General features: G+C 72.4%; 152 protein-coding genes and 3 pseudogenes (1 of these 155 cut by a window edge). 72 read left to right on the top strand and 83 right to left on the bottom strand.

What is annotated here, in order from left to right; all coding sequences use genetic code 11:
• The first annotated feature begins 56 nt into the window (after positions 1-56).
• Genes AB852_RS16060 through AB852_RS15995 form a run of 7 tightly spaced genes read left to right on the top strand, consistent with a single transcriptional unit; the run spans position 57 to position 18901 of the window.
• Positions 57-5495, top strand: a complete 5439-nt coding sequence (locus tag AB852_RS16060) for a type I polyketide synthase (RefSeq protein WP_425444173.1) — start codon at positions 57-59, stop codon at positions 5493-5495.
• A 41-nt stretch (positions 5496-5536) separates the two neighbouring features.
• Positions 5537-14740: a type I polyketide synthase gene (locus AB852_RS37875; RefSeq protein ID WP_079184644.1), complete on the top strand. Its 9204-nt coding sequence runs from the start codon at positions 5537-5539 to the stop codon at positions 14738-14740.
• Between the two features lie 55 nt (positions 14741-14795).
• Positions 14796-15641 (top strand): 3-hydroxyacyl-CoA dehydrogenase family protein, encoded by an 846-nt coding sequence (locus AB852_RS16015; RefSeq protein ID WP_073788617.1) that lies wholly within the window; start codon positions 14796-14798, stop codon positions 15639-15641.
• A gap of 11 nt (positions 15642-15652) precedes the next feature.
• The gene (locus AB852_RS16010) at positions 15653-15916 is read left to right on the top strand and encodes an acyl carrier protein (RefSeq protein WP_073788615.1); all 264 of its coding nucleotides are present in this window, start codon (positions 15653-15655) and stop codon (positions 15914-15916) included.
• Complete coding sequence (locus tag AB852_RS16005) at positions 15913-17067, top strand: acyl-CoA dehydrogenase family protein (protein WP_079184643.1); 1155 nt, start codon at positions 15913-15915, stop codon at positions 17065-17067. The genes AB852_RS16010 and AB852_RS16005 overlap by 4 nt, the downstream gene beginning before the upstream one ends.
• Positions 17064-18143 carry an HAD-IIIC family phosphatase gene (locus tag AB852_RS16000; protein ID WP_073788613.1) on the top strand — a complete coding sequence of 360 codons (1080 nt, stop codon included), beginning with the start codon at positions 17064-17066 and terminating at the stop codon, positions 18141-18143. Before AB852_RS16005 ends, AB852_RS16000 begins: the two co-directional genes overlap by 4 nt.
• A complete protein-coding gene (locus AB852_RS15995; protein WP_073788611.1) occupies positions 18140-18901 on the top strand; it encodes a thioesterase II family protein in 762 nt (253 codons plus the stop codon). The genes AB852_RS16000 and AB852_RS15995 overlap by 4 nt, the downstream gene beginning before the upstream one ends.
• A 59-nt stretch (positions 18902-18960) precedes the next feature.
• Here AB852_RS15995 and AB852_RS15990 read toward each other — a convergent pair whose 3' ends face one another.
• The 3 genes from AB852_RS15990 to AB852_RS15980 all read right to left on the bottom strand — a co-directional run bounded on the left by AB852_RS15990 (position 18961) and on the right by AB852_RS15980 (position 25875).
• A complete protein-coding gene (locus AB852_RS15990) occupies positions 18961-20121 on the bottom strand; it encodes an acyl-CoA dehydrogenase family protein (protein WP_073788609.1) in 1161 nt (386 codons plus the stop codon).
• Positions 20118-23786 (bottom strand): beta-ketoacyl synthase N-terminal-like domain-containing protein, encoded by a 3669-nt coding sequence (locus tag AB852_RS15985; RefSeq protein WP_143201240.1) that lies wholly within the window; start codon positions 23784-23786, stop codon positions 20118-20120. The genes AB852_RS15990 and AB852_RS15985 overlap by 4 nt, the downstream gene beginning before the upstream one ends.
• A gap of 226 nt (positions 23787-24012) precedes the next feature.
• The gene (locus AB852_RS15980; RefSeq protein ID WP_073788607.1) at positions 24013-25875 is read right to left on the bottom strand and encodes a condensation domain-containing protein; all 1863 of its coding nucleotides are present in this window, start codon (positions 25873-25875) and stop codon (positions 24013-24015) included.
• Between the two features lie 354 nt (positions 25876-26229).
• Here AB852_RS15980 and AB852_RS15975 point away from each other — a divergent pair, with 354 nt between their 5' ends.
• Together AB852_RS15975 and AB852_RS15970 are read left to right on the top strand one after the other, a co-directional pair.
• The gene (locus tag AB852_RS15975; RefSeq protein WP_073788606.1) at positions 26230-26823 is read left to right on the top strand and encodes an acyl-CoA dehydrogenase family protein; all 594 of its coding nucleotides are present in this window, start codon (positions 26230-26232) and stop codon (positions 26821-26823) included.
• Complete coding sequence (locus AB852_RS15970; RefSeq protein WP_073788605.1) at positions 26820-27956, top strand: acyl-CoA dehydrogenase family protein; 1137 nt, start codon at positions 26820-26822, stop codon at positions 27954-27956. Before AB852_RS15975 ends, AB852_RS15970 begins: the two co-directional genes overlap by 4 nt.
• An 83-nt stretch (positions 27957-28039) precedes the next feature.
• Here AB852_RS15970 and AB852_RS15965 read toward each other — a convergent pair whose 3' ends face one another.
• Genes AB852_RS15965 through AB852_RS15945 form a run of 5 tightly spaced genes read right to left on the bottom strand, consistent with a single transcriptional unit; the run spans position 28040 to position 32685 of the window.
• Positions 28040-28792 carry an ABC transporter permease gene (locus AB852_RS15965; RefSeq protein WP_073788604.1) on the bottom strand — a complete coding sequence of 251 codons (753 nt, stop codon included), beginning with the start codon at positions 28790-28792 and terminating at the stop codon, positions 28040-28042.
• On the bottom strand, positions 28785-29618 hold the full coding sequence (locus AB852_RS15960; RefSeq protein WP_073788603.1) for an ABC transporter ATP-binding protein: 834 nt from the start codon (positions 29616-29618) through the stop codon (positions 28785-28787). The genes AB852_RS15965 and AB852_RS15960 overlap by 8 nt, the downstream gene beginning before the upstream one ends.
• Before the next feature lie 31 nt (positions 29619-29649).
• A complete protein-coding gene (locus tag AB852_RS15955; RefSeq protein ID WP_218623263.1) occupies positions 29650-30870 on the bottom strand; it encodes a pyridoxal-dependent decarboxylase, exosortase A system-associated in 1221 nt (406 codons plus the stop codon).
• Positions 30867-32432, bottom strand: a complete 1566-nt coding sequence (locus AB852_RS15950; protein ID WP_073788602.1) for an acyl-CoA ligase (AMP-forming), exosortase A system-associated — start codon at positions 32430-32432, stop codon at positions 30867-30869. Before AB852_RS15950 ends, AB852_RS15955 begins: the two co-directional genes overlap by 4 nt.
• On the bottom strand, positions 32425-32685 hold the full coding sequence (locus AB852_RS15945) for a phosphopantetheine-binding protein (protein ID WP_073788601.1): 261 nt from the start codon (positions 32683-32685) through the stop codon (positions 32425-32427). Before AB852_RS15945 ends, AB852_RS15950 begins: the two co-directional genes overlap by 8 nt.
• Before the next feature lie 293 nt (positions 32686-32978).
• Between AB852_RS15945 and AB852_RS15940 the strand changes: the two genes are divergently transcribed.
• Positions 32979-33995, top strand: coding sequence for a helix-turn-helix transcriptional regulator (locus tag AB852_RS15940; RefSeq protein WP_073788600.1), 1017 nt, complete (start codon positions 32979-32981; stop codon positions 33993-33995).
• Positions 33996-34001: 6 nt separating this feature from the next.
• A complete protein-coding gene (locus tag AB852_RS15935) occupies positions 34002-34835 on the top strand; it encodes a 4'-phosphopantetheinyl transferase family protein (protein ID WP_073788599.1) in 834 nt (277 codons plus the stop codon).
• A gap of 38 nt (positions 34836-34873) precedes the next feature.
• Here the strand turns inward: AB852_RS15935 and AB852_RS15930 are convergent, their stop codons facing one another.
• From AB852_RS15930 to AB852_RS15920, 3 genes are all read right to left on the bottom strand, one after another.
• Positions 34874-36253 carry a condensation domain-containing protein gene (locus AB852_RS15930; protein WP_073788598.1) on the bottom strand — a complete coding sequence of 460 codons (1380 nt, stop codon included), beginning with the start codon at positions 36251-36253 and terminating at the stop codon, positions 34874-34876.
• A gap of 131 nt (positions 36254-36384) precedes the next feature.
• A complete protein-coding gene (locus tag AB852_RS15925) occupies positions 36385-37107 on the bottom strand; it encodes an HAD-IA family hydrolase (RefSeq protein WP_073788597.1) in 723 nt (240 codons plus the stop codon).
• Complete coding sequence (locus AB852_RS15920; protein ID WP_245876798.1) at positions 37107-38912, bottom strand: hypothetical protein; 1806 nt, start codon at positions 38910-38912, stop codon at positions 37107-37109. Before AB852_RS15920 ends, AB852_RS15925 begins: the two co-directional genes overlap by 1 nt.
• A gap of 858 nt (positions 38913-39770) precedes the next feature.
• Between AB852_RS15920 and AB852_RS15915 the strand changes: the two genes are divergently transcribed.
• The 5 genes from AB852_RS15915 to AB852_RS15895 all read left to right on the top strand — a co-directional run bounded on the left by AB852_RS15915 (position 39771) and on the right by AB852_RS15895 (position 46049).
• Positions 39771-40028, top strand: coding sequence for an acyl carrier protein (locus AB852_RS15915; protein WP_073788595.1), 258 nt, complete (start codon positions 39771-39773; stop codon positions 40026-40028).
• Positions 40029-40059: 31 nt separating this feature from the next.
• Positions 40060-41022 (top strand): 3-oxoacyl-[acyl-carrier-protein] synthase III C-terminal domain-containing protein, encoded by a 963-nt coding sequence (locus AB852_RS15910; protein ID WP_245876797.1) that lies wholly within the window; start codon positions 40060-40062, stop codon positions 41020-41022.
• A gap of 85 nt (positions 41023-41107) precedes the next feature.
• A complete protein-coding gene (locus AB852_RS15905; RefSeq protein WP_073788593.1) occupies positions 41108-41902 on the top strand; it encodes a hypothetical protein in 795 nt (264 codons plus the stop codon).
• 612 nt (positions 41903-42514) lie between these two features.
• Positions 42515-45559, top strand: coding sequence for an AfsR/SARP family transcriptional regulator (locus AB852_RS15900; RefSeq protein ID WP_079184640.1), 3045 nt, complete (start codon positions 42515-42517; stop codon positions 45557-45559).
• Positions 45560-45716: 157 nt separating this feature from the next.
• Positions 45717-46049 (top strand): hydroxyisourate hydrolase, encoded by a 333-nt coding sequence (locus tag AB852_RS15895; protein ID WP_073788589.1) that lies wholly within the window; start codon positions 45717-45719, stop codon positions 46047-46049.
• A 234-nt stretch (positions 46050-46283) separates the two neighbouring features.
• Here AB852_RS15895 and AB852_RS15890 read toward each other — a convergent pair whose 3' ends face one another.
• The 6 genes from AB852_RS15890 to AB852_RS38635 form a co-directional block, all read right to left on the bottom strand.
• Positions 46284-47153 (bottom strand): ABC transporter permease, encoded by an 870-nt coding sequence (locus AB852_RS15890; RefSeq protein ID WP_073788587.1) that lies wholly within the window; start codon positions 47151-47153, stop codon positions 46284-46286.
• A gap of 3 nt (positions 47154-47156) precedes the next feature.
• Positions 47157-48140, bottom strand: a complete 984-nt coding sequence (locus tag AB852_RS15885; RefSeq protein WP_073788585.1) for an ATP-binding cassette domain-containing protein — start codon at positions 48138-48140, stop codon at positions 47157-47159.
• Positions 48137-48565 (bottom strand): lasso peptide biosynthesis B2 protein, encoded by a 429-nt coding sequence (locus AB852_RS15880; RefSeq protein ID WP_073788583.1) that lies wholly within the window; start codon positions 48563-48565, stop codon positions 48137-48139. Before AB852_RS15880 ends, AB852_RS15885 begins: the two co-directional genes overlap by 4 nt.
• On the bottom strand, positions 48562-48822 hold the full coding sequence (locus tag AB852_RS15875) for a lasso peptide biosynthesis PqqD family chaperone (protein ID WP_073788581.1): 261 nt from the start codon (positions 48820-48822) through the stop codon (positions 48562-48564). The genes AB852_RS15880 and AB852_RS15875 overlap by 4 nt, the downstream gene beginning before the upstream one ends.
• Complete coding sequence (locus tag AB852_RS15870; RefSeq protein ID WP_073788579.1) at positions 48819-50696, bottom strand: asparagine synthase-related protein; 1878 nt, start codon at positions 50694-50696, stop codon at positions 48819-48821. The genes AB852_RS15875 and AB852_RS15870 overlap by 4 nt, the downstream gene beginning before the upstream one ends.
• A gap of 129 nt (positions 50697-50825) precedes the next feature.
• Positions 50826-50957: a lasso RiPP family leader peptide-containing protein gene (locus AB852_RS38635; protein WP_107420598.1), complete on the bottom strand. Its 132-nt coding sequence runs from the start codon at positions 50955-50957 to the stop codon at positions 50826-50828.
• 234 nt (positions 50958-51191) lie between these two features.
• On the opposite strand from AB852_RS38635, the gene AB852_RS38630 reads away from it, so the two are divergent.
• On the top strand, positions 51192-52007 hold the full coding sequence (locus AB852_RS38630; RefSeq protein WP_107499249.1) for a hypothetical protein: 816 nt from the start codon (positions 51192-51194) through the stop codon (positions 52005-52007).
• Between the two features lie 52 nt (positions 52008-52059).
• On the opposite strand, the gene AB852_RS15855 is transcribed toward AB852_RS38630, so the two are convergent.
• Together AB852_RS15855 and AB852_RS15850 are read right to left on the bottom strand one after the other, a co-directional pair.
• Positions 52060-52839 (bottom strand): ABC transporter permease subunit, encoded by a 780-nt coding sequence (locus AB852_RS15855; RefSeq protein WP_245876796.1) that lies wholly within the window; start codon positions 52837-52839, stop codon positions 52060-52062.
• Entirely contained in the window at positions 52836-53798 is a 963-nt protein-coding gene (locus AB852_RS15850) for an ABC transporter ATP-binding protein (RefSeq protein WP_073789180.1), read from the bottom strand. Before AB852_RS15850 ends, AB852_RS15855 begins: the two co-directional genes overlap by 4 nt.
• A 195-nt stretch (positions 53799-53993) precedes the next feature.
• Here AB852_RS15850 and AB852_RS15845 point away from each other — a divergent pair, with 195 nt between their 5' ends.
• Both AB852_RS15845 and AB852_RS15840 read left to right on the top strand, forming a co-directional pair.
• Positions 53994-55178, top strand: a complete 1185-nt coding sequence (locus AB852_RS15845; RefSeq protein WP_245876795.1) for a sensor histidine kinase — start codon at positions 53994-53996, stop codon at positions 55176-55178.
• Complete coding sequence (locus AB852_RS15840; RefSeq protein ID WP_073788572.1) at positions 55175-55861, top strand: response regulator; 687 nt, start codon at positions 55175-55177, stop codon at positions 55859-55861. The genes AB852_RS15845 and AB852_RS15840 overlap by 4 nt, the downstream gene beginning before the upstream one ends.
• Before the next feature lie 7 nt (positions 55862-55868).
• Here the strand turns inward: AB852_RS15840 and AB852_RS15835 are convergent, their stop codons facing one another.
• On the bottom strand, positions 55869-56540 hold the full coding sequence (locus tag AB852_RS15835; protein ID WP_073788570.1) for a response regulator: 672 nt from the start codon (positions 56538-56540) through the stop codon (positions 55869-55871).
• Positions 56537-57547 (bottom strand): sensor histidine kinase, encoded by a 1011-nt coding sequence (locus AB852_RS15830; protein WP_178391027.1) that lies wholly within the window; start codon positions 57545-57547, stop codon positions 56537-56539. The genes AB852_RS15835 and AB852_RS15830 overlap by 4 nt, the downstream gene beginning before the upstream one ends.
• A gap of 939 nt (positions 57548-58486) precedes the next feature.
• Here AB852_RS15830 and AB852_RS15825 point away from each other — a divergent pair.
• The 4 genes from AB852_RS15825 to AB852_RS15810 all read left to right on the top strand — a co-directional run bounded on the left by AB852_RS15825 (position 58487) and on the right by AB852_RS15810 (position 62295).
• Positions 58487-59473: an ABC transporter substrate-binding protein gene (locus tag AB852_RS15825; protein ID WP_073788567.1), complete on the top strand. Its 987-nt coding sequence runs from the start codon at positions 58487-58489 to the stop codon at positions 59471-59473.
• A 65-nt stretch (positions 59474-59538) separates the two neighbouring features.
• Positions 59539-60501, top strand: a complete 963-nt coding sequence (locus AB852_RS15820) for an ABC transporter permease (RefSeq protein ID WP_073788565.1) — start codon at positions 59539-59541, stop codon at positions 60499-60501.
• Complete coding sequence (locus tag AB852_RS15815) at positions 60494-61540, top strand: iron chelate uptake ABC transporter family permease subunit (RefSeq protein WP_079184638.1); 1047 nt, start codon at positions 60494-60496, stop codon at positions 61538-61540. The genes AB852_RS15820 and AB852_RS15815 overlap by 8 nt, the downstream gene beginning before the upstream one ends.
• Complete coding sequence (locus AB852_RS15810; protein ID WP_073788563.1) at positions 61537-62295, top strand: iron ABC transporter ATP-binding protein; 759 nt, start codon at positions 61537-61539, stop codon at positions 62293-62295. Before AB852_RS15815 ends, AB852_RS15810 begins: the two co-directional genes overlap by 4 nt.
• Positions 62296-62439: 144 nt before the next feature.
• Here AB852_RS15810 and AB852_RS15805 read toward each other — a convergent pair whose 3' ends face one another.
• The 11 genes from AB852_RS15805 to AB852_RS15755 all read right to left on the bottom strand — a co-directional run bounded on the left by AB852_RS15805 (position 62440) and on the right by AB852_RS15755 (position 76798).
• Positions 62440-63597, bottom strand: coding sequence for a N(5)-(carboxyethyl)ornithine synthase (locus AB852_RS15805; protein WP_073788561.1), 1158 nt, complete (start codon positions 63595-63597; stop codon positions 62440-62442).
• 189 nt (positions 63598-63786) lie between these two features.
• The gene (locus tag AB852_RS15800; protein ID WP_073788558.1) at positions 63787-64767 is read right to left on the bottom strand and encodes a cation diffusion facilitator family transporter; all 981 of its coding nucleotides are present in this window, start codon (positions 64765-64767) and stop codon (positions 63787-63789) included.
• A gap of 99 nt (positions 64768-64866) precedes the next feature.
• Complete coding sequence (locus tag AB852_RS15795; protein WP_073788556.1) at positions 64867-65112, bottom strand: DUF6332 family protein; 246 nt, start codon at positions 65110-65112, stop codon at positions 64867-64869.
• 197 nt (positions 65113-65309) lie between these two features.
• The gene (locus AB852_RS15790; RefSeq protein ID WP_073788554.1) at positions 65310-65990 is read right to left on the bottom strand and encodes a pyridoxamine 5'-phosphate oxidase family protein; all 681 of its coding nucleotides are present in this window, start codon (positions 65988-65990) and stop codon (positions 65310-65312) included.
• A 212-nt stretch (positions 65991-66202) separates the two neighbouring features.
• Positions 66203-67006: a restriction endonuclease gene (locus tag AB852_RS15785; protein ID WP_073788552.1), complete on the bottom strand. Its 804-nt coding sequence runs from the start codon at positions 67004-67006 to the stop codon at positions 66203-66205.
• Positions 67007-67203: 197 nt separating this feature from the next.
• Complete coding sequence (locus tag AB852_RS15780) at positions 67204-67551, bottom strand: PRC domain containing protein (RefSeq protein WP_073788550.1); 348 nt, start codon at positions 67549-67551, stop codon at positions 67204-67206.
• A gap of 294 nt (positions 67552-67845) precedes the next feature.
• The gene (locus tag AB852_RS15775; RefSeq protein ID WP_073788548.1) at positions 67846-68016 is read right to left on the bottom strand and encodes a hydrophobic protein; all 171 of its coding nucleotides are present in this window, start codon (positions 68014-68016) and stop codon (positions 67846-67848) included.
• 155 nt (positions 68017-68171) lie between these two features.
• Positions 68172-70610: a GAF domain-containing SpoIIE family protein phosphatase gene (locus AB852_RS15770; protein ID WP_073788546.1), complete on the bottom strand. Its 2439-nt coding sequence runs from the start codon at positions 70608-70610 to the stop codon at positions 68172-68174.
• 62 nt (positions 70611-70672) lie between these two features.
• A complete protein-coding gene (locus AB852_RS15765) occupies positions 70673-75229 on the bottom strand; it encodes a HAMP domain-containing protein (RefSeq protein ID WP_107499247.1) in 4557 nt (1518 codons plus the stop codon).
• 435 nt (positions 75230-75664) lie between these two features.
• Complete coding sequence (locus AB852_RS15760) at positions 75665-75847, bottom strand: hypothetical protein (protein WP_073788544.1); 183 nt, start codon at positions 75845-75847, stop codon at positions 75665-75667.
• Between the two features lie 57 nt (positions 75848-75904).
• Positions 75905-76798: a LysR family transcriptional regulator gene (locus AB852_RS15755; protein ID WP_073788542.1), complete on the bottom strand. Its 894-nt coding sequence runs from the start codon at positions 76796-76798 to the stop codon at positions 75905-75907.
• Positions 76799-77023: 225 nt separating this feature from the next.
• On the opposite strand from AB852_RS15755, the gene AB852_RS15750 reads away from it, so the two are divergent.
• Positions 77024-78295, top strand: coding sequence for an FAD-dependent monooxygenase (locus AB852_RS15750; RefSeq protein WP_178391026.1), 1272 nt, complete (start codon positions 77024-77026; stop codon positions 78293-78295).
• Between the two features lie 86 nt (positions 78296-78381).
• Here AB852_RS15750 and AB852_RS15745 read toward each other — a convergent pair whose 3' ends face one another.
• From AB852_RS15745 to AB852_RS15720, 6 genes are all read right to left on the bottom strand, one after another.
• On the bottom strand, positions 78382-79245 hold the full coding sequence (locus AB852_RS15745; RefSeq protein WP_073788540.1) for an ABC transporter ATP-binding protein: 864 nt from the start codon (positions 79243-79245) through the stop codon (positions 78382-78384).
• Entirely contained in the window at positions 79242-80324 is a 1083-nt protein-coding gene (locus tag AB852_RS15740) for a FecCD family ABC transporter permease (protein ID WP_073788538.1), read from the bottom strand. Before AB852_RS15740 ends, AB852_RS15745 begins: the two co-directional genes overlap by 4 nt.
• Entirely contained in the window at positions 80321-81361 is a 1041-nt protein-coding gene (locus AB852_RS15735; RefSeq protein WP_073788536.1) for a FecCD family ABC transporter permease, read from the bottom strand. The genes AB852_RS15740 and AB852_RS15735 overlap by 4 nt, the downstream gene beginning before the upstream one ends.
• A 136-nt stretch (positions 81362-81497) precedes the next feature.
• On the bottom strand, positions 81498-82526 hold the full coding sequence (locus AB852_RS15730; RefSeq protein WP_073788534.1) for an ABC transporter substrate-binding protein: 1029 nt from the start codon (positions 82524-82526) through the stop codon (positions 81498-81500).
• Positions 82527-82582: 56 nt separating this feature from the next.
• Positions 82583-84328 (bottom strand): ABC transporter ATP-binding protein, encoded by a 1746-nt coding sequence (locus AB852_RS15725; protein WP_073788532.1) that lies wholly within the window; start codon positions 84326-84328, stop codon positions 82583-82585.
• Positions 84325-86127, bottom strand: a complete 1803-nt coding sequence (locus tag AB852_RS15720; RefSeq protein WP_073788530.1) for an ABC transporter ATP-binding protein — start codon at positions 86125-86127, stop codon at positions 84325-84327. The genes AB852_RS15725 and AB852_RS15720 overlap by 4 nt, the downstream gene beginning before the upstream one ends.
• Before the next feature lie 154 nt (positions 86128-86281).
• Between AB852_RS15720 and AB852_RS15715 the strand changes: the two genes are divergently transcribed.
• On the top strand, positions 86282-86917 hold the full coding sequence (locus tag AB852_RS15715; RefSeq protein ID WP_107499246.1) for a helix-turn-helix domain-containing protein: 636 nt from the start codon (positions 86282-86284) through the stop codon (positions 86915-86917).
• Positions 86918-87107: 190 nt separating this feature from the next.
• On the opposite strand, the gene AB852_RS15710 is transcribed toward AB852_RS15715, so the two are convergent.
• The 3 genes from AB852_RS15710 to AB852_RS15700 all read right to left on the bottom strand — a co-directional run bounded on the left by AB852_RS15710 (position 87108) and on the right by AB852_RS15700 (position 91158).
• A complete protein-coding gene (locus AB852_RS15710; protein ID WP_073788526.1) occupies positions 87108-88316 on the bottom strand; it encodes an acyl-CoA dehydrogenase family protein in 1209 nt (402 codons plus the stop codon).
• A 104-nt stretch (positions 88317-88420) separates the two neighbouring features.
• On the bottom strand, positions 88421-89584 hold the full coding sequence (locus tag AB852_RS15705; protein ID WP_073788524.1) for a CaiB/BaiF CoA transferase family protein: 1164 nt from the start codon (positions 89582-89584) through the stop codon (positions 88421-88423).
• A complete protein-coding gene (locus tag AB852_RS15700; RefSeq protein WP_079184637.1) occupies positions 89581-91158 on the bottom strand; it encodes an aldehyde dehydrogenase family protein in 1578 nt (525 codons plus the stop codon). Before AB852_RS15700 ends, AB852_RS15705 begins: the two co-directional genes overlap by 4 nt.
• Positions 91159-91295: 137 nt before the next feature.
• On the opposite strand from AB852_RS15700, the gene AB852_RS15695 reads away from it, so the two are divergent.
• Positions 91296-92759 (top strand): PucR family transcriptional regulator, encoded by a 1464-nt coding sequence (locus AB852_RS15695; protein ID WP_073788520.1) that lies wholly within the window; start codon positions 91296-91298, stop codon positions 92757-92759.
• A gap of 128 nt (positions 92760-92887) precedes the next feature.
• Here the strand turns inward: AB852_RS15695 and AB852_RS15690 are convergent, their stop codons facing one another.
• Entirely contained in the window at positions 92888-94060 is a 1173-nt protein-coding gene (locus AB852_RS15690; RefSeq protein ID WP_073788517.1) for a S8 family peptidase, read from the bottom strand.
• Between the two features lie 434 nt (positions 94061-94494).
• Between AB852_RS15690 and AB852_RS15685 the strand changes: the two genes are divergently transcribed.
• Entirely contained in the window at positions 94495-95547 is a 1053-nt protein-coding gene (locus AB852_RS15685; RefSeq protein WP_073788515.1) for a helix-turn-helix transcriptional regulator, read from the top strand.
• Between the two features lie 126 nt (positions 95548-95673).
• Positions 95674-98433: a SpoIIE family protein phosphatase gene (locus AB852_RS15680; RefSeq protein WP_425444171.1), complete on the top strand. Its 2760-nt coding sequence runs from the start codon at positions 95674-95676 to the stop codon at positions 98431-98433.
• Positions 98434-98624: 191 nt separating this feature from the next.
• Here AB852_RS15680 and AB852_RS15675 read toward each other — a convergent pair whose 3' ends face one another.
• A complete protein-coding gene (locus tag AB852_RS15675; protein WP_073788513.1) occupies positions 98625-99122 on the bottom strand; it encodes a hypothetical protein in 498 nt (165 codons plus the stop codon).
• A gap of 262 nt (positions 99123-99384) precedes the next feature.
• A complete protein-coding gene (locus AB852_RS15670; protein WP_073788511.1) occupies positions 99385-100017 on the bottom strand; it encodes a GrpB family protein in 633 nt (210 codons plus the stop codon).
• A gap of 448 nt (positions 100018-100465) precedes the next feature.
• On the opposite strand from AB852_RS15670, the gene paaK reads away from it, so the two are divergent.
• The 5 genes from paaK (at position 100466) to AB852_RS39770 (ending at position 108825) form a co-directional block, all read left to right on the top strand.
• On the top strand, positions 100466-101824 hold the full coding sequence (paaK, locus tag AB852_RS15665) for a phenylacetate--CoA ligase PaaK (RefSeq protein ID WP_073788509.1): 1359 nt from the start codon (positions 100466-100468) through the stop codon (positions 101822-101824).
• Between the two features lie 293 nt (positions 101825-102117).
• The gene (locus AB852_RS15660; RefSeq protein ID WP_073788507.1) at positions 102118-103269 is read left to right on the top strand and encodes a macro domain-containing protein; all 1152 of its coding nucleotides are present in this window, start codon (positions 102118-102120) and stop codon (positions 103267-103269) included.
• Between the two features lie 67 nt (positions 103270-103336).
• Positions 103337-104017, top strand: a complete 681-nt coding sequence (locus AB852_RS15655) for a hypothetical protein (protein ID WP_073788504.1) — start codon at positions 103337-103339, stop codon at positions 104015-104017.
• A 2-nt stretch (positions 104018-104019) separates the two neighbouring features.
• On the top strand, positions 104020-104688 hold the full coding sequence (locus AB852_RS15650) for an RES family NAD+ phosphorylase (RefSeq protein WP_073788502.1): 669 nt from the start codon (positions 104020-104022) through the stop codon (positions 104686-104688).
• Between the two features lie 18 nt (positions 104689-104706).
• Positions 104707-108825, top strand: coding sequence for a CHAT domain-containing protein (locus AB852_RS39770; RefSeq protein WP_073788500.1), 4119 nt, complete (start codon positions 104707-104709; stop codon positions 108823-108825).
• 113 nt (positions 108826-108938) lie between these two features.
• Here the strand turns inward: AB852_RS39770 and AB852_RS15640 are convergent, their stop codons facing one another.
• Both AB852_RS15640 and AB852_RS40790 read right to left on the bottom strand, forming a co-directional pair.
• Positions 108939-109949, bottom strand: a complete 1011-nt coding sequence (locus AB852_RS15640; protein ID WP_073788498.1) for a TerC family protein — start codon at positions 109947-109949, stop codon at positions 108939-108941.
• Between the two features lie 175 nt (positions 109950-110124).
• On the bottom strand, positions 110125-112218 hold the full coding sequence (locus AB852_RS40790) for a caspase family protein (protein WP_073788496.1): 2094 nt from the start codon (positions 112216-112218) through the stop codon (positions 110125-110127).
• A gap of 227 nt (positions 112219-112445) precedes the next feature.
• Between AB852_RS40790 and AB852_RS15630 the strand changes: the two genes are divergently transcribed.
• The 7 genes and pseudogenes from AB852_RS15630 to AB852_RS15600 form a co-directional block, all read left to right on the top strand.
• On the top strand, positions 112446-112904 hold the full coding sequence (locus AB852_RS15630; protein WP_073788494.1) for a hypothetical protein: 459 nt from the start codon (positions 112446-112448) through the stop codon (positions 112902-112904).
• Between the two features lie 34 nt (positions 112905-112938).
• Entirely contained in the window at positions 112939-114720 is a 1782-nt protein-coding gene (locus tag AB852_RS39230; protein WP_073788491.1) for a hypothetical protein, read from the top strand.
• The gene (locus AB852_RS38620; RefSeq protein WP_073788488.1) at positions 114717-114953 is read left to right on the top strand and encodes a hypothetical protein; all 237 of its coding nucleotides are present in this window, start codon (positions 114717-114719) and stop codon (positions 114951-114953) included. The genes AB852_RS39230 and AB852_RS38620 overlap by 4 nt, the downstream gene beginning before the upstream one ends.
• Positions 114950-115636 (top strand): hypothetical protein, encoded by a 687-nt coding sequence (locus AB852_RS41350; RefSeq protein ID WP_073788486.1) that lies wholly within the window; start codon positions 114950-114952, stop codon positions 115634-115636. Before AB852_RS38620 ends, AB852_RS41350 begins: the two co-directional genes overlap by 4 nt.
• A 212-nt stretch (positions 115637-115848) precedes the next feature.
• On the top strand, positions 115849-117417 hold the full coding sequence (locus AB852_RS15610) for an AAA family ATPase (protein ID WP_073788484.1): 1569 nt from the start codon (positions 115849-115851) through the stop codon (positions 117415-117417).
• A gap of 91 nt (positions 117418-117508) precedes the next feature.
• A pseudogene (locus AB852_RS15605) lies at positions 117509-118046 on the top strand (VOC family protein).
• A gap of 46 nt (positions 118047-118092) precedes the next feature.
• A pseudogene (locus tag AB852_RS15600) lies at positions 118093-118398 on the top strand (TipAS antibiotic-recognition domain-containing protein); the annotation flags it as partial.
• A 139-nt stretch (positions 118399-118537) separates the two neighbouring features.
• On the opposite strand, the gene AB852_RS15595 reads toward AB852_RS15600, so the two are convergent.
• The 4 genes from AB852_RS15595 to AB852_RS15580 all read right to left on the bottom strand — a co-directional run bounded on the left by AB852_RS15595 (position 118538) and on the right by AB852_RS15580 (position 124604).
• On the bottom strand, positions 118538-119722 hold the full coding sequence (locus AB852_RS15595; protein WP_245876793.1) for a phage baseplate protein: 1185 nt from the start codon (positions 119720-119722) through the stop codon (positions 118538-118540).
• Positions 119723-119935: 213 nt separating this feature from the next.
• A complete protein-coding gene (locus tag AB852_RS15590; RefSeq protein ID WP_073788480.1) occupies positions 119936-121780 on the bottom strand; it encodes a transketolase in 1845 nt (614 codons plus the stop codon).
• 405 nt (positions 121781-122185) lie between these two features.
• A complete protein-coding gene (locus tag AB852_RS15585; protein ID WP_073788478.1) occupies positions 122186-123451 on the bottom strand; it encodes a cation:proton antiporter in 1266 nt (421 codons plus the stop codon).
• A gap of 205 nt (positions 123452-123656) precedes the next feature.
• Complete coding sequence (locus AB852_RS15580; RefSeq protein WP_073788476.1) at positions 123657-124604, bottom strand: LysR substrate-binding domain-containing protein; 948 nt, start codon at positions 124602-124604, stop codon at positions 123657-123659.
• Between the two features lie 195 nt (positions 124605-124799).
• Here AB852_RS15580 and AB852_RS15575 point away from each other — a divergent pair, with 195 nt between their 5' ends.
• The 11 genes from AB852_RS15575 to AB852_RS15525 all read left to right on the top strand — a co-directional run bounded on the left by AB852_RS15575 (position 124800) and on the right by AB852_RS15525 (position 136561).
• On the top strand, positions 124800-126215 hold the full coding sequence (locus tag AB852_RS15575) for a 2-hydroxymuconic semialdehyde dehydrogenase (protein ID WP_218623262.1): 1416 nt from the start codon (positions 124800-124802) through the stop codon (positions 126213-126215).
• Positions 126216-126232: 17 nt separating this feature from the next.
• Positions 126233-127087 carry a 2-keto-4-pentenoate hydratase gene (locus AB852_RS15570; protein ID WP_107499269.1) on the top strand — a complete coding sequence of 285 codons (855 nt, stop codon included), beginning with the start codon at positions 126233-126235 and terminating at the stop codon, positions 127085-127087.
• The gene (locus AB852_RS15565) at positions 127084-127845 is read left to right on the top strand and encodes a 2-keto-4-pentenoate hydratase (protein WP_073788470.1); all 762 of its coding nucleotides are present in this window, start codon (positions 127084-127086) and stop codon (positions 127843-127845) included. The genes AB852_RS15570 and AB852_RS15565 overlap by 4 nt, the downstream gene beginning before the upstream one ends.
• Positions 127842-128261, top strand: a complete 420-nt coding sequence (locus tag AB852_RS15560) for a RidA family protein (protein ID WP_073788468.1) — start codon at positions 127842-127844, stop codon at positions 128259-128261. The genes AB852_RS15565 and AB852_RS15560 overlap by 4 nt, the downstream gene beginning before the upstream one ends.
• Complete coding sequence (locus AB852_RS15555; protein WP_073788466.1) at positions 128258-128830, top strand: 3-hydroxyanthranilate 3,4-dioxygenase; 573 nt, start codon at positions 128258-128260, stop codon at positions 128828-128830. Before AB852_RS15560 ends, AB852_RS15555 begins: the two co-directional genes overlap by 4 nt.
• The gene (locus AB852_RS15550; protein WP_073788464.1) at positions 128827-129849 is read left to right on the top strand and encodes an amidohydrolase family protein; all 1023 of its coding nucleotides are present in this window, start codon (positions 128827-128829) and stop codon (positions 129847-129849) included. Before AB852_RS15555 ends, AB852_RS15550 begins: the two co-directional genes overlap by 4 nt.
• On the top strand, positions 129846-130760 hold the full coding sequence (locus AB852_RS15545; RefSeq protein ID WP_073788462.1) for an acetaldehyde dehydrogenase (acetylating): 915 nt from the start codon (positions 129846-129848) through the stop codon (positions 130758-130760). The genes AB852_RS15550 and AB852_RS15545 overlap by 4 nt, the downstream gene beginning before the upstream one ends.
• Positions 130757-131788, top strand: a complete 1032-nt coding sequence (gene dmpG, locus AB852_RS15540) for a 4-hydroxy-2-oxovalerate aldolase (protein WP_073788460.1) — start codon at positions 130757-130759, stop codon at positions 131786-131788. The genes AB852_RS15545 and dmpG overlap by 4 nt, the downstream gene beginning before the upstream one ends.
• Positions 131789-131820: 32 nt before the next feature.
• Complete coding sequence (kynU, locus tag AB852_RS15535; RefSeq protein ID WP_073788458.1) at positions 131821-133056, top strand: kynureninase; 1236 nt, start codon at positions 131821-131823, stop codon at positions 133054-133056.
• 215 nt (positions 133057-133271) lie between these two features.
• On the top strand, positions 133272-135032 hold the full coding sequence (locus tag AB852_RS15530) for an LVIVD repeat-containing protein (protein WP_073788456.1): 1761 nt from the start codon (positions 133272-133274) through the stop codon (positions 135030-135032).
• A gap of 59 nt (positions 135033-135091) precedes the next feature.
• Positions 135092-136561 carry an amino acid permease gene (locus AB852_RS15525; RefSeq protein WP_073788454.1) on the top strand — a complete coding sequence of 490 codons (1470 nt, stop codon included), beginning with the start codon at positions 135092-135094 and terminating at the stop codon, positions 136559-136561.
• Between the two features lie 205 nt (positions 136562-136766).
• On the opposite strand, the gene AB852_RS15520 is transcribed toward AB852_RS15525, so the two are convergent.
• Positions 136767-137828 carry a LacI family DNA-binding transcriptional regulator gene (locus AB852_RS15520; RefSeq protein WP_178391025.1) on the bottom strand — a complete coding sequence of 354 codons (1062 nt, stop codon included), beginning with the start codon at positions 137826-137828 and terminating at the stop codon, positions 136767-136769.
• 126 nt (positions 137829-137954) lie between these two features.
• On the opposite strand from AB852_RS15520, the gene AB852_RS15515 reads away from it, so the two are divergent.
• The 8 genes from AB852_RS15515 (at position 137955) to AB852_RS15480 (ending at position 146547) form a co-directional block, all read left to right on the top strand.
• Positions 137955-139250, top strand: coding sequence for a sugar ABC transporter substrate-binding protein (locus tag AB852_RS15515; RefSeq protein WP_073788450.1), 1296 nt, complete (start codon positions 137955-137957; stop codon positions 139248-139250).
• A complete protein-coding gene (locus AB852_RS15510; RefSeq protein ID WP_079184634.1) occupies positions 139247-140173 on the top strand; it encodes a carbohydrate ABC transporter permease in 927 nt (308 codons plus the stop codon). The genes AB852_RS15515 and AB852_RS15510 overlap by 4 nt, the downstream gene beginning before the upstream one ends.
• A gap of 2 nt (positions 140174-140175) precedes the next feature.
• The gene (locus AB852_RS15505) at positions 140176-141078 is read left to right on the top strand and encodes a carbohydrate ABC transporter permease (RefSeq protein WP_079184633.1); all 903 of its coding nucleotides are present in this window, start codon (positions 140176-140178) and stop codon (positions 141076-141078) included.
• Positions 141079-141184: 106 nt separating this feature from the next.
• The gene (locus AB852_RS15500) at positions 141185-142075 is read left to right on the top strand and encodes a nucleoside hydrolase (RefSeq protein ID WP_073788448.1); all 891 of its coding nucleotides are present in this window, start codon (positions 141185-141187) and stop codon (positions 142073-142075) included.
• Positions 142075-143001 carry a ribokinase gene (locus tag AB852_RS15495; RefSeq protein ID WP_073788446.1) on the top strand — a complete coding sequence of 309 codons (927 nt, stop codon included), beginning with the start codon at positions 142075-142077 and terminating at the stop codon, positions 142999-143001. The genes AB852_RS15500 and AB852_RS15495 overlap by 1 nt, the downstream gene beginning before the upstream one ends.
• Before the next feature lie 378 nt (positions 143002-143379).
• A complete protein-coding gene (gene melC1 / locus AB852_RS15490) occupies positions 143380-143808 on the top strand; it encodes an apotyrosinase chaperone MelC1 (RefSeq protein ID WP_073788444.1) in 429 nt (142 codons plus the stop codon).
• A gap of 15 nt (positions 143809-143823) precedes the next feature.
• Positions 143824-144648: a tyrosinase family protein gene (locus tag AB852_RS15485; protein ID WP_073788442.1), complete on the top strand. Its 825-nt coding sequence runs from the start codon at positions 143824-143826 to the stop codon at positions 144646-144648.
• A 402-nt stretch (positions 144649-145050) separates the two neighbouring features.
• The gene (locus AB852_RS15480) at positions 145051-146547 is read left to right on the top strand and encodes an FAD-binding protein (protein ID WP_073788440.1); all 1497 of its coding nucleotides are present in this window, start codon (positions 145051-145053) and stop codon (positions 146545-146547) included.
• A 247-nt stretch (positions 146548-146794) separates the two neighbouring features.
• On the opposite strand, the gene AB852_RS15475 is transcribed toward AB852_RS15480, so the two are convergent.
• The 4 genes from AB852_RS15475 to rfbB all read right to left on the bottom strand — a co-directional run bounded on the left by AB852_RS15475 (position 146795) and on the right by rfbB (position 152730).
• Positions 146795-148606 (bottom strand): gamma-glutamyltransferase family protein, encoded by a 1812-nt coding sequence (locus tag AB852_RS15475; RefSeq protein ID WP_073788438.1) that lies wholly within the window; start codon positions 148604-148606, stop codon positions 146795-146797.
• Between the two features lie 125 nt (positions 148607-148731).
• Entirely contained in the window at positions 148732-149877 is a 1146-nt protein-coding gene (locus AB852_RS15470) for an SAM-dependent methyltransferase (RefSeq protein ID WP_079184632.1), read from the bottom strand.
• Between the two features lie 109 nt (positions 149878-149986).
• Positions 149987-151651 carry an MFS transporter gene (locus AB852_RS15465; protein WP_073788436.1) on the bottom strand — a complete coding sequence of 555 codons (1665 nt, stop codon included), beginning with the start codon at positions 151649-151651 and terminating at the stop codon, positions 149987-149989.
• 92 nt (positions 151652-151743) lie between these two features.
• A complete protein-coding gene (rfbB, locus tag AB852_RS15460) occupies positions 151744-152730 on the bottom strand; it encodes a dTDP-glucose 4,6-dehydratase (protein WP_073788435.1) in 987 nt (328 codons plus the stop codon).
• A 255-nt stretch (positions 152731-152985) separates the two neighbouring features.
• Here rfbB and AB852_RS15455 point away from each other — a divergent pair, with 255 nt between their 5' ends.
• The gene (locus AB852_RS15455) at positions 152986-153903 is read left to right on the top strand and encodes a winged helix-turn-helix domain-containing protein (protein ID WP_073788433.1); all 918 of its coding nucleotides are present in this window, start codon (positions 152986-152988) and stop codon (positions 153901-153903) included.
• Here AB852_RS15455 and AB852_RS15450 read toward each other — a convergent pair.
• From AB852_RS15450 to AB852_RS15375, 16 genes are all read right to left on the bottom strand, one after another.
• On the bottom strand, positions 153857-154369 hold the full coding sequence (locus AB852_RS15450) for a pyridoxamine 5'-phosphate oxidase family protein (protein ID WP_073788431.1): 513 nt from the start codon (positions 154367-154369) through the stop codon (positions 153857-153859). The two genes, AB852_RS15455 and AB852_RS15450, sit on opposite strands and share 47 nt — an antisense overlap.
• Complete coding sequence (locus AB852_RS15445; RefSeq protein ID WP_073788429.1) at positions 154366-155811, bottom strand: FAD-dependent oxidoreductase; 1446 nt, start codon at positions 155809-155811, stop codon at positions 154366-154368. Before AB852_RS15445 ends, AB852_RS15450 begins: the two co-directional genes overlap by 4 nt.
• Positions 155812-155952: 141 nt before the next feature.
• Positions 155953-160719, bottom strand: a complete 4767-nt coding sequence (locus AB852_RS15440; RefSeq protein WP_079184631.1) for a non-ribosomal peptide synthetase family protein — start codon at positions 160717-160719, stop codon at positions 155953-155955.
• 6 nt (positions 160720-160725) lie between these two features.
• Positions 160726-162558: a non-ribosomal peptide synthetase gene (locus AB852_RS15435; protein WP_073788427.1), complete on the bottom strand. Its 1833-nt coding sequence runs from the start codon at positions 162556-162558 to the stop codon at positions 160726-160728.
• Positions 162559-162670: 112 nt separating this feature from the next.
• The gene (locus tag AB852_RS15430) at positions 162671-165001 is read right to left on the bottom strand and encodes an excinuclease ABC subunit UvrA (protein WP_073788425.1); all 2331 of its coding nucleotides are present in this window, start codon (positions 164999-165001) and stop codon (positions 162671-162673) included.
• Positions 165002-165049: 48 nt separating this feature from the next.
• The gene (locus AB852_RS15425; RefSeq protein WP_073788423.1) at positions 165050-166150 is read right to left on the bottom strand and encodes an FAD-dependent monooxygenase; all 1101 of its coding nucleotides are present in this window, start codon (positions 166148-166150) and stop codon (positions 165050-165052) included.
• Positions 166151-166357: 207 nt separating this feature from the next.
• On the bottom strand, positions 166358-167554 hold the full coding sequence (locus tag AB852_RS15420) for a glycosyltransferase (protein WP_073788421.1): 1197 nt from the start codon (positions 167552-167554) through the stop codon (positions 166358-166360).
• Positions 167555-167556: 2 nt separating this feature from the next.
• Positions 167557-168525 (bottom strand): glucose-1-phosphate thymidylyltransferase RfbA, encoded by a 969-nt coding sequence (gene rfbA, locus AB852_RS15415; protein WP_073788419.1) that lies wholly within the window; start codon positions 168523-168525, stop codon positions 167557-167559.
• The gene (locus AB852_RS15410) at positions 168522-169142 is read right to left on the bottom strand and encodes a dTDP-4-dehydrorhamnose 3,5-epimerase family protein (protein ID WP_073788417.1); all 621 of its coding nucleotides are present in this window, start codon (positions 169140-169142) and stop codon (positions 168522-168524) included. The genes rfbA and AB852_RS15410 overlap by 4 nt, the downstream gene beginning before the upstream one ends.
• A gap of 49 nt (positions 169143-169191) precedes the next feature.
• Positions 169192-170232, bottom strand: coding sequence for an alpha/beta hydrolase (locus tag AB852_RS41345; protein ID WP_073788414.1), 1041 nt, complete (start codon positions 170230-170232; stop codon positions 169192-169194).
• Entirely contained in the window at positions 170229-171287 is a 1059-nt protein-coding gene (locus AB852_RS15400) for a methyltransferase (RefSeq protein WP_073788412.1), read from the bottom strand. The genes AB852_RS41345 and AB852_RS15400 overlap by 4 nt, the downstream gene beginning before the upstream one ends.
• A complete protein-coding gene (locus AB852_RS15395) occupies positions 171284-172549 on the bottom strand; it encodes a class I SAM-dependent methyltransferase (RefSeq protein WP_073788410.1) in 1266 nt (421 codons plus the stop codon). The genes AB852_RS15400 and AB852_RS15395 overlap by 4 nt, the downstream gene beginning before the upstream one ends.
• Positions 172546-173751, bottom strand: a complete 1206-nt coding sequence (gene rffA, locus AB852_RS15390; protein WP_073788408.1) for a dTDP-4-amino-4,6-dideoxygalactose transaminase — start codon at positions 173749-173751, stop codon at positions 172546-172548. The genes AB852_RS15395 and rffA overlap by 4 nt, the downstream gene beginning before the upstream one ends.
• A complete protein-coding gene (locus tag AB852_RS15385) occupies positions 173748-174488 on the bottom strand; it encodes a methyltransferase (RefSeq protein ID WP_073788406.1) in 741 nt (246 codons plus the stop codon). Before AB852_RS15385 ends, rffA begins: the two co-directional genes overlap by 4 nt.
• A gap of 152 nt (positions 174489-174640) precedes the next feature.
• Positions 174641-175441: a tryptophan 2,3-dioxygenase gene (locus AB852_RS15380; protein WP_079184629.1), complete on the bottom strand. Its 801-nt coding sequence runs from the start codon at positions 175439-175441 to the stop codon at positions 174641-174643.
• Positions 175438-176646 (bottom strand): kynureninase, encoded by a 1209-nt coding sequence (locus AB852_RS15375; RefSeq protein WP_079184628.1) that lies wholly within the window; start codon positions 176644-176646, stop codon positions 175438-175440. The genes AB852_RS15380 and AB852_RS15375 overlap by 4 nt, the downstream gene beginning before the upstream one ends.
• Positions 176647-176957: 311 nt before the next feature.
• On the opposite strand from AB852_RS15375, the gene AB852_RS15370 reads away from it, so the two are divergent.
• Complete coding sequence (locus AB852_RS15370; protein WP_073788400.1) at positions 176958-177866, top strand: hypothetical protein; 909 nt, start codon at positions 176958-176960, stop codon at positions 177864-177866.
• Between the two features lie 178 nt (positions 177867-178044).
• Here the strand turns inward: AB852_RS15370 and AB852_RS15365 are convergent, their stop codons facing one another.
• From AB852_RS15365 to AB852_RS15350, 4 genes are all read right to left on the bottom strand, one after another.
• Positions 178045-178926, bottom strand: coding sequence for a PhzF family phenazine biosynthesis protein (locus AB852_RS15365; RefSeq protein ID WP_073788398.1), 882 nt, complete (start codon positions 178924-178926; stop codon positions 178045-178047).
• A complete protein-coding gene (locus AB852_RS15360; protein WP_073788396.1) occupies positions 178923-179819 on the bottom strand; it encodes an LLM class flavin-dependent oxidoreductase in 897 nt (298 codons plus the stop codon). Before AB852_RS15360 ends, AB852_RS15365 begins: the two co-directional genes overlap by 4 nt.
• 169 nt (positions 179820-179988) lie before the next feature.
• Complete coding sequence (locus AB852_RS15355) at positions 179989-180975, bottom strand: hypothetical protein (protein ID WP_073788394.1); 987 nt, start codon at positions 180973-180975, stop codon at positions 179989-179991.
• Positions 180972-181499, bottom strand: coding sequence for a VOC family protein (locus AB852_RS15350; protein ID WP_073788392.1), 528 nt, complete (start codon positions 181497-181499; stop codon positions 180972-180974). The genes AB852_RS15355 and AB852_RS15350 overlap by 4 nt, the downstream gene beginning before the upstream one ends.
• Before the next feature lie 372 nt (positions 181500-181871).
• Between AB852_RS15350 and AB852_RS15345 the strand changes: the two genes are divergently transcribed.
• Entirely contained in the window at positions 181872-182720 is an 849-nt protein-coding gene (locus AB852_RS15345; protein ID WP_073788390.1) for a Rossmann-fold NAD(P)-binding domain-containing protein, read from the top strand.
• Positions 182721-182839: 119 nt separating this feature from the next.
• Here AB852_RS15345 and AB852_RS15340 read toward each other — a convergent pair whose 3' ends face one another.
• Positions 182840-183277, bottom strand: coding sequence for a DoxX family protein (locus AB852_RS15340; RefSeq protein ID WP_073788388.1), 438 nt, complete (start codon positions 183275-183277; stop codon positions 182840-182842).
• Positions 183278-183629: 352 nt separating this feature from the next.
• Between AB852_RS15340 and AB852_RS15335 the strand changes: the two genes are divergently transcribed.
• The 9 genes from AB852_RS15335 (at position 183630) to AB852_RS15295 (ending at position 194044) form a co-directional block, all read left to right on the top strand.
• On the top strand, positions 183630-185192 hold the full coding sequence (locus AB852_RS15335; RefSeq protein ID WP_073788386.1) for an alpha/beta hydrolase: 1563 nt from the start codon (positions 183630-183632) through the stop codon (positions 185190-185192).
• 392 nt (positions 185193-185584) lie between these two features.
• A complete protein-coding gene (locus tag AB852_RS15330; protein ID WP_073788384.1) occupies positions 185585-185965 on the top strand; it encodes an NADH-quinone oxidoreductase subunit A in 381 nt (126 codons plus the stop codon).
• A 17-nt stretch (positions 185966-185982) separates the two neighbouring features.
• Entirely contained in the window at positions 185983-187245 is a 1263-nt protein-coding gene (locus tag AB852_RS15325; protein ID WP_245876792.1) for a hypothetical protein, read from the top strand.
• Complete coding sequence (locus tag AB852_RS15320) at positions 187238-188182, top strand: complex I subunit 1 family protein (RefSeq protein ID WP_073788381.1); 945 nt, start codon at positions 187238-187240, stop codon at positions 188180-188182. Before AB852_RS15325 ends, AB852_RS15320 begins: the two co-directional genes overlap by 8 nt.
• A gap of 16 nt (positions 188183-188198) precedes the next feature.
• Positions 188199-188762 carry an NADH-quinone oxidoreductase subunit J gene (locus AB852_RS15315; protein ID WP_073788379.1) on the top strand — a complete coding sequence of 188 codons (564 nt, stop codon included), beginning with the start codon at positions 188199-188201 and terminating at the stop codon, positions 188760-188762.
• Positions 188759-189064 (top strand): NADH-quinone oxidoreductase subunit NuoK, encoded by a 306-nt coding sequence (nuoK, locus tag AB852_RS15310; RefSeq protein ID WP_073788377.1) that lies wholly within the window; start codon positions 188759-188761, stop codon positions 189062-189064. Before AB852_RS15315 ends, nuoK begins: the two co-directional genes overlap by 4 nt.
• Positions 189061-191118 (top strand): NADH-quinone oxidoreductase subunit 5 family protein, encoded by a 2058-nt coding sequence (locus AB852_RS15305; RefSeq protein ID WP_073788375.1) that lies wholly within the window; start codon positions 189061-189063, stop codon positions 191116-191118. The genes nuoK and AB852_RS15305 overlap by 4 nt, the downstream gene beginning before the upstream one ends.
• A 5-nt stretch (positions 191119-191123) precedes the next feature.
• Positions 191124-192629 carry a complex I subunit 4 family protein gene (locus AB852_RS15300; protein WP_178391041.1) on the top strand — a complete coding sequence of 502 codons (1506 nt, stop codon included), beginning with the start codon at positions 191124-191126 and terminating at the stop codon, positions 192627-192629.
• Positions 192626-194044, top strand: coding sequence for an NADH-quinone oxidoreductase subunit N (locus tag AB852_RS15295; RefSeq protein ID WP_073788371.1), 1419 nt, complete (start codon positions 192626-192628; stop codon positions 194042-194044). Before AB852_RS15300 ends, AB852_RS15295 begins: the two co-directional genes overlap by 4 nt.
• A gap of 138 nt (positions 194045-194182) precedes the next feature.
• On the opposite strand, the gene AB852_RS15290 is transcribed toward AB852_RS15295, so the two are convergent.
• The 5 genes from AB852_RS15290 to AB852_RS15270 form a co-directional block, all read right to left on the bottom strand.
• Positions 194183-195007 carry a metallophosphoesterase family protein gene (locus tag AB852_RS15290; RefSeq protein WP_073788369.1) on the bottom strand — a complete coding sequence of 275 codons (825 nt, stop codon included), beginning with the start codon at positions 195005-195007 and terminating at the stop codon, positions 194183-194185.
• A 301-nt stretch (positions 195008-195308) separates the two neighbouring features.
• A complete protein-coding gene (locus AB852_RS15285; protein WP_073788366.1) occupies positions 195309-196904 on the bottom strand; it encodes a polyamine aminopropyltransferase in 1596 nt (531 codons plus the stop codon).
• Between the two features lie 8 nt (positions 196905-196912).
• Positions 196913-197350, bottom strand: coding sequence for a DUF350 domain-containing protein (locus AB852_RS15280; protein ID WP_073788363.1), 438 nt, complete (start codon positions 197348-197350; stop codon positions 196913-196915).
• A 51-nt stretch (positions 197351-197401) separates the two neighbouring features.
• Positions 197402-197806: a DUF4247 domain-containing protein gene (locus AB852_RS15275; RefSeq protein WP_073788360.1), complete on the bottom strand. Its 405-nt coding sequence runs from the start codon at positions 197804-197806 to the stop codon at positions 197402-197404.
• Positions 197803-198303, bottom strand: a complete 501-nt coding sequence (locus AB852_RS15270; RefSeq protein ID WP_073788356.1) for a DUF2617 family protein — start codon at positions 198301-198303, stop codon at positions 197803-197805. The genes AB852_RS15275 and AB852_RS15270 overlap by 4 nt, the downstream gene beginning before the upstream one ends.
• Positions 198304-198777: 474 nt before the next feature.
• Here AB852_RS15270 and yidD point away from each other — a divergent pair, with 474 nt between their 5' ends.
• Complete coding sequence (yidD, locus tag AB852_RS41640) at positions 198778-199143, top strand: membrane protein insertion efficiency factor YidD (RefSeq protein ID WP_079184625.1); 366 nt, start codon at positions 198778-198780, stop codon at positions 199141-199143.
• A gap of 104 nt (positions 199144-199247) precedes the next feature.
• Here the strand turns inward: yidD and AB852_RS15260 are convergent, their stop codons facing one another.
• Both AB852_RS15260 and AB852_RS15255 read right to left on the bottom strand, forming a co-directional pair.
• Entirely contained in the window at positions 199248-200579 is a 1332-nt protein-coding gene (locus tag AB852_RS15260) for an FAD-dependent oxidoreductase (protein ID WP_073788354.1), read from the bottom strand.
• Between the two features lie 173 nt (positions 200580-200752).
• Positions 200753-203122, bottom strand: a pseudogene (locus AB852_RS15255) (thioester reductase domain-containing protein) (its annotated part continues 4425 nt past the right edge of the window); the annotation flags it as partial.

Here is a 203122-nt window from a genome sequence, read left to right as displayed (position 1 = left end):
ATTCATCGACAACCGACTCTGACGCGAGGGATGCAGCGATGGCCGGCGAAGACAGACTGCGTGACTATCTCAAGCGGGCGACCCTGGACCTCGCCGACACCCGCCGCCGCCTGGCGGAGAACGACGCCCGCAAGCACGAACCCATCGCCGTCATCGGCATGGCCTGCCGCTACCCCGGCGGGGTGAACGGCCCCCAGGACCTCTGGGACCTTGTCGAGGACGGGCGGGAGGGCGTGGGCGCCTTCCCCACCGACCGGGGCTGGGACCTGGAGAAGCTGTACGACCCCGACCCCGAGAAGCCGGGCACCACCTACACCCGGCGCGGTGGGTTCCTGCACGACGCCGGCGAGTTCGACGCCCCCTTCTTCCAGATGAGCCCGCGCAACGCCCTCGCGACCGACCCCCACCACCGGCTGCTCCTGGAGATCAGCTGGGAGGCGTTCGAGAGCGCCGGCATCGATCCGGCGTCGGCGCGCGGCAGCAGAACCGGCGTCTACACCGGGATGATGTACGACTACTACTCGACGCAGTTCCTCGGGCGGATGCCCGACGACATGGACGGCACCCTGCTGATCTCCAGCGCCCCCAGCGTCCTGTCGGGCCGGGTCGCGTACACCTTCGGCCTGGAAGGGCCCGCGGTCACCCTCGACACCGCGTGCTCGTCGTCCCTGGTCGCCATCAACCTCGCCGTGCAGGCGCTGCGCGGCGGTGAGTGCGCCACGGCCCTCGCGGGCGGCATCACGGTGATGGCGACCCCCGACTCGTTCGTGGCGTTCTCCCGGCAGCGCGCGCTCGCCCCCGACGGCGTCTGCAAGTCGTTCTCCACCGACGCCGACGGCGCCGTATGGGCCGAGGGCGCGGGCGTGCTGCTCCTGGAACGGCTCTCCGACGCGCGGCGCAACGGCCACCGGGTGCACGGCGTCATCAAGGGGATCGCCGTCAACCAGGACGGCGCGAGCAACGGCATGACCGCGCCCAACGGCCCCTCCCAGGAACGGGTCATCCTCCAGAGCCTCGCCGACGCGCGGCTGGAGACCCAGGACGTCGACGTGGTGGAGGCCCACGGCACGGGCACACCCCTCGGCGACCCGATCGAGGCGCACGCCATCCTCGCGACCTACGGCCGCGACCGGCCCGCCGACCGGCCGCTGCGCCTCGGCTCCGCGAAGTCGAACATCGGGCACACCCAGGCTGCGGCGGGCGTCGCGGGCATCATCAAGATGCTCATGGCGATGCGGCACGGCGTGATGCCGCGCACCCTGCACGTCTCCGAACCCTCCCACCATGTGGACTGGGCGTCCGGCGCGGTGGAACTCCTCACCGAAGCGCGCCCCTGGGAGCGCCGCGGCGACGAACCCCGCCGGGCCGCCGTGTCGTCGTTCGGGATCAGCGGCACCAACGCGCACGTCGTCCTCGAAGAGCCCGCGGACACCCCGCCCGACCCCGCCGGGACGGCGCCCCGACCGGACACCACGACCGCGTGGGCGATCAGCGGGCGGACCGCGGCGTCCCTGCGCGAACAGGTGCGGCGGCTGTACGACCGGGTCGCCGCCGACGGGACGGTCCACCCCGTGGACGTGGCCCACTCGCTCACCACCAGCCGCGCCCGCTTCGACCACCGCGCCGTCGTATGGGGGACCACCCGCGCGGAACTGCTCGACGCCCTCGCGGGCCACCTCGACGACCGCCCCGGCACCCCCGTCGCCGTCGGTACCGCACGCGGCGGGCCGCGCACGGCCTTCCTCTTCACCGGACAGGGCGGCCAGCGCCCCGGTATGGGACGCGACCTGTACCGCGCCTTCCCGGTCTTCGCCGCCGCCCTCGACGAGGTGTGCGCCGCGCTCGACCCGCATCTCGACCGCCCGCTGCGCGAGGTCATGTGGGCCGCCGAGGGCAGCGCGGACGCCGAACTGCTCGACCGGACCTACTACACCCAGCCGGCCCTGTTCGCCTACCAGGTGGCGCTCTTCCGTCTCCTCACCTCCTTCGGCGTGACCCCGGACCGGGTGGCGGGCCACTCCGTCGGCGAGATCGCCGCCGCCCACCTCGCCGGGGTGTGGGACCTGGCCGACGCCGCCAGACTGATCACCGCGCGCAGCGCGCTGATGCAGGCCCTGCCCGCGCGCGGAGCGATGGTCGCCGTGGCCGCGTCCTACGACGAGGTGCTCCCCGAACTCGACGGCATCGGCCACCTGGTGGACGTGGCGGCCGTCAACGGCCCCGCCGGTGTGGTGCTCTCGGGCGACGAGGAAACCTGCCTCGCCGTGGCCGGGCGATGGCGCGAGCGCGGCAGGCGCACCCGCCGCCTCGATGTCAGCCACGCCTTCCACTCGCCGCTGATGGAGCCGATGCTCGACGGGTTCGCCGCCGGGCTGACGGCCCTCACCTTCCACGAACCCCGACTGGACCACGAGACGAACCTGGGCTCCGACCGGTCATGGTCCGACCCCGCCTACTGGACGGACCAGATCAGGAACACCGTCCGGTTCGGCCCGATGGTCGACCGTCTGGCGAACGCGGACACCGGCACCTACCTCGAACTCGGCCCGCGCCCCGTGCTGTCGGGGATGGTCCGCGAATGCCTGCCCGACACGACGGCGACCGTGGCGGCCACCTACCGCAAGGGGTACGGGGAGCCCGAGGCGCTGCTCGCCTGCCTGGCCGAGGCGTTCGTGACCGGCAACGACGTCGACTGGACCGCGGCGGCGCCCGGCGGAAGGGCCGTCGACCTGCCGACGTACGCCTTCGACCGCGAACGCTACTGGCTGATCGCCCCGCCCGCGCGGGGCGGGATCACCGCCGCGGGACTGCGGGAATCCACCCACCCGCTGCTCGCCGCCGCGGTCGATGTCGCCGCCGACGGCGGTGTGGTGGCGACCGGACGGCTGGCGCTCGCCGATCTGCCGTGGCTCGCCGACCATGTGATCGGCGGTGTCGTGGTGGTACCGGGAGCCGCCCTGCTCGACCTGGTGCTGGAGGCCGGCGGCCAGGCCGGGTTCGACCGGGTGGACGAGCTGACCTTCGAGGCACCGCTGACCCTGCCGGCCGAGGGCGCCCTGTCGCTCCAGGTCGCGGTGGACGGCACCGACCGTTCGGTGCGGGTGTACTCCCGCGCCGACGGCGACGACACCTGGACGACCCACGCCTCCGGCTCCCTCTCGGCGGCCCCGTCCGCCGCCGCCCCGGTCCCCTGGGCGAAGGCATGGCCGCCCGCCGACGCGGTGCCCGTCACCTTCGACGGCGCCTACGACCGGCTCGCCGAGCTGGGCTACGCGTACGGACCCGCGTTCCGCGGTGTCACCGCCGCCTGGCGCAAGGGCGACGAACTGTACGCCGAGGTCGAGGTGGTGGCCGACGCCCGGAACGAGGGGTTCGGCCTCCATCCGGCACTCCTCGACGCGGCGTTCCACCCGTACCTCTTCGAGGGCGACGGCACGGAACTGCGGCTGCCGTTCGTCTTCGGAGGGGTGCGGCTCGCCACCCGGGGCGCCTCGGCGCTGCGGGTGCGGCTGACCCCGGCGGGACCCGACGGGCTCACCGTCGAGGCCGCCGACGCCTCGGGCACCGAGGTGCTCACCATCGGTGAACTGCGGGTGCGCCCCGTGTCGGTCGCCTCGCTCGTCGCCTCGATGGGCGGCGCCGCGGGCCCCGCCGGATTCCATGGACTCGACTGGACCCCCTTCCCCCTCGCCACCCCCGACGGCACGGCCCGCTGGGCGGTGGTCGGGGAGCCCGTACCGGGACTGCCCGGCTACGCGACCTTCGAGGAGCTGGCCGCCGCCGTGGACGCGGGGACCTGCGCCCGGCCCGCGTTCGTGGCCGTCCCCTGCGCGGACGCGGACGCCGATGCCGACGCCGATGTGCCCGCCGCCGTACGCGCGGTCACCGGCCACGCCCTGGACATCATGCAGCGCCACCTCGCCGACGACCGGCTCGCGGACTGCCGGGTCGTGTTCCTGGCCGGCCACCGCTCCCTGACCGCCGGAGCCGTCTGGGGCCTGGTGCGGGCCGCCGCGATCGAGCACCCCGGCCGGTTCGCGCTGGCCGACGCGAGGGCGGACTCCGCCACCGACCGCTCCCTGCTGGCCGCCGCGATGGCCGCGGGGGAGTGGCAGTGCCTGGTCGAGAACGGCGCCCTGCGCGTACCGCGCGTCGCACGCCGCTCCCCGGCCCCCGATCCGGCGCCGGACCTCGGCACGGGCACGGTGCTCGTCACCGGCGGCACGGGCGGGCTCGGAGCGCTCGTCGCGACCCGCCTGGTCGAGCGGTCGGGGGTCCGCGATCTGCTGCTGACCTCACGCCGGGGCATCGAGGCGGACGGCGCGCGCGAGCTCGTCCGGAGCCTGGAGGAGCTCGGCGCCTCGGTCCGGGTCGCGGCCTGCGATGTGTCCGAGCGCGGCCCGCTCACCGAACTGCTGGCGTCCCTGCCCGGGGACAAGCCGCTCACCGCGGTCGTCCACGCGGCCGGTGTGCTCGACGACACCATGCTGGAGAAACTGACACCCGAGCGGATCGACACGGTCTTCCGCCCGAAGGTCGACGCGGCCTGGCTGCTCCACGAACTGACGGCCGGAATGCCCGTACGGAGCTTCCTGCTGTTCTCGTCCATCGCGGGCGTCCTCGGCAACGCGGGACAGGGCAACTACGCGGCGGCCAACGGGTTCCTGGAAGCACTCGCCGCCCACCGGCGGGCCGCCGGACTGCCCGCGCTCTCCGTCGCCTGGGGGCTGTGGGCCACCCCCTCCGGGATGGGCGCCGGGCTCACCGCCGCCGACGAGGTCCGCCTCGCCCGCTCCGGGGTGACGGCGCTGACCGCCGAACAGGGCCTCGAACTCTTCGACGCCGCCGTCCGCGAGACCGGGGGCGACCCCCTCGTGGTGGCCGCCCGCTGGGACCGCACGGCGCTGCGCGCCCACGCGGAGGACGGCGGCGAGGTGCCCGTGGTCCTGCGCGGCCTGGTCCGGGTCGCGCGCAGGACGGACAGCACGGCCGCGCCCGTGTCCGCCGGTCTCGCCGAACGCCTCGACGGACTCTCCCGGGAGGAGGCCCGCCCGGTGACCGTCGACTACGTCCGGGCACAGGTGGCCCGGGTGCTCGCGCACGGGTCCGCCTCGGACATCGACGTGGACCGGACGTTCAGCGAGCTGGGCTTCGACTCCCTCACCGGGGTGGAGCTGCGGAACAGGCTCAACGCCGAGAGCGGTCTCCAGCTCCCCGCCACGCTGGTCTTCGACCATCCGACGGTCGCCCAGCTCGCGGACCGGCTCGTCGCCGAACTCGCCTCGTCGGCCCCGTCCGTGACCGACCTGCTCCGCGAGGCGCTCGACCGGATCGTCCCCCGGCTCGCGGACGCGGACGCCGACGAGCGGGCACGGGTGGCGGCGGCACTCCAGGCAGCCCTCGACGGCATGGGCACCGCCGCCCGCGCCGACGCGGCACAACTCGACGCCGCGACCGACGAGGAGATCTTCGCCTTCATCGACAAGCAGCTCTGACCCGCGGCTTCCCACGCACACGAATACATAGGGGTTCACACATGGTCGGCGAGGACAAGCTCCGCGAGTACCTGAAGCGGGTGACGGTCGAACTGACGGACACCCGCCGTCGGCTCGCGGAGGCCGAGGCACGCAGGGACGAGCCCATCGCGGTCATCGGCATGGCCTGCCGGTTCCCCGGCGCCGACAGCGTCGACGCCTACTGGGACCTGCTGCGCACCGGCCGCAGCGCGGTGGTCGACGAGGTGCCCGACGGGCGCTTCGACCTCGACCCGTGGACCGAACACGGGGTGTACACCCGCCGGGGCGCCTTCCTGTCCGACATCACCGGATGGGACGCCCGGTTCTTCGGGTTCCCCCCGCGCGAGGCGCTGCGCATGGACCCCCAGCAACGGCTCCTGATGGAGCTGGCCTGGGAGGCCATGGAGGACGCCGGCACACCCGCGCCGGAACTCGCGGGCAGCCGCACGGGCGTGCTCGTCGGCTTCTCCGACACCCTCCAGTACGGGCGCCTCGAAGCGGACCGGCAGGGCCCCGGCGTCTACAGCGACCCGTACATGGGCCAGGGCACCTCCGCGAGCGTCGTGGCGGGGCGGCTCGCCCACCGCTTCGATCTGCGCGGCCCCGCGCTCGCCCTGGACACCGCCTGCTCGTCCTCGCTGGTCGCCGTGCATCTGGCGGGCGAGGCCTTGCGGCGCGGCGAGTGCGATCTCGCGCTGGCGGGCGGCGGATTCCTCGCCATGCAGCCCGACCTGTACGTGCACGGCTGCGCCACCTCCATGCTGTCGCGCACGGGACTCTGCAAGACGTTCGACGCGAGCGCCGACGGCTATGTGCTCGGCGAGGGCGGCGGACTCGTCGTCCTCGCCCGGCTGTCCGACGCGATCAAGGCGGGACACCGTGTCCGCGCGGTGCTCCGCGGCTCCGCCGTCAACCAGGACGGCCGCAGCAACGGTCTCACCGCGCCGAACCGCGCGGCCCAGGTCGATGTGATCCGCCGCGCCCTCTCGGCCGCGCGGACCTCGCCCGACCAGGTCGCCTATGTCGAGGCGCACGGATCGGGCACCCCGCTCGGCGACGGGATCGAACTCGGCGCGTTGCAGGACGTGTTCGCCGCCGGGGAGCGCGAACAGGCCCTGCACGTCGGCGCGGTGAAGACCAACATCGGTCACACCCAGGCCGCGGCGGGCGTGGCCGGGCTGATCAAGGCCGTGCTCGTGCTCGAACGGGGCGTCGTCCCGCCGAACCTGAACATGACGGTCCCCGCCGAGGCCGTCCTCGCCTGCGACACGGTCCGCCCCGCGGCCGGAGTGACCCCGCTGCCCGACGGCGACGAACCGCGGATCGCCGGGGTCAGCTCCTTCGGCTGGTCGGGCACCAACGCGCATGTGGTGCTCGAAGCGGCTCCCGCGCCGGAACCGGCCGCCCCGCCCCGGGACGGCGCCCGCGCGAGGGCGCACCTGCTGCCGGTGTCGGCGGCGGACGGCGCCGCGCTCGGCGCGCAGCTGACCCGGATGGCCGCGGGCGCGGAAGGCGTCCGTGTCGCCGATGTGGCGTTCACCCTCCAGACGGGCCGCGCGGCACACGAGTACCGCCGCGCCGTGGTCGCCACCAGCACCACCGACGCGGTCGCCCGCCTCGCGGCGGCGGCCGGGGCGCCCGGGGTACGCGGCGCCAGGAAGCGGCCCACCGTGGCCTTCCTGCTCCCCGACGACGGTGACACCGGCCGGACCCGGGACGCCGGACGCGAACTGTACGAGAGCGAACCGGAGTTCGCCGCCGCGGTGGACCGGTGCGTGGCGCTCGTGGCCGAGATGTGCGGCGCCGCCCTGCGGCCCGCCCTGTTCGGCGGCGGCGTCACGGACGGCACCGACGAGGGTACGGGGAACAGCGCGCCGGACGGCGCCGGGGACCTCGTCCCGCTCGCGCTGTTCACCACCCAGTACGCGCTCGCCCGGCTGCTCGCGCACCAGGGCGTCACCCCGGACGTGCTCGTCGGCCACGGCACCGGCGAGTACGCCGCCGCCTGCCTGGCCGGACTGCTCACCCTCGACGGCGCGCTGCGGCTGGTGGCCGCGCGGTCCGGTCTCCTCGACGGCGCGGCCACCCCGTCCCCGGACGGGGCGACCCCCGCCCCGCAGGCGCGCGAGACCCCGGGCCCCACCGTCGTCTCGGCCGCCACCGGCGCCGTCCTGACGAGCGCCCCCACGGCCGACCCGTCGCACCGGCCGGAACCCGGCGACGGCCCGGACCGGTTCGCCGCCGTGGCGCGGACCTGCGCGGAGCACGGGGTGGACATCTGTGTCGAGCTGGGCACCGGCCCGCTCGGCGGCGCCGTACGGCGGACCTCCGGAGCCGACCGGGCACCCGTCGTCCTGTCCGCGCCCGCCGACGGTGACGGCGACGGGCGGGCCCGGGTGCTGGAGACCGCGGGGCGGCTCTGGGAACTCGGCCTCCCCCTGGACTGGACGGCGCTGCGGCAGGGCGAGGGGACACTGACCGGGCTGCCCGCGTACCCGTACCAGCGGGAGCGCTTCTGGATCGACCCGCCCGCCACGTCCGAGCCCGTGACGGCTCCGGCGGCTCCGGCGGCGGACCGCACGGCCGATACGTCCGTACGGCTGCTCACCCAGCGGTGGACACCGGCGGAGCCCGTGTCCGGCCCTGGCGGCACGGGGCGGTTCGTGCTGGTCGCCGACGCCACCGGGACCGCGGACGCGCTCGCCACCCTGCTGCGCGCGGACGGCGCCGACGTGCTGACCCTGCGCGGTGACAGCGGGACCACGGACCCCGCCGCCGTGCGCGGCGAGGGCGCGGTCACCGTCGTGGACCTGACGGCGCTCGACCACACCGGACCCGGTGACAGCGGTCGCGCGGTCCACGCCGTGTCACGGACGCTCGCCGGGTGGGGCGCGGCGGGCGGGGACGACTGCCGCGTCGTCGTGGTGACCCGCGGCGGCCAGGGTGTCGACGGAGCGGGGAGCGCGGACCCGGCCCAGGCGGCGGTCGCCGTACTGCCGGTCGTCGCCAACCAGGAGTACCTCGACCTGGACAGCCGCTGCGTCGACCTCGACCCCGCGTACCCGGTGGACACCGCCGCCGCCGTCCTCGCCGCCGAACTGCGCGGCCCGTCCGACGCGATGCTGGTCGCCCACCGGGGCGAGCGGCGCTGGACACCCGCCTATGTGGCGGCGGACACCGGCGACATGGCCACCGGTACGGGCGAGACGGCCACGGAGGCCGGTGACGTACCCGCCGACGCGCCCGCGGTCCGGACCGGCGGCACCTATCTGATCACCGGCGGACTCGGTGACGTCGGACTCGTCATCGCCGCACATCTGGTCGCCCAGGGCGCCGCCCGGGTCGTGCTCACCAGCCGCCGCGGACTGCCGGACGACCCCGACGACCCGCGCCGCGCCGCCGTACACCGGCTGCGCGCGCTCGGGGCCGAGATCACCACGCCCCGGGTGGACGTCACCGACGCCGCCGCGATGCGCGAACTGTTCGCCGGGGCTCGCGTCGACGGAGTCCTGCACGCAGCGGCCGACACGGGCACCGACACGTTCCGGCCGCTGCGCGACCTGGACGAGCCGACCGTCGCCCGGCACTTCGGGGCGAAGACCGAGGGCGCCCGGGTGCTCGCCGCGACGATCGACGAGCTGCCCGCGGACCGGGCCCCCGACTGGTGCGTCCTGTTCTCCTCGACCTCCGCCCTGCTGGGCGGGGTGACCTTCGGCGGTTACGCCGCCTCGAACGCGGCCCTCGCGGCGTTCGGCGGACACCTCTCGCCCGGCGGTACCCGCTGGATCTCGGCCGGCTGGGACACCTGGGCCTGCACGCTCGACAAGCTCGACGGCGGGATCGGCGCGAGCCTCGTCACGTACTCGATGAGCGACGCGGAGGCGCTGGACGCGCTCGACCGGCTGGTGGCGCGGCGTCCGACCGCCGTGGTCGTCGCCGTCGGGGACCTGGACGGCCGTCTTCCGAGGCCCGCCACGGGCGTCACCGCCCCGGTGTCGCACGCGGTCATCCGGCACCCGCGCCCCGAACTGCCGCAGCCCTACACCCCGGCGCTCGGTGCCACCGAACGCGCCCTGGCGGAGCTGTGGACCGATGTCCTCGGCATCGACCCGGTCGGAACCCGTGACAACTTCTTCGACCTGGGCGGCACTTCGCTGCTCGTGCCGCATCTGCTGGGCCTGGTCAAGAAGCGGTTCGGCGTGAGCCTGCCCACGGTGACGCTGTTCGAGGCGCCGACCGTCCGCGCGCTCGGCACCGCGATCGATCTCGCCCGCACCTCGGCCGCTCCCGTCAGCTCAACACCCTTGCCAGCATCAGCCGTTGCGGTGCCCTCCGCTCCCGTGGCCGACGCCGCCGAGATCCCGAGGGCGGCCGTCAGCACCACTGAGGTGCCGGTGTCCGACACCGCTGCTGAGGCGTCCGCCGGGCAGCGGACACCCCGGACGGACCCCCGGCCGGAACCGGTGCCGGAGGAGGAGCTGGACCGCCGTATCGCGATCGTCGGCATGGGCGGCCGCTTCCCCGGCGCCGCCGATGTCGGCCGTTTCTGGCGCAACCTGTGCGACGGCGTCGAGTCGATCACGTTCTTCTCGCCCGAGGAGATGGCGGAGGCCGGTGTCCCCGCCGAACGGCTCGCCGATCCCGCCTATGTCGCCGCCCGCCCCGTCCTGGACGACATCACCGGCTTCGACGCGGCGTTCTTCGGCATGAGCCCGCGCATGGCCGCGCTCACCGACCCGCAGCAGCGCCTCTTCCTGGAGGTCTGCTGGGAAGGACTGGAGCACGCGGGCTACGCCCGGCCCGACAACCGGGGCCGGGTTGGTGTCTTCGGCGGTACGCACATCAGCACCTATCTGCTCGGGATGAAGGACCGGCTGGGCGACGACGTGTCCCAGTTCGAGATCGCCATCGGCAACGAGAAGGACTCCCTCACCACCAACGTCTCCTATCTGTTCGACCTGCACGGTCCCAGCGTCGCGGTCCAGACGTTCTGCTCGACCTCCCTGGTCGCCGCGCATCTGGCCGTGCAGAGCCTGCGCTCCGGCGAATGCGAGATGGCGCTCGCCGGCGGGGTGTCGATCCGCGTCCCCGACCGGACGGGCCATCTGTACACCCAGGGCGGTATGGAGTCCCCCGACGGGCATGTGCGCACCTTCGACGCGAAGGCGCGCGGCTCGATGTTCGGCGACGGCGCGACCGTCGTCGTCCTCAAGCGGCTCTCCGACGCGCTGCGCGACGGCGACCATGTGTGGGGGGTCGTCCGGGGCTCCGCGATGAACAACGACGGCGCCCTCAAGGTCGGGTTCACCGCGCCGAGCGTCACGGGCCAGGCCCGGGTGATCGCCGCCGCGATGGCCGACGCGGGCGTTTGCGCCGAGGACATCGGCTACGTCGAGGCGCACGGCACCGGCACCCCGCTCGGCGATCCGATCGAAGTGGCCGCGCTGACCCGGGCGTTCGGCACCACGGCGGAACGCCAGTACTGCCCGATCGGCTCCGTGAAGACCAATGTGGGCCATCTGGACCGGGCCGCGGGTACCGCGGGGCTCATCAAGACCTCGATGGTGCTGCGCGAACGGCTGATCCCGCCGACGCTGCACTTCACCACCCCCAACCCCGAGATCGACTTCGCGAACAGCCCGTTCTACGTCAACACCGAGCTGAAGCCGTGGGCCGCGCCCACGGGCCGGCCGCGGGTCGCGGGCCTCAACTCGCTCGGGATGGGAGGCACCAACGTGCACATGGTGGTCGAGGAACCGCCGCGGCGCCCCGGGCCGGGACCCGACGACCCGGACACCGCCCGGCGTTTCCAGGTGCTGCCCCTGTCGGCGCGCACCGCGACCGCCGCGGACACGGCCGCCCGGCGGCTGGGCGAACATCTGCGGACCGTGCCGGACGCCCGGCTCGCCGATGTGGCGTTCACCCTCCAGGAGGGACGCAAGGTCTTCGAGCACCGGCGCGCCGCGGTCGTGCCGAGCGTCGGGGCGGCCGTCGCCTCGCTGACCGGCGCCGACGACGCCACCCCGCCCTCGGTACGCACCGACGCGGCACAGGGCCGCCCGGTCGCCTTCCTGTTCACCGGTGTCGGAGAGCAGTACCCCGGCCTCGTCGGCGAGCTGTACCGGCGTGAACCGGTGTTCCGCACGCACCTCGACAGCTGCCTGGAGCGCCTGGCCGACGAGATCCCGGATGTGGACGCCCTCGGTCTGCTGACCGGCGCGCGCGGCGGCGGCGACGATCTCGCCGCGCTGCTCGGCCGCGCCACCACCACCGACCCGCGCGCCGCCGAGCTCGACCGGACGGAGGTGGCCCAGCCGCTGCTGTTCGCCGTGGAGTACGCGCTGGCGGCCACCCTGACGGCCTGGGGCGTGCGTCCCTCGATGATGCTCGGCTACAGCCTGGGCGAGTACGTGGCGGCCACCCTCTCCGGTGTGCTGTCGCTGGACGACGCGCTGCGGCTGGTCGCCCACCGCGCCCGGTTGATCAGCACGGTCGAGCCCGGCGCGATGACCGTCGTCCCGCTCCCCGCCGGGGAACTGGAGAGCCGCTTCGGCCTCACCGGGCGCGGGCTCGACATCGCGGCGGTCAACGGCCCCGGGACGGTCGTCGTCGCGGGCCCCACCCGGACGATGGCACAGCTCACGGACGACCTCACCCGGGCCGGGACCGCCGCCAGGCCGCTGCGCACCACGCACGCGTTCCACTCCCGGATGCTCGCGCCCCTCGCCGGGGAACTGACCGACTGGATCGCGGCGAACATCACGCTCCGCCCGCCGACACTGCCGTACGTCTCCAATGTGACGGGCGCCGTCGCGGACGCCGACCTCGTCACGGACCCCGGCTACTGGGCGCGCCATATGTGCGCGACGGTGCGGTTCACGGCCGGAGCCGAGGTGCTGCTGGCCGACCCCGGGGCCGCGGTCGTCGAGATCGGGCCCGGCCAGTCGCTGTCCGCCCTGATCCGCGCCGCGGGCTGCCCCCCGGACCGCTGGCCGCTGATCACGGCGACGCTCCCCGGCGCCTCCGACCCGCGTCCGGCGGACGAGGTGCTCACCGAGAGCCTCTCCCGGCTGTGGCTGACCGGCGTGGACATCGACTGGGCCGCCTACCACGGCAGGGGCACGGCCACCGAGGCCCCGTACGACGTGGCCCCCGGCCGCATTCCGCTGCCCACGTACCCCTTCGAACGCCAGCGGTACTGGATCGACCCGGCCACCACCGCACCCCCCGCGGACACCTCCGCCGTACCCGCCGAACCCACCACCTTCGCCGACCTCGACCGGGTGCCCCGGCAGCCGGAGGAGAAGTGGCTCCATCTGCCCGTGTGGCGGCAGAGCGCGCCGCCCCCGGCCGCCACGCGGCAACCCGCCTCCTGGCTGGTCTACTCGACGGCGGGCGCCGCCGACGCCGTGCTCGCCGGGCTGCGGGCCGCGGCCGGGTCCGACGGCGCCGCACTCGTCGTCGCCAGACCCGGTACGGCGTTCCGCGCCGGCCCGGACGGCTTCACCCTCCGGCCCGGCGAGGTGGACGACGCGCTCGCCCTGCTGCGCGCGCTGCGCGCCGACGGGGTGGCACTGGAGCGCGTGGTCCATCTGTGGACCCTCGACGACGCGCCCGGCGGCGACCCGCGGACCATGGCCCTCGGACTGCACAGCCTGGTCGCCCTGGCCCGCGCCGCGTGCGAGCTCTCCCTGGACGGCTGGGCACTCGACATCGTCTCGGCGGGCACCCAGCAGGTGCTGACCGGCGCCGAGGCCCGTCCCGCCGCTGCGACCGTCATGGGACCCGCCCTGGTCATCCCGCTCGAATACCCGACGGTGACCACCCGTCTGATCGACGTGGAGCCCACCACCCCGGCCGGCCGTGTCGTCGCCGAACTGCGCCGCCCCCGGACGGAACAGACGGTCGCGCTGCGCGGCGCACACCGCTGGGTGTGCGGCTACGACACGGTGGTACCCGAGCCGCTCGACGCGGCCAGGACCGTGCTCCGTGAGCGGGGCGTCTATCTGATCACCGGCGGCCTCGGTGGCATCGCGCTCGGCCTGGCCGGGCAGCTGGCCCGCGAACGCCGCGCCCGGCTGGTCCTCCTCGGCCGCCGCGGACTGCCGCCGCGCGAACGCTGGGACGCCATCGCGTCGGGCGCCGAACCCGCCGACGACACCACCCGCGACCGGGTGCGCCGCGTGCTCGACATCATCGCCCTGGGCGCCGAGGTCGAGATCGTCACCGGTGACGTGGCGGACCCGGGCGACGTACGGCGTGCCGTCGAGGTGGCCCGTGCCCGGTTCGGGGCGCTGCACGGCGTCCTGCACGCGGCCGGGGTCCCGGGCACCGGGCTGATGCAGTTCCGGCGACCGGAAGACGCCGCGAACGTACTGGCGCCGAAGGTCGCGGGCAGTACCGCGATCGCCGAGGCCCTGCGGTTCGGCCACGACGACGAGGTGCCCCTCGACTTCCTGGTGCTGTTCTCCTCGATCACCTCGGCCACCGGCGGCGGACCGGGCCAGGTCGACTACGCGGCGGCCAACGCCTACCTCGACGCCCACGCGGCCCAGCTGTCCGCGCCGGGCCGCCGGGTGCTCGCCGTCGACTGGGGCGAGTGGACATGGAACGCGTGGGACGACGGACTCGGCGGCTACGACGACGAGCTGCGGACCTTCTTCCGCGACCACCGCGCCACATTCGGCATCGGCTTCGAGGAAGGCTGGCGCACCCTGCTGCGCGCCCTGGCCACCGGCGGGAGCCGGGTCGTGGTGTCCACCCAGGACCTGGCGACGATGGTGCGCTTCAGCACCGGGTTCACCGTCGACGCGGTGACCGCCCCGGCAGCACGGGGCACGACGGGCGAACGCCATCCCCGGCCCGAACTCGTCACCCCGTTCCAGGAGCCCTCGCCCGGCTCCGAGGAGCGGATCGCCGCCATCTGGTGCCGCGCCCTGCACCTCGAACGGGTGGGCGCCGGTGACAACTTCTTCGAACTCGGCGGCAACTCCCTGCTCGGTATCTCCCTGCTGGCCTCGCTGCGCGCGGAGTTCACCGGCACCGAACTGCCGCCGCACATCCTCCACGAGGCGCCGACCGTCGCGGCGCTCGCGAAGGTCGTGGACGCCCCGAACGGGACGGACCCCGGCCCCGACACACCCGCGGGCCGCGACAGCGGCGCGCAAGGGCGACTGCGCCGCTCCGCGATCAAGGCCGCCGCGGCCAGGCGCCGCACCTCGTGAGACGACGGACAACAGCACACAGCCGACCAGCACGGACACGGAGAACGGAGAGGTCATGACCCTCATCGGCGTAGTGGGCGCGGGTGTCATGGGTGTCGGGGTAGCCCAGAACTTCGCGCAGTACGGACACGATGTCGTCCTTGTCGACAAGGACGAGGACATCCTCGGTACGGCGCGGGAGACCATCACCCGCAACTGCCGGATGAGCCGCCTGATGGGCGGGCCCGCCCTGGACCCGGAGGAGATCCTCGCGAGGATCACCACCACGGTGGACCTGGACGCGCTCGCCGGGGCGGCCGTCGTCGTGGAGAACGTCACGGAGAACTGGGAGATCAAGCACGAGGTCCATACGATGCTCGACAAGATCTGCCCGCCGCCGGCCGTCCTGGTCGTCAACACCTCCGCGATCCCTATCACCAAGGTCGCCGCGGTGGGGCGCCACCCCGAACGGGTCATCGGGGTGCACTTCATGAACCCGGTGCCCGCCAAGCCCGTCGTGGAGCTGATCCCCGGCTTCCACACCTCGCCCGGGACCGTCGAGCTGACCCGTGAACTGCTGCGCGGGATCGGCAAGAACGCGATCGACGTCAAGGACGCCTCCGGCTTCGTCTCCAACCGCGTCCTGATGCTGACCGTGAACGAGGCGGCGTTCCTCGTCCATGAGGGCGTCGCCACGGCGGAGTCCGTGGACGAGGTCTTCCGCGGCTGCTTCGGCCATCCGATGGGCCCGCTGGAGACCGCCGACCTGATCGGTGTCGACACGATCCTCTACAGCGTCGAGGTCCTGTACGACCACTACGCCGACAGCAAGTACCGGCCCTGCCCGCTGCTCAAGCAGATGACCGACGCGGGACTGCACGGCCGCAAGACCGGCCGCGGCTTCTACACCTACGACAGCTGAGGAGAACGGACATGGGCGACACCACCGCGGACCGCATCCGGACGTTCATCGAAGGACGGTTCCCCCAGGCCCCGATCACCGAGACCGAGGACATCTTCTCGCTCGGCTACATCAACTCCCTCTTCGCGATGGAGCTCGTGATGCACGTCGAGAAGACCTTCGCCGTCACGGTGCCCAACAGCGAGCTGCGGATCGACAACTTCCGCACGGTGAAGGCGATCACGGAGCTCGTCGACCGTCTGCTCGCGGCCACCCCCGCGGGCGGCCACCGATGACCGGCCCGCTGACGGCACCCCCACCGGCCGACCGCGCCGCCCCCGACCGCCTGACGACACGGGCGTTCGTCGACGAGCACATCGTGCCGTACGCCGAGGAGTACGACCGCGCGGGCACCCTGCCGGACGAACTGCTCGACCGGATCGCCGGAGCGGGCCTGTGGGCCCCGTTCCTGCCGGCCTCGCTCGGCGGCGCGGACACCGACATGGTGACCCTGGGCGCGATCCACGAGGAGGTGGGCCGGGGCTGCTCGTCCGTACGCAGCCTGCTCACCGTGCACACCATGGTGTCCTGGGCACTGCGGCGCTGGGGCAGCCCGGAACAGCTCGACCGGTGGGGCCGCGAGCTCGCCACCGGCCGCACCCTCGGCGCGTTCTGCCTCTCCGAACCCGGCACCGGAAGCGACACCGACTCCCTGACCACCACCGCCACCCCCAGGGACGGCGGCTGGGTGCTGTCCGGGGTCAAGAAGTGGACGACCAACGGACAGCGCGCCGATCTGTTCCTGGTGTTCGCGCGGGGCCCGGTGTCCACCGTCGCCCTGCTCGTCCCGCGCGACACACCGGGAGTGCGCGTCACCCCGATCGAGGACATGCTCGGCACCCGGGCCTCCATGCTCGCCGAGATCAGCTTCTCCGAGGTGGCGCTGGGCCCCGACGCCCTGCTCGGCCCGAGCGGCTTCGCCTCCGGGATGCTGCTCACGGGCACCCTCGACCTGGGCAGGTACAGCGTCGCCGCAGGCTCCGTCGGCATCATCCAGCGCTGTGTCGACGCGTGCGCCGCGTACACCTCGCGGCGCACCGTCGCCGGTTCGCTGCTGCGGGACCTGCCGCTGATCCGCGCGAAGCTCTCCGACATGGTCACCGATCTGCGCGCGGCACGGCTGCTGTGCGCCGAGGCGGGACGCCTCAAGGACGAGGGGGACCCGGCCACCATCATGGCGACCTGGGTCGCCAAGTACTTCGCGTCCACCGCGGCGGCCCGGCACGCGGCGGAGGCCGTCCAGGTCCACGGCGCGAACGGCTGCGGCACGCGGTACCCGGTGGCCCGGCTCTACCGGGACGCCAAGGTCATGGAGATCATCGAGGGCAGCAACGAGATCCAGCGCATCACCATCGCCGGTGAGGCGTACCAGGAGTGGGTGCGATGACGACGAACGCGGACACCCGGCGCCCCGCCCCGCCGGAGAAACCCGTACGGGGCCGGATCAAATGCGTGGTGTGGGACCTCGACAACACCGTCTGGGACGGGGTCCTGCTGGAGGACGACGAGGTGACCGTGCGCCCCGCCGTGGTGGAGCAGATCCACCGGCTGGACGCGCTGGGCGTGCTGCACTCCGTCGCCAGCAAGAACGACCACGACACGGCGATGGCCAAGCTGCGGGAGTTCGGCCTGGACGAGATGTTCCTGTACCCGCGGATCTCCTGGAACGCCAAGTCCGCCTCGGTCGAACAGATCGCGGCCAAGCTCAACCTCGGCCTCGACGCGTTCGCCTTCGTGGACGACCAGGAGTTCGAACTCGCCGAGGTGGCGTACGCCCTGCCCGAGGTCACCTGTGTGGACGTGGCCGCGCTGGAAGAGGCCCTGGCCCGGCCCGAGTTCAGTCCGCGGTTCGTCACCGACGAGTCGGCGCAGCGGCGCGGGATGTACCGAGGCCAGCTCGCCAGGGACGACCTGGAGACCGGGTTCGTCGGCACCAACGAGGAGTTCCTCGCCGGGCTGGACATGACGTTCACCATCGCCCCCGCCCGGCGCGAGGACCTTCAGCGCGCCGAGGAGCTGACCGTCCGCACCAATCAGCTCAACTCGACGGGCCGAACGTACTCGTACGACGAACTCGACGCGCTGCGCGAGTCCCCGGACCATCTGCTGCTCGTCGCGTCGCTCACCGACCGGTACGGCAGCTACGGCAAGATCGGCCTGGTGCTCGTCGGCACGGGCACGCCCGACTGGCGGCTGCGGATGATGCTGATGTCGTGCCGGGTCATGTCGCGCGGGGTCGGCACCGTACTGCTCGGCCATGTGATGGGGCTGGCCCGGGACGCCGGAGCGGGGCTGCGCGCGGACTTCGTGGAGACCGGCAGGAACCGCATGATGCAGATCACCTACGCGTTCAGCGGCTTCCGCGAGGTCGCCCGCGACGGCGACCAGGTGGAACTGGCCGCCGATCTGTCGCAGCTCCAGGCACCGCCCGGCTATGTCGCGCTGGAGGTGCTTCCCGGATGACCGCGACCACCGCGACCTCACCGGTGAGCCGCTGGCTGCCGTACGGCGCGCCGGAGGGCCGCCCCCGGCTCTACTGCCTTCCGCACGCGGGTGGTTCGGCCTCCGCCTTCCGCGCCTGGGCGGGGCGGGTGGGACCGGTCGCCGTGTGCCCCCTCCAGCCGCCCGGCCGGGAGACCCGGCTCGGCGAGGCACCGCACACCCGCATGGAGACCCTGGTCGACCAGCTCGCCGAGGTCGTCCTCGGCGACGCGGGCGACGAGCCCTACGCGGTCTACGGGCACAGCCTCGGCGCGCTCGTCGGCTTCGAGCTGCTGCGGGAGATCCGCAGGCGCGGTGGCCGCGACCCGGTGCGGCTGATCGTGTCGGGTTCCCCGGCGCCGCAGTGGGACGACGACGTCGAACGCCCGTCGGTGGCCACGATGGACGACGCGCAGGTGGTGGAGATGCTGCGCGTCATAGGAGGTACCCCCGACTGGCTGCTGGCCGACCCGGCGGTCCTGCGGATGATCCTGCCGCCGTTCCGCGCCGACTTCGCCGTCCGGGAGAGCTACCACTACCGGCCGGCCCCACCGCTGACCGTGCCCGTCACCGCGCTCGCGGCGACCGCCGACGCGCGGGTCCCCGTGCACTCCGTGGCCGACTGGCGCGAACAGACCGTCCACGGCTTCACCTCGCACACCCTGGAAGGCGGGCACTTCGCGGTCCTCGAACAGCCCTCCGCCACCCAGGCGTTCCTCCGCCAGGCGCTCGGCGTCTGACCGCACGGACAGCGGGCCCGGCCCCTCCCGGGGGCCGGGCCCGCAGTGCGCGCCGAACGTCAGGACCGCTTGGACACCGGCACCACATGACGGTGGTACACCAGCTCGCGCAGTACGTCGTCACCGCCCTCGAAGAGGGACACGTACCGCATGTCGCGCACCAGCTTCCCGATGGCGGCCTCATGGGTGTAGCCGAGACCGCCGAACATCTCCGACGCCTCCGAGGCGATCCGCCAGCCGCTCTGGCCGCAGAACATCTTCGTGGTCATCGCCGACTTGAGGGTGCCCTGCCGCAGGAACTCCTCGGCGGCGTCCGGCCGCGCGGCGACGGCGTCGTACTCACGGGCGGCGGCCAGGCACTGGTTCGCCATCACGTCGATCAGCGTCTCGAACTGCCCGAGCCGCCCCGCGAACACCGCGTTCGAGGCCAGCGGCGCGCCCTTGACCGTCTTCGTCCTCGCGTAGTCCATGCACAGGTCACGGATACGGCGTGCGATACCCAGCGCGGTGGTGGCGATGAGTATCCGGCTCGCGCTGAGACCGGTCTCCAGCAGCCGCAGACCGTTGCCGCGCAACGCGTTCGCCGCGGGCACCCGGCAGTCGGACAGGGTCACCTCATGGGCCGCCGACGACCGAAGCCCGATGACGTCCCACCGCTTCCCCACCTTCACGCCCGGGTTGTCGCGCGGCACGACGACGGCGAGATACGCGTCGGGGTCGTCCGCGGACCGGGCGATGACGACGAGGAAGCGCGCGTGGTCGGCGTTCGTGGCGAAGGCCTTCGTCCCGTCGAGGACGAGGCTGTCGCCGTCCGCGCGTACGGTCGTCGCGGTCCTGGCGAGCTCGCTGCCCGCCTCGTGCTCGCTGGCGAGCGCGGCGCAGAAGCCGCCTTCCGCGGCGAGCGGACCGAGGACCCGTGCCCGGAGCTCGTCGCCGCCGTACCGGTCGACCATGCTGGTCCCCAGGATCGGCAGGAACAGCGAGAAGGCCACGCCCGCGTCGCCGTAGGCGAGCGCCGACACGATCCGTACGCTCTCCTCCAGCCCCAGACCGCGGCCACCGTGCTCCTCGGGCAGCCACCAGTTCATCAGACCCGTCGCGGCGAACCGCCCGTAGAGCGGCCGCGGTACGTCGGCCGGTACGTCGAGCTCCTTCTCCCGGCCCGTCAGTTCCCGCCGTACGAAGCGCTGCACGGTGCGGAGGTGATCCGGTTCTCTCATCGCGGAAGTCCTCGGTTGTCGTCGGCGCTGCTCCGGGCGCCGGTCAGTGCGGTGATCTCGGCGCTGAGCAGACGCACCGTCGGATGTTCCACGAGCGCTGTCGACGGCAGCGGGGCCCGCAGGGCCTCGCGGACACGCAGGGCGAGCTGGACCGCCACCAGGGAACGCCCGCCGAGCTCGAAGAAGTTGTCGTCGGCGCCGACGGAGTCCAGTCCCAGACCGGCGGCCCAGAGATCGGCGACGGTGCGTTCGAGACCGGCGGCGGGCTCCACGTACGGGGTGGCGAGCGCGGGGCGCGGACGGTTCGGCCCCTCGTCGGCGACGACGGCGTCCGCCGCCCGGCCGTCGGCGGGCGCGAGTACCGACCGCCCGGCCAGGGGCCGGGTGGAGAGCATCACCTCGGCGAGATGACCGGCGGAGGCGGCCCGTGCGAGCAGCTCGCCCGTGTCGCCCAGGTCCCCGTCGTCGCCCGCGTCCCGGGTCACGACGGTCCACCGGCCCTCGCCGCGCGGTCGCGCCGCACCGGCGTACGCGGCGAGCGCGGCGCCCACGGGGGAGGGGCCCGCGGTCGCGGCGCCCGACCCGGCCACCGCCGGAGCGAGGACCACCCGCCGCCGGACGGCGGGATCCGCGCCGACCCGGATCACCGTCCGCAACTCCCGTACGGCCGCCCGCACCCCCTCCGGGAGGCCGGGACCCGGCGCCGGGTCCGGACCCGCGCTGTGGACGAGCACGTCCAGGGAGCCGAAGCGGTCGACCGCGGCACGGACCGCCGCGCGCAGCGCGGCCTCGTCCCCCGCCGGGACGGGCAGCACCAGCAGGGGGGCACCGGTCGCCTCCAGCGCGGCCACGGCGCGGACCGCGCGTCCGACGGGCCCGTCGTCGTCGGCGAACCGGTCCCGGTGCGCGCGGTCCGGCAGCGGCACGGGGGTGGTCAGGACGAGCCGGGGGCCGTGCGCGCGGGCCAGATGGAGCGCGAGGGGCAGCGCGGTGGGGCCGAGCCCGTCGGTGATCAGGACGGTCTCGCCGGGCCCGGCGAACGGGTGCTCGTCGTCGGGTGCGAGCGGGTGGGGCTGGTAGCAGCGCACCCACGCCTCGTCGCCCCGGACCGCGACGGGCCCTTCGTGCGGCACCGTCAGCGCGGCGAGCACCTGCCCGGGGTCGGCTCCCGCGTCCAGGTCGACATGGTGGCAGAAGGGGTCCGGCTGCTGCGTGGCCCAGGCCGCGAGCGCGGCGTGCCCGGGACGGTCGGGGCCGGTGCCGCCGACGCCGACGGCACCCGAGGTCAGCAGGGCGAGCGCCGCGGGGCGCGCGACCGGTCGCCCGGCGTACGCACGGGTCACGGCGAGCGCGGAGGCGAGGCCGCCCCCGTCCTCGCCGTCCGGGGCCAGGGCGAAGCCGTGCACCACCGTGCGGGGTGTGACGAGCTGGGAGCGCAGCATCGCGGTGAGGTCGTCGGACGAGTCGGCCCGGACGGTGAAGTCGCCGTCGTCGTGCGCGGCGAAGCCCCCGCCCGGCCGGACGGTGACGACCTCGGCGCCCGCGTGGAGCAGCCGCGCGCCCAGCGCCTCACCCCGGGCGTCGGCGGCGAGCAGCAGCCAGGGTCCGGCGGCGCGCAGCCGCGCGTCGACGCCCGTGAGCGGCAGCGGACGGCGGCGCCAGTCCGGCAGGAAGGTCGCCGGGGCGCCCTGGTGGGCACCGCCCCGCTCCCGCGGCGGCTCGGCGTCGACCCAGTGCCGCGACCGCTGGAACGGGTACGAGGGCAGCTCGACACGGCGGCCACGCCCGGCGTGCAGCGCGGCCCAGTCGATGCTCGCACCGGCCTGCCAGAGCCGCGCGAGCGTGGTCAGCACCCAGTCGGCGGCCGTCCGTCCACCGGGTGCGACGACGACCTCCTCGGTGGCGCCCACGGCCCCGTCGGACCACACCCGCACCCCGACCCCGGACAGCCCCCCGCCGAGCGCGGCGAGCGCGGTGTCCCGGCCGGCCGTGCGCTCGCCCCCGCCTTCGCCGCCCGTCAGGAGGCGGTCCGCCGCCGCGGCCAGCTCGGACCACCAGGCGTCGGGGACGCCGTCGCCCGGGGTGAGCCGTACCCACGGGTCGCGGCGCACGGTCTCGCCGTCGATCAGGCGTGCGGGGTCCGCGAGGGCGGCCACCGCGTCGTCGTGGTCGGCGCAGACGACCGCGCGGCGCAGCGCGAAGCGGCCCCGCGACATCTGGAGCGTGAACGCCACATCGGCCAGCTCGTCCTCGCGGTGCTCGTCGAGATGCGCCCGCAGCCGCTCGGTGAGCGCGTCGAGCGCCTGCGGGCCGCCCGCGGAGAACGTCAGCAGATGCGGTCCGGGCGGCGCGGGGCGCGGCTCGCGCGCGGGTGCCTGCTCCAGCACCACATGGGCGTTGGTGCCGCCCACCCCGAACGCGCTGACCCCGGCGCGGCGCGGTTCGGGACCGGCCGGCCAGGGGCGGTCCCGCGCGAGCACCGTGAAGCGGTCGGCGAGCGAGGCGAGGGTCGGGTTCGGCGCCTCGAAGTGCGCGGTGCCCGGCAGCGTCTCGTGGCGCAGGCTCAGCGCGGCGCGCATCAGTCCGGTGACACCGGCGGCGCGGTCGAGATGGCCGATGGACGGTTTCACCGAGCTGAGCACGCACGGCGTCCCGGACGGTGTCCGGAACACCCGGCCGAGCGCGGCGAACTCGATGGAGTCCCCGAGCCCCGTGCCCACGGCGTGGCACTCGACATAGCCGACCGACTCGGGTTTCACCCCGGCGACGGCGAGCGCGGTCCCGACGACGGCTGCCTGTCCCTCGACGCCCGGCGCGGCGTAACCGGCGCGCTCACGGCCGTCGTTGTTGACGGCGGAGCCCAGGATCACCGCGTGGACCACATCACCGTCGGCCTGCGCGTCGGCCAGCCGCTTCAGCGTCACGACACCCACGCCCGACCCCATGACGGTGCCGTTCGCGGACGCTCCGAGGCTGCGCACCCGGCCGTCGGGGGAGAGGATGCCGCCTTCCTCGTGGAGATAGCCCGCCGGCTGGGGCAGCGGCAGATAGGCGCCGCCCGCGAGCGCCATGTCGCACTCGTACGTCAGCAGGCTCTGGCACGCGAGGTGCACCGCGACGAGCGAGGTCGAGCAGAACGTCTGCACCGTCAGACTCGGCCCGCGCAGACCCAGCTTGTACGAGACCAGCGAGGTCAGGGAGTCCCGTTCGTTGCCGGTGGCGAAGAGCTGCCCCGCGCCGCGTTCCGTCGCCAGATGGGAGACGTTCCCGACCATGTAGTCGGGGAAGCCGCAACCGGCGAACACCCCTACAGGGACGCCCGGTTCGGTCGGGCAGTACCCGGCGCGCTCCAGCGCCTCCCAGGAGCATTCGAGGAACAGCCGGTGCTGCGGCTCCATCGTCTCCGCCTCGCGCGCGCTGAACCCGAAGGCCGCCGCGTCGAACCGGTCGAGTCCGTCCACCGGTCCGCCGACCCGTACGTACGCCGGGTCGGCGCGCAGCGCGGGGTCCACCCCGGCCCGGTCGAGCTCCTCGTCGGTGACGGGGCGCAGACCACTGACCCCGGCCCGCAGATTGCGCCACAGGGCACCGACGTCGTCGGCGCCGGGGAAGCGTCCGGCCATGCCGACGAGCGCCACTGCTGAGTCGTACGCGGTTTCCTCCACGGAGACCTCCCGGTCCACTGGCTCGTGCGCTCACGTATCGGTCCGCCGTCCACACGGCCGTCCACCGGGTTCCGCGCCCCATGGCCCCGGCGCGCACCTTCTGGACGGCACCCGGGCACGACCGGTGTGTCCCGGACGGCACCGGTGTCCCGGACGGCACCGGTGTCCCGGACGGCACCGGTCTCTCGGGCCGCACCGGTGTCCCGGGCGGCGCCCCGGGCGCGGCTCACGGGGACCGCACCATCGCCCGGGCCAGCGTCAGCAGTGGCCGTACGCCGGTGAGATCGCCGGGCGACACGCCCTCCCAGCCGCGCGCCCGCAGCTCGGCGGCCACCCGCGGTGTCCGCAGCGCCCGGCCGCCCGCCCCGGTGTAGCTCTCCGACAGGTCCACCCCGTCAAGGCCGTTGACCTCGGCGACGACCGCCGTCAGCGCGTGTTCGGCGTCGGTGGCCGGGGACACGGCCGGGCCCGTCCGTCCGTCGCCCTCCACCTCCGGGGCCCCGGATCCGGTGACGGTGACGCGGAACAGGCCGGGGCAGCGTGCCGCGGGGTGGTCGTGCAGGGCGCCGAGCACATGGACGCGCAGCGCGGCGGGTGTGACATCCGCCGCGGCCAGCACCTCGGCGGTGAGCCCGCGCGGGTCCGCGGTCACCGTGACGGAGGCGACCGCCGGGTGCCCGAGGAGCACCCGCCGGGTCTCCGCGAGATCCACCGCGTCCGGGCCGATCCGGGTCAGGGGACGTTCGGGGGCCGGTGCGAACCCCATCCGCCGCGCGGCCTCACCGGCCCGCAGATCCGCTCCGGGGTCGCGGTGGGCGTCGAGGAGCGCCGCGTAGCCGCGCAGGAACCGCTCCACCGCGTCGGCGTCCATGACGGCGTCCATGGCCTGGAGGACCAGGGTGATCCCGTCCTGCCACTCGTAGACGCGGAAGTAGGTGTCGGAGCCGGAGCGCGCCCAGTGCGCGGGCTCCGGGTTCGGGGTGAACCTGTCGCGCCGCACCCCGCACGAACGGGGCTTGTGGTCGAGGAAGTTGAGCTCGGAGGCGACCTGGACGCGCTGGCCGCGCCGGGTGGACTCACGGGAGAGGAGTTCGACGATCCCGTCGTACGGGACACGCGCGTGCGCCAGCGCCTGCTCGACCCTGGCCGCCGCCCGCCGCAGCACCTCGCTGAACGGCGGGTCGTCCGAGAGGTCCATGGCCACCAGCGCGGGACTCGACTGGCAGGTCATCAGGGCCGCCCGGCCGCCGTCCTCACGCAGACTGGTGTACATCCGGTGCGACACCAGGTCCTCGCCGGTGTGGGCGGCCATGGTCACCGCGTACGCGGCGAGATGCACCGCGGCGGGCCAGACACGGTGCCGTTCGGCGAGGCCCGCCACGGTCGCGAGCAGGTCGGGCGAGGTGAACGAGGCACTGTGCGCCGCACCGGCCACCGCGGGCGCGCGGCGGCGGCGCGCGTACATGTCGGCGGGCAGCCGCGCGGCCTCGTCACGCCAGTGACCGAGGGCCTCCTCGACCGCCTGGTCCGAAGTGGCCGCCTCACGGGCGGCCAGATCGGCGGGCTGGTCCCGGACGGGCGGCAGCACGGCGGGCCGCCCGTCCAGGACGCCCGTCAGCACGGCCTCGAACTCCCGGCGGAGCGCGTCGAGCGCGACATCGTCGAAGGCCACATGGTTGAAGACGAGATGGAGCCGGTCGGGCACCCCGCCGCGGGTGACGACACAGGCGCGCATGGGCCACTCGGCGGCCAGGTCGAACGGGGCCGCGGTCAGCGCCCCGGTGAACTCGGCGGGCGACGGGGTCCCGTCGGGCTCACCGCTCACCTCGTGGACGGTGACGGGGGCCGGCGGCTGGACGCGCTGCCGCGGCCAGGGATGTGCCCGCGCGTCGTACACGGTGCGCAGCACCTCGTGCCTGCGCACGAGATAGCCGAGCACGGACCGTACCTGGGCGAGCGTGGTACCGGCGGGCAGCCGGAAGGTGTCGGTGATGTGCGCCTCGTGCCGCGAGCCGGCGGGCACCTGCTGGTACCGCAGCCAGTGGTACCGCTGCCCCCAGCAGAGGTTCGCGCTCTTCGACGCGGTCATCCGCACCTCCCACCCGTAGATGTACGCGGATCGATGGTCGCGCGGCTCGCGAAGCCGCGGCAGTGCCCGGCGATGGCGCCTTGCGGACGGTGAAATGCTGCCACCGGACGTTTCCGATCTTCCTGCCGAACCGCCTTGACGCCCGGTGGCCGAATCAGGATTCTCAGTCGGAGGGTGCCGGTGGCGAGTTCCGCGTGCGCCAGGAACCAAAGCTCCGGGAACCGGAGTTCCCGGTGCGCTCCGTCCAGGTGTGCCCGCCGCACCTCCCGGCTTCGTGTCGAGCGGCGAGGAGCCGACCGGGCGGGGAAAGAGCCGGCAGCCGACCGTCTCTTCCCGACCGCCACGGAGGAATCGATGCTGGACGCCATCGCGGAGTGCGAAGAAGCCGCCTACGAGAACGGACTGGCCGCCGGACTCGCGGTGGCACTCGCCGGGACCGACGGCCCGGCCCCACCGGGCCGGGTGGCCGCACTCCCCACCGCCGCGCTCGCCCCGGGCGCGTCCGTGATCCGCCATCGCATGGCGGACCTCGAAGGCATCGCGTTCGTCAGACGCGACGGCACCCGCCCTGCGCCCGGGCCGGAGCTCACCGCGTTCGGCGCCCGCCTCGGCGCGGTCCGGATCGGGGTCACCCGGCGGCTGACCGACCTGGCCGTCCACCATCTCTCCGGCCGGACGTCCGGCGGCGAACCGATGATCCGCAAACAGCTCGTGGCGGGTGTGCTCGCCGACCTCGTCACCGCCGCCGAGGCCCTGCGCCGCTGCCTCGAAGTGGCCGGACACCTACCGGTGGCCGTCACCGATGTGCACGACCGGCTCACCGTCCACGACCGGGAGGCGGCCAAGCTCCTCGGCGCGAGCGGATTCCTGGCCGGCAGTCCCGCGCGCGCCGCCCATGTCTCCCGGCTGACGGCCAACTGCTGGATCGCCAGGGACGGTATGTCGTGATCGAACTCGACTCCTCCCTGCGCGGGTTGCGGGACCTGTGCCGTGAGATCGCGCCCGATCTGCGGGCCCGCGCGGCGGCCGTGGACGCCGATCCCCTCGACATGGCCCCGCATCTGGACTCACCGACCCTCGCCCTGCTGCGCGCCGCCAGCACCCCGGAGCCCTTCCGTACCCAGGACGTGCCGCCGCACGCGGGCGCCTACGCGTCCAGCTGTCTGGCCCGCGTCGTGGCCAACCTCGAACTGGCCCGCGGCGACGCCGGGATACTCAGCGCCAACACCGGCCCCTCCCTGGCGGGACTCGCCGTGGACGCCCTCGGCAGCGACGAGCAGCGCGACCTCTTCTACCGCGCGCTCGCCGACGGCCGCACCTGGTCCTTCTTCGGTATGACCGAGGAGAGGCACGGCAGCGACGCGACCGCCCTGGAGACCCGGCTCGACCGCGACCCCGACGGCGGACACCGGCTCAACGGCGCGAAGCGGTACGTCGCGAACGCCACCAGGGGCACGATCGGTGTGGTGTTCGCCCGCACAGGGCCGGGCCCCTTGCCCATCAGGGCCGTGCTCCTGCGCCGCCCCGCCCCCGGACTCACCGGCGGCCTCCTCGAAATGTCGGGCCTGCGCGGCGCCTGCATCGGCGCGATGGCCTTCGACGAGGTGCCCGTCACCCCGGGGACGGTCCTCGGCGCCCATCTGCCCGCGTCACGCCGGGGGCTGTGGGGGGCGAGCCGCGCCTTCAACGTGATGCGGGTCCAGATCGCCGCGCAGGCACTCGGTGTCGGCTACGCCGCCCACGACCTCGTCCGCGCGCGGCGCCCCGGATGGCCCGGCGGTGAACTGCTCCGCGCACGGCTGGACGGGGCCCGCGCCCTGCTCCACGACGTCGCCGCCGGGATCGACCACGCGCCCGACGACCGGCGCCCGCCGTCCGTCGCCAAGCTGCACGCCACCCGTCTCGCCACCGAGGTCGTGGAACGGGTCGAGCACGCGCTGGGCCCCGGCTCGCTGCTGGAGCACCCGCTGCTGGAGAAGTGGTGCCGTGACGTGCACGCCTTCGAGTTCATGGACGGTACGAGCAACATCCTGCGGCTGCACATCGCACCCACCGGCGTCCCCCGCCCGGCGGCGACCTGATCCCCGCCGGGCGCAGGACCCCGTGACCCCGCCCGGGACGTGCGCGTCACGTCCCGGGCGGGGTCACATCGGTCCACGGGGTCTCAGAGCAGCTGGCTGCGGCCCCATCCGCGCGACAGCCGGTACACGGCGAACACACCGAACACGGCGCCGATGGCGAGGCAGACGGCCGCCGCGCGCAGCGTCTCACCGCCGTCGCCGCTGATCGCCGACTGGATCATGGTCAGCCCCCAGTACCCGGGGGAGTAGTGCGCGACGGAGGCGGCCCACGGGGGCATCAGGGCGACCGGTGCGACGGCTCCGCCCAGCGAGCTGACGACGATGGAACCCAGATCGGTCGCCAGGAGCAGATCACCGCGGCTGCGGACCACGGTGGCGAGCGCCGAGCCGATGGCGAGAAGGGTGAATCCCCAGACCATGACGGCCAGCGCGATGTACCCGGGCGGGCCGGGTACCGGCAGGCCGATGATGAAGGAGCCGTACAGCAGCAGGACGAGTTGCTGGAACACCAGGACGACGAAGATCGGCACCAGCTTGCCGATCAGCAGCTCGGTCTGGGTCGCCGGGGTCACCCGCAGCCGGTCCCAGGTACGCCACTCGCGCTCCAGCATGATCGAGTTGCCGACGATGGCGAGGGCGAAGACGGAGAACATCACCAGGGGGCCGGTGACCGCTTGCAGGGTGCTGCCGTCCAGCGCCTTCACGTACAGCGGTTTGAACACCAGCATGAGGACCATCGGCACCAGGATGTAGCTGAGCATCTGGCCGGGGTCGCGCAGCCGCAGGACGAAGTTGTGCCGGATCAGGACGCCGCTGCGCAGCAACACATCAGACACGGACCACCGCCAGCGATCTGTAGAGGTCGTCAAGGGTGGGGTGGTGCACCTCGACGCCCGCCACCGGGCGGTCGGCCCGGCTGAGCAGATCGACCAGCGCGGCGGTCGGATCGGTCGTCGGCACGCGGACCTCCTCCTCGTCCTCGAAGGTGACCCGCACCTCGCCGGGCAGCCCGTCGAGCAGTTCCGCGCTGGTACCCCGGGCGATGATCCGGCCGTCCCGGGCCACCGCGAGGGTCGCGTCGAGCTCCGTCAGTTCGGGCAGGTAGTGGGTGGTGTAGATCACCGCGGTGCCCTCGCCGGCCCGCTCCTTGACGACGTCGAGCAGGGCTTGGCGGGTCTCCGGGTCGGCGCCCGCGGTGGGTTCGTCCATCAGCAGCAGCCGCGGCCGGTGGATCAGCGCCACCGCCGCCTGGGCGCGCCGCTGCTGGCCGCCGGAGAGCACCCCCACGGGCCGGTCGCGGAACGGCTCCAGTTGCAGCGCGGACACCAGCAGATCGATCTCCCGCCGCAGCGCGCCGCGGCGCAGCCCCGCGAGACCCCCGAAGAGCCGCAGGTGCTCGTGCACCGTGGTGGACCGGTACAGCGCGATGCTCTGCGGGGAGACCCCGACGGTGGCCCGCGCGCGCACCGGGTCCTTGCCCCCGATGGTGACCCGGCCCCCGTCGGGCCGGATCAGCCCGGAGACGATCTCGACGAACGTGGACTTCCCGGCGCCGTTGTGGCCGACGAGTCCGACGATCTCGCCGGCCGCCACGGACAGGGTGAAACCATTGAGGGCGGCTACGTCGCCGTAGCGCTTGGTGAGTGCGGTCGCTTCTAACACCAGGGACTCTCCAGCGGGGGAACGGTCGGCATCACACGAGTACTTCGGCCGGTGCCGGGTGACCGAGGAACGCCGTCGGGCTGGCGGTCAGCCCGTAGGCACCCGCCTGGTACACCACGATCAGATCGCCGACGTCCGCGTGCGGCAGTTCCACCGCGTCGCCGAGCAGGTCCAGGGGTGTGCACAGACAGCCGACGACGGTCGCCGTGCCGACGGCCGGATCATCCGGACGGGCCGTGGTGACAGGGTAGTTGCGCCGGATGAACTGGCCGAGGTTGCCGGAGGCGGCGAGCTGATGGTGCATACCGCCGTCGACCACGAGGTACGTCGTGCCGCGGGATTCCTTGCGGTCCACGACCCGGGTGACGTAGACACCGGCCTCGCCGACCAGATAGCGGCCGAGTTCGATGTGGACGCGCGCCTGCGGCAGCCGCGGACGCAACCGCTCCGCCAGCAGCGTCTCCAGGTTCTCCCCGACCCGTGCCAGGTCCAGGGGCCGGTCGCGGCCGAAGTAGGGGATGCCGAAACCGCCGCCGAGATTGAGGTAGCGCACGGGACCGGGGGCCGACTCCGCGAGGTCCAGCAGCAACTCGACCGTCAGCCGCTGGGTCTCGCACACCCGGTCGGCCCGCAGGTTCTGCGAGCCGGCGAAGACATGGAAGCCCTGGAAGTCCAGGTCGCCCATGTCACGCAGCAGTTCGGGGACGCGTTCGGCGTCGACGCCGAACTGCTGCGGCCCGCCGCCCATCCGCATCCCGGAACCGTGCGCCGCGAACGGCGGGTTGACGCGCAGGGCCACCCGTGGCCGGATGCCGAGTTCCTCGCCGGCACGCCGGATACGGGCCAGTTCACGCGCCGACTCCAGCTCGACGGTGACCCCCGAGGCCACCGCCGCCGACAGTTCGGCGTCCGTCTTCCCCGGCCCCGCGAAGCTCATCCGGTGCGGCGGGACGGTGGTGTCGAGCGCGTGGCGCATCTCCCGCGCGGACGCCACGTCGAACCCGTCGACCAGCGCGCTCATATGGGCCAGCAGCGCCGGCATCGGGTTCGCCTTCACCGCGTACTTCAGCGAGATGTCCGCGGGCAGCGCCTTGCGCACCTCGGCCACCCGTTCGGTGACGAGCCTGCGGTCGTAGGCGAAGAACGGCGTGCCGCCGACGCGGGCGGCGAGCCGGTCGAGGGGGACCCCGCCGACCGCCAGTGCGCCGTCCTGCCGCTCGAACAGCCCGGGGCCCGTGCCACGGGCGCTCACGCGGTCGCCATCCGGCGGGTCTCGACGCGGTCGAACTTGCCGTTGGGCGACATCGGGAACCGTTCCAGGAACACCACACGCCGGGGCAGCATGTAACGCGGCACACGTGCCTCCATGGCGGTACGCAGCGCGGATTCCGTGGTGTCACCGGTGACGGCCAGGACGGTGTGCTGGCCCAGCCGTTCGTCCGGGACGCCGAAGGCGATCGCGGCGCCGACCAGCCCGGTGGCGTAGGCCGCCTCCTCGATCTCGGTCGGGCTCACCCGGTAGCCGGAGGTCTTGATCATGTCGTCGTCCCGTCCGACGAAGTACAGGAAGCCCGCCTCGTCGCGATAGGCGCGGTCCCCGGACCACACCGCCAGCTCCGTACGCGCGGCACCGGTGGCGCCGGGCGCCGGACGGAACCGCTCCGCGGTGCGCTCGGGGTCGTTCCAGTAGCCCTGCGCCACCAGCGCCCCCCGCTGGACGATCTCCCCGTGCTCGAAGGGCTCGCACGGGGTACCGTCCGGACGGACCACGGACACCTCGGCGTTGGGAACCGCCTTGCCGATCGAGTCGGGCCGCCGGTCCGCCTCGGCCGGGTCGAGGTACGTGGCCCGGAACGCCTCGGTCAGTCCGTACATGAGGTAGGGGCGGGCGGCGGGGAACAGCTCACGCAGCCTGGCCAGGGTGGACCGCGGCAGGCGCCCGCCCGTGTTGGTGTAGTACCGCAGCCGCGCGGTCGCCTCGCTCGGCCACCGGCAGCCGGTCAGCTGCATCCACAGCGGCGGGATGCCGGTGATCCCGGTGACGCCGTGCCGGGCGCACAGCCGCACCAGCTCCACGGGCAGCAGATAGTTCGTCAGCACCACATGGGCGCCCGCGTGCAGCGCGGTGGTGAGCTGGCTGAAGCCGGCGTCGAAGCTGAGGGGCAGCGCGGCGAGGATCACATCGTCCGGCGTGTGCCCGAGGTAGGTGGCCACGCTCTCCGCCCCGGCGAGCAGATTGCGGTGGCTGAGGACGACGCCCTTGGGGGAGCCGGTGCTGCCGGAGGTGTACAGGATGGCCGCGAGGCCGGTGTCGATGACCGGTGGCAGCGGCTCACCCCCGTCCGGGGCGCTCAGCGCCTCCCACTCGACGTTCCGCCACGGCCCGTCGTCCGTGCCGGGCGCCCCGCCGACGAGGACGACATGCCCGACCGTCGACGAACCGGCGAGCCCCGCCCGTACGATGCCGTACCGCTCGGCCGTGGTGATCACGGTGCTCGCGGCGCAGTCGTCGACGATATGCCCGATCTGGGGGGCCTTGCAGACGGGGTTCACCGGGACGAGGACCGCACCTGCCGCGAAGACCGCGAGCATGGCGACGACGGTCTCGATCCGCTTCTCCATGTAGACGGCGACGCGGTCGCCGTGCCGCACGCCCAGGCCGCTCAGTCCGGCCGCGGCCTGCGACACCCGGCGGCGCAGCTCGGCGTAGTCGATCGTGGTGTCCTGGAACGTGACGGCGGGCCGGTCGGGAGCGCCCCGCAGGGCCAGCCCGTCGACGCTCGTCACCAGGGTGGCGCCGGCGGCCTCACTCATCGCCGTGCTGGACCTCGGACACCATCCGCCACAGGGAACCGACCGTGGAGAAGGTCTCCTGGTCGAGGGCGTCGTCGGGGAACTCCAGACCGTAGCCCTCCTCCAGGGCGGCCAGCAGCTGCACCACACCCATGGAGTCGAGGCCCAGCGCCGCCAGTTCCTGCGACGCGTCGAGCTCACCGGCCCCGGCGTACGGAAGGTACGCCCTGACGATGTCCTGGAACCGCCGAGGTATCACTACTGACGCGGGCATGGATGTCACCTCTGGGAGAGATCGGTTCCGACCGGGGGCGGGGCGGCGGACGGGACTCCCGCCCACCACCGCACTGAGGAAAGGTAGAGCTCCGCTCTTTCGGCGTTCTACCGCCGCTCTATCGCGCACGGAACACAGGAAGTGTCCGTTTCCTGGCCATTCCGTGGGCTTTCGCTGGGTCGGAGCGGCGGGGCACACGACAGGGCGGCGATGGCCGGTCCGCGCAGTATGGCCCCGAGCCCGCGCGGTGCGTCAACGGACGGGCCGTAGCCGCGGGAAGAGGGGAGACCACGGTGACGTCGGCGAGTGTGCACACGCGGTTCGGTCCGCCATCGGTACGGGACGAGCAGGTGATCGGTGTCTACTGCCACACCGTGCGGCAAGGGGGCCTGGACTCCGTCCAGTCGGCGGCGGACGACCTCGGCATGGATGTACGGGACGCGGGAGCCGCCGCCGCGTCCATGGTCGAACTGGGTCTGCTCAGGGCCGACCCGGCGGGCGGCGGACGGCTGGTGCCCGTCGATCCCCGCCGCGCCTCGGCACTGCTCATCTCGCCCATCGAGCGGGAGATCTACGCCCGGCGGGACTTCATCGACCAGCTGCGCGACCGGCTCGACCACATGGCCCCACCGCTGCCGCGGACCGCCCAGCTGCCCGTCGGCTCCATCGACCAGCTCTTCGGGCCCGCGGAGATCCGCGGACTGCTGGGGCACCTGGCCGAGACCTGCCGACGGGAGGTCCTGGTGCTGCGCTCCCCGCACCAGGACGGCGACCCGCTGGACGACTTCCTGGAGGGCTGCGCCCCACTGACCCGCCGCGGGGTCGTCGTCCGCGCGCTGTGCGCACACCGCAGCCGGGCCGACTTCGCCTCGCGGGCCAGGGCCGCCCGCCAGATCGAGGCCGGTGTCGAGCTGCGCACGGTGACCCGGCTGTCGCAGACCGCTGTGGTGTTCGACCGGGGACTGGCCCTCGTGTTCGGCGAGACGGAGGACGGCGACCCCGTCGCCTGGCGGGTCCACGAGGACAACGTGGTCCGCTTCCTCGGCGAACTCCTGGACCAGCTGTGGGACGGCGCGGCACCCTTCGTCCCCGGCGGACCCGGCTACGCCGAGGTGACCGACGACCTCCAGCAGGACATCGCGAGGCTCATGGCCCAGGGCCACACCGACGAGGTCGTCGCCCGTAAACTCGGTATGTCCGTCCGCACCTGCCGCCGCCATATCGCCGCCCTGCTGCGCACGCTGGACTCCACCAGCCGCTTCCAGGCCGGTGCCCGCGCCGCCCGCCGGCTGACCATCGAGGAGGGCTGACCCGCCATGGAAGACGGCCGACCCTCCGGCGCGGCGGCCCGGGGCGACGGACACGCCCCCCGCCCCGAGGACACCGCGACCCCGGTCGGCCCCGGGGACGCGACCCCGGACGGCCCCGCCGCGCGACGGTCCCGGGCCGTGGTGCGGATATGGGTGCTGGACGCGGACACCGCCCACCCGGCCGCCGAACGCCGGCTGTCCCCGTCCGAGCTGGCACGGGCGCGGGAGCCCGCCATGCGACGGGTCCGGCCGACGTACGTCACCTCCCGCGCGCTCCAGCGGACCCTGGGGGCCCGCTACCTGGGCACGCCCGCCGAGCACACCGACATCAGCCGCACCTGCTTCCACTGCCGTGACGACGGGCACGGCAAACCGTGGTTCCCGGCCGCGCCGGAGCTCGACTTCTCCGTCTCCCACACCGCCGGACTCGTCGTACTGGCGGCGTCGACCGACACCCGGGTCGGGGTCGACGTGGAGGCCGGTGACCGCACCATCGAGACCGGCGGGATGACCCGGCTGCTCGCCTCGGACTCCGAACGGCGGCACCTTCCCGCGACCGGCGGGGACACCCTGCGCCGCGCGCTGCTGCGGCTGTGGGCCCGCAAGGAGGCGACGCTCAAACTGACCGGCCACGGACTGCTCCATGTCCCCTTCCGTGAACTGTCGGTGGACGGCCGGACCGCCCGGATCGGGACCCCGCCGGTCAACTGGCCGACCCGGCCCATCCACCTCGCGGACCTGTCCCTGGAGCACGGATACGCGGCGGCGCTCGCCACCACCCGGGCCCGGCCGGAGATCACCGTCATCCCCCTGGCCCAGGTGGCGGACCTCTCCTGGTGACCTCATGACAGGCCGTTCGCGTCCGTCTGGTCCGGCCGCTACCGGCCGCCCCTGGCCGACCGTTCCATCGACCGCAGCAACTCCTCCATGGTGTCGGGCGCCAGCAGCGTGGTGTCCGCGGTGAGGGAGAGGTCCAGCGCGCCCGGCGCGTCGATCACATGGAGCGCGAGCGTCACACCGCCCTGCCGGTCCGAGGGAACGCTCCACGTCAGCGACCCCTCGGGCGCCGGGACACCCGGGGCGTCCGCGCCGCCCCCCGGACCCGGTTCGCCGTCGTCCGCGGCGGGCCCGGCCACCCGGGCCGCCTCACCGCGCCGGTCGTTGTACCAGCAGGTGGTGTCCGCGGCCGGGGCGCCCCGGAGCTGTTCGGTGAGCCGGTCCTTGTCGTAGTACGCGAAGCGGTACGTGTTGACCGACGCCTTCCAGACCCGGGGCGTCAGCGCCTCGATCGGGCCGCGGCAGTCGGGCAGGTACAGCACGCCCTCCAGCGCCACCGGCGCCACCACATCCGCGAGACCGGGCACGAAACGGTTGCTCACCATGACCTGGAACGCGAAGTCGGACCGGTCCGCCGAACGCGCCGCCGCCGAGCACGCCGCCGCGAGCAGCACCGTCGAGGAGGTCGTCCCGAGCCGCGACGCGGTGGCGGCCACCGCGCCGTCGAGCCCGGGACAGCGCAGCACCGCGGACCGGTAGCGCGGCCCCCGCGCCGAGGCCGCGGCGGGCGCGCCGTAGAGATGGGCCGGTGTCCGGGCGAGATTGCCGAGGATGAAGGAACGGGCCGACTCGTCACGCCGCAGCGCGGCCCGGCCGCGCTGGAACGCCGCCTCGTCCAGCGGGCCGCACATCGCGCGTCCCGCGCGCAGCTTCCCGGGATCGGCCCCGGCCACCAGGCTCGTCATATCGGCCCGGAGCCGGGGCAGCGCCCAACCGTCCACCGCCGTGTGCGACAGGGTCATCACCGCGTACCGGACCAGACCTCCCCGGGTGACCAGGCCCACACGGAAGGGCCAGTCCCGGGCGGGGTCGAAACGCTGCCCGCACAGCCTGCGGTGCAGCGCCTCCGCGACGGCCAGGGTGTCCGTCCCGTCCGCCGCGATCAGCCCGACCTCCAGTTCGCCCTCGGTGCGGAGCTCCTGCGTATAGGTCCCCTCGGGGGTCTCGTGCATCAGGGTGCGCAACGAGTCATGGACGTACATCAGCCCGCGGACCGCTTCCAGCGCCGCCTCGACCGTGAGTCCGGGCTCGACCAGGCCGCCCCAGTCGACGTTGAACTGATGGTCGTCGGGCTCCAGGGCGCGCAGCGCGCGTCTGATGGCGGTCTGCCCCCAGGTCGCTGGGCCACGACCGCCGACGGGCCCCGTGAAGGGGACCGTCACCCGCCGTTCCCTGGGCTGGTGCGTGACGACGGAAGACATCGGAGTACTCCGTTTCCGCTGGGATCTGCCGGGATCTTCCCCGCACCGAGGTGCCGGGGAGCCCCACGAACGGGCCGTACGGGGATCGTCGCCGTACGGGCCGCGCACGGGCCGTACGGCGACAGGGCCGGTCAGCGGGCCACGGACCGGGTGCCGCTGCGGGCCGTGGACACCCGGAGCGCGCCGTCGGGTCCGGGCCGCACCACCACATCGGCCAGGTGCGCGCCGCGGTCGGGGGGCCGCGCGGCCTCGCCGACCCCCAGCACCCGCGCCCCCGCGGCCCGCGCGGCGGCCACGCCCGCCGCGGAATCCTCGACCGCGAGACAGGAACCGGGCGGCACACCGAGCAGCGCGGCACCGCGCAGGAAGCCCTCCGGGTCCGGCTTCCCCCGCTCCACGTCCTCCGCGCACACCAGATGGACCGGGCGGGGCAGACCGGCCGCCGCCAGCCGGCTCAGCGCGACCTCACGGGCCGCCGAGGTGACGATCGCCCAGCGGTCCGCGTCCAGCGCGGCGAGGAGTCCGCGCACCCCGGGCAGGGGTGCGATGCCCTCGGTGTCCTCGACGGACAGCCGGTGCAGCCAGCGGAACTCCTCCTCCGCGTCTGCCCAGGGGGCGACCAGGGGGATGAACTCCGTGTCCCTGCGCCCGTGCGACCGGGCCAGCACCTCGTCCGGCCGGGCGCCCACCCGCCGGGCCCAGCGCACCGTATGACGCTCGATCGCCGCCAGCGACGAGACGAGCGTGCCGTCCAGGTCGAACAGGAACGCGCGGACCGACCACGGTCCGGCGGCGCCCGCCCGCTCGGGTGTCCGCGGTGCGAACCCCCCGGCGAGGTCCGGAGGTCGGGGCATCACAGTCTCCCTCTCACGGCGTCGAAGCGGATGCGGCGGTACTCCTGGGCGAGCGCGTCCAGGGCCGGGGAGGCCGCGTGGGCGGTCAGGAACCTGCTGGGCGCGCCGCTGCGCACCCCGGCGGCCGAGGTGAAGGACACCGGAAGGATCCCCTTCCCGGGGCGCCGATCGGTGCCGGGGGAGTCCCACCAGTCGGCCTCCGCCCGTGCCAGGCGGGGCAGCAGGGCCACCCACCGCGCCGGGTCGTCGGCAACCGGCGCGGACGGGTCCGCCCCGGGGGTGGACAGCAGCCCGAGGAGCGCCGTACTACGGGTGCGGAACCAGGTGGGCCCGTGCGCGCGGACCCCGTGCGCCAGCGCCAGCAGACCGCGTACGGTGGGGCGTTCACAGCTCAGCAGTTCCAGCACGGCGCCGCTGTCCGCGCCGGGCAGCGCGGTGGGGTCAGGGGCGTCCGACGCGGCCAGGTACGACAGCGCGCCGCCGCCCGAGTGACGCGCCGCCAGCTCCGGGAGGTTCGCCCCGGGGGCGGCCCCGCACCAGGGGCAGGGATGGACGAGCGCCCAGGTGGCGGGCGGCCGGGGCGCCGCTCCGGACAGGATCGCCGCCTCCCTGACCGCCATCTCCGACACGGCCTCGCGCACCCCCGCGTCCGGCCCGGCCGCCGGGGACAGGGCGGTGGACCCGTCCGCGCTCCGCCCCGGGCGACCGGCCTCGTTCCCGGCACGCCGGCCCAGTTCCAGCGCGCGGCGCGCCCACTCCACCGTCCCCTCCAGCTCCCCGGGCCCCAGCTCGGCCGCGTCCAGCGGCGCGAGCCCCGAACGGATCCAGGAGCGCAACGCCTCGTCACGGTCCCGTAGCCGCACCGGGCCGGGCGGGCGGTCCCACGCGGTGCGTGACACATCGTGGCCGAGCAGCCAGGCGGCGGCGCCCAGTTCCGTCCGCGCGGGCCGGGACAGCGACGTCACCGCGTCCTGGTCGCGCCGCTCCTCCAGGCTGTGGAGATCGGCCCGGACCCGGGCGGGGTCCGCACCGGTCCAGCCGGCCCAGTCGGTCCAGTCCCAGCCGAAGGGGTGCTCCAGCGGCTCCCGGGCCCCGGGCCTCAGGAGCCGTACCGCGCACCGCGAGTCCTGGAGTTCGACCGCGTAGGGCCGTCCGACCGTGCCCGAGCGCGGGGGGAACACACGCGGTCCGGGCCGCTGCCAGTGCTCGACGGGCGGCGTGGCGGTTCCCACCGGGACCGTGGCGTGGCGCGGGCCGTGCGCGTCGTTCCCGGCGAGGCTGGGCCCGCCGCCGTGCTCCAGCAGATGCGGCACCGACGCGGTCACCGGATACCCCTTCTGGGCGCAGAAGCCCACCACCAGCTCGTCGTCGTCGCGGAAGTCGTCGGGGAATCGCCCCAGATGAGCGGCGAGCTCGCGGGCGGCCCCGGCCGGCAGGACGAGGCCAAGGGTCGGTACCCACTCGTGGTGCCCCAGCGGGGCCCAGGACTGCCCGGCGACGGCCGCGCAGCGCACCAGATAGGAGTTGTGGGGGCTGTTCCAGTTCGTGTAGAGCGCCAGGGCGTGGTCGGGCCGCTGGGCGACGGCCGCGGTGAGCTGTTCGGCGAATCCGGGGCACAGGGTGACGTCGTCCTGGAGCACCAGATGATGGGTGGCGCCCGGGTCGACCGACGCCCAGGCCAGTTTGGCCGTCCGCAACGGACTGGGCGGCCCGGTGGGGTCGGGGTCCATGACGACCCGCGCGTCCAGCGGCCGGCACGACGCCACCAGATCGGTCAACGACCGCCCGCGAAGCGGGTGGTGCATCACCGCCACACTGATCCGGAGGCGATCACCCGCAGCGTCCGCCGCACGGCCACCGCGGTCCTCGACGCCGGTCCCGGTCCGCGAGAGGGTCACGACGACTTCGACCCCTTCGGGCCGGACCGCGGCCCGCGGTGGACCGCCCTGTTCGCCGCGACCCCCGGGGACGCGACGGGTCCCGCCCCGGGCACGGGGACGGGGGCACGGCGGAGCACCGTCGGTGCGGAGGATGTTCCGCTGCGGTGCACGGGGCTTCGGGCCGACACGGGGACTCCTTCTGCGCGGTGGACTCACGGACGGGGCGGGACGGACACCGTGGCCGGGCGACGGCCCTGGAAGGGTGGGACCCGGTCACTCCCGGTCGCCGGACCCGCCTTCGCACCGGAACGTCCGTCGCTCCCATGAAGCCCCGGGACGAAACAGGAGGACCGATCCTCCCGGGCCGTCCCGAAGCCGTCCGGAGGCCGTTCGGTCCCGGGCCCTGAAGCGTGCGGAGCCGCCCGTCGGCCGGTCGATGAAGGCTCGCGAATCCATGCCGACCGTGTCAAGGAACTTCACCGCCGCCCGGTCCGCCGCCCCGTGGACCACTTCTTCCCCCGCACTCGATGACAACGGCCCCGGTGCACCGCCGTCATGAACCCGGTCACCACCGGCGGCGGCACACCCCGGGATGACATCGAATGGACCGGAAGTAGCTGCCAACCGCGCGGCGGGAGCAGCCCGCTCCCGGCCCGCTAGCCTCGGAACGAGAGGTGCTCTCCGCGGCCCTGACGGGGGCGCGTCCGTGGCGCACACCGGACGGCTCCCCGCGTACAGCGCTTGTGGTCCCATCAGCCAGCCCCACCTCGCGGAGGACGTGCCATGGAGCAGCAAGAGGTCGCCGAGCACATCAAGGCATCGCTGGAGGCGGTTCTCCAGCGGGAGGTCGTGGGGCTGAACGCCGACAGCCGGCTGTTCGAGGATCTCTCCCTGGACTCGATGAGCGTCCTGGAGCTGCTGCTGACCCTGGAGGACACGATCGGTCTGGAGATCGACCCGGACGAGCTCGACGCGGAGGTGTTCCGGTCGTTCGGGAGCCTGTCCGACTACGTGGTGGGCCAGTTGCGGAAGGCGGCGTGAGCGGCCGCGCGCCGCGGACGGGGGACGGACCGTGACGATCACCATGTCCCGGGTGGCGGTACGGGTGCCCGACGGGCGGGACGGGGTCGACGAGATCCTGGCACGGTACGACCGGCCCCGGGCCGAACGACGGCTGTTCACCCGGATCTACGGGCTGCGCACCAGCCCGGTGCTCGCCGCGGGGGAGAGCCTGCTGGAGCAACTGCTGGACGCCGGACGGGAAGCCCTCGCCGGCCAGCGGGCCGCCCTGGTGCTCTACGGCCACACCCTGCTGGTGCAGCCGTTCGGGCATCACGACGAGTTCGTGTCGGAGATCCGCGACCGGCTCGCCCTGCCCGGGGTCCCCGTGTACGGGATCTCCCGGATCAACTGCGCGTCGGTGCTGCGCGGCGCCGACCTCGCCGACCGCTTCCTGAGCCGTCCGTCCGCCGCTCCCGAGGACACCGTGCTCGTGCTCGGCGGCGACCAGGGAAGCATGGGGGACATGTCCCGCGTCATCCCGGGGGTCGCGGTCTGCGGGGACGCCGCGGCGGCCTTCGTCATGGGCCGCGAGGGGACGAACCACCGTGGCCGGTACCGCTATCTGGGCGGGGCGGCGGCCCGCGACGACCGGTTCCACCGCAATCTGCGGATGACACCGGAGGAGAGCCGGGCGTTCGGCGCCGCCTGTGTCGAGGGCATGGCGGGCGTGGTGGACGCCGCCCTGGAACGGACGGGACTGCGCCGCGACGAGGTGGACTGGATCATGCCGCACATGTCCAACGCCTTCGTCTGGCGCGCGGTCGGCGGAGCGCTGGGCATCCCGATGGAGCGGATCTGCCTGGATCTGCTGCCCGATCAGGGCCACCTCTTCGGAGTGGACGCGCTGACCGCGCTCGACCACGCCGACCGCACCGGCCGACTCCGGCCGGGCCAGCGGTGCGTACTGGCCGCGCAGGGCATGGGCGCCTACTTCCAGGCGGCCGTCGTCGAGGTGACGGACGACGCGCCATGACACGACGAGGACGGCAGGACGCGCACCGCGTCCGCGTCGCCGTGGGCACCCCGCGGCATACGACCACGCGAGCCGGAGGCGCCCTGTGAGCACCGGAGCCCCCCTGCTGTCCGTGGTCGCCCTCGCCGTCGCCACGGAGGAGGACCCGCGGTACCACGACCCCCGGCGGTCACGGGACACCGAGGACATGGCCGGACTGTTCGGCGGCTGGGACACGGCGCGGGAGGACGAGGGCGACGGCCTGCTCGCCGCGTACCTGGCCTCCGTGGCGCAATACAGCGGAGCGCCGCCGTCCGAACTGCGCATGCTCACCGCACCGCCGGACGGCGAGGACATCGCGAGGACGGCCCTGAGCCGGCTGGGCCCGCCGCCGGGTCCGCAGCCCTTCGTCCTGGTGCAGGCATCGGCCGACCGGGACATGCTCAGCGCGGCCCTGCCCCGGCTCGTCCATGAGAGCCGGTGGCCCGTCACGGAGGACCTGGGCCTCACCCATCTCGGAGATCTGGGCGGCACCGCCGTGGTGGGCCTGGTCTCCTGGTGGGCGGACGCCCGCTCCGGGGCGACGGCCCTGGTCGTCGACCAGCCATTGTTCGCCCTCGCCGGGACCCTGCCCCCGCGGCTGACCGCCGTGGCGCTGCGCTTCGGCGACGGCGACGGCCCCCTGCACGTCCTCGACCAGGGAGAGGGACGCCCCCCGCCCGCGGCGGACCGAAGCTTCCACGGCCCGGGAGCCTGCGGCGGCTGGCCGGAACTGCATCATGCCCTTCACCATGACGAACTGCGCCCGGATGACCGGATCCTGGTGCGCTGCGGTGCGGAGGAACAGCGTTCCTGGGTCCTGCTGCGCCGTACCGCGAGCGCCCTCGGCGAAGGCCGGTGAGCACCGCCGGGAACGGCACCCCGGCGGGACGAAGGGCCCGGGCCCCGGTGCGCCCCGACCTGCGGCCGCCGTGCCGCCGGGAGGACCACCGGCCCTCGGGGAGGAGCGCGGCAGGCACCGTCATATGACCCTGGCCATGGCCGAACGCGCTTGCCCAGCCCGCCCGTACGTCCGGTGACGGGACTCCGGAGGCACGGGCACGGCCCGGAGGAACGGGCACGGGTGCGCCCCGCTCGTCCACCCGTGCCCACCCGGGTCCGGAGGTCCGGTCACCCGGGTCACCGGCCGACGCCCGGCGCCGGACGACCGCGTTCCGTATCCGTCGGCCCGGCACCGGGCATGACACGGACCCGGCGCCGCCGAGCGCGCCCGACGCGCCGTCGGCCACCCGCGCGCAACCGCTGAATCCAGCCAGAGATCAGCGGACAAATCGGTCCGATACTCGGTCGGTTGCCCGGCGAGCGACACCTTCGCGCCACGGGAGAGGCTTGGTCTAGACGATTCGTCGGAGCGCTTGCTAGCTTTCGCATCGCTGATCAGCGGGCGTTCCACCAGAGCAATGGCCGAGCAGAGAGATCCGGCTGCCGTTTCTGTGTGTACGGGGGAGTAGGGATGCGCTTTCGCATGCTCGGACCGCTGGAAGTCACCGGTCCCGACCGCTCCGTCCCCATCACCGCCGAGCGCCAGCGCGTGCTGCTGGCCCTGCTGTTGATGGAGGCGAACCGGGTGGTCACGGCCGAACGGCTCGTGGACGCGGTGTGGGGCGACTCCCCGCCGTCCACGGCACGCGGCCAGATCCATATCTGTGTGTCCATGGTCCGGGCCAATCTGGCGAAAGCAGGGCTCACGGATGTGATCCACACCCGCCCCTGGGGCTATGTCGCCGAGGTCGCGGACGACGATCTCGATCTCCATGTCTTCGACCGCCTCGCGCTGGCCGGCCGCGCCGCTGCCGAGTCCGGCCGCCACGCGGAGGCCGTCTCCGTCTTCGCCGAGGCCCTGGCCCTGTGGCGCGGGGACATCCATGTCGACAGCGGCGCCGCGCGCACCGCGCTGCAAGCGCCCGTGGCCCGGCTCAACGAACAGCGGCTGACCGTCGTGGACCAGTGGGTGGACGCCCAGATGGCACTCGGCCTGCATCAGCAGCTCATCGAGCAGCTGATCGAACTGGTCATGCAGAACCCGCTGCGCGAACATCTGCGGGCCCAGCTCATGGTCGCGCTGTACCGCTCCGGCCGGCAGGCCGAGGCTCTGGAGGCCTACCGCGGCGGGCGCCAGGTCCTGATCGACGAACTCGGCATCGAACCGGGCGAGGAACTGCGCCGGGTGCAGGAGGAGATCCTGTCCGGTGCCCTGGACAGCCCGCGGCCGTCCCCCGCCGCGCCCCCGGCACCCGCGCCGGACGCTCCGGCCGCCGAGGCGCCCCGGGTGCCCCGGCTGCTCCCGGGAGCCATCGCGGACTTCACCGGCCGCGACGCACTGGTCGACCAGCTCAGTCACGCCCTGGAGACCGACCCCGCCGACTCGTGCGGCCTGCGGATCATCGCCGTCACCGGCAAGGGCGGGGTCGGCAAGACCACCCTCGCGGTGCACCTCGGCCATCTGCTGGCCGACCGCTATCCCGACGGACAGCTGTTCGCGAAACTCCGGGGCCCGTCCGGCCGGCCGGTGGCACCGGGACAGATCCTGGAACGGTTCCTGCGCAGCCTCGGAGTGCCCGGGGCCGCCATTCCGGCGACCGTCGAGGAACGCGCCGAACTCTTCCGCGACCACATCGCCGACCGGCGCGTCCTGATCCTGCTCGACGACGCGATCGACGAGGCACAGGTGCGCTGGCTGCTGCCCGGCTCCCCCCACTGCCCCGTCCTGCTCACCAGCCGGTCCCGGCTGACCGGCCTGGAAGGCACCCACTCCGTCCAGATGGACGTCTTCACCACCGAACAGGCCTTGCAGATGCTCTCCCGGATCATCGGCGCCGAACGGGTCCAGGTCGACATCCCCAGCGCCCTGGCGCTGATCGACCTCTGCGACGGCCTCGCCCTGGCACTGCGTATCGCCGCCGCCCGGATGGCCGCCCGCCCGCACTGGCCCCTCGGCCAGATGGTCGCCCGGCTGCACAACGAGCACGAACGGCTCAACGAACTGACCCACGGCGGGGTCGACGTCCGCGCCAGCCTCGCCGTCGCCTACCAGGAACTGCCGGTCGACGCCCAGTGCCTCTTCCGAAGACTGTCCGTCCTCGAAGCCACGGAGTTCTCCTCCTGGGTGGCGGCGCCGCTGCTGGGAACGGACGTGGCGACGGCCGAGGACACCCTGGAACGCCTGGTCGACGCGCAGCTCGTCGACGTCGAGCTGGTCGACGGCTGCCGCGCCCGCTACCGGCTGCACAGCCTGGTCCGTGTCTACTCCCAGGAATGCCTGGCCGAGAAGGAGAGCACACCGCAGCGCGCGGCCGTGCTCAGCAGGGTGCTCAGCACCTGGCTGTACCTCCTGGAGGAGGCCCAGCGCCGGGTGTACCAGGGCGACCACGCCCTTCACGGCACCGCACCGCGCCGCGCCCTGGACCGATGGGTGGTCGACCGCGAGGTGGCCGACCCGATGGTCTGGTTCGAGGAGGAACGCACCAGCCTGATCACCGCCGTACGGCAGGCCGCCGCGGCGGGTCACGACGAACTGTGCTGGGACCTCGCCCTGACGCTGGTCACGATGTTCGAGAACTACAACTACTTCGACGACTGGCGCACCACACACGAGGTCGCGCTGGCCGTCACCCGGCACAACGACAACCGCCGCGGCCAGGCCGCGATGTTGTACTCACTCGGCTCCCTGCATATGTTCGAGTACCGCCTCGACGAGGCCGGCAGCCGGCTGGGCGCGGCCCGCAAGCTGTTCCGCGAGGTCGGCGACCGGCACGGCCAGGCGCTCGCCATCCGCAACCTCGCCTTCATCGACCAGGTGCGGGGCCGCCGCGACGAGGCGATGGACGGCTACGAGGAGGCGCTCGCCAAGCTCGACCAGGCGGGCGACCCGACAACCGAGGCCCACATCCTGGGCAGCATGGCGCAGATCCAGCTGGACCGCGGCCTCGTCACGGAGGCCAAGCGCACCCTGGAGACCGCGCTCGCGCTCCTCCAGCACTCCGGCGGCCACCGCATCCGCGCGCAGACGCTCTGCCGCCTGGGCGAGGCACATCTGGAGACCGGCGACCTGGCAGCCGCCGAACGCGCCTTCACCGAGGGCATGGAGAGCATCCGCGCCGCCGGTGACCAGGTGGGCGAGGCCCACGCCCTGCGGGGCCTGGCCACCGCGCGGCACAGACAGGGCGCGCACACCGCGGCCCTGGAGATGCTGGAACGCGCCGTCGCCATCGCGGACCGCGTCAACGAACGATTCACCGCCGGCCGGATCCGGCTCACCCTGGGCGAGGTGACCGCCGAACAACGGCGCTACGTCCTGGCCCGGGAACACACGGCCGCCGCCCTGGAGATCTTCCAGCGGATCGACGCGGCGGGCTGGCGGGACCGGGCGATACGGGTGCTCAAGGACATCGACGCCGAGTCGGCCGAAGCCCCGGCGCCGAGTTGGTCCCTCTGGGGGCACGGCCCGTCGGCGCCACGGCTGGAGACCTCCGCGACGCGCCCGGGAGCCAGGCGCTGACCGCCGTGAAGGGTGATCCGCGCTGCGCCCGCGAGCCGCGCCGGCCACGGTGAAAGGTGAGCGGTAGCGACCTGGTAGCGCGAGGGGGGACGGTGTGTGCCCGGTGCGGACGGCACCACGCGGTGACACACGACCCCAAGGAAGAGGGCGACGCGGCGTGAAGCTTGTGGTGTCCGTCATGGACGGGACCAACGGACAGCCCGCCGACGGTCTGTCGGTCCGGCTCGAACAGTTCGGTCTGGACGGCTGGCGGCGGATCTGGAAGGGCATCACGGGCGAGGACGGACGGTCCGGGTGCGCGGTGAGCCCGGGGGAGATCGACGGCTTCTCCCGGCTGACGCTGGAGACCGACCGGTACTTCGCCACGCTCGGACTGAGGCCCTTCTACAGCCACATCACGGTGGAGCTGTCGGGCGGCGAGCCCCACGACCGCCAGGAACTCTCGGTCGTGCTCACCCCCCACGGATACGTGGTCTGCGGAGCCGGCTGACCCGCGCGTATCCCGCCCGCCGGGTGCCCCCGACGGGACACCGGCAGCCGACCGGCCAGGAGGGACGAGCACGGGACGGCGCTCGAAGCGCGACTCCCGGCTCCCGGCTCCCGGCGTACATGGTCCCGCGCGTCACCTCCGTGGTGGAGGAACTTCCCCTGAACGCCAACGGGAAGATCGACCGGCAGGCCGTCACCACGGCCCTCGAAGGACGGCGCGCGGCGCGCCGTCCGGTCACGCCGCGCGGGTGAAACGGCGACCCGCCACCGCGACCGCCAGCAGGGCCAGTACCGCGATCAGACCGACCTCCAGCGCGACCGGCGGGGCCCAGCCCCACAGCTCGGGCCCCGCGGCCCGGCCGCCGTAGTCGACGACCCCGTCCCCGGGGAGGGTGCGGCGTACGGCGTCGACACCGTAGGTCAGCGGATTGAGCAGCACCGCGGTGCCCAGCCAGCCGGGCAGTCCGCTGGCCGGGAACATCGCGCCGGACAGGAAGAGCATCGGCATCATCGCCAGGCTCACCGCGATCTGGAACGTCTGCGGCCGTGTGATGCACACCGCCGCCAAAACCCCCATCGCTGTGAAGGCGAAGGAGATCAGCGCCAGTTCGAGCAGCACGAGCAGCATCCCGGCACGGTAGGGGATGCCCACGATCCCGGCCGTGGCGAGCACCATCGCGGCATACGCGGCACCGGTGGTCGCGCCGCCCAGACAGATGCCGAGGAGCAGCGTCCCGCGGCGCACCGGGGCGACGAGCATCTGGCGCAGGAACCCCGTCTGACGGTCCCACACGATGGCCGCCCCGACCGCGATCGCGGGCGCCTGCAACGCCATCATCAGCACACCGGGGAAGAGGAATCCCTGATAGCTCCCGCCGCCCGCGCCCACCTCGTTCAGGCCGGTGCCCAGGATCAGCAGGAACATCAGCGGTGTCAGCAGCCCCATCCCGATCTGCAACCGGTTGCCCAGGAAGCGGATCATCTCGCGCTGCCACATCACCTTGAGCGTCCGCAGATCCCGGTGGCCGGGCCGGCGGGGGCCCGGCGGCGACGGCGGCTGTGCCACCCGTGTCCCACCGGCGTGGGCGACCTCCGTACCTGACATCGGCTACCTCCTCCTGGCGACCAGATCGGCCATCGTCATCGGTCCGGTCTCCGCTTCCCGGATGGTGCGGCCGGTGTAGTGCAGGAACACATCGTCCAGCGTGGGCGGTGCGACGGTCACCGAGTGCACCGGCACGGTGAGTTCGGCGCACAGCGTGGGTACGAACGCCGCGCCGTCCGCCGCCCGCAGCCGCACCCCGCCGGGCCCGGCCGCCGCGTCCAGCCGGAAACGCTCCCGCAGCACCTTCACGGCCGTGTCGTCGTCCCCCGTGCGCAGGGTGATCAGATCCTCGCCGATCACGGCCTTCAACTCGTCCGTGGCACCCTCGGCGACGATCTCGCCGTTGTCGATGATGGCGATCCGGTCGCAGTGCTCGGCCTCCTCCATCTGATGTGTCGTCAGGAAGAGGGTGGTGCCGCGCTCGTCGCGCATCCGGTGCAGATGCTCCCAGATGGCCACCCGGGTCTGCGGATCGAGTCCGGTGGTCGGCTCGTCCAGGAACAGCACATGCGGCGAGTGCAGCAGCCCCCGCACGATCTCCAGCCGCCTCCTCATACCACCGGAGAACGTACGCACCCTGGTACCCGCGCGCTCGGTGAGGTCCACCATGTCGAGCATCGCGGCGATCGTCCGGCGCGCCTCGCGCCGGGGCATCCCGAAGAGCTCCGCGTGGAACCTCAGATTGTCCTCGGCGGTCAGATCGCCGTCCACGGTGGACTCCTGGAAGACCAGACCGATACGGCGACGGACCTCGTCCGGTTCGCGGACCACGTCATGACCGGCGACGGCGGCATGCCCCAGGGTCGGCCGCAGCAGGGTGCACAGCATGCTGATCGTGGTGCTCTTCCCCGCGCCGTTCGGGCCCAGGAAACCGAAGATCTCACCCGCCCGCACACTGAGGTCCACCCCCGTCACGGCCTCCCGGTCGCCGAAGAGCTTGCACAGCCCCTCGGCGTGCACGGCGGGGGTCCCCGCGTCCCCCGTCACGGCCGCTCGCCCGACGGGTGCCGGACGCTCATCATCGTGTGGAACAGGGTCGTGTCGTCGCCCTCCCCGACCGCGGCGCCGCCCACCTCCACCCAGGCGTGCGCCCGGAACGGCTCGGTACGGACACCCGTGCACCAGTCCGGCCACCGCCCCCGCAACCGGCACAGCAGGACCGTCGCGATCGACCGCTGGAGACAGCCCTGCCCGGCGCACCGGGCGCTGACCGTCACCACCGCCTGACGGGCACCGAGCGCCTGCGCGATGGTCGCCGGACGGGTGCCCCGCCGGGCGAACCGCAGCACCTGACCCAGCCTGCGCGGCGGCAGCAGACTCAAGGGACGCGCCACGACGACCGCGCCGCGCGCGGTGAGGTGCCGGTGCCAGGACAGCCGGACCGAGAGCTCGGAGGCGACGGGCATCGTCATGACGCCACCACCAGACGGGCCTCGCTCAGCGCGTCGACCAGCGTCCGCACATCGCTCAGCGCCCGCTCGGCGGCCACGGAGCTGTCCCGGGCCAGCCGCTCCGCGACCTCCTGCGGCGACCGCCCGTCCAGCAGCAGCCGCAGTACGGTCGCCCCGGCCGGGTTGAGCTGCCAGTAGCGTCCGCCGCGCTGGTCCAGCAGGACCATCCCGCCGCCGGTGTCGGTGGCGGTGACATCCGTTCTCAGGGTGAGACTCATCGTGGCTCTCCTGTCGGGTGTGCCGTCAATGCCGCCGCGGGGGCGGTGCGGACCGGCCCGCGCAGCCAGGCCTCGCAGGACAGGGTGTTCTCGAACGGCGTCAGATCCCGGGTCTCGGGCTTCGGACCCAGCAGCCCGGCACGGAGCGCGCCGGCGTCCACCAGCCCCAGCCGGGCGAGCTCCAGATCGTCGCACCGCTCCAGCAGCAGCCGCCGGTTGCGCAGCAGGCCCTCGTACGCCTCGGCGCTGAACTCGCCCTTGCTGCGGCGGCCGAGCAACTGGGCGGGGACGACCCCGCGCATCGCGGCGGTCAGGACCGGCTTGTACCGGCCCCGGGCGACCCGGTCCTCGGTCCGCACCATGAGCGCCGCTTCGAGCACACGATCGTCCAGGAAAGGGGCCTCCAGCGTGACGCCGGTGCCGTCGAGGGCGAGATTCATCTGGCGCAGCGCGCTGCCGCTCACCAGCGCCCCCTCGATCACCTGGTGCTGATGCCGGTCCCGGTGCATCGGCCCGGGCCGCGCGTCGGCGGCCTCGCCCAGCAGACGCCGTACGGTCGCGACGGCGTCCCCGGTGGCCCACGGCGGCATCCTGGGCACCCCGCCCCAGCCGAACGAGGGTTCCCGCGGGTGCGGAAGGGGATCGGTGAGACCGTCGGCGACGGCCCGCAGCGAGGCGGCGAAGGGCCTGGAGTCCAGGAGACCGCGGACCGTGGGGCCGAGCCACCAGCGGTTCAGCAGCCGCATCCGGTTCAGATCCGGCAGGCTGGTCAGCGGATGTCCGCGCACCATGGACCACAGATACGTGGGGCTGGGGGAGAACAGCTCGTCCCCGCCGACCCCCATCAGATGCGTCCGTGCCCCGGCTCCCGCCGCGGCGCGCGCGACGAACTCCATCTGGGCGTGGTTGCGGTGCCACGCCAGCGGCCCTTCCAGCAGACCGCCACCCGCCGCGTGGTGCTCCGGCGGCGTCTGGAACCACGTCGGCCTGCGGTCCGCCGGGACGGACCGGTGGCGGGCGTCCGGCAGCGCGGCGGCCGACCGCTCCCACCACAGCGCGTCGTCGTTCGCGAGGTCCAGCGGCTGCCAGTGATGGGTGTGCAGCTCCGCCCCGGTGGCGGCGGCCAGGAAACACAGGCTGGTGGAGTCCATCCCGCCGGAGAGGTCGGCGCTGACGGCGGTGCCCGCCCGGGCCCGGGCCCCGACCGCGTCACGCAACGCGGAACGCACCGTGCCGGCCGACCGGGACAGCGGGGCGACGGGCTCCGGCACACTCCACCACCGGTGGGCGCGGCACTCACCGCCGGGGGTCAGCTCCAGCCAGTGGCCGGGGGCCGACTGCGCCACACCGGACCACACCGTCCGCAGGCTCAGCGGCCACGGCGGCCCCGGGGTCAGCAGCCGCAACGCCAGCGATTCCTCGTCGACGCCCCGCCCGGCGAGCGCCGCGAGACGGGCCGGATCACCGGCGGCCACCGTGACGCCGGAGACCCGGGTATGGAAGATCTGCCGGGCGGTCGACAAGGTGCCCTGCGCCCGTACCCGGCCCTCGAAGGAGGCCGTCAGATGACAGCTTCCCGGTAGCCGACGGGCCAGGGAGTCCACATCGTGCAGCGAGCGTGCCGTCTCCAGCAGCCGTTCCAGCGTGCCCGGAGCGGGCCGGGCGCGGCCCAGCAGCACGATCCGGCGGTCCCCCGCGCTCACCGTCACGATCTCGTCCTCGTCCCAGTGGCCGACCACCCACGGCCGTCCCGAGGCGTGCCGCACCACCCGCGGGTCCCGGCGTTCGTTCCGGTCCCGGGAGCCGCCCGGCTGCGCCCCGACCTGGGCGAGCGCGGCGGCGTCCTCGCTGTCCGGGAGGATCAGGAAGTCCATGGTTCCTTCTCGGGAGTAGCGCTGACGTGGGGACATCAGGGCCGGGCCCGCCGCGGCACGCCCGCGGACCCGGTGGCGGCGGGGCGAAGGGCCGCACAGGCCCCGCGCCCCGCCGCCGACGCCGTCACATCAGCAGGCGAACGGCGTGTTCCAGCCGACCAGGTCGTTCGGGCAGCCCCAGGGCGTACCGAGCGTCAGCTCGGTGAAGTCCCCGACCTCGACCAGCGTGGGTGCCTCGTAGATCTCGATGTCCTCGATCATCGTCAACTCTCCTCGGTCCGAAGGTGTACGGACGTGCTCCCCGTCCCGCTGTCCGCGGGGACGGGAGGCGGCCCGTCGGATGGACAACCTCAAGGTAGGAGGCATCGCGTCCCGGTCTCCTGAGCCATCCGTCCCGTCCCGGTCCCGTATTCCCCCAGGACACTGTCCGGCCGATCGGCCACCGTGCTGCAATCTCTCGGGTCATCACCAGTCACCCATGGGAGAGGGGTCCGTATGCCTGACATCAGCCGCAGGCGCGTACTGGGTACCGGGCTGGCCACCACGGCCGCAGCCGGCCTCGGCATCACGGGAGCGGGGACGGGGTGGGCCGCGTCCGCGCTCCCCGGTCCCCACCAGGACCGGGACTTCCCGCCGGTACCCGGGATGCGCGGGGACCGGCGGGCCAACGAGTTCTGGTGGCAGTACGAGGTCCGGTTCGCCTTCGAGGCGACCCAGGAGGTCCGGGACGCCTACGCCGCCATCGACAGGTCCGTCGGCGGCCCGGGCGACGGATCACGTCTGTTCGCACTGCACGCCCGGTACCAGCAGATCCGGCGCGAGGGCGGCTTCCCGGGCGACTACCTGTCCCTGGTGGCGCCGGTCAAGGACGCCTACGCGGTCCTGTCCCGGCTCCAACTGGAGCTGTTCGACGACCACTACGGCGGCCGTCACCAGCACCTGCTGCCCTGGGCCTTCGTCCGGATGGGCGACGGCACCCTCTACGACCCGCGGATGCCCGGCCGGAACAAACTCCATCTGATGCCGTACGGCGCGAACGGCGTGATGACCCACGCCTGGCACCTCTGGCACGCCGTCAACCGGGCGAACACCCTGCTCGGCCTCTCGCCCGGCCGGTGGAACCGGATCGACCCGCTGATCGGCCTCGGATGGGCCGTGCAGTCGGTGATGTATCCGGACCCGGATCTGGTGAACCCGCCCATGGCCACCGGGACCGCCCAGCGACTCGTCCGGCAGTGGCGGTGGCGGACGCCCGCGCGGATGGACACGGCGTTCGACAGCCATCCGCACCCGCCGGGCCACCGCCCCTGACCGCCCACGGCCGGGGCACCGGACACCCCGGGCGCCCCGGCGACCCCCGCGCTCACGCGTCGCGTCTGCGCAGCACCGCGTAGCCGCCCAGCACCGCCGCGACCGTCCACGCCACGAGGACCAGCACCGCGGTGCCCGGTCCGTACGCCGTGGTCATGTCGTCCCGCTCGACGACCCGCATCAGGACGGCACCCGCCTGGTCCGGGAGGTACCGGGCGGCCTTCTCCACCCCCGGGATGATGTTCAGGATCGGCGACACGATGAAGAACAGCGGCACCAGGAGCGCCAGGGCGAGGACCGAACTGCGCAGCATCGTGGCCGCGCCCATCGCGAAGGCGCACATCAGCGTCATGTAGAGCGCCGCGCCCCACACGGCGCGCGCCGAACCCGGGGCGTCGAACGAGGTGCTGTGCGGACCGAGCGCGGCCTGGGCGACGAAGAACGTGATGAAGGCACTGGCCAGGGCCACCCCGGCCGCCAGCAGCGTCCCGACGGTGATCTTGGCGCCGTAGAAGAGACCGCGCCGCGGCACCGCCGCCAGCGAGGTACGGATCGTCCCGCTGGTGTACTCGGTGCTCACCACCAGCACACCGAACACCAGCAGGATGATCTGGCTGAAGGTGAGCCCCTGGAACCCGGTGTACACGGCGTCGAAGTTCGCCCGCTCCTGCGGGGTCCGGTCGTCGAAGGTGCCGCGCACGGCCAGCCCGAGCGACAGGCCGATGACGACGGAGACGAGGAACGTCAGCACGAACGTCCACAGGGTCGACCGGACCGTACGGATCTTGGTGAGCTCGGCGGTGAGCACCGCCCATGACGCACCCATGGTCATGATTCCTTTCCCTGGCCGGTGGGCTGCCGTTCGCCCTGCTGGCCCACGGTGCGGGAGACCGGGGAGCGGTACTCCACGTCCTGCTCGGTGAGCCGCATGAACGCGTCCTCCAGCGAGGCGGACTGCACGCTCACCTCGTGCACCGTCAGCCCCTGCCGGGCGGCCAGCTCGCCGATGGTCGCGGCCTGGTCCCCCACGGCCTCCAGCGCGCCGTCCGCCGCCCGGGTCACCGTGATGCCCCGCTCGGTCAGGACCTGGTGCATCCGGTCCGGTTCCGGTGTGCGGACCCGGACGAAGGTCAGGGAGTTGCGTGCGATGAACTCCTTCATACCGGTGTCCGCGAGCAGCCGCCCCCGCCCGATCACGATGAGGTGTTCCGCCGTGAGGGCCATCTCGCTCATCAGATGGCTGGAGACGAACACCGTGCGCCCTTCACCGGCGAGCTCCTTCATCAGATCCCTGATCCAGCGGATGCCCTCCGGGTCGAGTCCGTTCACCGGCTCGTCGAACAGCAGCACCGGCGGGTCGCCGAGCAGCGCGGCCGCGACCCCCAGACGCTGGCTCATCCCGAGGGAGAACTGCCCGGCCCGCCGCCCGGCCACGCTCTCCAGACCCACGAGTTCGAGCACCTCCCGCACCCGGCGCCGGGGAATCCGGTTGCTCTGCGCCAGCCACAGCAGATGGTTGTGGGCCGTGCGGCCGCTGTGCACGTCCTTGGCCTCCAGCAGGGCACCGACGTGCCGCAGCGGATCGGCCGACCGCGCGTACGGCCGGCCGTCGAACCGGACCTCTCCCGAGGTCGGGCGGTCCAGACCGAGCATCATCCGCATCGTGGTCGACTTGCCCGCGCCGTTCGGCCCGAGGAAGCCCGTCACCCGCCCCGGGCGCACCTGGAAGGACAGCCGGTCGACGGCCACGGTCTCGCCGTAGCGTTTGGTCAGTTCGTTCAGTTCGATCACACCGACACCCTCCCGCGTTCCGGGGGTCGGGCACATCGGACCGGAGCGTGAACCGGGATGTCCACCCGGGGTCCGGGGTCCACCGCCGCCGGCGGCCCGTTCTCAGCCCGGGGTATGACATACCCCGGGCTGATGCGTGGTCAGATCACCCCGGGGTACGGTCGGTCGGTGCAAGCGCCCGGCCCCCTCCCCGTTGTGCCCCGCCGTCTGAGCCGTGGCGGGCTGATCGCCGTCGACGGCCTGGCCGCCGCCGGGTACGCCACGCTGCTGCTGGTGGCCGCCCTCACCGAGGTACGACCCGCGGACCCGGGCGTGCCGCTGTGGGCGGAATGCCTGGTCGTCGCCCTGACCGGCCTCCCGATCGCCGTCCGCCGCCCCTTCCCGCTCACCGCCCTGGGTGTCGCGCTCGTCCTCGCCGTGGCCTCCGTGCTGCTCGACATGGTGCGGGACCCATTCGTCGTGGTCTGTCTGACGCTCTACACCGCCGCCGTCACCGACCCCGCGCGGCGGTGGATTCCCTGGCTCGCGGCCTCGATGCTCGGCCTCGCCGGCGCGCTCGGGACCCCGCTGACCACCACCCCGTACTGGTGGCTCGACGGCCCCGGGCTCATCCTCTTCGGCTGGGCGGCCATGGCGGGGTCCTGGACGGTCGGGCGTGCCGTGAAGGAGCGGCGGGCGGCCATCGCGCACTTCACCGAGCAGGTCGCCGAACGCGCCGCCGCGGAGGAACGCCTGCGTATCGCCCGCGAGTTGCATGACATCGTGACCCACAGCATGGGGCTGATCGCCGTCAAGTCCGCGGTGGCGAACCATGTGGCCCGCACCCGCCCGGAGGAGGTCCAGGACGCCTTGCGTGTCATCGAGGCGACCAGCCGCAGCACGCTCCGCGAGATGCGGCAGATGCTCGGCGTCCTGCGCTCCGAGGTCGAACCCGGCCCACTGGGCCCCGCCCCCGGTCTGGCCCGGCTGCCCGAGCTCGCGGAGCGGGCGGGCACGGCGGGTGTCACCGTCGAGATGGAACTGCGCACCGAGGACACCCTGCCGGAAGGACTGGAACTGTCGGTGTACCGGATCGCCCAGGAGGCCCTGACGAATGTGATCAAGCACGCCGCCCCCGCGTCCTGCCGCATCCTGGTCACCGCCGACGGCCGTACGGTGACGATCGAGGTCAGCGACGACGGCGGCGGTGGTCGGCACCCGCAGGGACACCCACCGGCCCGGCCGGGACCCGGCAGCGGGCGGCACGGTCTGCTGGGGATGCGGGAGCGCGCGGCACTGTACGGCGGCTCCTTCACCGCCGGACCGTCGCCCGACGGCGGCTTCCGGGTCCGCGCCCAGCTGCCCTACCAGCCCGTCGTCAAGAGCGGGGACGGCGTATGACGCGCGACCAGGTCCGGGTGCTCGTCGCCGACGACCAGGCGCTGCTGCGGGGCAGCTTCCGTGTCCTGGTGGACTCCGACCCCGGCCTGAAGGTCGTCGGGGAGGCGGACACCGGGGTGACGGCGGTCGACATGGCTCTGCGTACCCGGCCCGACGTGGTGCTGATGGACGTACGGATGCCCGAGATGGACGGTATCGAGGCGACCCGGAGGATCTGCGCCGCTCCCGGGGCGAAGGACATCCGGGTGCTGATGCTGACCATGTTCGACCTGGACGACTACGTCTACGCGGCGCTGCGCGGCGGCGCCAGCGGATTCCTGCTCAAGGACACCCCGCCCGGCGAACTGCTGGCGGCCATCCGCGTCGTCGCCTCCGGTGAGGGACTGCTGGCCCCCTCGGTGACCCGCCGCCTGATCGCCGAGTTCGTGCGCACCCCCGAATCGGCCCGCCCTCCCGGACGCGTCCTCGCCGGTACGACCGAGCGGGAGCGCGAGGTGCTGACGCTCATCGCCCGGGGACTGTCGAACGCCGAGATCGCCGCGTGGTTGCATCTGAGTCCCGCGACCGTGAAGACGCACGTGGGCCATCTGCTCAGAAAGCTGGAGGCCCGTGACCGTGCCCAGCTCGTCATCGTCGCCTATGAGACGGGACTGGTGGCGGCCTCGCCGGAGGCGGGAGCGTGACGGCGGCTCATCTGCCGAGCCCGGCGTCACGGGCCCGTACCCCCGCCATGGAACGGTCGTTGACCTGGAGCTTGGCGAAGACGTGCGAGACATGGTTGCGGACGGTCTTCTCGGAGAGCACGAGCGCACGCGCGATCCGTCGGTTGCTGTAGCCACGTGCCACCAGATCGAGTACCTCCCGCTCACGGTCCGTGAGCTGGGGGAACGCGGCCCGGCTGGGCAGTTCGTGCACCGCCGAGAAGTAGGTGCCGAGCCGCTGGGCGATGTCGGAGCTGAAGACCGCCCCGCCCTCCACCACCGTGAGAACGGCACGCAGCAGCACGTCCCGCGACGCGTCCTTGGTCACATAGCCGTGCGCACCGGCCCGCAGGACCGCCACCACCTCGTCGTCCTCCGCGGACATCGACACGACGAGCACCCGTGGCCGATGGGTGCCGACCGGACCGCTCGCGGCGTCCGCGGTGAGCTCCCTGATCGTCTCCAGCCCCGAGATCCCGGGAAGCCTCAGATCCATCAGGACCACATCCACCGAGGAACCCAGCTCCGGTACGAGGTCCAGGGCGTCCTCACCGCTGAACGCCTCGCCGACCACCTTCAGTTCACCGCTGCTCTCCAGGGCGGCCCGCATCCCCTCCCGGAACATCGGATGGTCGTCGACAAGGAACACCCCGACGGTCATGCGGCGCTCCGGGACGTGTCCCGGCGGGTCCGCCGCGTGGGTATTCGGGGCACTACGGCCCGCACCACGGTCCCCGGGGACGCGTCGGGGCGCGGGCCGACCGTACATCGGCCCCCCACCGCTTCGGCGCTGCGGGCCATGGAGACGAGGCCGATCCCGTGGTCGCGCGGCTGCCCGGCCCACTCCCCGGTGCCGTCGTCGCGCACCTCCAGGACCATGTTCCCGCCATCCGCCGACAGCTGTACGTCTATGCGCGCGGCCCCCGCGTGCCGGACCGCGTTGGTCAGGCTCTCCGCCGCGATGCGATAGAGCGCCGCTTTCGTGGCCGCCGCCACGAGCGGCGGACCACTGGGAACCTCCAGGGTGATCTCCGGCGCCGAATCGCCCAGGCTGCTGACCAGTTGCCGCAGCGCGTCGGGCAGTCCCACGCCGTCCGTGCCGCCGGACGGCGCGGTGTCGGTGATGCTGTGGACGCCCTGCGCCGCGCGCAGTGTCTCGGCCGCGGCCTCGGTGAGCAGCCGTCGCGTCTTGGGGTCGTGCGCGAGACCGGCGGCGGCCGTGTCCAACCGCAGTCTGATGCCGAGCAGGGTCGGACCCAGTGTGTCGTGGATGTCGTAGCGCAGCCGGCGGCGCTCCTCCTGCCGGGCGGCGTCCACGCGCCGGCGCAGGGCCAGGGCCGCCGCGGGGGAGAGCGCCGGGTCCAGGGACTCCGTCCGGCGCGGTCCCCGCAGCAGCAGGCCGCTCAGGAAGCACAGCACCCCGATGCCCGCCGCCGGGACCATGGCCGCCACCATGAGCAGCGCCCCGCAGAGCACCGGGACCCCCAGTCCGGGCCAGATCCGGCGGTTCGACCGCCGCAGCCGTCCGGCGAGCGCGGTGTACACGGGCAGTGCCATCGCGGCCGGAATCAGGATGGTCAGCCAGCCGGCCGGGCTGGGCTGCTCGCCCGGGGAGTCCGTGTCGACCGGGGCGAGGGCGTAGGCGACATAAGTGATCAGGGCGGACACGGCGAGATCCGCCCATGAGGGGGCGGTGCCCGGCGCCGTCATCCGGGGCGGCGCGAAATGCCTTACCGAATGATCTTCCGTATCGCCCGTTCCTGCCTCTCCGATGCGCACTGCGAAGTGCTTCCGCCTGCTCAAATTCCCCCCTTGGTGGATCTGCGAATCAAAGGCTAAGCCCCTTGGTCGGCCATCTGGAGAGTGATATCTGGTCAGCCGAAGCATGACGCGATTATCGGTTCGTCAACGGCATGCCACTCCGAATTCTGCGGGGACCCGATTACATGCCACGCATCCGTGGCGGTTGGCCGATGTGTGAACCGACCGCCCTGAGTGCATGGAGGGGGGCCGACGGCAACGGAGCGTTCCGGCGAACGGTCTGACCCCGCACGGTCGGAGATGGCCGTCCAGTACCGGACACCGATGAGCGGATCGGTCGGAACCTCCGAGCGATTCCCGCCACCCGGTAGCGCGCGCCGCAGCAGCAATTCGGGGTGATCGACGTGACCGTCCGGAGATCATCCCGGAATCGGGGAGAGTGAATGCAGTTCGGTATGAAAATATCCCCGGCTCCGGCGGTGGAAGTGTCGGCGGAACAGGAAGAAGAACGGCGGAGGAAATGTGAACGTGGCCGTCCGCGCGCCGCACCCGCCGATGGATCTGTATGCCACGCCCGCCGATAGGAGGGTCCGCGGCCTTGCCGGGGATGCCTCCGGGTAAGGCGGATGCGGTGCCACGGAGGCGGCCGTCCTCGGGCGCGCGGCGGCCTCTTCGGGCCTCGTGCCGACCTCCTGGCTCCGTCGTGCAGTCGCGGGAGCCCCGGTGCGGACCCGTCGGAAGGGGCGTTCGAGGTTAGGTTAGGCTAAGCAAAGTTGAGAGCAAGGGTTCTTCCGGCCACGCCGTTCGGTGGTGTCGGCCGCCCGTAAGTCCTAGGAGTCGTCCGCCGTGCGTCCCGTCCGTTTTCGTAAGACCGTCGTAGCGACCGGTGCGGTCCTGAGTGCGGGTCTCCTGTTGAGCGCCTGCGGGGAGTCCGGCTCGTCGGACAAGGGCGCGAGCAAGGGCAAGGTCACCGTCACCACGGCCAAGGGTGACGTCGAGGTCCCCAAGGAGCCCGCGCGGGTCGTCGCGCTCGACAGCACCTCCTTCGCGACGCTGAAGGCGTTCGGCGTCAAGCCCGTCGCGGTCCCCAAGGGGCTGCTGCCGGACGAGGGCTTCGAGGACTGGAAAAACGATTCTGCGATCAAGGACGCCGGAATCCACCACGAGCCCAAGCTCGAAGCCGTCAACGCGAGCGAGCCGGACCTGATCATCGGTGGCTACCGGTTCGCCGAGCACCACGACAAGCTGGCCAAGATCACCACCACGATCGATGTCGCCCCGTCCGACGAGGCCGAGGGCGGCTACGTCAACTCGCTGAAGGCGCAGACCGAGACCCTCGGCAAGATCTTCGGCAAGGAGGACGAGGCCAAGAAGATCGTCGACGGTCTGGAGAAGGCCAAGAGCGCGGCCGCCGCGGCGACCAAGGGCGAGACGGTGTTCCTCGGTGTCTCCAGCGCCGGCAAGATCGACAACGGTGCCAGCCGGATCGGGCGCCTCGCCGAGCCGCTGAACCTGAAGAACGTGCTGAGCGCCGAGGACGAGGAGAGCACGTCCGTCCACGACAACTCCGGCCTGGCTCCCGAGACCCTCGCCAAGCTCGACCCCGACTGGATGATCCTGCTGGACCGCGACGCGGCCGTGGGCACCGAGGACGGCTCCGAGCCCGTCGCGGCCAAGAAGATCGTGAACGGCATGGAGGCGTGGGAGAAGACCACGTTCCGCCGGCAGGACCAGGTGATCTACCTGGCGAGCGACTTCTATCTGACCGAGGGCGCCCAGGCGTACACCGACGCCTTCACCGCGGTGTCGACCGCCTTCGACGCGGCCGGCTGACACTCCCGCATCCGCGCGGCCCCGGGCACCCCGGGGCCGCGCGCCTCATCCGTCCCGGAAGCCCCATGCGCCGACTTCCCCTCGCGTCCGCCGCGCTCGGTGTGCTGGCCCTGGTCATCGCCTCCCTCTTCATCGGCGGCTACGACATCGGCCCGCGCTCCCTGTTCACCGATCCCGACGCCCGGGAGATGTTCCTCATCTCCCGGGTACCGCGCACGCTCGCGCTGATCCTCGCCGCGGCCGCCATGGCCGTCTCCGGCGTGATCATGCAGATGCTCGTACAGAACCGTTTCGTCGAGCCGACCACCACCGGCACCAGCGAGTGGGCCGCGCTGGGCGTACTGCTGCTCACCGTCCTCACGCCGGGTGCGTCCCTGCTGGTGAAGATGGGCGCCGCCAGCCTCTTCGCGTTCGCCGGCGCACTCGTGTTCCTGGTCGTCCTCAGCCGGATCGCGCTGAAGTCGCAGGTCATCGTGCCGATCGTGGGCATCATGCTGGGCGCGCTGGTCAGCTCGGTCACGGTGTACATCGCCTCGTCCACCCAGCTGCTCCAGATGCTCGCCACCTGGCGCTCCGGCGGATTCAGCTCGGTGGTCCGCGGGAGCTACGAGCCGCTGTGGGCGGTCGGAGCCATCGTCGTCGGCCTGTACGTGGCCGCCGACCGCTTCACCATCGCCGGTCTCGGCCGGGACACCGCCGTCAGCCTGGGGCTGCCGTACCGCCGCATCCTCTTCATCGGGCTCACCATGGTCGCCCTGGCCACCGGTGTCACCACGGTCGTCGTCGGCTTCATCCCCTTCCTCGGGCTGATCGTGCCGAACCTCGTCTCCATGGCGCGCGGCGACGACATCCGCCGCAATCTGCCGTGGGTGGTGCTGGCGAGCGTGGCCCTGATGATCGCCTGCGATCTCGTCGGGCGGCTCGTCGTCTTCCCCATGGAGATCCCGGCGACGCTGGTGCTCGGTGCCGTCGGCGCGGTGATGTTCGTCGCGATGATCCTGCGTCAGCGAGGGAAGGCCCATGTCTGAGACCCGTCCGCCGACGACCGCGACCGCACCGCACGACAAGGCCACCAGCGATGCCGGGCGCGCGGGAGGCACGACGGCGCCCCGCAAGGGCCTGCCCGTCGCCGCGCGACTGGCCCTCGCGGCCGGACTCGTCGCCGTCGCCGTGGTCTGCTTCCTCTTCCTCTTCATCGAGGGGACCTTCGCGTTCGCCTTCGAACGCCGGCTGACCGTGCTGGGCACGATGGTGATCGTCGCCTTCGCCCACGCGGTGGGCACGGTGGTCTTCCAGACCATCACCCACAACCGCATCCTCACCCCGTCGATCATGGGGTTCGACGCCGTCTACATCCTGACGCAGACCCTGCTGGTGGCGGTGTTCGGCGGCAGCGTGCTCGCCGCGACGGACGGGATGCCCAAGCTCGTCACCCAGACCCTGCTGATGGTCTGCTTCACCATGCTGCTGTTCCGCTGGCTGTTCTCCGGACGCAACGGCAGCATCCATGTGATGCTCCTGGTCGGCGTGGTGCTGGGCCTCGCCTTCCGCAGCCTGTCGGACTTCCTCCAGCGGCTGCTCTCCCCGTCCGAGCACGATGTGCTGGCCACCCGGCTCTTCGGACGGCTCACCAGCGCCGAGGTCGGATACCTGCCGCTCGCCGGAGCCGTGTGCCTGATCGTCGGCGCGGTCGTCTGGCACCGCCGGTACCGCCTCGACACCCTGCTGCTGGGCCGCGAGACCGCCACCAGCCTCGGCATCGCCCACAAGCGCGAGCTGACCGTGATGCTGCTGCTGGTCTCCCTGCTGATCGCGATGTCCACCGCGCTCGCGGGCCCCATGACCTTCTTCGGCTTCGTCACCGCGATGCTCGCCTACCAGTTCGCGGGCACCCACCGGCACGCCGTCGTCCTGCCCATGGCGTTCCTCATCGGCCTGCTCACGCTGGTCGGCGGCCAGTTCGTCATGGAGCACGTCTTCTACGCCTCCGGCATGCTCACCGTCGTCATCGAGTTCCTCGGCGGGGCCGTCTTCCTCGTCCATCTCCTCAGGAAGGGCAGCCTGTGATCGAGTTCACCGACATCCGCAAGGCGTACGGCGACATCACCGTTCTCGGCCCGGTGTCCGGGCGTATCCCGGCGGGCGGGATCACCTCGCTCGTCGGTCCCAACGGCGCGGGCAAGTCCACCCTGCTGACGATCATCGGCCGGCTCGCCGAGCCGACCTCCGGCACCGTGACCGTCGACGGCCTCGACGTCCACCGGGCCCCGTCCCAGGACGTGGCCCGTACGCTCTCCATCCTCCGCCAGGAGAACCACTTCACCGCCCGGGTGACCGTCCGCGAACTGGTCTCCTTCGGCCGCTTCCCGCACAGCCGCGGCAGGCTGACCCAGGAGGACCGGGCCCATATAGACGAGGCCCTGGACTTCCTCCACCTGGGCGACCTCCAGCACCGCTACCTCGACCAGCTCTCCGGCGGCCAGCGCCAGCGCGCCTACGTGGCGATGGTGCTGGCCCAGGACACCCGGTACGTACTGCTGGACGAGCCCCTCAACAACCTGGACATGAAGCACTCCGTCCGGATGATGGGCCAGCTGCGCCGCGCCGCCGACGAACTCGGCAAGACCGTGGTCCTGATCGTCCATGACATCAACTTCGCCGCCACCTACTCCGACCGGATCATCGCCCTGCGCGACGGCCGGATCGCGGCCTCCGACACGGTCGGGGCGATGATGCGCGCCGAGGTGCTCACCGACGTGTTCGACACCCCGGTCCGGGTCCACGAGGTCGAAGGCCGGCCGACCGCCGTGTACTACCGCTGACCGGACCGGACCTGCCCCGATTCGCAGACCCGTGGGCCGACGGGACGGCACCGCCCCGGCCCTCGGTCCGTCGGCGGCGAGCCGAGGGCCGAGGGCCGCCGGATCAGCTCCCGACACCGCCCGGTCCGCGCGGGCCGGGCCGGCTCAGCGGGATTCCGGGGCCTCGGGAGCGTGCGGGTAGTCGCCCGACCGGTGCTGGAAGGAAAGGATCTTCGGGTTCTGGACGACGCCGTCGCGGATCTCGATGGCCTTCGAGACCGTGACATCGGAGTCCCACGCCTTGGGACCGCTCATGACCTTGCGCAGGTAGGGCAGGAGCGCCTCGCTGATCTCCCAGGTGGCGGAGTTCCACAGATGGGACGGGCTGTGATCCACCGCGTAGTTGTGACACCCCGGTCCCACCGTGAACATGGGTTCGCCGAAGGTGGTCGGACGGGCCCACTCGAAACCCATCCCCTCGTCGCAGGCGACATCGATGAAGAGGGTCCCCGGCCGGAACAGCGCCAGTTCCTCCTCGGTGACGAACATCAGCGGCGCGTCGGTGTCCTGGAGGACGCAGTTGACGATGATGTCGAACCCGGCCAGGTACTCGGCCAGCGGGACGGAACCGGCCGCGGTGACCGCCTCCAGGCGCGTCGGATCGCCGTCCACCTCCGCGTAGTGACCCATCACCACCGAGGGCATCGGCGAGGCCACCGCCGCGGCGGCGCGCTGGGTGATCACCGTGACATCGGAGATCCCCATGGCGCCCAGGCCCGTGACCGCCCCGCGCGCCGTGGCGCCGAAGCTTATGACCGCCGCGCGCATACGCCGCCCGTAGCTGCCGGTCAGCCCGCCGAGTTGCAGGGCGTGCAGCACCGAGCAGTAACCGGCGAGCTCGTTGTTCTTGTGGAACACATGGACGCTGAAGGCACCCGTGGAGGTCCAGTGGTTCATGGCCTCCCAGGCGATCAGGGTCAGCCGGCGGTCGATGGCGAGCTGGGTCATCTTCTCGTCCTGCACGCAGTGCGGCCATCCCCACAGCACCTGGCCCTCGCGCAGCTCGGCGACGTCCTCGTGCATCGGTTTCGGCAGCAGCAGGACATCGCACTCGGCGATCAGCTGTGCGCGGGAACGCAGACCGCCCACGAGTGGTCGCAGCGCGTCGTCGGCGATGCCGAAGCGTTCGCCGTAGCCCTCTTCGAGGTAGGTCCTCGCGCGTATGTCCGGCGCGATCCGGTCGAGGTGGCTGGGGTGCAGGGGCAGCCGGAACTCGTTCTCCTTGTGCGAGGAGGCGAGTACTCCGAGACTCATCAGACTCATGTGGGTCGGCTCGTTTCCGACCGGACGCGAGGCGTTCCGGTATTGCCGTTCCCCGAGGGCGACGCCGAAGCGGATGACGGCGTGCGAGGTGCGCTCGGTAACGCCACCGTACTACTCTCCCGGGCCGCAAAGTGCCCGCCGCCCGTCCGGGCTTGAAGGGCGCTCAGGTCCAGATCCGCCCCGTGCGGGTCAGGCCGAGCCGCCCATGGCACCCGGATCGAGGCCCAGGTCCGGGGTCGGGTCGAGGTACACGCGGCGGATGGCGGGGAAGCGCTCGCGCAGCTGCTGCTCCGCCTCCTCGCAGGCCCATTCGACCTGCCGGGCGCTGGACGCGTCCCGGAAGTCGACCTTCGCCGCGATCAGGATCTCGCGCGGGCCCTGGATCAGAGTGGTCAGCTCCAGCACGGCCACGATGTGGGGGACGGTCAGGATCTCCTCCACCACCGCCTCGCGCATCGCGCGCGGCACCGGGCGGCCGATCAGCAGCCGTGCGTTGCTGCGGCCCAGTACCCAGGCCACATACACCAGCAGCAGACCGATCAGGACCGAGGCGACGCCGTCCCACACCCCCGAGCCGGTGAGCTGCCCGCCGAGCAGTCCGGCGGCGGCGAGGACCAGCCCGACGAGGGCCGCCGCGTCCTCCATGACCACGGCCTTGACCGCGGTGTCAGGGGTGTGGCGCAGATAGTGGCCCACCGGTGCGCCGAGCAGGGCCGCCTCGGCACGGGCCTGCCGGACACCGGTGCGCAGCGACCAGCTCTCCAGCAGGAACGCGACGCCGAGGACGAGATAGGAGAGCAGCGGATCGCCCAGCTCCTCCCCATGGGTGAGCGTGTGGACACCGTCGTACACGGCGAAGACCCCACCGCCGACGAAGGTCGCCAAGGAGGCGAGCAGCGCCCAGATGTACCGCTCGGGGCCATGGCCGAGGGGGTGGTCCTCGTCGGGCGGGTGGTCGCCGCGTTCGAGGGCGACGAGCAGCATCAGTTCGGTGACGGTGTCCGCGACCGAGTGGGCGGCCTCGGCGAGCATCGCGCTGGAGCCGCTGACCACTCCCGCGACCGCCTTCGCCACGGCGATCCCGAGGTTCGCCGAGGCCGCCACGATCACGGTCACGCTGCTCTCGGGAGCCTCGGCCTTCCCGCCCGGCGGGGTGTCCGTTCCGGTCATACAGGGACGGTAGGCGGCAGGGGCCCCAGGGGCGGCACACCACGCCCGCGCCGCGCGGGTACGCGCAGTGGCGCGCGGCCGACGGCGCCAAAGAGGCCGTCAGTTCTTCGGCTGTCCGTGGCGCCACAGCACATGGACGACGCGGATCGCGGCGAGCACCCCACCGACCGAGGCTCCCGCCAGCAGCATGAACCTCTCGACCGCGGGCGGCAGGTCCCAGACGGCGGCGGGACCGGCGATCGCCGCGAACATGACGCCGCCGAGGAAGCAGGCGCTGACCAGCGCGTAGCCGATCTCGACGGTGATCTCGTCCCGGTCGGCCTGGCTGCGCCGTTCTGTGCTCATGGGTCCAAGGATCGCAGCATGCCCGCGAGGGGTCCATACGATCGAGCCGATCTCGCCAACCGCGGGGTCATGGCCGGGAGATGCGGGTTCGGTGCGGTCGTGGGCGAGCGGCCGACGGCCGCACCTCGCGCAGGTGATGTGACGGATTGTCAGATACGGGGAGGTGGCCGGCCGTCCGTGGGCCCGCGGTGGACCGCTCAGCCGAGCCGGGTCCCCACCCGGGCGGTGATGTGGGGTGGCGCGGTGATCGCCTCGGGGAGGGCCGCGTCGGGTCGCTCGCTCCCGAAGGTCGTCACCAAGGGGAGGGTGCCCGCCCAGATCGGCAGTGCGGCGTCCGGGCCGTCGCCGTCGTCGGGATCACCGGTACGGATCTTGACGGAGGCCTCCTCCAGGGACAGCGCCAGAAGCACGGTCGCCGCCAGTTCCTTTCGGCTGGGACGGCGCGCGTAGTCCCACTGGCCGGGTGCGCTCTGCTCGGTGAGGCAGCGCAGAGCGGCGAGCTTCTCCGTGGGGTCGGTGACGACGCGGGGCGTGCCGTAGATCATGGCGCTGCGGTAGTTCACCCCGTGCTCGAACACCGACCTGGCCAGCACCAGCCCGTCCACATGCGTGACCGTCACACACACGGTCGCCGTGGGTGCGGCGACCAGGCTCCTGCTGGCGACGGAGCCATGGAAGTAGAGGTTCAGCGCGTCGGCCCCGTACACGGTCGGCACCACCATCGGATGTCCGTCGACCACGACGCCGAAGTGGCACAGGAATCCGGCGCCCAGGATGGCGTCCAGCGCTCCGCGGTCGTCGCTGCCCTGCTCCCGCAGGCGGCGATGACGGGTGCGGTCGGTTCCGGGCAGCTCTGCCGGTAGCGGGTTCTGCTTCATATCGGGTCTTTCGTCCACGCGGGCGAGGAGGTCTCCGACGGGCGGACGGAGCACGCCCCCGCGATGGGCGCCCCCGCGCTGACGCTATCGATGCAGTCGGTAGAGCGCCACATTTCTGCCGGAATTAGTCGCGTGACGCCCCCGATGCGACGAAATCCGTTGCCGCGGCCCACCGTGCGGGTCGCTGTGCGGACGGCGGACCGCCGCTCAGGTCACCGCGCCGCCGACCGGGCCTGGGGCGCCGGGTGATCGGCTTCCCAGGGGGCCGGGCCGGTGGCGTCCGCCCAGGCGGTGAGTGCCTCGCTGTCGTACCGGAGGATTCCGCACTCGTCGGCGTACTCCGCCGCGGGACCTGTGAACTCGCCGGTGGTGACCAGGACCGCCACATCCGCCTGGTGGACCGCGAAGCAGGTGCCGCCGAACCGCTGCATGTCCTGGGAGCCGACCTTGTTGACCGGGCCATAGCGTTTGCACTGCACGACCAGCCGCCGTCCGTCCGGGGTCAGGCCCGTCACATCCGCGCCGAGGTCGCCCGCGCCGCCGCTCACCTCGACGTCCTGGCAGCCGTCGCGGACGCAGAGCTCCGCTATGGCCTGCTCGAAGACCAGCGGGTCCATGGCCCCGAACATCTCCGCCGTGGACTCGGGCGTGGACTCGGGCGCGGGCACCGCTTCCGGCTCCGGTTCCGGCTCGGGGTGGTCCGGCTGCCGCCGCGGTCCGGGCACCGACGCCATCGGCTCGCGGAGCGGCCGGGCGGTACGGGCGCGAGTACGGGCACGTGGGCGTGGACGGGTGCGGGTGCGCCGGACGGTGGCGATGAGGGCGATGACCACGAGCAGCCCCGCGGCGTACACATAGCCCCGGTGCTCACCCGCGTTCCGGGCGACGGCCTTCAGTGCCAGACCGGTGCCGCAGAGCAGGGTGGCCGCCAGCGCGAACACCAGGGCCGTCTGGCGCAGGCTGAAGGCCCCGCGCTGTCGCGGAGCCTTCCTCGCCGGGGTGATGGGCGGGGTCATCGGGGCGGTCGCCTTCCTCTGCGCGCACCTGCGGCTGATGCGGGACCCGGTCGTCGCGGTCCCGCATCAGCCGTCGCTTCGGTGGTGGTCATCGCTGTGTCAGGGCTGGTCGGCGTCCGGTCCCCGCGCTCGTCCCGGTCCTCGGAACGCGCCGGGTACGGTTCCCGGTGCCGTGGGGTGCGGCGGACCGGCCCGGGTCAGTGGCCGGAGCCGTAGTAACCGCCGAGCTGGTCGCGGTAGGCGGGGTCGCCGAGGTGCCTGTCCTTGTCGAACTCGGGCGAAGCCTTGATCTCGTCCTTGGTGCGGGAGACATGGACGGTGCGCTCCTCATGGTCGACGCGGGACACGGTGCCCGCCGGAAGCATGACCTCCTTGCCGAAGATCCAGACACCGGTGTCGATGACGAGGTACTGCGAGCCGACGTCGTTGGAGTGCTTGTCCACCTTGCCGATGTGGCCGTCGGTCGCCTCGACCCGGTAACCGGAGAGGTCGTCGTCCCGGGTATGGCCGGCGGTGGGGACGTAGTTCCACAGATTGTCGTTCATCGAGAACTCCTTCTGATGACGGCGCGGGCATGATTCCGCCCGGACGTCGAATGGGTATCCGTACAGAAAATAAGGGGACAGGAAGCGGGCCGGGGTTAATTCCGGTGCGCCTGTCGTGTTCTTTCGTTGTCAGGGTTCGCCGGACGCAACGGCCGCCCCGCACGGTGCGCCGTCCCGCCTGGTGCGGTCAGCGGCGGCACCGTGTCGCGGTCAGCGGCCGTTCGTGGGCCGTCTGCCCCTGTTCGGCGAGGTCATGCCTGGTCGTCGGGGTGCGATGACCGTTGCCGACGGTACCTACCAGCGGTACCAGCGGCCGCGGCTGCCGCCGTGTCCGGCGGGCCGGACGATGAAGCCGAGCACCCAGAGCACCAGCACGACGGCGGCGACCCACCACAGGATCTCCAGCGCGAACCCGGCACCGAGAAGAAGAACAGCGAGCAGAAGAACGAGAAGAAGCGGGACCATTAGTATCAACCTCCGAGATTCCGTGTGCCCGGGAAAAGGGGGCTCACACACAAGGTCCCACCGATATTTCCCCGATTGTTTTTCCCCGGGGATTCCTCCGCGGCGGAGTCCGCCACGGCCCGTCGGCGTGCGCGCCGACGCGCGGACGCCGACCGTCAGGTGACGTGGATGCCGATGAGACAGGTGTCGTCGTCCGTGTCGGACCGGCTGTGGGCGAGGAGGTCGTCGAGCAGCCGCTCAAGCGGCCGGTCGGGACCGCCCGCGGCGCTGAGAAGATGACTCAGGGCGTCGTTGAGCGCGAGGTCCTTGCGTTCGACGAGCCCGTCCGAGTACATCAACAGGGTGTCGCCCTCCTCCAGCTGCATCTCCTGTTCGCTGTAGGAGACCTCCGCCACGGCGCCGAGGAGGAGCCCCTTGCCCAGCGGGAAGGTCCGGGCGCCGCGGTCGCGGATCAGGACGGGCGGCAGATGCCCCGCGCGGGCCCAGCGCAGTACGCGCGTGCGGGGATCGTAGAGACCGCAGACGACGGTCGCGGTGACCCGGGTGTCGAGGTGATGGGCGACGAGGTTGAGCCAGGTCAGGAGCTGGCCCGGCCCCGCCCCGGTGACCGCCAGTCCCCGCAGCGCGTTGCGCAGCACCACCATGCTGGTCGCCGCCCCGATGCCGTGTCCGGCGATGTCACCGACGCAGAGCAGGATCTGCTGGGACGGCAGGACGACGCTGTCGTACCAGTCACCGCCGACCAGTGATTCCGTGGCGGCCGGGCGGTAGCGCACGGCGACACTCAGACCGGTGAGGTCGAGCGGTCCCTGGCTGGGCGGCATGATGGCGTGCTGGAGCTGGAGGGCCAGCCGGTTGCGCTCCTCGGACTCGGCCTCGCTGTAGGCGAGCTGGTCGCGGGTGGCGTGCAGCGCGACCTCGGTCCAGTGCTGGGACGAGATGTCCTGGTAGGCGCCGCGTACCGTGGTGACCCGCTGCTCCGTGTCGAGGACCGGTTCCGCGATGACACGGATGTGCCGGATGATGCCGTCGGGCCGTTGCAGCCGGAAGGTCACCGACGAGGGCCGCCGGTACTCGAAGACCGTGTGCAGCAGCCGGTCGATGACGGCCGTGTCGTCCGGGTGGGCGAGTGCCGACAGATCACGCAGCGACAGGGGCGCCGAGGTGGCCGGCCTGCCGTACAGATCGAACAGCTGGCTGTTCCAGGTGATCTCACCCGTGGTCATGCTCTCCTCGAACCCGCCGATCCGTCCGAGGCGCTGCGCGTGCTGCAACAGGCTCGCCAGCCGTACGGTCTCGTCCTGGATACGCCAGACGAGGACCAGGACACCGCTGTGGCGGCTGATGCTGACATCCGCGACCACGGTGAGCGGCACCTGGTCGACGAGCGCGGTGAGTCTCATGTGCCCGGCCCGGAACGGCTCACCGGTGGCGTGGACCCGCTCGACCCGCTCGTACAGGCCGTGTTCCTCGGCGGCCAGTGGATACGCCTCCAGCAGCAGCGCGCCCCGGACCTGGGCGGGCGGCCGGCCGGCCGGGTCGGTGAACCGGCTGTTCACATGCCGGATACGGAAATCGGCGAGCCGTCCTTCGGCGTCCAGGTGCGGGGTGAGGAGGAGCACCGGATCGCTGAGCCCCTCAGCGAGGTCGATCAGCTCGGTACCGGGATACGGGAGCGTCCCGGCGGCGCCGCGGCCGGGCCGGGTCTCCAGGGTGTGGGCACACAGCTGGGCGAGCGCCTCGATCTGACGGAGGATCTGAGGGGGCGGCGGGGACATGGGATCGGGCCAGCAGACCTCCAGCACCCCGTGCAGACGGCCCCCGGTGCCGGCCGGGACGGCCATCCGGCCGCCCTGGGGCCATTCCCGTCGGCCCAGCGACGGGGTCACCGTGTCCGCCAGGCTGTGCAGGAAGACGGGTTGGCGTTCGCTCAGGGCCCGGCGCGCGAGAATGGCGACCCCGGGCGGCACATGGTGCCAGAGCGCGGCCTCCTGCGGGGTGAAGCCCGCGGAGCCGCTCAGGGCGAACGAGCCGTCCCCGGCGGCGGTCCAGATCGCGACGGCGCACGCGCCGAGCGGACGCAGGGCGTTGTCGAGCAGCGCGTGGGCCATGGCCTCGGTGTCGTCGGCGGCGAGCACACCGCTCTCCGCCGTCCGCAGCCGGACCGCCGCCGAAGGGCCCGAACCGCCGGACGGGGGAGAGGCGGTGCGCTGGACGAACTCGGCGGCCACCTGGCTGACCTGGTCACGGGCGGCCTCGTTGACGATGTCCGCCGCCAGCTCCAGGGGCGTCAGACCGGCCCGGTCGGCGATCGCGGCCAACTGCTGGGCGGCCTGCACCGGTCCGCATCCCAGCCGCTCGACGAGAACGCCCTTCGCCAGCTCCACCAAGGCGCGCCCGTCGGCGTTCGCCTGGGCCGCCCTGACCTCCCGCCGCAGGCGTTCCACCGTGGCCGCCAGCCTGCTGACGGGCGAGTCCGCGGCCGGCGTACCGTCCGCCGCGGGTTCCTCCGGGCGCGCTTCGGGGCCGGGCCCGCCCGGGGGCGCCGTCGGGCCGTCCGGGGCGGGTCTGCGGGGATCGTCTGCGGTGCTCACCGTGGTTGCCTGATTCCTGGCCTGAGGTCGTCTCGGGGGCGGGGGATGACGGTCCGGCACCTCTAGGACGTCGTCACCCGCCCGGGGGACAACCAGCGGCGGACACGGCTGATGAGATCGTTCGCGTCGACCGGCTTGGTGACATAGTCGCTCGCCCCGGACGCCAGGCTCTTCTCCCGGTCGCCCGGCATCGCCTTCGCGGTCACCGCGATGATCGGCAGCTCCGCGTAGGCGGGCATCCGGCGGATCTCCGCCGTCGCCGTGTAACCGTCCATCTCGGGCATCATCACGTCCATCAGGATGAGATCGACACGGGGATGACGGACAAGGGCCTCGATGCCCCTGCGGCCGTTCTCCGCGTGCACCACATGGATGCCGTGCAGTTCCAGGATGCCGCTGAGCGCGTAGAGGTTGCGCGCGTCGTCGTCGACGACGAGCACGGTGCGGTCGGCCAGGGACGCGTCGACGGGCTGCGACGCCAGCCGGCCCGCGTCCTCGGCGCGTACCAGCGGCAGCACACTGCCGGGCTGCTCGGCGGCCAGATGGAGCGCGATGCGCTCGCGGAGCTCGTCCAGACCGGACAGCAGTTCCAGCGGCCGGGTCTGTGACCGCCGCACCAGGGCCTGTTCCTGCGCCGGGTCGAGACGCCGGTTGTTGTGCGCGAGGACGGGCAGCGCGGTGAGCGCGGGATCGCCGTCCATGTGCTCCAGGAACTGCAACGCCTCACCGTCGCGCAGATCGAGATCGAGGACCACGCAGTGGACCGGCTCGGCGGCCAGGGCGGTGGCCGCCTCCTGCGCGCCGACGGCGGTGATCACGGCGGGGTCCGGCTGATGATCGCCCCTCTCGTGCCCGGAGGCCGCGAGATCGGCGGCGGCGCTCTCCGCGACGAGCGAGAGCAGCCCCCGGGGATGCTGCTCGATCACCAGCAGACGGCGCTGCTGCCGCGGCAACTGCGCCGGATGCTGCTCACGGGCCGCGGTCCCGGCCGCGTCGGCGCCGTCGGCCTGGTCGCCGAAGCCCGCCCGGGCGAGGGGAAGGTAGAGCGTGAAGACGCTCCCGGTGCCGGGCGTGCTCCGGGCGGTGACCGCGCCACCGAGCACCTGGGCGATCTCCCGGCTGATGGACAGCCCCAGCCCGGTGCCGCCGTAGCGGCGGCTGGTGGTGCCGTCCGCCTGCTGGAACGCGCCGAAGATCACTTCGAGCTGCTGTTCGGCGATGCCGATGCCGGTGTCCTTGACCCGGAAGGCCAGTACGGGTCCGCCGTGGTCCGTGCCCGCGGGCAGTTCCTGCTCCGCGGCGGGCTCGATCCGGAGCTCCACGCTCCCGTGCTCGGTGAACTTGACGGCGTTGGAGAGCAGATTGCGCAGCACCTGACGCAGCCGTGAGTCGTCGGTGACCAGTTCACCGGGGACACCGGGCGCGGTGATGATCGAGAATTCGAGGCTCTTCTGCGTGGTCATCGGCCGGAACGTCGCCTCGACGTAGTCGAGCAGGCGCCGCAGGGAGATCCGCTCCGGATGGACGTCCATCTTGCCGGCCTCGACCTTGGACAGATCGAGGATGTCGTTGATCAGCTGGAGCAGGTCCGAACCGGCCGAGTGGATGATCCCCGCGTACTCGACCTGCTTCGGGCTGAGGTTGCGGGTGGGGTTCTGGGCGAGGAGCTGGGCGAGGATCAGCAGGCTGTTGAGCGGTGTGCGCAGTTCATGGCTCATGTTGGCCAGGAACTCCGACTTGTACTTCGAGGCCAGGGAGAGCTGCTGGGCCCGGGTCTCCAGTTCCTGGCGGGCCTGCTCGATCTCCAGGTTCTTGGTCTCGATGTCGTGGTTCTGCGTGGCCAGCAGGGCCGCCTTCTCCTCCAGCTCGGCGTTGGAGCGCTGGAGTTCGTCCTGCTGGACCTGGAGCTCCTCCGAGCGGGCCTGGAGTTCACCGGCGAGACGCTGCGACTCGACGAGGAGTTCGTCGGTGCGGGCGTTGGCGACGATGGTGTTGACGTTGACGCCGATGGTCTCCATCAGCTGGTCGAGGAAGTCGCGGTGGACGGGGGTGAACGAGCTGAAGGAGGCCAGCTCGATGACGCCGAGGACCTGGTCCTCGACCACGATCGGCAGGATCATCAGACTGCCGGGAGCGGTCCCGCCCAGTCCGGACGAGATCACATAGTCCCCGGGCACCTCGTCGGCGGCGATCGTACGGCGGCTGCGGGCCGCCTGGCCGACCAGTGACTCACCGGCGCCGAACCGGCCGGTGATACTGCCGCGCGGCCGTCCGTACCAGCCGATCAGGGTCAGTTCCGCGCCCTGCGCACCCTCGTCCGCGAGATAGAACGCGCCGTACTGGGCCGCCACCAGCGGGGTCAGCTCGTCCATCACCAGCTCCGCCACCACGGACAGATCGCGGTGTCCCTGCATGAGTGAGGAGATCCGGGCCAGATTGGACTTGAGCCAGTCCTGTTCCTGGTTGGCCCGGGTCGTCTCGCGCAGCGAGCCCACCATCGAGTTGATGTTGTCCTTGAGCTCGGCCACCTCGCCCGAGGCGTCCACGGTGATCGACCGCGTCAGATCGCCCTCGGCGACCGCGCTGGCCACCTCGGCGATCGCCCGCACCTGGCGGGTGAGGTTCCCCGCCAGCTCGTTGACGTTCTCGGTCAGCCGCTTCCAGGTCCCGGAGACACCCTCCACCTCGGCCTGTCCGCCGAGGCGCCCTTCGCTGCCGACCTCGCGCGCCACCCGTGTCACCTCGGCGGCGAACGCGGAGAGCTGGTCGACCATCGTGTTGATGGTCGTCTTCAGCTCCAGGATCTCGCCGCGCGCGTCCACGTCGATCTTCTTCGACAGATCCCCGTTGGCGACCGCGGTGGTGACCTGGGCGATGTTGCGGACCTGCCCGGTCAGGTTGTTCGCCATCGAGTTGACGTTGTCCGTGAGGTCCTTCCAGGTCCCGGAGACGCCCTTGACGTCGGCCTGGCCGCCGAGCCGCCCTTCGGTGCCGACCTCGCGCGCCACCCGGGTGACCTCGTCCGCGAACGCCGACAGGGTGTCGACCATCGTGTTGATCACCCCGGCGAGCGCCGCGACCTCGCCCTTCGCCTCGACGGTGATCTTCTGCGAGAGGTCACCACGGGCCACGGCGGTGGCGACCTGCGCGATCGACCGCACCTGGCCCGTCAGATTGGACGCCATCACATTGACGTTGTCGGTGAGGTCCTTCCAGGTTCCCGACACCCCCCGCACGGTGGCCTGCCCACCGAGATTGCCCTCGGTGCCGACCTCGCGCGCCACGCGGGTGACCTCGTCCGCGAACGCGGAGAGCTGATCGACCATCGTGTTGATGGTCTCCTTCAGCTCCAGGATCTCGCCCCGCGCGTCGACCCGGATCTTCTGCGAGAGATCCCCTTGCGCCACGGCCGTGGTGACCTCGGCGATGGACCGCACCTGCGCGGTGAGATTGTCACCCATGACATTGACGGACTCGGTGAGGTCCTTCCACGTCCCGGAGACGCCCTTGACGTCGGCCTGGCCGCCGAGCCGCCCTTCGGTGCCGACCTCGCGGGCGACACGGGTGACCTCGTCCGCGAACGCGGAGAGCTGGTCGACCATGGTGTTGATGGTGTTCTTGAGTTCGAGGATCTCGCCCCGCGCGGTCACGGTGATCTTCTGCGAGAGATCGCCCTTGGCCACGGCCGTCGCGACCTGGGCGATGGACCGCACCTGCGCGGTGAGGTTGCCCGCCATGGAGTTCACCGAGTCGGTCAGGTCCCGCCAGGTCCCGGAGACGCCCTTGACGTCCGCCTGGCCGCCGAGCTGCCCTTCGGTGCCGACCTCGCGCGCCATACGGGTGACCTCGTCCGCGAACGAGGACAGTTGGTCGACCATGGTGTTGATGGTGTTCTTGAGTTCGAGGATCTCGCCCCGCGCGTCCACCGTGATCTTCTGCGAGAGATCACCCTTCGCCACCGCGGTGGTCACCTGGGCGACATTGCGCACCTGGTCGGTGAGATTGCCCGCCATGAAGTTCACCGAGTCGGTCAGCTCACGCCAGACACCGCCCACCCCCGGCACTTCCGCCTGTCCGCCGAGGCGGCCCTCGCTGCCGACCTCGCGTGCCACGCGGGTGACCTCGTCCGCGAACGCGGAGAGCTGGTCCACCATCGTGTTGACGGTGCTCTTCAGCTCCAGGATCTCGCCGCGCGCGTCCACGTCGATCTTCTGCGAGAGATCGCCCCTCGCGACGGCCGTCGCCACCTGTGCGATGTCCCGCACCTGAGTGGTGAGGTTCCCCGCCATGGCGTTGACGGAGTCGGTCAGATCCGCCCAGGTACCCGAGACGCCCGGTACCTCCGCCTGCCCGCCCAGCGTGCCCTCGGTGCCCACCTCCCGCGCCACCCGGGTGACCTCGGAGGTGAACAAGGACAGCTGGTCGACCATGCCGTTGAAGACGGTGGCGATCTCGCCCAGCAGTCCGTCGGCCTCACCGGGCAGCCGCGTCCCGAAATCACCGTCCCGTACCGCGGTCAGCCCGGCCAGCAGTTGCCGCAGCTCGGGTTCCCCCACGCCGCCGGAGCCACCCGGTCCACGCGACCCGGCCCCCGCATACTGGGTTCTCGCCTCAGCCATGCCCCACCTTCCAGATCCCCAGGCATACGGTCCGCGCGGAAGCGGACAGGACCGACGGCACGGACGGGAGCGGGCACGCTCCGCCCGCCCTGCCGTGGACCACTCCCCACCCCGCGCAGCAAATACGACAGAGAGTACCGCTGGACTACCCACTGGTACGGGCCAACTACCCGCGCCGACCATCTTCGGGCGGTCCGGACGGCGGGCTTCCGGGCCCAGGGCCCCGACCGGGCCGCCCCGCCCGGGCCGATGATCCGCGATCCGCGATCCGCGGCCGGCGGCACGGGGGCGGCGGCACTCCGCGGCGCCCCGGAAGGGAGGCCGCCTACGGTGCGCAGTTCACGGCGACGCGACGGACAGGGAGAACGCTTGCGGCACGCCGCTCACGGCGACGCGACAGGAGGGAACGGCCCGTCCAAGGAGCCAGGGGACGCGTCAGTTCCTCGGTGTCTTGACGACGAGGAAGGCGGCACCCGCCAGGAGCGCCACCCCGGCGACCGTCGGTATCACCCAGCCGCCCTTGCCCCCGGTGACCGCTTGCGCGGACAGGATCAGCAGTCCGATCGCCGCGACCACGGTGACCGCGATCGCGGTCCAGAAGGCAGCCGGATTACGCATGATGTCTCTCCTCGGGCGGGGTCGCGGGCATCGGAAGCACCTGGTCCTCCTGCCCCCTCATTCGGCCGGAATTCCCGACAGTTCCGTCCACAGGTCGAGAAACGCCCGCAACGGCGCGCCGAGCCGCGGGCCCAGCCGCCAGACGAACACCTTCCGCAACCGGATGGCGGGTTCCAGCGGCACGACGACGAAGCGCGGGTCGGTGGCCAGAACCGGACTCGCGTGGGAGGTCAGGGCGATGCCCACCCGCTCCGCGACCAGGGCGACCTGGAGGGCGACGTCGTTCGTCGCGTACGCGATGTCCAGCCGAAGCGCCCGCGCGGCGAAGGCGTCACGGATGAACGCGTGGACCCCGCTGTCGGGGCCGTAACTGATGACGGTGCTCCGGGCCGCCTCCGCGAGGGGCATCGGGACGTTCGCCGCCCGGCTCCCGGCGGGGAGGACCGCGACGATCCGGTCCTCCAGCAGGGTCCGCGACCCGACGGCGGCGGGCAGCCCCTGCGGCGGCGGCGCCATCACGGCCGCGTCGAGCCGCCCTTCGCGGACCTCTCCCAGCAGTGACGGGCTCGACGCCCCGATGAGACTCACGGAGATCCCGGGATACCGGCGGTGGTACTCCCCGAGCAGCCGGGGGACACGGGTACCCTCCAGACCGCCCACGGTCCCCAGCGCGAGCGACCCGTCCAGCAGACCGGCACGGCCGGCGAACTCCAGGGCCGCCGCCGCTGCCGCCGCCAGACAGTCCCGGGCGTGCGGCAGCAGAGCGGCACCCCCGGAGGTGAGGACCACCCGCCGGGGCAGCCGTTCGAACAGCGGTTCGCCCAGTTCCCTCTCCAGGGACCGGATCTGCTGGCTGATCGCGGGCTGAACGACATGACAACGGGCCGCCGCCTTGGTGAACGACCCCTCCTCCGCCACCGCAACGAAGTACTCAAGGGTGCGGAGCTCCATGGCCGCGAGGTTATCAACCCCTTTGTCGAGAAAGCTTGTTGTCACGCGAGCCCGGGCGGGAGCCGGTCCGTCCCGTGGTGCCCGACAGCCGTGCGGAGGGTGGTTCCCCGGCGCGATCACCGAGCATGACCGCTGGTATCACCGCTGTGTATTGGACACCCGCCGTCCGGTGGCCGGACGCTTGGGCAGGGCCCCGCGGCCCGGGCGAAAGGCAGGGGCGGACCGATGAAGGTGACTGTCGTGGGTGGGGGCATCGCCGGGTTGACCTGTGCCCTGAGCCTGCACGCCGCGGGGTTCCCGGCGCGGGTGTACGAGGGGGCCCGGACCGTCGAGGCGGTCGGCGTGGGCATCAATCTGCTGCCGCACGCCGTCCGGGAACTCGCCGAACTGGGTCTGGCCGGTGAACTGGCCTTCATCGCGCTCCCCCCGCACCGGCTGAGCTACCGCGACCGGACGGGCGAACCGGTGTGGGAGGAGCCACTGGGACTCACGGCCGGCTACCGGTGGCCGCAGTACTCCGTGCACCGCGGGCATCTCCAGATGACGCTGCTGGCGGCGGTGCGCGAGCGGCTGGGGCCGGACTCGGTCCGTACCGGGCTGCGGTTCCAGCGCTTCGAGCAGTCCGCGGACGGCGTCCGTTCCCACTTCCTGGACCGCGCGAGCGGCCTGCCCGTGGTGGACGACGCCGATGTACTGGTCGGCTGCGACGGTGTCGACTCCGCGGTCCGCGCCCAACTCCACCCGGACGAGGGCGCCCCGAACCGCAACGGCGTCCATATGTGGCGAGGCGTCGCCCGCCACCCGCATGTCCTCGGCGGGCGCTCGATCGTGGTGGCCGGGGGCACCCCCGGCGCGAAGTTCGTCGCCTACCCGATCGAGGACCCCGCGGCCGAGGGCGGCGAACCCCTGCTGAACTGGGTGCTGGAGGTACGGCACGGGCCGTCCGGCCCGCCTGCCGACGGCCCCGGCCCCGGCGGCACCGGCCGTCGCGTCACCACGGCGGAGGCCCGCGCCGCCCTGGCGTCCTGGGACCTGCCGTGGATCGACCTCGCGGCGCTGGTCGAGCGCTCACCCGCGATCCTCGAATACCCGATGCTCGACCGCGACCCCCTGCCGCGCTGGAGCTTCGGACGGGTCACCCTGCTCGGCGACGCCGCGCACCCGATGTTCCCCATGGGCATGAACGGCGGATCGCAGTCCGTCGTCGACACCCGGGTGCTGGCCTGGTGCCTGGCCCGGGAGAGCGGTCCCGTGGCCGCGCTGCGCCGCTACGACGGGATGCGCCGGGAGGTGGTCAACGCGGTCGTGACGGCCAATCGGGACCTGGGGCCGGAGGAGATCATCGCGCGGGCCGCGGACCGGGGCGGGCCGCTGCCCACCGCCCACGCCGACCGGATCGCGCACCGCTACCGAGAGCTGGCACAGGCCACCGTGGCCCAGGTCAACACCCACCCGTCATGGACGGTCCCGCACCCTGCCGGGGAACCGGTCCGGTGAGGACCCGACCCTCCCCGGACCCGAGCTGATCCTCCCGAGGGCGGCCGTGATGGCGAAGACCCCGACCCGCCGCGCTCACGTCCTTGTCACCTCGGCGGACCGGGTGCGCCGCGCGGCGACCGGACCTGGTCGGCGGTGGCGGAACGGGAGTTCACCGGTACGACGATCGGCAGACCGGTGCGCGGGTCGGACAGCACATCCGCGTCGAGCCCGAAGACCTCGGCCAGCATGCCGGGAGTGAACACCTCGTTCGGCTTTCCCCGTTCCAGGATCGCGCCGTCCTTCATGACGACCACCAGATCGCTGCAACGCGCGGCCAGGGTGAGATCGTGCAGCACCATCGCGACGGTGCGGCCGCGTTCCCTGTTCAGCTGAAGCACCAGGTCGACCACCTCGACCTGATGGGCCAGGTCGAGGAAGGTGGTCGGCTCGTCGAGCAGCATGATCTCCGTGTCCTGGGCCAGCGTCATGGCGATCCAGACGCGCTGCCGCTGGCCTCCCGAGAGTTCGTCGACGCGCCGGTCGCGGAGATCGGCCACCCCGGTCAGCTCCAACGCGCGGTCCACCGCCTCCTCGTCCCGCGGTGACCACTGGCGGAACCACCGCTGATGCGGATGCCGCCCCCGGGTGACCAGATCGCGTACCACGAGACCGTCGGGCGCGACCGGATGCTGCGGGAGCAGGCAGAGGCGTCCGGACACCTCCCGGGTCGGGGTGTCGTGCACGGATTCCCCGTCGAGGCGCACCCGTCCCGAGGAGGGCGTGAGCAGACGGGCCATGGTGCGCAGCAGGGTCGACTTCCCGCATCCGTTCGGGCCGATGATCGTGGTGACCGTCCCGTCGGGAACGTCGAGGGTGACATTCCGGACGACCGGGTCACCGCCGTAGCCGACGGTCACAGCCTCGGCGCCCAGCCGGGAGACGGGCCGGTGAACGGCCGGGTCGGTCATACGGTGGTCCTCCGGTTGGTACGCACGAGAAGCCAGATCAGGTAGGGCGCTCCGACGCAGGCGGTGACGACCCCGGCGGGGACGCCCGAGGCAAGGACGTTGCGGCACATCAGATCGGCGACGACGACGAGGCAGGCGCCGTAGACCGCCGAGGCGACGAGGGGTGGCCGCGATCCGCCCGTCAGCCGGAGGGCGATCTGCGGGACGGCGAACGCGACGAAGCCCAGCGGCCCGACGGCGGAGACGGCCGCCGCCGCGAGCAGCACGGCGGCCAGCAGGGTCAGGAGCCGCGTCGCACGCAGCCGTACCCCGAGTCCGCGGGCGGTGTCGTCGCCGAGCTGGATCGCGCCGAGGTGCCGGCCGAGCAGCAGCGAGAGCGGGAACATCGCGGCGAGGACGACGGCGACGGGGACGGCGTGGTCCCAGCCGCGCCCGTCGAGGTTGCCGAACAGCCACCTCTGGGCGCTCGCCGCGTCGTCGATACTGGCCCGGACCAGCACCCACCGGGTGAGGGCGGCGAGCACCGCGCCGACGGCGATGCCCGTCAGGACCAGCCGTTGCGGGTCGGTTCCCCGCCCACCGGCGAGGACGCGGAGCAGGACGGCCGCGGTGATACCCCCGGCGAAGGCGGCGGGTACGAGACCGAAGTGCTGGAGCGCCCCGTCGACCGGTCCGCCGCCGCTCCCCTCCGAGGCCGTCCCGACGATGACGAGCACGGCGGCCAACGAGGCTCCCTGGGTGACACCGAGGATGTCGGGGCTGGCCAGCGGATTGCGGGCGAAGGTCTGGGTCAGCGCCCCCGCGAGCCCCAGGGCGGCGCCCGCCAGGACGGCCACGGTGACCTGCGGCAGCCGCAGTTCCCTGACCAGCAGCGTGTGGGCGGGGTCGCCGCCGATGACCAGCGCGCGGAACACCGCTCCGGGACCGATGCCGAAGTCACCGGTCGCCAGGTCTGTGATGACGAGCAGGACGAGCAGCGCGACACCGGCGAGCGTGGCGGCGAGGGAGCGCAGCGGCAGCAGCCAGGAGGCGCCCCCGAGGCGCAGCGGGGCCTCGGCGGCCCGGAGCCGGGCGCTCATACGCGCACCAGCCGGGCGCGCCGCACGAGGACCACGAAGACGGGTCCGCCGAGGAGTGCCGTCACGATGCCGACGTGGACCTCCGAAGGGGGTGCGAGGACGCGGCCGATCGTGTCGGCCAGGGTCAGGAGCAGTCCACCGAGAACGGCGGAGTACGCGGTCACCCAGCGGTGGTCGACCCCGCACAGCCGGCGGGCCGCGTGGGGGACGGTGAGGCCGATGAATCCGATCGGGCCGCAGGCGGCGGTGGCCGTACCGCACAGGACCATGATCGCGGCGACGCCCATGATCTTCTGCCGCAGCGGGTGCTGTCCCAGGGACCGGGCGACGTCGTCGCCGAGTTGCAGCAGATTGAGCCCGGGTGCGACGGCGACGGCCAGCAACAGCCCGAGCAGGAGCAGGGGCAGGGCCTGGAGGAAGATGTCGATCCCCCGGCCCATGACCGTGCCCGACCCCCAGACGCGGTAGGCCTGGACCGAGCGGGACTCGCGTGTCACGAAGGCCTGGGTGACGGCTGTCAGCAGGGCGGTCGTCGCGGCGCCGGCCAGGACCAGCGAGAGCGGGTCGGGTCCGCCCCGGCGGGAGCCGACGGCCAGGACGGCGACGGTCGCGGCACCGGCACCGGCGAGCCCGAACCACAGGTAACCGGCGATGTGGTCGACGCCGAGCAGCGCGATGGCGAGCACCACCGCGAGCGCGGCGCCCGCCTCGATCCCCAGCAGACCGGGATCCGCCAGCGGGTTGCGGGTCTGCCCCTGCATCAGCGCTCCCGCCAGCCCGAGCGCGGCACCGACGGCGAGCGCCAGCACCGTCCGGGGTATCCGCAGTTCGTGGACGATGACGGCCGCCTCGCTGCCGTCGGGACGCAGCAGCACGTCGAACACCGTCCCGGGCGGGACACCGCCCGCCCCCACGGCCAGACTCAGCGCCGTGACGACAGGCACCGCGGCGAGCAGCAACGCGAGTCCGGTCCAGCGTCTTCGGGTGCCCGCGCGGGTACGCGAGGCGGCTGGGCGGCCGGTCTTGTCGAGCGTCATGCGGGACGGGGCAGGGCGCCGGGGGTGTGGAGCCGGGCCGGGCGACCGTCGGAGCGGTCGCCGGAGCGGCGCACCTCGGCGGGACCGAGAAACCCCCGGGAAGGGGGCACCGGGCGCAGGGCCGGTCCGCGCGGCATCAGGCGCCCGCCTTCCTGAGCTCTTCGAACAGCTCGACGCCGCTCACCTGGTCGGTGACGGTCCCGTCGTCCAGCAGGACGGCGCGGATGTCGTTGAGGACCCAGGACACGTCGAAGGAACCGGAGCCGTACCAGGCGGCGAAGTCGACCACGCCGGTCCTGGCGTCACCGACCTCGAACAGCGGGTTGTCCAGCGGGTCCGGCGCACCGTACTGGACGGAGCCGGACAGGACGAAGACGATCGGGGCGACCAGTTCGCCCAGCTTCTCCTCGCTGACGCTCGTGTAGCCGTAACTGAGGCCGGTCCGGTCCTGGCCGTGCGCGGAGGGGCGCTTGAACCCCAGGTCGGTCAGGACCGGACCGGCGGTCCGGCCGCTGCCGTAGGCGCAGAAGTTCCCCTCTCCGCACGCGGACATCAGCGACACGGTCTCGCCCGCCAGCCCCGCCTTCTCGATGTCGCGCCTGGTGGCGGTGGTCTCCCGGTCGAGGTGCTCGATGACGGACCCGGCCCGCTCACCCCGGCCGGTGGCCCGGCCGAGGAGGCGCAGGTTCTCCTCCCAGGACGCGGTGGCCCGGGTGATCAGCACCGGCGCGATCTTCTTCAGCTCCTCGGCCAGCTCGTCGCTGCTGAGGCTCTGTTCCCCGATGATGACCGACGGCCTCGCCTCCAGGACGAGTTCGACCTTGTCGGGTTCGACCAGCTCGATCCCCTCGTCGGCCAGCAACCGCTCCTGTGCCTGGAAGGCCGCGTCGCCCTTGTGCGTGGACCGGCCGACATGGGTGGGGGTCACACCGATCGCGAGGAGCTCGGTCGCGGTCCTCGGATCGAGTGCCCAGACCTTCTCGTCGGTGACGGGGACGGTGGTCCGGCCGTAGGCACCGGCGAGCGTCACCTCGCCCGGCCCGCCGCCGGTGGAGTCCCCGCCCCCGCCACCGGAGCCGGAGCCGCAGGCGGTGAGGAAGAGCACGGCCACGGCGAACGCGGCGGTGGCTCGCGCGGCTCGGCGGCCGGTGACGGTGTACAGCATGGGCGGGGGTTCTCCTGATTCGATGTCGCGGTCGAGGTGCCTGACGCGTGGACGGGTCAGGGCGCGGTGCTGACGATGCGCCAGTGACGCGACCGCTCGTACTGCCGGCTGAGCCGCGCGAACGTCCCTCCCGTGCGCAGCAGTTTGGCGGGCGTACCGGCCTCCACGACCCGGCCCCCGTCGAGCGAGACCACGTGATCCGCCGTGGCCAGGGTGGCGGGACGGTGGGCGATCACGATCACCGTGCGGGCGGGGTCGTCACCGAGATTGGAGATGGCCTGGGTGATCGCGGCCTCGTTCTCGGGGTCGAGCGCGGAGCTGGCCTCGTCGACGAGCACGATCCGGGCCCGCTTGAGCATCGCCCGCGCGATCGCCACCCGCTGACGCTCACCGCCCGACAACTGGGCGCCGGCCTCGCCCACCCGGGTGTGCCAGCCCTCCGGCAGCCGCTCGATCACCTCGTCGAGCCGCGCCGCGGCGGCCACCTCCCGCAGCTCGTCCCATGTCGCCTCCGGATGTGCGAGGCGCAGGTTGTTCTCGATGGTGTCGTCGAACAGATAGACGTCCTGGAAGACGATGGCGATCTCGTCGAGCAGGACACCCGGGTCGAGTTCCCGGACCTCGGTGCCGCCGACCCGTACCTGGCCCGCGTCGATGTCGAAGAAGCGCGCGATGAGCCGGGTCACCGTCGTCTTCCCGGAGCCCGAGGGCCCGACCAGCGCGGTGGTGGTGCCCGGTCGGCAGCGCAGCGACACGTCACGCAACGCGGGGCTGTCACCGCCCGGATAGGTGAAGTCGACGTGCGAGAACTCGACCTCGGCCGTCTCGATCCCGCGCACCGGCTCGGCCGGCACGGGCAGGGTGGGGGTCGCCAGCAGTTCCTCGATGCGCACGATCTGGTTGCGCAGCGCGCGCAGTGCCCCGATGAGGTCGATCAGGTTGCCGAGCGGCTCCAGGAAGCGGGCGGCCAGTACGAGCAGGGCGATCGCCTCGGCGACCCCGACGCGCCCGGTGAGCATCAGCTGCGCGGCCAGCGCGAGCACCGCGACGAACCCGCCCATGATCACGCCGGTGTACACGAAGAACGGCTGCCTGGCGCGGCGCATGCCGTCGCGGTAGGTCTCGCGGTGGTCCTCCAGCGCGGCCCGCATCCGGGGTGTGCCGTCGGCATGGCCCGCGGCCCGCAGGACGGGCTGGGCCTGGCCGAGCTCGATCGCCCGGCTGGCGACCCCGGTCGCCGCCCGCTCCAGCTCGATCTCCGCGATCTCCGCGATCCGCGCGGCCCGCCGCAGCGCTGCGTAGGCGACCAGCGCGATCACGCACAGCAGCAGTGCCATCCGCCAGTCGACCGCGAACGTCACGGCGACGACCGTCGCGGGCAGCAGGGTCGAGGTGATCACGGGTCCGCCGATCGTCACGGCGAGATGCGCGGCGTTGCCCACGTCCGCGGTCACCCCCCGCGCCAGCCGCGCCTTGTGCTCGGCGGTGAACCAGCCCAGCGTCAGGGTGCTCACATGGCGCATCAGCCGGCGGCGCAGTTGCGCCGCGAGCGCTCCCGCCGCCGCGAATCCCACCGGGGTGGCGATGATGCTCAGCACCGCGTACATGGCGGCGCCGCACGCGCCGACCACCAGCCACGGCGTGGCCGCGGCGAGATCGGGCTCGGGCCGTACGACGGCGTCCAGGACCGGGACGAGCAGGGCGAGCATCAGCCCTTGCAGGACGGCCTGGGCCGCGGTGAGAAGCCAGAGCCGGGCCAGCAGCCGCGGATTCGGCCACAGTCGGTACAGACGGCGGATCATGCGAGTACACCTTCCTGTGCGGCCCACATCCGGGCGTACAGCCCGTCGCGGGCGAGCAGCTCGTCGTGGCGGCCCCGTTCGGCCAGCCGTCCGTTGTCGAGTACGAGGATCTGGTCGGCGCCGGCGATGGTGTGCAGCCGGTGGGCGATCACGATCACCGTCTTGCCGGTCGCCAGGGTGGCGAGCGCGTCCTGGACCGCCGACTCGCTGTCGGCGTCCAGCGCGGCCGTCGCCTCGTCGAGGACGACGATCGGCGCGCCGGACAGGATCGCCCGCGCGATGGTCAGCCGCTGGCGCTCACCACCGGACAGACTGCCGCCGCCCGCGTCGAGCAACGTGTCGTACCCGTCGGGCAGTTGCTCGATCACCTCGTAGATGTGCGCGGCGGCCGCCGCCCGGCGGACCTCTTCGTCGGTCGCCCCCGGCCTGCCGATGCGGATGTTCTCCGCGACGCTGTCGCGCAGCAGCGCGACATCCTGGAACACCAGCGACATCGACGCCAGCAGCTCGGCGGACGGGATCGAGCGCACATCGACGCCGCCGATCCGGACCGCTCCGTCCGACACGTCGTAGAAGCGTGGCAGCAGGCTCGCGAGGGTGCTCTTCCCGGCGCCCGACGGCCCCACGATCGCGGTGACCTGGCCCGGCGCGCAGACGGCGCTGATCTTGTCGACCGCGGTGGTCACCCCGTCGTAGGAGAACGAGACACGGTCGAACTCGACGCCGTGACCGGACGGTGCCCGGGGAAGCTCGGGCTCGGGCAGCGGCGGACGGGCCAGCAGCCGCTCGATGTTGGCCGCGCCCATCCGGCCCTTGCGCACGCCCTGGGAGGCGGTCACGGCCGGGAGGATGGAGTTCGGCATGCCGACCGCGACGACGAGGAACGCCACGAGGTCCGCGACGCCGAGCGACCCGTGGTCGACGAACGTCAGCCCGGCGGCCGTCATCGCGGTGAGGACGGCCATCTCCGAACCGAACAGCCGTGCCGCCGCCGAGCTGTAGCGCACCTCGGCGACCCATGCCGCGAACGCCTGGGTGTGCTCGTCCACGGCGTCGTCGAAGCGGCGCAGGACGCGGCCCCCGGTGCCGAACGTCTTGACCACCTGGATTCCGTCGGCGTACTCCACACTGGCCGCGCTGATCCGCGCGTCGGCGGCGGTCAGCCGGTTCATATGGGTCGTCATGGAGCGCATGGAGACGCGGTAGCAGACCGCCATGAGGCCCAGTACGCCCAGCGCGATCAGTGTCATCCGGACATCGACGAAGAACAGATAGCCCGTCCCGACGGCCATCACCGTGACCGCTCCGGTCAACTGTCCGAGGGCGTGCGCGATGACCTCGTGCATCTCCTCCAGGTCGCCCGTCATCGCCCTCTTGACCCGGCCCGAGCCCGCGAGACGGAACCAGCCCAACGGCAGCGCGCCGAGGTGGCGCACGATCCGCACCCGCAGATCGTGCAGGATCGCCGCGTCGGCGTAGTGCCCCACCCGGGAGGACTGCACCAGCAGCACCAGCCACACGCTGGCACCCGCCGCACCGATACCGACCCAGGTCCAGATGGCCGAGTGCGCCCCGGTGGGGTCTTCGAGCATGATCCGCGCGATCTCGGCGACGGCGATGTAGGGCACGATGCCCGCCGCCGCGCTCAGGGACGAGAGGACCGCGCAGATCACGAGATGGGTCCGGATCGGTGCGAGCAACCGCGCCAGAGCGCCGGATTTCGCGAGTCCCGCGGACGGGTCGGCCTCCTGGTAGGACCGCGAGGTGTCGACCGCTGGTGCGTCTGGTGTCGTGCTCATGCCTCTTCCTCCCCGGGGGCCGCCGGCACCGTCGCCGGTCCTACGGCCCCATGGATCTCGACGCAGCCTCCACCGTCACCCTGGGGTGCGGTAAGGCATGCCTAACCTCACCTCAATCTTGAGTCTTCAAGGTCACTTGATGTCAAATGAGCGCATGAGCGATCCAGTCGGTGTCTCGATCGGCCAGGCGGCGGCCCTCTACGGCCTCGCGCCGTCGACCCTGCGATGGTGGGAGTCGCAGCACGTGCTCCCCGAACCGCCGCGCGTCAACGGGCGACGGACCTATACCGAGACCGAACTCCGCCGCATCGGTCTGGCGTATCTGTGCTGCGTGGTCGGCACGATGCCGCTCGACCAGGCCGCCGTCGTGACCGCCGGTGGCAGGAACCAGCACTGGCAGCGCACGGTGAAGGGCCAGGCCGGGCTGATCGAGGAGAAGATCAGGCAGTTGCGGAGCGCGCACGCGTATCTGCTGCACCTGCTGGGATGCCCGGACGACGACATCGTCGGCCAATGCCCGGACCTCGACGGCGAACTGATCGACCAGACACCACGCGGGCGCGTCGCCACCCCCGGACTCGTCGCCGCGGCGCAGTCCATCCCCCGCCGTGGCAAGCGTGATGAAATGCCGCCGCCCCGTGACGAAACCCCGGCGACGGTCTCCGTTCGCTGCGATGTCTGCGCGAGCCCCGTCCCCCAACCGGCGCGGGGCCGCCGCCGCAAGTACTGCTCACGCGCCTGCCAGCAACGGCGCTACCGCCAGAACACGGCCCGGCCCCCGGCCCGCTGACCGGCGACCACCCGACGGGCGACTCCCGCCGAACGGCGGACCGGCAGCCCCGGTGAGGGGACGGCCGCACCGAGACCGCCGCGACCCCGCTGCCCGCTACCGACAACGGGCGTACGCGCACGCACCGAAGGCCCGGTGGACGTGGGTGATCGACCACGCCCACCGGGCCTTCGGCCGCGGCGGGTGCTCCCTACCGGAAGGCGGGCAGTCCGGTCATGGCCTGGCCGATGACGAGCTTGTGCATCTCCGGGGTGCCCTCGTACGTCAGGACCGACTCCAGGTTGGCCATATGGCGGATCACCGGGTACTCCAGCGAGATCCCGTTGGCGCCCAGGACCGTGCGGGCGCTGCGGCAGATGTCGAGCGCCTTGTTCACGTTGTTGAGCTTGCCCATGCTGACCTGCTCGGGGCGCAGACCCGGACCGTCCTTGCGCCGTCCCAGATGCAGGGCGAGCAGGGTGCCGCACGTCAGCTCCACCGCCATATGGGCCAGCTTCTCCTGGGTGAGCTGGAAGCCCGCGATCGCCTTGCCGAACTGCGTGCGCTGTCCCGCGTACTCCAGGGCGGCCGCCAGCGAACTGCGCGCGGCACCCATCGCGCCCCAGACGATGCCGTAGCGCGCCTCGTTCAGACAGGACAGCGGGCCGCGCAGCCCCCGCACCTCCGGCAGCATCGCGTCCCCGGGCAACCGGACCCCGTCCAGGACGAGTTCACTGGTGACCGACGCCCGCAGCGACAGCTTGTGCTTGATCAGCGGGGCGGAGAAACCGGGGGTGTCGGTCGGCACCACGAAGCCGCGCACCCCTTCCTCGGCCCGGGCCCACACCACCGCCACATCCGCGACGGAACCGTTGGTGATCCACATCTTGCGGCCGTCGAGGACCCAGTCACCGCCGTCCCGGACGGCGCGGGTGAGCATCCCGGCCGGATCGGAGCCGTGGTCGGGCTCGGTCAGACCGAAACAGCCGATCGCCTCACCGGCGGCCATGGGCGGCAGCCAGCGCCGCTTCTGCTCCTCGCTGCCGTGCTGCCGGATCGCGTACATCGCCAGCGAGCCCTGGACACTGACCAGGGAACGGATGCCCGAGTCGCTGGCCTCCAACTCCATACAGGCGAGCCCGTAGTCGACGGCGCTCATCCCGGCGCACCCGTAGCCCTCCAGATGCATACCGAGCAGGCCGAGACCACCGAGTTCCTTGGCGAGTTCCCGGATGGCGGGCAGCTCGCCCTTCTCGAACCATTCGGCGACATAGGGGTCCACGGCCGTGTCGCAGACCTGCCGGACGGCCGCCCGGACCGCCTTCTCCTCGGGGCTGAGCATGTCGTCGATGCCCGCCAGGTCGAGCGGATCGGACTTGGCGCGGACGGCGCCGGACGTTCTGCCGGATGCGGTGGACATGGGTCCTGCCTTTCGGACGCGGAGCTGGGCCGGTGGTCGGGTACGGGGACGGGCGGTGCGGTGCGACGGCGGTCCCGGAGGTTCGGGAGGGCGGCGGAGGCGGGTCAGCCGCTGCTGGGAAGCGGCTCACCTCCCGGTCCGGCGAGCCAGGCGCGTACCGCGTCGCCGTGCTCGTCCAGCCGGGGCGGTGGCGAGGGTTCGCGGACCGGCCCGGTGGAGTACGTGACCGGGTGCCGGACCGTGGGCGTCCCCCCGCCGGCCGGGGCCACGGTGGGGGACAGGCCCAGCTCCTCGGCGAGCGCGAATCCGTCGGCGATCGTGCCGACCCTCCCGGCCGGGACCCCCGCCCCGGTGAGCCGTGTCTGCCAGTCGGCGGCGTCGCCGTGCGCGAGTCGTTCCTCCAGCGCCGCCACCAGCTCCTCGCGGTGCCCGACCCGGGCGGCGTTCGTACGGAACCGCGCGTCGTCGGCCAGTGCCGCCGCGCCGAGCGCGGTGGCCAGCCGGGCGAACTGGCCGTCGTTGCCGCAGGCGACCGCCAGCAGTCCGTCACGGCAGCGCAGCGTCTCGTAAGGGGCGATGGAGGGATGGCGATTGCCCATCCGCCCTGGCGGCCGGCCGGTCTCCAGGAAGCCCTGGGCCTGGTTCACCAGGGAGCCCAGCAGGCTGGACAGCAGATCGACCTCCACCCGGCAGCCGCGTCCGGTCCGGGCCCGGCCAGCCAGCGCCGCGAGGACACCGATCACGGCGTCCTTGCCGGTCAGTACGTCGACCAGCGCCACACCGGCCTTCGCCGGGTCGCCGTCCGTCTCGCCGGTGACGCTCATCAGTCCGCCGACGGCCTGGACGACGAAGTCGTAACCCAGCAGCCCGGCACCCGCGCCACCGCCGAACCCGGTGATCGAGCAGTACACGACCCCGGGATTGACGGCGGACACCCGCTCGTAGCCGAGACCCAGCCGGTCCAGTGAGCCGGTACGGAAGTTCTCCACCACCACATCGGCGCGGTGGGCCAGTTCCTGCCCGAGCGCGCGGTCGGTGTCGTCGGTCAGATCGAGGGCGATGCCCAGCTTGGAGCGGTTGACGCTGTCGAAGTACGTCGTGGACGTGGCCGACCAGGGCGGCCCCCACGCACGGGTGTCGTCGCCGGAACCGGGCCGCTCCACCTTGACGACCGTCGCCCCCAGATCCGCCAGGGTCATCGTGCACAGCGGCCCGGCCAGCACCCGGCTGAAGTCCGCGACCAGTATCCCGTCCAGCGGCCCGCTCACGCCCCGGCCCCCGTCCCGGCGGGAGCCGCCGCCACCGGCACCCCGTCCAGCCGCCGGACCACATGCCAGGGATTGCCGTCGCGCAGCGCCTCGGGCAGGGCCGCCCGCGGCACGTTCTGATAGGCGACCGGCCGGGTGAAGCGGTCCAGCGCCCCCGCCCCGACACTGGTGGCGTCCGGCCTGCTGGTCGCGGGCCAGGGACCGCCGTGCTGCTGCGCCCAGGAGGTCGCCACCCCTGTCGGCCAGCCGTCGACGACCACCCGCCCGGTGCGCCCCGCCAGACGCTCCACGAGCCACGGCAGGTCGGGGTCCGCCGGGCCGCAGGAGATCACGGAGGCGGCGAGCGACGGCTGGAGCGTGTCCAGCGCCTCGCGCAGACCGGCCGTGCCGTCGTACTCCACGACCAGTGCCACTGGGCCGAAGCACTCCGCCAGCAGCCGTGAGCCGGGCCGCAGCGCCCGCGCGGGTGCGGACAGGACCGTCGGCGCGGCGGCGAACCCCTCCTCGGACGGCGCCACGGTGGCCACCCGCTCCGCCCCCGCGGCCAGCAGATCGGCGACACCCCGCCGGTACGCCTCGGCGATCCCCTCGGTCAGCAGCCACCCGGGCCGTACGCCCTTCAGCGCCGCCGCGACCGCCTCCGCCGCGCCGCTGCCCGCGGGGGCCAGCAGCAGACCGGGTTTGGTGCAGAACTGGCCCTGCCCCAGGGTGAACGACCCGGTGAAGCCGTCCGCAGCGGCCGTCAGCCCGGCCCGGTCAGCGGCCGCGGCGGGGGTCAGAACCGCCGGATTGACGGTCCCCATCTCGGCGAAGACGGGCACCGGTACCGGGCGGCTGGCCGCCCGCTCGACGAGCGCGGTGCCGCCGCTCTGCGAACCGGTGAAGGCCACGGCCGCCACTTCGGGCGCGTCCACCAGGGCGAGTCCCGTGTCGAAGCCGGTGACCAGGGCGAACGCCCCCGCCGGAGCCCCCGCGCCACGCAGCGCGGCCGAGACCAGGACGCCGAGCCGCGCGCTCAGCAGGGGATGCGCGGGGTGCGCCTTGACCAGTACGGGGCACCCGGCGGCCAGGGCGGACGCGGTGTCGTGCCCGGCGACCCCGAACGCGAACGGGAAGTTCCCCGCGCCGAACACCGCCACCGGGCCCAGCGGCCGGTTGATCCGCCGCAGCTCCACCGAACCGGTCGTCGCCGGTCCGTCGATCCGGACACCGAGCCAGCCGCCCTCCACGGCGACCGACCCGTAGAAACGGGACTGCGCGGCCGCGCGGCCCACCTCGCCGCGCAACCGGTCCGTGCCCAGCGCGGTCTCGGCCTCGGCGAGCGCGGTCAGCTCATCGGTGTGCTCCACCAGCGCGTCCGCGACGGCCGTGAGCCACGCCGCCCGTACGGCGGGGGCGGTCGCGGCGATCTCGTGCGCGTCCCGCGCGGCGGCGGCGAGCAGGGCGGACAGCTCCGCGGGCGCGGTGGCGGGCGGCCCGGCGGTCGCGGCGCCTGTGCGCGGATCACGGCTCACCTCGGCCCCGGGCTCCGCACCGCGATTCACCTCGGCCGGGGGGACAGCAGCAGGGGACATCGGGGACGTCCTTCCATGGGCGGGTCGCTGGTGCTGTCGAAACTAGGTGCCGAAGGCCCTGGAAATCCCTGTACGTTCCATCCGAGAATGGCCGGAAGCTGTGCGAAGCGCACAGCACCCGACACCGGGAGAGCCCCATGCCCGCGCTCGACGACCTCGTACGCCTGCTGGGGGCCGACCTCGAACCCGTCACCCCCGCGCTCGCGCCCCCGCTGGACATCACCGGCGTCCACGTCAGCGAGCTGACCGACCCGACGCCCTATCTCACCGGCGGGGAACTCCTGCTCACCACCGGTATGGGGCTCACCGGCCAGACGGCGCAGGCCCGCGCGTACACCGCGCGGCTGGCGGCCCGTGGTGTCGCCGCGCTCGGCATCGGGCTCGGGCCCGTGCACACCACCGTCCCCGGGACCCTCGTCGAGGCGTGCGAGAGCGCCGGGCTGCCGCTGTGCGCGGTCCCCGCCCCCACCCCGTTCCTCACCATCGCGCGCACCTACTGGTCACTGACCGCCGCCGCCGGGCACGAGCAGCTGAGCGCCGCTCTCGGCGCGCACCGCGAACTGATCCGCTCGGCGGCCGGACCCGAGCCCGTCCGCGCCGTGGTGCGCACCCTCGCCGACGCGGTGGAGGGCTGGGCGGCCCAGCTCACCCCGCAGGGCGAGGTGGTGGCGGTCTGGCCGCGCGAACACCGCTCCAGCGCCCGGCGGATCGCCGCGGAGGTCGCCCGGCTGCGGGTGGCGGGCCCGCACTCCTCCGCGACGTTCCCGCTGGGGGACGACGACGTCGTGCTGCATCCGCTGACCGGACGCGGGCCGCTGAGCGGCTTCGTCGCCACCGGCTGCCCCCGCCCCATGAAGGCCCCCGACAGACAGCTCGTCCTGACCGCGTGCGCGCTGCTCGCCCTCCAGAGCGAACAGCGGCGCCGGGGTGTCGCGGCGGCACGCACCGCGCGCGCCTGTGTGGCCCGGCTGGTGCTGAGCGGCCATCTCGACGCGGCCCGGTCCCTGGGCGCCGACCTCGGTCTGCCCGCGATCCCCGCCCGGGTCCGGCTGTTCGCCGTGGCCGGGCTCACCGGTGGTGCCGACGAGGTGCTCGACGTACTCGAACCGGCGGTCGGCCCCGGCAGGCAACTGCTGGCCGTGGCCGAGCCGGACGAGCTCTGGGTCCTGGCCGGACCGGACGACACACAGGCGCTGCGGGCCGCCGTGCGGCGGCTGACCACGGAACGGCTTCCCGGCGCCAGGGCCGTGCTGGGCCTTCCGGCCGCCGCGGCCGAGCTGCACCGGCAGCTCCCGGCGCTCAGCCGCACCCTGGCCGCTGTCCCGCCGGGCACCTCGCGCGACCTGGCCGACGACGGCACTGCCGCGGCTCCCTCGCTGGACCCGGTCCTCGGCTACCGGCGCGCCGATCTGGCCGGTGCCGTCGTCGCTTATCTGCGCCATCGGGGCCACTGGGAGCGCGCCGCCGCCGACCTCGGTGTCCACCGCAACACCCTGCGGAACCGCATCGCGACCGCCGCCCGGCTGATGGACGCGGACCTCGACGACCCGGACACGGCGAGCCGCACCTGGCTGGCCCTCCGGGCGGCCGGCCTCGCCTGACGGGCCGTCGTCAGCGGGCGGAACAGCCGTGACCCACGGTGGGCCCCGGCCCGCAGACCGCCGACCGGTGGTGCGGACCGGCCCGGGACCCGGGTGGCGTCGCGATCGCCACCCGGGTCAGGGGTGACTCAGAGGGTGGACTTGAACAGCAGCCGGTTCGGGGTACCGCTGACATTGCCGCGGATCGCGTTGGCCGTGCTGTTGCTGATGATCCAGTTGTTGACCGTGGTGCTCGGGGCGTCGCCGTTGACCGCCTTGTAGAGCGCCGCCACCCCGGCCACGTGCGGCGCGGCCATCGACGTACCGCTCATGGTGGTGGTGCCGCCACCGGCCCGGGCGGAGACGATGTTCACCCCGGGGGCGTAGAGGTCGGTGCACCGGCCGTAGTTGCTGAATCCGGCCTTGGAGTCGCCGGAGTCCGAAGCGGCGATCGCCAGGGCGTCCTGAGCGCTCGCCGGGGAGTAGTTGCAGGCGTCCTGGTTGTTGTTCATCGCCGAGATCGTGGTGTGCACCCCGGAGCGGGCCAGGGCGGTGGCCGCGTTGTTGAGGGCGGTGGAGAAACCGCCGCCGAGGGAGGCGTTGGCGACCGCGGGCTTCACCGCGTTCTGCCGGACCCAGTCGAATCCCGCGATGATGGCGGAGTTGGCACCGCTGTTCTGGCAGTTGAGCACCCGCACCCCGCGCAGCTGCACCCCCTTCGCCACCCCGTACGTCGAGCCGCCGATGGTGCCCGCGACATGGGTGCCGTGACCGTTGCAGTCCCGGCCGTTGCCGCCGAGGGCGTCGAAGGCGCTACGGGCCCGGCCGCCGAACTCCGGGTGGGTCGCGTCGATACCCGAGTCGATGACGTACGCGGTGACACCGGCACCCGTGCTGCCGTAGTTGTACTTGTTGTCACGTCCGCTGCGCTGGTCTATCCGGTCCAGACCGTAGGACGGGTTGTTCTGCGTCGCGGTGCTGGTGACGATCTGGTCCTCCTCGATGGCGAGGACACGCGCGTCACCACGCAACGCCTTCAGCTGGCCGGGCGTCAGCTCCGCGGCGAAGCCGTTGATGACCTTGTCGTACACGTACGCGGTGTCGATCGACCGCTTCTCCGCGATGCCGGTCGGGTCGGCGCCGGACTTGAGGGTGACGATGTAGCGTCCCTTGATCTCCTTGCCGGCCGGAGCTTCGGCGACCTTGACCGCCGGGGTCGGATCGGCCACCGGGGCGGCCGAGCCGACCCCCGGTATCAGGGTCAGCGGGACGGCGAGACCTATCGCTCCGACGGTGAGGACGCCGAGGTGGGTTCTGCGCATGTGGAGGGTGCACCTTTCTGGGTCCGGCCGCACTGTGCCGCGGGCCGGGTGTGTACGGAGCGCACCCCGTTCATCCGGACGTGGGGTCCGGGCCGCGTGACGCGGGACGGGGCGGCGGGAGGTGGCACGTCCCACCGCGTGAGCGACGCGGTGAGCGACCGCGCGGCGCACGGACCGAGCGGGGTGGAGGGCCACCGGTGCCGGATCGCCTGTGCCCATCGCAGGACCCCCGGCCACCCGGCACGGAACGTCCACGGGCGGGATCACCGCCCGCCGGAGCACCGTTGCCGCCGGGTGTGCCGACAACATACCGGCGTCAACCATGTGTTGACCCGGCCGAAACAGGCGTGACCCTTTGCGGACACGGCGGCCCCCGGCCCCGGCCGAACGCGAGGGCCCTGACCAAGGGATCTGCCTCCGTTAGTGTTCGGGCCATGGCCGTCGACGAGTCGCCCACGAACGCCGCTGCCGCGCACCGGAGCGCGCCCGCCTCCTCCGGGTCCGCGCCGGACGGGGCGGCGCCGGGCGGGACCGGGGCGGACGCCGGGGACGGGCCGGGGACAGCCGGGGGAAGGGCCGCCCGACGGGAGCGCAACCGCGGCGGTGACGCCTTGGACGTCCTGCCCGGGGACATCCTGGACTGGCTCACCGCGCGGCGGCTCGTCGACCGGGACCGGCGGCACGCGAACTCACCGGAGCGGGTGCTCCATGAACTGGTCGCCGAGCAGCGCCGCCAACTCGGCCAGTTCCACCGCGGTCTGGACGCCGTCCAGGGCCTGCTGCGCCTGGTGGCCGACCCTCAGACGTCCGGACGCATGACCGTCGAGGCCGAGTACTTCACCGACCGCGCCCGGCTCCGCCAGCGTCTGTACGACCTGGACGTCCTGTGCCAGGGCGAACTCCTCTGCATGCGCGGCACCTTCCCCGAGCCCGAGGATCTGGCGGACAGCCTGGAGGCGGACCTGGCGATGCTCGCCCGCGGCGTCACGATCCGGCTGCTCGTCTCGGCCGGTGCCGCGCGCAGGCCCGGTGCCTCCCGCTTCCTGACCGCGCTGTCCGACCACGGCGCGGAGATCCGGCTCGCCGCCGCCGTGCCCCTCCAGCTCAACATCGTCGACCGCCGGACGACCGTCCTCGCGCTGCACCTCGCCGAGGACGGGGCCGGACCGCCCGAGGACATCCTGTTCCACAGCACCCGGCTCGCCCTGTGCTTCGCCCGGGTCTTCGAGCACCACTGGGACGTCTCGCTGCCCTACGGGAGGGAGACGGGCCGCGGCGAACCGGCCGAGGAGTGGACCCCGAGGGAGCGGGAGATACTGGCCCTCCTCGCCTCCGGCGCCAAGGACGAGGCGATCGCGCGCCGACTGGGCTGCTCGGAGCGCACCCTGCGCCGACTGCTCGCCGCCCTGGTCCGCAGACTCGGCGCCGAGAGCCGCTTCGCGGCGGGGGTGCGCGCGGCCCGGCTCGGCCTGCTGGACGGCTCCTGACACAGCCACGACGGGCCCGCTTCCCGTCCGCGTGACCGCGCCCGCCGACGATGATCACCGGCGCCGTCCCGATACGCGGAGCCCGACCTATGAGGCGAAGAGACGTCGAACCTGTAGAAATGCGACATGGCAGTGTCAAGGGGCTCGTCCACTCCGCAGGAGCACACCCATGACTCCGGTGCCGCTCGTGACCAAGGCCCGCGCGGACGCTCGGTCCTCGGGGTGCGCAGCGTCGTCGGTCAGATGTTCGTCCTGCAACTCGTCGTCGTGGTGCTGCTGGCCGCCGGAGCCGTCGCACTGCTGCTGCTCCTCGCCCAGCGGGAGAGCGAGCAGGAGGCCGCCAGCCGCTCGCTCGCCGTCGCCCAGGGCTTCGCCAACTCCCCGGGTGTCGCTCCCGCCCTGGAGTCGTCCGATCCCACGGCCCTGCTCCAGCCCGGCGCCGAAGCCGCCCGGAAGGGCTCGGACGTGGACTTCGTGGTCGTCGTGGGACGCGACGGCCTGCGCTACACCCATCCCCTTCCGGACCGTATCGGCAAGCCCAGCTCCCGGGACATCACCCCGCTCCTCGCCGGACACACGGTCGTCGAGGAGCGGGTGGGCACGCTCGGACCGCAGATCCGGGCCTACGTCCCCGTCAGGAACCGCGGCGGGACCGTGGTCGGCGCCGTCGGTGCGGGCGTCACCATCGCCGAGGTCAGCAGCGCCGCCGCCGACCAGTTGCCGCTGGTCATCGGCGGCGTCGTCGGTGCGGTGGCCGTCTCCACGGCCGGCGCGGCCCTGCTCAGCAGACGGCTGCTGCGCCAGACACACGGACTCGGCCCGGCCGAGATCACCCGTCTGTACGACCACCACGACGCCGTGCTCCACGCGGTCAAGGAAGGCGTGGTCATCGTCGACCGGGAGCGAAGGCTGGTCCTGGCCAACGACGAGGCCCAGCGGCTGCTCGAACTCCCGCCGGGCTCCGAAGGCCGGAAGGTGACGGACCTCGGTCTCTCCGGCGGCGTCGCCGAACTCCTGTCGTCGGGCCGGGCCGTCGCCGACGAGATGCACGAGGCGGGCGGACGGCTGCTGGCGGTCAACCAGCGCCCCACCTCGCGCCACGGCCCGGACGGCAGCGTCGCCACCCTGCGCGACTCCACCGAACTGCTCGCCCTCTCCAGCAGCGCCGACGCGGCACGGCGCCGGCTGGGGGTGCTCTACGACGCCTCCGTACATGTCGGAACCACCCTGGAAGTCCCGCGCACCGCCCAGGAACTCGCCGAGACCGCCGTACCCCGGTTCGCCGACTTCGCCACCGTCGACCTGGCGGAACCCGTCCTGCGCGGCGACGAGCTCCAGGGCACCGAACGGGTCCTGCGGCGCACCGCCGTCACGGGCGTCCGGGACGACCACCCGCTCTATCCCCGGGGGCGGCTGATCCGGCTCGTGAGCTCCACCCCCCAGGCGCAGGGGCTCTCCAGCGGCCGTGCCGTCGTCGAACCCGATCTGCGCCGGGCCGCGGGCTGGCACGCCCAGGACCCCGAGCGCGCGCGGCGCATCGTCGACTACGGCATCCATTCCCTGATCAGCGCCCCGCTCTCGGCGCGCGGGGTGGTGCTGGGCGTGGCCAGCTTCTGGCGTTCGGAGAAGCCCGAACCGTTCGAGGACGACGATCTCGCCCTCGCCGAGGAACTCACCGCACGGGCGGCGGTCTGCATCGACAACGCCCGCCGGTACACCAAGGAGCACTCCGTGGCAGTGACGTTGCAACGCAGCCTCATGCCGCGCGGTCTGCCCGTCCAGACCGCCCTGGAGGTGGCGACCCGCTATCTGCCCGCCCAGGCGGGGGTCGGAGGCGACTGGTTCGACGTCATCCCCCTGCCCGGCGCCCGGGTCGCCCTCGTCGTCGGCGATGTGGTCGGCCACGGTCTGCACGCCGCCGCCACCATGGGGCGACTGCGGACAGCCGTGCACAACTTCTCCTCCCTCGACCTCGCCCCGGACGAGATCCTCAGCCATCTGGACGAGCTGGTGGAGCAGATGGACCAGGACCGGACCACCGACGAACAGAGCCATGACGTCACCGGAGCGACCTGCCTGTACGCCGTCTACGACCCGATCACCGGAAGCTGCTCCCTGGCCGCCGCGGGACACCCCCCACCGCTCGTGGCCCTCCCCGACGGCACGGCGTACTACCCCCGGCTCTCCCCCTCACCGCCTCTGGGAGCGGGCGGCGGGCTCCCGGTGGAGAGCACCCAGATCCAGCTGCCCGAGGGGGCCCGGCTCATCCTCTACACCGACGGCCTGGTCGAGGACCGGCGCCGCGACATCGACGCGGGGCTCGCCCTCCTGCGGACCGCCGTCACGGGCAGGGCGGGCCTCGGACCGGAGGAGACCTGCCAGGAGATCCTCGACGCCATGCTGCCCGAGGACCCGGGCGACGACATCGCCCTGATGGTGGCCCGCACCCGCCCGCTGGACCCGGACTCGGTGGCGCAGTGGGAGGTGCCGTCCGACCCCGCGGCCGTCGCCGTGACCCGCAACGCGTGCGCGCGCCAGTTGGCGGCCTGGGGCCTCGACGACATCGCCTTCACCGCCGAACTGATCCTCAGCGAACTCATCACCAACGCCATCCGCTACGCCACTCAGCCCATCACCGTACGGCTGATCCACGGCGCCGGTCTCATCTGCGAGGTCTCCGACGGCAGCAGCACCGCCCCGCATCTGCGCCGCGCCGCGCTGACCGACGAGGGCGGACGCGGCCTGTTCCTCGTGGCCCAGCTGGCCGACCGGTGGGGCACCCGATACACCGCCACCGGCAAGGTGCTGTGGACGGAACAGGCGATCCACCCCACGGGGACCCCGCCGGCCGTCTTCGACGACCTGCTCGGCCTGGACGACATCTGACGCGGACCCCGGCCCCGGCGGCCCCATGGGACCGTCCGGGACGAGGGCCGCGCCCGGTCCGACAGTGCCTCCGCCGCAGCCGCCGGCAACGCCGCTTCCGACGCCGCCGGACCCGCCACGCCGATCCGCCCGTCACCCGTCACCCGTCGACCGGAACGCCGGACCGGGACGCCGTCACGCCCACCCGCCGCTCAGCACTTCTCGTTCTCGTAGTACTCGGCCTGCGCGATCCCCTCGTTCTCGCCCCGGCCGGCCGAACCGTCCGCGAGGTCGACGCCCACGGCTTCCGCCCCTGTCGCCTCGATCTCCCGGCAGATCCGCTTCCGCTGCGCGGGCCCGATCGCCTCCCACGCGACATCCCAGACGGCCTTGTCGGTGTGCGTGGGCTCGTACGCCAGGATCTCGTCCTTGTGCTCCGTGAGTACGGCGGCCACGGCCTCCCGGTACTCGGCGGCCGTCAGGGCCTCGCACTCGGGTTCCCCGGACACGTCCCGGACGTCGTCGGCCTGGTAGGCGCGGTCGAGGAGGGCCTGACAGTCCTCGAAGTCGTGGACTGGTGAGGGCATGGGGGCCGGGCTGGTGGTTCTCAGCGGCAGGATCGTGGTCTTGTCGGGGCCGTCGTTGCCGCATGCGGCAAGCGTCGAGAGCAGTAGCGCGGCGATCGTGGCGACGGCGGTGCGGGTGTCCATGGTCCCCCCCAGGGATTGGCGTGGGGCCATCATCGAGCGGGGCATGCCCAGGGGTGGGTGGAGTGCCCGTTTCGTGACCCGCGAAATCCCTGCTCGTCGCCGGTGCGAGGCGGGTCCGGACGACTGGTGTTACGGACGTGGCCACTGGGACGCAGCCATGTGCGGGTGACGAAGAACGGGGGAGGGTGGGGAGGGTCCGTCCCCGCGGCGAACCGGCATCACCCATGAGCCGAAAGGGCTGCCGAAGGCGGGGACAGGGGGTTCAGCTTTCGCGGTGCGCCGCTGTGCCCCGGTCCGCGCGTTCGAGGATCGCCGCGATGACTTCGCTCTTCGCGTCGGCGTAGTGCTGCATGTACGTCCATGTCCGCCGTGCGAGGTCCTGCTTGGTCCGGGCGTAGAGGTCCCGTTCATCGGTATGGGTGCGCAGCCAGTCGCGGAACAGGAGCATACGGGCGATCTCGGGGCAGCCGGTGGAGAGCACATGCAGATTGGCCGACTCGGCGCCGGGGGCGGGAGCGGGCTTGCGCAGGACGCGATGCTCGTACCAGTCGGGCTCCCGGATCGCGAGCGTGTAACCGATGGCCTCCAGGGCGGGCACGTAGGCGGACTCGTCCGCCGAGTCCGGGACGATCAGCAGGATGTCGATGACCGGTTTGGCGGGCAGCCCGGGTACCGAGGTGGAACCGGTGTGCTCGACCTGGTGGGGCAGTCCGTCCAGCCCTTCGCTCATCCGGGCGGCTTCCTCCTCGAACCCCGTGGCCCATTCGGGGGTGTACTCCTTCAGTTGGACAGCGCTGTCGAGCCGAGGAGCTGTTTCGAGGTTCGCCGCTTCGATCTCCTCGTCGGTCATCGGGACACGAGGAATCTCCTGCTCGTGTCGTTCCTGATCCGTCATGGCTGTTCGTCCCGTCTCGATGGTGCGGCAACTTCACTGGATCAGAGGGTAATTGCTCCATGCGCCGCCGGCGGACGCCGCCGTTCCGGCACGCGGACCGGACCGGACCGGACGGGTCGTGCCGGTGTCCGCCGCCCCCGCCCGGCAGCGCGCGGCGGTCGGCCGGGCTGCCCGCCGCCTTGCCCCGTCCGTGCGACGGCACGGGAGTGGCTGTCCGTCGCATGTCCCCGACGGGCCACCCTTGACAGGCGGCGGGGTGGCTGGATTACTGGGCGTGGCGCACGGTGACCGAATGGTCGGTCGGGTCGTTGGCGTGGACCGTCGGTCCGGCGGGGGAGCGGCGGCCCGGGGGAGACCGGCTGCCCCGGGGCCCGGCGGGAGACACCGCGGCGCGTGGTGAAGGTACGGCGGTGACCAGGACACCGGGCACGACGACGAAGGAGTCGCGATGAGCAGCGAACCGACGGCCTCGGTGCCCCCGGGCCGCCCGTCCGGCGGCAAGCGGGGCGAGGTGATTCCTCCCGGCCTGCTGGACGACGCCGAGCGGCTGACCCGTCGGCAGCTGGAGGAACTCCAGCTCGACCGGCTGCGGTCCACGCTGCGCCACGCCTACGACAACGTCGAGCTGTACCGCGCGAAGTTCGACGAGGCCGGGACAGGGCCCGGCGACTGCCGTTCCCTCGGTGACCTGTCCCGCTTCCCCTTCACCACGAAGGCCGATCTGCGGGACACCTATCCGTTCGGGATGTTCGCCGTCCCGATGGCCGATGTCCGGCGCGTGCACGCCTCCAGCGGCACCACCGGCCGCCCCACCGTCGTGGGATACACGGACAACGACCTGTCCGTCTGGGCGGATGTGATGGCCCGTTCCATCCGGGCGGCCGGTGGCCGCCCCGGCCACAAGGCGCACATCTCCTACGGCTACGGCCTGTTCACCGGAGGTCTCGGCGCGCACTACGGGGCCGAGCGGGCCGGATGCACCGTGATCCCGGCCTCCGGCGGTATGACGGCACGCCAGGTGCGGATCATCCAGGACTTCCGGCCCGAGATCATCATGATCACCCCGTCCTACATGCTCACCTTGCTCGACGAGTTCGAGAAGCAGGGGATCGATCCGCGTACCAGCTCCCTGGAGGTGGGCATCTTCGGCGCGGAGCCGTGGACGGAGGAGATGCGCCGCGAGATCGAGGAACGCGCGGGCATCCACGCCGTCGACATATACGGTCTGTCCGAGGTGATCGGTCCCGGCGTCGCGCAGGAGTGCGTGGAGACCAAGGACGGACTGCATGTGTGGGAGGACCACTTCTACCCCGAGGTGGTCGACCCGCTCACCGGCGCGGTGCTCCCCGACGGCGAGGAAGGCGAACTCGTCCTCACCTCGCTCACCAAGGAGGCGCTGCCGGTCGTCCGCTACCGCACCCGCGACCTGACCCGGCTGCTGCCCGGCACCGCAAGGCCCGCCTTCCGCCGGATCGAGAAGATCACCGGCCGCTGCGACGACATGATCATCCTGCGCGGGGTGAACGTCTTCCCCAGCCAGATCGAGGAGATCGTGCTGCGCACCCCCGGCGTCGCACCGCACTTCCGGATCGAGCTGACCCGCCGGGACCGGATGGACCATATGACCGTCCTGGTCGAGGCGCGGCCCCAGGCCGGCCCCGGGCAGCGGGAGGCCGCCGCCCGGTCCATCGTCCAAGGGGTCAAGGACGGGGTGGGAGTCACCGTCGAGGCGCGGATCGTCCCGCCCGAGACCCTGGAACGCTCGCTCGGGAAGCTCCGCCGGGTCAAGGACCTCCGCGGGGAGTGACCGGCGCGGACGGTGTCCGGTGAGGGGCGTGACCTCCGCGGGGAGTGATTACCGGCGCCCGGATGCCGGACCTGGACCGTGCGGATGCCGGACCGCCCGCATGCCGGAGCGGCTGAGCCGGACCGCCCGGGCGCCGGACCAGCGCATGCCCCGCACCTCCCGACGGCGGCGCCGCGAACGGCCCCTACCCGGAAACGACCCGGGAACGACCGGGGCGTGCCCAGCCCGACCTGTGTAATGGAGGGAGCGAACGGGCTTGTGACGTGGTGAGCGCGGGTGACACTGTTGCCGCCATGGCGCACTCCTTTCCCTTGCCCGAACACGGGGCGGTACTGGCGGAGGTGCGGATGGTGAGACGGGCCGGGGTCGTGGGACTGCGCTCGCTCAGCACTCCCGAGCTCTCCCGGATCGTGCACCGGCCGGGTCACGCCGGGACCGCGACGGGTCCCGCCACGGTGGAGCAGTTGCTGCGGACCGCCGTCGCGGGCATCGGCGGGGGCACCTTGCAGACCGCCGCCGAGTACAGTCTCGGACTCGCCGCGGGCACCCGGGACTGGCCGGCCGCCGACCGCCGGCGCCGGGCCGCGCAGGTGTACGGGGTCAGCATCGAACGGTTCCGCAAGCACCACGAGTTGATGGTGCTGGGTCAGATCGCGGAGCGCATCCTTCTCATCGCCGCCACCGCCACCGCCACCGCGTCCGTGACCGGAACGGCCCCCGCGGACGGGCAACGCCCCGATCCCGGCGCCGTACCGGTGGCGCTCCCCGGACTCGCCGCCTCGCACCGCACGCTCCATCCGCTCGTGCACGGCCGCCGCACCACCGTGACGGTGCACACCCACTCGGTGGACCTGCTGCGGGACATCGACGTCGTGGTCTCGCCGTGCAACACCTACTTCGCGCTGCCCGCGCCCTTCAAGTCGTCGGTCGCCGCCACCCTGCGACGCGCGGGAGCACGCAAGGACCCTACGGGGGGACTCGTCGAGGACTCCGTCCACGACGAGTTGTGGGGGTGGGCCGCCCGGAACGGAATGCCGGGCCGGGCGGCCCTGCCGGGAACCGTCGCCGCCACCTCGGCCGGCGCACTGGGCGAACAGGGGATACGACGGCTGTACCACGCGGCCGTGGCCGTCCCGCGTCCCGACAGCAACGACTACGACGTCCCGCCCACGGTGGTCACCCGCTCCGTGGCCGCCGCCTTCGCCCTCCTCGCCCGGGAGGCCGACGACCATGACCCGCCGCTGCGTTCCCTCTGTCTGCCGCTCCTCGGCGCCGGTCGCGGTGGCCTCTCACCGCTGGAGAGCTTCGGTGCGCTGTGGCCCGCGGTCGAGGCGGAACTGGCGCGCGGAGCGCCGTGGGAGGTCCACTTCGTGATGCGTAGGCACGCCAACGCGGATCTTGTGGAACGACTTCTCACCGGACCGCCGAGCAGGACCCACCAGTGACCCGCCGATGACCTGCCGGTGACCCACCGATGAACGACCCACCAGTGGACAGGGAACAGGGAACGCAGTGAATCCGTATGCGGTACTCGCCGCCGCCGCCGAGCAGTGGGAGCGGATCGCCGGAGCACTCGGCCCGGCACCGCGGGAGCGGCTGGCCGCGCTGCTGGCCCGGGCGCGCCACGACGACCGGGGCCGGCACACCGGGCGGCAGCGGCACGAAGCCGCGCTGGCCGCCGTGGACCTGCTCGCCGAGCGGCTTCCCGAACTGTTCGGCGGCGAACAGCAGGCACGTCTCACCCTCACCGCGCCGCCGCCCGGCGCCGCCGCGGAGAGCGTCACCCACCTCGGCTTCACCGCCGAGGACCTGGCCGTCCTGCTGATCGACGGTCACCGGATGGTGGGCCCCCTGCTGGGCCCGGTACGCGAACGCCTGCTGGCCGCTCCCGCCCTGGACCTGGACACCGTGCTGCTGGGTGGCACCGACCCCTTCGTCCCGGCGCTGATCCGGCTGCGCGGCAGAGGAGGAGCCGTGCGGCTGCCGAGCCTCCAGTTCACCGCGGCACACCGGCCCCGGCCGATCGTGCTCGCCGTCAACGAGATCCTGGCCGCGGACCGTGACCCCTGGGGCGCGGCGGACTGGTGGCTCTCCGCCGACGCCCGGCTCGACGCCCGTCCCGAGACGCTCATCGGGACCGCCGACGAGCAGCAACTCCTGGACACCGTACGAATGTTGGCAGAGCAGGAGTAGCCGTGCCGAGATACCGCCCGCCCGCCGGCTTGTCCGGGGCCCCCACCGAGGTCCAGCTGGCCGCCGGTACGCGGCTGTACCGGGTGCACGCCGCACACCGGGCCCCGGAGGGCTTCAACCCGGTCCCCGCGCACTGTCTGTACGGGGGCGGCCGCTTCGACTCCACCGCCTGCGACCGGTACGGATACCTCTACGCGGGGCTCGCGGCGGCCACCGCCGTCTGCGAGACCCTGCTGCGTGGCATACCGTTCGACCCGTCGGGCGCTCCGCGGCTCGTCCCCCGTGTCGCGGTCGCGGGCCGACGGCTCTCCACCCTGCTGCTGACCACCGATGTCACCCTGATCTCCCTGACCACGGCCCAGGACCTGGCAGCCGTCCACCAGGACAGCTGGCTCGTCCAGACGGAGGCCCACGAGTACCCGTACACCCGCGACTGGGCCCACTGGATCCGCCACCACACCGGCCCCGGTGCCCAAGGGCTGCTCTGGTCCTCGAAGCGGGAACCCGGTGAGCGCACGGTGATCCTCTTCGAGGACCGCTGCCCGCCGGACGTGCTGAAGGCGGCGGCCGGTGACCCGGTGGACTTCGGTACACCGCACGGCGAGCAGTGGCTCAACTCCGTGCTCCAGCCCTACCATGTCCAACTCCCCCCGGCCGACGGCCGTCCCTGAAAGCCGGGAGGCGCCCCGATGTCCCAAAAGAACGCGATCGCCCACGCCACGGCCGCGGAAGCCGCGTACCGGAGCTACTGCGAGACCTTCGACCCCGCGCTGCTCGTCCGGGCGACCGAGGAGTTCGAGGAGGCCTTCGAGGAACCGGGCGACGACGGGCCCTGGCCCGTGTGGCGCGTCATGTTCGGCCATCTGCGCTGCTTCCAGTACGACGAACAGCCCACGGCACCGCTGCTGCGCCACACCTGGAACCTGCTCAGCGAGGGCCTCGACGCACTCCCGGACGACGACGGGGAACAGGACGGGGCCCGTACGGTCGCACACCTCCTGCTGGCGAACGCCGCACGGCTCCGCTACGAGGCGGGCCGGGGGAGGAGCGTCGAGGAACGCACGGCGCTGCTCGACGAAGCGCTCCGGCGGCACACCGAGGCCGAACCATGGGCGCGGACCCCGCAGGAGGACCCGTCCAGTGAGCCCGGCACCCTGCTCGCACTCCACCAGGGCCAGGGCTGTCTCTTCCTGGAACGTCACCGGATGACGGCCGATGTCAGGGCGGCGCGGAGCGCGGTCACCCACTACCGGGCCGCGCTGAGCATGCCACCGCCGACGGAGGAACTGGCCCTCAGCTGGTACGGACTGGGCCTCGCCCTGTTCGCGGCCGGATCGACCGCCCAGGACCGCGCCGAACTGGAAGCGGCACAGCAGGCGTTGGAGAAAGCGTTCGCCCTGGCCCGGGACACCGGAGCGGACACCGGGACATGGGCCTGGGAAGCGGAGATCCGGATCGCCGCCGTGCACTGCTGCGTCTATCTGATCTGGAAGGACCAGACGCACGGCGAGGCCGCGATGGCGGACGTGGGCAGGCTGCTGGCGGAGCCGGGCACGGAGGACCGGCTGGAACCCTTCTTCCTGCACGCCTTCGCGAGCGTGCTCTTCGAAAGAGCGGGCAGGGAGACCGACGGCGAGCAGCAGGACCGGGCCATAGCCATGGTGCGGCGGCTGGTACGGGAGACGCCACCCGGCCGTGATCCGGCCAAGCCCCAGCGGCTGTTGGTGCTGGCCGCCTTCCAGCAGATCCGCTACTACCGCGACCAGGACCCGGAACGGGCCAGGGAGACGGGACGCGCGGCGACCCTGGCACTGGCGGAGGAGCCGGAGGACCCTGAGACGGCCGACCTGGCGGAACAGCTCCAGGTCTGGGCCCGGACGATGCTGGAGCACCGCGGACAGCTGACGCCTCAGGACGAGACGGCCATCGGCGCCCTCAGCGACGAGCGGGCCAGAGCTCTCATGGCCGAATGGGCGGAGAAGGCCGAGAACGGGACGGCCCGCCCGTTCTTCGGCGACGCGCACCCCGACCTTCCCGGGATGTTCGCGGGACTGCTGGGACAGCAGCGCAGGGAAGACGACTTCGCCCTGCTCTACGCGTCCTGGTGCGAGATGGAGCAGGGCGGCCGGGACCGCGCGCAAGCCGCGGCGCAACTGCTGAACGCGGCGCTCATCGCGGACCCTGACGCGGCAATGGTCAGCGAGGAGCAGCGCGACACGCTCATCGAGGCGATCCTGGAGACGGACAAGGACGACCCTGTCTGGCAGCGCTACGCACACCGGATCGTGGGCTTCGTGCTGCTCCAGTACGAGCGGCGGGGCCGTGGGCGGGGGATGGACGAGGTCGTCGCCCATCTGGAGCTGGCCGGGCTGGGCGGACCGGCCTCCGGCGAAGCGGACAACTACACGGACGAGCTCATCGGTCTGGTGGCCCGGCTGCACCGGGGTCAGGAGGACGGCTCCGCCGACGACCTGGAGGCGGTGGGCGAGATCCATCGGAGACTGCTGGACAACCGCGCTCTGGCACCGCACCTGGCGACGCTGATCGAGACCGGGCACCTGTACCTCCAGGTGCGGGAAGCGGTTCGGCGCGCGGACCTCCCGGCGGTGGACCGGTGCGTCGCGCGGACCGCCGCCCTCCGTGCCGGGCTGGCACCGGACGATCCCGCCCGGGCGGAGATCTGGGTGCATCTCACCGGCATGATCCTGAGACGTGAGGGACTCGCCTTGCGCCTCGGCGCCGCGCCCTCGACGCTGCCCGACCCGCCCACCGTCGAGGAACTCCGCCGGTCCACTCTCTCCTTCCCTCCCGGTCACCGTGCCTGGATCCTGGGCGACAGCGCTGTGGGCCGTATGGCCTTCGCCGTGCGGGACGAGGACGTGGAGGCGCTCGCCGAGGCGCGGGAGCTGATCGAGGAGGCACGTGAGCTGTCCCGGTCCGATCCGCCGTCGTACCTGCGGTACACCGGTCTGCTGGCCGCCGCCCACGACGCCCTGGCCCGTCTGCTCCGCGTCCCCGCCGAGCGGGACGAGCACCTGGAGCTGGCGATCGGCCTCTACGAGGAGTGCCACGCGGCCACCGGCGGGCCCGAGCACCGGCTGCGGCCCTCCGCCGCGCTCGGGCTGGCCCGCGCCTACCGGGAGCGGGCCTCCCGCCGGCCTCGCACGGCTGCCCAGGACCGGCCCAGGGCCCTGGCCCTGGGCCTCGACGGGCTGCGCGGTTACGCCTGGGCCGCGCTCCTCCAGTCCGCCACGGTCCATGCCGCCGAGGCCGTCGCCGAGGCCACCGCCGAAGCACTCGAAGTCGCCTCGTGGGCACTGCGGGAAGGCGCCCTCGAATCCGCCGTCGAAGCGCTGGAAGCCTGCCGGGGACTCGCCCTGCACGCCGCCACCACCTCCAGGACCGTGCCGCAGCGGCTGGCCGCCGCCGGTCTCGGCGAACTGGCCGACGAATGGCGCGCGGCCGGAACCGGGGCGGGCGGCACGGGCGCGTTCCGAAGCGGCGGCGAGGGGGACATCCCCAGCGCGCTGCGCCGCCGCGTGCTCACCGCGCTGCGGGCGGACGCGACCGACTCCGGTGACCGGCTCCTCGACCCGCCCGGCATCGCCGCCGTCGCCGAAGCGCTGCGCACCCTCGGCCGGGACGCGCTGGTCTACCTGGTGCCCACGTCGGACGAGGGAAGCGGCTCGGCCGTCGTGGTCACCGCCGGCGGTGAGACGCACGTCCTGCCGCTGCCCGCACTCGACGAACAGGCCGGTCCGCTCGCGCAGTACGCCCCGGTCCCCGGTGGCGGCCGGGACCTGGGACCGGTGCCCGGTGCACCGGGCGGCCCCGGCCCTGCGGCCGGCCGGCCATCCGGCGGTCCCGAACTGCGTCGGCAGCTCGACCGGTTGTGCGGCTGGGCGTGGTACGCCGCCATGAGACCGCTGCTCGACGCCTTCAGCGCACCCGGCCGCCCGGACCGCGTCCCGAGGCTCGTCCTCGTCCCGATGGGAAAGCTCGGGCTCGTCCCCTGGCACGCCGCGTACCGCCCGGCCGCCGGGGGCCGCCGCCGCTACGCGCTTCAGGACGCGGACCTCTCGTACGCCGCGTCCGCCCGGTTGCTCTGCGAGGTCGCCGCCCGACCCGCCGCCGCACGGGCGGGAGACGCCCTGGTCGTCGGTGACCCGACCGGGGACCTGGTGTACGCGGGGGAGGAGGCGGACGCCGTCCAGCGCCTGTTCTACCCGGACGGAACGTTCGTGGGGCGGCGCCGCGGCGGGGCGGCGGAAGGTGCCGGGACGCCGGACGAGGTGCTCGACTGGCTGCGGGGGAGCGGCAGCCGGGACGGGGTACTGCATCTGGCCTGCCATGCCTCGGTCACCGACAACGCCCGGCGCAGCGCGGGGCTCTCCCTGCACGGCGGCGACCTGTTCGCCGAGGACCTCACCGCGGCGGGAGGCGGCACGGGCTCCGCCGGTCCCGCCCTGGTGCTGCTGGCCGCGTGCCGCAGCAATGTCTCGGGGCACGGGGACAACGAGGCGTTCACGCTGGCGACCGCGTTCCTGGTGGCGGGCGCCCGCTCGGTGGTGGGCTCCCTGTGGCCGGTCCCGGACGAGGCGACCTCGGTGCTGATGCTCCTGACCCACTACTTCCTCAGCCGTGAACAGGAGCCTCCGGCAAGGGCGTTGCGACGGGCCCAGCTGTGGATGCTGGGGCTGGACCGGCAGCCGCCCGGCAGCCTCCCCGATGAGCTGGCCGCGCGGGCGGCGCGGGTCGATCCGGACGACCTGAGCGCGTGGGCGGGGTTCACGCACCTGGGCCGCTGACGGCGCGTCAGGCGACGTTCGCCCGACTGACCATGTCACGGAGGCGAACGTCGTCACACCCTCGTGGCCCGCACATCCACAGGGCCGCCCCGACTTCGCGAGCGCCCCGGGGCTCAGCCTTGGGTGTCCGTATTCCCGGCCGGTTCCCGCTGGTCGGCGGTGCTGGGATTCTTCGTGCCCGCCTTCCTCGACGCCATCACGCTGGTGACCGTGGTGATGGCCAGCACACCGCCGATGACGGCCAGGGAGACCGGGGTGGAGATCTCCGGCACATGCAGGCTCGTCGTTTCGTGGACACCGTGCAGGACCAGCTTCACGCCGATGAAACCGAGGATGGCCGACAGCCCGTACGACAGGTGGACCAGCTTCTTCAGCAGCCCGACGATGAGGAAGTACAGCTGCCGCAGGCCCATCAGTGCGAAGGCGTTCGCCGTGAACACGATGTACGGATCCTGGGTCAGTCCGAAGATCGCCGGGATGGAGTCCACCGCGAAGAGCAGATCCGTGAGGCCGATCGCCACCATGACGATCAGCATCGGCGTGGCGAGCTTCTTGCCGTTCTCGCGGACGAACATCCGCGTGCCGTGCCACTCGGAGGTGGAAGGTACCCGTCGCTGAACAGCCTTGAGCAGACGGCCCTCCTCCCAGTCGTCGTCGTCCTCGTCCGTGCGCGCCTCCTGGATGAACTTCCAGGCGGTGTAGATGAGGAAGGCGCCGAAGAGGTAGAAGACCCAGGCGAACTGGTTGATCGCGGCGGCGCCCAGGGCGATGAAGACCGCGCGCAGCGCCAGCGCGAGCAGCACACCGATCATCAGCACGCGCTGCTGATAGATCGTGGGGACCGAGAACTTCGCCATGATCAGCACGAACACGAACAGATTGTCGACGCTGAGCGATTTCTCGGTGATGTAGCCCGCGAAGAACTCACCGGACGCCTGTCCGTGACCCAGGACGGCCAGTCCGGTACCGAAGAGCACGGCGAGGGCGAGCCAGACGATCGACCAGGTGCCCGCCTCCTTCATCGAGACTTCGTGTGGTTTGCGCCCGCCGATGAAGAAATCGGCCGCGATGAGTATCAGCAGTGTGGCGACTGTGATTACCCACATGGTCATCGAGGCGTCCAACTCTTTTCCCTCCCGTAGCTGTAGCGCGAACCGACAACAGTACTGGGTAGGCCAAGAGTTGGTATGGCGGGAGTAAACCGGCGTGCGAAGCACCCGATTTCAAGGGCCATTGACGGCCGCCGTCGCACGGTCATGGGGCGCGGGTGAGCACGCAAGCCGCGATCGCCGGTCGGTGTCAGGGAGTCGGCACGACGGTGCGCAGCGCGAGGGTACGTGTCGTCCAGTGGCCGTACGGTCGGGTGTTGACCGCCGTCAGGTCCCTCGTACCCGGCTGCGGCGGGGCCTGCGAGAAGCGCAGGACACCGTCACGGCCGTCCGGGGCGGACATCCGGGAGCCCGCCGACCCGGCTGCCCAGGCCGGGAGATGGAACGGCACCGTGTTGAGCTCGCACTCGGCGACGATCAGCTTGAGCCAGTCCCGCGCCTCCGCCCCCGGCACCGGAGGGCGGCCCACGGGCAGGGAGAACCGTACGGGCTCCCCGTCCAGGGCGTGCCCGGTGTGCCCCGGGGCGATGAAGTGCCCCGGGTAGAGCGTCGAATGGCCGGCGTATCCGTCCGTCAGGTCGAGCAGCAGACACCACAGGGTCCGGTCCGGTGAGCGGTTGTGCAGCCGTACGGACAGCAGCGGTGGCTGTGGCGCGTCACCACGGCCGGCGGCCGGCGGCGTGTACGCGCAGACGATCTCCCCGCTGCCGTCCGGGACGAGGAGCCGGTCGGACGGTGCTCCCCAGGGGCCGACCTCGACCCGCACCAGCCCGTCGAGCGGCGAGGGGCGTGGCGTCAGGTCCCGGAGCCGGTGCCAGCGCGTCAGATGGGTCAGACAGTCGACGATCCGCCGTACGTCCCCGGGCGCGGACAGCGGCAACGGAGCGACGAAACGGCTGCCGTCGCGGCGCAGGACATGTACGGCGCTTCCCCGTACCTCCAGGCGGAAGTGCAGATCGCCCGCGTCCCGGGGGTCGGGGACCGACCGCAGGAGCGGCGAGGGGCCACCGCCGGGCCCGGCCGTGGCGAGCGCCCGTGCCAGGGCGTCTTCGAAGCCGCCCGGTGGACCCGAGGCCGGGGCGTCCGCCGGGACGACGGTGACCGTCGCGGCGGGCAGGTTCAGCGCGGTGAGAGCCACCGGGTAGACCTGCCCGGGAGCCGGGGCCCAGCCCACCGGATCGACCAGGGTACGGTCCGCCAGCACGGTACGCGCGGTGAGGAGCCTGCCGGGTCGGGAGTTCCCCGACGCCGGGCCGCCCCCGGTGCGGGTGGGCCCGGGCCCGGCGGGCACGTCCCCCGTCGCCGCGTCCGGCCCCGACCGCTCCGCCTCCGCCGGACCCCCGTCCGCCACGGCGCGATCCACCACGGCGAACTCCGCTGCGGCGGCCCCCGCCGCGGCACCCTCGCCCAGCCCGTGCCCGGCCCCGCAGTCGACCTCCCAGCCCGCCGCCCCGTGGCGCAGCAGATGCGCGCCGTCCGCCCTCGCGACGCCGTCCGTCAGGAACGGCAGATCGGCCACCCCGCCCGGCCCGGGGGGAAAGAGGACCGGCTGCTGGAGGCCACCCGAACACTGCACCCGGGCGTCGGCGGCGGACAGCACCTCCCGGTAGGTGAGGCCCGGCGGCGCCTCCCGGACCACGCCGAGCACCGCGTGCGTGAACACCCCGTGCCGACGCCCGTCGAAGAAGGCCTCGTGGGCCGGCTGGTACGCGCGGCTCGCCGCCAGCAGCAGCACCTCACCCCGGCCCGGCGGCCCGGCCGGACGAGACGGGACCGCCTCGCGCGCCGACACGGGTGCCGCAGAGGCCCATTCGTCCCGCGCGGGCGCGAACCGGGCCGTCAGCCCCGTGTCACGGGTCGCCCCGCCGGCGAAGCAGCAGTCGAGGACCGCCACCACATGGGCGCCGCGTGCGGCGACCCCGTCGAGAAGTGCCCGCAGCCGTTTGTCCGGCAGCGGACCGTCCGCGCAGACCAGGGCCTGATTGTGTCCCGTCGCCTCGATCAGCAGATCCGCCCCGTGGGCCCGCGCCTCGGTGCCGTGCCCGGAGAACCAGAACAACGCGGTGTCCCCGGGCCCCGCTTCACCCAGCCCATCACGGATGCCGTGCTCGACCGCTTCGACGGTCGCCTCCCGGTCGAGCAGCACCCGCGGGCCCGGCACCGGCACCCGCCCCGCCAGCAGACGACGGACCCCGGCGATGTCGTTGAGACATCCGCCCAACCGCGGTGCCACCCCCGCCGGGTAGTCGTCGATGCCCACCAGGAGGGAATGAATCGTCGTCATACCGGAGAGTCTGTCAGCCCTCCCGCTCGACGAGCGGCGCACCCTTGGGCGTCAACTGGCCCTGTCCTGGGCGCATATAGGGTGGACGTACCGTGATGCGCCGATCCGGCGGCACGATGGAACCGGGCTCACTATCCTACGGTTCCGATCCGCGGGCCCGGCCGACGACGGCCGCACGACCGGCCCGCGCCGTGACCACGCGGTCCGGGACGAGACGGGGGACACACATGGGATTCGTGGAGCGACGACGACGGCTCGACACCGTCGGCGCACCGGAGGTACCGAGCGCCCTGCACGGGGCACCGCAGTCGGGGCAGGCCACCCCGCACGGCCGCTTCCTGCCGCGCTCACGCCTGCTGCGCGACGCCATGGCCGCGCTCGACAGCGGGATCGACGAGGCACAGGCCCGCCGCGTCATCGACGACATCCGTCAGGAGTACGCCTCCGCCCACGGCGGCGTGCCGCTCGGCTTCCTCGCCCACTGCTATCTCGGCCCGCCGTTCGTCGATCACCAACTGGATCTCGACCACGCGGTCGTGCGGCACTTCGCACCCGCCGACACGGTCCCCGAGCCCTACGCCGACGCCCGGATGCTGGCCCGTTCCGAGGCCTACGCGTACATCGAGATCCACAGCGACGGACTGGCCATACCGGTACTCAAGGACGGCAGCGTCGTCCGTCCCTGACGGACCAGGGCACACGCATGATCGGAGAATCCGTATGAACGACGTCGACTACACCCTCCGCCACCAAGTGCGGCAGGTCGACGCACAGGTCAACGCGCTGCGCGAGCACGTCAACATCGTGGCGGGACAGGTCGAGAACGTCCGGGCCGGCCAGGAGGCGGCCCGCAGTGAACTCCAGCAACTGCGGGACGACTTCAAGGAGTACGTACACACGGCCGAGCTGAACGCCCGGATCCAGCGGGCGGAGACCCGGATCGGCGTCGTCCAGGACCAGGTCGACCATGAGTTCGGCCACTACAAGCAGGTCAGACGCACGGCGACCGGCATCCTCCAGGCCTTCGACGTCGGTCTGGTGACCGAGGACACCGTACGTTCCGTCAGCGAACAGCTGATGATCCAGACCCCGCGCTACTGGCTCGCACCCGCCCTCGTCGCCCTGGCCTCCTGGTCGGCGGACGACCCGCGGCTGTGCGAGCGCGGTGTCGAGGAGGCGTACCGCCGCTCGCCGGACCGCACCTCGCTCTTCTTCGCGCTGGTGCTCCGCCGCCAGGACCGCGCCGACGGTTCGGTGCGCTGGCTGCGGCACTACCTTCAGGCACAGGATCCGCACGCGCTGGGCCGGGAGTTCACCGTCATCCTGGAGGCGGTCGCCCACGGGGCCTTCGGGGCCGCGGGCCGCGATGTGCTCGCCGCGGTGCTGACCCGGTGGAACGCGATGATGGCGGACGAGGTCGAGTACCGGGAGACGCAGGACGCGCAGACCCGGCGCTGGCGCGCGGAGGTCGACTCGCTGCGGGCACCGTCCGCGGCCCGGGAGTTCCCCCAGCTGGCGGCGTTCTCCCCGCAGTGGAGCATCCTCGACGGGGTACTGTCCTGGGCGCGCACCCAGCAACTGTTCCTCGACAAGTACCGAAGCATCCTCGGCCACGAGGCCGCGCTCGCGGCGCGTCTGGAGGACACCGTCGACGACCTCCTCGACCTGCTCGTGTCGGAGTACGACGACGAAGAGCTTCCGCTGCGCCGGGAACTCGCCCTCAACCGGGCCGTCGTCACCCACCGGGGCGACACAGCCGCCGCCGATGCCGCGGTCAAGGCCGACGAGGCCTCCTACGGCATCACCCTGGACCTCCTGACGCTCCAGACGACCGCCGCGCTCAGCCCCGCGGCGATCGGCGTCTCGGAGGGAACGAGGAAGCTGGCCGTCGGCGCCTGCCGGGAATGGCTCTTCCGGGCCCACACCCAGTTCACCCGGGACTACCGGGCCGCCGTCCCGCAGGATGTGCAGATCCGGTTCAACACGGACCACACCGTCGGCGCGCAGAACTTCAGACTGCCCCTGTGGACCGGTTCGTTCCTCAGGCCGCTGGCGGAACTGGAGCAGTCGCTCACCGCTCACTGGGGCCGCCACAGCGCGGCCTACATCGATTCACTCGGCTACCCCCTGCTGCGGAAGTCCGTGCCCGCGGTGGCCGTGGTCGCCGCCGTGATGCTGGGCGTGAGCCTGGTCAGTGTCCTCGCGGCCCTCGTCTGCGGGGCCGTCGTCGGCCTGGGATGGGGGCTGCGGATACGTCAGCGCTCGCGGGCCGCCGCGCGACTCCAGCAGCAGGCCCGGGCACTGCTCGGACAGGCCACGGCCGAATCGCTGCTCCGGCTGCGTGCCGCCGCGGCCGAACTGGCCGACTGGTACTCGGGATTCAAGAAGGCCGACGAGGTGGAGACGGCCTGCGCCGAACTGATCGCCTCGCTCGGGACCACGACGGACAACGGGTCACCGTTCGGGGGACGTTCCGTCCAGGGAGAGGGCACACCGGCATGACGAGCGACGACGCGACGACAGCGGCACACGATGACGGTGCCGACCGGCAGCCGCCATGGGCCGGACCGGGCCCGCAGGGCGGCGTCCCGTGGGCGACGCCCACCGCCGCCCGCCGACCGGGCGACCGTCCCACCCAGCGGCGGCGCCGCGTGGTCGAGGGGCTGCCGGACTGGGAACCGACGCCACCCGGCGAGATCCTGCTGCGCCGGCCCGGCACAGGGGAGGGGACGTGAGCGGGTTCTGGGGCGACGGAGGGCCCTACGCGTCCTGGACGCGGGCACTGCACGCCTGGGCGCGGCACGAGCCCGCCGACCTGGCGGCACTGCCCCGGCTGAAGCGCGACCAGTTCGACGCGGACACCTGGGAACGGCTCACCCGCCATGTCCTGGACGCCCTCGACACACGGCTCACGGAATGGTCACGCCGGTTCGCCCTCGCCTTCGGGGAAGCCCCCGACGAGTTCTCCGCCGGGCGGGAACTCACCCAGGCCAGAGTCGGGCTGCGGTCCCTCCGCGACCTGGCGGACCACCCCGGGCTGCCCGACGACCTGCGCACCCGGCTGGGCGAACTGATGGACCAGCACATCCGCTCACTGCAAACCCAGATGGAGCACGCGGTCAGCGAACTCGCCCGCTCCGGGACCGATCCGCACTGGGTGGACCAACGGCTGCGGACCCTGCGCGACAACGCGTTCACCTCGGTCCTCGACGCCCCGCCCGACCCGCCCGCCGAACCGCCGGCCCCGTTCGCACGGCTCCGCCGCCGCCTGCGGTTCCCCCGCAGCGGAGACGGACGGGAACCGGCACGGACAACCGGAGTCGCGCGACCCTCCCCGCCCGCGGCCGGTGATCCCCCCGCGGACCACTGGTCGACGGCCCCGGCCACCGCACCGAAGCGCCGCATCGTGCCCGACTGACCGGCAACGTCCCGGCGACTCCCACACATTGGATGCCGCCACCCGCGCACGGGAGCGCCTTCCGCGCACGGGACGACAACCCGGCCCACGGGACGACGATCCCGCGCACCGGACGACTTTCCCGCGCACGGGACGACGACTCCACGCACGCGCCCCGCCGGACGGCGCGCCGCACTCTCCCCTTTCCTTTCCCTCACCCTCCGAAGGCCGGTATGCCGAACTACGCCGACAGCCTGCGTCACCTCGACAGCTATGTCTCCGCCCGGGTACCCGTCATCGCGCTCCGCACCATCGAGCAGCAGCGCGCCCTGCGGCTGCTCCGCGAGGCGGCGGGGCGGCCGAGCCGCAGCGGGATGCCGTTCTGGATCTACACCAGGGCGACCGGGCTGCGGGACCTCCGCACCCACGCGGCCGTCCACGACGACCGGTCGCTGACCGGCGCCATGGAGTTCGCCGCCTCCCAGTTCGCCGCACGGGCCAACGCCACCGTGATCCTCGTCGACCCGCACGATGTCGCCTCGGACACACCGGCGGTCCGCCATATCGCCGAACTGGCGCGGCTCGCGGAGAACAACATGGGCAGCGTGGTCCTGGTGTCCGACACCCCGGTGTGGAGCGGGCTCCAGCGGCTGGGGATGGGACTGATGCTCGATCTGCCCGACGCGGAGGAGATGTACGGAATCCTCAGCGGCTTCCTCACCGACCACCGGGGCCGCTTCCCCATCGAGTGGGACGAGGACGACGCCCGTCGCGCCGCCGAGTTCCTCTCGGGCGCCACCGAGTCCGAGTGCGTCAACCTCATGGCCACCGTCGCGGCGAAGGGCTCCGTGAAGAAGGAGGACGTACTCGCCCTGGCCCAGGCGAAGGATCGGATCTTCAGCGACATCACCGGGCTCGAACGCATCCACCTCAAGGACGCCGACTACCAGGTCGGCGGGCTGACCAGCCTCCGGACCTGGCTGCGGCGGCGGAACCAGCTGATCCACTCCGATCTGCGCCATTCCCATCTGCGCCCGCCACGCGGGGTACTGCTGGTGGGGGTGCCCGGCTGCGGCAAGTCGTTGTCGGCCAAGGCGGTCGCGCAGGAGTGGCAGCTCCCCCTCTACCGGCTGGACATGGCGAGCATCCACGGAAAGTACTGGGGCGAGTCCGAGGGCAATATGCGGGCCGCGCTGGAGACCGCCGACCGGGTGGCGCCGTGTGTGCTGTGGATCGACGAGATCGAGAAGGGACTGGCCGGTGGCGCCGGAGAGGTGACAGGGGTGGGCCAGCGGGTCATCGGCCACTTCCTGTTCTGGCTCCAGGAGTCGCAGTCGCGGTCGTTCGTCGTGGCGACCGCCAACGATGTGCGCAGTCTGCCGCCCGAGCTGCTGCGCAAAGGCCGCTTCGACGAGCTGTTCTTTGTGGACCTGCCCGACCCCGAGGACCGCAAGGAGATCATCACGCTGTACTTCGGCCGCTATCTGGGCAAGGACCCGGAGCCCGCCGAACTGGACCGGCTGGTCGATCTGTCCGAGGGCTTCGCCGGTTCCGACATCGAATCCGCCCTGCACGACGTCGGCGCCGAGGCACTGCTGGACGGCGGGGTGGAGAACCTGAGGCCGTCCTTCGTACAGGACACCTTCGCCAACACGGTCCCGATGATCAGGGTCAACCCGGAGCGGATCGAGGAGATCCGCGCCTGGGGCCGGGAGCGCGCGGTACCCGCCGGACGCTCGTCCCTCTCCTCGGCCCCGGGAGCCACGACCCCGGGCCGCCGCATCCTTCTGATGGGTGACTGAACCGGACCGGTACGCGGCCGGGGGGAGTGGCGGTGCCGCCGGACGGGTGGGGCTTGACCCTCACGTCGCGTGAGGCTGAAGAGTGTGGTGCATGAGCGATTACTACAACGCGTTCGAGACGAGTCCCGTGCCCGCTCCCGGCCCGGACGCCGTTCCGCCGGAGCTGTTCCGTGGCATCTACGGAATGCCCGCGTTCGTGACGATCCCCACCAGCGATCTGGCGGAGTCGGTGGACTTCTGGGTTCGCGGCCTCGGGTTCTTCGAGCTGTTCAGCATCCCCGGCACACTGGTGCATCTGCGCCGGTGGGCGTTCCAGGACGTACTCCTCGTCCCGGCGGCGGAGGTTGCGGACCAGGCACCGGCGATGAGCTTCAGCTTCTCGGGAGTGCTCAGCCAGGTCGATCCCCTGGTCGAGGCTTGCCGCGCGTTGCGCCCGGACTCGGTCGACGGTCCACGGGACACGCCCTGGAACACCCGCGACGTCACCGTGATCACCCCCGAGAACGCACGGATCGTCTTCACCGCGGCGAAGCCCTTCGCCCCGGACAGCCAGGAGGCACGCAACCTCGCGGCCATCGGGATCTCCCCACCGGACGGGCCGCCGCGGTGACAATGAGCGGCATGCTTGAAGCCACCGAAGCCGATGGCCTGACCGTCGGCCAGGTCTCGACGCGTTGGCGAGCCGTCGCCGACGCCGTGGACGGCCTCGACCGTGCTCTCGGGGACGCGATGGACAGGGGTGTCGCACCTGGCAGCCCGGAAGCGGGCCGACTCGTCGAGCGGCACCGCGAGGTGTTCGCCTCGTACTTTCCCCTCACCAGGCGGATGCAGGTCTGCCTGGGCCGCAGATACGAGGCCGATCCCGCGTTCGCCGCCCACTACGACGGTATCCGCGCCGGGCTCGCCGCGTGGTTCCGCCGGATCGTCGACGCCGACGCGCGCGCCCACGGCATCGACCCCGACACCGCGACCTGGCAGTAGCGCGGCCCCCTCCAGTCGCCCGGTCCGGACAAGGTCCCGCGCTGCCCCTCTCGGCAGCCCCGGGACCCCGCCCGGACCGGCTCGGCTTCGGCCGGACGATCAGCGGTCACCCCTCATCGCAGGGCCACCGCATCCGGGGTCAGGGCTGGATGAGCGAGTCCTTGTAGTAGACGGACGCCTTGCGCTGACCGCTCTGCACCCCGGAGGCGAAGCCCATGCAGAGGCGGTACACACCGGGGTCGGCCATCTTGGGGATCTGGATGGCGAGGCCCTCGGGCTCGCGGAAGGGCAGGGTGTAGCCGGCCTTGGAGTGGAAGGACTTGACGAGCTGTCCGGTGTTCAGGTCGACCGAGGCGAGGAAGGTGTTGCCCTCGCCCGGGGGCGAGATGACGATGTCCGGTGTCGCGGTGTTGTCGTCGTGGTCCTGCTTCTTGCCGTAGGCGTTGCCGCGCAACATGTACAGGTAGCTGCCGGCCACCGCGTACCCCTGGAACGACGGCTTGCCGTAGCGGTTGACATCGACCGGGATGGCGGGTTCGGCGACCTCCACCAGCGGGGTGCTGAAGTCTCCGGCACGGGCCTTGGGCAGATCGTAGACGCGGTAGCGCATACCGCCGGCGTCGTAGCGGACGACCAGGCGGTTGTTGAGCGGGTCGACACTCGCGGTGTTGTTGGAGCTGCCGGGAACGGGGGTGAACTTCTGGAGCGAGGCGTTGGTGGCGTCCAGGGGTGTCGCGGAACTCGCGAACTTGAAGCGGCACAGCCGCTTGCCACGGCTGGTCATGTCATCGATGTCCTGGACGGCGTCGACCTCGGTCCACAGGTAGGTGCTGCTGCCGGACGGCTCGACGCCGAAGCTCACCCCGTGCCCGAAGCCGCGCAGGTACATGTAGCCCGTCACGCTGCCGGTGCCGCTGCCGTCCGCCGCGTCGGCGCCGAGGGTCCACTCGGTGATCGCCAGGTCGCCGCGCAGGTCACGGACGTCACCGGCGACGGGCGCCGACTCGCCGGGGAGCTTGCGGCCGCCCTGGATGACCTGGGCGTAGTAGAGGCGGCGGTTGACGTTGTCGAAGCCTATGGACTGGATCACGGTCCCTTCGCGCAGGGTCTCCTCGCGGAAGTAGGCGGGACCGGTGTTGCCCTCGACCCTGATCAGCTTTGAAGGTGGCAGACCTACGGCGTTCGCTCCTGTGGCTGGGCCCGCGCCCGCGCCCGAGCTCGCGAACGCGGCGCCGGCACCCGAGCCGACCCCGGCGACGGTCAGTGCGGCGACGCCGCTCCAGCTGAGGAAGTTGCGTCGGTTGAACTGAGAGGTGTTGTTCATATGCTCTTTTTTTCACAGAGATTGACGGTACGTCGACTTCATTTCAGGTACCACTGGCATCACCGGCGGCACATGGGTCCCGATGGTCGTCGGCCCGCCCCCCCCGCCTCGCCCCCGGAACCCGTCTCCTGTGAGGGCCCTCCGTCCGGCGGTCAGCGCACGAGGCGCCTGCGCGACCGCCGATCTCGTACCGCCGATCTCACACCGACGGTCTCATACCAGCGACCGCACACCGGCGGCGATCGACGCGGCGTCGATACCGGAGTGGTGGAGCTGTTCCGCGGGCGTGGCGGACGCGGGCATGTTCCGTACCGCCAGGCGGATCAGCCTCGGCGCGGGGCGGCCGTCGGCGAAGGCCTCGGCGACCGCGTCCCCGATGCCGCCCTCGGGGTGGTGGTCCTCGACCGTCATCAGGCAGCCCGTCGCGTCCGCCGCCTGCCGAAGGGTCCCGCCGTCGACGGGTTTCACCGAGTACAGGTCGATCACCCGTACCGCGATGCCCTCCGCCGCCAGCAGATCGGCGGCGCGCAGGGCCTCGTGCACGGTGACCCCGGCGCCGATGACGGTGACCTGGTCCGCGTCGCCCGACCGCAGCACCCGGGACCCGCCGACCGGGAAGTCCTCGTCCGGGCCGTACAGGACGGGGGAGGCTCCGCGGCTGGTGCGCAGATAGCCGATGCCGGGCAGCCCGGCCATGTGGTGGACGAGACGGGCGGTCTGGTTGGCGTCGCACGGGTACAGGACGGTGGAGCCGTGGACCGCGCGCATCATGGCGAGGTCTTCGAGACCCATCTGGGAGGGTCCGTCCTGGCCGATGGAGACTCCGGCGTGGGAGCCGCAGAGCTGGATGCCGGTGCCGCTGACGGCCGCCATCCGGATGAAGTCATGGGCCCGGGTGAGGAACGCGGCGAACGTCGTGGCGAAGGGGAGGTAGCCGCGTGCCCGCATCCCCACGGCGGTGGCGATCAGTTGCTGTTCGGCGATGTACATCTCGAAGTAGCGGTCCGGGTGGGCCTTGCCGAACGCGTCGGCCCGGGTGGAGTCACCGACCTCGCCGTCCAGGGCGACGACATCGTCCCGCTCCGATCCGAGGGCGGCGAGCGCGGCCCCGAAGGCGTCCCGGGTGGCGACCTCGTCCCCGGCCCGGTAGCGGGGCGCCGAGACCGGGGTGGTCGCGGCACCGCCGGTCCTGGCCGGGGCGGTCGTCGTCGGCGTACCGGACGGCTTCGCCACGTCGATCCGGACGGACCGGGTCCCGCCCAGTTCCTCGACGGCCCGTTCGGGGTGCGGCAGCGGCTTGCCGTGGAAGCCCTCCTGGTCCTCCACCTCCGCGACGCCCCGGCCCTTGTGGGTGCGGGCGATGACCGCGGTGGGCCGGTCCGTCGTGGCCGCGGCCTCCTGGAAGGCGGTGTCGATCGCGGTGATGTCGTGTCCGTCGACCTCGATCGTGTGCCAGCCGAAGGCACCCAGCTTGCGGGCGTAGGTGTCGAGGTCCCAGCCCTCGCGGGTGGGGCCGCGCTGGCCGAGCCGGTTGACGTCCACGATCAGGGTCAGGTTGTCGAGCCGTTCGTACGCCGCCTGCGCGGCGCCTTCCCAGACGGAGCCCTCGGCCATCTCGCTGTCCCCGCACAGCACCCAGACCCGGTACGGCAGCCGGTCCAGCCGCTTCCCGGCGAGCGCCATGCCGACCCCGACGGGAAGCCCCTGCCCGAGGGAGCCGGTGGCCACGTCCACCCAGGGCAGACGTGGGGTGGGGTGCCCTTCCAGGGGGCTGCCGTCCTGCCGGAACGTGAGGAGTTCCGCCTCGTCGATCACTCCCGCCGCCCGGTAGAGCGCGTACAGCAGCGGAGAGGCGTGCCCCTTGGAGAGGACCAGCCGGTCGTTGCCCGGATGCCCGGGCCGCTCGAAGTCGTAGCGCAGATGGTGCGCCAGCAACACGCCGCCGAGGTCCGCGGCCGACATCGACGAGGTGGGGTGTCCCGACCCCGCCGCGTCCGCCGCGCGGACCGCGTCCACCCGCAGCTGCTGACCCAGTTCTTCCAGTTGCCCGGTCTCCATGTCGCTCCTCTCGTCCGGCCCGCTTCCCGTCGTTCGCACGGTCCGATTCCGTCCGGTCCGATTCCGTTCCGTCCACAGGCGGCCCCTCCACCCGGGGCGGCCCGTCGGCGTATCGACCTGCGGTGCCGAACCCGTCGCGTACGGTGACCACACCCGGTCGCGTATCCCGCCCGTACGGAGCGGGCCCGCCGGACCCGTCCCTGACGGGGACGACGCGGCAACCGCGCACGCTCCCGCGCCGCCGGACCACATGCGGGTACCCAGCCGTCCGGGCCGTACTTCCAGGATCGTCACAATCCGCCCGGAGCGCTCCCGGGGGGACCGGCCCCCGGTCCCGCGCGATCACCGGGCGTCCTTCGCCACCGCGCGCTCCCGTTCCCACGCGGCCCCTCGGAGGAGCCGGGCTCAGGGCGGGGTGTCCGTCGGGCGGGTCCCGCGCAGCTGGTCCAGACGGCGGATCACCGGGGTCGCGCTCACCCCGTGGAGCAGGACGGACAGCGCGACCGTGAGGGCGGTCAGCGCCCACAACTCTTCGGCGAGGCCCGCGAAGTCGTCGTGGCCGAGGGCGTAGGAGAGATAGAAGAGGGAGCCGATGCCCCGCAGGCCGAAGACCGCGGTGACGGCTCTCTCCCGGGGGCCCGCCGGGAGGCCGAGCTGTGCGATCCAGCCCGTGACGGGGCGGATGACCAGGATGAGTCCGAGTGCGACGAGGACGGTCCACCAGGTCAGTTCGGACAGCCCACCGGTGACGAGGTAGCCGCCGAGGAGGACGAGGAGCGCCGCGGTGAGCAGACGTTCGATCTGCTCGGTGAACTCGTGCAGCACCTTGTGATAGCCGTGGTCGCGTTCGGCGGCCCGGATCGTGCAGGCGGTGACGAAGACGGCGAGGAAGCCGTAGCCGTGGGCGAGTTCGGCGATCCCGTAGGACAGGAAGGTCGCCGCGAGGGCGACGAAGCCCTCCATGTGCCCGGAGAGACGCAGCGCCGACGCACCGGCCCGGAAGAACATCCACCCCAGCAAACGCCCCAGGGCGAGACCGACGACCACCCCGACGGCGACCTTGACGAGGACGTCGACGACGAACCAGCGCCCCCATCCGGCCTGCGACCAGGCGCCCCCGGCGGCGGCCAGCGCCACGGCCGCGAGGACGAAGGGGAACGCGAGACCGTCGTTGAGACCTGCCTCCGCCGTCAGGGCGAAGCGGACCTCGTCCTCGTCGTTCTCGTCGTCGGTGGGCTCACCGACCCGCACCTCCGCGGCCAGCACGGGGTCGGTGGGCGCCAGCAGGGCTCCCGCCAGCAGCGCGGCGGCGACGGGCCAGCCGAGCAGCAGCCAGGCGCTCATGGCGGTCGCGACGACGGTGAGCGGGAGCGTGATCCCGATCAGCCGCCAGGGCCCGGCCCATGACCGCGGGGTGAAGGGCCGGTTGATGGCCAGTCCCGCGCCCATGAGGGAGACGATCACGCAGACCTCGGTGACATGCTCGACCCACACCCGGTCCGCCACCGGATCGACCTGCGGCAGCGGTACGGGCAGCGCGGCGGCCACCGCGCCGATCACGAGGAACACGATCGGCATCGACAGCGGTCTGCGCCGCAGCAGCCGGGGCAGCACAGCCGCCGCGAGCGCCCCGAGACCCAGGGTCGTGTACACGATGTCGGACGGGGTCAACGGCTTCGTCCTCTCAGCGGGCGTGCAACAGGAGCCAGGGAGCACGTGCCCGTTCGCCGGAGGATCATGGCCCGTCCGTCGCGGGGCCCGCCGTCGCCGCGATACCCGAGCGGTCCGGGAGCGGATCTTCGCCGACGCCGGGACCGCGCTCCGGGGCATCACCCGGTGACGTGGCCCGCCGCCCGCGAGATCCGCGGGACGGGCCCTAACCGGCCGTCGGTGTTCCGCCCAGGGTCTCGCGCAGCAGGACCGCCTCCTGGTCGAGGTGGTGGAGCAGCGCCTGGAGGGCGGGGGTGCGGGTGCGGTGGGGTGCCTCGGTGGTGCCCACCGTGCGTCCCACCGAGGGGAGTTCGACGGGCAGCGCGGCGAGGTGCTCGTCCTCGCGCAGTACCAGTTCGGGCAGGAGCGCCACCATGTCCGTCTGGAGGAGCAGCGCCCGCATGGTGAGGATGGACGTGCATTCGACGCGGTCCGCGGGCAGGGCGAGGCCCCGGTCCACGAAGAGGGCGCCGAGTTCCTGACGCAGGGCGGTCTGCTCGACGGGCAGGATCCAGGGGAACCCGAGGGTGTCCGTGAGTGTGACGCCCTCGGCGTCGAGGAGCGGGTGGCCGGATCGGACGGCGAGCCGGATGGGCTCCCGGTACAGCATCCGCTGGCGCAGTCCGTCCCCTTCGGCGGGGGCGGAGCCCACCCGGCCGACGATGACGTCCAGCTCGCCCGCCAGCAGCGCGGGGTGGAGGACGTCCGGGGTGCCCTCGCGTACGACGACGGTGAGCCGGGGCCGTTCCCGTTTGAGTCCGGCGACCGCCCGGGGCAGCAGGACATTCGCGCCGGCCAGCAGCGTGCCCACGGTCACCGTGCCGTCCTGGCCCTGCCGCAGCCCGGTGAGGTGCTCCCCGGCCCGGCGCACCTCGGCGACCACCGCGCGGGCGTGTTCCGCCAGTGCCGCGCCGTAGACGGTGGGCCGCATCCCGCGCGGTACGCGGACGAAGAGCGGCAGATCGGCGATGGCCTCCAGCTCATGGAGGGTCCGGGTCGCGGCGGGCTGGGTGAGGTGCAGCGATTCGGCCGCCCGTACGACGCTTCCGTGCTCGCTGACCGCTATGAGCAGGGTCAGGTGCCGGAACTTGAGCCGGCCGTCCAGGAGGTCCATCCGGGGGCTCCTTCCTGGGAGGCGGGCGGCCTGTGACGGCGCGGGGAGCGCGACATACCAGGATCGCTATAGCTCTCACACCGATCGGCATTGGATCGGCATAGCTGGGTGGGTGCACTATACCGGCACACCCCGGGGGGCGAGTTTCGGACATTCCCCGGCCCAGTATCGGAGGTCTGCAAGGTGGCTTCACCCGTGCGGCATTACGTAGGAGGCGGGTTCGACGCGTCCGGCGTGCCGTTCCCGCTCGTCGACCCGGTCACCGGGAGCGCCGTCGGCGAGGTACCGCAAGCGTCCCGCGAGGTGGTCGACCGGGCGGTCCGCGCGGCCCGGGAAGCGCTGCGCGGACCGTGGGCGGCGTGGAGCCCGGCGGAGCGGTCGCGGCTGCTGCACCGGATCGCGGACGGGATCGAGCGGCGCTTCGAGGAGTTCGTCACCGCCGAGTGCGCCGACACCGGCAAGCCCCGCGAGCTGGCGTCGACCGTCGACATCCCTCGCGCGGTCGCCAATTTCCGCTCGTACGCGGACCTCCTGGCCGGGCGGAGCGAGCGGTCCTGGCACACCACCACCCCCGACGGGCGCGGCGCGCTGAACTACACCGTGCACAAGCCGCTCGGCGTCGTCGCGGTGATCTCCCCGTGGAACCTGCCGCTGCTGCTCCTCACCTGGAAGGTCGCGCCCGCCCTCGCGACGGGCAACACGGTGGTGGCCAAGCCGTCCGAGCTCACCCCCGGCACCGCCTGTCTGCTGGCCGAGGTGATGGCCGAGGCGCAGGTTCCGGCGGGCGTCTTCAACCTCGTGCACGGCACGGGAGCCGACGCGGCCGGACAGTGGCTCACCGAACACCCCGGGGTGGACGCCATCGCCTTCACGGGCGAGTCGAGCACCGGGACCGCGATCATGCGGGCGGCGGCGGCCAGGCTGGCGCCGGTCTCCTTCGAGCTGGGCGGCAAGAACGCCGGACTCGTCTTCGCCGACGCCGATCTGGAACAGGCCGTCGAAGGGACCCTCCGGTCGGCCTTCACGCACAGCGGGCAGGTCTGTCTGTGCACCGAGCGGGTGTATGTGCAGCGTCCGGTCTTCGACGAGTTCGCGGCGGCGCTGGCCGCCGGGGCGAAGGAACTGTCCGGCTACGGCCCGATGGTCTCCGCCGCCCACCGGGACAAGGTGCTGGGCCATCTGGCGCGGGCCACCGCCGACGGCGACGTCCTCGCGGGCGGCGGGGTGCCGCACTTCGGGGACGAGCGCGACGGCGGCTTCTGGGTGGAACCCACCGTGCTCGCCGGACTGCCCGAGGACCACCCGGCGGTACGGGACGAGATCTTCGGCCCGGTCGTCCATCTGGCGCCGTTCGACACCGAGGAGGAGGCGCTGACCCTCGCCAACGCGAGCCCCTACGGGCTGGCCGCCACGGTGTGGACCGGCGACGTGAGCCGCGCGCACCGCGTGGCCCCCGCCCTCGATGTCGGCATCGCCTGGGTCAACACCTGGAACCTGCGCGACCTCCGCACGCCCTTCGGCGGCGTGAAGGCGTCCGGGATCGGCCGTGAGGGCGGCGACCACTCCCTCGACTTCTTCTCCGAACCGATGAATGTGTGCGTGAAGCTGTGAGCACAAGGGACGAGACCGTGAACACGACGGGTGAGGCGGCGGGCGCGACGCCCGACCAGGTGGCGAGCGCCGCACAACGCCTGGAGGAGGCGCACCGCACCGGTGTCCCGTGCGCCCCGGTACGCGACCTCCTGCCGCCCGGGGACCTGGACGCCGCCTACGCCGTCCAGTCCGTCCTCACCGAACGCCGCCGCGCCCGGGGCCGGCGCGTCACCGGCTGGAAGATCGGTCTGACCTCGGTTGCCGTGCAGCGGCAACTCGGCGTCGGCACGCCGGACTTCGGCGCGCTCCTCGACGACACCGCCGTGCCGGACGGCGCCGAGATCCCCTGGGGCTCGGTGCTCCAGCCCCGCGCCGAGGCCGAGGTCGCCCTGGTCCTCGAACACGACCTCCTCCACGAGCGGCACACGGTGGCCGACGTGATCCGCGCGACCGCCTTCGCGCTGCCCGCCATCGAGGTGGTCGGCAGCCGGATACGCGACTGGGACATCTCGGCCGTGGACACCATCGCCGACAACGCCTCCAGCGGCGCGTACGTCCTCGGCACCCGGCCCGTGCCGCTGCGGGACCTCGATCTGCGGACCGCCGGGATGGTGCTGGAGCGCCGCGGCGAGCCCGTCTCCACCGGTGCGGGCGTCGCCTGCCTGGGGAACCCGCTGCACGCCGCCGTCTGGCTGGCCGACACCCTCGTCCGGCTCGGCCGCCCGCTGCGCGCCGGGGACACCGTGCTCACCGGCGCGCTCGGACCCATGACGGCCGCCCGGCCCGGTGATGTGTTCGAGGCCCGTGTCGACGGGCTCGGCTCGGTCCGCGCGGCCTTCGGGCGCGCCGCTCAGGAAGCCCACGACGCCCAGGAAGGGGACGTCCGATGAACATCATGACTCTCGCGGAATCGCTCGACACCGCGGCGCTGGACGCCCGTCCGCTCCCCGGCGGCGGCAGCGGCCTGACGGACACCGCCGAGGCGTACGCCGTCCAGGACGCCCTGATCGCCCGGCGGCTGGCCCGCGGGGAGCGGCTCACCGGCGTCAAGCTGGGCTTCACCAGCATCGCCAAGATGCGGCAGATGGGCGTGGACGATCTGATCCACGGACGGATCACGGACCGGATGGAGATCCCCGACGGGGGGCTCCACGACATCTCCGGGCTGATCCACCCCCGGGTCGAGCCCGAGGTGGCCTTCCTCCTGGGCGCGACCCTGCGCCCCGGCGGCGACCCGGCGGCGGCGGTCGCCGCCGTGGCACCCGCGCTGGAGATCATCGACTCCCGCTACGACGGCTTCCGCTTCTCCCTCCCCGAGGTGATCGCCGACAACACCTCCGCCGCGGGCTACGTCGTCGGGCCCTGGAGCGCCCCCCGCGACCTGGCCAACCTCGGCGTCCTGCTGGAACTCGACGGACGCCCCGCCCAGACCGGTTCCACCGCGGCGATCCTCGGACACCCGCTGCGCGCCCTCGCCGCCGCGGCCCGGCTCACCGGCCCGCTGGAGGCCGGCACGGTGATCCTCGCCGGTGCGGCGACCGCGGCCGTGCCCCTGCCGCCCGGCACCCACGTACGGTCGACCGTCGCGGGCCTCGGCACCGTCCAGTTCACCACCGCGGCCGCCCGGACCACCGGGGAGGACGCGTGATCGTCCCCGGTGCCGCCCCGCCCCGCGGCCGGTTCCCGCATCTGCGGCGCGCGGGCGACCTCGTCTTCGTGTCCGGTACGAGCTCCCGGCGCCCCGACGGCACCTTCGTCGGCGCGAGCGCCGACCCGATGGGCGTGACGGACCTCGACATCCGCGCCCAGACCCGGGCCGTGCTCGACAACATCGCGAGCCTGCTGGCCCCGGTCGGCGGCGGACTCGGCGACCTGGTGTCGGTCACCACGTATCTCGTCGGCATGAACGACTTCGGCGGCTACAACGAGGTCTACGCCGAGTACTTCGACGAGAGCGGACCGACCCGCACCACCGTCGCCGTCCACCAGCTCCCGCACCCCCACCTGCTGATCGAGATCAGCGCCGTGGCCCACCTCCCACAGAGCAAGGAACAGCGCCGATGACCATGACACCGTTCAACCTCCAGTCCTGGATCGAGGAACACCGGCACCTGCTCAAGCCGCCGGTCGGCAACGTCCAGATCTGGCAGGACGCCGATCTGATGGTGACGGTCGTGGGCGGACCCAACCGGCGCACCGACTTCCACGACGACCCCATCGAGGAGTTCTTCTACCAGCTCAAGGGCGACATGGTGCTCCGCGTCATGGAGGAGGAGGGCCGCCCGCCGCGCGACATCCACATCCGTGAGGGCGATGTGTTCCTCGCCCCCGCGCATCTGCGGCACTCCCCGCAGCGGCCGGAGGAGGACAGCATCGGCCTCGTCGTCGAGTTCGCCCGCCCGCAGGGCCACCTCGACGCCTTCGAGTGGTACTGCATGGAGTGCCACCACCTGGTGCACCGCAGCGAGGTCCAGCTCACCTCCATCGTCGACGACCTGCCGCCGGTGTTCGGCGCGTTCTACGCCGACCAGGCCGCCCGCACCTGCCCGCACTGCTCCGCGGTGCACCCGGGCCGCGACTGGCCCGAGGAGCTGCGCCCGCGCACCCGCCGCGACGAGGAGGCCGGCGCGTGACCGTCGTCGACGTGCACGCCCACGTCTTCCCGGAGATCGGCCGCGCCGAGTCCCGGCGGCTCACCGGCTCCGACGACGGCCCCTGGCTGCGCACCACGGACGGCCCGGGCACCGGGATGATGATGGCCGGCGCCGCCGAGTACCGGCCGGTCCAGCGCACCCTGTGGGACCCGGCGGAACGCGTCGCCGACCTGGACCGGCTCGGCGTGGACGTACAGGTGCTCTCCAGCACCCCGATGCTGTTCGGCTACGACCTCGAAACCGCGCGCGGCGTCGACTGGTGCCGCACGGTCAACTCCCATCTGCTCAGCTACGCCGCGCACGACCGGGACCGGCTGGCCCCGCTGTGCCAGGTGCCGTTGCAGGACACCGAGGCGGCCTGCGCGACCCTCAGCGAGGCGATGAGCCAGGGCTTCCACGGCGTCCACATCGGCAACCACCTCGTCGACCGCGACCTCGACCACGGGGCGCTGCTCGAATTCCTCACCCACTGCGCCGACCAGGACGCGGCCGTCCTCGTCCACCCCTGGGACCTGCCCTCGGGACCGCGGTTCTCCCGGTACATGCTGGCCTGGCTGGCGGGCATGGCGGGGGAGACCCATCTGACCATCCTGTCGCTGATCCTGTCCGGCGCCTTCGAACGCCTCCCGGCGTCGCTGCGGCTGATGTTCGCCCACGGCGGCGGCAGCTTCCCGTACCTGCTGGGCCGGGCCGACAACGCCTGGCACCGCCGCGACCTGGTGCGCGCCGACAGCCCGCATCCGCCTTCGCACTACACCGACCGCTTCTCCGTCGACTCGGCCGTCTTCGACCCCGGCGCGCTGCGGCTCCTCGTGGACGTGATGGGCGCGGAGCGGGTACTGCTCGGCTCCGACCACCCGTTCCCGCTCGGCGAGGAGGAGATCGGCCGTCTGGTGCGCGAGAGCGCGCTCACCCCCGAGGAACGCGCGGCCGTCCTCGGCGGCAACGCCGTCCGCTTCTTCGGACTGGCCCGGCAGACGAAGGAGGCCGTCCGATGAAGGCAGCCGTGATCGGATCGGGCAACATCGGCACCGATCTCCTCATCAAGATCATCAGAGGGTCGGGGAACGTCACCGCCGCCGCGATGATCGGCATCGACCCGGACTCGGAAGGGCTCGCCCGCGCCCGCCGACTCGGGGTCCCGACCAGCTCGGACGGCGTGGCCGGACTGATCGCGCTCGACGGATTCGACGAGATCGACGTGGTCTTCGACGCCACCTCCGCCGCCGCGCACCACCGCAACGCCGCCGCGCTCGCCCCGTACGGCAAGACGCTCGTCGACCTGACCCCGGCGGCCATCGGCCCGTACGTGGTCCCGCCCGTCAACCTCGACGAGCACCTCGACGCCCGCAACGTCAACATGGTCACCTGCGGCGGCCAGGCCACCATCCCGATCGTCGCCGCCGTCGCCGCGGTCGCCCCGGTCCACTACGCGGAGATCGTCGCCTCGATCGCCTCCCGCTCGGCCGGCCCCGGCACCCGCGCCAACATCGACGAGTTCACCGAGACCACGTCCCGCGCCCTCGAACAGGTCGGCGGCGCGAGTCGCGGCAAGGCGATCATCGTGCTCAACCCGGCGGAACCGCCGCTGCTGATGCGCGACACCGTCCACTGCGTCGTCGACGACTGCGACACCGGGCGGGTGACCGACTCCGTCCACGCCATGGTCGCGTCCGTCGCCGCCTACGTACCCGGCTACCGGCTCAAGCAGGAACCGCAGTTCCGCGCCCTCGCGGCCGACGACCCGCTGACCGGGCTCGCCGGCGGCGGACGGCTCCTCGTCTCCGTCTATCTGGAGGTCGAGGGCGCCGCCCACCACCTCCCCGCCTACGCCGGAAACCTCGACATCATGACCTCCGCCGCGCTGCGCACCGCCGAGCGCCTCGCCGAACGGAGCCGGGTCCGATGACCAAGGTCTACGTCCAGGACGTCACCCTGCGCGACGGTATGCACGCCGTGTCGCACCGCTACACCCTCGACCAGGTCCGGGCCATCGCCGCCGCCCTGGACGCCGCGGGCGTCGACGCCGTCGAGGTCTCCCACGGCGACGGCCTCTCCGGCTCCTCCGTCACCTACGGACCCGGCGCCCACACCGACTGGGAGTGGCTGGAGGCGGCGGCCGAGGTGCTCGACCGGGCCAGGCTCACCACCCTGCTGCTCCCCGGTATCGGCACCGCCGACGACCTGCGCCGCGCCCACTCCCTCGGCGTCACGTCGGTCCGGGTCGCCACGCACTGCACCGAGGCGGACATCTCCGCCCAGCACATCGGTCTGGCCCGGGAACTGGGCATGGACGTGTCGGGCTTCCTGATGATGTCCCACCTCGCCCCGCCCGCCGAGCTGGCCGCGCAGGCCCGCCTCATGGAGTCCTACGGCGCGCACTGCGTCTACGTCACCGACTCCGGCGGCCGGCTCACCATGGACGGCGTACGGGACCGGGTCCGCGCCTACCGCGACGTACTCGACCCGGCCACCGGGATCGGCATCCACGCCCACCACAACCTCGGCCTCGGGGTGGCCAACAGCATCGTGGCGGTGGAGGCCGGGGCGCACCGCGTCGACGCCTCCCTCGCCGGACAGGGCGCGGGCGCCGGGAACGCGCCGCTGGAGCCCACCGTCGCGGTGTTCGACCTCATGGGCTGGGAACACGGCTGCGACCTGTTCCCGCTGATGGACGCCGCCGAGGAGCTGGTACGACCGACCCAGGACCGACCCGTGCGGGTCGACCGGGAGACACTGACGCTCGGGTACGCCGGGGTGTACTCCAGCTTCCTGCGGCACGCGGAGAACACGGCCGGGCGCCACCGTCTCGACACCCGCGACCTGCTGGTCGAGGCGGGACGGCGGCGGCTGGTCGGCGGGCAGGAGGACCTGCTCACCGACATCGCGCTCGATCTCGTCCGGGACCGCGACGCCGCCCCCGCCCCCGACGCCTGACCGCCCTACCCCACCACCACGGAGAACCATCCATGCTGACCGAACGCGCCGCCGCGCTCGACGCCGCCGACCCGCTCGCCCACATCCGTGACCGCTTCCTGCTGCCCGACGGGGTCGTGTACCTCGACGGCAACTCGCTCGGTGCCCTGCCCGCCGCCGTCCCGGCGGTCGTCGAGGACGCCGTGCACCGCCAGTGGGGCACCGACCTGATCCGTTCCTGGAACGGCAACGGCTGGTGGGAGGCGCCGCTGCGCACCGGTGACACCCTCGGCCGGCTGATCGGCGCGGCCCCCGGCCAGACGGTGGTCGGGGACTCCACCAGCGTCCAGCTGTTCAACACCCTGCTCGCCGCCGCCCGGATGCGCCCCGGGGCCCGGCTGCTGCTGACCGACCCCGACCACTTCCCCACCGACCAGTACATCGCCGACTCGGTGGGCCGCCTCCTCGGGCTCGACGTCCGCCGGGTACCGGCACGGGAGGCCGCCGCGGTACTGGCCGCCGAGGCCGGGAACGTCGCCGTCGCCGCCTACGCCCCGGTGGACTACCGCACCGGCGAGCTGTACGACATGGCCGCGCTCACCGCCGCCGCGCACGCCGCCGGGGCCCTGATGCACTGGGACCTGTGCCACGCGGCGGGTTCCCTGCCCGTCGAGCTGGACGCCATCGAGGCGGACTTCGCGGTCGGCTGCGGCTACAAGTACCTCTCCGGCGGCCCCGGCGCCCCGGCGTTCGCCTACGTCGCCCGGCGCCACCAGGCCGGCTTCGACCACCCCCTCACCGGCTGGCACGGGCACACGGAGCCGTTCGCCATGTCCGGCACGTACGCCCCGGGGGACGGCATCAGCCGCGCCCGGATCAGCACCCCGCCGCTGCTGTCGATGCTCGCCCTGGAAGCCGCGCTCACGGCCTTCGACGGGGTGGAGATGACGGCCGTCCGCGCCAAGAACCTGTCGCTGACCGGGTTCTTCCAGGACTGCGCCGACACCCTCCTCGACGGCCTCGGCTTCACGATGGCCACCCCCCGCGACCCGGAGCGCCGCGGCAGCCAGGTCGCCCTGCGCCACGCGGAGGCGTACCCGCTGGTGGCCGCGCTCACCGCTCGCGGTGTGATCGGCGACATGCGCGCCCCCGACCTGCTCCGCTTCGGCTTCAACGCCCTGTACGTCACGCACGCCGACGTCCTGCATGCGGTACAGGAGCTGCACGCCGTCGTGACCGGCGGTGCGCACCTGGCGCCCGCCTTCCAGCAGCGCCCCACCGTCACCTGATCCCGCCCGCCACCCGATCCCGCCCGTCCGCCCGATCGGCCCGTCGTCCGAACCGTCCCGGACGGTTCCGGCCCCCTAGGTCCCCGACCGTTCCGTCCCCAGCCCACCGTCACCTGGTCAGGTCCCCACCCGCCTGATCAGGCGCCCATCCGCCCGCCCCAGGGGCACATCGCGCGCATATCCCGTTCCGTTCCTTCTCAGACAAGGACCGTCACATGCGTTCCCTCCGCAGAAACGCCGCCCTGGCCGCGGTGGTCGCCGCCGCCACCACGGCCACCCTTCTCGCCCCCGGGGTGTCCGGCGCGAAGTCCGTCGCCGCCGACCCGAACATCCTCGACGTCTGCGAGGACCGCCGCCCCGGGCCGGCCGACCCCGGCTCGTACGGCATGCAGCTGGACGGCAGCTTCCGCCATCCCGCGCTCACCCCGGTCGACGAGCAGAACGAGCACGACTTCCCGGGCCGCAACAAGAAGTACGACACCCGCTCGTACATCAAGAACATGAAGGTCGAAGCCGCTTACGAGGGCGCCGACTTCACCCCCGACTACTTCCACACCTGGCAGAACATCGTCGACTTCGACGGCCGCCGCTACCTCTTCCAGTACAGCCGCTCCGACGGCCGCGTCTACGACATCACCGACATCAAGAAGGTCAAGGTGGTCGAGCGGATGAGCCGCAAGGACGTGGGCGGTGACGAGACCCGGGCGAACGGCGACTGGGCGGCACACGACTACTGGGGCGCCTCCACCATCCAGTGGAACAAGAGGCTCAACGCGTACGTCATGGTCCAGAGCTTCGAGAGCAGGCGCCAGATCTCGGAACTGTCCGACCACCCGCCCGGGGACAAGTACAACAACCCGGAGGGCGTGAAGAAGCTGCGCGCCAAGCCGGGACTCAAGGGCTTCAAGGTGTTCCGCCTGGACGGCCCGCGCAAGAAGGACTGGAAGCTGCTGACGACGGTCTCCACCGACTCCACGCAGGCCGACCCGCTGAACACCGACCCGGCGAAGGCGCAGCAGGGCTCCGGCTCGATCGACGTGCCGTACTGGACCGGCGAGAAGTACATGTTCATCGCCGCGGCGCCGGACGACACCTACTCCGGGACCGAGTACCCGACCAATCTGCACTCGCCCGGCTACCAGTCCTGGGACATGTCCGACCCGGCCCGCCCGAAGCTCCTGGACACCTGGCACCTGCCTGGTCAGCGCACCGGTGAGGACGCCGCGTACCGTGAGAACCCGCGCTGCGGCAACCGCACCAGCTGGATGGGTGCCCGGATGCCGCTCTTCCTGCCCAGGCCCGTCGAGAAGGGCGGGCGTTACGCCTTCGCCGCCATGGGCGGCTACGGCCTGACGGTCCTCGACGTCTCCGACCCGTCGAACATGAGGACCGTGAGCCATCTCGACCTGCCGGCCTCCGTCGCGGGCACCGAGGGCGACAACATCGACGTGTCCCAGTACGAGAAGACCGGGATGATCTACTACTCCGGCTACCCGCTCACCGAGGACTGCTACGAGCCGTACAAGGACGTCTACCAGATCGACGCCCGCGACCCGAAGCAGCCCCGTGTCGTCGGTGTCCTGCCCCGTCCGACCCCGCCGAGGTCCGCCGGGATCACCGACTACTGCCAGCGCCGCGGCAGCTTCGGCCCCAAGCGCACCGGCTACTACACCAACCCGGGCCAGCACACCGCCGGTGTCCTGAGCTACGGCTTCTACAACGCGGGCGTGCAGTTCTTCGACGTCTCCGACCCCGCCGAGCCGGAGATCTCCGCCTACTTCGTCCCGAAGGCGTACGGCCCGTCGACCGCCGACTACGCGTACGGCAACCAGACCCACGGCGTCTACGTGGAGTGGGACCGCAACATCGCCTGGACGCTGACCAACCACGGCATCTACGCGCTGTCCTCACCGAAGGTCCTGGGCAAGCCGGACCGGGACGCGCCCGCGAGGCCGTTCCGCAACAGCGAGTTCTGAGCCCCTCACCCGCTCACCCGCTCGTCAACCCCGTCATCCTTCAGAAGGGCACCACCGCCATGGCTGCTGCACCCGGTGACTCCGCACCGCTCGCACCGCCCGCCGACGCCGACGGCGTCAGACCGGCCCCCGACACCGAAGGGGCCGCACCGGCACCCGCCGGTGAGGGACTGGTCCGCTCCCTCACCCACCGGCAGACGACCATGATCGGGCTGGGCTCCGCGCTCGGCACCGGCCTCTTCCTCGGCTCCAGCACCGCCATATCCATGGCCGGCCCCGCCGTGATCATCTCGTACGCCATCGGTGCGGTGCTGGTCGCCGTCATCGCCGTCCTGCTGGGCGAGATGTCCGCCGCCCACCCGGTCCAGGGCTCGTTCGGCACCATCGCGCACCGCTACCTCGGCCCGTGGGCCGGATTCCTCAGCCGGTGGCTGTACTGGTTCAGCGCGGTCGTCGTCATCGGGACGGAGGTCGTCGCCTCCGCGCTGTACATCCGGTGGTGGTGGCCCGAGGTGCCGATGTCGGTGGCGATCCTGGCGATCGCCGCGATCGTCCTCGCGGTCAACATCATCAGCGTGAAGTCCTTCGGCACCACCGAGTTCTGGCTCTCCACCGTCAAGGTGGTGGCGCTCTGCGCCTTCATCCTGTGCGCCGCCCTGCTGGTCTTCTTCGGACTGCCGGACACGGAGGCCACCGGCTTCGCCAACCTCGCCGACGACGGCGGATTCGTGCCGCACGGGGCGAGCTCGATCTGGCTGGCCATGTCCGTGGTGATGTTCGCGTACGCCGGTTTCGAGGTCGTCGCCATCGCGTCGGCCGAGGCGGTCGACCCGCAGCGCACCATCCGCACCGCGATGCGCCAGCTGGCCTGGCGGCTGAGCTTCTTCTACCTCCTCGCCATCACCCTGGTCCTCGCGCTGATCCCGTGGCGCAAGCTCGCGGACGGCGACGGAAGTGTCGAGACGAGCCCCTTCGTGCGGGTCTTCTCGGAGGTCGGCGTGCCCGCCGCGGCGACCCTCACCAACGCGGTCGTCCTCATCGCCGCGATGTCCGCCGCCAACGCCCACCTGTACGGCGCCTCCCGGCTGCTGCACTCGCTCGGCGGCGACAAGCTGGCCCCGGCGCCGATGGCCAAGCTCAGCAAGCGCGGTGTCCCCGCCGTCGCCCTGGCCGCGTCGACCGTCGGTATAGCCGCCGCCGCGCTGCTGGCCTTCTACGACGTCAGCGGACTGTTCGGCATCATGATGTCGATCGCGCTCTTCGCGGTGCTGCTGGTGTGGCTGCTGATCCTCGCGTCGTACATCGCCTTCCGGCGCCACCGGACGGCGCACCCGGAGGAGTTCACCGGCTTCAGCGTCCCGGCCGGCGGGAAGCTGGCCATCGTGGCCCTGGTCGGGGTGCTCGCGGTCGCCGCCACCGCGGTGGAGGTCCCCGACATGCGCCAGGCGGCGGGCATCGGTCTCGCCTTCACCGCCGTCCTCGGTGTCTGCTACGCCCTGACCACCCTCCGCAAGACCCAGCAGAAGTAGCGCGCGACCCCGCGCCGGAGAACTGACACGTGACACCTGATGTCCGGTATCCCGTGCCTGGTGCCTGGTGCCTGGTGCCTGGTGCCCGGTGCCCGGTGCCCGGTGCCCGGTGCCCGGTGCCTGATGTCCGACACCTGACGCCGCAGGGCGCCGCTGTTCCCACAGCGGCGCCCTGCGGCGCGCCCCGGTACCGGGGCGTGCGCGGTCAGGCCGACTCCCGGGTCACCAGCCGGTGGGCGAGGACCACTTCCCGCGCCGGTCCGTCGTCGTCGCCGTCCAGCCGCTCCAGCAGGATGCGCGCCGCGGAGCGGCCGATCTCACGGGCCGGGTTGAGCACGGTCGTCAGCGCGGGGGACACCAGGGACGCCGCGTCGATGTTGTCGTAGCCGGTGACGGCGACCCGACCCGGTACGTCCACCCCCCGTTCCCGGCAGGCGTCCAGGGCGCCGATGGCGATCAGGTCGTTGGCGCAGACCAGGGCGTCCGGCGGTTCGGCCGCGGCCAGGAGCCGTGCCGCGCCGGTCCGCCCGCCCGCACGGGTGAAGCTGGTCCAGAGCACCAGATCCCCGGGGATGGCCAGCCCCGCCTCCGTAAGCGCCTCCCGGTACCCCTGGAAGCGCTCTCCGCCGGGCTCGACGCCCTGTTCGCCGCCGATGAACCCGACGCGCCGGTAGCCGCGGTCGCGGACCAGATGCCGCACCAGATCCCGCATCCCCTCGACCTCGGCCGCGCGCACCACATCGCCCGGACCCGCCGCCAGGGGGCCGCCGAGGCGCACCAGCCGGGCGCCGGAGCCGGTGATCAGGGCGAGATCCGCGCGGGTGGCGCCGTAGCGGCCGAGCACGATGCCGTCCATCCGGCGCGCGGCCAGCTGCCGCAGTACGGCCGGGAGGTAGGGCCCGCCCATGGGTGCCTCGCAGACGACCGTGAGGTACTCATGGGCCAGGGTGACCTCCTGCATGCCGACGGCCAGCTCGGCGTTGAAGGGGTTCGCCAGGTCGGGGACGACCAGCCCCAGGGTGCGGGTGCGCTGGGTGCGCAGCCCCCGGGCCGAGGGGTCGGCCTGGTAGCCGAGGCGCTGTATCACCTCCTCGACCCGTGCCCGGGTGGCCGCCGACACCGGCCGGCGCCCGCTGATCACATGCGACACGGTCGTGACGCTGACCCCGGCCTCGGCCGCCACGTCCCCGATCTTCGCGCGGCCTGTGCCGTGCACATCACCCTCCCGCTTGCCGGGCGCCGCGGCGCCGCTGGTTCGGATGCTCACACTATCCAAACCGCAAAACGTTTTGTAGTGTGCCGTCCAAACGCACCCGGACCTCACCCCTCCGGGCCCCTCATCCCATGCAAAACGATTTGGACGTGCGATGGTCCCTGATCCGAAGCGGACGCCATGACCGGCCTCCTGAGCCGCAGACGCCTGCTGGGCACGGCGCTCGCCGCGGCTTCCGGCGCGGTCCTCGCCGGCTGCGCGGACGACCGCCCGGCCGGTGGCCGGACAGCGGTGCGCTTCCTCGGCCCCGAGACGGCGGACACCTTCCGGCCCGTGATCCAGGGCTTCGAGCGGGCCCATCCGGACCTGCGGGTGGAGTACACCCCGGTCCCGCCCGCCCAGCTCAACGACGTACTGCAACTGCGTCTGTCCGCGAAGGACACCGCGATCGACGTGTACTGCGTCGACCAGCCACGCGTACCCGCCCTCACCGCCCGCGGATTCCTCACCGATCTCCGCGCGGTGGACGGCCGGGCCCGCGCCGCGGTGACCCCGGAGCAGTACGAGATCAGTTCCTGGGACGGCGTACTGCGCTGCCTCCCGGTGTGGACCTCCACCCAGTACCTCTTCTACAACGCCGACCTGCTCAAGAAGTCGGGCGCCGCCGCACCCGGCGCCGACCCCGCCGACCGCTGGTCCTGGGAACGGATCCTTGAGACCGGACGACGCGCCATGGACCGGTCCGGCGCCGACTACGCGCTGCTCATCGAACAGACCGACGCCTACTACGGCATCCAGCCGCTGGCCGAGTCGCTGGGCGGCGGCCCCGGCATCACCGGTGACGACATGCTCACCCCCGCCGTCACCAACCGGGGCTGGACCGAGGCCATGACCTGGTACGGAAAGCTGTTCGCCGACGGACTCTCCCCCCGCGGGGTCTCCTCGTTCGAGATGGCCTCGCTGTTCACCGCGGGCCGGGCGCCCTTCTTCGTCGGCGGCCCCTGGAACCTCGGAGCCTTCGCCTCCCTGAAGGACTTCGCCTGGGGAACCGCGCCACAACCGCGGTTCGAGCGGGGCCGCGCCGTGACCCCCACCGACTCCTGGTCCTGGGGCGTCAACCCGCACTCCGGCCGCGCGGACGCGGCCCTGCGCTTCATGGAGTACGCCTCCCTCACCACGGAAGGCAGCCTCGCCACCGTCGCCGCCTCACCCCTCATCCCGTCCCATCGCGGGGCCTTCGACCGATACGCGGCCGATCTCGACCGCACCGCCACCCGCAGCACCGAGGGAGTGGCCGCGATCATGCGCCATGAACTGGCCGAAACGGCCGTCAGCCGGCCGAGGAGCATCGGCTACACCCAGTTCGAGACCGTCATGGGCTCGGCGTTCTCCGACATACGCAACGGCTCGCCCGTCCGGCCCCGGCTCGCCAAGGCGTCGGCGGAACTGGTGCGCACCTGGGAGCGACTGCGATGAGAACCGGACTCCCCACCCGCCGGCGCCCCGTGCGCCCCGCACACCCCACGCGCCCGTCCCGCCCCTCACAGGGCCGACTCGCCCTGTACTTCCTGGCACCCGCCCTGCTCGCGCTCGTCCTGCTGCGCCTGCTCCCCGCGCTGATGGCACTCATCAGCAGCCTGCGGCACCACAGCCTGACCGACGGGGTCACCCGCTTCGTCGGTCTCGCCAACTACGCCGACCTCTGGGCCGATCCGCAGTTCTGGCAGAGCGCCCGGGTGACCCTGCTCTTCAGCCTGGTCATCAACCCGCTCCAGGTACTGCTCGCGCTGGGCCTCGCGGTGCTGTTCAACCAGCGGTTCGCCGGTGCCCGGTTCTGGCGCTCGCTCGTCTTCGCGCCCATCGCCGTGCCGCCCGCCGTGTCCGCCGTCATCTGGGGCATCCTCTACCGCCCCGAAGGCCCGCTGAACGCCTTCCTCGGCGCGCTCGGCATCCCCGCCCAGCCCTTCCTCACCAGCCCCGAACAGGCGCTGTACGCACTGATCGTGCTGATGTCATGGGTCGGCGTCGGCTACTGGATGACCTTCCTGATCGCCGGACTCCAGGACATCCCCCGGGAGGTGTACGACGCGGCGGGCATGGACGGCGCGAACGCCTGGCAGCGCTTTGTCCACATCACCCTGCCGCTGCTGCGCCGACCGCTCTCGTTCGTCCTCGTCGCCGCCACCGTCTCCAACTTCCTGGTGTTCGCCCCCGTACAGCTCCTCACCGGCGGCGGACCCGACGGATCGACCAACCTGATGATGCACGACGTGTTCCGCCGCGCCTACAGCGTCGGCGACATCCACTACGCCCAGGCCGAGGTGGTGGTGCTGGTCGCCGTCACGCTCGCCGTCGTCGCCGTGCAGTACCGGCTGATGCAGGGCAAGGGCGAGGAGTAGCCATGGCCATCGAAACGCACCGGAGCCCCCGCGCGACGCACGGGAGCTCCCGCGAGCCGCACCGGAGCCCCCGCCGCCGGATATCGCCCGCGCGCCACGCGCCGCTGATCGCCGCCGTGCTGATCGGCCTGCTGTTCACCCTGCCCCTGCTCTGGGTGCTGGCCGGGTCGCTGCGCCCCGGGGACAAGGTGCTCGCCGGACTCGAATCGCTCTCCTGGCGCAGCGTCGTCCCCACCGACGCGACGTTCCACAACTACGTCACCCTCTTCCAGGGGGACTTCGGACGCGCGGTGCTCAACTCGGTCCTCGTCGCGGCGGTGACCGTCTGCGTCGGACTGCTGCTGTCGGCCACCGCGGCCTTCGGGCTCGCCGTGTTCGACTTCCGTGGCCGCGGGGCCGTGTTCGCCGTGATCCTGCTGAGCTTCATGATCCCGTTCGACGCCATCGCCATCCCGCTCGCCTCCGCCTTCCGCGCCTGGGACCTCCAGAACACCTACGCGGGACTGATCCTCCCGGGCATCGGCAACGGCCTGGCCATCTTTCTGCTGCGCCAGTTCTTCCTCGCGGTGCCCCGCGAACTCGTCGAGGCGGCCCGGCTCGACGGCCTCAGCTGGTGGGGCGTCTTCCGCCGGATCTACCTGCCGCTGTCCCGGCCGGCCCTGATCGCCGCGGGCCTGACCCTGTTCACGTTCCAATGGCAGTCGTACATGTGGCCCCTCCTGATCGGCACCGAACCGGCCAAGCAGCTCGGCCCCATCGCCCTCGGGACCCTCCAGGGCCAGATGGTGGTCGACTACGGACAGGTCTTCGCCGCGGCGGTCGTCCTCACCGTCATCCCGTTGGTGGTCCTGCTGCGACTCCAGCGCTACTTCACCCAGTCCATCGCGGGCAGCGGCCTCAAGTAGCCGTCACGGCCCCCACCGACCGCCGCCCCCGCGGCTCCTGACCCGCACCCCCCACTTTCCAGCACTCCCGCACTCCCGTACTCCCGCACTCCCCACGAGGTACCCCATGATCGCGCCCCGACCGTACGACGTCCTGCTCGACACCGACATCGGCAGCGATGTCGACGACGCCCTCGCCCTCGGCGTCCTCCTGGGCTCGCCGGAGGTGTCGTTGCGCGGGGCGACGACGGTGTACGGCGACACCTTGCTGCGCGCCCGGCTCGCCCGTCGGCTCGCCTCGCTCGCCGGGCACGACCTCACCGTGGTCCCGGGCGCCGCCGAGACCCTGTCCGGACGGGAGGTGTGGTGGGCCGGGCATGAGGGCGACGCCTTCGGCGACCTCTCCGCCGAGCGGGTGCGCGACGACATCGACGCCCCCCGCTTCCTCACCGAGTCCGTACGGGCCCGCCCCGGTGCGGTCGACCTCGTCGCCATCGGGCCGCTCGCCAATGTGGCCCGGGCCGTCGCGCACGACGAGGGCTTCGTGGCCGGTGTGCGCACCCTGTATCTGATGGGCGGCCACTTCGGACCCGGCGCCAAGCCGGAGCACAACATCCTCAGCGACGTCACCGCGGCACGAGCCGTCTTCGCGTCCGGTCTCCGTACCGTCGTGACCGGTCTGGAGATCACCACCCGGGTGCGTATCGGGGCCGAAGGGATCGAGACCATCCGCGCGTCCGGCCCCTACGGCACCGCGCTCGCCCGTGAGATCGACGCCTGGACCGGCTTCACCGGGGAAGGGTGGAGCGTTCCGCACGACCCCATCACGGTGCTGTCGATGCTGCGCCCCGACCTCTACACCACCGAACGCGGCACCGTCACCGTCGCCGACGACGGAGTGACGTCTTTCCACCCCGACCCGGACGGCACCGTGTCCCTCGTCACCGACGCCGACCTGGTCACCGTCGCGGACGAGATCGTCAGCCGTATCGTCCGCGCCTCCGAGGGCGTCCGCTGATGCCCGGGGTCCCGCCGGTGAACCGCTCCCCGCTGGTCGTCGTCGGCTCCGCCAACGCCGATCTGGTGGTGCGGGTCGGGCGCAGACCCCTGCCCGGGGAGACCGTGCGGGGCGGCGATCTCGCCGTCCACCCCGGTGGCAAGGGGGCCAACCAAGCGGTCGCCGCGGCCAGGCTGGGCGGCCGGGTGACCCTGCTCGCGCGGGTCGGGGACGACTCCCACGGAGCACTGCTCACCCGCGCCCTGCGCGAGGCCGGGGTGGACTTCCCCGCGTTTCCGTACGGGAACCGGCCCACCGGGACCGCGCTGATCGTCGTGGGCCCCGACGGCGACAACAGCATCGTCGTGTCCCCGGGTGCGAACGCCCTGCTGTCCCCGGCGGACATCGCCGAACAGCGCGAACGGCTCGCCGCCGCGCGCGTGCTCTCCCTCCAACTGGAGATACCGCTCGACACGGTCACGGCGGCGGTGGGCGCCGCCGGTCCCATCACCCGTGTGGTGCTCAACCCGTCCCCGCCCACCGACCTGCCCGCCGAGGTCCTGGCCCGTTGCGACCCGCTCGTCCTCAACCAGCACGAGGCACGCCACCTGTTGGGCGTGGACACCGCACCGGAGGAGGCCGCCGTGGCTTTGCTCGCACGCGGTCCCCGTTCCGTCGTCATCACCCTCGGAGCGGAGGGCGCGCTGGTCGCCGAAGGCGACGGGACGACCACCCGGGTGCCGGGGGAGGAGGTGGCGGTGGTGGACACCACCGGCGCGGGTGACGCGTTCACCGCGGCGCTCGCCTGGCGGCTGTCGGAGGGCGACGGCCTCACCCCGGCCGTGCGGTACGCGGTCCACGTCGGCGCCGAGGCGGTGTCCGGAGCGGGAGCGCAGAGCCTGTCGCCCCGCGGCCGGACCCCGGGCCCCGCTGTGACGGACGGTTGACCGCGCGCCCGCTGCCGGAGCCCGCGTCGTCCGCCTCGGCAGCGGGAACCGGCGAATCGGGTGTACCCGACAAGTGGTTGCCTCGGTTTTCGGTCATGTTTGCGCTCTACATGTAATGCGTCGAGAGCGAGGGGTTCCGGAGGATCTTCACAGGGAGGCCATATCCGCGGGGGAATCTCCTCTTCCGGGATGGGCGAAGTGCGCGCGCGAAGGAAGATCACTGCCGTCGGCCCTCGCGTGACCTGCTCCGATGTGTCCGTATGCGAGCCAACCGAACGGACACCCCTGCGCGGGTCATCACCCTCCGTGTAGGCATGGCCACGGCGGTCCCGATGAACCCAGGGTCGCCGTCAGCCGATTCGCAGGGGGTTATCTGTCATGTCCAGACTTACTCGTCGTCAGGCCGTGGGGGCCGTGACCGGCGTCGCCGCCGGTATCGCGGTCGCCGGTGTGGCCACCGCCTGGGCGGACACCGCACCGGACAAGGGAAAGCGCGAGGGCTCGGCGCCCGGTGGCGAGGACGCGTCCTTCGACGAGGTCTTCCAGGGCCGCCGCATCCAGGGCGAGCCCATCGGCGGGGCCGGGGCCCATGCCTCCGGGCACGGCAAGCACGCGGGCCACGCGGGTCACGAGGTGTACCGCGTCCTGATCGACGGCCGGGAGCTCCAGGTGATGCGCCACGGGAAGAGCGGCTGGAGCAGCGCGATCAACCACTACGAGAGGTTCGCGACCCCGCTCGACGCCGCGCGCACGGCGGTCACCACCCTCAAGGGCGCCTCTGTCGTCCCCTTCAACCCCACCGCCTGAGACGGGAGCAGCTCCATGACCGTACGCAAGAACCAGGCGAACCTCACGGCCGCCGAGAAGAAGGCCTTCGTCGACGCCGTGCTGGAGGTCAAGCGCATAGGCGTGTACGACGAGTTCGTCGCCGCCCACCGCCTGCGCTTCGCGCTCGACATGAACACCGGTGTCTACGTGGGTCACTTCGGCCCGTCGTTCCTGCCCTGGCACCGCAAGTTCCTCATCGATTTCGAGAACGAGCTCCAGAAGATCGACGCGTCGGTGTCGATCCCCTACTGGGACTGGACCGCCGACAACACCGTCGCCTCCTCGGTCTGGGCGCCGGACCTCCTCGGCGGCACCGGACGCCCCCTGGACGACCAGGTGATGGACGGCCCCTTCGCGTACTCCGCCGGCAAATGGCCGATCAACATCCAGGTCGACAGCCGCCCGTTCCTCGCCCGTAATCTCGCCTACCGCGTCCCCACGCTCCCGAGCCGGGCCGAGGTCGACGCCGCGCTCGCCATTCCCACCTACGACTCCGCGCCCTTCCGTGACGGCTCGGCGGGCTTCCGCGCCACGCTCGAAGGCTCGGCGGGATATCTGAGCATGCACAACCGCGTGCACTCCTGGGTGTGGGGTCAGATGGAGTCGAGCGTCTCCCCGAACGACCCGGTGTTCTGGCTGCACCACTCGTTCGTCGACAAGCTCTGGGCCGACTGGCACGCGCTCCACCCGACCAGCGCCGAATACCTCCCCGCCGGGGGCACGGTCGATGTGATCGACCTCAACGAGACCATGCCGCCCTGGCCCAACACGACCCCGCAGAGCATGCTGGACCACACCCCCTTCTACACCTACGCCTGACGGCTCCCGAGGGCGGACGCCGCACACGGCGCCACACGGATGCCCGCCGCCGAGGACGCCTCGGCCGGGTCACCGTGGCGGCGGCGAGGCGTCCGCCCTCGTCCCCACCCGCGATCGCGGCGACCGGGACGACCGGGACGACCGGACAGGACCGGCGCGACCGCGGCGATAAAACTCGATTGAAGGCGTTCTGACATTAACTTGCGAAAGAGTTGATTGTATCGGTAATCCCGGGGTGACTAGGGTCTGACGCAGGGAAAGAGCGGTCGCGCTATTTCCCTGGAAGGAGTTCGTCATGCTCGAAAGGCTCGCAGAAGAATCGCGTTCCCGCCGTTTCCCGCAAGCCGAATCGATGGGGGACCGACCGGGCCGGGAATACCGTGACGCCCTCCGGGGGACGATGTGATCGGACGCCGTGAATTCCTCGGAGCGACGGCCGCGGCCGTCGCCGTCGTCGGCTTCGACCCCCTCGGCCGCGGCTGGGTCACCGAGGCCCAGGCCGCCGAACGGCCCTCCTCCGCGACACCGTTCGCGGGAGCGCCCGCCCTGGACGGCGAACTCGTCCTCGACGCGCCGTCCCGCGAGGCCGTCGCCACCGACCTCGGCAACATCACGTTCCACACCCCCGGCGCGGTCCTGCGCCCCGGCTCCGCGCGAGACATCTCCCGGATGATCCGCTTCTGCCGCCGGCACGGCATCCCCGTCTCCCCGCGCGGCCAGGCCCACACCACCTACGGTCAGGGCCTCTCCGACGGTCTGGTCATCGAGAACCGGTACCTCAAGCGCATCCACTCCCTCGGTCCCACCACCGCCGAGGTGGACGCCGGAATCCACTGGATGGAACTCGCCAAGGCGGCCTACGCGCACACGCCCCGGCTGACGCCCCCCGTCCTCACCGGCTACACCGGGCTGACCGTCGGCGGCACCCTCTCCGTGGGAGGCGTCGGCGGTCTGGTCGGCGGACTGCACACCGGCCTCCAGGTCGACCATGTCCGCGAACTCGAAGTCGTCACCGGCACCGGCGACATCGAGCGCTGCTCCCGGGACCGCAAGCCCGATCTGTTCGAGTCGGTACTCGGCGGACTCGGCCAGATCGGTGTCATCACGAAGGCGGTCATCGATCTCGTCCCCGCCAAGCAGCGCGCCCGCAGCTATGTGCTCGGGTACGACGACACCGCCGCGTTCGCCCGCGATCTGCGCCTCCTCATCGAACGGCCCGTCGTCGACCATGTCTACGCCGAGTTCGTCGCGCCCGGCACCTCACCGACGTACAAGATCCACGCCACGGTCTTCCATGAGCCGGATCAGCCGCCGCACGACCGGACGGTGATCGGTGGGGTGTCGGGCGTGCCGGAGATCCGGAACACCAGCTATCTGGAACACGTCTTCACCATCGACACCCTGATCGACTCGCTGCGGCAGACCGCCGACTGGGACCGGCTCGTCAAGCCGTGGTTCGACGTATGGGTGCCCGGCACCCGCATCGAGAGCTACCTCGCCGAGCTGATGACGACGCTCACCCCGCGCGACATCGGCCCCCTGGGCGCCGGACTGATCTACCCGCAGCGCCGCGCCCGGGTCCACAACCCCTACCCCCGGCTGCCCCGGCCCGACGGCTCCGACTGGGCGTTCATCGTCGATGTCAACACGGTCTCCGCCACCACGCGGCCCGAGCCGGGGTTCGTGGACGAGATGCTCGCCCGCAACAAGCGGCTCTACGCCCGCACCCGCGATCACCACAAGGGCACGCTGTACCCGATCGGGTCGGTGCCGCTCACCGAGGAGGACTGGCGCGGTCACTTCGGCGACAAGTGGCCGGCGTTCCGGGCGGCGAAGCGCCGCTACGACCCGGACCAGTTGCTCGCACGCGGTCAGAACATCTTCCGCGACGGCCGCTGATCCCGCGCGGACCGCGGACCGCGGACCGTCTGAGCTCTTCCGGAAGGACCGTTCAGGAAAAGGCGTGGGGGAGGCCCGGACATCATGTCCGGGCCTCCCCGTTCCGCTGCCCGCGTCCTCGGTGGCGCGCTTCGGATCCGTACGTCCCCGGCCGGAGCGAGTCCGGCCGGGGCATTTCCATGGGTGCGCTCTCCGGCGGTGCCCTTCTCTTCGGTGCGCTTCCCGTGGGTGCGCGACGGCGCGGGACTCAGCGCGCCACGGCGTACGACTGGCGGCCACGCGGACTCGCGGCGGCCAGCAGCAGGTCCCGCTCGGTGTCCACACCGACCGCGCACACCTTGCCCAGCGAGAACTCCGGCGCCAGTTGCACCTCATGGCCCCGGCGGCGCAGCTCCTCCACCACCTCGGGGTCGCAGCCCGCCTCGACGACCAGCCGCCTGGGCGCCGACTCGTGCGGGGTGAACGACGCCGCGAAGTGATCGGTGTGGAACGCCAGGGTCTCCGTCGCCGCCTGGAGATCGAGGCCGAAGTCGGCCACCGCGAGGAAGAACCCGAGCGTCCACTGGTCCTGCCGGTCGCCGCCCGGGGTGCCGAACGCGAGCACCGGCGCGCCGTCCTTGAGCACCAGGCTCGGGCTGAGCGTGGTGCGGGGACGGCGGCCCGGGCCGAACGCGTTGGGGTGGCCCGCCTCCAGATTCATCGTCTGCGCCCGGGTGCCCAGCGACAGGCCCGTGCCGGGGACGACCGGGGAGCTCTTCAGCCAGCCGCCGCTGGGCACGGCCGCCACCATGTTGCCGAACCGGTCGGCGACCACGACGGTGCAGGTGTCGTTGCGGGCCTCGGTGGCCCGCACCACCGTCGGCAGCCCGTTGTGGATCTGCGACATCCAGTGCTCCCGCGAGGGCGGCACCGGGTCCGACCCGTACCGCGGTATGTGCGGCAGCCGTCCGCCCGGGGAGCCGGGACGCAGCTCCGACGCGGCCTTCGCCCCGATCAGAGCGCGCCGCTCCCGGGTGTAGCCGGGGCTCAGCAGCTCGTCCAGGGGCACGTCCGCGTGGTCGGGGTCCCCGTACCAGGCCTCGCGGTCGGCGAAGGCGAGCTTGGAGGACTCGGCGACCGTGTGCAGGTACTCGGCGCTGCCGAGGCCCATACCGCGCAGGTCGAAGCCCTCCAGCAGTGCCAACTGCTGGAGGAAGACCGGGCTCTGCGACCAGACCCCCGGCTTGTGGACCGTGAGATCCCCGTACGCCAGATGCGCCGAATCCTCCACGGTGGCCCGCCAGTCGGCCATGTCCTGGCCGGTCAGCAGGCCCTTGTTGCGGCGGCCGGTGGAGTCGAGGACCTCGGTGGAGGAGACGTACGCGTCGATCGCCTCCGCGACGAACCCCCGGTAGAAGGCCCGTTCGGCGGCGGCGATCTGCGCCTCCCGCCCGCCCGGCGCGGCGGCCGCCTCCCGCAGCAGCCGCTTGTAGGTGTCCGCGAGCACCGGGTTGCGGAACCGCGAACCGGCGGCCGGCGGCCGTCCGCCGGGGAGGTAGACCCGCGCCGACTCCTTCCACTCGGTCTCGAACAGCGGGGCCAGCACCTCGATGGCGTCGGCGGCGCCCGCCAGCAGGGGGTGGCCGTGCTCCGCGTAACCGATGGCCGGATCGAGGATGTCGGCGAGCGGCAGGGTGCCGTGCTCCGCCAGCAGCCGCATCCAGGCCCCGAACGCGCCGGGCACCACGGCGGGCAGCAGACCCGACCCCGGCACCTGGTGCAGCCCGAGGTCCGTGATGCTCTCGATGGTCGCCGCCCGCGGGGTCGGCCCCTGACCGCACACCACCTGCACCCGGCCCGTGGACGCGCTGTAGGAGACGATCGGGACATCGCCGCCGAGGCCGTTGTAGTGCGGTTCGACCACTTGCAGCACGAAACCGGCGGCGGCCGCCGCGTCGAAGGCGTTGCCACCCTTCTCCAGCACCGACATGGCGGCCGCCGACGGCAGCCAGTGTGTCGAGGAGACGGCGCCGAAGATGCCGCTCAGCTGCGGCCTTCCCGCTTGGATGCCTGCGTTCATCGCGTCGGACCTTTCTGTGTCACTGCGTGTGCGTGTACCCATGGACGGGGGTTCGGGTGCCCTCCGAGGCCACCCGGAACCCCGTCCATGGGCAGACGGGGGAGGGAGCGGCCAGGGCCCTCGCGTCAGCCGCGCGGTTCGAGCTCGTAGAAGCACATACGGGGTCCGGCGGTCGCCCAGGTGAGGGTGCGGCGGCAGGTCAGCCGGGTCCGGTCGAAGATCCCCGCCCAGACGGCGCGGTCCACCGGGAAGCCCTGGTCGGTGAGGACGTGCATCAGGAAGAACTCCGAGTCGCTCTCCCGGTCGTCGTAGTGGGGCTCCGGTTCACCGATGAGCAGCATGCGCTCGCCGGTGAGGAAGTCCGCGTACGCGTCCAGGATGTCGACGACGGCCTTGTCGCCGTCCCGGAAGTGCTCGTGCAGCACCCCGATGCCGGTGATCACCTCGATGTCCGCGCACACCTCCTCGGGCCATGTCCCCGGGTCGAACGCGTCGCCGACGACGAACTCCAGCCGGTCCTCCAGGCCGTGGCTCCGCGCCAGTTCGCGGGCCACCTCCACCGCCGCGGGCGCGATGTCCAGACCGACCCCGGTGATCTCCGGATCGTTCAGGCAGGCGTCGACCAGCAGCCGGCCGCCGCCGCAGCCCAGGTCCATGATCCGTTTGGCGCCCCGGTCACGCATCGCCTCCAGTACGACCGGGGTGTAGTAGCGGCCGAAGACGGTTCCGCAGTGGCGGCTCAGCGGTCCGTTGCTGCGGTGCACATCGGTCCCGTACTCCGCGGCGCCGGTCATCAGCTCGTCCGCGCGCCCGACGACCGGACCGTAGGCCTCCAGATAGAAGCCCAGCCGGGCCAGCGAGATGTCCGAGGTCAGGAGCTCGCCGCGCCGGGTCAGCCGGTAACTGCCCCGCCATTGCTCCAGTACGCCCTTGAGGGCGAGATAGCGCAGCGTGTTCGAGGACACCCGGTGGTTCATTCCGTCGTACAGACCGCTCGCGGTGCTGTGCCGCCCCTCGCGCAGCCGCTCCAGCAGACCGGACTTCGCGAGCGCGTGGAGCGCGTGGCACAGATGCAGCGCGCCGAGCAGGTCCGGCATACCCGACAGCTTGAACTCCTCCCAGGTGCGGCCGAGTTCCTCGTCGCGGAGTTCGACCGGCCCGCCGTCGGGAGCGGGCCCGTCACCGAAGGCCGTGCCGGTGTGCCGCGTGGTGCCGTCGGGCGTCGGTATGCCGGTGTGCGGCGGGCCGGAGGTGCCGGGGGAGATGTCCATGGATGTGTTCCCTCTTCCCTTGCCTGATGGAGGCCTTCTGGAGGCTGAACGGGGTCGTACGGGGTCGTACGGAGGTCTTGCGGGGGAGCCCTGTGCTTCTGGAGCCGGATCAGAGCGCGGTGGACTCCGATCCGGTCGTCGCCCTCTTCCCGTCCGTCCCCTGCTCCTGGTTCCGGTCGTCCGGCTCGTCTTCCTGCTCCTGGCCCTCGCCCTGTTCCGGCGTCTCGCCGCCGCCGGGCCTGACGTGCCGCAGGGAGGTGGCCACCAGCAGGGACGAGACCGCGACCAGTACGGCGGCGATCAGGGCGATGACGCTCAGCCCGTACGTGAACGCCTCCCGGCCGGCCGCCACGAGCTGTGCGCCGAGGTCCTCCGGCAGGTCCCGCGCCACTTCGAGTGCCTTGGCCAGGGTGTCCTCGGCGGGGCCGAGGGTGTCCGACGGGATACCGGCGGGCGCGGTGTCCTCGACCTGGTCGCGGTAGAGCGCGGTGCCGATGCTGCCGAGGACGGCCAGCCCCAGCGCGCCGCCGAACTCGTTGCTGGTCTCCGAGACGGCGGAGGCCGCACCGGCCCGCTCCGGGGGAGCGGAGCTCACCACCATGTCGGTGCCCAGGTTCAGCGCGGGAGCGATACCCGTGGACATCACGGCGAGACCGGTCACCAGCAGGGCGAAGTCCGAGCTGTCGGCCAGCCATACGAGGACCGCGCCGCCCGCGGCCGTCGCGAGCACCGCGGCCATGATGTACGCCGGACGCACCCGGCGCAGCGCGGCGATGGCCACGACTGTGCCCAGCACACCGCCCGCGGTGCCCGGCAGGATCCACAGTCCCGCCTCCAGCGGCGACAGCCCGTGGACCAGCTGGAGCGACTGCACGATGAACAGATTGATGCCGAACATCACGAACGACAGGGTGGCCAGGGCGCCCAGCGACACCCGGAACCTCGGCTCGCCGAACAGCTTCAGGTCGATGAACGGGTCCGCCAGCCGCCGCTGGCGCCGCAGGAACACCGCACCCGCCGCCACACCGACGGCCAGCGCCAGCAGGGGCAGTACCTCCACCCCGTGCCGGGTGAGCTGCTTGATGCCGTACACCACCGGCAGTACGGCGGCCAGGGAGAGCAGCGAGCTGGCGAGGTCGAGGCTTCCGGCGGACGGCGAGCGGTACTCCGGCAGCAGCACCGGGCCGAGGGTCAGCAGCAGCACCATCACCGGCACGCCGACGAGGAACACGGAGCCCCACCAGAAGTGTTCGAGGAGCACCCCGCCGACCAGGGGGCCGATCGAGGCACCCACGGTGAAGGACATCATCCACGCCGAGATGGCGATGGTCCGCTGCCGCTCGTCGAGGAACATCACCCGCAGCAGCGACAGGGTGGACGGCATCAGGGTCGCCCCGGCGAGCCCCAGCAGGGCGCGCGCGACGATCAGGGCCTCGGGGGTGGTGGCGTACGCGGCGAGCACGGACGCCGCGGCGAACGCCCCGGCGCCGAACAGCAGCAGCCGGCGCCTGCCGACACGGTCACCGAGATTGCCCATGGTGACGAGGAACCCGGCCACCAGGAACCCGTAGATGTCGGTGATCCACAGCAGCTCGGAGCCGGTGGGCGAGAGGTCGGCGCTGAGCTGGGGGACGGCCAGGTGCAGCACCGTCATGTCCATCACGATGAGCATCGCGGGCAGGGCCAGGACGGCCAGCCCCACCCACTCCCGCATTCCCGCCCGGGGCGGGCTCTGGCCGGTCTCGGCGCCGTGGTCGGGTCGTGCGGACGTCATGAAACGCTCCTTGCGGATACGGGGTGAGCCGGTACGAGGTGGACGGCACCGGGTGGAACGGGAGAAACGGGGAGCGCTCCGGTGAGGGGCACTCAGGGGCGCGCGAGGTGCCGGTGGTCCTGGGCGGCGGGCCACCGGTCGTCGTTCTTGCGGTACCAGTCGACGGTTTCGGCCAGCGCCGTGCGGAAGTCGCGCCGCGGCTCCCAGCCCAGCTCGCGGCGGATGCGCCCGCTGTCGACCGCATAGCGCAGGTCGTGCCCGAGCCGGTCGGGGACGAGCTCGACGCTGTCCCAGTCCGCGCCGCAGTGCTCCAGCAGGGCTTCGGTGAGCTGCCGGTTGGTGAGTTCGACGCCGCTGCCTATGTTGTACGTCCGGCCCGGCAGCCCGGCAGTGCGCACCCGCTCCAGAGCGGCGACATGGTCGTCGACATGCATCCACTCCCGGGTGTTGCCACCGGTGCCGTACAGCGGGACCTTGCCGCCGTTCAGCAGCCGGGTGACGAACAGCGGGACGATCTTCTCCGGGTACTGTCCGGGCCCGTAGTTGTTGCAGCAGCGCGTCACCCGCACATCGAGCCCGTACGTCGTGTGATGGCCGAGCACCAGCAGATCGCCGGCCGCCTTGGAGGCGGAGTACGGCGAACTGGGCGCCAGCGGATGCTCCTCGGGCCATGAGCCCTCGGGCAGCGAGCCGTACACCTCGTCGGTCGAGACCTGCACGAAACGCCGTACCCCATGGCGTACCGCGGCCTCCAGCAGCACCTGGGTGCCGAGCACATTCGTCCGGACGAACTCCGCGCCGCCGGTGATCGACCGGTCCACATGGGTCTCGGCCGCGAGATGCACGATCTCGTCCGTGTCGGCCACGACCCGGTCCACGATATGCGGGTCGCAGATGTCCCCGGTCACGAAGCGGAACCCCGGACGGTCGCGCACATCGGCGAGATTGGCGAGGTTCCCCGCGTAGGTCAGGCTGTCGAGCACCGTCACCTGAGGCCGGGTGTCCGAGGCCAGCAGGGCCCTGGCGTAGTGCGATCCGATGAAGCCGGCACCACCGGTCACGAGAATGCGGGTAGGCATGGCACGCTCCTTCTTCCAAGGGCGGTTCGCCCGTCGAGGCAAGCGGAACGTGATCACTGCCGTCCCGGCCGGGACGGAGCGGTACGTACACTGCTGACGGCATGTCATCGGCCGTACGGTGACGTGATTCCGCGTTGCGTGGTGTGTGCAAGGACTGTGCATGGTGTGTGGATCGCGGGGAAGGCGGTGCGAGCACGGCACTGTCACGTCCGTACTGAGGGCCGAAGAAGGACTTCACGAACAGGGAGACTTGTTGTGTCTGGCGAGGGCCGGAACTTACGCAGGATCACGTGCGTCAAGGGAGGTCCGGCCGCCGCTCAGACCGAGCGCCGCGGACCCGCCGCCCCGAGACCGCACATCCTGGTCGCCTCGGACTGTCCATCGGTCGAAACGCTCAAGCAGGACCTGCAACGGCATGGATACGCCGCCGCGATCGCCGCCAGCGGCAGCATCGCGCTGGACACCCACCACGACAGTGACCTCGTGCTGCTGGACACCGACCTGCCCGATCTCGACGGGGTGTCGGTGTGCCAGTTCATCCGGCAGGTGAGTGATGTGCCGATCATCGGCTTCACCTCCTCCGAGGCCGAGGTGGACCGGGTGCTGCTGCTGGAGGCGGGCTGCGACGACTGCGTCGACATGCCCTACCGGGCACGCGAGTTGGTGGCCCGGATCAAGGCCGTGCTACGCCGCACCGGCACCCGTAACCCGACCGAACCGACCACGGGAGGGATGACCGAACTGCTGCGGTTCGGCCCGCTCGTCATCGATCCGAAGCGCCGCGAGGCCCGGCTGGACGGGACCACGCTCACCCTGACCCGGAAGGAGTTCGACCTGCTCCACCGGCTGGCCGCGGAACCCGAACGCATATTCCAGAGACAGGAGTTGATGTCCGACGTCTGGGACTACCCGGCGGACAACCGGATCAGCGTCCAGGAGAGCCGGACCATCGACACCCATGTCAGCAGCCTGCGCGGCAAACTCGGCAACAGCGAATGGATCACCACCATCCGCGGGGTCGGCTTCCGCTTCGGGCTGTCCGCCGCCGAGCCGGACCAGCCGGCCCCCGGCCCGGTGAAACCGGACCGGACGCCGGGCGTGGCCGACCTGGCCCTGCCCCGGCTGTTCAAGGTGCGAAGCTCCAACGGGTCTGCGCGACCAGGCCCTTGGTGAACGCGAACACCGTCCGGGGAGCCACCGAGAAGGCCCACGACCGGCCCACCGAACCGCTGAGCATGTCCTTCTCCACGACATAGTCCCAGCGCGGGCCGTACTTGTGGCGGAAGACCTCGGCGGCCTCCTCCAGCCGCCGCGCGTCCGTGACCCGCTCCGCCTGCCCCTCCAGCACGATGTCCACCCCGCTGTCCATCCGGTTCGTACCGGTCAGCAGCGAGCAGCGCGGATTGGAGACCAGGTTGCGGACCTTGCGTTCGTGCGGCTGCGAACAGAACCACAGCGCACCGTCGTGCCACGCCCCCGCCACCGGCGTGATGTGCGGCCGCGGGCTCGGGCGGACCGTGGAGATCCAGTACAGCTCCGCCTCGGCGAGCGTGGTCCGGGTCTCGGTCCACTGGGCGGGCTGGGCCCCCGGGCTGGTGTACCGGGGGTCCAGCTCCACGTCGTACGGATGATCGCTCATGACAGCTCCCCTGATCGTGAGGTCCCGGCGGGACCCGGCGACAGCATGGGCCCGGGCGACGCGGTGCTCTCCACATCGCGGGCGAGGTCCGGGTAGCACGCGATGATCTCGTCGGCCTGGGTCCGCGGGTCGTACTTCTCGCACAGCAGGTCCAGCACATGCCGGTCCCGCTCGCTGCGCCGCACGACCTCGTCGTACGGGGTACGGGTGAACGCGACGAGCTGGTAGAGCTGGGTGAAGTCCCGCGGATAGCGCTGGTGCAGCCGCGCTTCCAGCCCCTTGCGCAGATGGAACAGCTCGTCGTCTATATGGGTGTTCAGCTCCTCCAGGTTCGCCATCGACAGATCCGCTATCGCCTGGCCGGGTTCCACCCGCAGCTCGCTGAAGTCCGCCACCGCCGCCCGTATCGCCCCGTGCCGGTCGGCGTCGGCGGCCAGATGACGGTCCAGCAGCCCGCACAGCACCTCCGCGTCCTCGAAGCTGCAATTGATGCCCTGGCCGTAGAACGGGACCATCGTGTGCGCCGAGTCCCCGACGAGCACCGCGCGCGCGTAGTGGTAAGGGGCGCAGCGCACCACCTTCAGCAGCGCGGGGCGCGCGTCCCACACCTCACCCGCCACCCGGGGAAGCGCGTCCGCGATGTCCGGGTACTCCCGCTCGAAGTGCCCGCGTACGGCGTCCCGCCCGGGGAAGGCCCGGAACCGCAGCTCGCCGGCACGGCTGTCGACCGGCATGAACAAGGTGGTCGTCGCGGTGCCGTCCCGGTTGGGCTGCGCCTGGAGGAAGTGGTCGCCGCGCGGCCACAGATGCATCCGGTCCCGGCTCAGTGCCCGCGCGGCATCCGGCTCCATCGTCAGTTCGACATGGCCGTGCGAGATGTACTCCTGATGGATACGCATCCGCGCGCCCGACTTCGACAGTTCATGACGCAGGGTGCTGTTCGCGCCGTCGCAGCCGATCAGGATGTCCCCGGTGGCCCGGCACACCCCGCCGTCACCGGTCACGAACACCGCCTCCGCGCGATGCGCGTCCGCCGCGACACAGGAGTGCCCGAAGTGCACCACGGCCCCGGCGGCCAGCGCCTGAGCCAGAAGGATGCGCTGAAGCGCGGCGCGCGGCACCGACAGCAGATGGTGGTCGTCCCGCACCCCGTACGGCTGATGGGTGGGCGTACGGTCCCGGTGGTGCACGGTGCGCTGCCGCAGCACCTGCCCCACCTCGTAGAGCTGGGCCCGCAGGGCCGGGCGCAGGGCGCTCGACCCGCGGTGGGTGAGGGTCAGATTGAAGGAGCGGGCGGTCCCGGCGGAGGTCATGGTCCCGGCGGACTGCTTTTCGTGCATCTCCACCTCGAAGCCGCGTCGGCGCAGCTCGATGGCGAGGAGGCAGCCCACCGGGCCGGCTCCCACGATGACGGCCCTGACGCGGCGCCTGGCTTCTGACACGGGGGGTTCCTTCCTGTGGGGGTGTCGGCCCCGGTGCGGGACGGCCTTCGGCGGGTGGGGTTCCGCCGCGGGCCCTGACGTCCTCGACGGGGGGCCGTGCGGTTCCGGGCGCTGCGCGTCGCATGGCACACGCGGTACGCCTCACGGCACGCGCGGTGCGGGGACCTGGCCCGTCTCGGTGAAGTACCGCACCATGGAGGTGATCCACGACGGTTCGGGGACGGGCAGCTCCAGCCCCAGGTCCCGCAGCAGCCGGACCGTGCGGTCGTTGCCGTAGCTGTGGTCGGCCAGTTCCATGACGCCCTCACGGAACAGCGGCACCAGGCTCGCCAGGGAACGGTCACCGTCCTCGGCGGGCCCCGCCTCCAGCGCCGCCAGCCACTCGTCGGCCGACACCATGCGGGGCGCCCGGCCCAGCGACTCCAGGGCCGCGAACACCGAGTCCCAGCCCATGCCGACCGGATGGAAGACATGCACGGTCCTGTTGAACGCGGCCTCGGCCCCGGACAGCAGGACGACCGCGTCCGCGACGACATCGGCGGGCAGCAGGTCCACCGGCGGCCCCGGCACCTCCGGCGCGAGCCCCAGTTGCAGGAAGCTCTTGATCTGGAGCCAGAAGAAGTCGTCCGTGCGGCACGCGCCGCTCACGGAGTCCGGCCCGATCCGCCCGATCCGGTACACCGTCACCGGCACCCCGCGTTCGCGGGCCGCCATCGCGAGCCGTTCGGCGACCCACTTGCTCTGCGCGTAGCCGATACCGAGTCCCTCGGCCACCTCCGGCACGGTGTCCTCGTCGATGTACCCGCCCGGTCCTTCCGGAGAGAACACGGCGAGCGTGGACATGTGGTGGAGCGGCTTGAGCACGGTGTCGGCGCAGAACTCGGCGACCCGTACGAACCCGTCCACGTTCGTCGGCCGCACCGACGCGTACGGCGCGGCGAAGTTGATGTGCGCCGCCGCGTGGTACACGGCCTCCACCTGGCCGGCCAGCTCCCGGTACACCCCGTCGGCCAGCCCGAACCGCTCCCGTGACAGATCCCCGGGCACCGCCCGTACCCGCGACAGGTCCAGCCCCTCGTCGGCCCGGTACAGGCGCGCGCTGTCCAGGACGCGGCGCGTCGCCTCCTCGGTGGAGCCGGCCCGCACGAGACAGTGCACGACACAGCCCGCGGCCAGCAGCGAGCGGAGCAGATGGACCCCGAGGAAGCCGGTCACTCCGGTCAGCAGCACCGTCCGCGCGCCACCCGGACCCATGGGCCGCGCGCCGTGGGACACGTCCACGCTGTCCGGCAGCCGTACATCGGCCCACAGATCGGGCTCGCCCGCGTCGTCCGGCCCGCTGTCCCCGGTGAGCGCCCGCTCCACCCGCGCCGCCATACCCGCCACCGTCGGCTGGCTGAGCAGCGCGCTCAGCGGGACCTCGACCCCGTACTCCTCCTGGAGCCGGCCGCGCAGCCGCACCGCCAGCAGCGAGTGACCGCCCTGGCCGAAGAAGTCGTCGTCCGGCCCGCTCCCGGCCCCGCCCAGCAGCTCGCCCCACACCCGGGCGACGCCCTGCTCGGTCTCCGTCAGCGGACGTTCGGCGGTCACGGCCCCGCGCGGCGGTGGCAGCGCCGCCGCCATGACGGCCAGGGCCGCCCGGTCGGTCTTGCCACTGGGCGCCGTCGGCAGTTGGACGACCCGCACGAAGCGGGACGGCACCAGATACGCGGGCAGCGTGCGGCCCAGCAGCCGCCGCAACGCGGCCTCGTCCGGCTCACGCTCCGGCTCGCCGTCCGGGCCGGGCGAGGGGTCGGACCGCAGGAAGGCGACCAGCCGCCGGTCCCCGGGCCCGTGCTCCACCGCGACCACGGCCGACGCGGTCACCGACGGCAGATCACCCAGGACGGCCTCCACCTCGGCGGGCTCGATCCGGTGCCCCCGGATCTTGATCTGCTCGTCGACCCGCCCCAGATGCGTGAACCCGTCCCGGGGGGTGCACTTCACCAGGTCCCCGGTGCGGTACAGCCGGGCACCCGGCGTGGTGTCGTACGGGTCGGGCAGATAGCGCTCCGCGGTCTGCTCCGGCAGATTCAGATATCCCGGCGACAGGACCCGCCCGCCCACGTACAGCTCGCCCGGCACCCCGAACGGCACCGGCCGCCGGTCCCCGTCCAGCACATACATCCGCACCTCGCCCACCGTGTGCCCGATGGACGGCCGCTCCGGCCAGGACGAGGGGTCCGCGGGCAGCCGCAGCGCGGTGCACAGATGCGCTTCGGAGGGCCCGTACGCGTTGATCAGCCCGGCGTCCGTCAAGCGGCCGAACATCTTCCGCAGCGCGGGTGTCACCACCAGCTGCTCGCCCGTGGTGTACACCTCGGCCAGCTCCGGCAGCGGGATGTTCCCGCGCACGACGACGGACGCCAGCTCCTGGAGGGCCACGTACGGCAGGAACATCCGGGCCACCCGCCGCTCCCGCAGATACCCGGCCAGCCGGTGCAGATCCGTCCGGGTCTCCTCGTCGGTCAGGACCAGTGTCGCCCCGGCGCACAGCGCGCCGAAGATCTCCTCGAAGGACACGTCGAAGGACAGCGACATGTACTGGAGCATCCGTGAGGCCGCGCGCGGCCCGGACAGCTCCGCCTGGCGGTACGCCACATTGGTCAGGGTGAAGTCCTGGATGGCCACCCCCTTCGGCCGTCCCGTCGACCCCGAGGTGTACACCACGTACATCTCGTCGTCCGGACGCCGGCGCTCCGGCAGGTCCGTCCCGTCCAGCTCCCGCAGCCGCCCCGCCTCGGCGGCCAGGTCGAACACCTCGGTCCCGTCGGGACACGGGATGTCCGTGACCCCCCGGGTGAGCAGCAGACGGGGCCGGGAGTCCGCCAGCATCAGCGCGACCCGCTCCGCCGGATAGGCCGGGTCCAGCGGCACGAAGGAGGCCCCGGCCTTGAGTACCGCCAGCAGCGCGACGACCGCCTCCGGGCCGCGCTCCAGCAGGACCCCGACCCGCGTCCCGGGCCGTGCGCCACGCAGCCGCAGGGCCCGCGCCAGCCGGTTCGCCCGGGTGTTCAGCCGACGGTACGACAGGACGGTCCCGTCCACCGTCTCGACGGCGGTGGCGTCCGGGGACCGTGCCGCCCGCTCCTCGAACAGGTCGGTCACCGACCCCTTCGCGGGCCGGTCGTCGGCGGGCCCGTGCCAGACGGCCGCCAGCTCCCGCAGTTCCCGCTCGGGCACCCAGCGCAGCTCACCGACCGTACCGCCCGGCCGGTCGAGCAGGTCGGCCAGCAGCACACGGAACCGGCCCACGATCCGCTCGACGGTCGCGGTGTCGAACAGCGCCGGGTCGTACTCGAAGGTCAGCCCCAGCTCCTCGGCGCCCTCCTCCACGATCAGCGCGAGGTCGTACTTGGGGGCGCCGCTGACATGCCGCCACTCCGTGACACCCAGCCCCAGATGCCCCAGCACCCGGCGTTCCCTGGGCATCAGCGTGACCATCGTCCGGAACAGCGGGGAACGGCCGCCGTCCTCGCCCGAGCCCACCGCCTTCACCACGTCCTCGAACGCCGCGTCCTTGTGGCGCATCGCGGACAGCACCTCCCGGCGGGTCCGCGCCAGCAGCTCCCGCACGGTGTCCCCGGAGGTGACCCGGTGCCGCAGCACGACCGTGTTGACCAGGTGCCCGATCACCTCCTGGTCCATGGCCCGGTCGCGCAGCGACACCGGCACCCCGACCGCGAGATCCGTCTGACCGGTGTGCCGGTGCAGCAGCACGGCGTATGCCGCGAGCAGCGCCATCAGCGGGGTCACGCCCTCCGCAGCCGCCCGCTCCCGCAGCCGCCCGGCCTCGGCGCCGGTCAGTACGGTCCGTACGGCGCGTGCCGTGGCGGCGCTGGGCCCGCGCGGACGGTCCAGCGGCAGATCGAGCAGCGCGGGTACGCCCGCGAGATGCTTCGTCCAGTGCTCCAGTGACGCCTGCGGGTCCGGCCCGCCCGTCCGGCCGGTCACGACCTCCCGGAACTGCGGGGCGTCCGGCAGGGGAGTGAACTCTGCCCCTGCGGCGAGGTCTTGATAGAGCGTCAGCCACTCGTTCAGCAGGACCGACCAGGAGAACCCGTCGAACACGGCGTGGTGCACGTTCACCAGAAGGGCAGTGCCGCCCGCGCCCCCGGTGCCGCCCACACCTTCCGTACCGCTCGTGGCGTCCGCGCCTTCCGTACGGGCCATGCCGTCCGCACCGTCCGTACCGCCCGTGCCGGTCTCCACGCACAGTACGTGCAGCAGCGGTCCCGACCGCAGGTCCAGCCGCCTGCCCGCGAACTCGGCCGTCAGAGCCGTGAGGGCGTCCTCGCCGGACGCGGTCGCCGTCGCGAAGCCGAAGTCCGGTTCGGCCGCCACCCGCAGCATCAGCCGCCCGTCGTCCGCCATCGCGAAGGTGGTCCGCAGACTCTCGTGCCGTGCGACGACATGCCGCAGCGCCCGCCGCAGCAGCCCGGCGTCCAGCGACCGGGGGAAACGCAGCAGCACGGGCGAGTTGTACGCGGTCGGGTCACCGAACTCGCACGCGTACCAGATCCCGGCCTGGCCGGACGTCGCCTCGGTCTCCGCGTCGGTCGCGGTGCCGATGCCGCTGTCGGTGGCTCCGCTTGCCGGTCCCGGCGCGGTCCCGGTGTCCGTGCCGGCCGCCCGGCCGGTACGGGGGGTGCCTTCCCGGCGGCGGGCGCGCAGCAGGTCGGACAGGGCGCGGGGGGTGCCGCACCGGGCGATGTCGCGCGCGCCGACGTCCAGGCCCAGCAGGGCTTTGAGATCGGCGGCGTAGGCGTCGGCGTGGCTCGCGGCGAACGGGTCGTCGGCCGTCGCGTCCGGGCGGCCCGTGGTGTGCCGCCAGCGGTCCAGGACGACGCTCAGCAGGGGGTCAGTCATGAGCGGTCACCTCCGTGCCGTCTCTTCGTCCGCGGGTCCGCCGTCCGGGGCCGTGCCGTCCCCGGCGGTGCCGTCCCGCAGCGCGCGTATGTGCCGTGCCAGGGACTCGGCGTTGTCGTGCTGGAAGATGTCCTCGGCCCGTACGCCCACCCCCATCACGTCCTGGATGTTCGCGGCGAGCCGGATGAGCTGGAGCGAGTTGGCGCCGGACAGCACGAACGAGTCGGCGGTGCCGATCCGTTCGCGGCCCGTAACCCCGGCCAGCAGTCCGACGACCGTCGACGCGACCGGATCGTCGGCCGTCGTCGTGGCCTGCCCGTCGTCCGGCTCGACCAGCACCGCGCGCGGCTCCTGGAGGGCCATACGGTCCAGCTTCCCGTTGTGGTTCAGCGGCAGCTCGGACAGATGGTGCACCCGCGCGGGCAGCATGTAGTCGGGCAGCCGTCCGCGCAGCTGCGACAGCAGCGCCTCGGTGCCGGGCGGCTCCCCGGTGGCGGTCGTGCAGAACAGCACCAGCTCGCGCAGCCCGTCCGCCGCGTCCACCGCGCGCACCACCGCCCGCTTCACCGCGCCGGTCTCCTCCGCGGCGAGTTCGACCTCGCGCAGCTCCACCCGGAAGCCCCGGATCTTGACCATCTGGTCCGCCCGCCCCGACAGCACGACCTCGCCCTCCGGTGTCGTGCGTGCCATGTCGCCGGTACGCAGCACCCGCGTCCCGTCGAGCTCGGGGAACTTGCGGGCGGTCAGCTCCGGCTGGTCGAGATAGCCCTGGGCGAGCCCCGCGCCGCTGACGCACAGCTCACCCACCTCACCGGGCCCGCACGGGGTGAGATCGTCACGCAGCACATGCAGCCCCACCCCGGGCAACGGCAGCCCCACCGGGAACACCTGGCGGCGCAGATCGTCCTCGTTGAGGGCGTGCACGGCGGTCAGCGCCGAGTTCTCCGTGCAGCCGTACGCGTTGTACACGGTGCCGCCGACGGCCTTCAGGGCGCGTGAGAGATGGACGGGGGAGGGGAAGTCACCGCTGACGATGACCGTGCGCACCCCGGCCAGCGCCTGCGGGTAGCCGTCCACGAGCAGGTTGAACAGTCCGCACGGCAGATTCAGGAACGTCACCTTCCGCTCGGTGATCGTCGCCGCCAGATCCGGCAGCGACGGCAGCTGCGGCGGCGGTACCACCACCCGTGCCCCGTGCAGCAGGCTCAGCCAGATCTCCGTGGTGGACGCGGCGAAGGAGTACGGGGCGAGCTGGAGGAAGCAGTCGTCGTCACGCACCTCCGCCTCGCCGTTGTGCTCGGCGACCCGGGCGATCGCCCGGTGCGGGACGAGCACCCCCTTGGGACGGCCCGTGGACCCGGAGGTGAACATCAGATACGCGGTGCTCGCCGGGTCCACCGGCTCCGGCAGGTTCCCGCTCCCGTACGTGGCGCTGTCGGACAGCAGCTCGTGCACGTCCCGCTCGGCGGTCACCGACCCCAGGCCCGCCGGTACGTCCCGCAGGGTCAGCGGTGGCGCCGCCTCACGGACGATCGCCCGGCGCACGGACACCGGGTGCGCCGGATTCAGCGGCACCACCACCGCCCCCGCCTTCAGCACCGCCAGGATGACGACGTACAGCTCCAGCGACCGCGACATGTGCAGGCCCACCCGGCTGCCCGGCGTCACCCCCTCGCGCTCCAGCCGGCGGGCGAGACGGTTCGCGGACGCGTTGAGCTCGCGGTAGGTGAGCGAGGCCGTTCCGTACTCCAGCGCGGTCTTCTCCGCCGCGACCGCGGCGGCGGTCTCGAAAGCGGTGGTCAGAGCGGGCACGTCCTTCAGTTCGTCGATGGCATGCATGCAGACTCCAGCGGACGGAAGGTCGGGTGGACGCACGACGGCCCGGCGCACACCGGGTGCGCCGGGCCGTCGTCGTGACGGAGATATGGGGGGCGGAAGGGACGGGGACGGGTCAGGCGGTGGACGGTTCCGCCGCGGGCAGCGACGCCCTCAGGAACCGGGCGGTCGTGGTGTCGGCGGACTCCGCCATCTCGGCGGGCGTACCGGTGAACACCACCCGGCCGCCGTGCTCGCCCGCACCGGGCCCGATGTCGATGATCCAGTCGGCGTGCTTGGCGACGTCCAGGTCGTGCTCGATGGCGATGACCGTGTTGCCCGCGTCCACCAGCCGGTCCAGCAGCGCCAGCAGATTGCCGACATCCGCCATGTGCAGCCCGGTGGTCGGCTCGTCGAACACGTACACACTGCCGCGCTCGTGCAGCCGGTCCGCGAGCTTCACCCGCTGGCGCTCACCGCCCGACAGCATCGACAAGGGCCTGCCCAGCGTCAGATAGCCCAGGCCGACCTCGTGCAGCGGGTCCAGACGGCGTACGACGGCCGGGTCGTCGAAGTGGTCCCGGGACTCGGCCACCGTGAGGTCAAGCACCTGGGCGATATCGAGGCCCTTCACCCGGTGCTCCAGTACATCGGCGCGATAACGGCTGCCCTCGCACAGCTCGCACACCGTGGTCACCGGGTCCAGGAACGCCAGATCGGTGGTGATCGTGCCGCGCCCCTTGCACTCGGGACAGGCGCCCTTGGCGTTGAAGCTGAACAGGCTCGCGTCCAGCCCGTGCGCCTTCGCGTACTGCTTGCGCACCATGTCCCAGATACCGGTGTACGTCGCCGGGGTGGACCGGGGGTTCATGCCCACCGCCGACTGGTCCAGCACGATCGCCCGCGGATGCTCTTGGGTGAACACCTTAGACACCAGGGTGGACTTGCCCGACCCGGCGACCCCGGTGACCACCGTCAGCACCCCGGTCGGGAAGTCGACGTCCACCTCGCGCAGATTGTGCAGCCGCGCGCCACGCACCGACAACTGCCCTGTCGCCGTCCGGGGCGCGGGCTTGAGACCGGGCTGGACCCGGAAGTGCCGGCCGGTGAGCGTCCCGCTGTGCGCCAGCTTCTCCACGGTGCCGGTGAACACGATCTCACCGCCCCGCGCACCCGCCTCCGGACCCATGTCGATGACATGGTCGGCGATGGCGATGACATCGCGGTTGTGCTCCACGATCAGCACGGTGTTGCCCTTGTCGCGCAGATCCAGCAGCAGCCGGTTCAGCCGGTCCACGTCATGGGCGTGCAGTCCCACACTCGGCTCGTCGAAGATGTACGTCATCCCCGTCAGCGCCGAACCCAGATGACGTACCGTCTTCAGCCGCTGCCCCTCACCGCCCGACAGGGTGCGGGTCGGCCGGTTCAGGGTGAGATACCCCAGCCCCACCGAGGCGATCCGGCGCAGCGAGGCCAGCGCGGCCGGTACGACCGGGCCGGGCCACCGCCCGGCCACCCGCTCCAGCTCCGTCACCAGGTCACCGATCTCCATCGCGCAGTAGTCGGCGATGTTGCGGCCGTCGATCGTCGAGTCCAGGGCCGCCCGGGACAGCCGGGCGCCTCCGCACTCCGGACAGGTCCGCTCGGTGACGACCTGCTCGGTGGACCTGCGCTCCTTGTCCTTGAGCGACTCCAGACCCGGCTTCACGAACCGCCGGGTGAGGCGGGGCACCACACCCTCGTAGTCGTTGATGGCGACGTTGTTGAGATCGTCGGGGCGGATCGTCTGGAAGCCCTCCCCGTGCAGCAGCAGGTCCATCTCCTGTTTCGTGTACCGCGCCAGCGGCTTGTCGGCGTCGAACACCGGCTCCAGGTCCTGCTCCCGGGCGCGCCCCTTCTCGTACCGGCTGATCTGCGCGTAGCGCTTCCAGTAGTTGGTGCCTACCGCGAAGTTGGAGTGCCGGATCGCGCCCTCGTTCAGGGACTTGTCGAGGTCCAGCAGCTTGTCCAGGTCGAGCTGGAGGGTGGCGCCGAGACCGTCGCAGTGCGGGCACATGCCCTGCGGGTCGTTGAACGAGTAGAAGTTCGACGGTCCGGCGCTGGGCTCCCCGTACCGCGAGAACAGCACCCGCAGCACCGGATTGACCTCGGTCATCGTGCCGACCGTGGAACGGGTGCCGCCGCCCACCGGCTTCTGGTCCACGACGATCGCCGGGGCCAGGTTCTCGATCAGGTCGAACTCGGGGCGCTCGTAACGCGGCAGCCGGTTGCGGATGAACGCGGGGAACACCTCGTTGAGCTGCCGTTGCGACTCCACCGCGATCGTCCCGAACACGACGGACGACTTGCCGGAGCCGGACACCCCGGTCACCACCGTCAGCACGCCCAGCGGGATGCGCAGGTCCACCCCCTTGAGGTTGTTGGCCCGCGCCCCCGTCACCACGATGTGCTGCCTGTCCTCGCGCATGGGCGATTCCCTCTCCTCACTTGCCGCTGTTCACTCGCTGACCTGCTGTCATCGGCCTCTCACCACTGTGCCCGCCGTGGCGGTCCCGGCGGCGTCCGCCGCGAGGTCGCCCATCGAGATCCGGCCACCCCGGGTGACCAGGTCCACCAGGAACTTCTCCGCCGAGGCGTCCGTACCGCCGCGCGCCCCGGTGAGGCCCGCGAACCACTCCGCGCTCGCCGCCCCGATGCGCTGGGTGTGCTCCACCGCCGGCCGCCGGGCCGCCTCGTACGCCGTCAGCGCCTTCGGCAGCGACGGTTCCACGCACAGGGCGGTGACCAGCGCGTGGGCGTCGTCCAGGGCGAGGCGGGTGCCCGAACCGATCGAGTAGTGCGCCGTGTGCGCCGCGTCGCCCAGCAGCACGACGTTGCCGCTGGACCAGACGGCGTTGCGCACCTGGACGAAACGGCTCCACCGGGACCGGTTCTCCAGCAGCCGCGCCCCGGCCAGGGGCTTCGCGAACAGGGCGGCCACCTCACCGGTGTCCGGCCGGTGCGCGGCCTCCACCAGGAAGGTGCCGCGCCCGGGACCGAACGGATAGGCGTGGGCGACCACCGGGCCGTCCGGGGTGTCGGCGACGAAGAAGGACAGCGAGTCGAAGGCCCGCTCGGCCCCCAGCCAGATGTAGTGCGGCGCGGTGTGCGCGGTCATGGTGCCGAAGCGGTCGGCCAGCGCCGTACGGGTCGCCGAACCGGCCCCGTCGGCCGCCACCACCAGGTCGTACAGACAGGACAGCGCGTCGGTGTCCGGGGCCGGGACGCCCTCGTGCAGGACGACTCCCAGCTCCGCGCACCGGCGGCGCAGCACCCGCAGCAGCGCGCGTCGGCTCAGCGCACCCAGCGGGGGCGCGGACACGCTGAGGGTCCGCCCGTGCCGGCGCACGGCGATCTCCGCCCATCGGGTCAGGTGCGGTTCCAGCGCGTCGGCGAGCACCGGGTCGGCATGCCGGACGGTGTCGGTGGCGGCGGGCGGCAGGATGACGCCGAACCCGTAGGTGTCGGCCACCCGGTGGCGTTCCCACACGGTGACCTCGGTCCCCGGGGCGGCCAGCCTCATGAAGGCGGCGAACGCCAGCCCTGCCGGGCCGCCGCCGCTGACAGCGATCCTCACGGTGTCTCCTCGGTGCGGTGCGGTGCGTGCATGGAGTGCGGTGTCGCGCGGTGCGGTGAAGGGCGGCGCGGTGCGGTGGACCCGGTGCGGTCGGCGTCGGGTCGGTGCCGAACCGTTCGTCCAGGACCCTTCGTCCAGGACCCTTAGCCCGGGACCGCTCGCCCAGGGCCGTCCGTACCGGCACCCGACCGGGCCTGTACGGGTGCCTCAGCCCCGTGCCGCCGCGCCCCGTGCCGGGGGCAGCAGCTCACCGATCCGGTCGATCACCACGGCGGCCGACGGCATCGCCGCCATCTCCTCGGCGACCTCCCGCGCCGCCCGGCCGTGGGCCGGGTCGCGCAGTACGGCTTCCAGCGCGGCCGTCACCGCCTCCGGGCCGAGCGTGTCGATGTCGAGGGTGGGGCCCGCGCCCCGCTCGGTCACCGTCCGGGCGTTGCTGACGTTGACCGTGCCCGGCATCGGCAGCGACACCTGGGCCAGCCCGGCCGCGAACGAACTCAGCATCGTTCCCGAGCCGCCGTGGTGCACCACCGCCGCGCAGCTGTCCAGCAGCTCCCGCAGCGGCACCCACCGCTCCGGCCGCACATGCGGCGGCAGCGACTTCGGCAGCTTCGGCAGCTCGGCGTCCGCCGTGAGCAGCACCAGTTCCGCGCCCAGCTCCTCGGTGGCCAGCACGATGTCGCGGTACAGCGCACCCTCCCGGGTCATCGTCGCGGCCGACCCGCAGGTGGCGGTGACCCGCGGCCGGTCACCCCGCTCCAGCGCCCAGCGGGGCAGGTCACCGCCGTTGTTGAAGCATCCGTAGCGCATCCGCAGCACATGCTCGGGGCGTCCGATGTCGGTGGGTACCTCGGTGAAGTTGGACAGCGAGGGCGGCAGTACGTCGATCTCGATCTCCGCCTCCCACACCTTCTCCACCCCGGCCCGTGCCGCGTGCGGGGCCAGATGCTCCAGGGCGGGTCCGAACGTCGGCAGCGGGGTGCCGTACCCGTGCAGCACCGCCGGGACACCCACCGCGCGGGCGGCGATCAGCGCGGCGGAGTGGATGCCCGGGTACACCACCGCGTCCGCGCCCCAGGTCCGCGCGATGCCGATCAGATCGTCCAGCATCCGGGCCCCCACCTCGCCGAACGCCCGCCCGTGCACGGCGAACGCGGTCGCGTCGTCCGCGGCCGTCCCGGCCTCGCCCCGCTCCAGCATGCGCAACAGGTCCTCGTACGGCTCCCGCGCCCGCAGCCTCTCGCCCGCCTCGACGGTGACCAGCCCGGCCGCCCGCGCGGTGCGCGCCGCCGGGCCGCCGGTGGCGACCAGTACCTCGTGGCCCGCCGCGAGCGCCGCGTGCGCCAGCGGCACCAGCGGCATCAGGTGCGAGGAGACCGGCATCGATGTGAACAGGTATCGCATCATCAGCTCCTTGCCGCCCCGGCACGGGGCGGCGCGTAGGGCAGTCCCGCCGGATCGGCGGTGAACTCGGGCGGCAGCGAGTCGGGCACCCGTTCACCGACCGCCGCCTCGGCCAGCTCGGTCAGATAGATGCCGTAGTCGGTGTCCGTGTGGTCATGGCTCAGCCGCCGCAACTGATCGGCGCCGACGAAGCCCATCCGGTACGCGATCTCCTCCAGACACGCGATCCGTACGCTCTGGCGCTTCTCCAGGATCTGGATGTACTGCCCGGCCTCCAGCAGCGCGTCGTGCGTGCCGGTGTCCAGCCATACGAACCCCCTTCCCAGACGCACCAGTTCGGCACGGCCCCGCTCCAGGTACACCTGGTTGATGTCGGTGATCTCCAGCTCGCCGCGCGCCGACGGGGTCAGCCCCCTGGCGATCTCCACGACGTCGTTGTCGTACATGTACAGCCCGGTGACGGCGAGCTCGGAACGTGGCCGTTCGGGCTTCTCCTCGATGCTCAGCAGCCGCCGCCCGTCCTCGGCGACCTCGGCGACGCCGTAACGCCGCGGGTCACGCACCGGGTAGCCGAAGATCGTGCACCCGTCCAGGTTCCGCGCCCGGTCACGCAGCAGCGCGGAGAAGCCGGGGCCGTGGAAGAGGTTGTCGCCCAGCACCAGCGACACCGAGTCGTCCCCGATGTGCTCCTCCCCCACCAGGAACGCCTCGGCGATACCGCCGGGATGTTCCTGCTCCGCGTACGTGAAGCGCAGCCCCAGACTGCCGCCGTCACCGAACAGCGCCCGGAACATGGGCAGATGGGCGGGGGAGGAGATGATGAGGATGTCCCGTATCCCCGCCAGCATCAGCACCGACAGCGGATAGTAGATCATCGGCTTGTTGTAGACCGGCAGCAGTTGCTTCGAGAGCACGCCGGTCAGCGGCTTGAGCCGGCTGCCCGACCCGCCGGCCATGATGATGCCCTTCATGTCGACTCCTCCTTCTCCCGGACACCCGGCGAAGAGTTCCCGGTAGACGTTCCGTACCTCGGCAGCAGACCGCGTTCCAGCGCCTCGGCGAGCGGCGGCGCGGCACGGTCCTGCTCGGACATCACCGGTTCGGGGTGGCGGGGCACCGGAAGTCCCAGCACGGGATCGAGCACCGAGACGGCCAGCTCGTCGCCCGGCCGGTACGGGGTGGACATCAGATAGACCACGGTGGTGCCCTCCGTCAGCGACACGAACGCGTGACCGACACCCGGCGGGCAGTACACGGCGCGCGGCCGGGCCGCCGACAGCCGTACCGCCTCCCAGCGGCCGAAGGTCGGCGACCCGGCCCGTACGTCCACCACCAGGTCCAGGGCCTCACCCGCCGCGCACAGCACGACCTTCGCCGTGCCGGACAGGCCCCGGGAGTAGTGCACCCCGCGCACCACCCCCGCGTGGTTCACACTCAGCCCGCTGCGCACCACCCGGAACCGCGGGGCCCCGGGCAGCTCCGCGAAGCCGCCCTCCTCGTACAGCGGGCAGAACGCGCCCCGCCGGTCGGGGAAGAGCGGTGGGACGATCTCCAGCGCGCCCTCGACGGCGAGTTCCCGTGCTTCCATACGACGGCCTCCCTGCGCTGTGGATCGGGCTCCTGGCACCTCCGGCTGCTCAGTGCGCGAGCCCGAGACGGTCGAGCACCGCCCGGCCGAGCACCGTCGTGGGGTCCCCGAGGTCGAACGGCAGATCGAAGTGGTCGCGGCCCCTGACGACCAGGTCGTCGACGGCCAGGCCGCCCATGGCCCTGCCGTCCGTGGCCGGACCGGCGTTCGGTGAGCCGTCTGGGGCCGAGCCCTGGCCCTCACGGCCACCGGCACCACCGGGCCCGGTCATGGACGACTCCCGGCCACCGGCGCCACCCGGCCCGACCCCGGACGACTCCCGTCCGCCGTGGCCACCGGCCCCACCACCCGCCCCGCCGACCGCCCCACGCAGCATCGCCGCGAACGCGTCCTGCTGCCGGGCGTACTCGTCCGTCTCGTGCTCGCCCCGGGCCAGCAGCACCCGCCCGCCGCGCGGCGGCGCGCGGAACAGCGGGCTCTGCTCCCGGGCCTGCCCGGCCGTCAGTCCCAGCGCGTCGTTGACGTAGCTCCCGACCACCGGTTCCAGGTCGTACAGACCGCTCAGCAGGAACAGCCCCGCCAGCGGCAGCCCGTCCGGACCGCCCGCCGCCATCGCCACCAGATGCGCCCCGGCCGAGCTGCCCGCCGCGAACACCGCGTCCGGCCGCCCGCCCAGCTCGACCGCGTGCTCACGCACCCACGCCAGCCCGAGCTCTACCGAGGCACTCAGCTCCGTCAGTGGCCGCTCGGGGGCGAACCCGTATCCCAGGGCCACATAGCCCGCCCCGGCCCCGACCAGCGCGGGCGCCGCGAAGCAGGCGTCCTCCTTGCTCGACTCCTGCCAGTGCCCGCCGTGCACGAACACCACCAGCGGCGCACCCGCCCGGCGCGGGGGGAAGTGGTGCAGCCGCTCCGCCGGATGCGGCCCGTAGGCGATGTCGGCCCGGTACGCCAGCGACTCACGGGCCGCCGCGCTGCGGGTGCGGTACGCGGCGAGCGTGCCCGGCGCGTCCCTGGCCCGGGTGCTAGGCGACAGCTCCCGGTCGATCCGGCTCCGTGCCGTGCCGACCGCCTGGCGGGCGTCGCTCACGGCGCCCGCCGCACGCCGCCGACCACACCGTGCGGGGTCCAGCCCGCCGATACGGTGCGCCCCACCTCGGTGAAGCCCGCCTCGCGCAGCCAGCCCTCGACCTGTGCCCACCGGTAGATGGTGGAGTGCCGGAAGGGCAGCGTCGTGAAGTAGACGTTGTCGAGCGCCGCGTACAGCGGTCCCGACCCGTCGTCGTCGCTGAACGCGTTGAACACCAGGACCCGGCCGCCCGGCTCCACCGCCTCGTACGCCTTCCGCAGCAGCGTCACGTTCTGCTCCGGCGACCAGATCACCAGCTGATGCGCGAACAGCACACAGTCGTGGCCGCCGGGGTACGCGCCGGTGAAGATGTCGGCGGCGTGCGTCTCGACGCGGTCCGACAGACCGGCCTCCCGGATGTTGCGCTCGGCGACCTCCAGCGCGCCCGCCCGGTCCAGCACCGTCACCCGCAGCGACGGATGCGCGCGGGCCAGGGCGATCGCGTTGACCGCGTCACCGCCGCCCACGTCCAGGACCCGGCGGGTGGCGGAGAAGTCCGTCTGCTCGACCAGCACCGGATTGGACAGCCGCGACCAGGAGTGCATGCAGCGGTAGAACAGCTCCTCCAGCCCCGGCACCCCCGACAGCCGGGTGTACAGATCGCGGGTGGTGCCCGGGAAGTGCCGGATACCGGCGTTCTCTCCGGTGCGCAGCGACTCCGTGTAGTCCCCGGCGGGCAGGTACGACACCCGGTCCTGGAACTCCACGATGTCCCGCAGCACCGGCCACAGCCCCTCGCGGAACCCGGCGGCGATCGACGGCCCGTTGCGGTACGTCCCGTCCACGGCCTCGGTGAGACCGAGCGCGGTGGTGCCCAGCAGCAGCACGTCGGCGGACCGCCGGGCGATCCCCAGTTCCTCCGCCACCCGCTCGGCGGACAGCGGCCCCTTCGCGTCCAGCAGTTCGAACAGCCCCAGCTGCGAACCCGCGTTCAGCTGCTGGAACGCCGCGTACCCGAACAGCACCGGCACCAGCCGGCCCAGCTCCTCGGCGGAGCGCGCGTCGTTTCCGCTCACGAAGCGCTCACCGCCCGCGAGCGCACGGTCGGTTCGGGTACGGGGACGACGAAGCCGCCGCCCGCGTCGAGAAAGGCCGATTCCTTGCGCATGATCTCCTCGGCGTAGTTCCAGGCCAGCAGCAGGTAGTAGTCCGGCTGCCGCTCCACGTCCTCGGGCGCCAGCACCGGCAGATGGGTGCCCGGGGTCAGCCGGCCCTGCTTCTGCGGGGTGGTGTCGGTGCAGAACTCCAGCTCGTCGCGGCCCAGCCCGCACATGTTCAGCAAGGTGGTGCCCTTGGCCGACGCCCCGTACCCGGCGACCCGGCTGCCACCGGCGACCAGCCCGCGCACCAGCTCGCGCAGCCCGTCGCAGGTCCCCCGCACCCGGGCGGCGAAGTCCTCGTACACCGCGTCGGTGAGTAGACCCGCCGACCGCTCGTGCGCGATCAGTTCACGCACCCGGTCACCGGTCGTACGCGTCCCCTCCGCGAGACCCGCCGACACGAGCACCGAACCGCCGTGCACCGCCAGCCGTTCCACGTCCACCGTGCGCAGCCCGTGCCGGGCGAACAGTGTGTCCAGGGTGCTGATCAGGAAGTACGAGAGGTGCTCGTGGTAGATGGTGTCGAACGCGAGCCCGTCCACCAGGTCCACCGCGTACGGCACCTCGATGGTGAACAGCCCGTCGTCGGCGAGCAGCGCGCGTACCCCCGCCAGCACATCGGCGACATCGTCGATGTGCGCGAAGACATGCCGGCCCAGGATCAGCTTCGCCCTGCCGTGCTCGGCGGCCACCGCTCCCGCCGTCACGGAGCCGAAGTACTCCGGGACCGTCGGCACCCCCCGGTCCTCGGCGATCGCCGTGAGGTTGCGCGCCGGATCGACGCCGAGCACCCGCGCGCCCACCTCCTGGAACGCCAGGAGCTGGTCACCGGTGTTGCTGCCGAGCTCCACGACGAGATCGCCGTCGGCCAGCCGCGCGCCCTCCGAGCAGAGCCGGACCACCGTCCGCATATGGCGGGCCATCGTCTCCGAGTCGGAGGTGACGTAGGAGTAGGTGCGGTACAGCAGCCGGGGATCGACGACGGCGGTCAGGCTCAGCAGCCGGCACCCCCGGCAGGAGATCACCTCCAGCGGGTACGACTGCTCCTGGGCGGCCGAGTCGGCCCCCTCCAGGAACCCGTTGGCGAGCGGTACGTCCCCGAACGAGATCACCTGCTGCCACTCCTCGCCGCCGCAGACCCGGCAGGCGGTGACGAAACGGACGTTGTCGCTGGTCATGACCGGTCCTCTCGATCGGTGGCGCGCTCCGCGCCAGCAGTGGTCCCCGTACGGAAGGAGGCGAGCGCCTCCACCACCCGCCCGGCCTGCGCGTCGCTCAGCTCGGTGTGCAGCGGCAGCCGCACCAGCCGGTCGGCGATCCGCTCCGACACCGGGCAGCCGCCCGGCGCGCTGCGCCCGTAGCGCAGTCCGGCGGGCGAGGTGTGCAGCGGCAGGAAGTGCACGCTGGCCCGGACGTCCCGCTCCGCCAGATGCTGGAGCAGCGCCGTACGGTCCTCCTCGGACGGCAGCACCAGGTGGTACAGATGCGCCGAGTGCTCGCGGTCGGCGGGCACCGTCGGCAGCGCCACCCGCTCGTCGGCCGCCCATCCGGCCAGCCCCGAGTGGTAGGTGTCCCACAGCGCGTGCCGCCGCTTCTGCACGGCGTCGAACTCCTCCAGCTGCGCGGCCAGCAGCGCCGCCAGCACCTCGGGGAGGATGTAGCTCGAACCCAGGTCCACCCAGCGGTACTTGTCGACCTGCCCCAGGAAGTACTGGTGCCGGTCGGTGCCCCGGTCGCGGATGATCGTCGCCCGCTCGACCAGCTCCGGGTCGTTCACCAGCAGCGCGCCCCCCTTCCCGCAGTGCACGTTCTTCGTGGCGTGGAAGCTCTGCGCCGACAGCGTCCCGAAGCCGCCCAGCGGCCTGCCCTGGTACGTGGCGCCGAGACCGTGCGCGTTGTCCTCGATGACGGGGACGCCGTACGCGTCGGCGATCCGCTGGATCTCCCGCATCTCGCAGGCCACGCCCGCGTAGTGCACCGCCACGATCGCCCGGGTCCGCTCGGTGAGCGCCGCCTCCAGCAGCGACTCGTCCATGTTCAGGGTGTCCGGATGGCAGTCGACGAACACCGGCACCGCACCGCGCATCGCCACCGCGCTGGCCGTCGGCGCGAACGTGAACGACGGCATCACCACCTCGTCGCCCGGGGCAAGTTCCAGCAGCAGTGCCGCGATCTCCAGGGCGTGGGTGCACGACGGGGTCAGCAGCACATGCGGCGAGCCCGTGATCCGGGCCAGTATCTCGGTGGCCCGCGCGCTGTAGGGGCCGTTGCCGTCCAGGTCCCCGGACGCCAGTACCTGCCGCAGATAGTCGTCCTGCCGCTCGGCGGTGTGCGGGACATGGAACGGCACCGCCCTCGGCGGGGCGGGGGCAAGGCTCATCGGGACAGCTCCAGAAGGGTGAAGTCGATATGGACCTGGGACGTGTCGTCGGCGTGCGCCGCGTACACCGGGGAGTCGCCCATCTCCTGCGCGGGGACCGAGAAGGACTCCTGCCGGTGGACGCCCACCGTGAACCCCGCCTCGCCGGCCACCTCGCGCAGCCGCTCCGCGCTGCCCATCGCGAAGCTGAACCCGAGGAACAGCCGCCCTCGCGGCGTCAGCCGCTCGGCGGCCCCGGCGAGGAACCGCCGGTGCATCGCGTACCCCGGGTCGAAGAAGTGGTAGGCGAGCGCCGACTCGTGGCGCTGCTCGGGCGGTGCCTCGATGAACGGGGAGTTCCAGAAGATCAGGTCGAAGGACTCGTCCGGCTCCAGCGCCGCGAACAGATCACTGGTCTTCGCGGTCACCCGGTCGAGCACTCCGTGCCGCCGGGCGTTCAGCTCGGTGGTGCGTACCGCCGCCTCGTTGATGTCCAGCGCGGTCACCTCCGGGACCCCGGCGAGCGCGGCGATCACCGAGGCGACACCGCAGCCGCAGCCCATCTCCAGCATGCTGGTGACACCTTCGTGCGGCAGCGCGGACGCGAACATCCCGGTCGCGTAGTTGTACTCGCCGCCGAGCACCCCGCCCAGCTGGGTCCACTGCCGGTCCAGCAGGGTGAACTCCAGCTCGCGGTCCTGCTCGGCGATGGCGTGTGCGTAGGCGTCCTGCCCCATGACGAGGCCGAGTTCGTTCATGACGGGGTTCCTCCGGTCGGGGGTGCGGTGCGCTTCGTGCGGTGAGGGGTCGCTTCGGACGGAGAGTTCGCGGGGGGAAGAGACTCGGGAGGGAAGGGTCCGGACGGGCGGGGGCTCGCGCGGGGCGGGGCGGGCGGAGGCGGGGGTGGCTGTCACAGGGCCGAACGCATGGTCCACAGCTCGGGGAAGAACCGGTGCTCGTTGACCGCCCGCAGCCAGGCCGCGCCGTCGCTGCCCCCGCTCCCGCGCTTGCCGCCGAGCATCCGTTCCACCACCAGCAGATGGGCGGCCCGCCAGTGCGAGAACTGGTAGGCCACCTCCAGCAGTTGCTCGGCGAGGTCGTACACCGTCCGGAACTCCCCGGGAGCGCGGTAGACGGTCGTCCAGACCTTCTCCACATCCAGGTCGGACGTGTACGGCGCGCTCGGGTCCCGGTCCGTCAGACGCTCCGGTACGGGCAGGCCCGCGCGGGCCAGGAACCGCAGCACCTCGTCGTACAGGCTGGGCCGTTCCCACTCGGCCCGCAGCTGGGGGAACGCGTCGAGGTCCGAGGTGCGCACCATCGTCAGATCCCGGTTGCCGAGCGCGAACTCCAGCATCCGGTACATGAACGACTGGGTGCCCGACGCCTGCCCCAGGATCTCCCGGAAGCCCAGGAACTCGTCCACGGTCAGCGCGTTCATGCTCTCCCAGGAGGAGATCAGCACCCGCTGGCTGCGCACCGCCCGTCCCAGCGCGCGGCAGGCCGCCTCCGGCCGGTCCTCCCGCAGCCGCGCCCGCGCCTGGTCGACCTCCAGGTACACCATCCGGAACAGCAGTTCCTTCACCTGGCTGATCAGGATGAACGACATCTCGAACGGTGAGTCCGTACGAGGCTCCTGCAAGGAGTGCAGATCGTCCATCCGCGCGTAGTCGACGTACTGATTGTCGTACGGGCATCCCGCGCCACTCATCCGGACATCTCCTTCCTGACGTCCCCGAGTGCCGTGACCGCGTCGAAGACATCGGTGTACGACACGTACAGCCCGTTCAGACACAGCCGCAGCAGGTCCGGCGGCCGGGCGTCGGTGACGATGCCGCGCTCCATCAGCGCCGCCGACACCGAGGAGGCCTCCGGACACCGCAGCGCCAGATGGCTGCCCCGCCGGTGGTGCGCGGCGGGCGTCACCACCTCCGGCCGGGCCGGGGCAGGGAGGCGATCCGCCAGCAGCCGGACCAGCAGGTCACCCAGCCGCAGGCTCTTCTCCCGCACCGCCGCCACCCCGGCCCGCTCCAGCGGCACCAGCGCCGCCTCCAGCGCCAGCAGCGACAGGATGTGCGGGGTACCGGTACGGGCCCGGTCGATACCGGGCGCGGGCACGAACTCGTCCGCCATGTCGAACGGCCGGACATGCCCGTGCCACCCGGTGAGCGGCAGATCCAGCCTGTCGTGGTGGCGGGCGGCGGCGTAGAGGAACGCGGGCGCGCCGGGGCCGCCCGAGAGGTACTTGTAGCCGCAGCCGACGGCCAGGTCCACCCCGGCGGCGTCCACCTCCACCGGTACCGCGCCCGCCGCGTGACTGAGGTCCCACACCGCGATCCCGCCCGCTGCGCGCACCTCGGCCGTGGTCCGTACGAGGTCCCACAGCTCACCGGTACGGAAGTCCACCGCCCCGCACAGCACCGGGCCGACCTCGCCCCGGTGCCGGGCCAGCACCCCGGGCAGCCCGTCCACGGTCGTCTCGACCAGCCGCAGGCCCAGCGTCCGGGCCACCGACGCCGCGAGATAGCGGTCGGTGGGGAAGTTCGCCGCGTCGGACACCAGCACCGTGCGCTCCGGGCGCAGCCGGGCGGCGGCGGTGAGGGCGTTGAACAACTGCACCGATGTCGACTCGCCCACCACGGTCTGTCCGGGCCCGGCGCCGATCAGCCGCCCGATCCGGTCGCCGACCCGCACCGGCGCGTCCCACCAGCCGTCCTCGCTCCAGCCGCGTATCAGATGCTCGCCCCACTCACGCCGTACCACACGGTCCAGCGCCTCCGGCACACCACCGTGCAGGGGGCCCAGCGAGTTCCCGTTCAGCTGGATCACCCCGGGGGGCAGATCGAATTCCGCGCGGAAGGAGGAGAGCGGGTCCTCGGAGTCCTGTTTCTCGGCCCACTCACGAGTGGATTCCATGGTCGTACTCCCTTCGGACACCAGCATTCGAACACCGGCGGACACCGTCGGCGCGCACTGCCAGGATTTCTGACTTCACTCCCGTCAAAGGGTCAACTCTCCTTTTGTCAATAGAGCTTCAAGGAACCTGAAAACCTGTGCAGAGGCGTTCAAGGTTCCTTGAGGAAACATTTCGAGGAGGGTTGGAAAGAAAACCTCCGAATACCCTTGGTGAGATGGGCCGGACAGCGCCGGGAATCCGAATTCCGGAATCGGCGCGGCTACCGGAACACATGGACGATTCGAAGAGAACGCCTGGACGAAGGGAAGAAATGGACAGGGAAACGGGACCCGACACCACCCGTCCGGTACGCACCCACCCGGCGGGCACCCCGTGCACGGGACCGCGGTGCCGGACCGGCTCCGGGCACGCCGCCCGCGCCGTCACCGGCACGGTCCTGTGTCTGACCTGCCGCACCCGCCTCGCGGACGCCCTCGCCCGGCTGCCCGCCCTCTACCAGGAGTGCGGCGAACGCCACTTCCGCGCCCGCACCCCCGCCTGGGCCGAGGCCCCGGGCCCGCGCAGGCCACCGACCGGACCGCTGCACGTACCCGCCTCCGACGTCCGGCACGCCGTGCTCGGCGTGCTCGCGTGCTGGGCCGGGACGACCGTGCAGAAGACCGGGGTACGTGCTCCCCGGCGGGCCGTCGGTGATCTGTGTGTGTTCCTCCACCGCAACCTGGGCTTCCTGGTCCGCCACCCGGCGGCCGGCGAGTTCGCCGCCGAGGTGGCCGATGTACGGGACCGCGCCGAACGCGTCGCCCGGCCCGAGCGGACAGGCCGTACGGCCGTCGGCCCCTGCGCGGAACCCGGCTGCGCCGGACGGCTCACCGCCCGCGCCGCCCGCGACCGCGACGACCCCTCCCGGGTGACCTGCGACACCGACCCGGCACACACCTGGAGCGGCCCGGAATGGCTCTCCCTCGGCCGCCGCCTCCAGACCGCCGACACCTCCGGCGAGCGGCCCGCCGCGCCCCGGGCGCCGCTGCCCACTGCTGCGGTAGCCGTCCGTACGCCGCGCTGGCTGCGCCAGGAGGACGTCACCGCCCTGTGGGGCGTGCCGCGCGGCAGCGTCTACCGGCTGGCCAGTGAGCAGGGCTGGGAGCGCCGCCGCCTCGACGGACGCACCTACTACGCGGCGGAGGACGTCCGCCGGGCCCTGGTCCGTACCGAGGGCTGACCCCTACGCGTGAGGTCGTCGGACGAGGCGTCGCGCGGTCCCCCGCCCGGCAGAGCGCCGCGCGGGGGTTTCGCGGTCCGAGGGGCGGCGCGGTTCAGGTGGCCGCTCGTGACGGGTCGTTGCCGCGCCCACCGTTCGGGACGGTCGTTGCCAGCAGCCCGGTGCGGGCCGGTCGTCGCTACGGGAGCTGTCCGACGGCGGCCGGCGGTACGGCGAGTTCCCCGGTCAGTTCCTGTGGGGCCCGCCCGCCGACCGTCGCCCGCAACGCGCCGCTGTCCGGGTCGACGCCGACGGCGCACTCCAGCTCGGCGGGCCGCCCCATCCCGGCGCCCTGCTCGATCCGGAAGTCCGTCCGCCCGTCCACCGCGCCCAGCTCACCGAGCCACACGCCCAGCGCCAGCCCCAGCGACGCGCACGCCGGGTCCTCGTCGATCGCGTACCCGGGGGCGAACAGCCGGGCCGTCGCGATCCGCGCCGTCCCGTCCCAGTGGAAGACGAACAGGTCCGGCAGCCCGCTCCCGGACATCGCCGCCACATCGGGCCGTGCCGCCCCGACCGCCTTCTCCCGTACCGGCAGCAGATGGAACAGCGGTCCGAACCCGGCCGCCAGCACCGGCCCTTCGCCCAGGTCCCCGGCGGTCAGCCCCACGGCCGCGAGCAGTGGACCGGGCGCCAGGGCGGCCACCGGGGGCGGCCCGGTCGCGGTCACCGTGGCGCGCTCGCCGTCCGCTTCGAGTTCCAGCAGCTTCCCGCCGCGCTCCTGCACCACCCGCCCGGACGGCAGCCGCCCGGACCGCACCAGCGCCACCGCGGTGCCCACCGCGGAGTGTCCGCCGAACGGCGACTCGCCCCGCCGGGTGAAGACCCGCACCCGGTGCGTGGCGCGTGGCACGGTCGGCGGCAGTACGAACACGGTCTCGTCCACCCGCAGTCGGCCCGCGATCCACTCCATCTCCCCGGTGGACAGCCCCTCGGCGTCATGGACCACGGCGAGCGGGCTTCCGCCGCCCGCCCGGACCCCGAACATCCCGACCACTTCGTAGTCACGGGGACTCGTCATCGGGTGCCGTCCTTTCCCAGCCCGGCCGCCGCCGCGAACTCGTACAGCACGTCCTCCCGGCCCTCGAAGGGGAAGTCGGGCCGGGGCCAGTGGACCACCAGATCGGTGAAGCCCGCGTCCTCCAGCATCCCCGTAGCGTCCCGCCAGCTCTCGACGGACTCCAGGACGCCTCCCACCGAACCGCCGGTCAGCAGCAGCCGCCGCAGACCCGCCGGGTCACGGCCCTGCGCCACGCACGCCCTGTCCAGCTCGGCGAGCTGTTCCTTGAGCAGCGGCACCACCCGGTCGTAGCGCTCGCTCTCGAACATGTTCGGCGCCCCGCTGGTGACCCAGATGTCGGCGTGCCGCGCGGCGAGGGCCATACCCCGGGGCCCGGCGGCGGCCACCGCGAGCGGTAGCCTCGGGGCGGCCAGGCACTCAGGCTTCACCACGACGTCCTCGACGGTGTACCACTCGCCGCGGAACGTGGTCCGCTCCTCACGGAGCAACCCGTCGAGCAGTTCCACGAACTCACCGAACCGGGCCGCCCGCTGGCCGCGCGACAGCTGCGGATCGTTCCGTATCCGGGAGTCGTACCCCTCGGCCCCCGCACCCACCCCGCACACGATCCGGCCCCCGGAGATGTCGTCCAGGGACAGCAACTCCTTCGCGAAGTTCACCGGATGACGGAAGTTGGGGCTGGCCACCAGGGTCCCCAGCGCGATCCGTGAAGTCGCCCCGGCCGCCGCGGCCAGCGTCGGCACGGCGGCGAACCAGGGCTTGTCGCTGAACCACCGCCACATCAGATGGTCGTACGTCCAGGCGTGGTCGAAGCCCAACTCCTCGGCCAGAACCCAGCGTTCGCGGGCCCGGGCCCAACGGTGCTCGGGCAGGATCAGCACTCCGTGGCGCATACGCGCGGCACTCCTCTCGGCCAGCGGTTCGTTCCCGCGCCGGTACGCGCGGGGACGGAAGCGGAAGGGCCGGATGACCGCGCTGATCGCCCGGCGCTGTCCGGTACAAGCCCGACCGTCCGGTGCGGGACCCAGCGGTCCGGCACATGCTCAGCGGCCCGGCACAGGCTCAGCCGTCGGCCGACGCGGCCGTCGTCGGGTCGGCCCCGGCCGCCACCTCGGCGGCGTGCAGCCCCGCGACGGCCAGTACGGAACCGAGCCGGCGCTCGCACCCGGCCACCGACCCGTTCCACACCTCGGGCTCCTCGCCGTCGTCGGTGCGGCCCAGCGGGTACAGCCCGTTGACGGCGAGGTCGAGGGCCACCGCCCGCAGCCTGCTCAGCAGTTGCGCGGCCACGGCCTCGTCCGTCACCTGGCCGCGCAGGGTCATGAAGAAGTTGTCGTACAGCACGGCCGTCCGCTCGGAAGGCCGGACCGGGCTCTCCGCCATGGCGTGCTGGAGCAGCGACCGTCCGCCCGGCACCAGCCTGGCCGCGACCGTGTCGTGCACGTCCTGGTGGGCCTCGACCGCCGCGCGCAGCCCGGCCGCCCGGTCGTCGTCCAGCCACGGCACCGACCGCCCCCGCATCAGCCCGCGGACCTGTGCGAAGTCCGGTGCCCAGGTGCCGCTGAAGCCCCGGTGCTGGAGGAACATCGCCGAGCGGATCAGCGTCCCGTACAGCCCGCGCGGACACGAACCGCTGTACAGCAGCATCGCGCAGTACCCGTGGGTGTAGGCCTCCAGCCGGGCCATCGCCGCGGACCCGGGCACGACATCCCGGTCGCCGCCCTCGTCGAGCACCCGGCCCAGCATCCGCCACAGCGCGAACGTCACCTGGTGCCCGGTGATCCACCGGAACCAGAACAACTGGTCGTACGAAGGCGCCGTGGGCACTTCGAGCCGCGCGGCCACCGGCCCGCTCCCGGTCAGCGCCAGCAACTCCCGGCAGATCTCCTCCGGCGCGCGTCCGGGCAGTTGGGGCCGACGGTCGGACGCGGTCCGCGCGTGTCCGGCGGGCGGCATGACCAGCGGCTCCAGCCCGTACGGGAAGTCCCCGAAGTCCCAGTCGCCGACGCGGACCGCTCCGGCCGTGGGGGGAGCGGCGAGAAGGCTCATCGGCCGGCCTCCGGACGGTTCCCGTCCGGCACATGGGTGAACTCGTACTCCAGCCCGTTCACGTCGAGGACGTACAGGCTGAGCACCCCCTCGTCGTCGACCACGATGTCGGTGGGCCGCTCGTCGCGGGCGAAGACGAACCGCCCGGAGTCGTACAGCTCGTTCCACCGGTCCCTGAAGACCTCCAGGTCCCCGGGTCCGTCGACCCGCAGACAGACGTGCTGGAACTGGTACCCCCTGGCCTCCGGCACCGCCCGGGTGTGTCCGGCCCGGTCGAAGAGATGGAATCGCAGATCACCGACCGCCACCTCGACCAGCCGCCCGATCCCCGGCAGCCTGCTGAGCGTGAGCGGGGAGAACCGGTCCAGCTCCCATATCCTTTGGGCGCCGAAGAACTCCACGTACCAGCCCAGCGAGTTCTCCAGGTCGTCCGTCTGGACCCCCACATGGTCGACGACCGGCCGGATGATGCGCGCGGGGGGTTCCGGAACCGTCGTCCGCGCTGTGGTCTCTGTCAAGGACATCTCTGCTGCCTTCCGGATTCTCGGGGGACAAGCGGACGGCTGCGGAACAACGGCCCCCCGCCCGTGCGGAACACCGCATGTGAAATGCGGTGGCGCGCGGCCGTGAGCGGCACGCGCACTCCTTATGGGAGCTGGAGCGATGGCGCGCGGCGGCCGGGTGAATGGGGGCGCGAAAGGTCCGTCGGCCTCAAGCCAGCACAATGGCGAGACTACGAAAAGCTATCTTCGGCCGCTCGCCACCGTCAACGCAGAAAGCACAGAACCGCATGAGGGGTTTGTGAAGTCCTCTACAGAGGAACGTGTGAGGGCATCCACGGCCGCCCGGAACCCGGCGGACCGTTTCCCGCTGTCCGCCCCCTCGTTCAGGAAGACATGCGCGCCACACACACCCCAGAGACCACAGGCGTCCCGGACGCCCCGCCGATCCTCGTCCTCGGCGCCACCGGTTCCGTAGGAGGCCGGCTCGACGCCCAGCTGCGGAGCCTGGGCGCGACCACCCGCCCCGCCGCACGGCACACCGCGATCCCCTTCGACTGGGACGACGACTCCACCTGGGAACCGGCCCTGCGCGGCATCCGCCGGATGTTCCTGATGGCCCCCGACCGCGTCCCCGTCAACCCCGGCTTCGTCGCCCTGGCGGCGGACCTCGGGGTGGAGCACCTGCTGCTGCTCTCCAGCCGCGCCATCGAGGTCATAGGAGATCAGCGTCTGCTGGACGCGGAGGACACCGTCAAGGAGTCCGGGACCGGCTGGACGATCCTGCGGGCCGACTGGTTCGACCAGAACTTCGACGAGGGCCCCTTCCTCGACTCCGTCCACGCCCAGGAACTGGCGATGCCGATGGGCGACTGCCGTCAGACGTTCGTGGACCTGACCGACGTGGCCGCCGTGGCCGCCGTGATCCTCACCGCCCCCGCCACGGAACACCTCCGTCGCACCTACGAGGTGACGGGCCCGCAGGCGCTGACCTTCGCCGAGGTCTGCGCGATCATCGGCGACACCACGGGACATCCGTTCAAGTTCCACGGCGACCCCGGGAGCTACCGCGCCGCGCACACCGCCTTCGGCCGCCCCGCCGAGGAGATCGAGCGGGAGCTCACCGCCTACACCGCCCTGCGGTCCCTGGGCGACTCGAAACCCGCCGACACCGTCCCCCGGCTGACCGGCCGCCCGGCCCGCACCTTCCAGGAGTACGCGGCGGGGGTCACCGCTTGGAGCTGACCCCCGCCGGGGCGGCGGGCAACCACGACATCGTGGAGCCCGCCGACGCCTGACGGCGGAGGTACGGAAGCCGTCGGCGTCCCGTACCCACGGGACGCCGGTCGCATCTCACCGTGCTGTCAGCGCCTCGCCCGAACTCCCCGCCGGGTCGCGCCTCCGCCGCGGACCAGGCTCGACAGGGACAGCCGCCCCGGCCCGAAGAAGACCAGCAGCAGGAAGCCCCAGCAGAACAGCGCCGGGGCCAGGCCGCCGTTCTGGAGCGGGAAGAGACCGTCCTGCTGGTGCTCCGTGAAGTACGCGAAGGCCATGATCCCCGAGCTGACGAACGCCGCGCCACGCGTCGCCACTCCGAGGAGGACGAGAGCACCACAGACCAGCTCGATCACCCCCGCGTACCAGAACGGCCAGTCGCCGACGGGGCTCCTCGGCCGGTCCAGCACCCCGAAGACCGTGGCGGCGCCCTCGCTGGTGAACAGCAGACCCAGGACTACACGGAACAGCCCGAGGACGAGAGGCTGGTGACGGGAGAGTCTGTCGCTCAAGGGGGATGTGCTCATCGGCGGGTGCTCCTCGGATCGTTCGGCGCCTCCCTGGGAGACACGGGGCGGGGCCGACGGACGAGAGCCCTCCCGCACTTGCCATACGTGCGCACCGGACGATCGGTTCAGCGGAACCCCTGCCACCCGACCGGTGTGGGGCATCGTCCTGTGCAGGGCGGTTCGCCTCGCCGCGTCACCGGACCGGCCCTTCGCCCTCAGCTTGAGGTCGCCGCGATGGTCTTCCGGAACGCTGTGCCCTTTCTGTGAGCCGGAGATGAACCACGGCTTTCGCGGTGCCATCTTCCGTGGCGAAGAGGCCGCTTGGCCTCGCTCCGCACCGGGGCGAGCTCATCCACCGGAGGACAACCTCATGCAGAGACGACGACTCGTTCCCGTGCTGGCGGTGAGTGTCATGGCCACCCTGGTCCCCGCCGTGACCACCACCGCGACAGCCGCACCGGCGCCCGCCACGAGTCCCCTGGCGCGGTACGCCGAGCAGAACCCCACCTGGAAGCGCTGCGACCCACGACTGCCGGCCGCCTTCCAGTGCGCCAAGGTCAAGGTTCCGCTCAACTACGCCAAGCCCGGCGGCAAGAAGCTCGACATCGCGATATCCCGCTACCGCACCAGTACGCCGGGCAAACGCCACGGAGTCCTGCTCTCCAACCCCGGCGGCCCCGGCGGTCCCGGGATCACCTTCCCCCTGATGCTCCACGCCGAGCTGCCCCGGTCCGTGCGGGAGCGGTACGACCTCATCGGCTTCGACCCCCGTGGCGTCGCCATGAGCTCCCCGGTCACCTGCGGGCTCTCCCCGGCCGAGTCCCGCTGGCCGCGTGTGTACAAGGCGAGGACCTACGCCAGGGACGTCACCACGGCGAAGGCGGTCGCCACCAAGTGCCGCGCGCGGTCCGGGGAGAAGCTGCCGCACATCACCACCCGCAACACCGCCCGGGACATGGATCTGATCCGTACCGTCCTCGGCGAGAAGAAGCTCAACTACCTGGGCTACTCCTACGGCACCTATCTCGGCGCCGTCTACACCCAGATGTTCCCCAAGCGCACCGGCCGCTTCGTCCTCGACAGCGCCGTCGACCCGGGGCGCGTCTGGCGCGGCATGATCCAGGGCTGGGCCGAGGGCGCGGAGCCCGCGTTCCGGCGGTGGACGAAGTGGGCCGCGGAGCGGAACCCGGTCTACGGACTGGGCGACACCCCCCAGAAGGTGAGCAAGAGCTTCTGGGACCTGATCGCCCGCGCCGACCGGCAACCCTTCGAGTACCAGGGCGAAATGCTCGACGGCGACAGGATACGCACCTACATGCGGTTCTCGACCTTCGGTGTCGAGTACGCCAGCACACTGGTCGTGGAACTCAAGAAGGCCGCCGCCGGGCAGCGGACCGCCCTCGCTCCGACCGCGCGGCGCGCGCTGCCCGCCTTCGCCGAGGAGACTCCGGCGGACAACTACAACGCGTCGTTCTGGGCCGTCGCCTGCGGTGACCACTCCGCCGCCTGGCCGAAGAACCCGGCGCAGTACCGCAAGGACGCGGTCCGGGACAAGAAGCGCTACCCCCTGTACGGGGACTTCGCGTCCAACATCATGCCGTGCGCCTTCTGGAACAAGTCCCGTGAGCCGGTGACCAAGGTCGACAACAGGGTGCCCTCCCTGATCGTCCAGAACGAGTGGGACTCCCAGACCCCGCTCGTCGCCGCGAAGGGGCTGCGCCGCGCGCTCAAGGGCTCGAAGATGGTGACCGTCAAGGGCGGCGGGGGCCACGGGGTCTACCTCTCCGGCGGAAGCGCGTGTGCTGACGCGGCAGTGGCGTCGTACCTGCGGACGGGGAAACTTCCGGCGAGCGACACCACCTGCGCTCCCAGCACGCCCCGCACCTCGCGGACCCAGCAGTCCCCGCTGCCGCAGCACCCGAACCGCTTCTGAGCCGTCCCGCCCGGGGTCCGGGGGCCGCACGCCATGCGGCCCCGCAGTGGCCCTGATGCCCGTAGCCGTGAGGAGCCCCCGGCCCGCGTCGGTCGCGGAACGCGGCGGGTCCGCGACCGGTCCGCGAACTCCGATATGCGTAGGGGCGTGCGACCCGAGACATCGCCTCGCCGGGTGCTTGCGATAAGCGGACAAGCCGGGCCGCCGGATCAGCGAGTGACCGTGGGCGGACCCGGGTGCCGTTGTCTGTTCGACGGGTATAGGCAGCTTCATCATGACTTGGGATATTTGTCGGCCGCGCCTTCCCGTTCCTGCCTCACGGGTGAGCCACCATGAGCCCCTGGCGCGCTCGCCGGTCCGCCCTGGCTGCCGGTCGCCGTAGCGCGGGGAGCATGGGCGAAGCGAGCGGAGGCGGCGGTGTGTTGAACGCGTGGACACCGATCCTGCTGCTCCTGGCGGTGGCCGTGACGGGGCTGGCGGTGCTCTACGGGGTGTCGACGTGGCTCGCGCCCGCCCGATCCGCCGTGGACGCCGACCCGTTCAGCGGGGGCCGCGCACCGGAGCAGCACGCCTTCTCACGGTTCCATGTGCGCTGGTACCCGATCACCATGATCTTCCTCGCCTTCGACATGGAGATGCTCTTCATGTACCCGTGGGTGAAGGTCGTGCCGGAGATCGGCGTCGCCGCGGTCGTCGAGATGTTCCTCTTCCTCGGAATCCTGTTCGCCGGTGTCCTGTACGCGTGGCGCGAGGGGGCTTTCCGGTGGACCTGAGAAGCCGGTTGCGGCGTATGGCGGTGCGCAGCCCCGTGGCTCTGCCGGCGGTCCTGCCCGGAGCGACGCAAGCGCGCCTCGGCGTCGAGGCGGAACTGCGTCGGCGGGGCTGGGAGACCGCACAGGCCCCGGCGGCGGCGGATCTGCTGGTGGTCTGCGGCAGTCCGTGTCCGGAGGAGGACCGGCGGCTCGACACCCTGCTACGGACCATGTCGCAGCCGGCGGCACGCGTCGATGTGACACGGCCCGAGCATGCCGCACAGGCTCTGGACGAGGGCTTCGCCCTGCTCCGCGACAGAGCGGCCTCGCGTGCCGAATCCCCCCTGGGACACGAGGACGCCACCGACGGAAAACACGACGCGCACCCCGCCAAGGGCACCGCACCCGCAGGGCCCGCTCATGGGCCACATCATGACCATGCAGGTCCAGGTCACCCCGGGCAGGACGCACCCGGCGGCCACTCGGGCCATGAAGGGCACACGATGTCCACGGTGGCGGGGCTGCCGATGGCCGACCGGGCGGCCGACCGGGACGGGCTCAGCCTGGACCGGCTGAACCTGCCGCTGGGCCCCGTGCTGGCCGACTGGCCCGCCGGGCTGATCCTGCGCTGCGCGTTGCAGGGCGACATCGTCCAGGAAATCCATGTGGACCGTCTCCCTGGTCCATCGGACGGCACCTCCTTCTGGAACGAACCCTGGTCGCGGGCGGCTCGGGGCGAACCGGTCGAGCGTGGCGCCGCGGCCCGCCGCCGCTGCGCGGCCCATCTGGACAGCCTCGGCCGCCTTCTCTCGCTGGCGGGCCGGCCGGACACGGCGGCGCGACTGAGGCACCTGCGGGACGAGGTACTGGCCGGCGCGCCGTCCGGGCACTGCGGTGAGCCGCTCCAGGCCCTCACGAAGCGGGTCGAACGCTCGCGGACGCTGCGCTGGGGCCTCGCGGGTCTGGGAAGGCTGTCCGCGGAGCGGGCGCGGCAGCGGGGAGTGACCGGTCCCGCGCTGGAGGCGGACGGCGATGTCCACGACCGGCTCCTGACGTGGTCGCGGGAGGCCCGCCGGGCGGTCCGGGACTTCGACGACGGCCGCCCGCTGTCCACCGGGCGGCTGATCGGACCACGCGGCACGGTCGAGGGGACCGTACCTCCCTCGCAGGCGCTGCTCGACCTTCTTCCGGAGCTGCTGACCGGTACCGAACTCGGCTGCGCCCGGCTCATCGTGGCGAGCCTGGACCCCGATCTGGACGAGCCCGTCGCCGTACCCGCGACGGAGGGCGCGCATGCCTGACGCCGCTCCCCTGTGGGCGACGGTGATCCTGCCGGTCGCCCTGGTGTCCGTCGCGGTCGTCACCGCCGGGTTCGACGCGGTGCTGTCCGCCGCCGCGGTGCGAGGCCGCCCGGGGTCGCCGCGCGAGGTGGGTACCTGGGCGGCGTCTCCCCTGCGCGAGGCGTTTCGGCTGCTCGCGCAGCAGCCACGCCGGACCATCGCGGCCGATGTCGCGCTGGGCCGGATCGGGGTGGTGCTGGTACCCGTGGCGGCCGTACTGGCGGGAGCGGTACTGCCACTCGGGTTCCGCCCGGTGAGCGACCCGGCCGTCGGCATCGTGTGGTTCAACGCGATGGAGGCACTGGCCTGGGCGGCGGTGTGGCTGACCGGGTGGGGCCCGAACTCCGCGCTGTCGCTGATCGGCGGCTACCGCTTCCTCGCGCAGGGCCTCGCGTACGAACTGCCGCACATGTTCGCGATCACCACCGCCGCCCTGGGCGCCGGGTCCCTCCGGGTCGGGGAGGTCGTGGCGGCGCAGGACGGCCTGTGGTTCGCGGTGTGGATGCCGGTCGCGTTCCTCGTCTATCTGCTCAGCGCGATGGCGATGTCCTTCTGGGGACCGTTCGGGCATCCGCTGGGCAGGGACACCGCGGGCGGGGCGGCCATGGAGCTGTCGGGTGTCGACCGGCTGGTCCTCCTGGGCGGCCGGTGGCTGCTGATGGTCGTGACCGCGGCCGTCAGCGTGCCGCTGTTCCTCGGCGGGGGCAACGGCCCGCTGCTGCCCCCCTGGGCATGGACCCTGCTGAAGACCGCGCTGGTCCTGGCGGCGCTGGTCGCCGGGCGCAGGCTCCTGCCCACCCTGCGGATGGAGCGCTACACGGAGTTCGCCTGGCTGGTGCTCGTACCCGCCACGCTGTTGCAGGCCCTTGTCGTCGCCGTCGTCGTACTGAATCGCTGAGAGGAAGTGCCATCCGGTGACCGAGGACATCGTCTTCTGGGTGCTCGCGGTCCTCGCCGTCGCCTCCGGCGTCATGGTCTTCCGGTTCGACTCCATGGCCCGCGCCACATACGCGCTGCTGCTGTCGCTGCTCTGCGTCGGCGGTGAGGTCCTGCTGCTGGGGCTCGACTACCTCGGCGTGGTCATCGTGCTGATGATGACCATCGAGATGGCCCTCATGGCCGTGTTCATGGTGATGTTCATGATGAACCCGGCCGGCCTCATGCCGATGTCGATGCTGCACAACAAGAAGGGCGCGGCCGTCATCTGTACGACGGTGTTCGCCGCACTCGCCACCGGAATCCTCCTCGCCCGATGGCCGGCCCGGCGGGGCCGTCCGCCCACCGACCCCACCATGTCGCTCGGTATGTCGCTCATGGGGCCGCAGATGCTCACGATGGTGACCCTGGGCATGGCCCTCTTCGCCACCATCGTCTCGACCGTCGTCCTGTCCACCCGGCGTGGCCGCTACGACCGGTTCGGCGACGATCTGCGCACCCGCCCCGCCGACGACCCGGTCCCGGGAGGCGGGGGCCGGTGAGCCTGGACCTGCTTCTGCTGCTCGCCGCCGCCCTGTTCAGCATCGGACTGTTCGGCGCGCTGACCCAGCAGTCCGTCGTGATGCTGATGATGGGCCTGGAGCTGATGCTGGGAGGCGTCATCGTCGGCGCGGCGGCGATCTGGCACTTCCTCACCCCCGACGCGGCGGACGGGCAGGTCCTGGTCGTCCTCGCGGTGACCGTGATGGCGGTGGAGATGGCCGTCGGCTTCGCGGTGGTCACCGCGCTGTTCCGGACGCGCGAGATCGACACGACCGACATGGCGGCGGAGCTCAAGAAATGAGCGCGCTGCTGTGGGCGCTGATCGCCCTGCCGCTGACGGTCGGCGCGCTGCTGACAGCGGCCGGACGGTATGCCGACCGGGCCGCCCCGGCGGTGGCGGTCGCCTGCGCCACCGCGACCCTCGGTCTCGCCGTCGCCGCCGCCCTGCGGCACCCCACCGCCGAGGCGCCCCTGCTGGAGCACCTGCCCGTACGCCTGGCGGTGGACGGCCTGTCCGGTCTGACGGCGGTGACCGTGGCGGCGATCACCGCGGCCGTCCTGCTCTTCAGCGCCGGCGACATCGGCCCCGGGGAATCCCGCGCCCGCTTCTTCGGTCTGATGCTCCTGTTCAGCGGCTCGATGCTCACCACGGTCACGGCCGCCTCCCTCCCCGTCCTGCTGATGGCATGGGAGGTGATGGGGGCCACCTCCTGGGCACTCATCGGCTTCTGGTGGCGCGACCCGGCGCGCGGACGCGCGGCGAACACGGCCTTCCTCACCACACGCGCGGCCGACCTCGGGCTCTATCTGGCCGCCGGCGCGGCCCTGGCCGGCGGCCAGGCGAACGCCCTGGCCCTGGACGGACTCTCCCGCACCGCCGAACCCTGGCTCTCCGCCGTCACCGCCGGGGTGATCGTGGCGGCCCTGGGGAAGTCCGCCCAGCTGCCTTTCAGTTTCTGGCTCTCACACGCCATGCGGGGGCCCAGCCCGGTCTCCGCGCTGCTGCACTCCGCGACCATGGTGGTGGCCGGGGCGTATCTGCTGCTCCGGCTGGAGCCGCTGCTCAGCGCCTCGGGCTGGGGCGGCCCGGCCGTCGCGTGGACCGGCGCCGCCACGGCGGTACTGCTCGGACTGGTCGCCGTCGCCCAGACCGACCTCAAGCAACTCCTCGCGGCGTCCAGTTGCGCCCAGATCGGCTTCATGGTGATGGCGGCCGGGACGGGGTCCGTCACCGGCGGGACCGTACAGCTCATGGCCCACGCGGCGGCCAAGAGCCTGGCGTTCCTCGTCGCCGGTGCCTGGCTCACCGCCCTCGGCGTACGGACCCTGCCCGCCCTGCGCGGGTCGGCCCGCCGCCATCGGACGGCCGGCCTCTCCTTCACCGTGTCCGCGCTGACGCTCGCCGGGATTCCGCCGCTCTCCCTCTGGGCGGCCAAGGACCTGCTGCTGGCGGGCGCGCTGGCGGAGAGCGCCTGGCTGTACGCGGTGGGGCTGGCGGCCGGGGTGATCTCCGCCGTGTACGCGGTGAAGGCACTCTGGTTCGTATGGCGTCCGGCACCCGTGCCCGGCAGCGGCGTCCCGAGCGTGACACCCGTGTCCGGCACCGGCCTTCCGCGCCGCGAGTCATCCGCGTCCGCTACCCACCTGCCGGACACGGCACCCGCGCCCGGCAGCGGCCGTCCCGGCCGGCCAACTGTGTCCGGCAGCGGCCCTCCCGGCGAGCCACCCGCGCCCGGCACCCAGCTACCCCGCATGCCGTCCGCGCCCGGCAGCCGCCCACCCGGCGAGCCGTCCGCCTCCGGCACCCGGCTGCCGCGCGTGGAGGCGCCGCCGTTCGTCCTCCTCGCCGTCGCATGCGTCGGCCTCACCGCGCTCGCCGTGCCTCCGGCGCGGGACGCGGTGGCCCGGGTCCTCGGGGGCGCGACGCAACCGGTCCCCGTCGCCTGGGAGTTCGCCCTCTCCGGTGGGCTGGCCCTGCTCGCCTCCGCCATCGTGTGGACCTGGGGCGCCCCCGCCCTCGGAGCGCCGTGGACCGACTGGCTCCGCCTGGAAGCCGCGGCACGACTCCTCCTCGTACGCCCCACGATCCGCGTCGCCCACGCCCTGGCCGTCTTCGACGACCGGCTCCTGGACCGGGCCGTCGACGGCGTGGCGCGCGGCGTCCTCGCCCTCGCCCGGTGGACCGACCGCCGCGTCGAAACGGGTGTCGACCGCGCCGTCGAAGGCGTCGCGTCCGCCGCACGCGCGCTCGGCCGATGGGCCCGCGGACCGCAGAGCGGACAGCTCCACCAGTACCTCGCCCAGACCGTCGCCGCGTTCACCGTCCTCGCCATCGCACTCGTCCTCGTGAGGTGACCGCATTGCTCACGGCCCTGATCCTGCTCCCCACCGCCGTCGCGGCACTCCTGATGTGTGTCCCGCGCACTGCCCCGCGCTCCGTCTTCCTCACCGTGTGGGTGGCGACCGCGGCAGCCGAACTCGCCCTCACCCTGGCCGTGTGGGCGGGATACCGGCCCGACGGCGGAATGCAGTACGAGACACAGGTCACATGGATCCCCAGTGCCGGGGTCAGCTACCACATCGGTGTCGACGGACTGTCCTTGCCGCTGATGGCCATGACCTCCCTGCTCTTCCTCGCCTGTGCCGTCTACGCACTCCGGGAGACCCGGCGGGTACGGGAGTTCGCGGCGCTCTTCCTCTTCCTCCAGACAACCTGCCTCGGACTGTTCGCCGCCCTCGACCTGATCCTCTTCTTCGTCTTCTTCGACCTGTCCATCGTCGCGATGTACTTCATCATCGCGAGCTGGGGGCACGCCGGAGCGCACCGGGCCGCCCTGAAGTTCTTCCTCTACACCTTCCTCGGCTCCCTCGCCCTGCTGCTCGGCTTCATCGGCCTCTACCTCGCCGCCGATCCGCACACCTTCGACATCGTCGAACTCACCGGGACGAACCCCCTCGCCGGCCGCTCGCTGTACGGCGCGCTGGTACTGCTCGCCATCGGCGTGGGCCTCGCGGTGAAGACCCCGACCGTCCCCTTCCACACCTGGCTGCCGCCCGCGCACACCGAGGCACCCACCATCGGATCGGTCGTCCTCGCCGGTGTACTGCTCAAGATGGGCACCTACGGATTCCTGCGGATCGCGATGCCCGTACTCCCCGGCGCCTGGACGGAGTACGCCCTGGTCTTCGTCGTCGTCGGCGTGGTCTCCGTGCTGTACGGGGCACTGGTCGCCATGGCCCAGACCGACTTCAAACGGATGATCGCCTACACCTCGGTCAACCACATGGGCTACATCCTGCTGGCGATCGGCGCCGCCGCTGCCGTCGGCACCGGCGAACAGGCCCGGCGACTCGCCGTCACAGGAGCCGTGTTCCAGATGGTCAGCCACGGTCTGCTCACCGGCGCACTCTTCCTGCTCTCCGGCGTGCTGTACGCACGCGGACGCACCTACGAGATGGCCGCGTACTCGGGGGTCGCCGACCGGGCCCCGGTCTTCGCCGCGGCGACCGGACTCGCGGCGTTCGCGTCTCTCGGACTGCCCGGCTTCTCCGGCTTCATCGCCGAGTTCCAGATCCTCGCTGGCAGCCTCGGCCCCCGGCCCGTCGCGACCGGACTGGCCCTGCTGGGCATCCTGATCACCGCCGCGCTCCTCGTCCGCGCGATGCAGCAGATCTTCCTCGGCCCGACACGACTGCCCGCCCTGGCCCCCGGCGCGGCCGGACCGTTCCCCGATCTGCGGCCGCACGAGAGCGCCGCCGTCCTCCCCCTCCTCGCACTCGGCATCGTCCTCGGCCTCATGCCCCGCTTCGTCCTCGACATCATCGAACCCGCCTCCCACCAGGTGCTGGACCTGCTCGCGCGATGAACGGGATGAACGAGAACCCCCTCGGCCTCCTCCCCGAGGCGCTGCTCGCCGCGTCCGCGGTCATCGGACTGCTCCTCGGGGCCTGGCTGCCCCGGCACCGCCAGTGGATGACCGGCGCCCTCGCCACCGCGGCCTGCACGGCGGGCATCGCCGCGGCGGCCGTCGCCGCGGCCGGTCCCGACACCACCGCGTTCGGCGAGTCCTTCAGCGTCGACCCCGTCACCGGAGCGGGCAGGATCATCATCCTCGCCGGCACCCTCCTCGTCCTCGCCCTGGCGGTCGGCCCGCTCCACGCGCACCCCCGTGAGACCGAGTTCTACGTCCTGCTGCAACTCGCCGCCCTCGGCGCCCTGATGCTCGCCGGGGCCCAGGACCTGCTGCTGCTCGCCGCCGGATATCTGCTGGCCAGTGTCCCCGCCTACACCCTCGCCGGATTCCGCAAGGACGCGGCGGGCACGGAAGCGGCCCTCAAGTACTACGTCGTGGGCGCGGCACTCGGCGTGGTGATGCTCGGCGGGATCACGGTGCTGCTCGCCGCCGGGCGCGCGACCATGTACCCGATACTGCGAGCCGAACTGCCCATGGCCTCCGCCGCACTGGTGACGACCGGGACGATCGCGCTGGTGGCAGGCGTCCTCTTCAAGGCCGGGGGAGTGCCGGCCCACTTCTGGGTGCCGGACACCGTGCAGGGCAGCACGGCACCCGTGGCCGCGTTCCTGACCACCGTCCCCAAGATCGGCGCCCTCGTCGCCCTCTACCGCCTCGCCGCGGTGCCCCTCGCGGACACCGCGATCCCCTGGCCCGGACTGGTGGCCGTGCTCTCAGCGGCCTCGATGACCCTGGGGAACCTGGCCGCGTTCTTCCAGCGGGACGTCAAACGCCTGCTCGCGTACTCGACGATCAGCCAGGTCGGCTATCTCCTGATGCCCGTCGCGGTCGTCGGCGCCACCGGCCTCGACCAGCGGGCGCTGCTCTTCTACCTGGCGGCGTACACCGTCACCAACATCGGGGCGTTCGCCGTCGTCTGCGCCCTGCCCGACGCACACACCATCGAGGACTACCGAGGACTGGCCCGGGAACGGCCCGTCCTCATCGCCTCCCTCGTCGTCTGCCTCCTCGGTCTGGTCGGCACACCACCCACCGCCGTCTTCCTCGGCAAACTCCAGGTGTTCAGCGCGGCGTTCGACGGCGGCTACGCCTGGCTCGCTGTCCTCGCCGCCGTCAACACGGTCGCCTCGCTCTTCTACTACCTGCGCTGGATCGCCCCGACCGTCTCACCCCGAACCCACCGGCCCGCGGCCACCGGCCCCAGGACGGCCGCGGGAGTCGCCTGCGTGACGGCCACCGCCTCCCTCGCCCTCGGCGTACTGGCCGACCCCGTCCTGGAAGTCCTCGCCACGCCCCTCATGCCCTGACACGGCCCGACGCGCCCCGACACGACCTCCATGCGGCCCGGACACGACCCCGGCTCGGCACCGGAGCGGCCCGACCCGGGTCCCAGGGCCGGTCACCGGGGCTTCCACGGGTACGGGAGAACTGTGGGCGCGGGAGGGCTACTGCTGCGGGAGAATGCGGACGAGCCCGGCGGGTGCGACCGGTCGGCCGCGCCACTCGCGCGGATAGCCGAGCGACACCTCACGGTGGGGCACCCCGTCGCACTCGATCGTGCGCGGGATGTGCAGATGCCCGTAGACGACGGTGATCGCGCGGTACCGCACATGCCAGTCCGCCGTGGCCTCGGTGCCGCACCACAGGGCGAACTCCGGGTAGCGCAGGACCCGGGTCGGCTCACGTACCAGCGGGAAGTGGTTGACGAGCACGGTGGGCAGCGCGGGGTCGATCCGGTCCAGGCGTGAGCGGGTGTAGGACAGCCGCGCCCGGCACCACGCCTCACGGCTGGGATACGGGTCGGGATGCAGCAGATACTCGTCGGTCGCGACCACACCCGCCTGGTGGGCGACGTCGAGCGCCCCTTCCACGGTGTATGTCCCCTCGGGCCGGAACGTGTAGTCGTACAGCACGAACAGCGGCGCGATCACGACCGGTCCGTCGGCGCCCGGCCACACCGGGTACTCGTCCTCGGGTGTGACCACCCCGAGGTCGCGCAGGGTCCGCACCAGGTGTGTGTACCGCTTGTCGCCCCGCAGCTGCACCGGGTCCTTCGGCGGGGTCCACAGCTCATGGTTGCCGGGAGCCCAGATGACCTTGGCGAAGCGTTCGTTGAGTGTGCCGAGCGCCCACACGATGTCGTCGAAGGTCTCCCCGACATCCCCGGCGACCACCAGCCAGTCGTCGTCCGACTCGGGGCGCAGCCCTTCGACGATGGCACGGTTCTCGGTGTAGCGGACATGGAGGTCGCTGATGGCGAGCAACTTCATCCCAGCACCCCTGCCCCGGCATCGCGGCCACGCCGCACGTCCTCGTACATATGGCTTCCCGTCCGTGTCCCCGCGCACGACATCTGTGCGCATGCCCTGTCCTCGCGCGCCGACCCGCTCGCGACGCGGTACCACTGACGAACACCCCACTCTACGTGCCGCGTTGGGTGGTGGGGGCGGGGGGACGGGAGGCCCGGGTGCGGGGAGGTCCCCATGCGGCCGGGTGCCCCGGTGTCACGACCGACGGTCCGGGCCCGACGGTCCGGGCCCGGCTCGAAGGGACTGGCTGGAACGCACCGGGCTAGTAGTTCCGCCACTCGTGGCGGGTGTACTCCAGGACCGCGGGGTCCATCAGGGTGCTGGCCCGTACGTCCTGGCGGCGGCGGTCGACCGGGAAGACGGTGGACGCCCTGAGGACGGAGCCGTCGAGGAACCTCAGCGGCGGGGCGTCGCCCGCGAGGCGCAGCGGTGGCGGGGTGCCGGTTCCGGCGGTGGCGAGGAGGAAGCCCCAGTTGCCGAAGCTGGGCACATCGACCTGGAACGGCGTGGTGGTGTATCCGGCCTCGGCCATGGTCTCGGCGATCGACCAGTACGTCTTGGGGGCGAAGAACGGCGAACCGCCCTGGACGAGCACCTGGCTGTCCGGCTTCAGGACCCGGCCGAGGAGATGGTAGAACTCCACGCTGTACAGCTTGGCGAGGGCCGCGGTGTCCGGGTCGGGGAAGTCGATGAGGACCGCGTCGTAGCGCCGTGTCGCGTCGCGCAGCCAGTTGAAGGCGTCGGCGTGGACGGTGGTGACCCGCGGGTCGTCGAGGGCTTTGTCGTTGAGTGCGGCGAGCGGGGAGAAGTCGCGTGCCAGCCGGGTGATCGCGGGGTCGAGGTCGACCAGGGTCACGTCCTCGACATCGTCGTAGCGCAGTACCTCGCGCAGGGCGAGCGCGTCGCCGCCGCCCAGGATGAGTACGGACGAGCGGTTCTTCGACAGACCAGGGTGGACGAGTGCCTCGTGGTAGCGGTACTCGTCCACGGAGGAGAACTGGAGGTCGCCGTTGAGGAACAGCCGGGTGTCCGGGGACCCGGTGAACGCCCTGGAGCGGGTGATCACGATGTCCTGGTACGGGGTGGTCTCGGCGTGGACGATCGGATCGCGGTAGAGCTGCTGACGGGCGCTGACCTCGATCTCGTCGGCCAGGACGTACACCGTGCCGAGGATGCCGAGGACGGCGGTCATACCCGCGAGCAGACCGATCCGCACGATACGGCGCATCTCATGGCGGAAGATCCACAGTACGACGACGACACCGGCGGTGGCGTTGACGGCGCCCACGACCAGGGCGCCCTGGAGCTGCCCGAAGGCGGGCAGCAGCAGGAACGGGAAGGCCAGTCCGCCGACCAGGGCGCCGATGTAGTCGACGGCGAACATATCGGCGACGGCGCTGCCCGCCTCCTGCCGTCTGATCCGCTGGAGAAGAGTCATCAGCAGGGGGATCTCGGCGCCGATGAGGAGTCCGACCGCGAAGGACACCACCACCATGGCGGGCATGTAGATGCGCAGCCAGGCGAACGAGACGTACAGGATGAGCACCGACAGTCCGCCGACCAGGGCGAGGGTGCCCTCGATGAGGGCGAAGCCGCCGGCCGCCCGCTTCTGGAGCGGTTTGGCGGCCAGCGAGCCGATGCCCATCGCGAAGACCATGACGGACAGCACCACCGAGGTCTGCACCACGGAGTTGCCGATGAGGTAGCTGCCGAGCGCGGTCAGCGCCAGTTCGTAGGTCAGTCCGCAGGCGGCGCAGATGAACACGGCGAGCAGCAGCAGGAACCGTGCCGCCCGCGACTGGGGCCCTTGCGCGCGGGACGCGGGTTCGGAGGTGCGGGGGACGGTGTCGGTGCTCACGGAGGCGGTCAGGAGACGGCCGCGCCGACCATGAAGGCCGTACCCAGGTACATCGCCGCCTGGACCCAGGCCGCGGGATGCGGACGGTCGCCGCTGTCGTCCAGGACGACGGCGCCCATCCGGCCCGGGGTCATCAGCCCCACGACGAGCGAGATGAGCGTCATCACGACGACTCCCGCGAGCCCGTAGAGCAGGGTGCTGGCGAGCCCCTGGCCGAGGCCCAGTTCGGACTCGCTGGCGCGGATCGACTGCTCGATCACCAGGCCGATGGCCACCGTCTGCCCGGCGAGGAGGATCGCCGCCCCGCGGTTGCGCTCGGTCCACACCACGTGGAACAGCTTGCCGGGGGTGACGAGGTCGAGGGCGACGAAGCCCACGGCCATCACGACGAAGCCGACGAGGCCGTAGAGCAGGGCGATGCCCGCCGACTCGAATATCTCTGCCACGGTGGTGCCTTTCGCTGGGGTCGTTGACGTGCTCGGACGGGCGGCGGTGGGCTATTTGCCCGCGCCGGGGCCCCCGCCGCGGAATTCGTTGCTGTCCGGGTGCGGCCACTTCGAGGGCAGCTTCCCGTACCAGCGCTGATAGCCGGTGCGGTAGTCCACGACCTCGATCCGGCTGCCCCGCTTGTAGGGGGCGATGGAGACGATGTCCTCGCGGTAGCGCAGGTACACCGTGTTCCCGTCGCGGCCCCGGTCCCGTGCCGAGGTGTGCCCGGAGATCTCGTCGGCGACCGAGCCCGGGCGGTCCTTCTTGTCCACATGGCCGACGGGTACGCGGGCGTACTGGCTGCTGATCCACTGGTACGGGACGGCGTTGGCCTGCTCGTCCGAGCTGTCGGAGCAGGCGGCGAGCGCCACCGTGGCGAGGAGCGTCGCGCTGACGCGTCGTGCGGTCTTCATCGGGCCTCCATTCGGGTGTGCGTCGCCACGATCCGGCGGCTCTGCGGATAGGTGTGCCAGGTCCGCCAGGCCAGCCCGTCGGCGAGCGGGTCCACGACCAGCGCGGTGACGGCTTCCTGGGCCCCGGGGAAGATCCCGTACAGCGCCCGCGGGTGGGTGTCCGACATCCGTCGGACCCATGCCACCTCGTCGCTGAACTCCTCCGGGGTGAAGTCCTGCACCCGGGCGGTGAAACGGTACTGCCAACCGTCGGACGTCCGCACCGTGTCGGGCAGGCCGCCCGGGGTCCCGGGCAGGCACGCCACGGTTTCCCGGACCGGGCCGGCGAAGACCTGATGGGAGGCGCCCAGCAGCCGGAGCTGCACCTCGACGCCGCCGACCGTGAGGTCGCGCACCGCGAGGGCCTCGTGCGGCGGCTGCCCCAGGGAGAAGGCGAGCTGGTCGGCGTCGGTGTCCAGATACGGGGTCGCCAGGGCTATGCCGGAACCGCCGCTCATAGGGCGCGCCCCCGCCATGTCACCGGTGCCGGTCCCCGTCCTCCGGCGGGGTCCTCCCCGCGCGTGTTCCTCAGCACCGCATACTCGAACGTCACAGGGCCCCCGTACTCACAGTCGTGCCAAATTTCCGCTGAGTATGCTACAAATTCCCGCCACCTTCCGACGAGCGGGTTTGAGCGGCCTTCCCGGCGTGCTGAACGGGCGGGTCCGCACGACTGTGTACGTCAGGTGCGGCGGGGGTTCCTCAGGGGCGGTCGGGCGCCGTCCCACCGGTCGGCGACAGGGGCTCCGACCGGCTCCGGGACCACCGGGAGGAACGAACCGCGGGCATTTGTACGATGCCGTGAAGCATGACCGGAGGGGGAGGAAGTGGCCCGGGAGCGACCGGATCGGAAGAAGNNTCGGAAGAAGCGGAAAGGACGGAAGGGGAGGAAAGGGAAGGAGGCCGGCGAGGTCGGCTGCTGTGTCGGCGCGATGGACGACTGCCAGTACTACTGCTTCCACGCCTGCCCGCTCACCGCGATCAACGCGCTCTTCCTGGCCCTGTGGCGGCCCGCGCCCCTCGGGAGGACTCCCGCGGACCCCGCGGCTCCCCGCCCGGCCGGACGGGCGGCCGCCGCGCTGTACGGAGCGGTACGCCACTACCGCACTCATGTCAGCCCCACCCGGCCCGCGTGCTGCCCGTACACCCCTTCCTGTTCGACCTACGCCGTCAAGGCCCTCCACCGGCACGGAGCCCTCCACGGCACCCGGCTGATCGTCGGACGGCTGCTGCGCTGCAACCCGGCCGCGGCCCACCGCCGGGGGCACAACGATCCCGTGCCTCCCGTGAACGGCTGAACGGACCGGGCCTGGCGGGGAGTCGAGCCAGGTGCGGGGGTACGGCACGAGGTCCGCTGGAACCCGGCTCCCGGCGCGGTTCGGGTACCGGCGCCGCCGAGTGGTCAGGGCAGACGGGTCCGGGTGGTGCGGGGCCTGAGGGTGCGCAGCAGTACCCCGGGACGGGCCAGGGCGACGGGGCTCCGGAGGGCGCTGGCGACGCGGATGAAGTCCGCTGCCAGGGCGGCGTCGTGTTCGGCGGCGGCGACCAGACGGCGCAGGTACCACAGGGCCAGCCCGGCGCCGGGGAGGCCCGAGCCGCCCACGCCCGGGAGGAAGGAGTCCGAGAGGCTGGAGAACCGCCAGGACCCGGCGACCGCCCGGCCCGCGTCCTTGAAGAAGCGGCGGGGGAGTCCGTCGATCCCCTCGCGCAACCGGCGGTCGAGGATGAGCGCGTACGCCGCCGAGTACATCATCCCGGTGCCGTAGAGGGGGTTGAGGGCGGCGAGCGCGTCACCCGTCACCAGCAGCCCTTCGGGGAAGCGCGGAAGCTTGTCGTAGCGGCGCCGGTAGGTCTCCGGGACCTGGAAGACACGCACTTCGGTCAGCGGCTCCGCCGCCTCGATGACCGCCCACACGTCGTCGGGCGCCAACTCCCGTACCTGTGCCATGAACTCGTCGGTGTCGGCGCTGGGCCGGAAGTCACCGTACCCGTAGACCGTCAGCGTCCACCGGCCCTCCTCCTGGACCGTGAAGTACAGCCCGCGCGGGCGGTCCAGCCGGGGGCCGACCGCGATGGCCCGGTCGTTGGCGAACACGTCCGGTCCGCAGCGCAGGATCCGGCTCGCGTACGCCAGGTTCACCTTGACGCGCTCCTCACGCGGCAGCGGATAGCCGAGGTCCGACAGCCAGGTGCGGGTCCTGCCGGTACGGCCGGTCGCGTCGACCACCAGATCAGCGGCCAGGGACTCGGGGCCGCCGCCGTCGGGCTTCTCGACGACGACTCCGGTGATCCGCCCCCGGGTCGGCGCCAGGGGCCGTACTGCGAAGCAGCCCTGACGCAGGGTGACCTCGCTCCGGGCCCGGAGCCGCTCGCGGATGCCCTTCTCCAGGAAGGGGCGGCTCGCCCACACGGTGTCCAAACCCGCCTCGGACTGCCGCAGTTGATGGCCGAAGTAGAACAGGCGGTGCTGGCTCATCATCCCGACGGGGACGCCGCCGTCCTGGACGTAGCTCTCCTTCATCCCCGGGAGCAGTTCGTCCAGGAGGTCGACGGCCTTGAGCACCAGCGCGTGGGGATGCCATCCCTGGGGGACGCCGCGCCGGGGCGCGGCGGTCTCATGGCCGTCACGCTCGACGACGGTCACCCGTTCGAAGTGATCCGCGAGCACATGGGCCGCCATCAGCCCGCTCATGCCGCCGCCCAGCACTACCGCGTGGGCACCGATTGCTGACATGCCTCTCCTCAGTTCCTCAAGTGTCGTGGACTCGCGTGGCGGCGCGGGTACGGTGATCGTCTTCCCGTCGTGGGCCGGGACCGCTCGGGCCCGCCATCACCCCCTGACCAGGCGGCCGTCGACCATGCACAACGAGGTGCCGCCGCGACGGTGACGGGCCGCCGCCCCAGGGCTCAACGGGACTCCCCTCGCGGGCGGTCCGGCGGCGGGAAGTACCCCTTGCGGACGAAGAACGCGACATGTCTGCGGAACGACGCGCGACTCGCCTCGGGCAGCTCGATCCCGCTGCCGTCGAGCGCCGCGACGGTCTCGGTGTCGTCCACCGGCGGATAGAAGCCCGCCGGGTCGGCCGCCATCACGTCGAAGGCGTCCAGCAGCGGAACCAGCGCGTTGCCGGGGTCCGCCGCCACCTCGGCGCGCCACGCCGTCCGGTCCCGCTGCTCCAAGTCGTAGCCGTGGGAGCGGAGTTCCTCGGTCATCGTGCCGAGCGTCAGACCGGTGCGACCGCAGACATGGAAGGTCCGGGAGTCCGTCCCGGTCCGCCGCGAGATGTGCGCGATCGCCGCACTGGCGTAGTCCACGGGCATCAGCCGGAACACCACGGGGATGTCCTCGGGGACCGTACCGGCCTGGAGGATCCCCTTCAGCGTCAGCCAGACGAAGTCATGGGTCTGGCAGGCGCCGGTCCCGTGGTCGCCGGAGATCAGGTCCACCCGGTAGACGGAGACCGGCAGCCCACGGCCCCGGGCCAGTTCGACCAGTTGCTCGGCCACCCACTTGCTCTGGGTGTAGCCGGTCGGCAGACTCCCGCCAGGACCGGCCGGGTCCGACACCCTGATGGCGCTGCCGTCGCTCTCCCGTCCCGCGTAGACGCCCAGCGTGGAGACATGGTGCACGGGTACCGTCCGGTGCCGGGCGGCGAGCCGCAGGATCTCCTCGGTGCCCGACACATTGGCGGCGCGGACCGTGGCGTAGGGCTGGACCCAGTTGACGGCGGCCCCCGCGTGGTAGACCGAGTCGACCGTGCGCGCCAGTTCGTCGAAGAGCCCGGGGGCAAGACCGAGTCCGGGCAGGGCGAGATCCCCTACGACCACGGAGAGCCGGGCGGGATCGATCTGGTCCAGCAGCCCGTACCACTCCAGGTTGGACCGCAGCCGCTCCAGCCCCGCCGTCCCGTCGGCCGCGCGCACCAGACAGCGCACGGTGGCCCCGGTGGTCCGCATCAGATCGCGCAGCAGATACGCCCCGAGGAAGCCGGTGGCGCCGGTGAGCAGCACCGTCCGGGGATCGGTGGCGACCCGGTGGACCTCACCGGCCGGGCGGATGTCGTCGGCGAGCACGGTCTCCGCCGCGAAGTCCACCCCCGGGTCGGCCACCGGCGCACCGTCCGCGCCGCCCTCCGCCAGAAGCGCGGTGAGGAGGTATCCGGCCAGCGCGGTCACCGTGGGATGGTCGAAGACCAGCGTCGTGGGAAGCCGCAGCCCGGTCAGGAACCCGAGACGGTTGCGGAGTTCCACCGCGTTCAGCGAGTCGTAGCCCAGCTCGGTGAACGAACGCTGGTCACGGATGGCCCCGGGGTCGGGATGCCCGAGTACCGTGCCCGCCTCCGTCCGTACGAGGTCCAGGACGCGCCGGCGCCGCTCGTCCTCGGACAGCGTGCTCAACTCCAGGCCGAGGGAGCCGCCCAGCGCGTCGTCGTTCACGGCGGCGGGCCGGGTCGGGACCCGCACGATGTCGCCGAGGATCGCCGGCAGCTCACCCGGACGCTCCCGCAGCGCCCGGTGGTTCAGCGGCGCGGCCACGGCGGTGGGGCGGTCCAGGCTCAGCGCCAGGTCCAGCAGCGCCGGGCCGAGCTCCGACGCGATCGGCGGATAGCCCGCGCGGGCGATGCGGTCGACATCCGCCCGGGTCAGCTCACCGGTGGCCCCGGAGGCCGCCCACAGCCCCCAGGCCAGGGAGGTCGCGGGCAGGCCCAGGGCAGCCCGGTGGGCGGCGAGACCGTCGAGAAAGGTGTTCGCGGCGGAGTAGGAGGACTGTCCGGCGCCGCCGACGGTCCCCGCCAGGGAGGAGAACAGGACGAACGCCGAGAGGTCCAGCTCCCGGGTGAGTTCGTGCAGATGCCAGGCCGCGTCCACCTTGGGCCGCAGCACCTCCCGGAGCCGTTCCGGGGTCACACCGGTGATCAGACCGTCGTCCCGGGCGCCCGCCGCGTGCACCACACCCGTCAGCGGACGGTCGGCCGGGACCGCGGCCAGCACCCGGGCCAGCGCGTCGCGGTCGGTGGCGTCACAGGCGACGACGTCCACCTCGGCCCCCAGCGCCGCCAGTTCCTCGCGGAGCGCGGCGACGCCCGGCGCGCCCGGTCCGCGGCGGCTGGTGAGCAGCAGCCGGGTGACACCGTGCACGGTGACGAGATGCCGGGCGAAGAGCGCGCCCAGTGTGCCGGTACCGCCGGTGATCAGCACCGTGCCCCGGGCGTCCCAGGACCCGGACGGGGTGCCGTCCACGGCCGACCCGGGCGCAGTGCCGCGGCTGGCCGGCGG

The organism is Streptomyces uncialis (genome assembly GCF_001905345.1).
Classification (GTDB): domain Bacteria; phylum Actinomycetota; class Actinomycetes; order Streptomycetales; family Streptomycetaceae; genus Streptomyces; species Streptomyces uncialis.
The sequence above is the reverse complement of the archived record's forward strand: the minus strand, read 5'-3'. Positions and strand labels throughout refer to the sequence as shown.

Excerpts from the sequence above, each read along its gene's own strand:
- AB852_RS37875 (WP_079184644.1), top strand. The coding sequence starts at position 5,537 with ATGGTCGGCGAGGACAAGCTCCGCGAGTACCTGAAGCGGGTGACGGTC.
- AB852_RS16015 (WP_073788617.1), top strand. The coding sequence starts at position 14,796 with ATGACCCTCATCGGCGTAGTGGGCGCGGGTGTCATGGGTGTCGGGGTA.
- AB852_RS16010 (WP_073788615.1), top strand. The coding sequence starts at position 15,653 with ATGGGCGACACCACCGCGGACCGCATCCGGACGTTCATCGAAGGACGG.
- AB852_RS16005 (WP_079184643.1), top strand. The coding sequence starts at position 15,913 with ATGACCGGCCCGCTGACGGCACCCCCACCGGCCGACCGCGCCGCCCCC.
- AB852_RS16000 (WP_073788613.1), top strand. The coding sequence starts at position 17,064 with ATGACGACGAACGCGGACACCCGGCGCCCCGCCCCGCCGGAGAAACCC.
- AB852_RS15995 (WP_073788611.1), top strand. The coding sequence starts at position 18,140 with ATGACCGCGACCACCGCGACCTCACCGGTGAGCCGCTGGCTGCCGTAC.
- AB852_RS15990 (WP_073788609.1), bottom strand. The coding sequence starts at position 20,121 with ATGAGAGAACCGGATCACCTCCGCACCGTGCAGCGCTTCGTACGGCGG.
- AB852_RS15980 (WP_073788607.1), bottom strand. The coding sequence starts at position 25,875 with ATGACCGCGTCGAAGAGCGCGAACCTCTGCTGGGGGCAGCGGTACCAC.
- AB852_RS15975 (WP_073788606.1), top strand. The coding sequence starts at position 26,230 with ATGCTGGACGCCATCGCGGAGTGCGAAGAAGCCGCCTACGAGAACGGA.
- AB852_RS15950 (WP_073788602.1), bottom strand. The coding sequence starts at position 32,432 with ATGAGTGAGGCCGCCGGCGCCACCCTGGTGACGAGCGTCGACGGGCTG.
- AB852_RS15945 (WP_073788601.1), bottom strand. The coding sequence starts at position 32,685 with ATGCCCGCGTCAGTAGTGATACCTCGGCGGTTCCAGGACATCGTCAGG.
- AB852_RS15935 (WP_073788599.1), top strand. The coding sequence starts at position 34,002 with ATGGAAGACGGCCGACCCTCCGGCGCGGCGGCCCGGGGCGACGGACAC.
- AB852_RS15930 (WP_073788598.1), bottom strand. The coding sequence starts at position 36,253 with ATGTCTTCCGTCGTCACGCACCAGCCCAGGGAACGGCGGGTGACGGTC.
- AB852_RS15925 (WP_073788597.1), bottom strand. The coding sequence starts at position 37,107 with ATGCCCCGACCTCCGGACCTCGCCGGGGGGTTCGCACCGCGGACACCC.
- AB852_RS15920 (WP_245876798.1), bottom strand. The coding sequence starts at position 38,912 with ATGCACCACCCGCTTCGCGGGCGGTCGTTGACCGATCTGGTGGCGTCG.
- AB852_RS15915 (WP_073788595.1), top strand. The coding sequence starts at position 39,771 with ATGGAGCAGCAAGAGGTCGCCGAGCACATCAAGGCATCGCTGGAGGCG.
- AB852_RS15900 (WP_079184640.1), top strand. The coding sequence starts at position 42,515 with ATGCGCTTTCGCATGCTCGGACCGCTGGAAGTCACCGGTCCCGACCGC.
- AB852_RS15890 (WP_073788587.1), bottom strand. The coding sequence starts at position 47,153 with ATGTCAGGTACGGAGGTCGCCCACGCCGGTGGGACACGGGTGGCACAG.
- AB852_RS15880 (WP_073788583.1), bottom strand. The coding sequence starts at position 48,565 with ATGACGATGCCCGTCGCCTCCGAGCTCTCGGTCCGGCTGTCCTGGCAC.
- AB852_RS15875 (WP_073788581.1), bottom strand. The coding sequence starts at position 48,822 with ATGAGTCTCACCCTGAGAACGGATGTCACCGCCACCGACACCGGCGGC.
- AB852_RS15870 (WP_073788579.1), bottom strand. The coding sequence starts at position 50,696 with ATGGACTTCCTGATCCTCCCGGACAGCGAGGACGCCGCCGCGCTCGCC.
- AB852_RS38635 (WP_107420598.1), bottom strand. The coding sequence starts at position 50,957 with ATGATCGAGGACATCGAGATCTACGAGGCACCCACGCTGGTCGAGGTC.
- AB852_RS38630 (WP_107499249.1), top strand. The coding sequence starts at position 51,192 with ATGCCTGACATCAGCCGCAGGCGCGTACTGGGTACCGGGCTGGCCACC.
- AB852_RS15855 (WP_245876796.1), bottom strand. The coding sequence starts at position 52,839 with ATGACCATGGGTGCGTCATGGGCGGTGCTCACCGCCGAGCTCACCAAG.
- AB852_RS15840 (WP_073788572.1), top strand. The coding sequence starts at position 55,175 with ATGACGCGCGACCAGGTCCGGGTGCTCGTCGCCGACGACCAGGCGCTG.
- AB852_RS15835 (WP_073788570.1), bottom strand. The coding sequence starts at position 56,540 with ATGACCGTCGGGGTGTTCCTTGTCGACGACCATCCGATGTTCCGGGAG.
- AB852_RS15820 (WP_073788565.1), top strand. The coding sequence starts at position 59,539 with ATGCGCCGACTTCCCCTCGCGTCCGCCGCGCTCGGTGTGCTGGCCCTG.
- AB852_RS15815 (WP_079184638.1), top strand. The coding sequence starts at position 60,494 with ATGTCTGAGACCCGTCCGCCGACGACCGCGACCGCACCGCACGACAAG.
- AB852_RS15805 (WP_073788561.1), bottom strand. The coding sequence starts at position 63,597 with ATGAGTCTGATGAGTCTCGGAGTACTCGCCTCCTCGCACAAGGAGAAC.
- AB852_RS15800 (WP_073788558.1), bottom strand. The coding sequence starts at position 64,767 with ATGACCGGAACGGACACCCCGCCGGGCGGGAAGGCCGAGGCTCCCGAG.
- AB852_RS15795 (WP_073788556.1), bottom strand. The coding sequence starts at position 65,112 with ATGAGCACAGAACGGCGCAGCCAGGCCGACCGGGACGAGATCACCGTC.
- AB852_RS15790 (WP_073788554.1), bottom strand. The coding sequence starts at position 65,990 with ATGAAGCAGAACCCGCTACCGGCAGAGCTGCCCGGAACCGACCGCACC.
- AB852_RS15785 (WP_073788552.1), bottom strand. The coding sequence starts at position 67,006 with ATGACCCCGCCCATCACCCCGGCGAGGAAGGCTCCGCGACAGCGCGGG.
- AB852_RS15780 (WP_073788550.1), bottom strand. The coding sequence starts at position 67,551 with ATGAACGACAATCTGTGGAACTACGTCCCCACCGCCGGCCATACCCGG.
- AB852_RS15775 (WP_073788548.1), bottom strand. The coding sequence starts at position 68,016 with ATGGTCCCGCTTCTTCTCGTTCTTCTGCTCGCTGTTCTTCTTCTCGGT.
- AB852_RS15765 (WP_107499247.1), bottom strand. The coding sequence starts at position 75,229 with ATGGCTGAGGCGAGAACCCAGTATGCGGGGGCCGGGTCGCGTGGACCG.
- AB852_RS15760 (WP_073788544.1), bottom strand. The coding sequence starts at position 75,847 with ATGCGTAATCCGGCTGCCTTCTGGACCGCGATCGCGGTCACCGTGGTC.
- AB852_RS15755 (WP_073788542.1), bottom strand. The coding sequence starts at position 76,798 with ATGGAGCTCCGCACCCTTGAGTACTTCGTTGCGGTGGCGGAGGAGGGG.
- AB852_RS15750 (WP_178391026.1), top strand. The coding sequence starts at position 77,024 with ATGAAGGTGACTGTCGTGGGTGGGGGCATCGCCGGGTTGACCTGTGCC.
- AB852_RS15745 (WP_073788540.1), bottom strand. The coding sequence starts at position 79,245 with ATGACCGACCCGGCCGTTCACCGGCCCGTCTCCCGGCTGGGCGCCGAG.
- AB852_RS15740 (WP_073788538.1), bottom strand. The coding sequence starts at position 80,324 with ATGAGCGCCCGGCTCCGGGCCGCCGAGGCCCCGCTGCGCCTCGGGGGC.
- AB852_RS15735 (WP_073788536.1), bottom strand. The coding sequence starts at position 81,361 with ATGACGCTCGACAAGACCGGCCGCCCAGCCGCCTCGCGTACCCGCGCG.
- AB852_RS15730 (WP_073788534.1), bottom strand. The coding sequence starts at position 82,526 with ATGCTGTACACCGTCACCGGCCGCCGAGCCGCGCGAGCCACCGCCGCG.
- AB852_RS15725 (WP_073788532.1), bottom strand. The coding sequence starts at position 84,328 with ATGATCCGCCGTCTGTACCGACTGTGGCCGAATCCGCGGCTGCTGGCC.
- AB852_RS15720 (WP_073788530.1), bottom strand. The coding sequence starts at position 86,127 with ATGAGCACGACACCAGACGCACCAGCGGTCGACACCTCGCGGTCCTAC.
- AB852_RS15715 (WP_107499246.1), top strand. The coding sequence starts at position 86,282 with ATGAGCGATCCAGTCGGTGTCTCGATCGGCCAGGCGGCGGCCCTCTAC.
- AB852_RS15710 (WP_073788526.1), bottom strand. The coding sequence starts at position 88,316 with ATGTCCACCGCATCCGGCAGAACGTCCGGCGCCGTCCGCGCCAAGTCC.
- AB852_RS15700 (WP_079184637.1), bottom strand. The coding sequence starts at position 91,158 with ATGTCCCCTGCTGCTGTCCCCCCGGCCGAGGTGAATCGCGGTGCGGAG.
- AB852_RS15695 (WP_073788520.1), top strand. The coding sequence starts at position 91,296 with ATGCCCGCGCTCGACGACCTCGTACGCCTGCTGGGGGCCGACCTCGAA.
- AB852_RS15690 (WP_073788517.1), bottom strand. The coding sequence starts at position 94,060 with ATGCGCAGAACCCACCTCGGCGTCCTCACCGTCGGAGCGATAGGTCTC.
- AB852_RS15685 (WP_073788515.1), top strand. The coding sequence starts at position 94,495 with ATGGCCGTCGACGAGTCGCCCACGAACGCCGCTGCCGCGCACCGGAGC.
- AB852_RS15680 (WP_425444171.1), top strand. The coding sequence starts at position 95,674 with ATGGCAGTGTCAAGGGGCTCGTCCACTCCGCAGGAGCACACCCATGAC.
- AB852_RS15675 (WP_073788513.1), bottom strand. The coding sequence starts at position 99,122 with ATGGACACCCGCACCGCCGTCGCCACGATCGCCGCGCTACTGCTCTCG.
- AB852_RS15670 (WP_073788511.1), bottom strand. The coding sequence starts at position 100,017 with ATGACGGATCAGGAACGACACGAGCAGGAGATTCCTCGTGTCCCGATG.
- paaK (WP_073788509.1), top strand. The coding sequence starts at position 100,466 with ATGAGCAGCGAACCGACGGCCTCGGTGCCCCCGGGCCGCCCGTCCGGC.
- AB852_RS15660 (WP_073788507.1), top strand. The coding sequence starts at position 102,118 with ATGGCGCACTCCTTTCCCTTGCCCGAACACGGGGCGGTACTGGCGGAG.
- AB852_RS39770 (WP_073788500.1), top strand. The coding sequence starts at position 104,707 with ATGTCCCAAAAGAACGCGATCGCCCACGCCACGGCCGCGGAAGCCGCG.
- AB852_RS40790 (WP_073788496.1), bottom strand. The coding sequence starts at position 112,218 with ATGACGACGATTCATTCCCTCCTGGTGGGCATCGACGACTACCCGGCG.
- AB852_RS15630 (WP_073788494.1), top strand. The coding sequence starts at position 112,446 with ATGGGATTCGTGGAGCGACGACGACGGCTCGACACCGTCGGCGCACCG.
- AB852_RS39230 (WP_073788491.1), top strand. The coding sequence starts at position 112,939 with ATGAACGACGTCGACTACACCCTCCGCCACCAAGTGCGGCAGGTCGAC.
- AB852_RS38620 (WP_073788488.1), top strand. The coding sequence starts at position 114,717 with ATGACGAGCGACGACGCGACGACAGCGGCACACGATGACGGTGCCGAC.
- AB852_RS15610 (WP_073788484.1), top strand. The coding sequence starts at position 115,849 with ATGCCGAACTACGCCGACAGCCTGCGTCACCTCGACAGCTATGTCTCC.
- AB852_RS15595 (WP_245876793.1), bottom strand. The coding sequence starts at position 119,722 with ATGAACAACACCTCTCAGTTCAACCGACGCAACTTCCTCAGCTGGAGC.
- AB852_RS15590 (WP_073788480.1), bottom strand. The coding sequence starts at position 121,780 with ATGGAGACCGGGCAACTGGAAGAACTGGGTCAGCAGCTGCGGGTGGAC.
- AB852_RS15580 (WP_073788476.1), bottom strand. The coding sequence starts at position 124,604 with ATGGACCTCCTGGACGGCCGGCTCAAGTTCCGGCACCTGACCCTGCTC.
- AB852_RS15565 (WP_073788470.1), top strand. The coding sequence starts at position 127,084 with ATGAACATCATGACTCTCGCGGAATCGCTCGACACCGCGGCGCTGGAC.
- AB852_RS15555 (WP_073788466.1), top strand. The coding sequence starts at position 128,258 with ATGACCATGACACCGTTCAACCTCCAGTCCTGGATCGAGGAACACCGG.
- AB852_RS15545 (WP_073788462.1), top strand. The coding sequence starts at position 129,846 with ATGAAGGCAGCCGTGATCGGATCGGGCAACATCGGCACCGATCTCCTC.
- dmpG (WP_073788460.1), top strand. The coding sequence starts at position 130,757 with ATGACCAAGGTCTACGTCCAGGACGTCACCCTGCGCGACGGTATGCAC.
- kynU (WP_073788458.1), top strand. The coding sequence starts at position 131,821 with ATGCTGACCGAACGCGCCGCCGCGCTCGACGCCGCCGACCCGCTCGCC.
- AB852_RS15530 (WP_073788456.1), top strand. The coding sequence starts at position 133,272 with ATGCGTTCCCTCCGCAGAAACGCCGCCCTGGCCGCGGTGGTCGCCGCC.
- AB852_RS15525 (WP_073788454.1), top strand. The coding sequence starts at position 135,092 with ATGGCTGCTGCACCCGGTGACTCCGCACCGCTCGCACCGCCCGCCGAC.
- AB852_RS15515 (WP_073788450.1), top strand. The coding sequence starts at position 137,955 with ATGACCGGCCTCCTGAGCCGCAGACGCCTGCTGGGCACGGCGCTCGCC.
- AB852_RS15510 (WP_079184634.1), top strand. The coding sequence starts at position 139,247 with ATGAGAACCGGACTCCCCACCCGCCGGCGCCCCGTGCGCCCCGCACAC.
- AB852_RS15505 (WP_079184633.1), top strand. The coding sequence starts at position 140,176 with ATGGCCATCGAAACGCACCGGAGCCCCCGCGCGACGCACGGGAGCTCC.
- AB852_RS15500 (WP_073788448.1), top strand. The coding sequence starts at position 141,185 with ATGATCGCGCCCCGACCGTACGACGTCCTGCTCGACACCGACATCGGC.
- AB852_RS15495 (WP_073788446.1), top strand. The coding sequence starts at position 142,075 with ATGCCCGGGGTCCCGCCGGTGAACCGCTCCCCGCTGGTCGTCGTCGGC.
- melC1 (WP_073788444.1), top strand. The coding sequence starts at position 143,380 with ATGTCCAGACTTACTCGTCGTCAGGCCGTGGGGGCCGTGACCGGCGTC.
- AB852_RS15485 (WP_073788442.1), top strand. The coding sequence starts at position 143,824 with ATGACCGTACGCAAGAACCAGGCGAACCTCACGGCCGCCGAGAAGAAG.
- AB852_RS15475 (WP_073788438.1), bottom strand. The coding sequence starts at position 148,606 with ATGAACGCAGGCATCCAAGCGGGAAGGCCGCAGCTGAGCGGCATCTTC.
- AB852_RS15470 (WP_079184632.1), bottom strand. The coding sequence starts at position 149,877 with ATGGACATCTCCCCCGGCACCTCCGGCCCGCCGCACACCGGCATACCG.
- AB852_RS15465 (WP_073788436.1), bottom strand. The coding sequence starts at position 151,651 with ATGACGTCCGCACGACCCGACCACGGCGCCGAGACCGGCCAGAGCCCG.
- rfbB (WP_073788435.1), bottom strand. The coding sequence starts at position 152,730 with ATGCCTACCCGCATTCTCGTGACCGGTGGTGCCGGCTTCATCGGATCG.
- AB852_RS15450 (WP_073788431.1), bottom strand. The coding sequence starts at position 154,369 with ATGAGCGATCATCCGTACGACGTGGAGCTGGACCCCCGGTACACCAGC.
- AB852_RS15440 (WP_079184631.1), bottom strand. The coding sequence starts at position 160,719 with ATGACTGACCCCCTGCTGAGCGTCGTCCTGGACCGCTGGCGGCACACC.
- AB852_RS15435 (WP_073788427.1), bottom strand. The coding sequence starts at position 162,558 with ATGCATGCCATCGACGAACTGAAGGACGTGCCCGCTCTGACCACCGCT.
- AB852_RS15430 (WP_073788425.1), bottom strand. The coding sequence starts at position 165,001 with ATGCGCGAGGACAGGCAGCACATCGTGGTGACGGGGGCGCGGGCCAAC.
- AB852_RS15420 (WP_073788421.1), bottom strand. The coding sequence starts at position 167,554 with ATGCGATACCTGTTCACATCGATGCCGGTCTCCTCGCACCTGATGCCG.
- rfbA (WP_073788419.1), bottom strand. The coding sequence starts at position 168,525 with ATGAAGGGCATCATCATGGCCGGCGGGTCGGGCAGCCGGCTCAAGCCG.
- AB852_RS15410 (WP_073788417.1), bottom strand. The coding sequence starts at position 169,142 with ATGGAAGCACGGGAACTCGCCGTCGAGGGCGCGCTGGAGATCGTCCCA.
- AB852_RS15395 (WP_073788410.1), bottom strand. The coding sequence starts at position 172,549 with ATGACCAGCGACAACGTCCGTTTCGTCACCGCCTGCCGGGTCTGCGGC.
- rffA (WP_073788408.1), bottom strand. The coding sequence starts at position 173,751 with ATGAGCCTTGCCCCCGCCCCGCCGAGGGCGGTGCCGTTCCATGTCCCG.
- AB852_RS15385 (WP_073788406.1), bottom strand. The coding sequence starts at position 174,488 with ATGAACGAACTCGGCCTCGTCATGGGGCAGGACGCCTACGCACACGCC.
- AB852_RS15380 (WP_079184629.1), bottom strand. The coding sequence starts at position 175,441 with ATGAGTGGCGCGGGATGCCCGTACGACAATCAGTACGTCGACTACGCG.
- AB852_RS15375 (WP_079184628.1), bottom strand. The coding sequence starts at position 176,646 with ATGGAATCCACTCGTGAGTGGGCCGAGAAACAGGACTCCGAGGACCCG.
- AB852_RS15370 (WP_073788400.1), top strand. The coding sequence starts at position 176,958 with ATGGACAGGGAAACGGGACCCGACACCACCCGTCCGGTACGCACCCAC.
- AB852_RS15365 (WP_073788398.1), bottom strand. The coding sequence starts at position 178,926 with ATGACGAGTCCCCGTGACTACGAAGTGGTCGGGATGTTCGGGGTCCGG.
- AB852_RS15360 (WP_073788396.1), bottom strand. The coding sequence starts at position 179,819 with ATGCGCCACGGAGTGCTGATCCTGCCCGAGCACCGTTGGGCCCGGGCC.
- AB852_RS15355 (WP_073788394.1), bottom strand. The coding sequence starts at position 180,975 with ATGAGCCTTCTCGCCGCTCCCCCCACGGCCGGAGCGGTCCGCGTCGGC.
- AB852_RS15350 (WP_073788392.1), bottom strand. The coding sequence starts at position 181,499 with ATGTCCTTGACAGAGACCACAGCGCGGACGACGGTTCCGGAACCCCCC.
- AB852_RS15345 (WP_073788390.1), top strand. The coding sequence starts at position 181,872 with ATGCGCGCCACACACACCCCAGAGACCACAGGCGTCCCGGACGCCCCG.
- AB852_RS15340 (WP_073788388.1), bottom strand. The coding sequence starts at position 183,277 with ATGAGCACATCCCCCTTGAGCGACAGACTCTCCCGTCACCAGCCTCTC.
- AB852_RS15335 (WP_073788386.1), top strand. The coding sequence starts at position 183,630 with ATGCAGAGACGACGACTCGTTCCCGTGCTGGCGGTGAGTGTCATGGCC.
- AB852_RS15330 (WP_073788384.1), top strand. The coding sequence starts at position 185,585 with ATGGGCGAAGCGAGCGGAGGCGGCGGTGTGTTGAACGCGTGGACACCG.
- AB852_RS15325 (WP_245876792.1), top strand. The coding sequence starts at position 185,983 with ATGGCGGTGCGCAGCCCCGTGGCTCTGCCGGCGGTCCTGCCCGGAGCG.
- AB852_RS15320 (WP_073788381.1), top strand. The coding sequence starts at position 187,238 with ATGCCTGACGCCGCTCCCCTGTGGGCGACGGTGATCCTGCCGGTCGCC.
- AB852_RS15305 (WP_073788375.1), top strand. The coding sequence starts at position 189,061 with ATGAGCGCGCTGCTGTGGGCGCTGATCGCCCTGCCGCTGACGGTCGGC.
- AB852_RS15295 (WP_073788371.1), top strand. The coding sequence starts at position 192,626 with ATGAACGGGATGAACGAGAACCCCCTCGGCCTCCTCCCCGAGGCGCTG.
- AB852_RS15290 (WP_073788369.1), bottom strand. The coding sequence starts at position 195,007 with ATGAAGTTGCTCGCCATCAGCGACCTCCATGTCCGCTACACCGAGAAC.
- AB852_RS15275 (WP_073788360.1), bottom strand. The coding sequence starts at position 197,806 with ATGAAGACCGCACGACGCGTCAGCGCGACGCTCCTCGCCACGGTGGCG.
- AB852_RS15270 (WP_073788356.1), bottom strand. The coding sequence starts at position 198,303 with ATGAGCGGCGGTTCCGGCATAGCCCTGGCGACCCCGTATCTGGACACC.
- yidD (WP_079184625.1), top strand. The coding sequence starts at position 198,778 with ATGGACGACTGCCAGTACTACTGCTTCCACGCCTGCCCGCTCACCGCG.
- AB852_RS15260 (WP_073788354.1), bottom strand. The coding sequence starts at position 200,579 with ATGTCAGCAATCGGTGCCCACGCGGTAGTGCTGGGCGGCGGCATGAGC.